Here is a 228,870-nt window from a genome sequence, read left to right on the forward strand (position 1 = left end):
ACTGCGGTCAGGAAAGCGGCGCGCGGCACGCGCCGGTGGGTCGGATTCGAGCGGTTGCCTAGAGGGTAGGCTTGCGCGATGCGCGATCGGGCCGCGGGCGGCGTGCGCCGTTACGCTCACCGAGCGGCATGCCGCCGAATCGGCCATGTTCGGCACCGCGCCGAACCGTGTCTTCTGAAAGGCTGATGCCCAGCAAAAATGTGGCGGCGGCGCCGGCTGCCAGCAACATCAGGGCGTTCTCAATCAGTTGTGCGATGCTCATTTGAAACTCGTTGCATACATGGGTTTGCGCCGATCTGCGCATATCGACCCGGCGTCGTCGGGCTGCCGGGGCAATCCGACGACGCGCGGTATCGCGCGACGGCATGGCGGCATGGGGCCGTACACCCCACGCTACGCTAATTCATTTAAGCATTGCACTGCGCGAGCAACAAGTTAAACTTATTGTTAATTATTATCAAAATAATTGCATTTAACCGATACTTGCCGGGCAGCTGTTTTGCCTGGGGCGACTTTTGCTTGGGGCACTGATGGACGTTGAACTCGCGCGCACGTTCTTGCAGGTGGTCAAAAGCGGCAGTCTGGTGGCCGCTGCCACCCAACTGCACATCACCCAGACCGCCGTCACCGCCCGTATCAAGAATCTCGAGTCGCAGCTGGGCTGCCGTCTTTTCGAGCGCAACAAGGCAGGCGCGAAACTGACCGCCGACGGTGAGAAATTTCTTGGGTACGCCGGCCAGCTCGTGCAAACCTGGGAGGCGGCGCGTCGCAATCTTCCGTTGCCGAGTGGACATGACGACGTGTTTACCTTCGGCGCCGAGGCCAGTCTCGCGACGCCCCTGGTACTGCATTGGGCCGCGCGCATGCGGCGCGACATGACGAATTACGGCATTCGCGCCGAATTGGGCGATGGCTCTGCGCTGCAGCAAAAAGTGCGAAGCGGCGCGCTGGATGCCGCCCTGGTGTACGAGCCCGAGTACGCCCCAGGCATTCAGGTCGAGCAGGTGCTGGAAGAAAAACTGATTCAGATCTGCGCGGTACACAGCCCCTCGCCCTACGTCTATGTCGACTGGGGCCCGGAGTTCCGCCGCCAGCACGATGCCGCGCTGCCCGAGCACGCTCGCGGCCCGCTGTACTTCAACCTCGGGCCATTGGCGCTGCAGTACATTCTCCAGTTCGGCGGCTCGGGGTATTTTCGAACGCGCGTGGTGAGTCTCTATCTCGACCGGGGCGTGATGGAACGCGTCAGGGATGCACCGGAATTCTCGTATCCCATCTACCTCATTTACCTGCCTACCGCGGCGGGCACGGCCGTCGATGCCGCCCTGCGCATTCTCCGCCAGATCGTCGCGGAGGACGCCGATTGGTCGCAACGCTGGGATTACCTGACTTAGTTACCCAAAACGATTCGACACGCAGCGCAACGAACGTGTCTCAGCGTACCGGGGACGGCGTCGGTCGCCGTCATCCGCCGGCCGAAGCGGTGCGGCAATGCAACGCCAATGTGCGACACCGCACGGACTCGCGCATCGTCCTGCGCCACGCTGATGCTTCCCACCTCGCCGGGTGAACACCAATGAGGCAAACGCCGTGGACATATCGCTAGATCCGCAATGCAACGTGGCAGCGCCCGCCCAGGCAGACGCCATCCGCGAAGTCGCCGGTTCGAATGCCGGTTATCGGCGGCGGCTGGTGGAGGCCGGGTTGCTCACCGAAACCGGTATCGACGGCCTATACGGTCGCAGCCAACGCTTCGAGGCCGTCGTCGATGGTCTGGACGCCATGATCACCGCCGCCGGACAGGACCTCGGCGCGGAAGTGCTGCGTTTTCCGCCTGTGCTCTCGCAGGCCGATTTCGAGACCAGCGAATACTTCAACAGTTGCCCGGACCTCAGCGGCACGATTCACTGCTTTTGCGGTGGAGAAAAGGAGCATCGGCGTGCCCTGCAATGCATCGCCGATGGCCACGACTGGTCGCATCTGCAGCGGCCGGCAGGCCTGGCGATGGCGCCCGCCGCCTGCTATCCGGTCTATCCGCTGAGCGCCAGGCGCGGCCCGCTGCCGCCGGCGGGCAAGGTCTTCGACGTTTATTCGTACTGCTTTCGTCATGAGCCGTCGCCCGAGCCCACTCGCATGCAGCTGTTCCGCATCCGCGAATACGTGCGCATCGGCACGCCGTCGCAGGCCGCGGAATTTCGTCAGCTATGGGTGGAGCGGGGCAAGCGCATGATCGACAGCCTGGGCCTGCCGAACGAGATTGCGCTGGCCAGCGATCCATTCTTCGGCCGCGCCGGGAAAATCGCCGCCCAGAACCAATACGCAGAAGCGTTGAAGTTCGAGCTGCGCATTCCATTTGGCGACCCAGCCGACGCCGTGGCCTGCCTGAGCTTCAATCTGCACCGGGACTTCTTCAGTCAACGCTGGGATTTGCGGCTGCAAGACAATGCGCGCGCGCATTCGGGATGCGTGGGCTTCGGCATGGAGCGCATCGCACTGGCACTCCTCTGGCACCATGGCCTGGACATCGATGCATGGCCGCAAGCGGTTCGGGACGCGCTATGGACACGTTGAGCAGCATGTCCGCGCCCGGCGCCCAGGAGCGAATCACGCCGCTGCACAGGCTGAAAGTCGCCGTGGTTCACGACTGGCTGGTCGTCTACGGCGGGGCCGAACGCGTGCTGGAGCAGATTCTCGCCTGCTTTCCCCAAGCCGACGTCTTCAGCCTGGTGGACTTTCTCGAAGACAGAACATGCGTGCGCGACAAATCCGTGCATACCTCGTTCATTCAGAGGCTGCCGGCGGCCCGCACCCGCTATCGTGCCTATCTTCCGTTGATGCCGCTGGCCATCGAGCAGTTCGACCTGTCCGGCTACGACCTGGTCATCTCGAGCTCGCACGCGGTCGCCAAGGGCGTGCTGACCGGGCCCGATCAGTTGCATATCGCCTACGTGCATTCGCCGATCCGCTATGCATGGGACCTGCAGCATCAGTATCTGCGCGAGGCGGGCCTGAGTGCCGGTCTCAAATCGGCCGGCGCGCGCGCACTCCTGCACTACATCCGCAACTGGGACGCCCGCTCGGCCAATGGGGTCGACCACCTGATTGCCAACTCGCGCTTCGTCGCGCGCCGCATCCGCAAGGTGTACCGGCGCAGCTCGACGGTGATTGCGCCGCCGGTGGCCATCGAATCGCTGCAACTGCGACAGCGCAAGGAGGATTTCTATGTCACCGCCTCGCGCATGGTCCCGTACAAGCGTATCGATCTGATCGTCGAGGCCTTCTCGCGCACCCCGCAGCGGCGGCTCGTGGTCATCGGCGACGGCCCCGAGATGCGCAAGATCGCCGCGCACGCCGGGCGCAATGTGGCGCTGCTCGGCCACCAGCCGTTCGACGTTCTGCATCGCTACCTGCAACGAGCCCGCGCATTCGTGTTCGCCGCGGAAGAGGATTTCGGCATTTCGGTGCTCGAGGCGCAAGCCTGCGGCACGCCGGTCATCGCCTACGGCAAGGGCGGAGCCCTCGAGACGGTGCTCGACCGACGCCACCCCTGTCCGACCGGGCTGTTTTTCGGCGAACAAACAGTGGCGTCGTTGCTCGATGCGATCGACCGATTCGAGAGCACGGCCGAGTTGTTTACGCCGGAGCACTGCCGCGCCAATGCCGAACGCTTTTCGTCGGCGCGCTTTGCCGCGGAATTCGCGTCGTTCGTCGATCTGCAATGGCGCCGCTTCGTTGGCGAGTCCGACATGCTCGTCACGCCCCAGGCCGCCAAGCGCGAGCCCATCGCGCAAGCCGCCGCCATGTCCGATCAACCTTACGACCTCGCGCCATGAGATTCTGGGACAGACTGACCAATCTCGGTGATCCGTTCATGACCCTGCCGCTGGCGTGCCTGGTCCTGCTCTGGCTAGCCGCCTCGCATCGCCGGCGCATCGTCCTGGTGTGGGCGATTTTTCTCGCACTTGCTTCGCTGCTGGTCGGCGCGACGAAATTCGCCTATGCGGGTTGGCACATTCAAATTCGCCAATGGCACTTCACGGTGGTCAGCGGCCACACCATGCTCTCTACCGCGGTGTATCCGTTACTGGGTTGCATGACATTGCGCACGCTGGGCCGGTGGGGCGCCGTCACCGGGGCGGCCGGCGGCTTTTTGCTGGCCCTGGCGATCGGCGTCTCGCGGGTCATGATCGGTGTGCATTCGACCTCGGAAGTCGTCGCCGGCTGGCTATTGGGTTCGCTGGTGAGCGCCGCGGTGCTCGCCGCGCTCGCGCGCTACGCCGAAGAGCCCCCAGTCGCCCCGGCGTTATTCGTCTCGCTGTCGCTGATGCTGGCGCTGGTGTGCTACGGGCACGTCGCGCCGATCCAGAATTGGATCGTCGAGTCGGCCCCCGCGCTCTCACATCTGTTGTCCCAAACCCTCTAGCGGCGCGGCAAGCGGCGCGGCAGCGAGCACCTTCTGGTAGATCTCGAGATAGGCGTCGACCATCCGATCCGGACGAAATGCCTGCGCGTGACTCATCAGCCGCTCGCGAAAGCCGGGTATCGCGCGCAGCGCGAGCGCAGCATCGAGCTTGCCGATCAAGGTCGACGGCCGCTCGATATCGAACACCAGCGCCGATTCCGGCTCGATCACGCTCGGGATGGCGCCGCTATTGGCGCCGACCACCGGCACGCCCTGCGCGTAGGCCTCGACCGTGACGCGCCCGAAGGGTTCGCGCCAAATCGAGGGAACCACCAGCACGTCGATGCCGGCGAAGAACGCCCGGGGATCCACGCGCCCCATGAACTCGATGCGCGGGTCGGCATACTTGCGGCGCAATTTGTCGACGTAGGCCGGCGCACCCGTCCCGGCGATATATAAGCGCCATTGCGGCAGCGTGCGTTGCGCCAACAGTTGCTGCGCGACGATCTCGATACCCTTCTCCGGCGAGACGCGCCCGAGCACGCCAATGCGGGCCACTTTTGCGTCGTGCGCGCCGAAGCCCGGCAGGCGCGGCGGCGGCAGCCGCATCTCGGCAGGATGCGGCGGCAAATAGCAGTCATTGATGACATGCGCGGCCGAGGCGCGCGGAAAGAATCCGCGCGTCATATGCTGCTGCAGAATGAAATCGCTCACGCCGATCACCACATCGACCTGGCTCGATTTGATCTTTCTGGGCGCCGCATATAGCGCGCACGTGCTGCACTGCTTGCGGCACGACTTGCCCTTGGAAAACATCAGGGCCGCCGGGCACATCAGGTAATAGTCCCGAATGGTATGCACGATAGGCAGCCCCGCGCGCCGGGCAATACCCCAGATGCCCAGCGACAGACAGGACAGATTGCTGGTGCTGACGATATCCGGCTTTTCCCGCTCGACGATCTTCTGCAAGCGCCGCGCCATGAAAACGTTCTGCACGTCGAAGGCGTGCCAGATCGCCTTCATGAACAGCATGCGCCGCCGCGTCGTATAAGGCCAATACAGATTGGCCAGGCGCAGATAATGCACATTCACACCATTGATACGGCACATGCGATCTTCGCCGGTTTCCGTGACACACACGACGCTGACGTTGACGCCGGCGGCAACCAACCCTTCGGCGAGGATCTGTGTCGAGACCTCCGAGCCGCCGACGACATCGGGGTAGTAAAGCGTGTTTGCGATAAGCACGTGCATGAGGGCCGCCGTTTTTCTGTCCGTCGTGGTTGCTCGCGCAAGGGTGAATTCCCGCGCCTATCCGTACCTCGCGGAGCCACACTCGGCCCCGGCCAGGAGAGTGCCGGCGCGCTGAGGTGGCGTCGGCTGCGTTGTCTCGTCCGCCATGCGGGCCTCGCCGACGTCAAAGAATTCACGCAGCAGGCCCTCGCAGTATTCGGTCACGATCGCCTGCGACGCGCGATTGGCCAGCTCGTGATCGAGCTCGTCGACGACCCGCGCGCGGGCGTGCGCAAAGCGCTTCAGGCGGCGGCCGCCGGCGCCGAAATTCAATCTGAAATCGTCCAGCCCGACGTCATCCGGGCTGTATAGCAACCGCGTGTGAACGCCGCGCGCATCCAGGTCGCGCAACAAGCCCGCCGCGCCGCCTTGCCGCCTGACAAGCAACGGTGCGCCTAGCAGGCTGGCGCACCGGCGCGCGGCATACCGCAGCATGGTGGCAATCACCGGTGCGAGGCTCGCCTGACCGCGCACGACCTCGCGCCACTTGCGCAGCTCGAGCATCGACTTCAGGTGTCTACGCGTGGACCCTTGCCTGGCCAGGCCCACGTCCTGAATCGTGCAGTCCGCCGCAAATGCGAAGCGCGGCAGATTGACCAGTATCACGCCCGCTATCGCGGGCTCGCCCGCGGCCGCGCGCAGCGCGAGATAGGCTCCGGTGCAAACCCCCAGAACGAGCACGCGCCGGTAGCCGCGCGCGGCCAGCCAGGCCGCTGCCCGCGCGGTATCGGCGCAAGCGCCTGCCAACGGCAGCGGGGCCTCGTCCCATCGGCCCGCGGCCTGGCTCTCGCCCAGCCCGCTCACGTCGATGCGCAGGGTTGCGACGCCCACGCTCGCCATGCGACGCGCGAAGCGCACCGCGAAGCGCGATTCACCTGGATGCGGAGTGCAGCCCGTGTTGGGCAGCAGAATCGCCAGTCCTCGCGCCGGATCGGCATCCGGCTCGCACAGCATGCCGAACAGGCCGCGCGTATCGAACATGACCGGACGCTCGCGCGCGCCATCGAGCTCGATGACCGGCGCCGAGTGCGCTCCGGCGTCCGGGCTCAGGCTGGGCAGGATCACGTGCGGCGGCTGGCTCCCGAGCCAGCACAGCACGGTCTCGAAAGCCTCGCGCGGCGCGCGCGAGAGCCACGCCGGTTGGAGCATCGCGTGGAACTCGGCAAATCCGTGCGTCTCGACGCTGGCGCCGCAAGCGCGATAGCTTTGCGCCAGCACATCGACGGCGGCATTGCCGGTGGTGGCCAGAATCAGGACTTTCGGCGCCGGGTGCGGAGTGGCCGCGCGCAAGTCGAGCAAGCGCAATTTTTCGATAGTCGCGGCATCGACGTCATACCCGAGCACCTGACACTGCCCTTCGGCAACGCTGGCAGCATCGCTGGGACTCGCCGTCGGCGCGGCCGCCGTGCGGCGCAGGACGGTCTGCTCGCGCCAATAGGTCTTGCCGGACACGACCGGCTCGAGCATGACAAGCGCATCGGCGCCGACTTGCACCGCGGCCAGCGCCGCGAGCGTCGCCCCCATGCGTACGCCAAGCAAGACGACTCGCGTCACGCCGGCAAGCTCACGCAGGTGTTGCGCGGCCGCGGCGATGTCAGCCGTGCCTCCTGAAATAGCGTCTGCCTCGCCTGGGGCGGAGTCGCCACAGCCGGCATAATCAAACCGAAGCGTCGGCATTCCCTGCTCCGCAAGCCGCTGCGCCAGTTGCCGCAGACTGCGATGCAGCCACATTGCCTCGTGGCCGAAGGGATTGCAGATCACCACGCCGCAAGCGCCCGGCGCCGGATGGAGCCAGCCGAAACGTCCGTCGAATACCGTGGGGCTCATTGTGGTCATGGCCAGCCGCTCCTCGTGCCGTGCGCGCCGCTCATACGCCGGCGCGCTCGTTCAGGGCCGACGCGCCGCGCCGGCGCCGCGCATTCCTGAGCGTTCTGCGCACCGGTGCCGGCCAGCGTCGGATCTCGAAACCGTGCCACTTGAACAGCGACAGCGCGACTCGCTCCAGGCCGAAGCCGCAGCAACCGGTGTGCGCGATCTGCCCGTCGGCGTCGAGAATTCCCCAGATGCTGCTGAAGCGGTCCATGTGGTAGTTGAAGCTGCCGCAAGCGATGGGCCGCTCCGGATTGACGCCCGGCACCAGCAATTCGAACTTGAGTTGCTGGTTGCGCTGGCTGTCGGCCATGACCCGCCCTGCCCGCCCGAAAAACGGGTCGTGAGCGACCGCGATTTCGGCCGGCAGACCCAGCGCGGCAAACATATCGAGGGCGTGCGCCATCCACTCCTGCCTAAATGCCACGACCCCGGCAGGCTTGTCCATGCGGACGAACTCGCGCTGGCGGAAAAGCTGCATCCGCTCTGGGGCCAGTGACGGTTCGTGACGGAAGCAGTAGGAAAAGATATCGAGGGTGCGCCCCTCGGGCGGCAGCGGCCCGCGCCTGGCCATCACCGGATACACCGGGTAGCATGCCACCGGGGTCATCGCGAGCCGAGTCGGGCGCTGCGAGCCGTCCCACGCTTGGCCGCCGGCATCGGTGCCGCCGTCGAGACAGCGCAGCAGCCGCTGGTGCTCGGCCTCGCCGCCGCAAAAACTGTAGACCGCGCCCGCCAGTTGCGGGAAATTGGCCAGGTAACCGCTTTGTTCCAGCGTCGCGCGGCCCATGGCCGGCGGAAAGCGCAGCAATTCGGCCTGGTGCGACAGACCCCACATACCGATCAGCGCGCTGACGCTATCGACCACCTCCTCGAATGCCTCGCTGCGGCCATAGACCCCCTCGAGGCCGGTGTCGATCAGCAGGCCCTGGTCGAGCAGGCTCTCCAGATAGCTCTGCCCGCCGGCAGATGCGCGCGCCGCTGGCCGGCGCGCGCCTTTTGCACTCTTCGTTTCAGTCACAGCTCCCTGATAGCCGTCGGTCATTGTGTCACCTCGAAATAGTCTCTTCCACCCCCGTGCCTGCCGCGACCCGCCACACGCTGCGCTATGGCCAGCAACTCGCGCGCCGCCGCGGCCCAGCCGAACTCCTTGGCGCGAGCCAGGCCACGCGCGCGAAAGCGCTCGCGCAGCGCGGGCTCGGCCATCATGCGGGTAATCTTGTCGGCGATATCCTCGACCGAATAAGCGTCGCAATACAGTGCCGCGTCGCCGCAGACTTCCGGCAAGGAAGCCTCGCGCGAAGCGATCACCGGACAACCGCAACGCATGGCTTCGAGCGGCGGCAAGCCGAATCCTTCGTATAGCGAAGGAAATATGAAACATGCGGCGCCTTGATACAGTGCCTTGAGTTCGCCATCCGTCACGGCGCCGGCCATCAGCACATTGCCGGGCAGCTCCGCGGCGCCGACGATCGCCTCGCCGAAGATGCGCGCGTTGCCGCCGCCGACGATCACAAACCGAGCGTCCAGGCGCCCCTCCATCCGCTTTAGCGCAGCCAGCACGCGCGTGAGATTCTTGGCGGCCGACAGGCTGCCGACAATCAGTCCGTATGCGTCTTCGCGCAGTCCCAGGCGCGCGAGAATATCGGGGTCGGCGTCGATTCGGTCAAGGTGATCGGCACCGTTGTGCACGATGGAAATACGGGCCTCGTCGATTCCCAGATGGGCGACGATGCGCCGCTTGGAGAATGCGGATACGGTCACGAAATGCGCCGCGCGGTGCTTCATCACGCGAAAAGCCAGGCGGTACCACCAGCGAAATTTCCAGGAATAGTTCTGGGCGACGTCGTATACAGCGGCGTCGTGAATCATCACGATTTGCCGGCGCTTGAAAAGCGGGCCCATGTTGCACAGGCTGACCAGCATGCTGCCGCGCGTCTCGAGCGGCAGCGCAAACTGCTCCCAGAGCAGGCCGGTAAGCCGTGACGGTGAAGCGGTCTCGTCGCGCAGGCGCGCGCGCTGCGGCAACGCGTCACGCGGCACGATCACTGGCAGCCGCGCATCGGCGCCCAGCAATTGCTGAAGGGCCGCCGTCAGCTCGCGCGCTACGCGCTGCACTCCGGTGATGCGCTGCGACGTGAATTTCCCGTTGATCACGAGATCGCCCGCGCCCGAGTCTTGTTGCATCTCCGCGCCCTCGGGCTGCGCGGAACAGGCCGCGCCGCCTTGGCCGGCGCGGGCAGAGGGCGAAGTTGAGCGCCGCAGCGGACGATTCATTTCGACATCACTCCTTCAGTGCAGGATCGTTGCGTCAGTTTTTGCCGATCTCGCCGCGCTGTCTGTTGCATATCGCACATTGCGTGCAGATCGGCAACAACTCTTGGTGCTCCCAACGGTTTCGAGCATCACGCATTCCCGCTTCAAGGCGTGGTTGCCGGCAGCAAATAGCGCGGCAGCGGGCCCAGCTTCCAGTCGATCTGTCCGTTGCTCGCGGCCACGCGTCGCTGCCTGCCATCCCAGTCCCGCTGCACATAAGTGCCGGCCGGCAGCGTCAAATGCACCACGCGCTCGCCCCCAACGGTCCATCCGGCGATCACCGGGTCACGCCGGCCGTATTCGAAAACTTTGGTTTGCGGCGTATCGATAAGCGCCGCACGCCACGCACGGCGCTCCAGCGTGGCGGCCAGCACCGCGGCGGCGGCAAACGCGGGCTTGGGCGACAGATCGGCGCGCAACAGGCCGAAATTGCTTTCCTTGTCGTCGGGGTCCGTGCCGTTGTCGATCAGGTCGTACCAGAACACGCCCCGGGCCACCGCGTAACGCCGCGACAGCAAATAGGTTCTGAGCAAATAGGCCGCCTGTGTCACGGTGTTTTGCCCGGGCGATCGCGGCGCGCTGGGCCAGCCAATTTCAGATACCCAGAGTTGCAGCGGCCGGCCGTTCGATTTTGGGTTGTCAGCGATCAGGCGCCCGAGATACGGCCACACGGTGGTGATATTGACGGGCGTGACCGGGACGCCGACCCCGGCGTAGCCGACCTCCGGCGCGGCCGGGAACATGTAGGGGTGAATGCTGAAGCCGTCCTGATCGTCGAGCGCGCCGGCCTTGAGGATGGCATCGATACATGCATCGATTGGGTTGCCGCCCCAGTCGCCGCCACAAGAGACGACACCGGAGCTCGGCGCGAGGCGCTTGATGACCGGATAGACGTCCTCGAGCAACGCCACGTAGGCGTGGTAGCCAATCTCCTTGAAATGCGGCTCGTTCCATATCTCCCATTCGTTGACTTGGCCGCCGTATCGCTTGACCACGGCGGCGACATATTGCACAAACTTTTGCCGGGCCGCGGACGTCAGCGGAAACGCGTTGTCGGTCTTGAACAGGGACGGATATGCATGCGCATTGCCGTAATCGAGCAACACCAGGCTCTTGATGCCCATGCGCGAGGCCAGATCGAGCGCGCTGCCGAATTGCGACGGAAAGCTGAAAACACCCGGGCGCCTCTCGATTTCGGCCCAGGGCAACTCGCCGCGAATCCAGGAAAAGCCCGCATTCCTGATAATCGACAGCAGCACGTGCGGTGCGTAGGGCCCGTGATCAAAGGTTGCGCCGACCCCGAAATCGGGCGGCCCCAGCGCGCTGCGCGGCGGAATCGCCGCGAGATTGACGCGACGCTGCGCGATGACGCGGCCATTCGCTGCGAGCAATCGCGCATCGAGCAAATAGAACCCGATACTCGGCAGTTGCAGGTGCACGGTGGCCTCGTTCGCTCCGCCCAGCGGCACCTGTATCGTGGCGAGCGTTGCCGGGTCGGGTGCGCCGCTGGCCAGATATTCGTGCAGGCTCACCGCCAATCGCGCGCCGGCAGCCGGCGCCGGGACCACGGCAAAATGCAGCGTGCGCGGGCCCGCGCCGGGCGCGAGCAGCGATGTCGCCGGATCGCGCACGCTCAGGCTCACGCCGGGCTCGGCGCCGGGCGCAGCGCCCCCGTGGCATGCTAACGCCGCAGCAACGCCGAGACGGGCGAGAACCGCGCACACCCTCGGGCGGCGACGCCGCATCTCACGCCCCATAGCCGCTCGTGAGCGGCAGTGCGGCACCGGCGTCTGCCGAGTCCACGGCATAGGGACTGGCCGCTCGAGTGCCGTGGTTCAGGCGATGGTAGGCCAGCGCCACGAAAGCCCACGGCGCAAGATAAGAGAATTCAGGCACCGAGACCATCATCATCACGTAGACCGAAACCAGGCATTGGCGCAACGCCATCGATTTCTCCGACCAGTCGAGCCGGAACACCGGATACAGGAAGATGAAGGAGAACAGCAGCACACCGAGAATGCCGTTATTGACGAGCAGCGTCGAGGCCATGTCGGTCGATCTGACATAGCCGAATCCGATACCCACAAACTGATTGAGCAGCGGCAGCGACAGCCAGAATTTCACGCTGCCGAGAAAGTACCCGAAGCGCTCGTGCCCGGATGCGTTCTTTCCCTCGATCTTATCGAGAATGCCGTGCTGGTAGAACGCCAGCAGAGTGTGCCGAAACAGGTAGGCCAGCACCAGCATCGCCAACACGGCAAGCAGGCATTTCAGAACGTCGACTCGCATGCGCAATGCGCGCACGGCCAGCGCGCAGATCAGGCCGACCGCGGCAGTAGTCGACGCCGTGAGAATCAGCGAGATGCCGATGAGCAGCGAGGGCCAGCGCGAGCGGCTTGCCGCGCGCGCATAAATCCAATAGGGAAAGATCGAAAAAGCGTACATCGAGGGTTCGCCCGTCAGGCTCCTCAGGCGCTCGAACGTATGGCCGGCCAGCACGATACGCTGGCTGTCGAGCCGCGCCACCGCTTCCTTTCCCAGGGCGGTGCCAAAACCCCGGTTGGTCAGGAAGTCGCCCGTGTGACCGACGATGCTGAAGAACACGAATTCATAGAGGCCGAACAGCGCCATCAACACCCCGCCGGCAATCAGCACACGATCCCATCGCTCGTCGTAATAGACGAATACGAAGACACCGAACAGCATGACCGCGGCCAGATACAACGATTGCGTGAACAGGCTCGAGCGCATCACGAACGAGTGATCCGTGACGCGATTGAGAACCACGTCGTGGAACGATACGACGTAGTTCACCAGCAAGTCGGCGAATTGGCTCAACGCAAAAAACAACAGCCAGATCAGCACGCACATGCAAAGCAAGCCGAAATATCTTGGTCGCTCCTGCCCTCCCGCGACGCTCACCACGAAAAGCGAGAGGAAGCACATCATGAACGCCGGCACGGTGCCCTGCACGGTCGGCAAAATCAAAACCGAAGTCACCGGCGCGAGCAACGCCCACAGGAAGAAGTAACGATCGACGGTGCGTTTCATTCGGGTATCCGCTGCGTTGGACGAAACAGGACCGGCCCGGACGGTGTGCCGGGCACCTCTTTGGCAAGCACAGTACCGCCGTTTTGTTCGTCCCTGTGTGCGCTCGCGCACACAGGCCTCGATTCGGAGCTACTAACATGGGCACTGCAATTTGGGGCCGTTCGCGCCAAACGCGGGTTTGCCTTGCCGCGCGCATTGACGCGCCCCCTCTGCGGAGACCGAAGACACGATGGACAAGGCTATTTTCAGGAATTTCGCGATCAACTTCACCGGCCAGATCCTGCCGACATTCGTCTCCCTGGTCACGGTCCCGCTCTATATCCACCTGCTCGGCGTCGACCGTTACGGCTTCGTGGCCCTGACCGGGGTGTTCGTCGCCTATTTCGGCATGCTCGATCTCGGCATGGGTATCGCGACGGAAAACCGCGTTTGCAGAATCCACCTGGGCACCAGCGACACGCCGATCGAAGGCGTGTTCTGGAGCGCCTGCTGGGCGAATCTGGTGACCGGAATCGCCGGCGCGGTGATCATGTATTTCGCCGGCCTGCTCTACGTCACTCATTTTTCAACCGTGCAGCCGCCATTGCGGGGCGAACTGATCGATTCGCTTCCCTGGCTCGCGGGCTCGATCCCGGTGGCCAATGTCGGCGCGGTTTTCGCCGGCGCGATCTCCGGCGCGCAGCGCTTTGCCGTGCTCAATATGAATCAGACGATCGGCACGTTCATCGAACAATTATTGCCGCTGGGCGCAATCTGGGTGCTGGGCGCGCACCTGCCGGTCGTTATCGCCTCCATCGCGCTGGTGCGGCTGGGCACGGTCGTGGCGTTGGGCATCGCATCCTTGCGCATATTGCACATTCGACAAGTGCTGCCTCCGGTATTCAGGACGAACCGCGCGCTGTTCGGCTACGGCGGCTGGATCATGCTGACCACGGGTATCGCGATGATCGGCGACACACTCGACACGGTCATGCTGGGGATGACACTTGGCGCCCGCTTCGTGACGTATTACACGGTGCCGCAAAAGCTGGTGACACGCCTGAACCTCGTGGCGCTATCGCTTACGCGGACCTTGTTCCCTCGCCTGGTGGCCTGCGAACGCGAGCACGCCGACCAGATCGTACGCACCTCGCTGACATTTCTGACCACGCTGTTCACGCCCCTGGCTATCGTCTGCATTTTTGCCATCGGGCCCTTCCTGAGCCTGTGGATCGGCCATGACCTGTCGATCGTTTCCTCGCCGGTCGGGCGCATCCTGATCGTCGCGATCTGGGTATCCGGCCAATCGAATGTGTTGCGCGTGCTGATCCAGGCGCAGAAGAATCCGGCGACGCTGGCCCATCTTGGCCTGATCGAACTGCCGTTCTTTGGCGCGCTCCTGTGGTTCGCCACGTCGAATTTCGGCATCACCGGCGCGAGTATCGTGGTGGTCATCCGAGGGTTGATCGATTACTGCATCCTGCTGCGTCTGTCGCACATGGGCGCGCGTCGTCTGGTGCCGCCGATGCTGACGCACTTCACGTTCCTGGTCGCCAGCGTGTTGCTGGCCGATGCGTTGGATAGCCCCGCGCTGCTTGGCGCTGCCGGCTTGGTGATACTCGCAGCCAACGTGGGGTTGTCGTTCTATCGGCTGGCCAGTCTGCGCATCATGGCACAGACCCTATTCATCCGGCTCAATCTGCGCAAGAACCCATGAGCGGGCTCCGTTGTACCGTGTCGACGAATTCATTGATCCATGAAGATATTGCATCTTGCCAATCACTCGCAAAAAATCGGTAACGGCATCGTCAACGTGATGGTCGATCTGGCCTGCCTGCAGGCTCAGGCCGGCCACCAGGTCGCGGTGGCCTCCTCGGGCGGCAGTTTCGAGCCGTTGCTGACCCGTTACGGCGTGCAGCACCTCACGCTGGTGCAGACCAAGCACCCCTGGCGCGTGCCGGCCATGCTGCGGCAATTTCGCGGCATTGCCGACCGGTTTCAGCCCGATATCGTTCACGCCCACATGATGACCGGCGCGCTGCTGGCCTGGATGGCGCGCGCCCGTGCGCCCTACACCCTGATTACCACCGTGCACAACGAATTCCAGCGAGCATCCGACCTGATGAGGGTCGGCGATCAGGTGGTCGCGGTAAGCGAGGCGGTTGCGCAGGCGATGATCCGGCGCGGCATTGCGGCCGAGCGCATGAGCGTGGTGCGTAACGGCATCATCGGCGCGCCGCGCTTCCTGCATGACGAACCAGGCGGCGAGAGCGAACGCGCGAGCGCCGCGCCGCCCGCGCCCAGCATCGAGCGCCCGAGCGTCGTCACGGTCTCGGGTCTGTATAAACGCAAAGGTATTCACGATCTGCTGAGCGCCTTCCATATCGTGCGCGAGCAGCAGCCGCACGCCCACCTGTATCTGGTCGGCGAAGGACCGGACCGCGCCGCGCTGGAGGCGCTCTCCCGTCGGCTGGGCCTGACGCAGGCGGCGCATTTCATCGGCTACGTGAAGGATCCGGCGCCCTATTTCCGGCAAGCCGACGTGTTCGTGCTGCCCTCGCACAGCGAGTCGTCGTCGCTGGCGATCATGGAAGCCCGTGTGGCCGGATGCGCGATCGTCGCCACCGCGGTGGGCGGCATTCCGGAGACCCTCGCGCACGGCGCGGCGGGCCAGATGGTGCCGCCGTCCGACCCGGCCTCACTGGCCGAGGCAATCGTCGCGCTACTGCGCGACGAACAATGGCGCAAACACTGGCAAATGCGGGCCCGCGAGAACCTGGACGCACTCGGCGTCGATCACGTCTACAACGAATACCACCAGATTTATCTGGAGGCTCTGGCGCGCCGCGCCGCCAATCCGATTGACGAGACAAACAGAACACTGGACCGCGGTCGATAGTCTCGCACCCGCCCGCGCCCTGCTCAGTACCCGGCCGAATCCGGCGCGCTCGCGTAGGCATAGACGTAGCTACGCTTCTCGCCGCGCCGCGGCGGCATCGCATTGAAGATCGTCCCGGCCACCCGCGCCCCTGCCCGGCCCAGCCAAATCACGCTGTCCTCGATCTCGCGTTCGGTCTGCGCGTTCGGCCGCAGCACCAGCACCGTGGTGCCGGCGTGCCGCGCCAGAATCGGGGCGTCGGCCACCGCCAATACCGGCGGCGTATCGATCACGACCAAATCGAACCGTTCGCTGAACATCTTCAGCAGCCCTTCCATATGGCGCGTCGAGAGCAGCTCGGCCGGGTGCCCCGGCGTGCGTCCGGCCGCCAGGAACGACATGCCACCGACCCCGGCGGATTGAATCACCTGGGCAATTTCCGCGCGCCCCATCAACAACTCCGATAACCCCGGCGCATCGGGATGTCCGAAATGCGTCGCCAGGCGCCCGCGGCGCATGTCGCCGTCGATCAGCAACACGCGCTTGCCTGTCTCGGCCTCCAGCACCGCCAGATTGGCCGCGACGAAACTCTTGCCGGTCTCCGGCGTCGGCGCGCTCACCACCAGAATGTTGTTGGTTGCGCTGGCAGCCCCTGACTGCAGAGCGGTGCGCACGCTGCGCAACGCTTCGACAGTCACGTCGTGCGGACGATTGACCGCCATCACACCACGCGGCGCGCGGATTTCTTCGCCGCTGCCTGGCTCGGCCGGCTCGAGCGCGCGCGAGCGCGCGGACGCCTGGGCCGGAGGGGGAATGGCGAGTGCGGGCCGCAGGCGCGGCTCGAGGTCTCCAGGCCGCTCATCGTGCGCGGCGAGCAACTGCCCCTGCGCGGCGCCGGCAAGCCGGCTTTGCTGATTACTGAAAGCGATAGTGCCGAACACCGGTAAGCGCAGACGTTGCTCGACCAGCAGCGGGTCATCGATGCGCGACGAAAGCTGCCGCCGCAGCAACACATACAGGGCGCCAAGCAGCAAGCCGAGCAGGGTCGCGACGGCGACGATCAATGCACGTCGCGGCCGGATCGGCTTTTGCGGTACCAAGGCGGTGTCGACAATCCGCACGTTGCCGAAATTGCTGGCGCGCGTGACCGACAGTTCCTGCGCCCGGTTGACCATCGCCACATAGATCTCGGAGGCGACTTTTTCATTGCGGGTCAACTCGGCAAGCCGTCGCTGCGAGGCCGGCAGGTTGTCGAAACGGGCGGTAAACGAGTGTTTGTAGCCCTCGAGTTCGGCGAGCTGCTGGTCGATGTTGCGCACCTCGGGACTGTTGGCCGTGAAACGCGACAGCAATTGTGTGCGCTGCAGCTTGAGCGCGGCGATTTGCCGATCGAAATCGATACCGCCGCGCAAATAGGATTGACTCTCCCGATCCGGCTCCATGGTTCCCGCGTGCGTCCGGTACTGGCTAAGCTTGCGCTCGGCGTCGTCGAGCTCGGCGCGCAGGCGAGGCAGCTCGCCCTGCACGAAGGTGAGCATTTTATTGGCCTCTTCCTGGTGGCTCGCGGCGTTCGCGGCAAGATAGCCCTGCACCACCGCGTTGGTTACCTGCATGGCCAGCACGGGGTTGCTGTTCTCGTAGGAAACCTTGACTACGCCCGTGTTTTTCCCCTCCTCGACGACCTGCAGATGACGCAGCATGAGATTCACCGCGGTGATGTCGTCATAGCGTGTCACGGTAAATCGTGTGTGCGCACGTGCGCTCAGGCGATTCACCAGCACGGTGACGCCGGCGCCCTGCGCCGGCACGCCGACCTCGCCCGTGACCAGCAATGTGCCGGCCGGATCATAGAGGCCGAAGCGCCGCCCCGGCAGCACGCGCAGTTCCAGCGGCTTGTTTTGTAGCTCGGGCGGCACGTGAAGTTGTCCGATGCTCACCGCCTCGCCACCCCACGCGTAATTTTCCAACCCGAACCATGGGGCGGCCGGGTGCCCGTCCTTGGCGAATTTCTCGGCGATGCTGCCGATGAGGGGCAGGCGCTGGGCCGCGACATGAATATCGAGGTGGAATCGCTTGATTGCGGGCAGCAATATCTCGCGACTCTTGACGAGCTGGATTTCCGTGGCCGTATCGGGATTTTCCGGCAGTGTCATTTGCTTTTGCCGGTTACCGATACCCAGCTCATTGGCATTTGGCGGGCTCACCCGCAATAGCGCGTTGGCCGAATAGATCGGCTGCGCCAGGAACGCGTAGAGTGCGCTGAAAGCAACCAGGATGGCGGTAATCAACAGCACGACCCGAGCCTTGTCGGCGACGAGCCGCAGCGCTTCGCGCGGCGTGACCGCACCGCTGCCGCGGCGCAGGGGGACCGCGCCCCATTCGATATTTCGCACACTCATATTGGCTTTCCTTTCATCCCGTCAGGGGTGCACGGTGCTGATCAGGTAGAGCGATTCGACCGACGGCAGCACCTGGTTGAGCAGACGGTTGAGCGAGACCAGCGGGGCCGTGCCGACGTACACCACGTCCAGTGGCTTGAGCGAGAACTCGGTGGACAACAACAGCGCGTCGACCTGCGTCATGTCCAGCCGGAAGATTTCCGGTTGGGTCGGATCTTTCGGGGTACGCCGAATCACCAGGACCTGCCGGGGCTGGGCCGACGTCGGATTGATGCTGCCGGCCCTGGCCAGTGCATCGGCCAGCGCCATATGTCCGTTGTTCATGAACAGCACCGAAGGCTTGCTGATTTCGCCGATCACGAACACGCGGCTGTCGTTGTGGTTGGGTACGTCGACGATATCGCCGCTGCGCAACGTCATGTTTTGCGATGCATCGCCATGGCGCATCACAGCATTGACGTCGAGCACGAAGACCTTGTTGCCGCGCGTGACGCGCACGCGCTGCAAATCGGCATCGGGCAGCGCGCCGCCGGTGCGGGCGATCGCGTCGACCACGCTCAGCGGGCTGTCGGTGATCGGCAATGTGCCGGGACGTTTGATGTCGCCAGTGACTTCGACTCGCTGGCTGCGATACTGCAGTATCGAGACGTCGACCTGCGGATTCTTCAGGTGATCGCTCAGCATGCTTGTCAGCAGCCTCGCGGCGTTGGCCGGCGTCTTGCCGCCAACGGCGACGCGGCCCAGCGTGGGAAAGAATATCGTGCCGTCGGCGGCCACTCGCTCGCGCACCGTGCCCACGCCATTGCCGCCCGCGCCGGACAGGCCGGTTATGGTTCCGCTCGTCTGATCGCCCGTGGCGGCATTCGTTGGTGTGCGTTGCTGCGGCAATGCTCCATCGCTCGCGCTGAGTTCCGGATGCCCCCAGATCGTCACGCCGACGATATCCATCGGGCCGATGCGGTACTCCTGCAAAGCCGGGTGCGGCTCGCCGGCCGGGGTCGGACTCGCTGGTCCGTCGGCCGCCGCGGCTTTGGCTTGCGCCAGGATGACCGCCGGGGTAATCAGATGGACTTTATACGCGGTGTGGCCGGTGGGCTCGTTCAGGTTATCCCGCATGCGCGAGGCATCCAGGTGCGGGCCGGGCGCCAGCGCGCAACCTGAAAGCGCGGCGATCAGGCTCAATGAGAATAGCGTTGTTTTGATCGTCATCATCGTCTCCGTTCACGGCGGCGCGAGGCGCTCATCAAGATCGAACCAGTGGGCGGGCATGGCATCAGAAAGCATTCTTCCCGACAAAGCCCTTCATCATGGTCAGCACAATGATCTTGATGTCGAACCAGAACGACCAGTTCTGCAAATAGAACAGATCGAATTTCACCCGCGCTTCCATCTTCCCGACGGTCCTGGTCTCGCCCCGATAGCCGTTGACTTGCGCCCAACCGGTAATGCCGGGCTTGATTCGGTAGCGGTACATGTAGCCGTCGACCAGGTCTTTGTACAAATCGTCGTGCTCGACGGCATGCGGGCGCGGACCGACCACCGACATTTGCCCCATCAGCACGTTGATGAATTGCGGCAGCTCGTCCAGGCTGGTGCGCCGCAGGAATGCCCCCAGCGGCGTAACGCGCGGATCGTTGCGGCTGGCCTGGATCACGCGCCCCGGTGAGCCGCCATGGATTTTCATGGTGCGGAACTTCAAGATATCGAATAGCTGCCCGTCGACGCCTTTGCGCTTTTGCCTGAACAACACCGGCCCGGGCGACGAGAGCTTGACCAGGATCGCAATCACGCAAAACAGCGGCAGCATCGGGATAAGAACAAACGCGGCAAACAGACGATCGAACACGAGCTTCGGCCATAGCCGGAATTCCGGAACCGGACTGGCTGCGACATTGATGGCGGGCATGCCCAGAATGTCGGTCAGGGCATGGTTGAAAAGAGAGACGCTGCGCACGTCGGGCAGGAAGCGCAGGTCGACGAAGTCGTGCCGGAACTCCCGCATGAAACGCTGGATGGTGTGCTCCTCGGACAACGGCAATGCCAGCCAGATTTCCGCGATTTTGCGCTGGCGCACCAGTCTGGCGAGATCGTCGAAGCGCGTCATCACTGCAACGCCGGCCACGCTGGCGCCCGAGGCGGCATTTTCGTCGAACACGCACAGCGGCGTGAAGCCGGCCTCTCCGGCCGCGCCCATGTGCTCGATGATGCTGCGGCTGTGACTCTCCGGTCCGACGATTGCCACGGCTTTGTGATTGATGCCGACACGCCTGAGCCGCTGCAGCGCGAGGTGCGCAAGAATCCGGGACGCTACCAGCAGGCACGCCGAGATGAGCGTTGCCAGACCGAGCCACAAGCGTGAAATGCTCTCGGCGCGATGCAGCGTGAACAGAAACACAACGCCGACCAATGTCACCAGGAGCCAGGCGCTAAGCACTCGCCAGGCCAGTCGCGCGAGCCGCTGCCCACGCCATGACCGATACACCCCAGCATTGGCAAACACCACCAGCAGCAGCGCGCAGTGTACGGCCGTTATCGATTTCTCGAAATCGCCAAGACCGAACGCGCCGTGAAAGCGCAACATGTGCGCGATCGTCGCGCCCAACACGACCAGGCAAATGTCTGTCAGACGTGCGGTCATGCCCCAAATCGACATCGCGTATCTCCTGATATCCTGCCTCCAGCACGGCCTTGGCGTTCGCCTCGCCCAACAGGCGCGCTCAACGCGACGGCACCAGCTGCAGCAACTGACCCGATTGCATCACCTGAGGGGGCGCGCTATCGGGCAGCAATCGCGCGAACTCTCTCTTGATGATGCCGTAGCACTCGCAGGCCTGTCGCTCCAGCCCCGGCCGATCGAGTATCGAAATGTGCCCACGCCGCCCCTGGATCAGGCCGGCGTCCTGCAGCACTTTCACAGCCGCGGTCACGCCCTCGCGACGCACGCCAAGCATGTTGGCGATCATGTCCTGCGTCGTATCGATTTCCGGCGATGTCAGACGATCCTGCGTCAGTAAAAGCCAGCTGCAGAGTCGCTCTTTTATCGAGTGCCGTCTGTTGCATAACGCACTTTGCGCAACCTGCGCCATGCGAGCCTGGAAATAAAGCAACATGAGATGCTGGAGATAGCCGCCACGCTCGAATTCGCGCTTGAACAGGCGTGCGTTGAGTACATAGCTATAACCTGCGTGACGCACTTCCGCCCGGTCGAGCGTCACACCCTCGCCAGCGACCACCGATACGCCCACCATGCCTTCGGACCCGACCGAGGCAACTTCCATGGTCAAGCCGTCTTCCTGCAGGTAGAGAATTGAAACGATTGCCGTGGTAGGGAAATACACTGAATCGAATGTCTCTCCGACGTCGGAGAGCAGGCGGCCCACTTTGAGCCGCACCAATCGCAGGTTGGGCTCCAGCGCGGCCCACTCGTCCAATGGCAGCGCGCTGAGCAGGCCGTTTTGATGAATCGACTGCGGATCACCTCTTGCATCCGGCATGATCTACCTCTTGAGTTCATTGAGATAAGAATCCCCGGACAACGGATTATTTATAAAAATTATTTCCGTTCCTTCTTTGTTGCTACACGCTCCAGGGCAGCCTTAAGAGGAACAAAAGGACAGTGATCTGCTGAGGCAATATCTCAGCGATCGCGCAAGCCTCATTTCGACCGGGAACCGCGTCAATGTTTCATCGAGGACGCGTCACTCTGGAGGTTACCTGCGATTCTATGACCGGCTTTTGATCCGGCCAATCGGGAAATCGCTACCCGTTGTATCGACGCACGGAGAATTGTTTCAGATTGAAACAAGGCACGGCGCGATGGCTCGTCCACATGGTAGATATGCGCGGCTCTCTTTCATTAATATGATTCGAAAATCGAGCATGTAACATCTCGACACAATTTTCATGTCGCTCACGCAACACCGGAGGCGCCCTCCACCGCGTCAACCGGTACCAACTCGGCGATGGTTCGGCTCAGATTGGCGATGCTCTGGAACAGTTCCCGCGTGAGCATCTCGTCGGGGATCTCAATGCCAAACTCGTCCTCGACGGCCAACAGAATATGGACGGTCACCAGCGACGACAGCCCGGCGGCGTAGAGATCATCCTCGTCACGCATATGATCGACAGGTATTTCCAGATGAACGCGCTCCGACAGAATGCTTCGTAGCGTCCGATTGATATTGGCTTTTTCCCACATGGCGCACTCGCAGAAGATAGAAGGATCGCGGCACCCCGTTGCACCCATCGACCTCATCGGCGATTGCTGTTGACGGGCTTTCGGCAGGGCCGCGGAACCACTCGGTTTTTGCATCGTATGTCGCGTCAAAAACGCCAACCGTGCGCTAGCGCACACAGCTTTTGCAGCTAAGGGCGTAACTTCGAACCGCCTCGACGCCCATTTCCGCACGCACGCATTTTCGATTTTCTTGCGCGCGATCGCTGGAGAGGAACATCAAATTTGACGATGCGAGAATAAACATGGATTGGAAATATGCTGAGTTCACACAACTGAGCACGCCTGAGCTGTACGCGATACTGAGCGTACGCAGCGCAGTTTTCGTTGTCGAATACGCACACATTCATCTCGACATCGATCACCGGGACCCGGGTGCGTTGCATGTCGTCGCTCTCGAACCCGCACAGGACACACCCCAGGTAGCGGCCTACGCACGGCTGCAGCCAGGCGACGAGCAGGACCCTGAAATCACCATCGACCGTCTGCTCACGGCATCGCATCGGCGCGATGACGATACGCGCGATCATCTGGTCGCACACGCACTAGTGGCTGCTCGCACCAGGTGGCCCGAGCAGCCGATTTACCTCAATGTCCCGGCGGATCAGGCAACCCTCTACGAGCGGTTCGGTTTCAAAAAAGCAGTCGGCCCATTTCTCGACTATGGCATGTCGTTCCTGACCATGGCCTGGCGGCCGACCCCCGCCGGCCGGCGGCGTCGCGCCATCGCCGGCGGGTCGTCTCAACAACGGGCTATCTCGGCCGCGGGTGAATTGCCCGAGCAGGTGGCCGTCATTTTGGGAGCCCTATCATGAATACCACGCATGCCACGCGAGCATCTTCAGCCGACTCCCTAGCCGCCCTGCCCGACGCGCCCCCGACTTCCATCAGACACATTCAGCCGGTTGTGCTGGCCGGCGGATCGGGAACCCGTCTTTGGCCTCTATCTCGCGAACATCATCCAAAGCAAATGGTTGGATTGCTAAGTAATGACTCGCTTCTTGAAGAAACCGTACATAGACTGGACGGCTTTTCCGGGGCGTTCGACGTCGCCGACGAATGGATCCTGGTGTGTGGCGAGAATCATCGCTTCATGAGCGCCGAGCTGCTGCGGCGCGGCGGCCGCGCCGCACGGATCGTACTCGAGCCCGATCCGCGCAATACGGCCCCGGCACTCACCGTTGCGGCTCTTGCCGCTGCCAGCGGCGAACAGGATCCGATCCTGGCGGTCATGCCGGCCGATCATGCGGTTACCGATAACGCGGCTTTTCAACTCGCTTTGTCGAAGGCTGCCACGTATGCCGCGGACGGTGCCATCGTGGCGCTGGGCGTGATACCGCATCGGGCGGAAACCGGCTATGGCTACATTCGCGTCGGCATGGCACTTGGCCGGGAAGGCGGCTACGTGCTCGATCGCTTCGTTGAAAAGCCCCACCGGGAACTCGCTGAGCAATACCTGCGCTCCGAAGAGTATTGGTGGAACAGCGGAATTTTCGTGATGCGCGCCTCCGTGTGGCTGGCCGCCATCAAGACATTGCGGCCCGACATCTTCGAAGCGTGTGCCGCCGCATATCGCGGCGTCACCAACGATGCATCGTTTTCCCGCCTCGACGCGGCGGCATTCGATCAGTGTCCGGCCGACTCGATCGATTACGCGGTGATGGAGCGGCTTGGCGAGGACGCCCGCTTTCCCGGTGTCGTTGTGCCGCTCGATGCGGGCTGGTCGGACATTGGCTCATGGGACGCCATCTGGGAAATCATGCCCAAGGACCACGAAGGCAACGTCGCGCGCGGCAAGGTCGTGTTCGAGCAGAGCACCGACAGTCTGGCCCACTCGGAGGGCCGCCTGATCGCCTGTATCGGACTGCGCGGAGTCGTGGTCATCGAGACGGCCGATGCGGTCCTGGTGGCAGACAAGCAGTATGCGCAACAAGTCAAGGCGGTGGTCGGCCGCCTCAGATCCGACCACGGTGCCGAGGTCAGCGACCATCGCAAGGTGCACCGCCCCTGGGGTTGCTATGACTCGGTCGATACCGGCGAGCGCTTTCAGGTCAAACGGATTATCGTCAACCCCGGCGCCAGCCTGTCGCTGCAGATGCACTACCACCGCGCCGAACACTGGGTGGTGGTGCGCGGCACCGCCAAGGTGACGTGCGGCGAGAAATCGTTTCTGTTGACCGAGAACCAGTCGACCTTCATCCCGTTGGGTACCACGCATCGACTGGAAAACCCGGGCAAGACGCCGCTTGAAATCATCGAAGTCCAATCCGGCGCCTATCTCGGCGAGGACGACATCGTCAGGTTCGAGGACCGGTTCGGGCGCGCGTGAGAAACGGCAGCGCCGGGCCAGGCCAGCACTGGGCAAGCCTCAACGCCTACAATCGCGTCTGTCAGAGGAGCGCTCGGGGCGCTGGCGATACATTGGCATAAGCGCACTTCTTATCACTCAGATCCGGGCGGATGACTGCGGTTACGCCAAACGATCGTTTGCCGCGATGCTCGGTTCCGCTCGTGACTTTCTCCGGCCATGCGCGGCGCCGATTGTGCGAAATCTCGCACAACCGCCTCATGTCAATCAAAGGATATGCCCAGCCAATGGGGCTTGCGCGCCGCCGCGCTGCTGGCCCGACTCTTGCTAACTTCAACGGCGACATTCAAACCTGCCACCGAAGTTACAAAGGAGACAATCGTTATGGCCTGGACCAAGCAGCAAAAGAGCGTTGCGCTCGCCAGTTTTCTCGGTTGGACGCTCGATGCGTTCGACTTCTTTCTGATGGTTTTCGTACTGAAGGACATTGCCAAGGCGTTCGACGTCGAGATCACAAGTGTGACGATCGCGATCATGCTCACACTAGCGCTGCGCCCGCTAGGCGCCCTGATCTTCGGGCGGCTCGCCGATCGCTTTGGCCGGCGCCCGGTGCTGATGGCCAATATTCTGCTTTTTTCCGTGCTCGACCTGGCCTCCGGCTTCGCCACGAGTCTCACTATGCTGCTCGTGCTTCGGTGCCTGTTCGGTGTGGCAATGGGCGGCGAATGGGGCGTGGGATCGGCGCTCACGATGGAGTCGATTCCGGCAAAATCGCGCGGCATCATGTCGGGCATCCTGCAAGCCGGCTACCCGGCCGGCTATCTGCTGGCCTCCGGCGTATTCGGCCTACTGCACGACACGATCGGCTGGCGCGGCATGTTCGTGATCGGCATCGCGCCCGCGCTGGTAGTGCTCTTCATCCGCCGCAACGTGCCCGAGTCGCCGACCTGGCAGCGCGGCGCCGGCAAACCCCGTCCAAGCATCGTCGCGGTGTTCGCACGCGAATGGAAGCTGGCGCTGTATGGCATTGTGCTGATGACCGCCTTCAATTTCTTCAGCCACGGCACGCAGGACATGTACCCGACTTTCCTGACGGTCCAGCACAAGTTGTCGGCGCACATGGTCGGGCTGCTGGCCGCGACCTCGGCGATCGGCGCGATCATCGGCGGCATCGTGTTCGGCGCGCTCTCGGAGCGCATCGGCCGGCGCAAGGCAATCGCTATCGCCGCCCTGCTCGCGCTGCCGGTGCTGCCGCTGTGGGCGTTCTCGACCGGCAGCCTCGCACTCGGCATCGGCGCATTCCTGATGCAGATTTCGGTGCAGGGGGCGTGGGGCGTGATTCCAGCCCATTTGAACGAACTCTCGCCCGGCGAGGTGCGTGCGACTTTCCCGGGGCTCATTTACCAACTGGGCAACTTCCTCGCGTGCGCCAACGCAACGCTGCAGGCCGGCATCGCGGCCAATCACGGCGGCGACTACGGTTATGCCATGGCGTTGGTCGCGGGCATCGTCGCGATCGTCATCAGCGTGCTGATCATGTTCGGTCCGGAGCGGCGCGGCACACAAATGCAGATGACCGAGTCGGCCAGCCAGGGCGAAACCGATACGCCGAGGTTTGTGGCGTCACCGGCGACGCATTGACGCACGATGCAACAACCGGGGCTTCAGTTCAGTCAGAAGACCCGGTCAATGCCGACTCGCCGCACGAGTCGGGCAAGGTAATTGAAGCGCGCCACGGGACACGCAAGCTTTCAGCACGCTATCGCTTGCCGCCGGCGAGTTTGAAGGCCTGTGGTTGCCTGCGCTGGGGTGCATCGCGATGCACCCCAGCGCAGGCCCGAGCGCGAGCATGCCGAAGCCGCCTTGCCAGCCGAACTTGGTCACGACCGCCGGCACCAGTTGAATACTCACCGTGGTCAGCAAAAAGCCGGCGCAGGTTTGCACGGTCAGCAGCGTGCCGATCGATTCAGGCTCGGCCACGCCCACCGGCGGCATACTCGAATTGCTGGAAGTCGTTTTGCCAGCGCAGGTGAGAATCCCGTATCCGGCCACGGCGTTTGCCTTTCAGCACCAGCAGATCTGGGTGCGCCAAGGAACGCTGATTTTCGAGGAGGGATCGCAAGCTCATCGCCTGGAGACTGGCGACTGCCTGCAGCTCGGCCCGCCAACGGATTGCACTTTCTTCAATCCGGGCTCCGACCCGTGCGTTTATGTCGTGGCGCTGGTGCGCCGCTAGAACGCTCCTGGCGATGGCGCCTGATCAGTCGAGCAACCCGCGCTCGACCAACAACGCATGCACCTGCGCGAGGCGCAGCTTCGGATCATCCTGGCTCAGCAGCGTTTGTTTCAGGTCTGGCGGCAGCGCCAGCAACTCGCTCCAGCGGTTGGCGACCCAGCCACACTCGTCGAGCCGAAACGGCGCGGCTATCGGCATCTGCTCGATGGGCACCGCCTGCTTCTGCAGACGCGCGATAAGCCGCCCCAGTGCGTCGGCACTGCCCTGCAGCGCCGCTGGAACCGGCACGACAGGATCGTCTTCGAGCGTCACGCACTGCCCCTGCCACAAGCCGTATTTGCCTGGCTCGGTCGATCTCAGCCGAAAACGTGTCGTGCCGACACAAGTCAGCTCCAGGAGTGCCGGCATCGGTGCCTCGCAGGATTCGATCCGGGCCATCGTACCGACCGACCCAAGCAGCTCGGTCTTGCCCGGCTGGCGCACCTCATTGCCCTCGAGCAGTATCACGACGCCGAACTCCGTCCCCTCGGCCAGGCATCGGCGGATCATATCGAGATAGCGCACTTCGAAAATGCGCAAATGCAATACGCCGGATGGAAACAGCGCATTGCTCAACGGAAACAGCGGGATGGGTGGCGGCAGCGACATGCCGCCATGATGACACAGCCGCGGGGCGCTACAACAGCGTGTTGCCGATTGCGTCTCGGAGATTGTCGCGCCGGCGCACGGGCCGGTGACCGCGCATTGCAGACAGAAGCTCTGCGGCCGGGCACGTCAAAAGCATCGGCAGATGCAGTGAAAGGCCCCGCCGATCTTGATGCCGCGATTCAGTGGACCCGGCCAGCATCGCGCAGCACCCACAGCAAGCCGGCCAGCGGCAGGATGGGAATGGCTGCGCACAGCAGCACCGCCCGATCGCCGAATTGGTCGATCACCAGGCCGAAGGCAAGCGGTGCGGCCACCGTGATTAGGTTGCTCACGGCCTGAAAGCCCGCGTTCGCACGCGGCAGCTCCTCGATCGGCACCGCGTCCGCGACCAGCGCGAGGGCGACCGGGTAGGTCAATCCGTGCGGCGCGCCGAGAATTGCCAGCGCAAACATGAAAAGACCGATGCCGTGACCGAACGCCAGGAGACCGATGCCGCACAGCGTGGCCGCGACGCACACACCGAACAATCTCAAGCGATGTCCGACGGCAGGCCAACGCGTCAGTGCAACGCGGCAGAGGAACGAGACCGTGAAGAAGATTGCAATGCCCACCTCGGTGGTCGAAGCGGGGATGTGATACAGGGACTTGCCGATCAGGCCGATGAAAACGACGACCAGCGAGAAGGGAACCATGTAAACCGCCTGGCCGCATACGGCAAGGCACCACTTCTGGTTGCGAAACAGCGACCCGAGGCCCGCCATCGATGCCCAGAACGAGGCCGGCGCCGCAGGCGCCGCGTCGGTCGTTGCCTGGCTTTGGCGTGTCACCCTGGCACCGATCAACGCGATCGGCAGAAACGCCAGATACGCCGCCGACAGGTGCTCATGCGCGGCTGACAGGACAACAGACTCGTAGATCGGGCCAAGCGTAAGACTGATCGAGAGCACCAGCGCCAACGTGGCAAAGGCGCGCCCGCGAGTCGCGTGGGTTCGGTCGCCCTGGTTCGACGCACGCTGGCCGATGGCAGTGGCCGCGCTCGGCAGCACAAGGCCGCCCGCGACACCCAGAAGCAGCGCGCCGACCAGGAGCATGAACTGGGCCGGGATGAGAAAGCTCACGAGCGAGGCGGTCATGAAGAGCAGGCCCACGTAGACCGCCCGCTGTGCGGCACTGGTGCTCAGATGCGCGGTGATCAGCAGCATGGTGAGCACGGCAACCAGGTTGGCACCGGCCGCGATCGCCCCGATCGCCGCGCTGCCGAGTCCCAGGGACACGCCCAGCAGCGAGAGCGTGGTCTGCGCCATGTTCTGCGTCGCGCGGAACGCGCCGGTGGCCGTCAGCAAGGGGGTCGTCTCCGATTCCCTCACTCGCTCGAGTAATCTGCTCGCATAACGGATTGTCATGCGGCACCTCCCCATGCAACGGAAAAGGCGCGCGAATGCCGTTCGATTCCGTCGTGTCGGGCCTCGGCAGGACGGCAGTGCGCGTCAATACCCGTCTTGCCGCACGACCGGTACCACGAATCGGTGAAGTCGCCGGAACGGGTCATACGGCACGCTCGGCATGTTTGGCGATGGCGTCGCAAGACGAGATGACGCATTGGCAACTCGCGTCAGGGATGAAGATATGCGGGTTCATGAAGGCAATCAGGAGCGCGCCGACACGGCCAAGCCCCTTTTAAATCCGGACGTTCGCGCGCTTTTACAGGTTTTTCTTGTTCTTTGCCGAACAAGGGATGGTGCCGGGGACCGGACTCGAACCGGCAAGCCCGAAGGCGGCGGATTTTCTTCACACTGCGTCTTTCGACGCCAGCTGGGCTGTTCGTGCGCTGGACTATGCCTTCGCCTTGGCGTGTGCTTTAGGCGCCCCCCGTCTAGTCTCTACACCTTCCCGCCGCTTGCGCGCCGGGCTTGGCTCGGCGTTGCCTCGGCCCGGGGCCAGGGGTTTCGCCGAATTTGAAGGGTTCTGCACCGCCCGTTTCCGGGCGGGCACTCAAGTATTTAAGTCCGCTATGTTTACCAATTTCATCACCCCGGCACGGGGGACAGCATTCTACCATTGCGCCGACACCCGCTGCCAGCGGTTGTCACGGTGGGCGTGTATCATGTCTGGAAGCATGGCCCCGCGATCTCTATTGGAGAGTTGACGATGCTGGAAAATCTCGACCGAATCGCTCATTCCCTGGACGCTATCGAGTCCGCCGCGCGTGGCGTCGCCATCCGCTTTCCCGAGGCGTCGCAGGAGCTCTATACGGCGCTGATGGAAGTTCGCAATGCGATCGGCCTGGTCGCGCAGGAGGTGGTGCGCATCGAGCAGGAGCTGCACGCGAATTCCGGCAATGGGCAGTCCTGAGCGCGCGCACCGCCATGCGCATCGCAATGTTACTTGTCCCGACGCGGTGACGTCGTTAAGATAAATCTTGCGCGACACGCCGGTTCGCGCAGGTTCGGCCGGCACAGTGTCGCAATCCCCATCTACCGATCCAAGCGATCGCAGCCCGGGAGAACCTATGAGCGCAGTTCACGCCGCCCTGCAGGACACCGCGGATCCTGGAACATCCATGCTGGCGCAGCGCTTTGCCGTCGTCCGGCGCGCCTCGATCGACCTCTGCGCCGGATTGACAGAGGCGGACATGACAGTGCAGTCGATGGATGACGCCAGCCCGCTCAAGTGGCATCTGGCTCACACCACATGGTTTTTCGAAACCTTTCTGCTGATTCCATGCAGTCCGAATTATTCACCGTTCTCCGCCGATTTCGCCTTTCTTTTCAACTCGTACTACGAAGCGGCCGGTCCGCGGCACCCTCGCCCGCTTCGCGGCCTGCTGACCCGTCCGACACTGCCAGAGGTGTTGGCGTATCGCGCGCACGTCGATGACGCCATGGCTTTTCTGATCGAGGCCGCGCAGGACGACGCGACCCTCGCGCTGATCGACCTGGGCTTGCACCATGAGCAGCAGCATCAGGAGCTGATGCTCACCGACGTGCTGCATCTGTTCGCGCAAAATCCGCTGCGCCCGGTCTACCGCGCGGCCAACCCGGCGCAGCCTGCGACAGCCGCGCCGGTGCTTGGCGATTTGCACGACTGGGTGGCAGTGAACGGTGGGCGCTTCACTGTCGGCCACGACGGCAATGGCTTCGCATTCGATTGCGAGGGACCGAGTCACGACGTTTTGCTACGCGATTTCGCGCTGGCCGCGCAGCCGGTTACCAATGCGCAATGGTGCGCTTTCATCGATGACGGCGGCTATCGCAATCCAGCGCTGTGGCTCTCGGACGGATGGCAAACCGTCCAGCGCGAGGCGTGGGAGGCACCCCTTTACTGGGAGCGTCGCGACGACCGGTGGTGGCGCATGACCCTGCATGGCATGCACCCGCTCGATGCGCACGCGCCGGTCAGTCACGTCAGCTATTTCGAAGCGGATGCATTTGCTCGCTGGGCCGGCAAGCGCCTGCCGACCGAATTCGAATGGGAAGTCGCCGCGCGCGGCACTGCGACGCACGGCCATTTCGCCGACAGCCTCTGGCTCGACCCGCTATCGGGCGCCAACGCGTCGGCGGCGCGGCTGCGGCAGATGTTCGGCAGCGTCTGGGAATGGACCGCCAGCCCCTACATGTCGTATCCCGGCTTTCGCCCCGCCGCGGGTGCCGTCGGCGAGTACAACGGCAAGTTCATGTGCGGCCAGTTCGTGCTGCGCGGCGGCTCCTGCGTCACGCCGGCCGGTCACATCCGCGCCACCTACCGGAATTTTTTCTACCCACACCAGCGCTGGCAATTCACCGGTCTGCGTCTGGCGGAGGACCGCTAGTGTCATCGAACCCATTATCCGCATATGCCTGTCCGTCGCTGCCGCAAGACGCCTTTGCCAGCGCCACGCTCGAAGGCCTCGGGCGCTCGCAGAAGATCATCCCCTGTGCGTGGCTCTACGATCAGCGCGGTTCGGAGCTTTTCGAGGAAATCACCCAACTCGACGAGTACTACCCGACCCGCACCGAAATCGGCATTCTGCAGGCCTGTGCGCCATTGCTGGCCGAGGCGATCGCGCCCGGCGCGGTGGTCGTCGAGCTGGGTAGCGGCTCGAGCCGCAAGACGCCGCTGCTGTTACGCGCGCTGCGCGAGCCGCATGCCTATGTGCCGGTCGATATCGCGGAAGACTTCTTGCGCGCATCGGCCAGCGCGCTCGCCGCGGATTTCCCCGAACTGACGGTATTGCCGGTGGTAGCCGACTTTACGCAGCCGTTCCACCTGCCGCCGCAGGTCAGCGGCACGCCGCACCCGCGCCTCGGTTTTTTCCCGGGTTCGACCATCGGCAATTTCACGCCCGCCGAGGCGGTGCGCTTCTTGCAGCATGCCGCCAGACTACTGGGGCACAACCGGCGCATGGTGATCGGCGTCGACGCCACCAAGGATCCCGCGGTATTGGTGCCCGCCTATAACGACAGCCGGGGCATCACAGCCGAGTTCAACCTGAATCTGCTGCATCGCATCAACCTGGAGCTGGGCGCCGATTTCGATGTGAACGCGTTCCGCCACGAAGCGCGCTACCACGACAGGCTGGGACGCATCGAGATGCATCTGGTCAGCCAGCGCAAGCAGATCGTCAATCTGCTCGGGCACCGTTTCTCTTTCGAGGCGGACGAGACGATCCACACCGAGAATTCCTACAAATATTCGGTCCCGGAATTCCAGGCGCTGGCCGCCTCGGCCGGCTGGCACCCCCAAGCGGTATGGCAGGACCCGGCTGGACGCTTCAGCGTGCATCTTTTGAGCAATATTGTCTCGGAAACAGCGTAATTCGTTGCTGCTATGTTGCGGCGCAACAATGGTGGCCGTATCATTCGGGAAAACCCTTAGGAGCTTTCTCATGACCACCCAAACGATGACCGCCTCTTCCTCGATTTTTGCCAAACTTGGCCGCCTGTTGGCCGAGATGTGGGATGCGCACGCGCGCACCTACGAGATCGTGGCCGACAACTACAAAGCCGGCTCGCACAGCAACCGCCTGCCGCGCTGACCGGCTTCACCGGCCGGAATCGCCATAGCGACCGGCCGTAACGCCTTAATCGAGTTCGCGCCCGGCGAATTCGCGAATCGGCCATAGCGCCAGCAGCGACGCTGCGCCGCAGCCGATCACGTACCACGAGGGTGACAGCGGGTCGCCGGTGACCTTGATCAGCCAGGTCACGATGAACTGCGCGAAGCCGCCGAACAGCGCCACGCCGACGCTGTAGACGATCGCCATGCCGGTTGCGCGCACGGCTTTGGGAAACAGCTCCGGCATGATCACGATGGTCGGCACCCCGCTCATCGCATTGAGCAGCGACATCACGGCCACCACCGCCAGCAGCATGCCGACGCTCGGCCAGCCGTGCAGCAGCCAGAAGGCCGGATAGATCAACGCGATGATCGCCAGGCGCGACCACAGAATCAGCGGCTTGCGTCCCCAGCGGTCGGACCATGCGCCGAACAATGGCGACGACACGAAGGTGATCAGACCCGCCATCACGCCGGCGAGCATCGCTACTTTCATCGACATGCCGAGGATGCGGATCGCGTAGGTCGGGATGTAGAACAGCACGATGTAGTTGGCCACCGTGCCGCCGACGGTCAGCACGATACCCAGCAGCGTGATGGTGCGATGCCGGCCGAGCACTTCACGCACCGAGCCGTGCGGCGCCTCGGCCGCACGCGGCGTATGCGTTTCGCCCAGGCGGCGACGAATGAATGCGCCCAGCGGAGCGACCAGAATCCCCAGCAGGAACGGCAGGCGCCAGCCCCAACTCTCCAGCGACTCGACCGGCAGCGCCGCCGACAGCAGCGTTGCCAGCAAAGCGCCGAACAGCGCCGCAGCGCCCTGGCTCGCCAGTTGCCAACTGCCGTAGAAGCCGCGCGTGCGGGCGCTCGCGTACTCCACCAGCAAGGTCGTCGACGCGCCGACTTCGCCGCCGGCCGAAAAACCCTGCAGCAAGCGCGCCAGCACGATCAGCGCGGGCGCGGCCAGGCCGATCTGCGCATAGGTCGGCGTCAGGCCGATCAGGCCCGTGCTCAGCGCCATCAGGAAAATCGTCAGTGTCATCGCCGCCTTGCGGCCGGCCCGGTCGGCATAGGCGCCGAGCATCACGCCGCCCAGCGGGCGCGTGATGAAGCCCGCGCCGAAGGTGCCCACCGAGAGCAGCAATTGCCCGAGCGGATCGTGTACCGGGAAAAACAGCTTGCCGATCAGCACCGCGAAAAAGCTGTACACGGTGAAGTCGAAAAACTCCATGCCGTTGCCCAGCGTCACTGCAAAAATGACCTTGGCGCGCGACATTGCGCGAGGTTGCGTCACGGCCTGCGGCGTGATCGAAATGTCCATGGTGTCTCCTCTTTGTGAATTCTGTTTGTCAGGCCTGCGCGGCCAGCCGGCTCGAGCGCTGGCCCGTCAGGCGGCCAGGAAGCGCTCCGTCAACAGCGCCCAATACGCGGCGCCAGTCACGATGCATCGATCGTTGAAGTCATAGCCCGGATTGTGTACCGTGCATACCTGCTCGCCCGCGCCATTGCCAATCAGCAGATAACTGCCCGGGCAATGCTGCAGCAGGTAGGCGAAGTCCTCGCTGCCCATCAGCGGCCGGGCGTCGGCGATCACGTTCTCGCTACCGACCAGTTCCTCGCCGACGCGTTGCGCGAATTCGGTCTGCCCGGCATCGTTGACCAGCACCGGGTACCCCCGCCAGTAATCGATCTCGGCGCGCAGCCCGAAACTCTGCGCCTGGGCCTCCACCAGCGCGCGAATGCGCGCCTCCAGCAAATCGCGCACGCCGGCGTCCAGGGCGCGGATGCTCAATTCCATCTGCGCGCTTTGCGGCACCACGTTGGCGACTTCGCCCGATTTGATCGAACCCACCGTGATGACCGCCGGGTGCTGCGCATCGACGTTGCGCGCGACGATGGTCTGCAGTCCGAGCACGATGCTGGCGGCGGCCACCACCGGGTCGATCGCCTTGTGCGGCTCGGCGCCATGCCCGCCCTTGCCGTGCAGCGTGATGCTGGCCCGATCGGACGACGCCATGAATGCGCCGGCGTGAAACACCAGCTTGCGCTCGGCGAACCCGGGCATGTTGTGCATGGCGAAAATCGCGTCGCAGGGAAAGCGCTCGAACAGGCCATCGTCGAGCATGCGCTTGGCGCCCGCCAAACCTTCCTCGGCGGGCTGGAAAATCAGATTCAACGTACCCGAGAAACGCCGGGTGGCAGCCAGATAGCGTGCCGCGCCCAACAGCATCGCGGTATGTCCGTCGTGGCCGCAGGCGTGCATCTTGCCGGCATGCACGCTGGCATATGGCAGTCCGGTTTGCTCCTGGATCGGCAAGGCATCCATGTCGGCACGCAGGCCCAGGCGACGCTGGCCGTCGCCCACGCGCAGCGTGGCCACCAGCCCGGTGCCGCCGATATCGCGTGTGAGCTCGTACCCCCACGACAGCAGCCGGTCGGCGACCAGGTCGCTGGTCTGATACTCCTCGAATCCGAGTTCGGGGTGCTGGTGAATCTGATGCCGCAACGTAACGATGTCGTCGGCAAAGGCGGCAATGGCATCCAATGGGGAGGGATCGTGCAGGGCCAACGGCGTCTCCTGGAATAGTCTGAATAGGAAGTCTTATCAGACGATGGTAGAGTGACTCTGAGACTACCGGAAGACAATATTTTCGGGTACCGAACACCATTGGTTGTCATTCGGTCGATCCAACCGCGCCGCCGCCCACCCCCCGATTACGGCCAGGAGCCCGCATGAAATATCACCAGTTGCGCGCCTTCGTCAGCGCCGCCGAGCACGGCAGCATCCGCGCCGCGGCGCGCGCGCTGTTTCTGTCGCAGGCCGCCGTGACCAAGGCGCTGCGCGAACTGGAAGACGACGCCGGCTTGCCGCTGATCGCGCGCAATGCACGCGGCATCCAGCTGACCCAGGATGGGCAGCGGCTGTTGATGCGCGCCCGGCTGATCGTGCGGCAAATGCAGCAGGCGCGCGATGAATTGAATCAGTCGCAAGGCATCGATACGGGCAGCGTGGCAATCGGCCTGACACCGGCGGTTGTCCTGACGGTGCTGCCGGACGCGCTCAAGGCATTCCGTCAGCGCTATCGCAACGTCGCGCTGCGTCTGGTCGAAGGCCTTGCGCCGATCGTCGTGCCGGGGGTGCGCAACGGCACGCTCGACTTCGCCATGACGGTGCAAAGCAATGTGTCTCTGGGCAACGATTTCGTCACCGAGTCCTGCTTCCACGCCCAGCAGGCGATAGCCGCGCGGGCCGGCCACCCGGTGCTGGCCGATCCGTCGCCGGCCGCCTTGGCCGCGCAGGAATGGGCGCTGAGCAGCCGTCTGCAGGAGGGGCACGGCGGGCTGATCCAGCAAGTATTCGCGACCAGCGGCGTCGCGCCGCCCGAGCGGATCCTCGTGTGCGAGTCATACAGCACGGCGGTCGCGCTGGTGCGCAATACCGATTTGCTGAGCCTGTTCCCCGAACCCTTGCTGGCGCTGCCCGAATGCACCGGCATCGTCGCCGTGCCGGCGCGGCTGCCGAGCCTGAGCACCGAGATCAGTCTGGTGCGTCGCGCCGACGTGCCGCTGACGCCGGCCGCGGCCTATCTGGCGGCATGCCTGATGCAAGCCGGCCGCACGCGCTTTCCGGGTTGATCGGCCGCACTGGCGTGCGCCGGGCGGCCGGACGCGCACCGATTTAAGGCATAATCCCTGCGCAGGATCGGCCCCTTCGCAGGGCTGGCGCCACCTTCACGTCAGCAAGACCCCAGTGATGTCATGAGCGAAGACAATAAATATGCGGTACCCGGCCTCGAACGCGGGCTCAGGATCCTGATGGAATTTTCCAAACAGGAGCCCGTGCTCAACGGGGCCGAGTTGTCGCGCCGGCTCGACGTGCCTCGCTCGACGGTATTCCGCCTGCTGCAGACGCTCGAATCGCTCGGCTTTATCGAGCGCGCCGCCAGCGGCGATCGCAATTACCGGCTGGGCGTATCGGTGCTGCGGCTGGGTTTCGAATATCTGAACTCGCTGGAGCTGACCGACCTGGGCAATCCGATCATCGAGAGATTGCGCGACGCGACCGGCTATTCGAGCCACATCATCATTCTGGATCGGCAAGACGCGGTCTTCGTCGCCAAGGCCGCCAGCCGCGATCCGGTGTTCAGCGCGGTGAGCATCGGCACCCGCCTGCCGGCGCATGCCACGGTGATCGGCCAGGTGCTGTTGGGCGATTGCGATCTGGCGGCATTGCACAAGCTGTATCCGCAAGGCCCGCTCAAGCGCTACACCGACCATACCCCCGAGACCATCGAGGCGCTCTTCGCACGCGTGCAGGAGTATGCGGCGCGCGGCTATGCGACCAGCCAGTCGTTTTTCGAGTACGGCATTTCCACGGTGGTCGCGCCGGTACGGGATCACCGCAACAAAATCGTCGCGGCAATCAGCGTCACGGTGCCGCGCCCGCAACTCGAGGACCGGGCGCAGGACAACGATCTGGTCAGCCAGGTCGTTGCCGCGGCCAATGAACTGTCCTACAAGCTCAATTACCGGCAGGCGCCGGCCTGATACCGCCGCCGGCCTGCCAGGCCGTTCAGCGCTTGTCGGTATCGGTCATGAATTTGCCGCCGGGCGCCTGCCCGGCGTTCTTCTGCCGGCGCGTCACGCCGTCGAGCCCGCCGTCGACCGCCCATTCGGCGAATACGGTCGGGCCCGGCTCGAAGTCGCGCGGCTGCCAGGCCGGCGTCAGGATGTCTTCGTCGGCGTAATACTCGATCAGCGCGCCGCACGGATTCTTGAAATACCAGAAGTAAGCCGATGAGATCGGATGGCGCCCCGGCCCCAGCTGCGTTTGCCAGCCGCAGCGGTCGATGTGCAGGCCGCCGCCAAATACCTCGTGGATGTCGCGCACCGTGAAGGCGACGTGATTCAGGCCGCGCTTGCCGTTGGGCAATTGCAGCAGGAACAGGTCGTGGTGCCCGCCGTGCGGCGCGCAACGCATGAACGCGCCGCGCTCCGGATAACGGTCGGACAGCTCGAAGCCCAGCGCCTCGCGGTAGAAGCGCTCGGTCTGGGCCAGCGCATTGGTGAAGAACACCACGTGCCCGACCTCGATCGGCTCGGCGCGCTCGTAGATCGGGCTGGGCTGGTCGATGCGCGCGGCCTGGCCCCATGCGTTGGACGGCGAGCCCCTCACGTCGAGTTCGCGCTTGCGGCTCGCCTCGATGCGGATCGCCAGGCCGTTCGGATCGATGCAACCGAGCGCGCCGTCGCGTGCATAGAAGCCCGGTTGCTGCGCCAGGCGCGGCCGCAGATCGTCGAGCTCAGCCGCGCTGGCCACGCCCCAGGTCACTTCGCGCAGCGTCGGGCCTTCTTCCATGGCCGGCGGCAACGACGGATCGTCATGCGCGGCCAGCACCACGCGGCAGCCGTTGAGCGTCTCGAAGCGCGCGCCGTGCGCGTCGCGCGTGAGCTCCTTGAGGCCCCAGTCGCGCAGGAAACGGCAGCAGGTGTCGAGATCCGTCACGCCGTAGGTGATTTGTTCAATACCGAGAATCGTCATTGTGTTATTTCCAGGCAGGCAGTCAGAGGTCGAGCACCAGGCGCTCGCCCTTGCAGCCCGATACGCAGATCATCATTACTTTGTTGGTGGCGCGCTCCGCTGCACTGAGTACCGAGTCGCGGTGATCGGGGCACCCTTCGAGCACGCGCGTCTCGCAGGTGCCGCAAATGCCTTCCAGGCAGCTGGTCTGGACGTCGGCACCCGCCGCAAGCAAGCTGTCGAGCAGGGTCGCGCCGGGCTCGACGCGAACGCTCTTGCCGCTCCTGGCGAGTTCCACCGTGTAGCCGCTGGCGGCCGCCGCGGGGGGCGCGGCATCGGGCGCCGGAGCGAAGCGTTCGAGGTGTACGTGGGCGATGCCAGCGGCCTCGCACGCCTGCTCGAATGCGCCAAGCATCACCGCCGGGCCGCAGCAATAGGCATGCGTGCCGGCCGGCTTGCCTGCCAGGTAAGCGGCGAGATCGGCCGGACGATCGTCATGCGCCTCGTCGAAATGGCAGGTCAGCTTGCCGCCGAGCGCATGCAGCTCGTCGACAAACGCCGCCTGCGCGGCATGGCGCGCGCAATAGAGCATCTCCACGCTGCGCCCGAGTTCGCTCAGCCGGCGATACATGCAAAGGATCGGCGTGATGCCGATACCGCCGGCGATCAGCACGGTATGGGGGGCGTCCTCGACCAGCGCGAAGTTGTTGCGCGGCGGTGCGATCTGCACGGTCATGCCGACGCGGAAATTATCGTGAATGAAGCGCGAGCCGCCGCGGCTTTTCGGGTCGGCCAGGATGCCCAGCACGTAACGATCGCGCTCGCCGGGTGAATTCACCAGCGAATAGCTGCGCACCAGCCCGCTCGACAGGTGCAGGTCGATATGCGCGCCGGGCTCGAACGGCGGGAAGCTGCCGCCTTCGGTCGGCACCAGTTCCACGCTCATGATGCCGCGCGCCTCGTAGCGCAGCGTGCGGATCATTGCCGACAGATTATTTGCACTGCTCATGTTACGTCCTGCCTTCTACCGTCTTGCGGGCCGCGCGACGCGCTCAGCCCAGCCGAGTCATATCGATGTCGCGGCGCGCGAATGCGTCGATCTCCACGCGCAGCTCCGGAAACACCAGGCCACTGACCTGTACCAGCGTCGAGCAGGGGTAAGCGCCACCCTGCCCCACGATGCCGGCGAAAAATTCCTGCCGCGCCCGCCCCACCTCGTCCTTGTCGGCGATGTCGGTGACGTACACCACCAGGCGATAGACGTTGGCCAGCGTGCCGCCGCCGGCCTCGACCAGCGCCTTGACTTTGCCGAGCACCAGCAGCGTTTGCTCATACGCCGACAATGGGCTCGCCGCATCGCGCGAAGCCGGATGAGCGGTCATGCCCGACAGCACGATATCGTTGCCCGCCACGATGCCGTTGCTCCACGTCGCCGTGGGCGCCTCGGGCACGCTCGCGCAACGGATGCGCACCGCGCCGCGCGCGGCATCGTGACTGGCGCTCATGCTTTTTCCGACCGCTCGAGTTCAGCCTTGGCCAGATTGCGCAGATGCCGCCGCAGGCGCACGATCCCCATGTCATGCTGATACAGGTGCTCGTACTGGTTGGCGTCGGGCTCCATATTCTCGAGAATCTCGCGGTCCTGCTCGAGCACCGCCCAATGGCGCGCTTCGAGGCGGTTGCGATACAGGAAGCGCCACACGTCGCGCTGCCAGCCGCTGACCTTGCGGCAACGCCAATGGAACACCGCGGCCAGATTCGGGGCGATCGGCGTATAGCTGCCGATGATGATGAAGTTGCCGCCCGGGCCGCCGGTCTTCGGATAGGGGATCTCCAGGCGCATCCAGTGGATGCCGGTGTCGGCCCACTCGGTCCAGTCGAAGTTGACGTCGCGCTGCCCTTCTTTCTCGAAGATAAAGCCGTGCTCGGTGTCGCGGATGCGGAAATTCGCGGTAGTCTGGCCGGCGGCCATCGAATGCGACTGCTTGTGCAGGTACGTGCCGTGCATCGGATCCATCACATTGTCGAGCACGTAGCGGTAGTCGCCCTTCCACTCCGTGTAGCAGATGAACGACGAATACGCGTCGCCGGTCAGCTCCTCGGGCAGATTCAGCGGCGGCGGCGTATCGATATTCGTGGTGGCGTTGTAGAGAAAGATCACGCCGGCCTGCTCCCGCACGTGAAAGCCGAGCCCCGCGCGCGAGCCTTCGAGCTTGCAACCGGGACTGCCCGGCACGCTGGTCACCACGCCATCGCAGCGCACCTGCACGCCGTGATAGCCGCACTGGATGCGATCGCCCAGCACCACGCCCTTGGACAGCGGCGCGCCGCGATGCGGACAATGGTCCTCGAGCGCGCGAACCTGGCCTTCCTGGTCGCGCCAGAAGACCATCTTGCGGCCCAGCCGCTGCAACGACACCGGCTCATGACCGACCAAATTCGACGGGCAGATCGGGTACCACAAATTCACCAGACCGCGTTCCAGGACGGCATCGGTCACATCTTGCTGTTGATTCGTTTTCATGAAACTCTCCGCGGCGGCCTATTGACCCAGACGGGCCATTTCCTGGCAAAAATTCTGCTCGGTCCATGCGGTGCCGACCTGCGGTCCGGGACCGGCCTGATTCAGATAAGCGATCAGACCAGGCAATTCGACGATGCCCTGGGCAAATGCCCGCTCGATCGAATCGCCCAGCAGGCTTTCATATTGCGTCGGCGGACGCAGCCGCGCCTGATGCGGCTCGAGATAACGTTCCATCATTGACCTCCATTGCGAACCCGTTCGCGAATCCGCTCGCGCACCGGGACAAAATCATAGGTGGGATAACATTCGGTGCGAAACACACCCCAGGCCGAGCGCTCCAGCTCGAGGTTGACCACCGGCAGCAGGGCCGGCGGCAATTCCAGCGTGACGATCTGGCCAAACCCCATCGCCACGGTCCACGACACCACGCGCGCGCCTTCGGGCGGAAACCGCTCCCACCAGTCGGCGGCCTTCAGGCGCGACTGAAACGCGTCGAGATTGTTCGACTGATCGTGCTTCAGGAAAACCGTTAGCAGCATCGTCGAGGGGTCGCTTGCCATGGCGCGGGCTCCGTGCTTATTTGACGAACTGATTGGTGAACAAGTCCTTCACGTCAGTCTTTTTGCTCACGACTTTTTCCTTGACGTAAAAGTCCTGCAGCTTCTCGACGCGCGCCGGATCGAACGCGCCGAGCGTTTTCTGACCCGGATAGACGTCGGTGGCGTAGTAGGTCAACACCTTCTGCACTTCGGCCTCGTGCCCCTTGTAGGACGGCACCGCGGCCACATAGGCTTTTGCCGCGGCAGCCGGGTCCTTCATGATCTCGGCCAACGCCGTCAGCGTCGCATGCACGAATTTGCCAACCATCGCCGGGCGCTCGGCGATGGTCTTGTCGGAGGCCAGGATCGCCTGGGCCATGCCCGGGAAATACTTGTCGGTCGAAGTCATGACGACCTTGGTTCCGGCATTTTGCACGTCGAAGCCCCACTCGGGCACGCCCACCAATGCCTGCGCCTTGCCGGCGGCAACCTGCTGCCACACGCCCGCCGGGCCGGCCGCCTGGATGTGCACGTCGTTACGGCTCAGGCCGGCGCTGGCCAGCACGGCGAGCGTCGCGTAGAACGAGGTGTCCTGATAAGCGAGCACGGTAATCGTCTTGCCCTTGAGATCGGCCGGCGTCTTGATATTGGCATCGGCGCGGGTGACCAATTGGTGCAGCGTGCGCCCGCCCAACAACGCCACGCCTTTGATCGGAATGCCGTTCTGGCGCAGGATGATCGGGGTATCGCCCAGGCCATCGCCCAGGTCGCCGTTGCCGGCGGCCAGTTGCTTGCCGACTTCGGCGCCGCCCTGCACGGTAATGAAGCGCACCGACAGGCCTTCTTTTGCATAATAGCCCTGCTTGTCGGCCAGCATCAGCGGCGCGAAGGCGATCATATTGGCCGGTGCCGGCAGCAAAAACGTGATCTGCTGCGTTTGCGCGCGCGCGGTGCCGGCAGCGGCCAGCGCGGCCGCGCCCAGCACGCCGGCCATCGCCAGGCGGCGCGACATGCGCGCGGAAAAATGCCGGACGGATTCAGAGAATTTTGAAGACATGGACTCCTCGCTCAAGGTAAGAGAAATTGCCTGGCGACTCCCCCGTCGCCGTGGGTAACAGCTTCATGCGCCCGCGGCCCAAGGCAGCGGCGCCTCGTTCAGGCCCCAATACAGGCTTTTCTGCTGGGTGTATTCGAGCAGGCCCAGACGGCCTTTCTCGCGCCCCACCCCGCTTTCCTTCCAGCCGCCGAAAGGGGTGGAAATCGAAAACTGCTTGTACGTATTGATCCAGACCGTGCCGGTCTCGAGCGCACGGGCCACGCGCCAGGCGCGCTTGTAGTCGCGCGTCCAGATGCCGGCGGCCAGGCCGTAGACGCTGTCGTTGGCCTGGCGCAGCAGGTCGGCTTCGTCGTCGAACGCCATCACGGCCAGCACCGGACCGAAAATCTCCTCGCGGCACATGCGCGCTTCGTTGTTCAGGCCCGCGAGAATCGTCGGCAGATAGAAATAACCCTTGTCGCGCCCCTCGCCGGCCGGCCGCGCCCCGCCGCACAACAGGCGCCCGCCCTCGGCCAGGCCGAGCTCGACGTAGCGCTCGATCGAGGCGCGGTGAGCCCCGGTGACCAGCGGCCCCATCTGGGTATCCTCGCGCAGCGGGTCGCCCACGCGCAGCGCGCGCGCGCCGGCGACCAGCCGTTCGACGAACGCGTCGTGCACGGAGGTATGAACGAACAGGCGCGAACCGGCGATGCACGACTCGCCCGACGAGCTGAAAATGCCGTACAGCACGCCGGCCACCGCATGATCGAGATCGGCGTCGGCGAATACCATGGTGGGCGACTTGCCGCCCAATTCGAGCGACACCGGCATGAGCTTGTCGGCGGCCAGGCGCGCGATGCCGCGCCCGACTTCGGTGCCGCCGGTGAATGCAACCTTCTTGACCTTGGGGTGGCGCACCAGTGCGTCGCCGATGATCGAACCCTTGCCCGGCAGTACGCTGAGCACGCCCGGCGGCACGCCGGCCTCCAGGCAAATACGGCCGAGTTCGAGCGACACCAGCGGCGTGACTTCAGCCGGCTTGAGCACCACCGCGTTGCCGGCGGCCAGCGCGGGTGCCAGCTTTTGCGCGTCGGAGGCGATCGGCGAATTCCACGGCGTGATCGCCGCGATCACGCCCAGCGGCTCGTGCACACTCATGCTCAGGTAGTCGCCGCGCTGCGGCGTGAGATTTTCTTCGAGCGTCTCCAGACACGCCGCGAAATAGCGGAACGTGCCGGCGGCACTGGCCACCAGCGCGCGCGTCTCGCTGATCGGCTTGCCGTTGTCGCGCCGCTGCAAATGCGCGAGCGGCTCGGCGCGCGCCTGAATCAGGTCGGCGATACGATGCAGCACCGCGGCGCGCTGATGCGGCTTGAGGCCCGACCAGTCGGCGCGGCGCCACGCGGCATCGGCCGCCTCCACCGCCTCGGCCGCGTCGCTCGCGTCGGCCGCGGCGATTTCGGCGTTGACGCTTTCGTCGGCCGGATACAGGCTGGCGTAGCGCGCGCCGCGCCCGGCGCGCCACTGGCCACCGACCAGAATGTCGCTGGAGAAGTTATTCAACAAATCGTTTGCACTCATGATGTAGGCCTGACGTATCGACTTTCAGATCACGCAGCGCGCGACGCGATTGCGCAGCGCGCGAATCGCGCTGAATGCGGTCAATGCGGAAGTCTTGGGGTTGTCGGGCAACGGCTTGCCCGCCATTTCCAGCGACATGTCGCCGAACGCGCCGCGTGCATGGATGTGGTGCACATTGCGGGTGACCGCCGGATCGGCGATCAGCCGCACGCGGGTGCGATCGAGCCCGAGTCCGGCCAGCGCCACCGTGGCGGCCACATTGGCGTTCTTCGGGTACAGGCGCGCGGCGTCGCGCGCGCTGCCTTCGAAAATCACCGTGGCATCGCGCAGCGAGGCGAGATCGACCACCGACTCCGCTGGCGTGCCCTGCCAGCCCAGCGGCGGCTTGCGGCCCGTATAGACGACCTCGTCGAGCCCGCCTTGCCGGGCCGCGGCCAGCGCGTCGATGCCGCCGATCGCGCCGGACAGCAGCGTGAGCGTGGCACCGCCTTCGCGCGCGGCCTGCTCGAGCGCATCGAGCAACGCGACATCCGACAGCGCGCCGATCGAGGCCACCGCGCAATCGACGCCGGCCTTGAGCAGCGGCACCACGTGGCCGGCCAACGCGCTGTGACCGGCGCATTCGAGCACATAGTCGGGCCGCCCGCCGAGTTGCGCGGTGGAGGTGATCACCTCGACGCCGGGCTGTACGCTGTGGCGCACCCGCTCGGCATCGCGCTCGGGCACGATGACGTGCCCCACGTGCAGGGTCTGATCGTGTTCGAACTCGTGATAGACCATCGAGCCGATGGCGCCAAAGCCGATCAGCGCGACGTCGACCGGATGAGCGGCGGCGTTATGCATGGGCCGGCTCCCGTACCGGCGGGCCGGCGAATTGCGCGGCGAACTGGCCCACCGAGAGCATGTCGACTTCGAGCAGCACCGGGCCGTCATGAGCCAGCCCGCGCGCGATGGCGGCTTCGGCCTGGTCGATCGCATCGATCTTTTCGTGGCGCATGCCCAGGCTCGCGCAAAACGCCGCAAACTCCGGTTGGTGCAGGTCGACGTAGCAGCGACGCCCGCCGTATTGGGCGTCCTGGATATTGCGGATCACGCCGTAGCATTTGTCGTTCATCAAAATCACCAGCAGGTTGGCGCGCTCCTGCACCGCCGTGGCCAGCTCACCGACATTGACCATCAGGCCGCCGTCGCCCACCAGGCAGACGGTCTTTTGCGCGGCCCCGGCCAGCGCCGCGCCGATGCCCATCTGCAGGCCCTGGCCGATGCCGCCGCCCAAGGCGTGAACGCCGGCGCGCGGCGAGAAAATCTTGAGCAGACGATTGCCCCAGGTGCTGTTGGAGATGGTGACGTCGCGCACCCAGTTGTAGTCGCGCCCGACCGCCCGCTGCAGCGCCTCGACCAGATGACGATACGGCCCGAGCCCTTCGGCGACCTGCTGGACTGCACGCTCGCGGGTGGCGGCCAGGTCGGGCAGGAAGGCCGGATCGATCGCGATGCGCCCGGCCAGCTTGTCGGCCAGCGCATTGAGCACCGCGCTGGCGTCGCCATGGACGAACAGCTCGTTCGGGTAGCCGCGATTGTCGGCCAGCGCATCGGCGTCGATGCGGTACAGCGGGCTCGGCAACTTGAGCTTGTATTTGAGCGTCTCGTTGCCGCGCAGGCGCGAGCCCACCACCAGCAGCGCGTCGCAGGTCTTGTAGAAGGCCTCGGCCGCCGGATGCACGTTGAAGGCGCCGAGCGTGGCGCGATGGTCTTCCGGCACGATGCCGCGCCCCTGGACGCTGGTCACCACGCCAAAACCCATATCAAGCAAGCGCTGTACCGCGGCGCCGGCGCCGCGCGCACCGCCGCCCAGCCACAGCAGCGGACGGCGTGCGCCGGCCAGCGCATCGGCCAGGCGCGCGACCCGCGCGTCGTCGTGGCTGCCAATGCCGACGTGCGGCGCGCCAATGTCCTCCGGCCAGTCGATCGCGGCGGCCTGAATGTCGATCGGGATCTCCACGCTGACCGGGCCGCTGGGCGCGCTTTGCGCGACGCGCACCGCCTCGCGCAGGGTGGCCAGCACGGTGTCGGCCGAACGCACGCGGTACGCCGCCTTCGACACGGCGGTGAGCATGGTCAATTGGTCCGGGGCCTCATGGATATAGGCCAGGTCGCGATCGAGATATTCGGTTTCGATTTGCCCGGTGATATGCAGCAGCGGCGTGCCTGCGGTGAGGGCCTCGACCATCGCGCCGGCGGCGTTGCCGGCGGCCGTGCCGGTACTGGTAAAGGCCACGCCGAGGCCGCCGGAGACACGCGCCAGGCCATCGGCCATGTTGACGGCGCCGGCTTCGCCACGCGCACCGACATAGCGGATGCGATTGCGCCGGGCAATCGCGTCGAGGATCGGCATGTTGTGGATCGAGATCACGCCGAACGCGGTTTTCACGCCGCACTGCTCGAGAAACGCCGCGATCAGTTCGCCCACGGTGGTTTGTTTAGACATGTCTTGCTAAGCCTCCAGAAACATCGAGATGGCTGCCCGTCGTGTACGAGGACAAGGCGGTTGCCAGAAAAAATATGGCCGACGCGGCTTCTTCGGGGCGGCCGAGCCGACCCAGCTGAATCCCTTTCTTGTGCGCGAGCTCCTGCGTCCAGTCCTCCCAGCTTTGCCCTGGCGCGGCCTGCGCGGCAAAGCGCCGGCGCCACTGGCCGGACTCGACCAGACCGATCAGGATCGCGTTGACGCGAATCCCGTCGGGCGCGAATTCGGTGGCCATCGAACGCACCAGGTTCTGCACGCCGGCGCGCGCCGAGGAGGTCGCCACCATATGCGGCTCCGGCTGCAGCGCCAGCAGCGAATTGACGCAGACGATGGCCGCCGGGGCGGCCGCGCGCAGCATCGGCAAGAACGCGCGCGTGGGCCGGATGATGCTGAAGTACTTGAGCTCGAGCTCCTCGCGCCATGCGTCGTCGGTGGTGTCGGCGAATTTGGAGACGCGGCCCTGACCTGCGTTGTTGATCAGCATGTCGACCCGGCCGAAGCGTTCCCGCACCTGCTCGGCGAATGACGCGACGTCATCGGCGGCAAGCACGTCGCAACGCACGGCAAGCAGTTGCGCATCCGGGTGCCGCTCGCGCAGCCTCGCTTCGGCCGTGGCCAGACGCTCGGTGTCGCGCCCGCAGACGGCTACCGAGGCGCCGGCCGCAAGAAACATCTCGGCGCTGGCCAACCCGATCCCGGAGGAGCCCCCCGTGACTACGGCCACCCGCCCGCTGAGGTCTATCTTCATCATTTGATTTCCAGTGATTCACGTGCCGGCGACGGTGCCTGAGCCGCTGGCGCCGGCCGGTAGTTCAAGCGACGCGACAGATCGGCGGCCGCTTGCCTGACCTGCCCCACCAAATCGCTGTCGAGCAGCGGTTGATCGATTTCGGCGCGCGGGATGGTGACCGTCACGGCCGCGACAATGCGCCCGAGATCGCTGCGCACCGGTGCGCTGACCACCGAGATGCCGCGCTCGAACGACGACGAACTCACCGCGTAGCCGCGTGCGGCATCCTCGCGCACCCGCTCGTACAGGTCGTGCACGGTGGCCGGGGTTTGCGCGGTGAATTTCTCCAGGCGTCCCTCCGGATACAGCCGCATGAGTTCGTCGAGCGTCAGGTCGCCCATCAGCACGTGCCCGTGCACGGTGGCGTGCGCCGGCAGCCGCGTGCCGACATTGACCTTGATCGAGCTGAACACCGGCGCCACGCTTTGCGCCTTGGCGACAAACACGATGTCGCGTCCGTCGCGGATCACGATGTGGCTGGTGAAGCCGGTCGCGTCGCGCAGCTTCTCCAGCACCGGAATGCCGTGGTCGGTCAGCTCGAGCGAGCTCAGGTATTCGAAGCCCAGGCGCAGCACCGCCACGCCCAGACGGAAATTCTTGTCGCCGCCGGCACGTTCGAGAAAGCCCATCGACTCGAGCGTCTGCAGCAGCCGGAAGACGGTCGTGCGGGGAATGCCGAGACGACGCGAGAGCTCCGGCGCGCCCAGCACCGGCTCGCGCGGGGTGAACTCGGTGAGAATCTTCAGTCCGCGCTCGAGCCCCGGCACCGAGTAACGGGACTCGGCGGCGTCTGCCTTGTCTTGATTGTCCATTGGGCTGTTCATGACTTTGAAGCGCTGGCGCTTGCGTTGGCCCGCCGGCTGAGCGCTTCGATCAATGCGTTCAGCGACGACGGTGTTTCGATATAGCAGGCATGGCCCGCGCCCTCGATGCGTTGCAGCGGCACGCGCGCGGCCGCCGCGATCGGCTCGCAAGCGGCGGGCGGGGTTATCGCATCGGCAGCGCCCACGACGACCTCGACCGGTCCGGCGTAGTCCGTCAGATCGGCAGCCAGATCGGCTTGCGCGAGCAGATGCGTGGCTTGCCGGTAACCGTCGGGGACGATGCGCGCCATGTTCCATTGGACCCAGGCGCGTGCACCGGGCTCGGCGTGCGGCGCCAGCAGATTGGCGCTGCGCTGGGCCGCCAGGCCGGCCGGGCCGAGCGATTCGAGCAGAGCCAGGCGCGCGTCGCGCTTGGCCGCGCGTTGCTCGGCCGAGGCGGCGCCGTAGCCGGCCGCGGGCGAACACAGCAGCAAACCGCTTACGCGCTGCGGCGCCACGCGCGCGAAGGCACCGGCCATCACCGCGCCGAGCGAGTGTCCAACCAGCAGCACACGTTCGATCGCCAGCGCATCGAGCCACGCCGCCAGCGCATCGGCATAGTCGGCCGCGACCGGTTCTCGCGCGGCCAGCGGCGCCGACTCGCCATAACCGGGAGCGTCCCAAGCCAGCACGCGATGCGCGGCGCCGAGCGCTTCGAGCTGGGCCAGCCACGACGGCGCGCCCGACCCGATGCCGTGCAGCAGCACCAACGGCGTGCCCGCCGTCGATGCGCCGGCTTCGCGGTAGCCGATCACGCCGACGCGCGTGCTCACGCGGCGCGCCGGGAACGCGGCCAGCCGCTCGAGCAGGGCCGCCGGCGCGCTCGCCAGCAGGTCCGGCGTGGCGGACGAGGCGCTCGGGGGCGGCGACAAAGGCGCGTCGTTGGCGGTCGAATGCATGGCGGGTCCTGGCCTTAGCGCTTGATCTTGGCCAGCGGCGAGTCGGGCGGATAGGTGGGCGTGACCGGCTTGGCCGAACCCAGCATCACGCACATCAGCACGTCTTCGTCGCCGATGTTGACTTCGCTGCGGTAGACACCCGGCGGCACGGAAATCAGGTCGCGGTCCTTGAGCACGGTTTCCCAGGTCTGGCCGTCTTTCTCGCAAATCACTTTGACCTTGCCGCGCAGCACGAAGAAGATTTCCTCGACATCGTTATGGATGTGCATCGGCCCGATGTTGCCCGCCGGAATCACCATGGTCGAAAAGGTGAAGTGCCCGGCCGGCACGGTGTTCACGTCCTTGGCCACGCCCGTGCCGCCAGTGCCGACATAGCGCATTTGGGCGCGCCGGTACTTGGGATCGAAGTCGGCCTGGAACTTCAGGGCGTCCCAGTCGTAGCGGCGGGTTTCGAGGCGCGCCACGCGCGACTCCAGCCATTGCTCGAAGCTGGTGCCCGGCGCCGGCGCCCAGCTGGCGGCCGCGGGATCGGTGGACGGGGTGGGGAAATCGGCTTCAGCCATAGTGCACTCCTTTAACGGGTAAGCGATCAGTTCATGACAAAGCCGCCGTTGACCGGCAGCACCTGGCCCGTGACGAAGCGGGCCGCATCCGAGAGCAGAAACATCACTGGCCCGGTCACGTCGTCGGGCACCTGCGCGCGTTGCAGGGCACGTCCCTGCAGGTATTGCTGGTGCCGTGCGGCCGGCACATAGGCGGTGGCCTCGACCTCGACCAGTCCGGGCGCGACGGCGTTGACGGTGATGCCGTGCTCGCCAAGCTCGCGCGCCAGCGAGCGGGTCATGGCGATCACCGCGCCCTTGCTGGCGACGTAGGCGAGCAGGCGCGGCGCGCCCCACAGGGCGGTATCGGAGGCGATATTGACGACACTGGCGCAGGACGACTGGCGCAGGCTCGGCAAGGCCGCCACGGTCATCAGCCAGGTGCCGCGCACGTTGACATCCATCACGGCGTCCCAGGCATCGAGCGACAATTCGGTGGCCAGCTTGCCGCCGGAGTTGGTGATGGCGCCGTTGTTGATCAGCGCATCGATGCCGCCCATCCGTTCGGCGGCGGTTTGCGCGGCGCGCTCGACCGACGCCGGGTCGGCCAGATCGAGCGGCACGAACTCGGCGCTTGCGCCTTGCGCACGCAATGCCTGGGCCAGCGCCTGGCCCGGCTCGACGAGAATGTCGGCGATCGTGACGTGCGCGCCGGCGGCCGCCGCGGCGCGCGCGAAGCTCTCGCCCAGGCCGCGCGCGGCACCGGTGATCAGGACTTTGCGGCCGTGCAGCGACGATGCGGTAATGGGTTGGCTCATGATGCGCTCCGTGCGTCTCAAACCATGTTCATCGCGGCGCGTGGCACGTAGTGCAGCACGCGGCGTTCGAGCAGCACCACTGCGGCGTAGGCAACGATGCCGATGAGCGTGAGGCCGGCGATCGAGACAAACACCATCGCGGTGTTGCCCTGGCCTTCGCCGTAGGTCAGCAGATAGCCCAGGCCGCGATCGCCACCGACCAGCTCGCCCACCGTGACACCGATCACGGCCAGCGTGGAGGCAATGCGCAAGCCCGAGAAAAGCGCCTGCATGGCCGACGGAAATTCGACGAAGCGGAACACCTGCCAGCGACGTCCGCTGAGCGCGCGCACCAGATTCACCATGTCGGGATCGACCGAGCGCACCGCACTGAGCACGTTGATCATGACCGGGAAGAAGACGATCAGCACGGCCACCAGGATCTTCGGATAGACGGTGTAGCCCATCCACATCACGAACAGGGGCGCGAACGCGACCTTGGGCGCGATCTGCAGCGCCAGGATGTAGGGCGAGAGCATCGCTTCGGTCGACGGCGACAGGCCCAGCGTGACGCCGATCACCACGCCCAGCAGCGACCCGACGACGAAGCCGGCCACCACTTCGAGCGCGGTCACGCCAATGTTCATCCACAGGTTCTGGGTCTGGAACATGTCGATTGCCTCGCTCACCGTGGCCGACAGGCGGGGCAGCACGTAGGCCGGTACACCCAGCATTTGCGGCCCCCACTGCCAGAGCGCGGCGAAGGCGATCAGCAGCAAAATGCTGCCGGCGGTGAGTTGGGCTTTGGTCAGGGCTTTCATGAGAGCTTTTTCCGAGAATGTCTTGAAATGTCGCGGCCGATGCCGGGCCATTCAGCCGAGATGGTCCTCGCGGCCGACGTGCAGCAGGTCCATCAGATGCGCGACGTAATCGTTCATGCGGGCGAGCTTGCGCCGCTGCAGCGGGCTGTCGCGCTCGGGCAGATCGACGGCAATCTCTTCGATGATGGTGCCGGGCCGGTCGCTCATGACGAACACGCGGTCCGACAGCGCGATCGCTTCGGTCAGGTCGTGGGTAATCATCAGCGCGGTCTTGCCTTCGGAGGCGAGCATCTGCGCGAGGTCTTGCTGCAGCACCATCTTGGTTTGCGCATCGAGCGCGGAAAACGGCTCGTCCATCAGCAGCACGTCGGGCTCGATGGCCAGCGTGCGGGCCAGCGCCGCGCGCTGGCGCATGCCGCCGGAGAGCTGATGCGGGTAGTGCGCCTCGAACCCCTTGAGGTGGCAGCGCTCGAGCAGGCTGCGTGCCACGCTCTGGCGCTCGGCGCGGGACTTGCCGCGAATCTGCATGCCCAGTTCGATGTTGGCCTGGATCGTGCGCCACGGCATCAGCAGATCTTTTTGCAGCATGAAGGCAACGTGCGGGTTCGGGCCGCGCACCGGTTTGCCGCCGACCATGACCTGCCCTTCGCTGGGCGCGTACAGACCCGCGCCCATATTGAGCAGCGTGCTCTTGCCGCAGCCGCTGGGACCGATCAGCGAGACGAATTCGCCAGCCTTGATGCCCAGCGACACGTTGGTCACGGCGGTCATCTCGCCCTTGCCGTGGCGGTTGCGAAAGCGCCGCGTCACGCCTCGGTATTCGATCGCGAAGGCAAGCGGCTCGGCCGCGCCACTCTGAGCGCGCTGCAACGACAGTTCACTTGTGCCCACGCTTGACTCTTGCAATTTGATTGACCTGAACATGAGACTCCACCATCAGCCCTGGGATATTCGGCATTCGCCGGTCAGAGCGCGGAAACAGCGTTGCGCTCCGTTTGCTTGATGTTCCATATTTGGAACATCAATTTACCAATGAATCAATTATAGGACGAAGAAACACGGCCGACTTTGCTTTTTTCGTCGGTAAAAACCCTAATCCGGGCTTTTACCGACTTCTCGCGAAAGATTGATTTCTCAATGAAACTCGGCGTCCGCACGGCCTTGTCCCGTGTCCGGAGACGGCGCGGGCACAAAGCGTGCGGACGCAGCCGGCGTACCGCTCAGAACGAGTGGTGAACGCCGGTCATGACCACCAGCTGATTGCCGTTGGACGACGCGCCGGCGGTGTTGATCGACGCCACCGCGCCGCCCGTGGCACGCTGATAGACGCCGCTGATGTAGATCTGCGTGAGCTTGGAGAACGCATATACGTCGCCCACCTGGAATTGCGTCCAATGCATCCCCGCAAGGCTGGTGGTCGCCGCGCCCAGCGTGACCCGATTGGCCGGATTGGTGGCGTAGTCGGCACCGGCGTCATACGATTGGTACGTGTCGGACTGGCCCGGCGATTGGAGCTTGACTCGCGTATAGAGCGCATGCAGCAGCCAGGGCCCGACAGCGTAGGACGCCCCCGCCCCCATGTTTTCCACATGATCGGCAGCATAGTTCGCCGCCGCTACGCCCTGGAAGGTACTCACGCCGAGGCCGGCGACGTTCGGCGTACGGTTGTTTTCGTTGGAGTACACGGCTGCGGCTTTCAGCGGACCATTCGCGTAGTGCAGCCCGACGCTGTAGTTGCGTCCGGTGGCGAAGTTGGTGGTGTTGCCGAAGGCGAACATCGCGCCGACGCTCAGCCCGTTGTAGCTGGGCGAGACGTAGCGCACGGCATTATTGACCTGGACTACCGTGGTGTTGGCCAGCTCGTCGATGTTGCCGGGGTGGAACATATACCAGTTCTCGCCCAGGTAAGCCGTGCTGAACGGCCCCAGCCAGTCCATGTTGAACAGCGTCATGTGGCCGAGCGTGAGCGTACCGAGTCGATCCGAGGACAACCCGACGATCGACATGCGGTTGAACATTGAATTGGCGCTCAGCGTCCGGCCGTTGAGCGTGGAAAAGCCGTTTTCCAACTGGAAGATCGCCTTCAGGCCGCCGCCGAGGTCTTCGGCGCCCCGCAGGCCCCAGCGATCGGGTTGCGTGCCGCCCTGCTCCGCGATCCATTTGCTGTTGCCGCCCTGGTTGCTGACGTAGGCCACACCGGCGTCCATGCTGCCGTACAACGTCACATTGCTTTGGGCATAAGCCGCTCCGGCGCATGCCAAGGCAAGCGTGAGCCCCGTAACCACGTGTTTCATCCGCGTTCTCCCGTCGTATCGTTTGAAAAGATCATGAGCCCCGCCATGGGGCCGAGTATCGCGTGTTCCATATTTGAAACCATATGCTATATATGGAACGCAATGAAAGCTTAGGCGTCTGGCCCAAATTTGCGAGCGGGACATGCACGAATTGCCTGTCAACCTGGTCTGTGTTAATTCGCGCGCGTAACCAGTTTGCGCAACGCGTGGCGCGAAGTGCCGTGATGCCGATCGGGCCGTCTCAGCCGGGTCTTGTTATTTGGTCAAGCCAAAGTGATAATATTTGAACGATGTGTTCATATTTGAACATATCGTTCAAATATCCAACAGCTTGAATCATTTTTCCAAGAGGGACGGCACATGGCATCTCCATTGATTGGCATCACCGGCGCTGGCATCGGCGGACTGGCGGCGGCGATTGCATTGCGGCGGCTCGGCTTTGAGGTGGCCGTGTTCGAGCAGGCCGCGCAATTCGCGCGCGTAGGCGCCGACATCAACCTGACGCCGAACGCGGTGCGCGCACTGGATGGCCTGGGCCTGGGCGTGGGCGAGGCGCTGCGCGAGACGGCCGCGCAGCCGACCTATCGCATCAGCCGCATGTGGGACAGCGGCGAAGTCACGTCGAAGCTCGAGATGGCGCGCGCGGCCGAAGAAAGCTATGGCGCGCCGCAATTGACGATGCACCGCGCCGACCTGATGCAGGCGCTGGAGAACGCATTGCCCGCGGGCGTGGTGCATCTGGGGAAAAGGGTGAGCACCGTCGGGCAAGGCCGCGACAGCGTGGAGCTGGCGTTTGCCGACGGCACCACGCACGAGGTGGATGTGCTGATCGGCGCCGATGGCATTCATTCGGCGGTGCGCACGGCGATGTTCGGCCCGGAGCATCCGGACTTCACCGGAGTAGTCGCGTATCGCGCGGTGGTGCCCGCACAGCGGCTGGCGGGCGTGCCCAACCTGGACGCGTTCACCAAGTGGTGGGGACCGGCGCCCGAGAGCCAGATCGTGACATTCCCGTTGAACCGGGGGCGCGATATCTTCATTTTCGCGACGACGCCGCAAGACAGCTGGCGTCACGAGTCGTGGACCACGCCGGGCAGCGTCGATGAGTTGCGCGCGGCGTATGTCGATTTCCATCCGGAGGCGCGCGCGCTGCTCGAGGCCTGCGACAGCGTGCTGAAGTCAGCCCTGTATGTGCGCGACCCGCTGCCGGTATGGTCGGCGGGCCGCATGACCCTGCTCGGCGATGCATGTCATCCGATGATGCCGTTCATGGCGCAGGGCGCGGGTATGGCGATCGAGGATGCTGTGGTACTGTCGCGGCATTTGAGCGGGGTCGATCTGTCGACGCAGGCATCGGTCAGCCAGGCATTGCAGCGCTACGAGCAGTCGCGCCGCGAGCGCACCGCACGCGTGCAGATCGGCTCGCGCGGCAATAACTGGCTCAAGGCGGGCGGCAACGCCGACTGGGTGTATGCGTACGACGCCTGGCAGGTGCCGCTCGCCTGAGCTTGCGACGCAGGGCGATGCCGAGCACGCCCCGCCCGGAATCAACTTTTCGTCGGATATGCGTATGGAAGACAGCGACGTCAAACAGGAGCAACTGGTCTCGCCAGTCATCCGGACTTTCAAGCTGCTGCGGTATTTGGCCGAAGGCGGGTCGAGCGCCAACTTGAGCGACGTCGGCCGGCGCCTGGACATCAACCGGGTGACGGTCATGCGGCTGCTGGCAACGCTGGAGCACGAAGGCATTATCGAGGCATTGCCCCAAGGCGGGCACCGCCTTGGGCTGGGTTTTCTGACGCTGGCGTCGACCGCGCTGAGCGAGCATGACATGCTGAGCGCGGCGCGGCGCGTGCTGGCGCGGGTCACCCAGCAAACCGAACTGTCGAGTTATCTGACCGTGCTGGACGGCGGCCAGGTGCTATACCTGCTCGCGCATACGCCACAGACGCCACTGGTCAGCAACATCCGCGTCGGCAGCCGCGTCGCGGCACATTTGACTACGCCAGGGCGCGTCATGCTGGCGTATCGGTCTGCCGACGAGGTTCGCGCATTGCTCGGCGACGAGCCGTTGCCGACCGCAACCGAACAAAGCGTGAGCAGTTACGCACAACTCGACGAGATGCTTGCGGCCGATCGGGCCCGTGGCTGTGCGTGGAGTTTTTCCGGATTCGAGTCGAGCATCGATTCGTGTGCGGCGCCAGTGTTCGACACTGCCGGTCAGGCCATCGCCGCGCTCAGCGTGGCCGGCCCGACCGATCGGGTGCGCGGTAGTGCCGCGCTGCGCGAATCGATCGAGCAGGCGGTCAGGCAAGGCGCGGCCGACCTGTCGAAACTGGTCGGCTATGCACCGGAGCTGCTCCGGAGTGCGGCGCGGGCCGGCTAGGTATTGCTGCCGGGCGATAGGCAACGGCTCGCGTGGCGGCTCAGACCCGCTGCCGGGAAAATTCGGACAGCGCATCGCACAGCGTGTCGACTGCCGGCTCGGTGACCGCGTTGTAGAGCGACGCGCGCAACCCGCCGATCGAACGGTGCCCCTCGAGACCGACGATATTGCGCTCGCGCGCCGCCTCGACGAATGCGTTGTCGAGGCGGGCATCGCCGAAGCTGAAGGCTACGTTCATCTGCGAGCGCCAGCGCGGCCGCGCATGAACGCGCACCGCATCGCCGAGGCGATCGAGCGTGTCGTACAGGCGCTGCGCCTTTCTCGCGTTGATGCGCTGCATCGCCTGCAGGCCGCCGATCTCGAAGCGCAGCCAGCGGGTAATCAAGGTCAGCACATAAATCGCGAATACCGGAGGCGTGTTGTAGTTCGAACCGTGTGAGACATGAGTCCGGTAATCGAGAATCGCCGGCAAACCGTCCGGAACACGCTCGAGCAGCGCACGCCGGATTACCGCGACGGTCACGCCGGCCGGACCGAGATTCTTCTGCGCATGCGCGTAGATCATCGAGAACAAATCGGTACGGCATGGCTTCGAGAGAAAATCGGAGGACATGTCGGCAATCATCGGTGCGGCCAGCGCCGCGTCCCGATCGGGAAACTGCACGCCCTCGACGGTTTCGTTCGACACGTAATGCAAGTAGGCCGCGCCTGGGCCCGTTTCGACTTCATCGAGCTCCGGCAGTTGCCGATAGCCGGTGTCGCGCCCGTCCCAGGCAACGCTGCGCCCGGGCACGACCTTGGCTGCTTCGGCCGCGGCTTTGCCGCTCCAGTAGCCCGAGACGACATAGGCCGGCGGCATGCTCGGATGCGCGGCGAAATTCATCGGAATCATCGCGAACTGCAGACTGCTGCCACCTTGCAGAAAGGTGACTGCATAGTCATCCGAAATATTCATCAGCGCCCGCAGATTCTGTTCGGCTTCGTCGAGAATCGCGCGAAACCAGTCCGAGCGGTGGCTCATGCCGAGCACCGAGATGCCGGTCTCCGGCACCGCCACGATGGCTTCACGGGTCTGTTCCAGGACGCCGGCAGGCAAGGCGCCGGGTCCGCCGGAAAAATTGAGTGCGTTGGCTTTCATCGGGATGACATCGCGCGTGCTCATGCGGGCCGCCCGGCGGCTCGCCGCAACATGGCCTCGAACGCCGCGAATACGCGTTGTATTTGTGGCAGCTTGTAGGGAAACGTGGCGCTATCGTCCATATCGTGCACAACCATGCCGGTGGCGATTTCGAAGATCAGCAATCGCCCGTCGCTCGTTTCGGCGCAGTCGAAGCCGACATAGTCGAGCCCGGTCAAATCGGCGATGCGTTGCAGCGCGTCGCGGTGGCGCACTGCGAAGTCGGTGTCGAAGGTCGCCATCAGATCGGCCTCCTCCTGGCGACGCTCGGGGTGCGCGATCATTTCCGCATAGGGGTAGTGCACCATCCATTCGGAGGAGATCCCCATGTGGCAGACGAACGGCTTGCCGTCGATGATGACGATGCGATATTTGCGGAATAGCCCGTCGGCATCGCTGTAGTCGATAAACGGCGCAACGTAATATTCGGCCGCGTCGGACTCATTCAGGTATTGCGCCAGGGACGCCGCATCGGCAACCTTCACGAGCCCCTGTCCGGCGTGAGAACCGACCGGACGAATGATGAACGGAAAATCCCGCCCCAGTGCGGCGGGCAGGTCGAAGCGACCGGCGATGGCATCGAGCACCTGTTCGCGGCGCAGGCGCAGTGTGTGCGCCATGCAGATGCCGGGCTCAGCGCCCAGCAGCGCGTAGGCCGCGTCGCGCGTGGTTCGACCGATGCAGCCCGGACGATTCAACACGCGCGCGGCGGGCCCGATATCGGCAATGAGCGTGGCGATGCGCACCAGCACCTCGGCGTTTTGATCGGAGGCGCAGGCCGCCACGAGGATCACGTCGTGCGCGGGCAGATCGGACGGCTGCAGCGGCTGGTCGTCGATATAGAAGGCCTCGATCTGCAGATCGGCTTGCTCCAGCAGGCATTCGAAGGGGGTATTGGCCATCAGATCACCCGGCGCCTTGAGTGCCAGCACTTTTAACGGCGCAGGGTCGACGCTGGCCTGCTTGAGCCGATAATGCCGACGCAGTTGTATGGCCTGGGCCTGCACCGCGAGCGCCGCGGGCTTCTGGTATTTGAGCTGCAACACGAGCGACAGATCGAGCAGCGCGTCGGGGTCGTCGTGGTTGCGTACGTATTCGAGCAGTTGAGCGCCCAGCGGGGTGAGATCGCCGCCGGCGGTGACCTCACGAAGCAGCACCGGCAACCCGAGCAGCCGGTAGGTGAATGGAGTTGCCGCGTTCGGCGTCGGCGATGTCTGGTTGATGCTCATGGGTGGCCTGCCTGGTCGCTTAATAGGCTGCCGTCGCCGCGCGGCACCACACCGCGGCGGCACGGTGCCCCGATGTGCAGAGCATACGGGAACGAGCAACGCGGCAAGCCGATGAACAGGAGTCCGATTTGCCGCCTGTTCGGCCAAATGCCCGGCCCATAAAAAAAGCCCGGCGGGTTGGCGCGCGGGCGTTTTTTCAGGCTAATGTCTGGAGGTGCGGGCCGGAGTCGAACCGGCCTAGCTGGCTTTGCAGGCCAGAGCATAACCGCTTTGCTACCGCACCATTCGGGGCCGTGCCGGAACTTCTCGCACGACCATGGCGGCTGTTGCTTGCGAGTGTGCGATGTAGTCGCCCCACCCGAATTCGCCAGCCGGCTTTTCAACCGTTATCGCATTGTAACCGCACGCCTGGGCTGACTCGCAGCGGGCCACCTGCGGCACAAATAAAAAGGGAAGCTCGGCTTCCCTCGGGATCTTGGAGCGGGAGACGAGTCTCGAACTCGCGACCTCAACCTTGGCAAGGTTGCGCTCTACCAACTGAGCTACTCCCGCATTTTCTCTACAGTCATGCACGCCATCAAGGCGCGCAAATCTCGCCGATACAACTGGAGCGGGAGACGAGTCTCGAACTCGCGACCTCAACCTTGGCAAGGTTGCGCTCTACCAACTGAGCTACTCCCGCAATGGCGATGACTGCCGATCAGCGCCACGCGCGGAAACCCGGTACGCGGCGAGAGGCAGATTATGGGGCAAACGGGATTTCCGTGTCAACCCCGTCAGGGGCTTAAATGTGGGTGCCAGCCCGCTCGCGAATTTGCGGCCACGCCAGCTTGAGATAGTAGAGCATCGACCAGATGGTGAGTACGGCCGCCAGGTAAATCAGCCAGGTACCCCACAGGAAGGTATCGATATGCAGCGCGCCGTGGCTCAGCACGCCGTTGAAGAGCAAAAACGGTATCGCGGTCATCTGCGCGAAGGTTTTGATCTTGCCCAGCGAATTGACGGCGACATTGCGCGAGGCGCCGATATGGGCCATCCACTCGCGCAGCGCTGAGATGGTGATCTCACGCCCGATGATGATCAGCGCGACCGGCGCGCTGACGCGGCCGAGTTCGAGCAGCATCAGGAGCGCCGCGGCCACCATCAGCTTGTCGGCGACCGGATCGAGAAAAGCGCCGAATGCCGAGGTCTGGTTCAGGCGCCGCGCCAGAAAGCCGTCGAACCAGTCAGTCAGGGCGGCCAGCACGAAAATGAAGCACGCGACCCAGTTCATTTGCTGCGGCGAGAGCCAGTACAGCGGCAGGTAATACACGCCGACCACCAGCGGGATCAGGACGATCCGCAGCCAGGTCAAGAGAATGGGGACATTGAATGGCATGGCAATCTGCTGTCGGGACGGGCGCAAGGTAAGTGGGTCAGGCTGCATTGTGCCGATTATGGCCCGCCCTGGCAATTCGCGTGCCTGCGCAGCAGGCGAGGCGATGCGCGGGGGCGGCGCGCCGCGCCCGACGCGTCAATGCAGTTGCCGGTAGATCTGCTCGGCCAGCGCATGCGAGATGCCTTCGACGCTGGCGAGCTCGTCGATGCTGGCCGCGCTCACGCCGTGCAGGCCACCGAAGCGCGCCAGCAGCCGCTGGCGCCGCTTGGCGCCGATTCCTTCGATTTCATCGAGGCGCGAGCCCTGGCGAGCCTTGGCGCGCTTGGCCCGCATGCCGGTGATGGCAAAGCGGTGGGCTTCGTCGCGAATTTGGGCGATCAGCATGAGCGCGGCGCTCTCGCGCCCGAGCTCCTGCGGCGCGCGATCGTCGGCGAAGACCAGGGTCTCCAGACCGACCTTGCGGCCCTCGCCTTTGGCCACCCCCACCAGCAGCCCGACATCGAGGCCGAGTTCCTCGAAGACCTGCCGCGCGACCTCGACCTGTCCCTTGCCGCCGTCGATCAGCACCAGATTGGGCATCACCGGGGCGGCAGGCGCGGTGGCGGCGGATGACGTTTCGGCCAGCGCGGCGTCTTGCGCTTGCGCCTCGTGCGAAGCTTCCTCGATGGCCTCGTCGGCTGCCTCGGCTTCGGCTTCGATCATTTTGCCGTAGCGGCGGGTGAGAACCTGGCGCATGGCAGCGTAGTCATCGCCGGGCGTAATGCCGGCGATGTTGTAGCGTCGATACTCGCCGTTCTGCATTTTGTGGTGATGAAACACCACGCAGGATGCCTGGGTGGCCTCGCCAGCCGTGTGGCTGATATCGAAGCACTCGATGCGCAAGTCGCCCAAATCCTCGAGATCGAGCCCGAGGGTGTCGGCCAGTTGACGAGTGCGCGCCTGCTGCGTGCCCTGCTCGGCCAGCAGACGGGACAACGCGAGCTGAGCGTTTTGCCGAGCCATGTCGAGCCAGGCACGGCGGCGCCCCTGCGGCTGGCGCACGACGCTGACCTTGCGCCCGGCCTGCTCGGCCAGCAGGTCGATCAGCTCCCGTTCGCGCAATGCATGACTGACGATCAGCAACGGCGGAATCGTCTGCCCCAGATAGTGCTGCGCCACGAAGGCTTCGAGGATACCGCTCTCGAGTTCGCCGGCGCGCGAAGATTCGGCGTCGGTGTCGGTGTCGAGCGCAGCCGTATCGAGGTGCGCGGGGAAATGGGCCTTGTCGCCCAGATGCCGGCCGCCGCGCACCATCGCCAGATTCACGCATGCCCGGCCGCCTTCGAAGGCTACGGCGAGCACGTCGGCGTCGACGTCGCCGCTGGTCTCCACGGACTGCTGCTGCAGCACGCCGGACAATGCGCTCATCTGGTTGCGCACCGCGGCGGCCTGCTCGAATTTGAGCTCGGCGGCGTATGCCAGCATCTTTGCCTCGAGCGCCTTGAGCACTTCGTTTTGTCGCCCGGACAGGAAACCGGCGGCATTGCGGACGTCGCGGGCATAGTCCTCGGCACTGATGGCCCCGACGCACGGCGCGGTGCAACGGTGAATCTGGTGCAGCAGGCAGGGGCGCGTGCGGTTGGCGAAAACCGAGTCTTCACAGGTGCGCAACTGAAAGACCTTCTGCAGGATCTGCATGCTCTCGCGCACCGCCCAGGCGCCCGGGAATGGCCCGAAATATTGATGCTTGCGATCGGTCGCGCCGCGGTAATACGCCATGCGCGGGAACGCATGCTGGGTGATTTTCAGATAGGGGTACGACTTATCGTCGCGGAACAGAATGTTGTAACGCGGGCGCAGTGCCTTGATCAGATTGTTTTCGAGCAGCAGCGCTTCGGCTTCGGAGCGGGTGACGGTCGTCTCAAGCCGCACGATGCGGCTTACCATGTGGGCGATGCGGGGCGACAGCTGGGTTTTGTTGAAATAACTCGATACGCGTTTTTTCAGGTCGCGCGCCTTGCCCACGTACAGCACCGTGCCGGCCACGTCGTAGTAGCGATATACCCCCGGCAGATGGGGCAATTGGGCCAGCGTGGATTTGGCGTCGAACGGCGTGTCGGCAGGAGCGGTGTCGGTCATGAGTCGGGATGCTGCGGTGCGGCTGGGTCAGCTGGCGCGCCAAGGCGCGTGCGGCTTCCGGCTAAAATTGCAAGTTTAGATCAAACCACGGGATAGCCGCTGATGCGCTTGCGCTGCGACATTTTTTGCACGGTCGTCGACAATTACGGCGATATCGGCGTGTGCTGGCGCCTGGCGCGGCAATTGGCCGCCGAGCACGGCTGGGCGGTACGGCTGTGGGTGGATGATCTCGCCAGTTTCGCCCGCCTGCGCCCGGAGATCGACGCGCAGGCGGCCCGCCAAAGCCTGGATGGTGTCGACGTGCGGCACTGGCCGACCCCATGGCCGGCGCCACCGGCGGCCGAGATGCCTGCCGAGGTAGTCATCGAGGCGTTCGCCTGCGACATTCCGCAGGCTTATCTGCAGGCGATGGCCGAGTACAGGCCGGCCCCGGTGTGGCTGAACATGGAGTATCTGAGCGCGGAAGACTGGGTCGACGGCTGTCACTTGCAGCGCTCCCCCCACCCTCGTCTGCCGCTGACCAAGATTTTCTTTTTCCCCGGCTTCAGCGCCGCCACCGGCGGCTTGCTGCGCGAGCACGATCTGCTCGGGCGACGCGATGCATTTCTGGCACAAGGACAAGCGCAACGGGACTTCTGGAAAAATCTGTGTCTGCCGCAACCAGAGCCGCAAACGCTTATCGTCTCGTTGTTCGCCTACGAAAACCCGGTGCTGCCGGCCCTGCTCGCGGCATGGCGCGACGGCCCACGCCCGGTCACCTGCCTGATCCCCCAAGGGCGCATCAGTCCCCAGGCCGCTGCCTTTGTCGGCAAACCATCGCTAGGGCCCGGCGAAAGCGCGCGGCAAGGCGCCCTGACCATGCATGGCGTGCCGTTTCTGCCCCAGGACCGCTACGACGAATTGCTATGGGCGTGCGACTTCAATTTCGTGCGCGGAGAAGACTCGTTCGTGCGTGCCCAATGGGCCGCCAAGCCAATGGCCTGGCACATTTATCCACAATCCGACGCCGCACATGCGCTCAAGCTGGACGCCTTTCTGAGGCGGTATTGTGCCGCGCTGCCGGCATCCGCCGGTGCGGCGCTGCAGCGATTCTGGCATAACTGGAATGGTTTCGACGCGTCGCCGCAGGCATCGGCGATAGCTGCGACGTGGGGAGAACTCGCACAGGCCATGCCGGCGCTCAGCGCCCACGCACGAGCCTGGGCACAACACCTGGCGCGGCACGAGGACTTTGCCTCGGCGCTGGTACAGGTTTGTAAAAATCAGTTAAAATAACCAGCTTTTTCAAGTATTTGCTGCTGAATCTGATGCCTATGCACCCGACGCGGGCCACGCTGGCAAAGCGGCAAGTGGGCACAATTCGACATAGGTATTGGTACAGGACTTAGCTTTATGAAAACCGCACAGGAACTCCGCGCTGGCAACGTCGTCATGATCGGCGGCGAGCCGTTGGTCGTGCAGAAGGCCGAATACAACAAATCTGGCCGCAACGCTGCCGTGGTCAAGATGAAATTCAAGAATTTGCTGACGGAAACGCCCAGCGAATCCGTCTACAAGGCAGACGACAAGTTCGATGTCGTGATGCTCGAGCGCAAGGAAGTGACCTATTCGTACTTCGCCGATCCGATGTACGTTTTCATGGACGCCGATTACAACCAGTACGAAGTCGAGAAGGACAACCTCGGCAACGCGCTGAATTACCTGGAAGACGGCATGCAATGCGAGGTGGTTTTCTACAACGAGAAAGCCATTTCCGTGGAACTGCCGACCACGGTCGTGCGCGAAATCATCTACACGGAACCGGCCGTCAAGGGCGATACGTCGTCGGGCAAGGTCATGAAGAACGCCAAGATCTCGACCGGCATGGAACTGCAAGTGCCGCTGTTTTGCGCCATCGGCGACAAGATCGAAATCGACACTCGCACCGACGAGTACCGCAGTCGCGCCTGAGCGATTCAGCCAGCGGAACAAAAAGCGCCTTGCGAGGCGCTTTTTTTATTGTCCGGAACTTTCTTCCGACTCCTTTTACAAACACGGGGATGAACAATAAGTTACGCCTGGCCTAAGTTGCCGCGCTGCAAAATCGGGGAATGTTCCAGGCCGATCTACCCAGTGGCCCATTACGCGAATTCCCCGGCACCCAACCTGTCTGTGCGAAATCGCGAGTGCCGGCTGCAGTGGTTTTAGCGGCTCTACTATTTGGTGATTTCCATGCCACATGTTTTGTTTCTCGAAGACGATCCGGATCGGATCGCTCCGCTCTCCGAAGTCGCCCGCGCGAGCGGATTCACGGTGGATGTCGCCGCCGATTTGCAGACCGCACGACTGATGTTCGAGCGCACATCGCCAGATATCGTCCTGGTCGACCCGGCCTCGCCAAACGTTCACGACGTGAATTTGCTGAAGAGCCTATCGTGGCAAGCCAGTCGCCCGATTCCGGTGATCGCCCTGCCCTCGATGGCCTCGCTGGACTGGCGTTTGCAGTTGATGCGCGCGCTGATGCTCGCCAAGACGCAATTCTCGCCTCCCGGCATGCCTCACGAGACGACGAGCGCCGCCCCGGTCCGGGATGGCGAAGGCGCGCTGACCTTTGCCCCGGGCACACCGCTTGCTCAGGTGGAGCGGCAGTTGATCCTGGCGACCCTGGCGGCCAATGGCGGCGTGCGCGGCAAAACCGCGTCGCTGTTGGGAATCAGCCCGAAAACGCTCTACAACAAGCTCAAACAGTTCGGCACGCCTGTTTGACGCTGCCGCCGGCTCCGTTTGACCGACCTTGCCGGCGTGGTGGCGTCGCCGGCTCCTAAAATACCTCGCGCAGCAATGCCAGGGCCGCTTGGTATTGCGCTTGCGCGTGTAGCTTTTCCCAGCGAAGCGCCTTGGTCTGCGGCAGTAATTGGCGAATACGCCTGGTCGCTACCGGGTCTTCCTGATAGCTCAGTTCGCGCAGTAGCTGATCCGCCTTGTCCGGACTGTTGCAGATCAGCACCATGTCACAGCCGGCGGCGAGTGCCGCCTGCGCGCTGGACACGACGTTGCCAGCCACGCTCGCGCCCTGCATGCTGAGGTCATCGCTGAAAATCACGCCGTTGAATCCCAGCCTGGCGCGCAGGATGTCCTGCAACCATATCCGCGAGAAACCCGCCGGTTGCGAATCGACTTTCGGATAGATCACGTGGGCGGGCATCACGGCAGCCAGACTGAGCCCCAGCCACGCATACGGTTGAGCGTCGTCGTTCAGGATGGCATCGAGCGGCCGCTCATCGATCGGGACCTCCAGATGCGAGTCGGCCGCAACGAAGCCATGTCCGGGGAAGTGCTTGCCGCAGTTGGCCATACCTGCGAGCAGCAAGCCATGATTGAGGCTCTTGGCCAACAGGGTGACGACCCGTGGATCGCGGTGAAAGGCGCGATTGCCGATCACCGTGGAGGCGCCGAAATCGAGATCGAGCACAGGCGTGAAGCTGAAGTCCACGCCGCACGCACGCAGCTCCGCAGCCAGCACATAACCCACGGCGGTAGCGGCGCGCGTGGCGAGCAGGACGTCTTTGTCCCATAGCGCGCCCAACTGGGCCATCGCGGGCAAATGGGTGAAACCGTCGGTCTTGAAACGCTGCACACGGCCACCTTCGTGGTCGACCGCGATGACGATGTCGTCACGCACTGCCCGGATCTGCTTCGTCAACCCGCAAAGCTGCGCACGATCGTCGAAATTGCGCGTGAACAGAATTACCCCGCCGGTCAGGGGATGGGCGATCCGTCGAACATCGGCTTCGCTAAGTGTCAGCCCAACCACATCCAGCATGACCGGGCCCGGTTTGCGTTTACTCATGCCTGCTCTCCACTGCATTGCTCTCGGCGATCACAAAGGCGATCGCATAATCCTTTTCGTCGCTTATCGATATCTGAATGCGCACGCCGCGGGCCGCCAGCCAATCGGCGAGTTCACCCGAGGCGATCGCCTGCGGCTGGCCCGACGGCGCGTTCAGGGTTTGCACTGCGCGCCACGTCATGGGCCATCGCATGCCCAACCCGATGGCTTTTGAAAAAGCCTCCTTGGCGGCGAAGCGTGTCGCCAGGAAGGCCAGGCCGCGCTGGGCAGAGCGCGCATTACGCGCGTGATATTTGACCAATTCGTCGGGGCCGAGAACACGTTCGGCAAAGCGTCCGCCGGTTCGTTCCATGACGCCGGCGACCCGGGATATCTGGATGATGTCCGTGCCGATGCCGTAGATCATTGAATCGTCCGTCTGTAGCGATCGCGAATCATGCGGCGCCGAGCCGGCTGGTGACCATGATCGCCTTCATTTCCCGCACTGCGTTTTGCCAGCCGGCGAACAGTGCGTGAGCGACGATCGCGTGCCCGATGTTCAGCTCGGCGATGCCGGCAATCGCGGCAATTCGCTGGACGTTCTGGTAATGCAGTCCATGACCGGCATTGACCTTGAGTCCGAGTGACCCGCCCAGGTCGACGCTGCGCACGATGCGCTCGAACTCCTGCTGCTGCAGCCCGGGATCGTGCGCCTCGGCATATCGACCGGTGTGCAGTTCGATGACCGGCGCGCCGGCTTGCGCAGCGGCGCGAATCTGGGCCTCGTCGGGATCGATGAAAAGGGACACGCGGATCCCGCTTTGCGCCAGTTGCCGGCACGCAGCCTGGATGCGCGACAGTTGCCCGGCCACGTCGAGCCCGCCTTCGGTGGTAAGTTCCTGGCGCTTTTCCGGCACCAGGCACACGTCATGCGGCGCAATCCGACAGGCGATCGCGAGCATTTCCTCCGTTACCGCACATTCGAGATTCATGCGGGTATGCAATTGAGGACGCAACGCTTCGACATCGGCATCGCGAATGTGGCGGCGGTCTTCGCGCAAATGCAGGGTGATGGCGTCGGCGCCGGCCTCTTCCGCTTGCAAGGCTGCTTGAATGGGGTCGGGATACTGGGTGCCCCGCACGTTGCGCAGGGTGGCGACGTGATCGATATTCACGCCGAGATCGATGCCTTGAGGGTCGGTGAGGAAATGGCTCATAGCTTTTGCAGATCGAGGAGGATTTGGCGCGTATTGAGCGGCACGCCTCCGAGATGGTAATTCAGCAGAAACCGCATCAATAACTTGCTTTGGGCGACGGTTTGCGGCCGCCCGTAATTGTCGGCTTCCATGTCGAGCAAGGTCTGCCCACTGACTACCGGCCACTCGGCCGGGTCATCCTGACGCGCCGGCCTCACGCCCACTTCCGGATGAAACACATATTGCGCGGCGGGTATCACCGACGCTCGCGTTTGCGTGCAGCGATCGAAGGCCGCCGCATAGCCGGTCTCGCGCAGCAGAACCCGCTCGAAGATGCGCAGTGTCTGGGCCGCCGGCTCGCCATGCGCGAGGTGATGCAGCGTCTCGACGTAGTGATTGAAAAGCAATTCGTGCGGATCTTCGCGCGCACAGAATTTGACCAACAATTCGTTCGCGTAGAAGCCGCTGAGCAGTGCGTCGCCCGATAGCGGCAGCAGCCCCCCGACCCACTCCGCACGGATGAGCGTGCGTAACTCCGACTTGCCGCTCCAGGACAGCGAGAGCGGCTGAAAGGTCTGCAAAACGCCACGCAGCGCCGAATGCGGCCGCTTGGCTCCCTTCGCGACGAGGGCGATACGACCGTGGTCACGCGTCAGGACATCGATGATCAGACTGGTTTCGCGGTAGGGGTAGCTGTGCAGCACGAAGCCGGGCTGAGCGGTGACGCGCACATTCCTGGTTTGCCGCGTCGCGTGGATGGCTGCGGACAATGCCTCGTCGTGACCAGCGGGTTCCGAGGTTGCCGCGGACTGCGCCAGCACGTCACTCGTAGCCATACGCCCGCAGACCTGCTTCGTTGTCTGCCCAGCCACTTTTGATCTTGACCCATACCTCGAGATAGACCGGGCCATCGAACAATTTTTCCATATCGACCCGGGCTTCGCTGCTGATCTGCTTGAGCTTTGCGCCCTTGGCGCCAATGATCATGGCCTTGTGGCTGTCGCGGTCCACCAGAATGGTGGCGAAGACCCGCCGCAACCGACCCTCCTGCTCGAATTTGTCGATAATGACGGTACTGGTGTACGGTAGTTCGTCGCCGGTCCAGCGGAATACTTTTTCACGCAATAGTTCGGCCGCAAGGAATCGTTCGCTGCGATCGGTCAGGTCATCTTCGCCGTAGATCGGCTCGCCTTCCGGCAGATAGGGGCGAATGACTTCGAATAAGCGTGTGATGTCTTCGTGGCGCTTGGCCGACATTGGGACGATGGCGGCGAACTCGCGCTGCTGCCCCATCATTTCGAGAAACGGCAGCAGTACCGTGCGGTCTTCGATGCGATCCAGCTTGTTGAGAATGAGCAACACCGGCACATTGCCAGGAATCAAATTGAGTACGCGCTCGTCATCGGCATTGAAATGGCCCGCTTCGATGACGAACAACACCAAATCGATGCTCGATAGCGTCGAAGTGACCGCCCGGTTGAGCGACCGATTCAATGCCGACGCATGGCGCGTTTGGAATCCCGGGGTATCCACAAAGATGAATTGCGCGGTTTCCGTGGTGCGAATACCGGTGATACGATGCCGCGTCGTTTGTGCCTTGCGGGAAGTAATACTGATCTTTTGACCGACCAGCGCGTTCATCAACGTCGATTTGCCCACGTTGGGTCGCCCAACGATGGCGACTGTGCCGCAGCGGAATTTGGCGTCTTCAGTCATCGCGATTACCCTTTCTGCGGTACTGCCGCCTCGCCGCCACGCGACTCCTTGGCGACGTGGCCAGCCGGTTTCGGCTCGCCTGCGGTCCCTTCGGGTGCCGCACTGCCCGCCGCGCTATCAGCCACCGCGGTGGTGCCCGTATTCGCCTCGGAGGGCTGCGCCGACTTGCTGGCCGCACGCTTGCGGCTGATCTTGGGCGCCTTATCGCTTTTGCCTTTCAGTAGGTGCGCGTGTCGCTGGACTTCCTCGAGCGCCTTCTTGGCGGCGGCCTGCTCCGCGGCGCGCCGGCTGGGCCCCGAACCGAATACCTTGATTTCGAGTTTTGGCACCAGGCACTCTACTTCGAATTGTTGATTGTGCGCCGCACCATGCGTGGCGATCACCGTATATTGAGGCAAGGCGATCTTGTGTCCCTGCAGGTATTCCTGCAGGAGCGTCTTGGCATCCTTGCCGAGCGTTTGCGGGTCGACGTGTTCCAATATTGGTGTGTACAAGCGCTTGATGACGGCGAACGCCGTATCGAACCCGCCGTCGAGGAAAATCGCGCCCAGAATCGCCTCCAGCGTGTCCGCCAGGATCGAGGGGCGGCGAAAACCGCCGCTTTTGAGTTCGCCCTCGCCCAGGCGCAGGAAGTCGCTGATACCGAGGGTTTGGGCAATTTCGTACAAGGACTGCTGTTTGACCAGATTGGCCCTCACGCGGGACAGGTCACCCTCGTCGAGCTTGGCATAGCGCTGGAAAAGCACGGTAGCCACCGTGCAATTCAGGACGGAATCCCCGAGAAACTCGAGCCGCTCGTTGTTGGCGGCGCTATGGCTGCGGTGTGTCAGCGCTCGACACAATAATTCCGCATCGTGAAAACGATACTGGAGGCGATCTTCCAGCTGATTAAGAGATACAGGCATGGCGGAAGTATAGCGCGGCCGCCCTTGACCAGCGCGAGTATTTGCTCGGAAGGCCGAGGAGCGATTTGGCGGAAAAACAACCGTCGCGACGGTGTTTCCGCCCCCTCACTCAACACCAGGCGAGTCGTCGAATCTTCAGTGAATCATGCCGATCCGCTTGAGATCGCTGAAATTCATCCAAATGAAGAAGGCCTTGCCGATGATGTTCTTTTCCGGCACGAAACCCCAATAGCGGCTGTCGGCACTGTCGTCGCGGTTGTCGCCCATCATGAAGTAGTGGCCGGGCGGCACTTTGCAAACCACACCTTCGCTGTTGTAGGTGCAGTTATTCCGGTATGGGTAGTCGCTGGCGCCAAGGATGAACGGCGGCACATTCGGGTCGTTGAGAATGCGATGCGTCACGCTGCCGATCGTCTCGTCGTACTGCTTGAAGTATGCGATGCGTTCCTGATCGAAGTAGTCGGGCAACTGCGTCATCGGCAGCGGCTTGCCGTTGATGATCAGACGCTTGTTTTCGTATGCGACGATATCGCCCGGCACCCCGATGACCCGCTTGATGTAATCCTCCGATTCATCTTTCGGGTAGCGGAACACCATGACGTCGCCCCGCTGCGGCTCGCCAATGTTGATGATCTTTTTGTTGAGCAACGGCAAACGAATGCCGTAATCGAATTTGTTGACCAAAATGAAATCACCGATGTGCAGCGTCGGGATCATCGAGCCGGAAGGAATCTTGAACGGCTCGACCACGAACGATCGCACCAGGAACACGGCCAGTATCACCGGAAAGAAGCTGGCCGAGTATTCCAGCCACCAGGGCTGACGCAACTTATCGTCGCGCAGCTTGGCCCGGGCGCTGGCCACGGCATCGGCGTTGGTTGCCGTGCCTGTCGCCAGTTGCTGCTCATCGAACGAGGCGACCGCGGCTTCGGCCGCACGCCGACGGCCCGGTTGAAAAACGAGTTTGTCGGCTATCCAGGCAAGTCCAGTAACAATGACCAGAACGAAAAGAATCAAGGCGAAATTCATGGATTATCCCGAGGTTTATTTGTCTTGGACTTGCAAGATGGCCAGGAAGGCTTCTTGAGGAATTTCGACGCTGCCCACCTGTTTCATGCGTTTCTTGCCAGCCTTTTGCTTTTCGAGCAGCTTCTTTTTGCGGGTAATGTCGCCGCCGTAACACTTTGCCAGCACGTTTTTGCGTAACGCCTTGATGTTTTCGCGCGCGATGATATGCGCCCCGATAGCAGCCTGGATCGCCACGTCGTACATCTGGCGGGGGATGATTTCGCGCATTTTCGCGGCGACTTCGCGACCACGATGCTGACTGGCCGAGCGATGCACGATGATCGACAGCGCATCGACTTTCTCCCCGTTGATCAGCATGTCGACCTTGACCACATCCGCGGCTCGGTACTCCTTGAATTCGTAATCCATCGAGGCATAGCCTCGCGACACCGATTTCAGGCGATCGAAGAAATCCAGCACGATTTCGGCCATCGGGATTTCGTAGGTCAACTGAACCTGCCGACCGTGGTACGACATGTTGATCTGCACACCGCGCTTTTGCGTGCACAGTGTGATCACAGACCCAACGTACTCCTGCGGCATATAGAGATTGACCGTGACGATCGGTTCCCGGATTTCCTCAATTTTTGACGGATCGGGCATCTTCGACGGATTCTCGACGATGGTCAGCGTGCCATCGTTCTGCTGAACTTCGTACACGACCGTCGGCGCGGTCGTGATCAGGTCCATGTCGAATTCGCGCTCGAGCCGCTCCTGCACGATCTCCATGTGCAGGAGCCCCAGAAAGCCGCAGCGGAAACCGAAACCAAGCGCCTGCGATACTTCGGGCTCGTACTGCAGCGACGCGTCGTTCAACTTGAGTTTCTCGAGCGACTCGCGCAGGGCATCATATTGATTGGCTTCGATCGGGTAAAGACCGGCGAAGACCTGCGGCTTGACTTCCTTGAAGCCAGGCAGCGGCGCGGCCGCGGGCTTGAGCGCGTGCGTGACGGTGTCGCCCACCTTGGCAGCCTTGAGCTCCTTGATGCCGGCAATGATGAAGCCGACCTGACCTGCCGAGAGCTGCTCGCGCGATTGCGACTTGGGCGTGAATACGCCGACCTGTTCGACCAGATAGCTCGCGCCGCTGGCCATCATCTGAATCTTTTCCTTTGGCTTGAGCACACCGTTGACGATGCGCACCAGCATGACGACGCCAACGTAGTTGTCGAACCAGGAATCGATGATCAATGCCTGCAGGCGCTCGGCAGGGTCTCCCTTGGGCGGCGGCACTTTGGCAATCAACGACTCGAGCACGTCCTCCACGCCCAGGCCGGTCTTGGCGCTGCATCGCACGGCATCCATCGCATCGATGCCGATCACGTCCTCGATCTCCTGAATGGCGTTGTCGGGGTCGGCCGACGGCAAATCAATTTTGTTCAGGACCGGTACGACCTCGACGCCCAGTTCGATGGCGGTGTAGCAATTGGCGACTGTCTGCGCCTCCACGCCCTGGCTGGCGTCGACGACCAGCAACGCGCCTTCGCAAGCCGAGAGCGAGCGGCTGACTTCATACGAGAAGTCGACGTGCCCCGGAGTATCGATGAGATTGAGGTTGTAGAGTTGGCCGTTGCGGGCCCGGTAGCTCAGCGCGGCGGTCTGCGCCTTGATGGTGATGCCTCGCTCCCGCTCGAGGTCCATCGAATCGAGGACCTGGGATTCCATTTCGCGATCGGACAGACCGCCGCACAGTTGGATGATGCGATCCGCCAAGGTCGATTTGCCGTGGTCGATGTGCGCGATGATGGAAAAATTGCGAATGTGGTCCATGCGATACAGGAAAGAGGAACGGGATCTGCCAATCCAAAGCAGCAAGATGCCCTGGCTATCGGCAAACGTCGTATTTTAGCTGAAACCGCTCACGCCCAACGCCGGTCGGGGCGATTTAAGTCTCGGGGGGAATTCCTGAGGCGGCTGCCAGCGCGGTGCGCACTCGCGGCTCGTCCAGATGATAGTGGCACAACTCGACGTCACCCATCATGAGTACCGGCACCCACTCGCCGAACCGGTTTTCAAGCTCGGGCGCGCTATCGACATCGACCAGAGTGACCTGGAAATCAAATACTTGCCGCAAAGGCTGCAGGGCATGCAGCATGTTCTCGCACAAATGGCACCACGACCGGCCATACAACGTCAGCGCAATGGGGCGGCCGGTCGAGGTCATTGAATAAGCTATTTCTTGGCAGCGCTCGGCCGCAGCGGAATGAATTGCGTCGCATCGCCGCGGCGCACTAGAACAGCAACGAGTTTCTTGCTGTCCAATCCCTGCACCAATGCCGCAAATTGCTTGGCATTGACAATGTCGGTGTCACCGATACGCAAAATGATGTCGCCCTGCTGTATGCCAGCGCCGGCAGCCGGCCCGGTGGCGAGTTCGACCATCACGCCGTTCCTGACCTTGAGATCCTTGCGCTGCGCGTCGGTCAGGTCGGAGACCACCAGGCCCAGTTTGTTCGGGGCGGCCTGGTCAGGCGGGGTAGCGCTATTGTCCGCCTTCGTGGTTTTGTCCGGGGCCATTTCGGCCACCACCACGTGTAATTCGCGTACCGCCCCCTTGCGCCATACTGAGAGCGTCGCTCGCGTGCCTGGCTTGGTCTCACCTACCAGACGCGGCAAATCGGTGGCGTGATCGACTGATTGTCCGTTGAATTTGAGAATGATGTCGCCACCCAGCAAGCCGGCCTTATCCGCCGGGCCGCCCGGCTCAACTGTACGCACCAACGCGCCCTGGGGTTTGGGCAATCCAAGCGACTCGGCAACGTCTTGCGTCACTTCGCTGATCGCCACACCGATGCGCCCTCGGATCACCCGGCCGGTTTTTTTCAGTTGATCGGCAACCCGCATGACCTCGTCGATCGGGATGGCGAACGAAATCCCCATGAAACCGCCCGTTTGGCTGTAAATCATCGAGTTGATGCCGATGACTTCGCCTCGCATATTCAGCAGCGGCCCGCCCGAGTTGCCAGGATTGACAGCGACGTCGGTCTGGATGAACGGCAAGTAATCGCCGGTATCGCGCCCCTTGGCGCTCACGATGCCCGCAGTCACCGTATTATCGAGACCGAATGGCGAACCGATGGCGACGACCCACTCGCCGACCTTGAGCTTGTTCGAGTCTCCCAGTGCGACGACCGGCAAATTGCTTGCGTTGATCTTCACCAGGGCGACGTCAGTCCGCTTGTCCAGTCCGATCAATCGCGCCTTGAATTCCCGCTTGTCGGTCAATGTGACGTAAATGCTATCGGCGCCATCGACCACGTGGGCATTGGTCATGATGTAACCGTCCGGCGTGATGATGAAGCCTGACCCGACTCCACTGTTTTGCTCTTCGTCCTGAGGCGCGGGTTGCTTGTTATTGGGCGTTTTGCCGCTACGCGGCCCTTGCGGCAAAGGGATGCCGAAGAAACGTCGGAACAGCTCCGCCATTGCGTCGTCGTTCATCCCCGGAATGCTGCCGCGCTGTATGCGTACTTTTTCCGTCGTTCTGATATTGACGACCGCGGGTCCGACCTTAGCCACCAACTGCGTGAAGTCAGGCAGCGATGAAAATCGTTGCGCTCCGACCGGTGCGCATGCAGCCGCAGGCGCCGAGGCCGCTGCCGCAGACGATGGGGCAACAGCGGACGAAGCCGCAGCAGTGGAGGCGGGGGACGACGCAGCCGACGACAACGTCGCGACGGCGAGCAGAACGCTCCCTAGCACATAAAGCGGGAATCTTTTCATAAACATCAAGTACCGGAATATAAAGGGACGATCTTTATTTGACGGGTTTATATTCTATGCTAGCGGCAAATCGCTGCAAGGTGGCCTGAGGAACTTCCCCTAGGAGCGTCAACCAGAAATTATCATACTTTTTGATCAGAATATTGGTCGCGCCCGTGCTACCGTGTCCTTCCTTGCGCTCCCGCGTCGCCGGCTCGATAAAGACCGACAGGCCCGACATGCCGTCGGAGTAGACGGCCTGCAATACCTCTATCGGACCGCTGCCAGGGTTGGTATTCATGACTCGTCGCACCTCCCGGATCTCTTTGAACCCAGGCACATTCGCTTTGATCGACCACCCTGTGTCCGCCAGATGTACGGTTTGAATATGCGGCTTGACGATCCGCCACCCACGGACGTCGTGGATTTCAGCCATGATCCGATTTTTTTGGCTGGGTACACCGATACTCACCTGCGAGAAGGAGGCCTGCTCCAGCACATGCCCCTTCGCATCGACCGTCTGAGCCCGCAACAGCAGCCCAGAGCGCTCATCCGCCCAGAGTCGATAACCGAATCGGTACGCGTCCCTGGGCACGAGATCGATCACGACACAATTGAACCCCGCAACCCGCTCAGGCGCCAGAAGCTTCGGTTCGTAGAAATTCAGAACGTCGTGCTCGCCCGCGGCGAGCAAGGCGGGAAACGAGTCCTTGTTCTCCCGCTTCTCGATAAAGATGATCTTGTGCTCGGGAATGAAGCTGTAAACGTCTTCGTCGTGCCTCAGAATCTTGCGCGGTTGACCATCCAGCGTCTCGAGTTGCTCGTATTCATGCCCGCGATCGGCAAAATGGCTAATCCGCGACGAGCGGATGAAGCTGCCTCGCTGATACACGAATGTACCGACGTAGTTCTGGGTCTGTGCGGCCCGGTGGATTTTGGTCAACCATGCGTTGACTTCGCGGCGCGCGATCAACGGGTCGGTACTTGATGGAGTGACGGGTGTACTGGCCCAGGTTCGAGCCTGAACTAACATCACCAGAAGGAAGAGGCCTACGAAAACGCGCCCCAGGGCGGCGCGAGAGGAACGCTCAGTATTCAAGTACCGCATTTATTGGTCCGCTTGGGCCGAAGCTCGGACATAAGGCGACACCCCCTGTCCGACTAAATATGGCGCGTATTGCTGATGCGCAGCGAGATATTGGTCCAGTCGGGCATCGCGAATCACGATGAGGTCGCTGGTTTTGTCGTTCACTGCAGGTCCGCCGGCAGAGACTTGCCGTATCGGCGAGGAGGTGGGCGCCGAATTCTGCGCCACGATGGCAACTGCCCCGCCACCATTGGCAGGCGCCTGAATACGAGGAATAATTACCCAACTCAGCATTGCCACTGCGGCCATCGCCGCAGCGGTCGGCAGTACACGGCGCACTCGCAAAAACCCGTTGTGGCGTGCGGAGCCGCCCCGCGCTTCAAGGGCCGCCGGCGCCAACAGATGCGGCTCGGTTGCCAATCGCGCAGAGAAATTCGCGAGAAAAGCCGATTCCGAGTGAGTTTCAACCAATTCGTCGGAGCGCAGCGCATCCCCAATCAAGTGATACGCTGACCAGATTTGCCGCTCGGACTCGGCTCCGAGGCTGTTGAGCCACATCGCCTCGGTCGCATCGAATTCGCTGTCGATCAACACCGAAATCTGCTCGGCCGACAGCCCCCGCTGCGTTTTTACCGTAGCTGATTCCATGATATCCCCCAACAAAAGCTTACGATCGCACGCGCCATTACCAGCGCTTGCCATCTGGTGTATCCAGCAACGGCTTGAGCCGGCTGGCGATTGCCTCACGCGCCCTGAAAATTCTTGACCGGACCGTCCCGATCGGGCACCCCATTGCTTCCGCTATTTCCTCATAACTCAACCCTTCGATCTCACGAAGGGTAATCGCAGTTCGCAACTCATTGGGCAAGGCTTCCATCGCCGAATTCACCGTTTGGGCAATCTGCTTGCTGATCAACATGGATTCCGGCGTATTGATATCCCTTAGTTGTTCGGCCTCTGCAAAAGTTTCAGCCTCTTCTGCATCCGCCTCGGTGGATGTCGGGGCACGCCGGCCCTGGGTCGCCAAGTGGTTTTTGGCTGTGTTGATCGCGATCCGATACAACCAGGTGTAGAAGGCCGAATCGCCGCGGAATTGAGGCAAAGCTCTGTATGCCTTGATAAAGGCCTCTTGCGCCACGTCCTCGACCTCGGCGGAGTCTCGCACGAGGCGCGATACCAGCCGGATGATCTTGCGGTGATATTTGACGACCAGCAGCTCAAAAGCGCTTTTGTCGCCTTTTTGCACGCGCTCCACAAGGGCTTGGTCGATATCTCTTTCACTCACCTGGAATCCGTCGTTCTTAAATCTATTTGGTCTATTTCAGCCGTGGATCGACTTGAGTTCCGGCCTTCGCACACACCTGCGTGCGCCGCTGGGCATGACGTTTGACTAGCACCTGCAAGACGCGATGCCGATCGCTCGGTAACGCGCCGGCCGCCACCGGCAAAATTTCTGTGCGTCCGTTTTGATGCCGCAGCGTCAGCATGACAAGCCACCGGCCAATGCAGCGGCCGTCAACCAGGGAAACGGGTACCACAGGCCCATCTCCCCTGCCAAGAAGTACTGCCCCTCGGCCGCAAACCTCACCGTTCGGACCATGCGGCGCAACCCATCGCCACACCGCGGCCAGCGCCAGTGCGGCCCAGGCGAAGCCAGTCAGTTTTACGACCAAGCCATCATGCGAACACAACGTCAGCGCGACCGCGCATAGATTGCCCAGCACCATCAACAATGTCAGCTGCAGCAATCTGCGCGAAGGTCGAAGCAGGAAAAGCATCGCGCTCAGAAGACATCCGCATCAAACCGCGAGCGCGACGCAGACACGACTAGACGCGCTGGAACACCAGCGTGCCATTAGTGCCGCCAAAGCCGAAAGAGTTCTTCATCGCGACGTCAATTTTCATGTCTCGCGCCTGATTTGCGCAGTAATCCAGGTCACACTCAGGATCCTGGTTGAAAATATTGATGGTCGGCGGGGATACTTGATGATGCAACGCCAGGACAGTAAACACCGACTCCAGACCGCCCGCGCCGCCCAGTAAATGGCCGGTCATCGACTTGGTCGAGTTGACGACAATTTTATAAGCGTGCTCACCGAAAGCCGCCTTGATTGCGTCAGTCTCATTCTTGTCGCCCAACGGGGTCGAGGTACCGTGTGCATTAAGGTAATTCACGGTGTCGGCGTTGAGCTTGGCATCCCGCAGCGCATTGAGCATGCAGCGCCGAGGGCCATCGATGTTGGGCGCGGTGATGTGATAGGCGTCCCCGCTCATGCCGAACCCGGTGATCTCGGCATAAATCTTGGCGCCACGCGCCTTCGCGTGCTCGTACTCTTCAACCACCATCACGCCGGCCCCTTCGCCAAGCACAAAGCCATCGCGATCCTTATCCCACGGACGGCTGGCTGTCGCCGGATCGTCATTACGCGTCGACAAGGCCCGGGCTGCGGCAAAACCGCCGACGCCCAGCGGCGACACCGTCGACTCGGCACCGCCGGCGACCATAACATCGGCGTCACCGCACTGAATCATGCGGGTCGCCTGACCAATACAATGCAGGCCGGTCGTGCAAGCGGTGACAATCGCCAGATTGGGGCCCTTGAAACCGTATTTGATGGAAAGGTGCCCGGAGATCATGTTGATGATCGATGCAGGCACGAAAAATGGGGAGATGCGACGCGGTCCGCGATTGAGCAGTTCGATTTGCGTTTCTTCGATAAGCGGCAAACCACCGATTCCCGCCCCAACCAGCACGCCGACCCGGTCTGCAGTCTCTTCAGTAACGGTCAAGCCGCTGTCCTGGACTGCCTGCATGCCGGCTGCAACGCCATAATGGATGAATGTATCCATATGACGCGCCTCTTTCTCGGGCAAATAGGCCGTGACGTCAAAACCTTTGACCTCGCCCGCAAAACGCGCCGTCATGGCGGATGCGTCGAACTTGGTGATGTGGGCGATGCCCGACTTCCCGGCCATCAGATTGGCCCACCCTTCGGCGACGTTATTGCCGACGGGCGAAATCAACCCCAGGCCAGTAACAACTACTCGGCGACGGCTCACGATACTCCCCTTCTTTTGCAGCAATACATAAAAAACAACAGCCACAGAGGGCACAGAGTTTGTCGCTCCGTGTTCTCTGCGGCTGACAGGAATCCCTGGTTTCCGGGAACCCGGTCAGGCCGCCCGGACAGGACTGTTTACGCTTTGACGTGCTTGGTGGCGTAATCGATCGCCTGTTGCACCGTGGTGATCTTCTCGGCTTCCTCGTCGGGAATTTCCATGCCGAACTCGTCTTCGAGGGCCATCACCAACTCAACGGTATCGAGCGAGTCTGCGCCGAGATCGTTGACGAACGAAGATTCGTTCTTGATTTCTGCTTCGGCAACGCCAAGTTGCTCCGCCACGATCTTTTTGACGCGTTGCTCAATGTTATCCATTCAACCCTCCAGGGAAATTAGTCCATACAAGTGCGCGCATTTTAACAGGTTTGCTCGGTAAAATTCAGTTCCGAAAAACGTTTGTTAAATATGCGAAAAATCGCACGATTTTACCGCAACTTGCTCAATTCATAAACATACCGCCGTTCACATGCAGCGTGACGCCGGTAATGTAAGCTGCTTGCGGCGATGCCAGAAATGCGACCGCGTAGGCAATTTCTTCGGGTCGCCCCAACCGCCCCAAAGGAATCTGGCTTTTCAGCGCGGCGTGTTGCTCTTCACCGAGCGCCTTGGTCATATCCGTATCGATAAAACCAGGGGCCACGCAATTGACCGTGATATTACGGCTGCCGATTTCGCGCGCCAGCGCGCGAGCCATGCCAGCGACGCCGGCCTTTGCGGCCGCATAATTCACTTGCCCCGGATTACCCGACGCACCAACCACCGAAGTCACATCGATGATGCGACCCTGACGGGCTTTCATCATCGGCTTGAGCACAAGACGCGAGAGGCGAAAGACCGCCTTCAGATTGGTATCGAGTACGTCGTCCCACTCATCGTCTTTCATGCGCATCGCCAATTGATCACGCGTGATGCCGGCATTATTGACGAGGATATCGATCTTTCCAAATTGTTTGAGCAGATCATCCAGCACGGCGTCGCACTGAGCCGCATCGGTAACGTTCAGCACAACGCCTTTGCCGGCAAGATTTTCCGCCGACAAATACTCATCAATACCACTCACGCCAGCGGCGCTGGTGGCCGTGCCGACGACCGTTGCGCCACGCCGCGCGAGTTCCAATGCGATGGCCCGCCCGATGCCGCGCGACGCCCCGGTGACCAATGCCACCTGATTTGTTAGGTTTTTATCCATAACGCTCATTTATTCCGTTATTTCAGAAGAGCAAGCGCATCAGCCAGGGAAGCCGCATCCGTGATAGCAACACCGGCCAGTTCGCCGTCGATGCGTTTGGTCAAGCCCGTCAGCACTTTGCCCGGCCCGCACTCGACCACATGCGTGACACCAGCACTTGCCATCTTGCGCACGGTCTCGACCCACCGCACCGGCGAAGCAGCCTGTCGCACCAACGCATCCTTGATTTGCGCCGGATCGCTCACGATCGCCACGTCGACGTTATTGATCAGCGGGATGCTCGGCGCGACGAACGTGACATCGGCCAGATACTCGCGCAAGCGATCGGACGCCGGCTTCAGCAGCGACGAGTGAAATGGCGCAGACACCGGCAACGGCAGTGCACGCTTGGCGCCCCGAGCTTTGGCGATTTCACAGGCTTTTTCCACAGCGGCCTTATCGCCGGCGATCACGACTTGAGCCGGCGCATTGAAATTGACCGCTTCAACAACGCCGGCGGCCGATGCTTCCGCGCAGACCGCGCGCACGGTGTCGTCGTCGAGTCCGAGAATTGCAGCCATACCACCCTGCCCGACCGGCACGGCTTCCTGCATTGCTTGGGCACGAAAGCGCACCAATGGGACAGCATCCCGGAACGCGATAACGCCGGCAGCCACGAGCGCGGTGTATTCGCCCAGGCTATGCCCCGCCACGAGCGACGGCGCCGCGCCGCCTTCGGCCAGCCAGACGCGATATACCGCATAGGCCGCAGCCAGCATCACCGGTTGCGTGTTGGTCGTCAGATTCAAAGCCTCGGCAGGCCCGGAGGCGATGAGCCCGGCGACGTCCTGCCCCAGCGCGTCGGACGCTTCCTGCAGCGTTTCACGCACCACCGCATGCCCGTCGAACCCGGCCAGCATGCCGACCGATTGCGAGCCTTGCCCAGGAAAAACAAATGCGAATTTCATTTTTGATTCACCGCTCACTGAAATACGTTGCGAAGTATGCACGCGGCGCGCACGGAGTCGAGCGACTCCACCGGTCTGCGCGCCCCTGGATTACATGCGCAGCAATGCAGCGCCCCAGGTGAATCCGCCGCCGACGCCCTCGAGCATCACCCGTTGGCCACGCTGAATCCGGCCGTCGCGCACGGCGACGTCCAATGCCAGAGGGATCGATGCCGCCGACGTGTTGCCGTGCTCGTCGACCGTTACGATCATCTTTTCGGTAGGCAAGTGCAGCTTGCGGGCCGTGCTGAGCATAATCCGAATATTGGCTTGGTGAGGAATCAGCCAATCGATCTGCGACGCTTCCAGGCCAGCCTTATCCAACGCCTCCAACGCCACTTTCTCAAGGACACCGACGGCCAGCTTGAAGACGGCCTGGCCGTCCATGTAGAGAAAGGCATTGCCCTGAATGGCACCACCATGCACATTACCCGGCACGCACAGGATATCCGCGTAGCGACCGTCCGCATGCAAAGCCGTCGAGAGTACACCGGGCTCGCTGGATGCGGACAACAGCACCGCACCCGCGCCATCACCAAAGAGAACACAAGTGGTGCGGTCGTTGAAGTCGAGAATACGGGAGAAGGTTTCTGCGCCGATCACCAGCACGTTCCGGTATGCGCCGCTGCGGATAAAGTTATCAGCCGTGGCCAGTGCATACACGAAGCCGGAACATACCGCCTGCACATCAAATGCCGCGCAACCATTTGTGATGCCCAGCTTGCTTTGCACCAAACACGCCGTGCTCGGAAACACGAAATCCGGCGTCGAGGTGGCAAGAATAATCAGGTCCACGGCCTGAGCATCGACGCCTGCCATGTCGAGCGCCTTGCGCGCCGCCTCGACGGCGAGATCGCTGGTCGTCATGTCCGGCGGCGCAAAATATCGAGCCTTGATGCCCGTGCGCGCCACAATCCATTCGTCGCTCGTCTCGACCTGACGCGCAGCCAGCTCTTCAGCCAGTTGCTGGTTGCTGACGCGGCGCGGCGGGAGATAGCTGCCGGTGCCGATAACACGAGAATAGATCGCGGGTTGAGTCATGTCACACAACGCTCAGTATGCCGGGGCAATCGGGGCAGCCTGCGCGGCACCGGTCTCCCCGAGCTGGGTTTTATTGTCTTCCATCGCGCGCTCCAGGCGCGCCTGAACACCATTGCGCACGGCATCGTAGCCGCGCTTGATCGCCCACTCGAACGCGTAGGCGTCCGCTGAGCCATGGCTCTTGATGACCAAACCGCGCAAACCAAGCAAAGCCGCGCCATTGTAGCGGCGATGATCGACGCGATGTTTGAAGCGCTGCAGCACGGGCAGCGCCACCAGCGCCGCCAGCTTGGTCAGCCAGGAGCGCTCGAATTCTTCCTTGATCATATTGCCCAGCATCTGCGCCAGGCCTTCGGACGTCTTCAGGACCGCATTGCCGACAAAACCGTCACACACGACGATATCGGTGGTGCCCTTGTAGATGTCGTTACCTTCGACATTGCCGTAGAAATTCAGCGTGCTGGCGCGCAACAGCTCACCGGCCTGCTTGATGACGTCGTTGCCTTTGATGATCTCTTCACCGATATTGAGCAACCCGATGCTCGGCCGCTCCTTGCCGCCGACAGCCGACACCAGCGCATATCCCATTTCAGCGAATTGCAGCAAGTGCGTGGGTTCACAGTCGACATTGGCTCCCAGGTCGAGCACAGTCGTGTAACCACCGGTTTGATTAGGCAGTTGCGTGGCAATCGCGGGCCGCTCGATGCCGACCAGCGTCTTGAGGACATACCGCGACACGGCCATCAGCGCGCCGGTGTTTCCCGCAGATATGCAAGCCTGAGCCTGTCCATCCTTGACCAGATTCAGCGCCACTCGCATCGACGAGTCTTTCTTTTTGCGCAGCGCGACTTCGACCGAGTCGTCCATTGATACTACTTCGGACGCCGGCACGACAGACAGCCGGGAATGCGTCTGGGCCTTCAGTTTGGCCAACTGTGCCTGAATGGGCTGCTCCAGCCCGACCAATACGAGTTCGACATCGTCGGTGTGCTGCACGAATTTGACTGCTGCGGGCACCGTAACCGCTGGGCCGTGGTCCCCGCCCATACAGTCGATCGTCATTCTGACTGTCATGCGTGTCGACGTAGTTGGCTTGTAGAGTTTGATCCGCTAATAAAAAAGCGGCATGTCACCGCCGCTTTTTTTATTACTTCAACCGATTCGCAGATGCCGGCAAAGCGAAGCATGCGGCGAATCGCTTGTGTGCAGCAATCAGTCGTTTTTGGTCTTGACGACTTTCCGGCCACGGTAGAAACCGTTCGGCGTGATGTGGTGACGCAGGTGCGCCTCACCCGAAGTCGGCTCGACGGCCAGGGGCAATTGACCCAGAAAATCGTGCGAGCGGTGCATGCCGCGCTTCGACGGCGATTTTTTGTTCTGTTGAACAGCCATGATAACTCCTCAGAATTTTGCGAATTTTAACACAGTTCAAGCGTCTGCCAGTGACCTGATCTATCGGTCAAACCACGATGACGCGTGAGTTCTTTATTTGCCCTCGTCGCTTGGCACGCGCTTTAGCGCAGCCAACGCGGCGAATGGCGACGGCTTGTCCTGCACATCCTCCTCCGCAGGCTCGGCTTGCCCATCGGGGCCGGTAACCAAACTGACATGAACCTCAGGACATACCTCATGCTTCGGCACCAGCGGGAGCGCCAGCAGCAACTCTTCTTCCACCAGCTCGATCAGGTCGAAATTTGCCGAGCCGACGATCGCCTCCGGCAATGTATCGTCTGCCAGACAGGCATCGGCTTGCGCCTCATCGCGCACCACTTCGAACACCGTCTCGGTCGCCATCGGGTGCCGGTATGGCGTCATGCAGCGCTGGCACTCCAGCCACATGTCGCCCGCGACCGCCAAGCGAAGATACTGCCGCACCGCCATGCCACCATCGGCGCGATGTTCGCTGCGCTCAAAACCCTGCGCACGCCAGTGGAATACCACGGTCGAGCGCTCGGTTACTGGCACAGCCGCCGGAACTTCGGTTAACATGCGCGGCAACTCCTGCACGGGCACATCGCCTTCGGCGATCATCCCGGTACGGGCGAATTCGAAAAGATTGACCACGTATTCGCGCATACATCCGCCGTCTTGCAGAGCCTTCGGCACAGCAAAGCCGCACCGAACCGGAAAAGCGGTCGATTCTAATTAAATTTTCTTTTTTCGTCAAACACTTAAAGCCCCATGCCGCTACACAGCAATCCGCCACTGATCCTTGCCTCGGGCTCCCGCTATCGGCGAGAGTTGCTCGAGCGGCTGCGCGTTTCGTTCACGGTTAAGGCCCCACACGTCGACGAAACACCGCTGGCGGGCGAAAACCCCCACCAGACGGCACTGCGGCTGGCACAGGAAAAAGCGCATGCGGTCGCTGCGGCCCACCCAGACGCGGTCATCATCGGCTCCGATCAGGTCGCGATGCTCGACGGTCGGCAGATCGGCAAACCCGGCGATCACCCGACGGCCATGGCGCAACTGCGCATGATGCGCGGCAAGGTTGTCGAATTCCATACGGCGCTGTGCGTGCACGATGCGCGCTCGGGCCTTTCCCAGGCCGATGACGTAGTGACTTTCGTGACAGTCCGCAACCTGCCCGACGAGACGCTTGACGCTTATTTACGCGCCGAAGAACCCTATGACTGCGCCGGCAGTGCCAAATCCGAAGGGCTTGGCATCATGCTGCTCGAGAAAGTGGAGTCCACCGATCCGACCGCGCTGATCGGCCTGCCATTGATCGCGCTGACGACCATGCTGATGCGCACTGGCTTCACCCTACCTGGTCCGGGAACCCAATGACCGGCGCACTTTACCTGATTCCCAATACACTGGGCCCCGCCACCGCCGGAGGCCTTGCGGCCGTCCTGCCGGACGAGGTCAGGCACTGCGCCGCTCGGCTCGAATACTTCATCGGAGAGCAGGCCAAGAGCACCCGGGCTTTCCTGAAATTGGCGGGCTGCGCCAAACCACTTCAGGAAATTACGATTCGAGAGCTGAACGTCAACACACCAGCGGCGGCCATCGACGACTTGTTGGCGCCGATCGTGGCCGGTTCGGACGGCGGCCTGATTTCCGAAGCCGGCTGCCCAGCAGTCGCCGACCCTGGCGCCCTGCTGGTGCGGCGCGCCCACGAGCTGGGCATCCGGGTCGTCCCGCTGGTGGGTCCCAGCTCGATATTACTGGCCTTGATGGCGTCCGGCCTGAATGGCCAAAGTTTCGCTTTCGCCGGCTATCTGCCGGTGGATGCCGCGGAGCGCATCAAACGCATTCGCGAGCTCGAACTGCGCTCGCGGCGCGAGAGGCAGACTCAAATTTTCATCGAGACGCCATATCGCAATCAGGCCATGCTCGATGCGCTACTCGGCACCTGCGCGGGCACCACGCTATTGTGCGTCGCGGTCGACCTGACCCAGCCCGAAGAAATCGTCGTCAGCCACCGAATCCAGGATTGGCCGCGCAAACGGCTGGACCTGCACAAGCGGCCCGCTATCTTTTTGCTGCTGGCTCAGTAAAAACCCCGCACCGGGGGTGGGGATCATGTGACCGCGCAGCACGCTCAGCGCATGGACATGCGCCCGCTCATCAACAGCGTCTCGATGGCGGCGTTGCCAACGGCCGCGCCGAATCGCCGCGCAACGCGGTCGGGAAAGCTCTCCTTCACGGTGTAGTCGACGATATCGCTGGCTTTGATAACGTCGCGCGCCACGGAATCGACCGTGCCGTAGCCGTCGGCCAGTCCGAGCTGAATGCTTTTCTCGCCCGTCCAGAACAGGCCGGAGAACAACTGCGGATCATTCTTCAACCGTGCGCCCCGGCCCTTTTTCACCGCGTCGATGAACTGCCGGTGCACGTCGGACAGCATTTGCAGCGCATACGCTTTCTGCTCGTCGGTCTCGGGGGAGAATGGGTCGAGAAACCCTTTGTTCTTGCCAGCCGTCAGCAAGCGACGCTCGATGCCCAATTTGTCCATCAAGCCGGTAAAGCCGAACCCGTCCATCAACACGCCGATCGAACCAACGATACTGGCCTGATTGACGAAAATCTTGTCGGCGGCAGCCGCTACGTAATAACCGCCCGACGCGCACATCTCGTCAACCACCACATAGATCGGCTTGGCGGGATACTTGGCCCGCAGCCGCATGATTTCGTCGTAAATACGGCCGGCTTGCACCGGACTGCCACCGGGACTGTTGATGCGAAGAATCACGCCTGCCGTTCCACTGTCGGCAAACGCGGAATCCAAGGCCTTATTGATGGCGTCAGCACTGGCTTGCCCGCTCGCCGAAATCTCGCCAGTCAATTTGACCAGAGCGGTGTGCCGGCCGGCCGTGGTCACGGGCGTTGTGCCGGTGTCCATCAACGCCCAGGCAATCAGACCGAACAACGCAAGCGCCACCAACCGAAAGAATATTTTCCAACGACGCGCCGCCCGTTGCTCCTTGAGCGTTGCTAGCAGCACCTTTTCCAGCACGGTCCGCTCCCAGTTTTCGTCGGTGCCAGCTCGGCCAACTGCCTGACGAGCGTCCGACGGGCGCGACTCATCTCGAGGGGGATTGTCGGGCGGAAAAGATTCGGTCATGACCAATCAACAAGAAATCATCGAAAAAACGGCCGCTCAGACCGGCGCAAGCGGTTGGATATCGCGCTCCGGCAACCAGACCACTGTAGCCTCGCCCTCGCTGCCACGCTCCTCGACACGCAGCTTATGCAGCGCACCGCCGCGGCAAGGGCCGCCGACGCAGCGGCCCGTGTCGGGCTCGTAAGTCGCACCGTGAGTCGAACACATCAAGTATAAGCCGGAGCTTTCGAAAAACTGCCCCTCGGCCCAGTCGAGCTCCATCGGCACATGCGCGCACTGATTGAGATAGCCGTGCACCTGGCCCTCGAAGCGAATCACGAAGGCGGGTGTGGCGCGCCCACCGAGGCTCACCTGAAAGCGCACCCCCTGGCCGCCGTCCGCCAGTGCCGAACCGGCACAGATTGGAATTGCCTCTTCGTCCGCCATCAGACCCGCTCCAACAGCCAAGCCCTCAGCTCGTCGACGCTCTGAGCACAATAGCTCGGCCCCAGCGCGCGCAGGGCCTCGAGCGAGTGAGCGCCGCCATAAGCCACCGCCACGCCGGCCGCACCCGCATTGGCGGCCATCTGAAGATCATGGGTCGTATCGCCGATCATGACCGTGCGCGACAGATCCTGGCCCAATTCGCGGCCAATTTCCTGCAGCATCGCCGGATGCGGCTTGGAAAACGTCTCGTCGGCACACCGCGTAGCATCGAAGGTTCCCAGCAAGCCAGCGGCCTCCAGGGCGCGGTTGAGGCCCACCCGCGATTTACCGGTAGCGACGGCAAGAAACCGACCGCGCTCGCGCAGTTCCGCGAGCATTTCACGCACCCCGGAAAACAGCACAGTCTCGTTGCCGCTGAGCAAATAATGAAATCTATAACGCTCCGACAGACGAGGATACTGACTCGGATCGAGCGTTGGCGCGGCAGTCTGCAAGGCGTCCCGCAAGCCCAGCCCAATAACGTAGCTGGCGACCTCGTCGGCAGGCACCGGCAAATCGAGATCCCGGCAGGCTGCCTGAATGCAGCGGGTAATCGTGGGGGTCGAGTCCATCAAGGTTCCGTCCCAATCGAACACGATCAGATCAAACTCAGTTTTTGGCATTAATGCTCGAGTCTCGTAATTGTTGCAAAAACCGCTCGCAATCCTGCGGCAACGGCGCTTCCAGCAGCAGTGGCGTATTCAATATCGGGTGCACCAGACGCAGCCGTCTGGCATGCAAAAACATGCGTTTGAGCGACGGTCGCGCATCCGCACGGCTCAACGCGCGATTGGCGGAAAAATCGCCGTACTTGTCATCGCCGGCGATCGGCGTGCCCAAATGTGCCAAATGAACGCGAATCTGATGCGTGCGCCCCGTCTTCAGTTCCGCTTCCAACAAGGAATATCCATCGATAACCTCGAGCCGGCGAAATATTGTATGTGCCGGCTGGCCGTCCGCCTGCACCCTGACGCGACGCTCGCCTTCGGGGGTCAAATACTTGAAAAGAGGCGCTTTGACGACGCGCTGGCTGTCCTGCCATGCACCGATTACGCACGCGAGATACCGCTTATCCATGCGATTGTGCCGAATCTGCTCGTGCATTCCGACCAGTGCCGCACGCTTTTTCGCAATCAACAGCACACCGGACGTCTCCCGGTCGAGCCGGTGCACCAACTCCAGAAAGCGTTGCTGCGGATAGGCCTGGCGCAGTTGCTCGATTACGCCGAACGAGACCCCGCTGCCGCCATGCACGGCAACGCCGGCGGGTTTATCGATGGCCAGCAGGTAATCATCCTCGAAAACCACAGGAAATTTTGCGGCCGGCACATTGGCCGGCGCCTCGGACTGGGCAATCCGCACCGGCGGAATCCGCACCACATCGCCCAACACCAAACGGTACGCCGCGTCGACCCGCCCCTTGTTCACGCGCACTTCACCACTACGTAAAATGCGGTAGACGTGACTTTTTGGCACACCTTTGCAATGGCGCAGCAGAAAATTGTCGATCCGCTGTCCGCTGGCGTCGTCCCCGACCTCGATCAGCTTGACTTGGGGCCCAGCCGATGGCATGGCTACCGGTGCATTGCGCCGGATTTTGCCTAACTCATTCATTATGAATATAATTTGTCCAGCAGAGGCCTCCGGAAGCGGAACAATACCAAAATCCGGGCCTGTGTTGGTGCAAGCGTCAAACTTATATTCTACTTGCACCCCGGGTCGGTTGCTTAGCCGGAAAAAACAAGGCAACAAGTGATACGCACGGATCGCATTCGTTGCAGGGACCGCGCCCACAGGCGGGTTCGGCGACGTTGCGCGTTCGCAGGAATGAGTGTTTGGCAAAAGAATTTTTGACCAGTCAGCTTCGGTTAAGCTGACTGTTTTGTGAATAGCGTTACGCATAAAGTCATAAGAATTGAGCCGCCGCCGCAATTACCGCGCGCTGGCATGGCTAACGAGAAAAATCGATGGAATTTCTCGATTTACGGACTTCGGACTCGAATTGACCCTCCTGCGGCCCATGAGGGCGGCAGCCAATTCCGGTCAAACGCGGTAGCGTTATCACGAGCGCCTGCGCGCTTTTGTGCCCTTCGGCCCAAGCGCCCCCGGCAATTCTCCCAGCCAGACGGCACCTTCCTCGCGTGTTGAATAAATAATGCATGACAGTACCCGGCGCACCGGACGATCGGTCCAAGCGACGGGTGGGAGCCGTTTTCATGAAACGCATGTTGTTCAATGCCACGCAGCAAGAAGAATTGCGCGTGGCCATCGTCGATGGTCAGAAACTCATCGACATCGATATCGAGACCGCGGGTCGCGAGCAACGAAAAGGTAATATTTACAAAGGCGTCATCACTCGCATAGAGCCTTCTCTGGAAGCCTGTTTCGTCAACTACGGCGAAGATCGCCACGGTTTCCTCCCATTCAAGGAAGTTGCCCGCGCTTTTTTCCGTGATGGCGCCGACGTTCGCAACGCCCGCATCCAGGACGCCTTGTCGGAAGGCCAGGAAATCATCGTTCAGGTCGAGAAGGAAGAGCGCGGCAACAAGGGGGCGGCCCTCACCACCTTCATTTCTCTGGCAGGGCGTTACCTGGTCCTCATGCCCAACAACCCTCGTGGCGGCGGCGTATCGCGTCGCATCGAAGGCGAGGATCGTCAGGAATTGCGCGAAACCATGGCGCAACTGGAGCTGCCCGAGGGCATGAGCATCATCGCCCGCACCGCCGGCATCGGCCGTGCCGCCGAGGAACTGCAATGGGACTTGAACTACCTGATGCAGTTGTGGCGCGCGATTGAAGAGGCCGCCAACAGCAACCGCGCCCCGCTGCTGATCTACCTCGAATCCAGCCTGGTCATCCGTGCCATCCGCGATTACTTCCAGCCGGATATCGGCGAGATCCTGATCGACACCGAAGACATCCACGAGCAGGCCCGCGCCTTTATGAGCGTGGTCATGCCCGACAATCTGAACCGCGTCAAACGCTATCGCGATGACGTTCCGCTCTTCTCGCGGTTCCAGATCGAACATCAAATCGAAACCGCTTACTCCCGTCAGGTTCCCCTGCCCTCGGGCGGCGCGATCGTCATCGACCACACCGAAGCACTGGTGTCGATCGACGTCAACTCGGCACGCTCGACCAAGGGCGCGGACATCGAGGAGACGGCGCTGCGCACCAACCTCGAAGCCGCCGACGAAGTCGCACGCCAGTTGCGCCTGCGGGACCTCGGCGGCTTGATCGTGATCGATTTCATCGACATGGAGTCGACCAAGGCGCAGCGTGAGGTCGAGCAGCGCGTCAAGGATGCCCTCAAGCACGACCGTGCCCGCGTCCAGATGGGCAAAATTTCCCGATTCGGCCTGATGGAACTGTCGCGTCAACGACTGCGTCCGTCGCTGTCCGAAGGCACTCACGTCACTTGCCCGCGCTGTAACGGCACGGGCCATATTCGCGACACCGAGTCGTCCGCCTTGCAGGTCCTGCGCATCATCCAGGAAGAGGCGATGAAGGAGAACACCGCCGCCATCCACTGCCAGGTGCCGGTCGAGGTCGCGGCCTTCCTGCTCAACGAAAAACGCGCCGAGATCAACAAGATCGAAGCACGCTTCAAGGTCGGCGTGCTGCTGATCCCCAACAAACATCTCGAGACGCCGCACTACAAGCTCGAACGCGTGCGCCACGACGATCCTCGCCTGGAAGCCCCGAAAGCCAGCTATGTCCTGGCCGAGGACGCCGCGCGCGAGCTCGAAGCCGAAGAACCCGGCTACAGCAAACGCAAGGACGAAGCGAAGCCGCGCCAGGAAGCAGCCGTCAAGGGCATCACGCCGGATCAGCCGGCACCGGTATCGCAACCGCGCCAGCCGCGCGCACCCGCGCCGCTCGAACCGGCCGGTGGTGGTTTCATCGGGTGGGTCAAACGTCTGCTGGGACTGGAACCCGCTGCCAAGGCACCGATCCAGGAGGCTCCGCCGGCAGCAGCGCCGCGCCCGGCCCGCGAGCGCCAGGATCGCGCGCCGCAAGGCCGTCATCGCCGCAATAACCGCGGCGAGCAGCCGAGCGGCAATGGCAAGGACGCCATGCGCCCGCCGCGCGAACCGAGAGAGCCGCGCAGCGAGAATCGCCAGCCGCGCGAGCGCGACGAAAATCGCAATGCCGCACCAGCCCAGGAATCCGCCAACGAAGGCGTACAACGCGAGCAAACCCGCGAGGGTCGCGGTCGCCGGCCGGATCGGCGCGAACGCAAGCCGCTGGATACCGAGCAGGAGCAGCGGCCGCGTCAACCCGCACAAGCGCCTGTCAGTGAGCCTGAGGTCGAAGCAATAGCGGCGGCGCCGGCGCCAATTATCGACGAGGCATCGGAAGCCGCAGGAGAAGAGCGCCGCCGCCGTCGTCGCGGCCGTCGCGGCGGCCGCCGTGAGCGGGAACCCGGCGAACAGACTGGCGCGGTTCCCAATACCGATCTGGCCGCCGAAACCGCGGCCCCGGTGGCGGCACCGACCGCGGTCGATGAAGTGCCTGCCCAAACGGTGACACCGACGCCGGTCGCGCATGCGCCGGCAGCGGTTGTCGAAGAGGCTGCGGCAGTCGCTGCCGTCGTCGCGCCGGCGGTCGCCGCCGTCGCGAGCGAGTCCATCCCGCCGGCACCCGCTGCCGCAGAAACGTCGCCGGCTGAGGCAGTTACGGCGACGCCCGCCGCCGCCGAGGCGATCGTTGCGACCCCGGAAGCCGCGGCCGACCGACAACCGCTCGAAACCGCACCGACGCCGGCAAGCATCGAGGCGGCTCCGACCATCGCCCCGCATGCGCTCGCGCCGCTGCCCGCCGAACAAGCGGCACCCCAACCGGTGCAAACCGTCGCACCGCTGCCCGCGACCCAAGCACTGCCGATTGAAGCCGAGGTAGCGCCGGAGATGCCGGCAGCACCCGCGGCGCCGAGTGAAGCGGTCGAGGCGGTTGCTCCTGCGCTACCGCCGGTCGAGGCGCCAGCGGTCGAGGCGCCAGCGGTCGAGGCGCCAGTAGTCGCTGCGCCGGCTGCCAGCGTCGAACCGCGAGTATCGGTCTCACCCGACGCACTGGAATCCACGCTCGCCGCGGCTGGTCTGGTGTGGGTCCACACCGATGCAGAAAAGCAGCGCCAGGCACAGGAAGCCATGGCGAAAATCGTTGTTCCGCCCCGTGCGCCGCGCGAACGCAAGCCGTTGCCGCCGCAGGTCGAAGGTCCAATGGTCCAGGTCGAAACACAACCGGCAGCCACCTCGGCGCCGGTGGCGACGACGGGCTCCACGCACATCTGAGCAACTGAGCAATCGCATGACCAGGGGGCGCAAGCCCCCTGTTTTTTTGTCTTGATGTTGCCAGGCACGTCTCTCAAAGGGTTATGGCGCCCGGTACGGCGTATTCCATTAAAATGGAACGGAAATGTTGCATTCGCGGCCATGACAGAAAAAACGATCCTCCTGACCGACCTGCGCTACCCGACGCATGTACCGGTCATCCCTAAGCAACTCCTGCCCGCCAACGGGCAGCTGATCGATACGTTGGCGCGCCCGCTGCACGACCTGCGTATTTCCGTGACGGATCGTTGTAATTTCCGCTGCGTCTACTGCATGCCCAAGGACGTGTTCGGCAAGGACTACCCCTTTTTGCCGCACTCCTCACTATTGAGCTTCGAGGAAATCGAACGGCTCGCCCGACTGTTTATTGCGCATGGGGTCGAAAAAATCCGCTTGACCGGCGGCGAACCGCTGCTGCGCAAGAACGTCGAGAAGCTCATCGAAATGCTGGCCCGCCTGCGCACCCGCACCGGCGGGCCGCTCGACCTGACACTGACGACCAACGGCGCGCTGCTGGCCCGCAAGGCGCAAAGCCTGAAGGATGCCGGACTGCGCCGTGTCACGGTCAGCCTCGACGGCATGGACGACGCTATTTTCCGGCGCATGAACGACGTCGATTTCCCAGTCGCCGATGTGCTCGAAGGCATCGAGATCGCCCGGCAGGTCGGCCTTGGTCCGATCAAGGTCAACATGGTCGTCAAGCGGGGCACCAACGATCACGAGATCGTGCCGATGGCACGCCATTTTCATGGCACCGACATCATCGTGCGCTTCATCGAGTTCATGGACGTCGGCACCTCCAACGGCTGGCGCATGGACGAAGTGTTGCCGTCGAGCGAAGTCGTCGAGCGCATTCACGCCGAACTGCCGCTCGTGCCGCTGGGGCCGAACTACCCTGGTGAAACCGCGCAGCGCTGGCGCTACGCAGACGGTGGCGGCGAAATCGGCGCGATCTCCAGCGTCACGCGCGCGTTTTGCGGCACCTGCACGCGCGCACGGCTGTCTACCGAAGGCAAGCTCTATCTTTGCCTGTTCGCCGACAGCGGATTCGACCTGCGCACCTTGCTGCGCGACGGCCACAGCGACGAAGAGATCACCGCGGCGATCGGACACATCTGGCACCAGCGCACCGATCGCTATTCGGCGCAACGCGCCAGTGGCGCGGGGCCGGCGTCTGCGCCCCGGGACAAAGTCGAAATGTCCTACATCGGTGGGTAGCAAATTGTCGCCGGGCCGTCCATGCAGTGCGCGAGACGGCGCATCCCTGAACGCGCGGCCGCTTGCCAATTGACCGCAGCTTCCGACATGGCTTCACGACCCCGAATCGCTGCACCGAGCTCGATAACCGGCCTGATCCTCGCAGGCGGACGCGGCACCCGCATGGGCGGCGCCGATAAGGGATTGCAGGCATTTCGCGGCATGCCGCTGGTGATGCATGCCATGCAGCGGCTGTCACCGCAGGTAACGACGCTGTTGATCAGCGCCAATCGCAATCTCGAGCGCTATCGCGAACTCGGTGTCACGGTGGTTTGCGACGACCCACCCGATTTTGCCGGGCCGCTGGCCGGCATACTTGCCGGGCTACGGGCCGCGCCGACCGAATTCGTCGTCACAGCGCCGTGCGACTCGCCGTTGCTGCCGACCGACCTCGTGGCACGCCTGGCAGCCGGATTGCAGGAACAGCCAGACGCCCAGGCCGCAGTCGCCGTTACGCCGCAGGCCGGTCAATGGCGTGTGCAACCCGCGTTCATGATGGTCCCGCGCACGCTAGCCGACGACCTCGCACACTATTTGGCCGCGGGGCAGCGCAAAATACAAACGTGGTTAGCACGCCACACCATCGCACAAGTTCCTTTTGACGATGAGCGCCCGTTTTACAATATCAACTCGCTAGAAGAGCTCAACGAAATCGAGCGGCACTAAGCCGGCTCGCCGCCTATATGCCGCCCGTGCTGGTGCCGACGGCCTGTTCCGCCTCCTGCGGCTTGTTTCAAATCGCGCCTCATTCGCATGAACACACTGAATACCGTCATCGGTTGCATGTCCGACTACGACCCCGAGGCCCTCTCGGTCGAACAGGCTCGGCATATCATTCGCGAGTGCGTCGCCCCGGTCGGCGGCGTGCAGTATGTCGCCGTGCGTACCGCGCTTGACCGCGTTCTGGCCAGTGATCTTATCTCCCCGATCGACGTCCCCGCCAATGACAACTCGGCCATGGACGGCTATGCCTTCAACGGTTCCGTGCTCAGCGGCACCGCGCCGCGGCTTGAGATCGTCGGAGCGGCACTGGCAGGGCGCCCGTACACCGGCACGGTGGCGGCCGGCCAATGCGTGCGCATCATGACCGGCGCGCTGATGCCGTCCGGCTGCGACACGGTGATTCCCCAAGAGTTGGTCCAGAAAGACGATGCCCATGTGGGTTTCGCCCCCGATGCCGTGCGCGCAGGCCAGCATCGCCGCCGCGCCGGCGAGGACCTGGCTGCCGGCAAGGCGGCGCTGCGCGCCGGAAAATTGCTGCGTCCAGCCGACCTCGGCTTGATCGCATCGCTGGGGATCGTCGAAGTCCCGGTGTTTCGCCGTGTACGGGTCGCGTTTTTCTCCACCGGCGACGAACTGCGCTCGGCCGGGCAGGCGCTCGCCCCCGGCTGCGTCTATGACAGCAACCGCTATACCCTTTTCGGCATGCTGCATCGCATGGGCGCCGACGTCCTCGATCTGGGCGTCGTGCGCGACGATCCCGTCGCGTTGGAGGCCGCCTTTCGCCATGCCTGTGAAAATGCCGATGTGGTCATCACCTCGGGCGGTGTCTCGGTGGGCGACGCCGATTTCACCAAACCGATGATGGCACGACTCGGCGAAGTCGCGTTCTGGAAAGTCGCGATCCGCCCCGGCCGGCCGTTGGCGTTTGGCCGCCTTACCAGCGCCGGGCATGACGCGTTGCTGTTCGGGCTGCCCGGCAACCCGGTAGCGGTCATGGCAACGTTCTATGTGTTCGTGCGGGATGCACTGCTGGCAACGATGGGCGCCGCTGCTCAGCCGATGCCACCGATGCGGGCGCGCAGCGCAAGCGCCATCACCAAGCGTCCCGGCCGGACCGAATTCCTGCGCGGCATCGTCAGCACCGGCGCCGATGGAGCAGTCGAGGTGTCGATTACCGGGGCGCAAGGCTCCGGCATGCTGCATTCGATGAGCGAGGCCAATTGCTTCGTCGTGCTGCCCCATGCCAAAGGCGACGTCGCCGCTGGAGACGATGTCGATATTCTACTTTTCGAGGGACTGATCTGACCAAACGCCACAATGCCAAATCGAAAAACAACCACATGAAAAAACAAATCTCCTATATCGCGCCCGTACAGACGTCAAAAGCGCTTGTGCTGATCTATCTCACATTCAGCGTGCCGATCGTGCTTATCGCGTTGCTCGCCGCCTTTATCCGCTACGGAGAACTGCCTGGATTCGCGGTCTTCTCGGCCCTGCTGCTCAACGCGGTCATCGGCTTCGCCCTGCTATGGATCGCTTGCCATGCCTACAATTGGGTGGCCGCACGGTTTGGAGGCATTGAAATCGTGCTCACAGATATCGCCGAAGAAGGCCGATGAGAGCGCATTTGCGGCCGGCTCGACCCGGCGACGTCGCGGCGATTCATGCGCTGGTGCGCGAGCTGGCAGCCTATGAGCGACTGACCGACATGCTCGTGGCGACCGAAGATGACCTGCGCGATGCGTTATTCGGGCCGCAGCCGGTCATTGAATGCCTGCTGGCGGAAATCAGTGAGGAAGTGGTCGGCTACGCGCTCTTTTTCCATAACTACTCGACCTTCCTCGGCCGGCGCGGCCTGTACCTCGAAGACGTCTACGTCAAACCGTCGGCACGCGGTCATGGCCTCGGACAGGCCCTGCTGCACGCATTGGCGCGGATTGCCGTGCAACGCAACTGCGGCCGCGTCGAGTGGACGGTGCTCGACTGGAACCAGCCGGCGATCGATTTTTACGAAGCCCAGGGCGCCGACGTACTGCCCGAGTGGCGCGTGGTACGAATGACCGGCGAAGCGCTGCAACGCTTTGCTGCGTCCGTTCCCAAGCACCAACTGCTCGATCAGCGCTCCTGAAGGACGCGGCTAATCCTCCTCGATCGCTACGTCGCTGCCCAGCAGGGCAATCGCTTCGTCACCGGATAACGCCTCGACCGTCTTGAGTTTGCGCGCCATCTGACGAGTTCGCACCTCGGCCTGATCGATCGAACGCGTGACCGTCTCCAATTGAGATTTGGTGCGTGCCAGCACATCGCCAAACTTGCCGAACTCGGTCTTGACGGCGCCCAGCACTTGCCAAACCTCGCTCGAGCGCCGCTCGATCGCCAGCGTGCGAAACCCCATCTGCAAACTGTTGAGCAATGCCGTCAGTGTGGTCGGGCCGGCCACGGTCACGCGGAAGTCACGCTGCAGCGCATCGCTCAACCCAGGGCGCCGAAGCACCTCGGCATACAAACCTTCGGTGGGCAGGAACAGTAGCGCGAAATCGGTCGTGTGCGGCGGCGCAAGGTATTTCTCCGCAATCGTGCGCGCTTCCTGACGAATCCGATTCTCAAGCGCCTTGGCGGCTTCCTCGACCGCACCGGGATCGGCACGCTCCTGCGCATCGATCAGCCGCTCGTAGTCTTCACGCGGAAATTTCGCGTCGATCGGCAACCATACCGGCTCACCGGTCTCGCCGTCACGGCCGGGCAGCGCGATCGCAAATTCGACGCGATCGTTGCTCTTGGGGACCGTGGCGACATTTTTTTGGTACTGGTCGGCCGTCAGCAGTTGTTCGAGCAATGCTTCGAGCTGTACTTCGCCCCAGGTACCGCGTGTCTTGACGTTGGTCAGCACCCGCTTGAGGTCTCCCACGCCGGCGGCCAGCGTTTGCATCTCGCCCAGACCGCGATGCACCTGCTCGAGACGGTCAGACACCAGTTTGAACGACTCGCCCAGGCGCTGCTCCAGCGTGGCATGCAGCTTCTCGTCGACGGTGCGGCGCATCTCCTCGAGCTTGGCGGCATTCTGGGTCTCGATATCCTTGAGCTTCTGCTCCAGCGTGGCCCGAATCTCCGCCAGCCGCCGTTCGTTACTCTCGGTCAGTTGCGTCAGTTGTTGTTGCTGCGCCTCGCCAAAGCGCCGCAGTGCCGTGCCCTGCTCCTCGCGCATCTGCTGGCCTTGCTGCATCAGGCTTTGCCGCACGGCTTCGAGTTGCGCGGCATTGCTTTCGGTGAGTTTGACGAGCTGCTGGGCAAATCCGTCGATCTGATTGTTCTGCACGGTGGCCACGCTCGTCATTTGCGCGGCTAGGGCCTGCTGGAATTGCGACAACTGGGCGCCCTGCTCGGTACGCCCGGCGCGCGCCGCGTCGCTCAGTTCCTGGCGCAGCGCCCGTTCGCTTCGCTCGCCGGCGCGCAGCAGATCCTCATGCATCGCGCGCAAGCCCTCCGCCCCGTCTCTGCGTCGTGCCACCAGCATCCCCAACAACGCCAGACCGAGCAGGATCGCTACCAGCAGTATCGTAGTCACCATCGAATTGGTCATAACGGAATTATTTCTGTTTGACTTGCGGGTTCAAGAGGCAAGGCGGCTTGCCGGCATTCGGCCCAAAACCCAGTGCCGCGATCAGGTTATCGGTCGCCAGATTGGCCATGGCCCGTCGGGTCGCTTCGCTGGCGCTGGCGATGTGCGGCGTGAGCACGACGTTGGGCACTTCCAGCAAGCCCGGATGCACGGCCGGCTCCCCTTCGAATACATCGAGACCGGCCGCGGCGATGCGCTTGTCGCGCAGCGCGCGCGCCAGCGCCGCGTCGTCGACGATCCCGCCGCGCGCCAGATTCACCAGCGTAGCGGTCGGCTTCATCAACGCCAGTTCGGCCTCGCCGATGGTGTGGTGACTGGCCGCCGTATAGGGCAGGACAAGAATCACGTGATCGGCCTGGCGCAACAGATCTTCCTTGCCGACGTAGCAAGCCTTGCACGCCTGCTCGATCGTCTCCGGCACCCGTGAGCGATTGTGATAGAGCACCTGCATGTCGAAGCCCGAAGCGCGCCGGGCCAAGGCCTGCCCAATACGCCCCATGCCGATGATGCCCAGTGTCGCGCCGTGAATGTCGGCCCCCAGAAACATATCGTAGGCCCACTTCTGCCAGTGCCCCGCGCGCAACCAGCGCTCGCTCTCGGTGATGCGGCGCGCAGTCGCCATCAGCAGCGCCCAGCCGAAATCCGCGGTGGTCTCGTTGAGCACGTCGGGCGTGTTGGTGGCCATCACGCCGGCCGCGCTCATCGCCGGAACATCGAAATTGTTGTAGCCGACCGCCATGTTGCAGGCTGCCCGCAAGTTGGGTGCGCCAGCGAGCACATCGGCATCGATGCGCTCGCTGGCGGTGGTAATGACACCCAGCTTGTCGTGCAGGCGCGCGACGAGTTCCGCCGGGCTCCAGATCTCGTCACGTGGGTTGCTCTCGACCTCGAAATACTGTGCAAGCCGCTCCACCACCTCGGGGAACACCGCTCGCGCGACCAATACTTTAGGTTTCACATCAGGCTCCAAAGAACAGGAAGCTGGTCACGATGAACAGTGGCATCAAAATCGCTACGGACCATAGCATATAGCCGAAAAACGTCGGCATCCTGACGCCGCGCTGCTCGGCGATCGCCTTGACCATGAAATTCGGGGCGTTCCCGATATACGTGTTCGCCCCCATGAAAACGGCACCCGCCGATATTGCCGCCAGCGTCATGACCTCGCCCATCAGCGCGTGCGCATCGCCGCCGGCGGTGTTGAAAAACACCAGATAGGTCGGCGCGTTATCGAGAAACGACGACAACAGGCCAGTGGCCCAGAAATACATCAGGTTGTCCGGTTGCCCCTGCGCATCGCTGACCAGACGCACCACGGCACCGAACGCGCCGTGTTCACCCGCCCGCAATATCGCGATGACCGGGATGATCGTCAGGAAGATGCCGGCGAACAGTTTGGCGACTTCCTTGATTGGCTCCCAATTGAAATCGTTGCCGTCGCGTGCGCTGCGCGGCGTGATCGCAAGCGACACCAGCATCACCACGATCAGCCCCAGATCCCGCACGACATTTTGCAGCGCGGCGGGCGTGCCGAACACATCGAACTCGATGCCCGGCCGCCACACGCCGCTGAGCAGCACCAACGCAATGACCGCCGCCAGCAACAGGAAATTGACCTTGCCCTCGAGCCAGATCCTCCGGCTGTCCGGCGTCGGATCGAGCGCGGCCGGCCGCTCCTCTTCCCTGGTGTGATAGAGGTAACTATCGAGCAAAAAGAAGACCACCAGGAGCACGCCGCAGATAAACAGCGTTTCCGGCCACAGATGAATCGCAGTCCAGAAGAAGTCGACGCCTTGGAGGAATCCGAGGAACAGCGGCGGATCGCCCAGTGGCGTGAGCGAGCCGCCCGCATTGGCAACCAGAAATATGAAGAACACCACGACATGCACGACGTGCTTGCGATTGTCGTTGGCCCGCAACAAGGGACGGATCAGCAACATCGCCGCGCCAGTGGTTCCCATAATGCTGGCCAGCACTGTACCCAGTGCCAGCAGCCCGGTGTTCAGGCGCGGCGTGCCATGCAGATTGCCGCGCACGCAAATCCCGCCAGCGACGGTGAAAAGCGCCGCCAGCAGCACGATGAACGGGATGTATTCGGCCATCAGCGCGTGCACCAAACCATGCCACGCGGCACCCACACCATGGACGGCGGCGAACGGCAGCAGAAACGCCAGTGCCCACACGGCCGAAATCTTGCCGAAATGGTGATGCCAGAACTTCGGGGCGAGCAACGGGAACAGGGCAATTGACAGCAGGATCCCCGCAAAGGGGATGCCCCACAGGGCAGACAGACCCGCAGCATCGAAATCGGCGGCACGAGCGGCCACCGGTAGAAATAAGAAAAGTCCGAAAAACACTCGCAGCACAATCTTATTCATGTAGTCCCTGTATCGGTTTTTGTGATGACGGGGCGCTTCGATCCGCACGGCCGGGCAAAGTGCCCGCCCGCCGCGCAAATCAGACGTGACTCAGCACTCAGACGTCATTGACCAACAGCACGTGCACTCGATAAGGGCCATGCGCGCCCAGAATGATCGTTTGCTCGATATCGCCAGTGCGTGAGGGGCCGGCGATGATATTGAGCGCTCTGGGCAATTGCCCAAGCTCGTGGCGCACCAGGTTGAAGGCGTCTTCGTGCGCGTCGACGATGCGCGAGGCCGGCACGATGGCGATATGCGTTTCGGGCAGCAAGCCCGCCGAGGCGAACGTATCGGGGCCGGACGCCAGCACCAGCGCGCCGGTCTCGGCGACCGCGCAAAAGCAACCCGTGACGCCGACCAGATCGGCGTCACGCGGCGGGCGAAACTCGACCTGACATCCCGCAGCCTGCCATGGCAGATCGCTCAGCGTATTCCACGCGATCGCCTGCGCCGGCAGGTTCAACTCGCCCAGATAGGCGGCTACCGCCGACGGCACCCCGGACATGGCGCCGATCGCCTGGACGGTCGTCGACAGCGCCTGCGCTTGCTCGACGAAGCGGGCTACGCGATCGGCTGGCAGCACAGGGCGCGGGCCCTCCGGATGACGCTGCAGATAATCCTCGGCCGCGTCTCTTTCGGCCTGGGTCACCTCGGCCGGGCGCTGTTGAGCGCTGCGAATGCGAGCAAGAATGCGTTGGCGAGCGGCCGAAGTGTCCATATGTTCTTCCTGAAGTATCGCGGGCTTGATGCCCGATTATAACGGCCCGACAGCCCCGGCAAATCCGGCGCCAGCTTCATTGCGCAGGCGCCGGCGCAATCTCGAAGACTTGCCGCAGGTAGGCCAGATAAGCCTCGTCCTCGCACATGTTCTTGCCTGGCGAGTCAGTCAGCTTGGCCACCGGCTGCCCATTGCAGCGAACCATCTTGATGACGATCTGCAGCGGCTGATAGCCCAGATCGTTGGTCAAATTCGTACCGACCCCGAACGCCAGCCGGCAGCGGTCGCGAAACCGCTCGTAGAGCTGAATGACCTTTGGGATATCGAGACCATCGCTGAAAATCATGGTCTTGGTGCGCGCATCCACGCGGTTGTCCTGATAGTGCTGCAGCAACCGCTCGCCCCATTCAAAGGGATCGCCCGAATCATGTCGCGCACCGTCGAACAGCTTGCAGAAATACATATCGAAATCGCGCAAAAAGGCTTTCATGCCGTACACATCGGACAACGCAATCCCCAGGTCGCCCCGATACTCCTTGGCCCACATCTCGAACCCGAAGATCTGCGAGTCGCGCAGGCGCGGGCCGAGCGCCTGGCATGCCTGCAGATACTCATGCGCCATCGTGCCCAACGGCGTCAAACCGTGTTTGAGCGCGTAATACACATTGCTGGTGCCGGCGAACTGCTCGCCGAGCTGGCGCTTGAGGGTGAGGATGACCTCCTCGTGCCACTCGCGCGAAAAGCGCCGCCGCGTGCCGTAATCGGCAATCTTGCAATCCTCGAAGCCCGGCCGCCCCGAAAGCAGCCCGATTTTCTCGCGCAACCGCTCGCGCCCCTCGTCATAGGCGGGCTGCCGCTGGGTATTGCGGAAATATATTTCGTTGACGATCGCCAGCACCGGAATCTCGAACAGGATCGTGTGCAGCCACGGACCGCGAAAGACAATCTCGATCTCGCCGTTGTCCTTGGGCGACGGCGTTATCTCGAGGTACTTTTCGTTGAGATGAAACAGATCGAGGAAATCGATGAAATCGCTTTTGATAAAGCGCATCTGGCGCAGGTATTCGAGCTCCGAGTCGCTAAAGCGCAACCCGCATAGCTGGCGGATCTCGTCGCGAATTTCGTCGATGTAGGGCACCAGGTCGACGCCTTCCGTGCGGCATTTGAAGCGATATTCCACCTGGGCCGCAGGGAAGTGATGCAGCACCACCTGCATCATGGTGAACTTGTACAGATCGGTGTCCAACAGCGAAGTGATAATCATGGCGCCCCGTCGTGCCTGCTCTGGAGGTTGTCGCTAAATAAATCGGCCCGGCCCCGCATCGCCGGGCGGCGAATCCGTTCGCCGCCCCACCTGCCTGACCCGCTCGGCAGCCCCGCCGCGCCGTCTCCCGGCCGATGGTACCGCAAACCACACGAGTGTTCATCGCCCCGAACGGCTGCGCTACAATATTGGCTTTACGCGGCCATCCGCAGCCGCTCGAGCTCCCAGGAATTACGATGACCCACGTTGTCACAGAAAACTGCATCAAATGCCGCTACACCGACTGCGTTGACGTCTGCCCGGTCGACTGCTTCCGCGAAGGGCCCAACTTCCTCGCCATCGATCCCGACGAGTGCATCGATTGCGCCGTATGCGTGGCGGAATGCCCGGTCAACGCGATCTACGCCGAAGAAGACGTGCCGGGCGATCAGCAGGAGTTCGTCGGCCTGAACGCCGAACTGGCAAAGGCCTGGCCCAGCATCACCAAGACCAAGGCGCCGCTGCCCGACGCAGACGATTGGAAAGACGTCACTGACAAGCTCAAACTGCTCGAGCGCTGATCCGCTCAGATTGAGCCGACGAGTTGTTGACACGGCATCAACAAGGCCACTATAATCGCTTTCTCTTTTGATCCCCGATAGCTCAGTCGGTAGAGCGACGGACTGTTAATCCGCAGGTCCCTGGTTCGAGCCCAGGTCGGGGAGCCAAACAAACACAAGCAAAAAGCCCACCGCTCGGTGGGCTTTTTGCTTTGGCGGCCGTCTGCCGGTCACGCATGATCTCCGGGTGACATCTCCTGCTGCGTACATCGATCGCGCGCTTGCTTTTCTCTGCCTGTTTTGCTGGCGTCGAGAGCAACCGCCCGCGCAGTGCCTCGCCCTCCCTTGCCAGCAAAGCCAGTGTCACACTCACTCGTGCCCGATCGCTGCCACATGATCGGCAATGGCCAGCGCAGCAGTCAACCCCGGCGACTCGATACCGAAAAGATTGACGAGCCCCTTCACGCCGTGAACCTGCGGTCCTTCGATGCGAAAATCCGCGGCTGACTCTCCGGGCCCGGCGATCTTCGGGCGGATACCCGCGTAGTCTGCATGCAGCGCGCCGTCTTCGAGGGCCGGCCAATACGCCCGAATCGCGTCGTAAAAGCGCTCCGCGCGGGCGGGATCGACGCGGTAGTCGATCGTCGTCACCCATTCGACGTCGGGACCGAAGCGGGCTCGACCGCCCAGATCGAGCGTCAGATGCACACCCAGCCCGCCGGGCTCCGGGACCGGATAAATCAGGCGGGAAAAGGGGGCCAGCCCGCTCAGACCAAAATAGTTGCCCTTGGCGTAGTAAGCGCGCGGCACATGGGATGCCGGCAAACCACGAATCGCCGCGGCCAGGGCGGGTGCCGCTAGGCCCGCGCAATTGACCACCGTGCGGGCCAACCAGGTGCTCGGTTGTGCGCCCCCGACCTCCAACACCAGGCCATCGGCGGTGAGCTCGACGCCGAGCACCGGGGAGCCAAACGCAAACAGAGCGCCGCGCGCCTCGGCATCGCCCTGCAACGTCAAAAGGTAAGCATGGCTATCGATAATGCCGGTGCTGGGCGAGAGCAGCGCGGCTTCGCACGACAAGTCCGGTTCGAGGCGTCGGGCCTCGGCGCCCGTGAGCGTGCGCAGGTCGTCCACGCCGTTGGCCTCGGCGTGCTGCCGAATCTCCTGCAGCGCCGCGCACTGCGCTTGCCGTGTCGCGACGATCAGTTTGCCGCAACGCCGGTGGGCAATGCCGCGCTCCTCGCAGAAGGCATACAGCATCCCTTTTCCCGCGACGCACAGGCGCGCCTTGAGAGAACCCTGCGGATAGTAGATCCCCGCGTGAATGACCTCGCTGTTGCGCGAGCTGCTGCCCATGCCGATCCCGGTTTCGGCCTCCAGCACGACCACCTCGCGCCCTTGCGCCGCCAGCGCGCGCGCCGTCGCCAAGCCCACCACGCCAGCACCGATCACCACGCAATCGATCTGCTCCATTCGTCCTCCGCCCGGATGGCTTCATCTGCGACCCGCCGGTGTTGCTCGAATCGCTCTATTGACCCGAATTACGGGATAATTAATTTCATTTAGCCCGATTTATTCACTCCCCGGACCCACCTAGAATGATCGCAGGAAAACCCGGGACTTCAAAGCGGCGTAGCCGCCCCGCGTGTCTACCCATCTTTCATTCTGTCAGGAGAAACCGTGATTCAACAAAAAACCGCGCCCTACGCCGCGCTGCTGCTACGCGTGAGTCTGGGTATTATGTTTCTGGCGCATGCCGGCCTGAAAATTTTTGTCTTTACCCTGCCCGGGACCGTGGGCTTTTTTCATTCGATTGGTTTGCCGGGCGCCATGGCCTATCCTGTGATAGTGCTGGAAGTCGTGGGCGGCATTGCATTGATCATCGGCTACTACGCTTCATATTTCGCGATTCCGCTCGCGGCGGATTTACTCGGCGCGATTATCATGGTGCATGGCGCCAACGGCTGGCTTTTCACGAACAAGGGCGGCGGCTGGGAGTATCCGGCATTCTGGATGGTCGCGCTGATCGTGCTGTTCCTGTTGGGTGACGGCGCTTACGCGATCAAGAAGCGCTGACCCTGGGCGGGCTCACGCCCGCTCGTCCTCAATCCATTCGATGTATTCCGGAGAGTTGCGCATGTCACCCCTGCCTACACTATTCGTCTCGCACGGCGCGCCGACCCTGGCGATCGAGCCGGGCCGCACCGGCGCACTGCTGAGCCTGCTCGGCCAGCGCTTGCCGCGCCCGGAGGCCATTCTGCTGATCTCGCCCCACTGGGCGACGCCGCAGCCGAGTGTGGGCAGCCTGATCACGCCGACAGTCATGCACGATTTCAGCGGCTTCCCGCGTGAACTCTATCGGCTCGACTATCCGGCCCAGGGCTCGCCCGCGTTGGCCCACCGCACTGTCGACGCGCTGCGGGAGGCCGGCATTGCCGCGACCATCGATCCGCAACGCGGGCTCGATCATGGCGCCTGGGTGCCGCTGCGGTACCTGTTCCCCGAGGCCGACGTCCCCGTAACGCAACTCTCCTTGCAGCCGCATCAAGCTCCCGATTACCACTACCGGGTCGGGCAAGCCCTGTCGCCGCTGGCACGCGACGGTGTGCTGGTGATCGGCTCCGGCTCGTTCACCCATAATCTGCGCGAGCTGCGCGTTCAGCAGGACCGGATGCCCGGCGCGCGCTATGTCGACGAATTCGCACAATGGTTCGCCGAGCGCATGGCGGCGGGCGATCTGCCCGCGCTGCTCGACTACCGGGCCCATGCGCCGTACGCGGTGCGCGCGCATCCTGGCGACGATCATCTGCTGCCGCTGTTCATTGCGATGGGCGCCAGCGACGACTGGACACTGCAGGCGCATTTCGATACCGGCACGACCTACGACGTACTGCGCATGGATGCCTTCGCGTTCGGATCCGCGGCCCTGGCATTGCGCGAGATCGAGGCACTCGTCGATTAAACCGCGCGAGCGCCGATGAACAAATTACGCGAGATCGAATGCTTCATCGCCGTCGTCGAAGCCGGCAGCTTCATCAGGGCTGCAGAGATCGTCGACGCCTCCAAGACGGCCGTCTCGCGCCACGTGGCCGATCTCGAGGCGCGACTCGGCACGCGGCTGTTGCAGCGTACGACGCGCAAGCTGTCGCTGACCGAATCGGGGCAGGAATATTTCGAGCGATGCCGGCAAATTCTGGCGGAACTCGATCAAGCCGACACGCTGGCCGGCGCGCACACGGTCAAGCCGGCCGGCCTGCTGCGCATCAACGCACCGCTGGCGTTCGGCGTGCGGCATCTGGCGCCGCTATGGCCGGTCTTCATGCATGAGTATCCCGACATTACGCTCGATATCGAACTGTCGGACCGATTGGTGAATATCGTCGAGGAAGGTTACGACCTGGGCATCCGCATCGCCCGCCTGCCCGACTCTTCGCTGGTTCACCGCAAGCTGGCCCATACGGAGGTCATCGCCTGCGCCTCTCCCGCTTACCTGGCCGCGCACGGCACGCCCGCCCACCCCGCCGAGCTGGTCTCGCATCAAACGATCAGCTACAGCTATGCGTCGCACAAGGATGAGTGGCGGTTCAAGGGGCCGGATGGCTCCGTGTCAGTCAAGACGCGGCCACGCTTCTACGCGAATAACGGCGACACGTGCCTGGCGGTGGCCCGCGCCGGCGCGGGTATCATCCTTCAGCCCGACTTTCTGGTGGCGCAAAGCCTGCGCGAGGGAGAGTTGATCCGATTGTTCCCGGACTATAGCGCCGCCGGCATCGACATCTACGCGGTCTACCCGACTCGCAAGCATCTGACGGCCAAGGCGCGGGTGCTGGTCGACTTCCTCAGCGACGCGTTTGCCAAGCCCGGTTGGGCCCGTCTGGCCCTATAGGCAATTCAGAAAATGAGCCCGCCACCATAGCGCTCACTTGATGGGGCTGCAGCCGGTGCAGCCGGACGGGACGAAAGGCGGGTTAGCGATGGACCGCAGCCATCAAAGCGCCGAATCCCATGAAAACACCGCCGCTGAGCCGGTTGAAAGCCTTCAACACGCGTGTCTGCCTGAGATACGGCGCAACACGCAGTCCGCTCGTCGCATAGACCGTGTACCAACTCACTTCGATCACTGCGAAGGTTGCGAGCAAAATCGCGAATTGCGGCAGCTTGGGCGCGGCAGGGTCGATGAACTGCGGCAGGAAAGCCGCGGCGAAGAGAATCGCCTTGGGGTTGCTGCTGGCCACCAGAAAGCCGCTCTTGAACAGCGAGCGGCGCGTGGCCTTGATCAATACTTCAGCGGTTTCCTCGGCCACTTTGCTCACCGGCGCACGCCAACTCTTGATGCCGAGATAAACGAGGTAGGCAGCACCCAGGTAGCGAAGCGTGTCGAACACGACCGGCCACGTTTTGAGTACCGCGCCGAGTCCGGCCGCGGAGATCGACATCATCAGCAGCAACGCACTCATGCACCCGGCCATCGTGGCGACCGACGGTCGCAGGCCATGCCGCGCGCCGTGCGTCATCACCAGCAGCATGTTGGGCCCTGGCGTAGCGGAAATGAGGAAAACCGTCACAACATATAACCACCACGTCTGCAAGCTCATGTGTCACCCGGAACAAGTACGAACCGAAGACGGCTGGCACACCCGCGCGACCGCCTCGATCAAGACCGGTATCGTAGCGCAGTTCGTCAATGAACGTGAGGATGGTTGTAATGTTCGAGCCGGATGCTCTCCCAGTCGGCGACCTGTTCCAGACTGGCCAGACGCCGAATCTCGTTCTGCCCGGCCTTGGTCAATAGAGCGATGACCAGCGGATAGCGAACACCGCTGACTTCGTAGTCGCTGCGTGTCGACTCGATCAGGCCGAGCGAGCGCAGATAATCGAAAAGCGTCGAGCGTTTATACCAGGGAACCTTACGCAGCTGCACGTGGCGCAGTGCGTCGAGCACAGAGCCGTTTGAGACCATAACCTTCTCCTTGTCGGACGCACCGCCATCTCGTGGAGGATGCGATCCACGCGAACCCAGCCGCCGATTCAGAATTCGGTTGATGCACCTCGCCAATGTCCCGGTGGCTGTTCACGCAAGGTTCATGATACGCCGCGGACCCTCTGCGGTACAGAATAAATACCGAGGGAAAATACCGAAAAAAAATGGCGGGCGGACAGCTTTGAATTGCTGTCCACCCGCCATCCGTATCGTTTTACGGGCGCCGCGCCCCTTCGGACACAACGCCGCGTTCAGCGATGCTTAGAGCGGCTTGATGTTGGCGGCTTGCTTGCCCTTCGGGCCGGTCTTAACTTCGAACGACACGCGCTGGTTTTCTTGCAGCGACTTGAAGCCTTCGGTCTTGATTTCCGAAAAATGAGCAAACAGATCTTCGCCGCCTGCATCAGGGGTGATGAAGCCGAAGCCTTTAGCGTCGTTGAACCATTTGACGATACCAGTATCCATGTTTCTTTCCAAAAGATAAAAATCAAACAATCGAGATGAAAACCATCCCGCGAACGCACGAAAATCAAGGGGAGGAAATGAAGAACTGAAGTACCGGCGAATGCTGGAGAACAACAATGAGCAACAACTTCGCACTTGACAATCTGCGTGGGCCTTTATACGCCGGATTTAAAATCGTGTCAAACAATTTATTTACCGCCCCGCCAGCACTGCCCGTGCGCCCGACGGTTTTTTCAGTGTCGTCGCGGCACCCCGCGCCGCTTGCATTTACAATCCCCACTTTTGCCAACCACCGCGAACCCCAACCGGATTCGCGAACCCGCCACAGACAGGATGATCAGCGCAGCTCCCTTGCACACTCGAGCCCCTCTTTCACGCGCCCGCCGGCGACTCACATTGCTGCTGCTTCCGGCTTTGCTTGCCGCTTGCGCATCAGCTCCCTCCGGCGGCCCGGTCGGTGACGGCTATTACCGCGTCCGCTCCGGCGACACGCTCGGCAAGATCGCGCAAACCTATCGTCAGAGCGTCACAAACCTGACGCGCTGGAACAATCTCTCCAACCCCAACCGAATCGACGTGGGCCAGGTGCTGCGCGTAGCGCCGCCGGTCGGCGCCAGCGGGGCCGTCAGCACTCAAACCGTGGCGCCGGCGGCAGCCAGTGACAATACCTCGGCGCCGGCAAGCAGCATTGCGCTGCGCTGGCCGGCCCAAGGCCCCGTCATTGCGCGCTTCAACGGCACCAGCAACAAGGGAATCGATATCGGCGGGCAACTCGGCCAGCCAGTGGTCGCAGCGGCCGCCGGCAAGGTCGTCTATGCCGGCAACGGCCTGCGCGGCTACGGCAATCTGGTCATGCTCAAGCACAGCGGCGGCTTCCTGACAGCCTATGCCCACAACCGGGTCATCCTGGTCAAGGAGGGGCAGTATGTCGCCCAGGGCCAGCAAATCGCGGAAATGGGCAATACCGACAGCCAGCGCGTCCAGCTGCATTTCGAGTTGCGCCAGCAGGGCAAGCCGCTCGATCCGTTGCGCTACCTGCCCAGCCGCTAGACTTTCGCTTGACTCGCTGGGCCGCCAAGGGGCAGCCGCCTTCTGGGCGCCAATCTAGAGGGAAGAGCGCAGATAACCTTGCTGCAGCCCGCCCGACAGGGCGGCACGCCAGCCCGGGTGAGCGTCGGCTTGCGTCCACACCGCCAGATGCAGCGCGGACAAGGCCAACGGGTCGCTCAACAACTGGCTTTTCTGTTTGTCGGGCAAGACCTCCGGCCCGTTAGCCAACGCCTCGCGCACCCATTGAGCGCGCCGCGTCGAGTCGTTGCAGCGCGCCGGGCGCAGCCTGGCGCTCGCGCACGCGACCGCGTTGGCCACCGGATCGACCACGGCTTTGACGAAATCCGGCCCCGCGGGAGCCATCTCGGCATACTTCTGCGCCCAGCGCAATTCCTTCGGCGGCCAAGACTCCTCCGGGATCAGAAACAGGCGCATGCGACGCAACCGCTGGCCCAGCGACACCCGGCTCGAGAATACCGACAGCGGCACCGACAGCGCCAGCGCGCCTACGATCGGCAACAGCCAGAGCAGGTAGGCCGGATTGAGCCAGTAGACACCGGCGGCCCAAACGATGCCCAGCAGCGAATGCCACCCATGCCGGCGTAACGCCTCGCCCCAGGTCGTTTCGGCGTCCTCGCGCGGGGGTGACTTCCATTGGATCGACCAGCCGGTGAAAGCCGCCACCACGAACTGCGTATGGAACAGCATGCGTATCGGCGCCAGCAAGGCGGACAGCAACATTTCGATAGCCAGGCCCAGCGTCAGGATGAAAACGCCGCCAAAGCGCGTCGCGTCCTTGAACCACAGCAGGATGACACTCAAGATCTTGGGCAGAAACAAAAGCGTCGCAGTCGCGCTGAACAGCGCGATGGCACGCTCGGGATGCCATTGCGGCCACAACGGGAACAACTGGCGCGGCGCGACGAAGTACTGCGGTGCCACCAGCGTGTGCTTGGCCAGCATCACGGTGGAGAGCAGCAGAAACAAAAACCATAGCGGCGACGACAGATACGCCATGACACCGGTGACGAAAACGGCGCGGTGCACGCCATGAATGCGCTCGGCCAGAAACAGCCGAAAATTCATCAGATTGCCCTGACACCAGCGTCGATCCCGCTTGAGTTCATCGAGCAGATTGGGCGGCATTTCCTCGTAGCTGCCCTGCAAATCGTAGGCAATCCAGACCCCCCAGCCGGCGCGCCGCATCAAAGCGGCTTCGACGAAATCGTGCGACAGGATCTCGCCGGTCAGCACCCCGCTGCCCGGCAACGGTGCCAGCGCGCAATGCTTCATGAACGGCGCCAGGCGAATGATCGCGTTATGGCCCCAGTAGTGCGACTCGCCCAGTTGCCAGTAATGCAGCCCCGCTGTGAACAGCGGGCCATAGACGCGCGAAGCAAACTGCTGCAGTCGCGCGTAAAAAGTTTCGCGGCCCGCCGCGAGCGGCGCGGTCTGAATAATGCCGGCGCCCGGGTTGGCCTCCATCATGCGCGCCAGCTTGCCAAGGCACTCGCCGCTCATGATGCTGTCGGCGTCGAGCACGATCATGTAGCGATAGTTGCCGCCCCAGCGCCGGCAAAAGTCGTCGATATTGCCGCTCTTGCGCTTGACCCGGCGCTGCCGCCGGCGATAGAAGATGCGGCCGAAGCCGTCGACCGCACGGCACAGCGACAGCCATGCATCGGTCTCGGCCACGCATACGTCGGGATCGTTGCTGTCGCTGAGCACGAAGAAATCGAAGGCCGCCAGATCATCCGTTTTGGCCAACGATTCGTAAGTCGCCCGCAGGCCCGCAAACACGCGCGGCACGTTCTCATTGCAGATCGGCATGACCACCGCGGTTCGCGCGCCCTCGGCAAGCGGCTCCTGACCGACCGCCGTGCGTGAAATGACGTAGCGGTCACGGCCGAACAGCAGTACGAAAAACCCCATGATGGCCGTCCAGAAACCGGCTGATACCCAGCAAAACAATATTGCGAACAGAATCAGCGCGACGATCTCCAGCGGATCGCGCCCCTGATAGGGCAGCACGGTGCTCATGAAGTGGGTGGCCAGCGCCGTTTGCGCCAGCGTCAGGACCAGCAGCATCATGCGCCGGACGCGGCCGGCATGCCGCCAGCGGCCCCGCGGGTCGGGAGAGTCAGGGGCCGGCGCGCGAGCGCGCCCGCCGAACAGGCCGCCGAGCCAGCGTGACAGCGGGTTGAGCGACCACGGGTGCGGGCCAATGGGCGTACGCGCCACCGTCGGCGCACTGACGATCTGCACGCCACCGCCACGGCCATGTTCGGCGATCACCGGCGCCGTGTCCGCTTGCGGGGCTCCGTAGGCCAGCTCGAGCCGCTTGAACACCGATCCATAGGCAGGCTCGTCCGACACCTGCGACGCGTCCCCGGCCAAGGCCCGATGCAGGCGCAACAACGCCTGAGCATCGCCGTCTTCGCGCCCGCCCACCTGCGCCAGCAATGCCTGGCGCTCGTCATCGCTCAGCGGTAGCTGATCGGCATAGCGCTCGCTCGCCGGGACATCCTCGCGGCGGTTTATTCTGGGGGTAACAGGTAGCTCCACGTTTCGGACAAAGTAGTGTTTGCACTGTGCAAATAAGCGCGCAGCTCGACAGGTTTTTCATTGTCGAGGCGGCGCATGCGCAACAACAGCCGCCAGCCTCCCGTCACATCGTTATGCTGCGTAGATGCCTCGAGAATTTTGCCATTGCCGTCAGCCGAAACACTACCTTCCACTTTGGCGTCGGCCGGAAGCTTCTTGAGTGCCGGGCCCTCGAAATCCAGGGCAAACAAAATACTGCCGTCGGGCTTGCCTTGCGTGCCCTGTGCGCGCCGCGTTTGCATGACCCATGAGGTCTGCGGGCGCTCGGCATCATCTTTTCCCCACAGCAGGCGATACTCGAAGTCGTACGGCTGCTTGGGGTGAGGCGACCTATCCGGTACCCAATAGGCGACGATATTGTCATTGGTCTCGTCCGGCGTCGGAATCTGCACCAGCTCGACCCGTCCCGCGCCCCACTTGCCGCGCGGCTCGACCCAGGCGCTCGGGCGCAGATCGTAGCGGTTATCCAGGTCCTCGTAACTGGAAAAATGCCGGTCACGCTGCATCAGGCCAAAACCCGCCGGATTGGTCAAGGCATACGAAGACACCAGCAGCCGCTTGGGATTGACAAGCGGCCGCCAGATCCACTCGCCGGTGCCGGAGTGAATCGACAAACCGTCTGAATCATGCACCTCCGGCCGGATACTGGGCACCGCGGCCGGCTGATTCTCTCCGTAGAGGTACATACTGGTCAGCGGCGCGATGCCAAGCTTGCTGACATTCCCACGCATGAAAATACGCGCCTTGACGTCCATCTCGGTGTGCGTGCCCGGCCGCAGGATAAAGCGGTAGGCACCGGTCACGCTCGGGGAGTCGAGCAATGCGTAAATCGTTAGCTCTTTCGCGCCAGGCGCCGGACGCACGATCCAAAAGTCGACGAAACGCGGAAACTCCTCACCGGAACTGAGTGCCGTATCGATCGCCAGTCCCCGCGACGACAGGCCATAGACCTGTCCCTTGCCGACCGCCCGAAAATAACTCGCGCCGAGAAACACCAGCACCTCGTCCTTGTACTTGGGCGTATTCAGCGCGTAGTGCACGCGAAACCCGGCAAAGCCGAGCTTGCTCATCTGCTTCGGATCGAGCTTGTTCGGGCCGTAATCGAACATATCGGGATTGAACCGAATCGGCAGCACCCGCCCATCATCGACTTCATTGATGTGGACGGGGTGATCGTAGTACGAGCCCTCATGAAAAAAGCCGAGCTCGAAGGGCAGCTTGGCGCCCCGCCAATAAGTGTATTGCGGCTTGAGGCGGATCTCGCGGTACTGCTGGTAACTGAGATCGCGCAGCGCCTTGGGCAGATTGGAAGGCTGTGCCTTGTAAGGGGTAGCCGCCATCTTCTGGGCACGCCAGGCGACATCGCTGAAACTGAATGCGTGGGCGCTCGACTGACCGAAACCACCTGCCAGCGCCAGCACGGCCCCGGCTGCGAAAAATACCAGTCGGCCTCTGTCATGCGCGCGTTTGACCGCGCCAGGTATCCGCCTGAACGGATTCATGGCCAGCAGAAGTGTCATCAGCATGTATTGCTCTTATTACGATCGGCGACGAAAAAAATTGCGCCAAAGCGGCGATTTTACGCGTCTCAGGGAAATCCCGCAGTAACAATGCGTAACTTGCGCGCCGGGCTGCCCGGAGGTCATCTATTGGCGAGACAGATGCAATCCGGGTTGGTTCGGCAACGCGGCACAGCGGTGTGCGCGCACGTCATCGAGAAACGCGTCGACGGTCGGCACGATGATTTTCTCGATCGCTCCGTTACCATAGCCGAAGCCGGCCAGATTCATGTGAGTGGCGCGATCGATCACGCCCAACCAATGGCAACCGGCAGGCAAATCGGCAAACGGTTGCGCGCGCACTCGCCACGAACCATTCGGGGCATCGTCGAGCGTGCCGGTCAGCAGCAACAGGGGTTTGCTCAAATTGCGCCAGGCATCGGCAGGAAATATCGGTCCGCGCCCTTCCGGCGAAAGGGCGACATAAGCGTCGAAACGATCACGCCCCTCGAGTCCGAGCCGATTTCCGGCGCCGGCCTCGAGCATTGCCGTCACGGCTCCCATCGCATGGCCGATCAGCACCGCCACTGGCGCGCGACACCGCGCGTGAGCCCAGGACAATGCCGCGGATAAATCCTCAAGGCGATCGCGGTAATCGCCCGGGGCGGTCGACGACGAAAACAAATCGTGCCGAAAGCGCCCGTTACGCAAACGGTCGCGCAGTGATTCCGGATCACGCTCGCGGTGCAGCAGCATCACTGCGCGCCAGCCGTGCCGCTGCACGGCAGCGGCCAGATAAGTCAGGCCGCCGCGGTCATCGCCGCTTCCGGGCGAGAGCACCGCCAGCGGCGCACAGGCGCCCCCGCTGGCCGGCGTATAGACGGCCAGCCTGGCCTGGCGACCGTCCGGCCGGCGCACCGACATGACGCTTTGTCCGCGCGCCAGTATCGCCACGCCGCCGCAAAGAAGCAGCAACATCAACGACCGCAGCCATTTTCCGGACATGGGATCCCCGCGCAGCACAAAACAGATTCCCGGCTATCTTAACGCGGATTAGGTCGGATTCCTCAGAGTAAACAGCAACGCCTCACGGGCGCTGGCCGGCGGGTCTCAAGCGGCACTGTCGCGGCGCGCCAGGTAGGCCTGCAGGTGACACCAGGCCACGCGCAGCACCGGCATCTCGACGCCCGCGAGCTGGCCGCGGCGGATCATGTCGCCGACGATGTGCTCGCCCTCGATGCGGTAGCCCGCTTCGAGATCCCGCAGCATCGACGCGGTCATCGGCGAGCCTGGCGCGGTGAGCGTCTTCAGCGCGGCCTTGCGCGCCGCCTCGCGCATTACATAGCCGCCGGCGCCTGCCACCGCCTCGCATTCGGCATAGATCGTCTCCATCATCCAGCGGCCCTCGTCGGTTGCCATGATCGCGCCGATGCTGGCGCGCATCAGGCAGGTCGAAGCCGCCAGCGCGGTGAGAAACACGTATTTTTCCCACACGTCCTGCATCACGTCATCGCTCTGGCGTGTCTCGAAATTGGCCCCGGCAAAACGCTCGGCGATCGCCAGGCAGCGGGCCGCGGGCGTCTGCGCGTCGCGCTCGCCGAATACCAGCGTGTGAAAGTCGCTGAGATGACGAATTTCGCCCTCCGGGCCCTTGACCACGCTGATCAGACACAGCCCGCCCAGCACCCGATCGCGGCCGAACGCCGCATCGAGCCGATCATAGTGACGCAAGCCGTTGAGAATCGGCAGGACGGCCGTGTCCGGCCCCACCGCCGGCGCAATCGCCTCGATCGCACTGTCCAGATCGTAAGCCTTGCAACTGAGCAAAACCAGATCGACCGGCGCAAGCCCGTCGGCCGTGGTGTACTGCACCGGCATCTGCAAATCGCCGCGTGCACTCTTGATCACCAGCCCGTGGGCGGCGAGTTCGGCAGCCCGCCCGGGTCGCACCAGAAACGTCACGTCCGCGCCCGCCTGCGCCAGGCGCCCGCCAAAATATCCGCCCGTGCCGCCTGCGCCCAATATCAGAATACGCATTGCACTTCCTTCAGCTACTCATCGAGTCAACGATCATAGCGCAGCCTGTGCCCCGGATACCGCTGCCCCCCGGCGCGCCGGGGGGGCGCTCGGGACGCTAGGCCAGCGCCGTCACCTGTACTTCCAGCAGGCAGCCGGGCGCCAACTGCGGCGATACCGTTACCGTGCGCGCCGGCTTGTGCTCCCCCATGACCTGCGCGTAAGCGAGATTGACCTCGGGCCAGTGACCCATGTCGGTCAAATACACCGTGACATTGACGATGCGCTCCAGCGACGAGCCGGCCGCGCGCAAAATCTGCTCAACGTTGACCATCACCTGCCGGGTCTGGGCGGTGGCGCCCTGCGGCGGGTTGCGCCCTTGCCCGGGAACGAAGGGCAATTGGCCGGCAACGAATACGAAGCCGTTGGCAACGATGGCCTGACTGTAATGGCCGGCCGGCGCCGGCGCTTCGGGCGTAAAGCATGTTTGCATGATGTAAAAAAGGACAGTCGGGAAAAATATACGTTGGCGGGTGCCGGGCACCCTGCTGAGCGTGCTAGTAAAGCACCATTTGAGTGCAGCGAAACAGCGCAATCGTCCGACCGTCCGGATCGCGCACCGTGGCATCCCAGATTTGCGTGCTGCGCCCCAAATGCACGGCCACGGCCTCGGACTGCAGCCAGCCCTGCGTGCAGGTGCCCAGAAAATTGCTTTTCAGCTCGATGGTGGTGAAATTCTTTGCCTCCGGCGGCAAATGCGCCAGACAGGCGTAACCGCAACTGGAGTCGGCCAGACCGATCACGCTGGCCGCGTGCAAATAGCCGTTGGGCGCCAGCAGCTCGGGCCGTACCTGCATCCTGGCGCTCAGGCGGCCTTCGGCAAGTTCGGTAATCTGCAAGCCGAGCCAGTCGGGCAATGATCCCTGCTGGCGGTGGTGCAGAAATTCGATGGAAACGTCGGGCCGCAGCATTGCCTTCATGATGTTCTGTTCCTGGCGGTCGGTGACTGATTCGGACGGCAGACGCACCCGCTGCGGCGCAAATACGGTCCCGCGCCACGGGTCGTGCCCGCATGGACAACCCCGACAGCATATAACGGTTCGCGGCGACGCGCCTGCGGCGCCGCCAATGCCTGTGATCCTGGGCATCGGGGCGCGGCATGACCCGACCATTCAGAAATCGATCGGCGACACCCTCGCGAGAACAGGAAAATGCAGCGGGCCGGTGCCCGCATCAAGACGAGTGCGGACGCACCCGGCAATTTGCCCGGCGCGGGGGACAGCTCAAGCCGCGATCCGGGTCAAATGCCGGGCGGGCATGTCCGGCTCGGTCGGCTGCATCAACGCGTCGAGCAGCAGCACCATCACGCAGGCGGCCGCGGCGCCGAGTATCAGAGACAACGCAAGCAATACCGGCATGCTCGGGCCAGAGCGATGATCCGGCAGCGTCGGGCCGGAGACGAAACGCGCTTTCTGCAAATACGCAGCCTTCAGCCGATCGGCTGTGAGCGAAATATCGTTAAAGACCTCGCGCACCTGATCGTTGGCCAGATCCTGTGTCTTGAATGCGTCTTTCTGGTCGGCCAAAAAGGCTGCCAGCATCGCGGCTCCCGTAAGCGGCTGACGGCTGATTGCCTCGACGCGCACAAAAAAGGCATAACGCAATGCATTTTGCGCCGCATCCCGCTCCAGCGTGTGAATGCGAGCCTTGATGTCGGCAATGCCCGAAGCCACCCCCACCAGTTGCACGACCGGCGACAAATAACGGGCACCGTCGGCCGCGTTCGACAGCAGTTGCCGGGCGTCGCCCCTGGACGCCTGCGGGTATTGCGTGGCGATTTCCTGAAGCGCCTTTTGCTTCTCCAGCGCCACCGAGAGTTTCAATTTTTGCTGAATCAGTTGATTGTCGATCTCTTGTTTGCGCCGCTGCGCAGCACTCGCCTTGTCGCGCACCGTGCTCATGAAGGCTTGCTGCAACAGCGTGTCTTTAATGAAATCGCCCAGAATTTTGACGCGCGCCTGTGCGCTGGCCGGCGACTCGCTGGTCAGTGAAATGGAAAAACCCAACAAGGTTGGATCCAACGGCGTTTTCATTCCATTCAAGTAGAGTAAATCGTCCTTCGAGTACGGGAAAACCGCCGAGGCATTCTTTTGCAGAAATTGATCGCTCAACTCGTTGCTCAAATAGATAGCGTCGCGATCGTTCTCGAGCTTATTGGCCACCAGAAAACGTTGAAAATCCCTGTTGTCGGCAAGCGCGGCTTTTGCAGCGTTATATTCCGTCAGCTGCATCGGCAGTTGCAGAAATCCACTGCTTTGGTACTGGCATTTCTTTATAAAAATCAATGCAAATATCACTGCGGCAAAAACGACGGTAAACGCCATGACATGCACTCGCCTTCGCCACAAGCACAGAACCAACTGTCGAACGTCGATGATATCTTCTTCTTTGTTATTTAATACTTCTAACTGACTCACGATTACCGCCTCCCGCTATTTGTTGGAGGTTTGCGTCTCCCCGCAAGCTCTTACCCACTTTATGATGGCCCGATCATACGAGAGATTGCGGCAATTTCGCAAGATGGCGAAGCGTAGTTTTAGAAACTTTATTCAAGTAAATATTACATTTTTATATTCTAATTATTAGATTATCTAAGTAATTTATATTTTTTGTTTTTCGCTGAAGCTATTTTCATTGAAAACATCTCTTATTCAGCCCGATCAATTACTGAATAACAGGGTGACGCGCCTCGAGCCTTTACCCTCCGCCTCACCCCAAACGTTCCGACTGCACCAGCAGCTTGTCGAGCAGCCGCTCAAACGTATCGTGCTCGTCCTCGCTCAAACATGAAAACAGCCCTTCGTAGTAGGCTCGGGCCTCGGCGAATGCGTGCTTGTAGGCGATCTTGCCGGCTGGCGTGAGCGTGACCCTGACCGCGCGTCCGTCGTGCTCGTCCGGCACGCGCGCCACCAGGCCGCGTTGCACCAATCCCTCGGCGCCGCGGCTGGCCTGGCTCTTGTCGAGATTGGCACGGCGAGCGAGCTCCTGAATCGATAGCGAACCCGCCGAGCCGATCGTCACCAGCGCGCGCCCCTCGCTCAGCGACAAACCCGAGAGTTCCGTGTAACGCGCCCCCATGCGCCGATCGTGCTGCTTCATCAGCCGGTGCATCTTGTAAGTCAGAAACGCTTCGAGACTTCGTTGCCTGGATTGCATTAAGTAATTTCCCTGAATCCGATTCAATTTAGTTGCAAACGCAACCATATCACACTAATATCGTTGCTAACGCAACTAAATCGTCCTTGCCGCCGGGCGCAAACGCGCTTGGCCGGCAACGCCCTGTCATCGCCCGCTCACATCATGCACCAGCCAGACATCCAGCCACGCGCCTCGCTGTATTTCCAGTACCAGGTCTATCCGTACGCCCGCCCACCGCAAGCCGGAAGCACGGCGCCTGCGACGCCTGTCACCATCGTCGGGGGCGGTCCGATCGGCCTGGCGACCGCATTATTGCTGGCCCGGCATGGCGTGCGCACGGTGATACTGCAGGCCGAGCAGCAAGTCTCGGAGGGCAGCCGCGCGATCGTCTTCACGCGCCGCTCGCTGGAAGTTCTGCAACAGGTCGGCGTCGCCGAGCGGGTGCTCGCCAAGGGGCTGCCATGGCATAGCGGCAATTCGTTCTATCGCGGCCAGCGGGTGTTTCGCATGGAGGCGCCCAGCGACGACGACGATCGATTCGGACCGCTCATCAATCTGCAGCAAAACATCCTCGAAGAATATCTGGTCGACGCCATCGCCCGGGAGCCGCTGATCGATTTGCGCTGGGGCAACCGGGTCGAATCGCTCAGCCAGGACGAGCGCGGCGTCACTCTCCAGGTCGATACCCCGGAGGGCCCCTACACGCATCGCAGCGAGTGGCTGGTCGCCGCCGACGGCGCGCGCTCGACCATTCGTCAGGCGATGAACCTGCGCCTGGTCGGCGACAGCTACGAGGGGCGTTTCGTGATCGCCGACATACTGATCGATCTCGACCTGCCGACCGAGCGCCTGGCGTTTTTCGCACCCGAATGGAATCCCGGCAATACGGTGCTGATGCATCGCGAGCCTGGCAATATCTGGCGCATCGACTATCAGTTGCCGGCCGGCGAGAGCCCCGAGGACGCGTTGCGGCCCGAAGCGCTCAAGCAGCGCATCGACGCCCAGCTGGCGATGATCGGGCGTGGCGACACGCCCTGGCAGCTCGACTGGTGTTCGGTGTATTCGGCCCGTGCGCTGACGCTGCCGGAATTCGTGCACAACCGCGTCGCATTTGTCGGCGACGCAGCGCACCTGCTGCCGATTTTCGGCGTGCGCGGAGCCAATACCGGCTTTCAGGATGCACTCGACCTGGCATGGAAATTGGCTGGGGTGGTCAAGGGCTGGGCGCCCGCCACGTTGCTGGCGGCCTACTCCGCCGATCGCGTCGGTGCCGCGCGCGAGATCATCGCCGAGGCCGGCAAGAGCACCCGCTTCATGACCCCACCCTCGCACGGCTTCCGTCTGCTGCGCGATGCGACGCTGGCATTGTCGCTGCGTCACGCATTCGTGCGCCCGCTGTTTCACTGGCGCACCTCGCGCGCGCACGACTATCTGCATTCGCCGCTGAACAGCCCGGACGACGACAACGCCCAGATGGCCGCCGGCCCGGTCGACGGCGCGCCGCTGCCCAACGCCCGTCTTGGCGCGGACGATTTTCTCTACGATCATTTGGGCGCCGCGTTCCATTTGCTGTGGTTCAGCGACGGCGGCGCGCTCGATGCGGCATGCGCCGCCGAGATCGATGCCTGGCGCGCGCGTGGCGTGCCGCTGCGCGTGCTTGCCGTGGCCGACGGCGCCGGCGACGAGGCCGTTGCCGGCGCCGACGAAACGCTGCGTGGGGCCGCCGCGCATCTGCGCAGCAAATACGGCGCCGCGCCCGGCACCGCTTACCTGTTGCGTCCCGATCACCACGTCTGCGCGCGCTGGCGTACGCTCAGCGCGGTGCGCCTGCGCCGGGCGCTCGACGCCGCCACGACCCGCCTGAACCAGGAGCCTCACGCATGAACCCGAATACCGCCGGACTGGAAAACATTTACGACACGCTGGCACTGGCCATCGACGCCACCGCGCCGGAGCAACGCGAGCTGTTCCTGGTCAAGCTGGCGCTGCTGATGGCTCACGCGATCGGCGACGAGCAGCGCGTGACTGGCTTGATCGCCGATGCGCAGCAGGATTAGCATCGTCCAACTTGCCTCACGCGTTCCTTCAGGATGAACGATATGACCTCACCCCGCCAAGATACCAGCGAATCCTCCCTGCGCATCGAGCTGGCCGCGTGCTATCGCATCTTCGCGATGCTGGGCTGGACCGAACTGATCTACAACCACATCACCGTGCGCATACCGGGCCCGGAGCGCCACTTTCTGATCAATCCGTTCGGCCTGCATTACAGCGAAGTCACGGCGTCCAATCTGGTCAAGATCGACCTGCAGGGCAATGTCGTCGGCGCCTCCGACTGGCCGGTCAATCCGGCCGGCTTCACGCTGCACTCGGCGATCCATGCCGGCATTGCCGACGCGCATTGCGTGATGCACACGCATACCACTGCCGGCTGCGCGGTGGCCTGCAGCGCCGCCGGCCTGTCGATGGACAACTTCTATTCCGCGCAGCTGTATAACCGTCTGGCCTATCACGACTTCGAGGGCATTACCGTGCATGCCGAAGAGGGACCGCGCGTGGTGCGCTCGATCGGCGCCGCGCAAGTCGTCATTCTGCGCAACCACGGGCTACTGTCGTGGGGCACGACGATCCCGCAGGCATTCGCCTATTTATGGACGCTGCAGCGCGCCTGCGAAATTCAGATGGCCGGCGCCGCACTCGGCCCGACCATCGCGATCCCGCAATCGATCCAGCAGCAGGCCAGCGCCGACTCTCTGCAGTTCGACCCGCGCTACGGTGCCGGCGCCGATGTATTCGCCGCGCTGCAGCGGCAAGTCGACCGCCTCGACGCGTCGTATCGGCAATAGCCGCGCCAGGCCATGTCACAGTCATGCCAACCCGACCAGGACACTCATGAAAATCTGCGTATACGGCCTCGGCGCCATCGGCGGCCTGATGGCAGCCAAGCTCATCAAGACGGGTAATCCGGTCAGCGCCGTCGCGCGCGGCGCCACGCTCGAAGCGTTGCGCCGCGACGGCCTGACGCTGATCGACACCGACGCCGCCGGACAACGACAGCGCACAGTGCTGCCGATCGAGGCGTCCGAGCGTCCTGCCGAGCTCGGCGTGCAGGATCTGGTGATCGTCGCAGTCAAAACCACTGCCCTGGCGGCGGTGGCCCGCGAGATTCGACCGCTGCTCGGGCCCGACACCATCGTGCTGTCGGCGATGAATGGCATCCCCTGGTGGTTTTTCCACGGCCTGACGGGCGCGCCGCCATCGATGCAATTGGAATCGGTCGATCCGGCCGGCGCCATCTCTCGTGCAATACCGCCCGAACGCGTGGTCGGCTGCGTGGTGCATCTCGCGGCAACGACGGAGAAGCCCGGCGTGATCCGGCACGTGGCCGACAACCGGCTGATCGTCGGCGCCCCCGACGGCGCGCTCGGCCCTCGCGTGCAGGCGATCCGCGACATGCTGGCCACGGCCGGTTTCAACACCGTCGCGAGCGAGCGCATTCAGCAGGAGATCTGGTTCAAGCTTTGGGGCAACATGACGGTCAATCCGATTTCGGCAATTACCGGCGCGACCGGCGACCGAATTCTCGACGACGACAACGTGCGTCACTTCATGTCGGCCATCATGCGCGAAGCCGCTCATATCGGCCAGCGTATCGGCGTGCCGATCGACATCGATCCGGAAGAGCGCCACGTGCTCACGCGCAAGCTCGGCGCATTCAGGACCTCGATGCTGCAGGATGTGGAGGCCGGCAAGCCGGTCGAACTCGACGCGATGGTTGCCGCGGTCATCGAGATCGGACGCCAGGTTGGCGTGGCCACCCCCTGCACCGACGCGCTATTCGGATTGGCGCGCCTGCACGCGCGCGTGCGCGGGTTGTACCCGGACGCGTAAGCGTGCCCGCTGCACGGCGCGCGGCCGGGCGGCGGCCTAATCGAGCGGCGAGTTCGGCGCGCCGCGCTGAGCCACCTGGGCCGGCGCCACCAGCAATCCGAGCGGGACGGCCGCGGCCATCGCGGCATAGCCGGCATCGCTCGGGTGCACATGGTCGCCGCAGTCGAAACGCGGCAGCAACCGGTCCGGCATCGTCGGGTCGCGCAACGCCGCATCGAAATCAATCACACCGTCGAAGGCGCCGCTGGTGCGGATCCAGTGATTCACGGCTTGGCGCACCCGTTCGCGCTCGGGCGGCAGCGACGCGGGCAACAGCGTGCCGCCCAGAATTCGGACCCCGCGCGCATGGGCCTGCGCAATCACCCGGCGATACCCGGCGATCAAATCCCTGGCCTGCACCACCACATGCGGCGCATCGCAGTCCAGCCCCCGGCGCGGCGGCGTGGCGCCGAAATTGATGTCGTTGATGCCCACCTGCAGGATCACTGCCCGCACGCCGGGCTGCGCCAGCGCGTCGCGCTCGAAGCGGGCCTCCAGCCGCTGCCCGTAACACGCGGAATCGTTCAACAGCCGATTGCCGCTGATGCCGAGGTTCAATATCGCGACATGCCGCGCTTCGGTGCCACGCAGGCGCCGCGCAAGCGCATCGGGCCAGCGCCGGTTCTCGTTCAGAGTGGAATGCAGGCCGTCGGTGATCGAGTCGCCGATGGCGGCCACCGCGAAGGCGCTGGATCGCGTGTCTACCGCGACGCCGGCAAGCCACAGGTACGCGGTCGTGTGTTCGCGGTAGGCCTGGCCATCGAAAATCTCCGCATAGTTGCCCGGTTTCGAGATGTAGTTGACCTGGCTGGCCACCTTATGCCACGTGGTCGGAGCGCCCGGCTGCGTGCTGTAAAGGCTCACCGCCAGCGCGGCGCCGGCCGGCACGTCCAGCGAGACCGGATCGCTGGTGAGCTCGGCGCCCGGCGCAATCACTGCGGCGCGCTGGCCGCCGAAACTCAACAGCCGTTCGGTGTTGGGCCGCAATACCGCGCCGCCGCCCGACAGCGCCACGGTCGCCTCGTCGATGGCCAGCGGCTGCGTGCCGAAGGTATTGCTGAACGTCACCCGTACGCGTTGCCCGGCCAGGCGCGAGTATACGATTTGTCGCACCGTACGGCCGGTGACCGTCGGCGCGCGATCATAGGATGGGGCTGCACGATTCTGAGCCACCGCCTGCGGCGCGGCCGCCCAGGTGCCGACCCAGTGGCCGCCCGCCCATGCCGGCATGCCGAGCGGCGCAAGAGCAATGGCAAACGCGGCGCGCGCCACTGTGCGCGAGAGGGCAAAACGAGAGAATTTCATCGGGAATATCGATAACGAAGCGAGCCGTGATTTTGCCTCAAAGCGCGCGGCGTCGTCCCGGCGCGCCGCAGCCTGGCGCTCACAGGCCAACCCCATTGTGCGAATCGAACAGCAGACTGGCAATCAGGTCGCTATCGATCGTTTCCTGGTTCAGCGTGCGCGCGAGCAATTCGCCAGCCAGCAGTTGCGGGGAAAAGACCATGTCCGACTGGAGCCGCTTGATGCGCTGCAGGTTCTTCGAGTCATTGACCAGCGCCACGGTCTTGACCTGCGGGGCTTCTTCCTTGATGGCGAGAATCACGAAGGCGTTTTCGGCATCCTCATTGCGCAAGGCAAGCGCCACGCGCGCGGTGGCGATACCGGCCCGGTGCAGCGTCTGGGAATCGCTCGGGTCGCCGATCACCACGTCGGCATTCTCCGGGTAGTTGTGCTCGACATTGGGCGCCACGATCATGGTCAGCGCGCATCCGCGCTTTTTCAGCCCTTGATAAACGCTATAGGCAATCGACGACGTCCCGACGATCACATAATGATTTTTGCGCGTCACGCTGGATATCCCCCCTCTGACGATGCGTTTCAGATTGCCGCCGACCAGCGGCCCGATCACCGCGCCGATCGACGTCGCGAACACGGTAATGCCCAACACGATGATGGAGGCCGTGAAAAACCGCGCGGTCTGGCTGTGCGGCACGATATCGCCATAGCCCACCGTCGACATCGACACGATCGAAAAATAGAACGCGGTGCCGATATCGTGGATCGGTGGCGAAAAATCGGCACCCAGATACAGTGAACCGAATACCGCATATACCACCAGCGAGGCCACGCTGAGGATCGCGAACAGGCTGCTGGCGGCCAGGCTCGTGCGGTCGAAGCGCCTCCAGTAGTACACCAGCACGAGCGCCAGCGCCAGCGTGTAGCCGAATATCGTCACATTGCGATAGTCGCCCCACAGACTGATGACCCCGGCGCCGATCAGCAGCAGCAACGAGAACACCCAGGCCACGCGGGCGCGCAGCACGATCCCGATGCTCATCCAGATCAGGCCCGCGGCGATCACGATCTGAGGAAACGCCAGCAGGCCGAGCGAACTGAACACGTCGAGCCAATTGCTGAACAACCCGCCGCCCTGGTGCTGATGCGCGCGCTCCAATACCGGTTGCAGCAGCATCAGGCCATTGACCAGCAGCAGCGCGCCCAGATACCAATGCGGCGCCAGCGCGTGCACAGTACGCTCGATCCGGTTACCTAAAACCTTGAGCGAGTTACCCAGTTTGCCCATCAATCCATTTCCGTGCCAGTGTCAGGCGATACCTTAACAGACGTCGCTGGTGTCTGCCGTCAGGTTCGGAACGAACATCTAATTTATCGAACTGATGAAGCTCGACAACTCGGCGGTGGCGGGCCTGGCAAATAGTTCGCGTGGCGAGCCCGATTCGTGGACGCGCCCGTGGTGCATGAACACCAGTTGATCGCTCACTTCGCGGGCAAAGCGCATTTCGTGCGTGACCATGATCAGCGTCATGCCTTCGGCGGCCAGTTGTCGCACGACGTTGAGCACCTCGTTGACCAGTTCCGGGTCGAGCGCCGAGGTGATCTCGTCGCACAGCAATACCTGCGGCTGCATCGCCAGCGCACGGGCAATCGCCACGCGCTGCTGCTGGCCGCCGGAGAGCTGGTCTGGAAACGCGGCGAATTTGTCGGCCAGACCGACCTTGGCCAGCATTTCCTCGGCCAGTGCACGGCACTGCGTCTTGGACCGCTTCAATACCAGGCGCGGCGCCAGCATGACGTTCTCCCCTGCGCTCAAATGAGGGAACAGGTTGAACTGCTGGAACACCATGCCGACCGCGCGGCGCAGCGCGAGCAAATCGCCGTTGCCAGCTTCGACCCGGCGCCCGGCCACTTCGATCTGCCCGGCGTCGAAGGTCTCGAGTCCGTTGATGGTGCGCAGCAAAGTGCTCTTGCCCGAGCCGCTTCGGCCGATGATCGCCACCACACCGGCCGCCTCGACGCTCAGATCGATGCCCTTGAGGACATGGTTGGTGCCGAAATGCTTGTGGAGTTGACTAATGGTGACGAGCGGCATGCAAATTCCTTTCGAGACGGCGGGAGAACAGCGAAAGCGGATAACACAGCAGGAAATAGCCCACTGCCACCATGCTGTAGACAAGAAAGGGCTGGTAGGTCGCGTTGGCTACCATGCCGCCCATGCGGGTCAGTTCACTGAAACCGATGATCGAGGTGACCGCAGTGGCTTTGACCACCTGCACCGAGAAGCCGACCGTCGGCGCGATCGCAAGGCGCGCGGCTTGCGGCATCACGACCCGCCACATCTGCTGCGAATAGGTCAAGGCCAGTGCCGACGAAGCTTCCCACTGGCCACGCGGCACGGCCTCCACGCAGCCGCGCCAGATCTCCGACAGAAACGCGCTGGTAAACAGCGTCAGCGCCACCGCGGCGGCCAGCCAGGGCGGCACATCGATCCCCCACAACGCCAGCCCGAAAAACACGATAAAGAGCTGCATAAGCAGCGGCGTGCCCTGAAACACTTCGATGTAGGCCTTGCTGACGCGGCGGGCGAAGGCCACCCGGCTCACGCGCATGAACAGCAGCAGCAAACCCACCGCGCCGCCGAGCAAGAACGCCACCAGCGCCAGCAGCACGGTCCATCGCAAGCCCAGCAACAGACCGTGCACGATGTCCCATAGGGTGAATCCGCCCATCACGGTCTCCTCGATAACACGGCGCGGCCGAACCACAGCAGCACGCGGCGCAGCGCAATCGCCAGGATCAGATAAATACCGGCCGCGACAAAGTAGGTCTCGAAGGCACGGAAATTACGCGACTGGATGAACTCGGCGGCAAACGTCAGTTCGGTAGCCGAAATCTGCGCGCAGACCGACGAGCCCAGCATGACGATGATCACTTGGCTGGCCACGGCCGGCCAGACACGGGTGAGCGCCGGGCGCAGCACCACGTGACGGAACAACTGGGCACGCGTGAGCGCCAGCGACTGCCCCGCTTCGAACTGCCCGCGCGGCGTCGCCTCGATACCCGCACGAACGATCTCGGTGCAGTAGGCGCCGAGATTGATCACCATCGCCAGGATCGACGCCTCCCAGGCATTCATTTTCACGCCCAGCGACGGCAGGCCGAAGAAGATAAAAAACAGTTGCACGAGAAACGGCGTGCTGCGGATGATCTCCACATATACCCCGAATACGGTGCGCAACACCGGCAAGCGCCAGGCGCGCGAGACGGCGCCGAGGATGCCCAGCGCCAGCCCGCACACAGTCGAGAGCGCCGTCAGCCCGATCGTGCGCAGCGCGCCGACGGCCAGCAACGTCCAGAACGGCGCGAGGGCGGCAAAATCAAAGTGATAGGTCATGCGCTCACCCAGGTAGCCAAACCGTCATGGAACCCCCGTGCTCAGAATTGCTTGGGCAACGGCGCATGCAGCCATTTTTCCGAAATCCTGTTCAACGCGCCGTCGGTCTTGGCCTGAGCCAGGATTTTGTTGACCGCCGCCATCAGCGCGCCTTCATTTTTGTTGACCCCGACGTAGCACGGCGAATCCTTCATCAGAAACTTGGTTTCCAGGCGCCGCTTCGGATCGCGGCCATTGATCGTGGCGGCCACCACGTTGCCCGTGGCAATCAACGGTACCTGCCCCGAAAGGTAAGCCGAGATGGTTGCATCGTTGTCTTCGAAACGCTGAATGGTCGTGCTCGCCGGCGCAACCTTGGTCAACTCAAGATCCTCGACGGCGCCGCGCGTGACGCCGACCGTCTTGCCAGCCAGATCGGCGGGCTTGCCGATCGCCATGTCGGCCGGACCGAAAACACCGTTGAAGAACGGTGCATAAGGGTCGGAGAAATCAATCACCTTGGCGCGCTCGGGACTCTTGCCCAGGCTCGAAATGATCAGATCCGCCTTGCCGGTGGTCAGATAGGGAATGCGGTTATCGCTCTTGACGGGGATCAACTCAAGCTTCACGCCCAGGCCCTTGGCGATCAGTGCGCCGGTATCGATGTCATACCCCTGCGGCTTGAGGTCGGGCCCGATCGTGCCGAACGGCGGAAAGTCCTGTGGCACAGCCACCCGAAGCACGCCAGCGTGCTTGATGCTGGCGAGTTGGTCGGCATGGGCGAGCGGGGCCATCAAACAGGCGGCGGCCAGCAGGGCACCGAATAGCGAGTGAAGCGAAGCGAATGATTTCATGGAGGCTCCAAAAAGGACGTGAACTCGGTCAACGCCGGCCGGGATCGGACAGCACGAGCGCGCTTTGCCCGGCGACCTAACAGGCCGGTCAGACCACTGACCAATCACTAAGCACAGAGCGTGCCTGAGCAAGCGCTCGACGCAAAAGTCCGCGCGTAGCGTCATTTCGGCTTCGGGCCCCGGATCTCCCGGGTCATCGGCGCACCTATTTCGGGCGCGTTGCCCGCTTGCGGTGCGTCGGGCCGTCCAGCGATGGCGACTGGCTCCCAAACTGGTGGCGCGACAGGCGGCGCCCCCTCCCACCCAGGTGCTTGCGCAATTCGTGGCCGCGGCGCGCTCTGCTCGAGCCGCGGTTCACCCGCTTGTGCGCGGCGACGATGTGGCAGAATGGCGCCAACAATCCGGCACCGAACCGGCATCGCTTGCAAAACAGGAGGGAGAAGCGAGATGAGTACGCAGGGAGTTGCGAGGCGAGAGCCGACAGCAAGGCCGCACCGCACGGACACCATGGTGCCTCGATGAGGCCGGCCATTGCCGCCTCCGGCGATGCCGGGTTCGCCCCCAGCGAGGCTGACGCCATTGAAGGGGCGCCCTATGGCATGTTCGTGTGCGATGCGAATGGCACCTTCGAATTGGTCAATGCCGCCTACGAGCAACTCACCGGATACTCCCGCGAGACGCTTATCGGGCATCGCACCTTCGGCTCGCTGCACGACTTGACCCATGCGATACGCCAGCCAGCGCAAACGCATACCACCCCGTCAGGCAATATCGAATTCGACGGCGAATGCGTCTGCCTGCATCGCAATCGCACCCGGGCGCCCGTGCACTTGGCCGTCTCCCGCATCGATGCAGCCACGCCCGGCAGACAGCGCTATGTCGGCATCGCCTTCGATCTGAAGCAGCACGCGCAATATCAGGCACGGCTGTGGTACGTGACTCATCACGACCACGTGACCCGGCTTCCGAATCAAACGCTGCTCACCGAGCGGCTGGATCTGGCGATCACCCGGTGCGCGCGGCATGGCGCCGGCTTCACGCTGTTGATCATCGAGCTCGATCAATTGCGCCAGATCGGCAACGCGCTCGGCCAACCCGCGGTCGATCTGGCATTGCAAGTGGCCGCCGAGCGTCTGCGCGGCGTGACCGGGCCCGACGACACGATCGCCTGCGTGGGCGGCACGCAATTCGTGCTGGTCGCGCAAGCCACCGGCCAACAGGCAAGCGTGCTGGTCGAATTGATACGTGCGCGCCTGGCCGAGTGGCCAGAGATCAGCCAGGCGCCGGTTTCGCTGGCGGCCAGCATCGGCGGCGTGTGCTTCCCCGAGCACGGCGCGACGCCGGCGCTGCTGATACGGCGTGCCAACGTGGCGCTGGCCGAGGCCAAGCGCGCGGGCAGCGGTCAATCGCGCTTTTTTTGCGCGGCCATGGAGGCCGAATCGACCCGCCAACTGGAACTAGAAACCCTGCTGCGCGGCGCGATCGATAACCGGCAATTACACCTGGTGTACCAACCGCAAATCACACTGGCCACCGGCGAGCTGGTGCTGGCCGAAACCCTGCTGCGCTGGCGCCATCCGACCCGCGGAGCGATCAGCCCCGCCGAATTCATTCCAGTGGCGGAAAAATCGGGATTGATCGATCAGTTGGGCGAGTGGGTCATTCGCAACGCGTGCCGCGAAGCAAGCCAGTTGCTGCGCCGCGTGCGCAATATGCCGCGTATTTCGGTCAATGTGTCACCACAGCAACTCCAGCGCCAGGATGTGCTGGGCATCGTCACGCGCGCGCTGGACGAAAATGCGCTCGAAGCGCGCTACCTCGAAGTGGAAATCACCGAAGGCGTGCTGCTCGAGCATACCGACACGGCGCTGGAAACGATTCAGGCGCTGCGCCGGCTCGGGGTCGAAATCGCGGTTGACGATTTCGGCACCGGTTATTCGAGCCTGGCGTATCTGACGCGCCTGCCGGTCGATCGGTTGAAAATCGACCAGTCGTTCATTCGCCGGATGCTGAGCGATCCGCAATGCCACGCGATCGTCGAGGCGGTCATCGCCATGGCCCACGCGCTGAAGTTGCGCGTGACGGCCGAAGGGGTGGAGAGCGCGGCGCACGCCGCACGGCTGACGGATCTCGGCTGCGACGAAGCACAGGGCTTCTGGTTTTCCCGGCCGCTGAGCCAGCAGGGTCTGTACAACGTCCTGCGTCCGCTCGATGGCGGAGCATTGCCAGGTTAAGACGTCAACGCGCGACCGGGTTGCCGGGGCGCACTTGGTGTTAACCCGCGCCGCAGCAATTGCTTATCGGCCCCGCACTCCTCCCCCAGCCCGGGCTGGCGAGCCGTGCGAGGCGGCGAGCTATCCCGAGCCGCTCTACATCTGCGTGAAAACCCCTAAGACTTTATTGTGACGAAGTACGGCGATCCTGTCGTATATTGTTACCAGCGATGCGATAGGACTGCTTGACAGACAGCATCCTGCCAATTCGTAAAAATGTCGGTGTACTAGCGCATTCGAAAGAACGGCCACGCCGCCCCGGGGATTATCCCAAGACGATCGTAGGCCTCCAGGAGACACGCAGCGTCATCTCGTCGCTCAGAGTCATGTAACGCGCGTCGAGAGCGTTGACCAGACAAGGAGAAACACAGATGGACGATCAAACACCTTCCGGGAATCAAAAACGCAGAACCGTCCTGAAGGCCGCCGCTGCAGTCGGCGCCCTGCAAGTCGCGGCTCCCTTCATCATCAAGGCACGCGGCGAAGTACCCGTGCGCTTCGGACTCGATAATCCACTGACCGGCACGTACGCCGAACTCGGTAAAAACGAACGAGTCGGCTGCGAGCTCGCGATCGAACAGATCAACGCCAAGGGTGGCGTCCTGGGCCGGCCGGCGGAACTGCTGGTCGAGGACTCGACCAGTGCCGACACCGGCACGGCAGTGCAGAAGGCTCGCAAGTTGATCAGCCGCGACAAGGTGAATTTCCTGCTCGGCAACGTCAATTCGGCAATGGCGCTGGCGATGGGCCAGGTTGCCAACGAACTCAAGACGCTGCTGATCGTCACGGGTGGACACACCGATGCCGTGACCGGCACCGACTGCCACTGGAACGTGTTCCGGGTCTGCAACACGACCCGCATGGAAACCAATTCGGTCTCGAAACTGCTGTTCGAAAAGTACGGCAAAAAGTGGTTCTTCATCACCCCCGACTATGCGTTCGGACACACGCTGCAGCAAGGCTTCGAGGCCAGCCTGAAGAAATTTGGCGGGACCGAAGTCGGTGCGGCGCTGACGCCGCTGGGCACCAGCGATTACTCGTCATATCTGATCAAGGCCGAAGCCGCCAAGCCCGACGTGATCATCTTCTTGACGGCCGGCAACGATGCGGTCAACTCGCTCAAGCAGGCGGTGCAGTTCGGTCTGAACAAGCGCTTCCACATCGCCGGCGCCCAGCAGGAGCTCGAAGTGCTGGAAGGCTTGCCGCCTGAAGCCCGCATCGGCACCTGGGTGTTCGAATGGTACTGGCGGCAGAAAAACGTGCCGCACCTGGATGAGTTCGTCGCCGCGATCAAGAAGAAGGCCGGCCGCGTGCCGACCGCGCGGCACTGGTTCGGCTATGTCGCCACCTGGACCGCGGCGCTCGTCGCCAATCAGGAAAAGACGCTCGACTCGGTCAAGCTTGCCAAGGCACTCGAGGGTTTCAAGCTGCCCCCGGAAATCGCCCTGATGCCGGACACGCCGTTCTATCGGGCCGGCGACCATCAACTGATGCCCAATCTCTATGTCGGGCATGCGGTATCCCAGGGGCCGGTGCCGGACGACTACTTCCACGTCGACAGCGTGGTCAAGGGCGTGGACGTCGCGCTGCCAGTCGCCGAGACCGGCTGCAAGATCAAGTGGTCCTGAGCGGGTTATCGATCGGCCGGCCGGCTGCAAAGCTGGCCGGTGCGCCCAGCCGGCTGATCGACACAAAACTCATGAATCGCTGACACCGATTCATTTCGAACATCAAAACATAATAAAAAGCAATCGCCGAACCACAATCGCGCGGCACGCTGCCACAAGCATGTGCCGCGCCTCAGGAACATATCGACGGTAGCATGGCATGACACAACTCATTCTGTTCAATCTATTCAACGGGGTGATCATCGGCGCGTTCTACGCGCTCATGGCCCTCGGCCTTTCCCTCATTCTCAACCTGAGCGGCGTCATCAACTTCGCGCACGGCGGCTTTCTGGCGGTGGGCGCGTACCTGGCCTACACGATGATGCCGTACACCGGCTTCTGGCTGGCGCTGGTCATCGCACCGCTGCTGACCGCCGTGCTGGGGTTGGCGGTCGAGCGTGTGCTGATTCGCCCGCTGTATGGGCGTGATCCGCTGTACAGCCTGCTGCTGACGTTCGGCCTGGCGTTCATGCTGCAGGATGGCACGCGCTATATCTGGGGTCCGCAAACCTTGCCGTTCCAGGTCCCCTCGGCACTGACCACACCGCTGAGCGACACGTTCTTCTTCCTGACCGGTTATCGCGTGCTGATGATGGTCCTGGCAGTCGCTGCCGTGGCAGGCCTGTTCCTGATCCTCAACCGCACCCGGCTGGGCATGCGCATCCGCGCGGGCACCGCCGATCTGGATACCGTGTCGGTGCTGGGCGTCAACGTGCGGATCCTGCGCAACCTGAACTTCGGACTGGGCATCTACCTGGCCGGACTGGCAGGCATCCTGGCGGCGGGTCAGCTCGGGCTCGAGCCGACCATCGGCGATTCGCTGATCATGCCCAGCTTCGTGGCGATCATCGTCGGCGGGCTCGGCAGCCTGCCCGGCACCTTGCTGGGCGGCATTCTGATCGGCGTGGCATCGAGCTTGACCTCGGTGTTTTTCCCCTCGGCGACCGAGGCAGTGATGTACGTGATGATGGCGCTGGTGCTGCTGATTCGGCCGCGCGGCCTGTTGGGTGAAGAAGGGAGAGTGCAGTGAGCGAACATTACAAGCGCAGTGGACACCTGCTGGTGTGGTTGGCCCTGCTGACCATGCCGTTCTGGATTAACTTGATTGGCGGTTATACCGCGTTGGGCAGCCGCATTGTGGTGATGGCACTGGCGGCCATGTCGCTGAATTTCCTGCTCGGTTACACAGGTGTGCTGTCCTTTGGACACGCCGCTTATTTCGGGCTGGGCGCCTATGGCGTGGGCATGACCATCAAGTATCTGGCGCCGAGCACGCCGCTGGGAATCCTGATCGGGATCACCGTCGGGACCGTTGCCGCGGCAGTGATCGGCGCCCTGATCGTGCGCCTGCGCGGGGTTTATTTCGCCATGGCGACGATCGCGTTCGGCCAGGTGTTCTACTTCATCGCGTTCCGCTGGAACTCGGTGACCGGCGGCGACGATGGGCTCTCGGGCTGGCGGCGCGTGCCGATCGACCTGGGCTTTCACACGCTGAACATCGGGGGTAGCGAGACAACCTTCTATTACTTCGTGCTGGCGTGCTTTGCGGTGGCCGTGGCGATCATGGCCGCGCTGCTGCGCTCGCCGTTCGGCCGCACCTTGCTGGCCATCCGCGAGAACGAGCGGCGAGCGCGCTTCCTTGGCGTGCCGATCGAATTCCATATTTGGCTTTCGTTCGTGATTTCGTGTCTCTTTGTCAGCGTGGCCGGCACGCTCTACGCCCTGCTCAACAACTTCGCCGACCCGCACGGTCTGCACTGGAGCCAGTCGGGCGATTTCGTCATCATGGCGGTGCTCGGCGGCATGCGATCGTTCTGGGGCCCATTGATCGGCGCGGCGATCTTCGTGTTCGTGCAGGATTTCATCTCGAGCCGGACCGACAACTGGATGTCGTTCATCGGTCTTTTCTTTATTCTCATCGTGCTGTTCTTCCCGCGTGGCGTGCTGGGTATGATCCGCAGAAAGGCGAACTCATGAGCTTACTGGTCGTCGAGAACGTCTCCCGTCATTTCGGCAGCCTGCGCGCGGTCAACGAAGTCTCACTGACCGTCGAGCCAGGCGAGATGCGTGCGGTGATCGGCCCCAACGGCGCGGGCAAGACCACTTTTTTCAACCTGATCAGCGGCTTCTTCCCTCCGTCGTCGGGCCGCATTCTTTTCGATGGGCAGGACATCACCGAAATGGGCTCGCATCAGCGCGTGACGCTGGGCATGGCGCGCACGTTTCAGATCACCGAAATCTTTCCGGAACTCACGGTGCGCGACAACGTGCGCATCCCGGTCGAGGTCGAAGCGGGCTACCGGCTCAGTCCGTGGCTATCGCGCGCGGCCAAGGCCCGCGTGCGCGAGCGCGTCGACGAACTGCTCGAAATGGGCGGGCTGACGGCCAAGGCCAATCATGTGGCGGGCGAATTGCCGCTGGGCGACCAGCGCTCGACCGAGATCATCATGTCGCTCGCGCTCAAGCCGCGCCTGCTGCTGCTCGACGAGCCGACCGCCGGCATGGGCGACCAGGAAACCTATGACGTCACCCAGCTGATTCGCGATCTGAACCGGCGCCAGGGGCTGTCGATGGTGCTCATCGAGCACGATATGCGGGTGATCTTTCAGTTGGCACAGCGCATCATGGTGCTGGCCGAGGGGCAAGTGCTGGCCGAAGGCACGCCTGCCGATATTGCCGCCAGCGAGGAAGTGCAAGCGGCCTACCTGGGGAAAGCCAAATGAATGTCCTGGAAGCCGAGGGCTTGCACACCTACTACGGCAAGAGTCATATCCTGCACGGCGTGTCTTTTCAGGTTGCCGAAGGCGAGATCGTCACACTGCTCGGGCGCAACGGCGCCGGCAAGACCACCACCCTGCGCAGTCTGGTCGGATTGACCCGCGCGCGTGAAGGCACGGTCAAGATTCTGGGCCAGGACACCACCGCGTTGCCGCCGTTCCGGATTGCGGCGCTGGGCGTGGGCTACGTGCCGGAGGGGCGGCGCGTGTTCGGCAATCTGACCGTCGAAGAGAACCTGATGGTGCCGCTCGAGCGCCCGGGGCCGTGGAATATCGAGCGCATCTACGGCTTGTTTCCGCGGCTCAAGGAGCGGCGCATGAACAAGGGGCGGCAGCTCTCGGGCGGCGAGCAGGAGATGCTCGCCATCTCGCGCGCGCTGATGCTCAACCCAAAGATCCTGCTGCTCGACGAGCCGTCGCAGGGACTCGCGCCACTGATCGTCCAGGAAGTGTTCGACGTGATCGTGGCGGTGCGGCGCGAAGGCATGTCAGTGCTGCTGGTCGAACAGAACGTGCGTGCCGCGGTGGAAATCGCCGATACCGCCTGCGTGCTCGACGACGGACGCGTGGTGTACCAGGGCTCAGCCAAGGAGTTCGGCAGCGACGAGGCCCGCGTGCGCTCGCTGGCAGGCGCCAGTGTGGAGAATTGGGAAGCCGCGGAATAGTCCCGCGGGCGTCGGCGCGCGCCGACGCCACCTGATTCGGCTATCATTTGCGCGACCTCAACCTCCCGGGCGCAGCCGATGCCGGCCATCGAGACAGACCGCGACACCACGCCGGAATCGACCTGGGCGATCTTCCTGGTATTTCTGCGCCTGGGGCTCACCTCGTTCGGCGGGCCGGTCGCGCACCTCGGCTATTTCCGCCATGAATTCGTCACGCGCCGTCGCTGGCTGGGCGAGCGCAGCTACGCCGATCTGGTGGCGCTGTGCCAGTTCCTGCCCGGACCGGCGAGCAGCCAGGTCGGCATGGCGCTGGGCCTGGCGCGTGGCGGGTTGCCAGGCGCCCTGGCGGCCTGGACGGGGTTCTCCCTGCCGTCGGCCATCCTGCTGTGCCTGTTTGCGCTGGGCATATCGACCTGGGGCAATGCCATCCCGACCAGCGTTCTGCATGGCCTGAAAGTCGTCGCCGTCGCGGTCGTCGCACAGGCCGTGTGGGGCATGGCGCGCAATCTCTGCACCGACACGGCGCGCGTGAGCATCGCTGCGCTGGCCGCCTGCGTGGTGTTGCGCTGGCCCTCCGCCTGGGCTCAGGTCGGCGTGATCGCGGTAGCCGCGGCAGTCGGCGTGCTGCGCTTCAAGCCAGCTCAGGCGCCCGCGCACGATCCCCTGCCGATCGCCGTGGGACGGCGCACCGGCGTCGCGCTGCTTGCTGTCTTCTTCTTCCTGCTGATCGCCTTGCCGGTCGCCCTGACGCTATGGCCCAGCCAGCCGCTGGCGCTGTTCAACGCCTTTTACCGGGCCGGCGCGCTGGTCTTCGGTGGCGGCCACGTGGTGCTGCCGTTGCTGCAGACCGCGGTCGTGCCGCCCGGCTGGGTATCCAACGAGACGTTTCTTGCCGGCTACGGCGCCGCCCAGGCTGTGCCCGGCCCGCTGTTCACCTTCTCGGCGTTTCTGGGCGCTTCGATGCGTTCGGCGCCCAACGGGTGGACCGGCGCCGCGTTATGCCTGGCCGCCATTTTCACGCCATCGTTTCTGCTGGTGGCCGGCGCCCTGCCGTTCTGGGAGCGGTTGCGGCACAGCCTGCACACCCAGGCAGCGTTCGCCGGCGTGAACGCCGCGGTGGTCGGCCTGTTGCTGGCCGCGCTCTATCGCCCGGTGTGGACCAGCGCAATCCACGGCCCGATGGATTTCGCGCTGGCGCTCGTCGCGCTCGTCGCGTTGATGTTCTGGCGCTTGCCGCCGTGGCTGGTGGTGCTCGGATGCGCCATCGCCAGCGGCCTGTTTGGCGGCATCTAGCATCGCCCGGTGAAATTGTTACTTTTGGTTAAATACCGATCGCCGCCATACTGCAATTCATGTTTTCCGGTTAGTCTTTTTGTCGTACGCAGTACCCGGTTTTAGGGTGAACACGCCGTAACCGCATCATTGGGACAACGAGAAAAGGAGAATTGCCATGGAACACGGTTTCATTGCGTGGTTGATCATCGGCGCCATCGCCGGTTGGCTGGCCGGTATTCTGGTCAAGGGCGGCGGCTTCGGCCTGATCGTCGACATCATCGTCGGGATCGTCGGCGCCTTTATCGGCGGATGGCTCGCCAGCCTGCTCGGCATCAGCGTGGGCAGCGGGTTCATCGGCTCGATCATCATCGCGGTGATCGGCGCGGTCATCCTGCTGTTCGTCATTCGCCTCATCAAGCGAGCCTGAAATATACGCCCGATGTGCGAACCGGCACCTGTGGTGCCGGTTTTCTTTTATTCGGACATCAACAAAGCAATTCCCGGGTTATCGATCAATCGGGATGAGGCCCTTCCGCCTTGTTTTCCAGCACCTTGCCAGTCTGCGCATCGACGCCAACCTCATAGGTTTTTGCGCCCGCCTTGATATCGAAGGAGTAACGCAGGCCACTGCCGCCTGACTCCTTCTCCAACTCCTCGTCGGTTACCTTGCCTGGGCGCGCTTGCAGCGCGGTAGCGCGGGCATTGTCGAGGCTGACTTTGGCCTCATTTGCATACTGCTGCCCGGAGTATGCGTGGGCAGAAACCGCCAACGCCGACAAACTCGCCATCGCCAGCACGTATACCGTCTTTCTCATATCCATTGCTCCTTAACGTGAATGGCTTGAAAAAAAGCCATGCCGCCAGTGTGCGATGCGACACTTAGATCACCGTTAGGAGAGGCGCCAGGGGATCCAACGCCGGTAAGCGAGCCCGGCTAACCGCCCCGCGCGGCCAGCCGCTCGACCCATCCGCCCAGCAAGTGCTGGTGTTCGACGTCGATTTTCCGGATATGCGCGCCCAGGCGAAACCCGTCACGCGTGAGGATGCTGTTGCGGACTTCGGCATGGATCGGCGCCGCGAGCCGTTCGCTCAAATCATCCAGACCGCGCATATGCAGCAACAGGGACACCCCGGTGCCGAGCGGGATCGTCTCGTCCGTGATGAAGCTCAGCCCTTCCCTGGAAACATCCCATACCCGCACGGGAATCTCCCTGTTCTGGAGACGAAGCGTCGCGTTCCATTTCACACGAACGCGCGGGGCCGGCCGTGCGACCGCAAGACCCGGCGAAAGACCCAGTTTATTGACAAGGCGTGATGCGTCAGAGGCCACTTTGACAGTTCCCCGGATTATTGGATTTTTATATATATTTATGTGTATAACGAACTAAATATTATCTTAATTCGCCATCTTTCACAAAGCCGCCATGTCGCCAAGGCGTGCGACGCCGTGCAGCCAATTGCTGAAGACGTCCAACGCCTCCACGTTGATCGGGTCGTCGTTGTAGGAAATGAAATAGCCGCATTCATTGCGAATGAAATGCGTGGACGGGACGGTCAGTCTATTGCTCGCCAATTCCGTGGGAATGAATATCTCCGGCACCAGGGCGACCCCCAGCCCGGACATCGCCGCGCTGGTCAACATGGTAAACAGCTCGAACCGGCAACCGCGCAACGGTTTGTAGACGTCGTCCAGGCCGGCGCTGGCAAACCACTGCGGCCATGCATCCTCACGCGAGGACAGGTGCAGCAGCGGCAATTGCGCAATCATTTCGACCGACACGCCGCGAATCGGATTGACCAATTCCGGGTGACACACCGGGATCACTCGCCCCTCGGGCAGAAGCCGCTCGCCCCGGGTTCCCTGCCACACGTCATTTCCGTAATAGATCACCGCATCGAATTGCGTGTTGTTCAAAATGAATGGATCGGATCGCGCGGTGATATTGACGTTGATGCCGGGATATTTGCCTCTGAAGTCTCGCAGTTTGGGGATCAGCCACTGCGTGGCGAATGTTGCACTGACGGCCAGATCGAGCGATGCACCCTCCTCGCGCTGATCGATCAGATCGAGCGTATTGCGCTCGATGCGGTCGAGACATTTTTTGATTTTCAGCGCGTAGCTCGAACCATAATGGGTCAGCTCGATTCTTTTCTTGACCCGCTTGAACAACACCACACCCAGGCGATGCTCGAGTCCGGTGATCTGCTTGCTGACCGCACTTTGCGTCAGATGCAACTCCTCGGCCGCGCGGGTCAGACTCTGATGCCTGGCGACGCACTCGAAGATCTCCAATGCCGTCAGACTCGGGATTGCCTTCCTCATCTATCGCCCTCCTTGACGCGAGCACTCGGCCAGACGCATCCGCCCTGCGGATCGAAGCGCCGCCGATTTTGGCCGGCTGCACCGATTCACTCGCCAGGCGCGCCGGGTTCATTCCATAAATTCATAACAACGCAACCAAATCTCAGTTTTCCAGCACAACTTTTGTGATTAATCTCTGGAAACGGATTTTGGTGGCGGTTAAAGCAAAACGCAATAGACATTCGTCCAAAAGCGACTCAAGTCCGTCTCGATAAGGAAAGTCAGTCGTCGCGGCAATGAATGATCAATGCCCTCGGCTGCCTTGTCCGTCGTGTCAAGTCGAAAAGCGCGAGCAGGCGGCATCCCTGAAGCAGACTTTTACCGGAGACACCCTATGACAAAAAAATCGTTGACCAAATTTTTCGCTGGGCTTTTGCTCGGCGCCACCGTATCGCTTGGTGCGGCCGCAGCATTTGCCGGCACCACGCTGGATCGCGTCGAGACCAGCAAGCAGATCGTCATCGCGGTAAGCGCCAAGTGGCCGCCGCACGCTTTCCTCGACAGCCACCACCAACTCGAAGGCTACGACATCGACGTCAGCAACGAGATCGCCAAGCGCCTTGGCGTGAAGGTCAAGTTCGACACACCGGATTTCAACCTGGTCACCGGCGGGCATTGGCACGGCCGCTGGGATCTGGCCGTCTTTGGCATTACCCCTACCATCGCGCGGGCCCGGGTGCTGGATTTTCCGGCGATTTATTATTACAGCGCCTATGTCTTCGTCGTGCATAAGGATTCCACGGCCAAGACCCGCGAGGATCTGAAGAACGTCGTGTTCGGCGTGGAGGGCGGCACCACGGCGGACGACTACATGCATCATGCGCTGCAAATCGATGCCAAGAGCCTGCCGCCGTTCCACTACCTGGATTTCACGCCGACCCTGAGGACCTACAAGACCTCCCTGCTGCCGTTCGAGGATCTGCGGCTGGGTAACAACGTGCGCCTGGGCGCGATCATTGCCGAGAAGGAAACCGCGATGGCGGCCATCAAGCATGGTTATCCGGTCAAGATCATTCCCAACGACATCGCGTATTGGGAGCCGGTGGGCATCGCCGCCGACAAGGGCGACCCTGCGTTCGATCAGAAAATCGCTTCGATCATCGCCGACATGAAAAAGGACGGCACCTTGAAGAAGATCAGCGAGAAGTGGTTCGGCGCGGATTACACCAGCATCAACGCCAACTAGACGCCCGGCAAACGTTGCCGGCTTCGGTCAACCCCTGAACGGCGGGGAGATATCCCCGCCCGCACACAACGTGCCTGAATACTCCGATAACTATTACACCCAAACCGCTTCTTCGACCGCCCGGTACCCTAGCCTCGCCCGGGCCGAGGAAGCCGACGTATGCGTGGTCGGCGCCGGGCTCGCGGGCCTGACGGCGGCGCTGACGCTGGCCCGCGCCGGCAAGCGGGTAATCCTGCTCGACGCCGAGAGAATTGCGTGGGGAGCATCGGGCCGCAACGGCGGGGTCGTCAGCCCGGGCTATGCGACCAGTTTCGATGCGATCGCAAAACGGGCCGGAGACGAAGCCGCCGGGCAGCTGCACCGGCTTTCGATCGAAGGCGTCGAGATCGTCAGAAATAACATCGGCCGGCTCGACATCCAGGGCACGGATCCGATCAACGGAGTGCTGCGGGTCGGGCGCTTCGACAACTCGGACGAAGTCAGAAAATACATCGCCTGGGTCGAGCGCACGTTCGACTATCCGCTGCAATTTCACACCAAGGACGAAATTCGCGCGCTGCTGGCGTCCAGGAAATATTTCAACGCGATCTACAACCCCGGCGCGTTTCATTTCCATCCGCTTAACTACGCGATCGGGCTGGCGCAGGAAATCACCCGGCTGGGTGGCCTGATCTTCGAGGACTCGCGCGCGCTCGGCATCGAGCACAGAGCAACCGTCAAGCAGGTGACGACCCGGGCAGGCTCGGTGCGCGCCAAAGACGTGTTGATCGCCTGCGGCGGCTATACCGATCGGCTCGTTCCCGCGCTGGCGCGCAGCTATATACCGATCCTGACCTACATGGTGGTTTCGCGGCCGGCCCAGACGCTGCTCGCCACCGCGATTCGAACGCGTGCCTCGATTGGAGACAGCCGCCGCTCGAGCGACTACTACCGGCTCGTCGACGGCGGCCGGCGCCTGTTGTGGGGCGGCATGATCACCACCCGGCAGGCCGAGCCCGCCCAACTGGGCGCCCTGCTCAAGCAGCGCATTGTCGATACGTATCCGCAGTTGGCCGAGCTCGAGATCGAGCGCGCGTGGTCCGGCCGCATGGCCTACGCCCGGCATCTGATGCCGCAAATCGGCACACTGGGCGGCGGCCTGTGGTACTGCACGAGCTTCGGCGGTCATGGCATGAATACCACCGCCATCGGCGGCACCGTCATTGCCGAGGCGATGCTCGGCGCCTCGGCACGCTATAAGCTGTTCAGCCCATTCGGGCTGACCTGGACCGGCGGCCCATTGGGCGCCGCGGCGGTGCAATTGACCTACTGGCGCTACCAGCTCAACGACTTTCTGCAAGAACGCAAATCGCAGGTCCACGATTAGGGTTGGAGAATCGAGTTATGCCGCTGACCAATCAAAAGAAGTACAAGGGATCGACGACCGGTCTCGTTCTGCTCGTTTTGGCGATTTTAGTCGGCACTTACTATTATTTCCTGTTTGCCGACGACGGCTGGCTGATGCGCCTGATCACCGCGCACGTTACGGCAAAGCCGCAGACCATCTCGTATCTGCACGGCGCCCGATGGGCCGCGGGCATTGCCCTGTTCGTCGTCAACTATTGGCTGCTCGGAAAAACGCCCAAGCAGTTGCAGATCTGCGTGACGGCGATCGAACTGTTCCTGCTGCTCGCGCTGTTCATGACGACATTCCGGCTCAGCCCGAAATTCATCGAGGCGAATGTCGGCTACCTGATTACCCAGGGCGCGTTCACGACGCTCTACGTCTCGGCGATCTCGATTGTCATCGCGTTCTGCATCGCCCTGGTCACGGCCATTGCCCGGCTCTCGTCGAGCGGCGTGGCGGTCGGCATCGCGCGTTTCTATACGTCGTTCTTTCGCGGGATTCCGCTGCTCATACAGATCTTCATTCTGTATATGGGCTTTCCCGAGCTTGGCTTCGTGATCAACCCGATACCGGCCGGCATCGCCGCACTGTCGCTGTGCTACGGCGCCTATATGAGCGAAGTGTTCCGCGCTGGCATCCAAAGCATTCCGCCCGGCCAGTGGGAGGCTTCGCGCGCACTGGGTCTTCACAAACGCAAAATCATGCGGCTGGTGATTCTGCCGCAGGCGCTGAAGATCATCATTCCGCCCACCGGCAATCACTTCATCGCCATGCTCAAGGACAGCTCGCTGGTCTCCGTGGTGGGGGTATGGGAGTTGACCTACGTCGCCAGCACGGTGGGCAATCGCGACTTCCGCAACATGGAGATGCTGATCACGGCGGCGGCCATCTACTGGCTGATGTCGATCGGCCTGGAAGTCGTGCAGGGCCGAATCGAGCGCCGCTACAGCCGCGCTGCCTGAACGAGTCCGCTCGCATGGCAGCGAGCGAACCGCCTGGTCATCAAGGGGATATGCAAATGCAGGGCGAGATCAAGTACGCGATCACGATGGAAAACGTGAACAAATGGTTCGGCAAGCATCATGTGCTCAAGGACATCAATCTGACCATCAGGGACCAGGAGAAAGTCGTCATTTGCGGGCCGTCGGGCTCGGGCAAGTCCACCATGATCCGCTGCATCAACGGACTCGAGGAACACCAGCAGGGCAAGATCGTGGTCGGCGGCGTCGAACTGTCGGACGAGCTGAATTCGCTGGACCACGTGCGCGGCAACGCCGGCATGGTGTTTCAGTCGTTCAATCTGTTCCCGCACATGACCATTCTGGACAATTGCACGCTCGCGCCCATCCATGTGCGCGGCATGAAGAAACCACATGCCGAGGAGCTCGCCATGAGCCTGATGGCGCGCGTGAAAATTCAGGATCAGGCCCATAAGTACCCGGCCCAGTTATCCGGCGGGCAACAGCAGCGCGTGGCGATCGCCAGGGCACTGTGCATGCAGCCCAAAATCATGCTGTTCGACGAACCGACCTCGGCCCTGGACCCGGAGATGGTCAAGGAAGTGCTGGATACGATGATCGAACTGACCGAACTGGGCATGACCATGCTGTGCGTGACACACGAGATGAACTTCGCCAAGCAGATCGCCGATCGGGTCGTATTCATGGATAACGGTTCAATCGTCGAAGCGGGAACCCCGAGCGAGATTTTCGAAGCGCCGCGCACCGACCGGCTCAGGACGTTTCTGAGCCAGATACTTCATCACTAGGGGACGGCGACAGCCTTTGCCCTCGGGGCGCGCGCTCGATTATCGAAGCGCCCGATCCACGCCCAACCTGTTACTAAGCAGTCGCATCAGCTCCAGGCAGCCGGCGCATGAGGGCGGCCATCGTATAATGCCCACGCGCCGCACGGCAGCTTTCCCATCGCGCAGGCGGCGCGGCCGCATGACGGTTGCGGCCCAACCCTGCTTTTTCGACAAACCACGGACATGCTCGCTTCGGATCCGCCCTCCCTTCCCTCTGGCGACACGCAGCCGGTGCCTGGTCTCGACGGTATCTATGTGCTGAGCGTCAAATCGTTCACTGACCGCATCGCGCACATCAGGAAAGAGCTGGGCGCCCAGCACCTGGACTTCGAGTTCGTCTTCGACCATGACGCCGCGGAATTGGACCCGGCCGTATTGGCGCGCCAGTTCGCGGCAGACACCCAACTTTCGCGCGCGCATTGCTCGCTGGTGCTCAAGCATGCCGAAGCCTGGCGCCGTGCATTGTCGCGCGGACAGCGAACGATCCTGGTGCTGGAAGACGACGTGCTGCTTAACCGGAATTTTCGCGCCGGGCTGGCCACCGCACTGGCGGCCGGGCGCGGGCTGCACGATGGCTGGCTGATTTTCCTGGGCGGCGCGGACACCAAGGTGCCGGATGCCTTCTTTCTGTCGAAAACACCGATCTTCCCACTGCCGCTGCCGACCGCCGAGGGCTATCTCACCGACGCCGCGGCGATGGCGCGGCGCATTGCCTGGCTCGATGCAAACCGCGTGGACCTGCCGGCCGATCACTTGATCAACCAAATCGACGAGGCTTGCGGCATCGGCCAATACTGGCTGCGCTCCCCCGTGGTCGAGCAGGGGAGCGTTTTCGGGCTGTTCACCAGCAAACTGGATCGCAACCGGCTCAAACACTCCACCGTCTATAATTGGCTGCGCTATCACTGGAACAAGATTCGTCGGCGCCGTCTGCGCGGCTGTTGGGTTAAACTGCGCGCGCGCCTGGGCGGCTAGGCCGGCATGCGCGGCACCGCATCCTTTCATCAATCCTCACGCTCATTCATCATGCAACAACCGAGTTTGCCCTGGTATCGGGACACGGTGAAGACCGCCCGCGGTCTGCTGATCGCCCAACTGGTTTTTCTGATGTTCTCGCCGCCGCTGACCAATATCGCGGAAGGTCTTCTCTATCTGCTGGTACTGCTATCCCCAACGCTTCGGCAACGCGTGAAAGCGGCACTGAAGCAGCCGATGGTCATGGGCCTTTGCCTGTTCGCCGCGTTCCTGATCATCGGCATGTTTTATGGCAATGCTCCTCGAGCCGAGGCGTGGAGCATGCTAACCGGCTGGCGCCGCCTGCTGATGCTGCCGCTCGGCTGCGCGGTGTTCGACGACGAAAAATCGAAACGGCGCTTGCTGGTGACGTTCATCGCCGCGTCAGTGGCTTGCGCGATTGTTTCGTTCGCGCTGTTTTTTGCGCATCGGCCGATCTACCACTATGAATTGGGCATTACGGTACGCAATCACGCCACGCAGGGCCTGCTGTTTTCGGTTGCGGCATTCGCCTCGGCGATCCTTCTCCGTGATGAGTTTCGACGAGAAACGTCGCCGCGACATGTTTGGCGGGCAGCATTGTATGTCAGCGTAGTTCTTCTGCTAGTGAACACCATATTCATCACCAGCGGTCGCAGCGGTTATCTGGCGATGATGGTTTTGCTGACTGTCTATCTGCTGACTCTCCCCGGTCTCGGCAGTCACGCACTGGCACCGCGGCGGCTCGTCGTGGTTGCCGTGGGCGTGGCGATAGCTACTGCAGCGCTATTTATGTCGCCAGTTGCGCGCGAGCGGATCGACCGAGGCCTCCATCAGGCAGACACCTATCAAAATACGAATCAACTGACCTCGATCGGAATTCGCATCGTATTCCTGAAAAACACCTTGGCGGTCATTCGTGAACACCCATGGTTCGGCGTCGGCACCGGCGGTTTTCGCATCGCCTATCAGCGGCAGGTGGCAGGCAAACAAGGCTGGGAAGCGATTGGAACGACCGATCCGCACAATCAGTTCCTGAAAATCTGGGCCGAGCAGGGACTGCTCGGACTGGCGGCGTTCCTGGCCTTTATTGCCTCTGCTTTCTGGCAACGCGTTGACGCGACGTATCGCACGCTCGGGGGCGGGGTGATGTGCGCCTGGTGCGCGACCAGCCTGTTCAATTCACATTTCTCGACGTTTTCGGAAGGACGGTTTATCTTTATCTGGTGTGGCGCCATGCTGGCGCTACCGTTTTTTCGGCGCGACAAGGCGAACGGGTGAGGCGTCGGGCTGGACACGTAGCGCGCCGCGCCAAATAGGCCGGGTTCGCGGACCGACCGCAACATTGATGGTCCGCGGTCCGGTACAGCGGTTGCGATACTCGGCCCGACGCCGGGCTTGCGCACCAGAAGCGCGGCGGGCGAGGCAATCCTGCGAATCATTTCAATAAAAACAGAGGGGACATATTGAATATCGCGTCGAGTTTCGACGAGACTGCAGCGCTACGGCTGCTCGAAAGTCTCCATGACGGCGGGCTTTTCATTGCCCTCTACGATCAAGACGACGTGATTCGATACGCGAACGTCGCTTTTCGCAATGCGTTCATGCGAGAGCAGCCCCATCCGATCGATTTCGCAACGCTGCTGCGCAGCAATCACAGCGCCGGCACCGGCGCCAGCGTTGGCGCCATCGATATCGAAACCTACATTCGCCGAGCTCTCACGCGACGTCGCTCGCGCCCGTATTGCGCGTTTCAGCTCGATTTGATCGACGGCCGGCGATTGTGGCTGACGGAGACCTTGCTGCCCGACGGCTGGCTGCTGTGCGTGGCCACCGACATCACCGTTCTCAAGCAAAGCGAGGCGGTGCTGCGCAATGCGCGCGACGTCGCGCTCAAGGCTTCGCAAACGGATTATCTGACCAAGCTGCCCAACCGGCGCTATGGCTTTCAGTTCCTCAAGCGTGCGTTGGACAACGCGCACGTCTATCGGGAGCCGCTGACCATTGCACTGCTCGATCTCGATCATTTCAGACGCATCAACGAGCAATATGGTCACGAGGCGGGCGACGCGGCGTTGCGCAAATTCGCCGACACGTGCCGCGCCGAGTTGCGTGCAAGCGATACCGTCGCCCGCGTCGGCGGCGAGGAATTCGTGATTATCTGGCCCCATACGCCTATGGAATTCGCCCTCGAGATCCTGCGCCGGCTCCATCGCACGCCGCTGCAGGTTCGGCACGATGCACGCCGGCTGGATTTCTCGTTCACCTTTTCCGCGGGCATCGCACAAGCCCTGCCGGAAGACTCGCTGCGCTCGATTTTGGTACGCGCGGACAAATCGCTTTATGCGGCCAAAGCCAACGGCCGCCACGCGATCGACGTCTCGGCCGGCTAAGGAGCCGCTTCGGTGCGGATCGCACCGGGGGTCGGCGCAAAACACCTCCACCGGCCCTTCATCCGCCCGCACAAGCTATGCTAAAATCCCGTCCTCAGCGCTTCAAAGCGGGCGTCGTATAATGGTAATACCCTAGCTTCCCAAGCTAGAGCCGTGGGTTCGATTCCCATCGCCCGCTCCACCAGCCCCATCGCAATCAGCCGTCTATTGGACGGCTTTTTATTTTCATGACGAACTCACAACCGCCCCTGCCGTACGAGGACGAGGACGACGACACGTCTGTTCGCGACGATGGCGCGGCGTCCGCTGAATCCGCCGAGGCCGAGGTCGCGCATCCGCGCCGGATTCGCAGTTTCGTGCGGCGCGCGGGCCGCACCTCCGACGCGCAACGGCGGGCTTTCGAGACACAGGGGCCGCGCTTTCTGTTGCCATATGCGGCCGCGCCGCTCGATTGGGCCGCGGTGTTCGGCCGCGCGGCGCCGCGGATTCTGGAGATCGGCTGCGGCATGGGCGAGACCACGGCCCATATCGCCGGGCTGCGCCCGGGAGACGATTTCCTTGGCGTGGAGGTGCACGAACCCGGGGTCGGCGCGCTACTGAAGCGCATCGGCGAACAGTCGCTGACCAATCTGCGCGTCATCCAGCATGACGCGGTCGAAGTGGTCGAGCATATGCTGGCGCCGGCAAGCCTGGATGGCGTGCACATCTTTTTCCCCGACCCGTGGCACAAGAAGCGCCATCACAAGCGGCGTTTGATTCAGGCACCGTTCGTCGCGCTGTTGGCCTCGCGCCTGAAGCCGGGCGGTTATCTGCATTGCGCGACCGACTGGCAGGAATACGCCGAACAAATGCTGGAAGTGCTGAGCGCGGAACCCGCCTTGCAAAACACCGCGGCAGGCTACGCCGAGCGCCCCGCCTACCGCCCGGTGACCAAGTTCGAGCAACGCGGCGTGCGGCTCGGGCACGGCGTGTGGGATCTGGTGTTTCGCAAACGAGCTGACTGACGCGCCCGGCCGAGTGCGTCACGCGCTGTCGTTATGTGGCTGCGTGGCGGTTTCGAGGCGTGCGAGCCACGTCAATGCATGTGCGCGCGTCTGGCCGCACATGGCGGGCTCGGGTTGCAGGCCGCCACAGCATTGGGGCCGCTCGGGCCGCCCAAAAATGGCGCAGCGCATGTCGTCGGTGAGTTGGACGCAGCGCACGCCGGCGGGCTTGCCGTTGGGCATGCCCGGAATCGCAGAGGTGATGGAAGGCGCGATGCAGCATGCACCGCAACCAAGGCGGCAGACCATGGCTCGCTCGGGTCGCGCGGATTCCCGCGGGGCCCACAGCATAAACCAGGTACGCCCGGCGCGCACCCCGCCGGACCACCTCCGGGGCCGTACGAACCGATAATTTGCTAAAATCGCGGTTTCTGTTTTCGCAGCACTTTTTACGGTTAGCCACATGAACTTCGAACAGGCACGCTTCAATATGATCGAGCAACAGATCCGGCCGTGGGATGTGCTGGATCAGAATGTGCTCAATTTGCTCTCGGTGGTCAAACGGGAGAACTTCGTTCCAGCCCTCTATCGCGACCTGGCCTTCGTCGACATGGAAATCCCGCTGGGCCCGAACGCCAGGGCGACCGGGCAACACATGCTGGCGCCGCGCGTCGAAGCCCGCATCCTGCAGGAACTGACCGTCGGCAAACATGAAAACGTGCTGGAAATCGGCACCGGCTCGGGCTATATGGCTGCCCTGCTGGCCTTTTGCGCGCGCCACGTCACCACGGTGGAAATCGCGCCGGCGCTGGTCAAGCTGGCCACCGACAACCTCGGCAACAACGGCGTGGTCAACGTCGACGTGGTCGAAGGCGACGGCTCGCGCGGCTGGGCCGCGGCTGGGCCGTTCGACGTGATCGCCATTTCCGGCTCGCTCGCGCAGTTGCCCGAGGAGTTTCTGCAGCAGCTCAAGGTGGGCGGCCGGCTGGCCGCGTTCATCGGCGATTCGCCGGTGATGGAAGCACGCCTGATCACGAAGGTGGCGGAGAACGACTATCGCACGGTGAATCTGTTCGAGACCGACGTCACGCCGCTGATTGCGCCCCGCCCGTCGAAATTCAAGTTCTGACGCCCGAACGGCCTTCGATGCAACAAATTCAACCCAACGAACTCGCGGCCTGGCTAGGTGACGCCGGCCGCCGCCCGCCGGTCCTGCTCGACGTGCGCGAGCCCTGGGAGGTGCAGACCTGCCATTTGCCGGGCATCGTACACATCCCGATGGGACAGATCCCGCAGCGCTTCAACGAGCTCGACCCGGACGCCGAGATCGTGTGCATTTGCCATCACGGGGCACGCAGCCTGCAGGTGGCGATGTTCCTGGCGCGGCAGGGATTTTCCGAGTTGTTCAACCTGAGCGGCGGGGTCGACGCCTGGGCACGCCAGGTCGACCCGACAATGGCGGTCTACTGATCGCTATTGATCCAGTGCCGCGGCGAACGCGGCACCGCCCTCGTCCATCTGGCCGGGATTCCCCGGCGCCCCCGCCCTTTCCAGCCACGGCGCCAACGCCGCCACGGTGCGTGCGGTAGCACCCTGATGCTGCGAAGCAAACAGCATCGCACAGGTTCGCATGCTGTCGCGCCGCGCCGTGTCGCGCAGCAGGCTGCGCATTTCGGCGCCCAGTTCAGCCGCGTCGGTCACGCGGCAGGCAGCGCCAGCCTCGAGTGCGTCGGCACTGGCTTGCGAGAAGTTGAACATATGCGGGCCGAACACCACCGGCGCGCCGGCGGCGCAGGCTTCGATCAGGTTTTGGCCGCCCAGCGGCAAGAGGCTGCCGCCAATGAAGGCGGCGTCACACGCGGCGTAATACGCCGTCATCTCTCCCATCGAATCACCCAGCAGCACATCGACCTCGGCCGGCAACGAAGTTTCGCCGTCGGGCCATTGCGAGCGGCGCACGTAGCGCAGGCCCTGCTGGTCGAGCAAAGCGCCCACCTCGCCGAAACGCTGCGGATGGCGTGGCACCAGAATCAGTAACGCGTCGATGCCCAGCGCCCGGCGCGCCTGCAGTATCAGCGCTTCTTCGCCGTCACGCGTACTGGCCGCGAGCCATACCGGGCGCGCGCCAAAACGCGCGCGCCATTGGCGGCCGAGCGCAAGCAAGTGCGGTGGCGGCACCATGTCGAATTTGAGATTGCCGAGCACGTCGACCTCCATCGCGCCCAGCATGCGCAAACGTTCGGCGTCGGCGTCGCTTTGCGCCAGCACCCGCGTGAAGCCGCCGAACACGGGGCGCGTGGCCGCGCCGAAGCGCAGCGCCCGGGCGAGCGAGCGGGCCGACATGCGGGCGTTGGCCAGCAGCAGCGGCACCCGGGCCTCGGCGCACACGGCGATCAGATTGGGCCAGACCTCAGTTTCCATCACCAGGCCCACGCGGGGCCGGTAATGGCGCAGGAAGCGGCGAATCGCCCCCGGCATGTCGTAGGGCACGTAGCAGCGTATGACGCGCTCACCGAACAACTGCTCGCTGGTGGCGCGGCCAGTCGGCGTCATGTGAGTCAGCAGCACACCATGATCGGGGTAGCGCGCCAGCAGCGCTTCGATCAGCGGGCCGGCCGCGCGGGTCTCCCCCACCGACACGGCATGAATCCAGATCAGCGGCCGCGCGCCGGGCTGCGCCGCAGCCTCGCCGTACCAGCCGAAGCGCTCGCCGATATGCTGCCGATAGCCGATTTCCCGGCGACTGCGCCACAGCAGGCGCACGACGGCCAGCGGCGCAATCAGCCACCACAGCGCGGAATAGAGCGCGCGCAGCATCAAACCAGCGCGCGCTGCGTGAGGCGTTGCAGGATTGCCAGCGGCGAGCATTCGGGGTGCACCATCGCGCTGGCCGGCAGGAAAAACGTCTGCTCGAGCATGAACTGGCCCGACATGACCGCATGCGAAGTCTGGTCGGAGAAACACACCCAGACGCTGCCGGGCGGAAACGGCAGCGTTTGCTGCGTGCATTGCTTCTGGTATTCGAGATCGGCCTTCATGGCGTCGTGCAGATGCAGCATGATGTGATCGTACTCACTGCGCGGCCGTTTGGTGATGCCGAGCTTGTCGAGCAACCAGGCCGAGCCCGGCCACTGGCGCGGCACGCGCGGCAGAAAATGGGTTGCGACGGCCTCGAACGGCTCGCCGACGCGCCACACGCGCGGCGTGCCGGCCGGATTGACGTTGGTGAACACGCGCAGGATGCGCTCGCCGTAGTTGGGCCGCGACGGGAATGCGTCGACATGCAGGCGGCTGTCATCCTTGCGCCATGACGTTTGACGCGTTTCGACCTGATGCAGGCGCAGGCTGGTCGGCGCCGCGCGCAAGTGCGCGTGATACTCCGGGAACAGCCCGTCGACCAGCGCGCAGGCCTGCGTGTAGTAGCGCTTGACCATGGCCCGAATGGCCGCTTCGGTGGGGGTGTCGGAATCGACGCCGTGCAGCATCCCATTGGCCGGATCGAGACTGATATTCTTGCGCTTGGGGTCGGCCAGGGTTGGCGTGAGCAGGCGCAGCTCATCGTCACGCAACGCAAAGGCGAGATGGGGGAAATACAGCACCTTGCCCTCCTCCACCGCGGCCAGCAATGCCTCGCGTGGCGCCGAGAGCCGAGCGCCGTGCCAATCCGCATTTGCAACTTCAACGATCTGGCTGGATGCCGTCATGCACGTTCCTTTTCCGTTTGAACAGGCGCCGTAGCCGGCAATTGCCCCAGGCGCACGAGCGCATCGAGCGCCTGCTGCGCGGTGGGCCTTTGCCTGCCGTCGCCGAGGTCGATGATGTGCGGCGACCAGAAGCCGCCGACGCGCCACGCCGAGTTGAAATTATGCAATTCGACGGTCGGCCGCTGCAGCGCCGCCGCAATATGCACCAGGCCGGTGTCGACGCCCACCGTGACTGCCGCGCCGTCGATCAGGCCCACCACCTGGGACAGATTCAGTTTCGGCGGCACCACCGCGCCGGGCCCCATCGCCGCCGCCAGCCGCTCGCTGACGGTGCGCTCGAGCTCGGAGCCCCACGGCAGCGCCACCTGCGTGCCGTGCGCCAGCAATGCCCGCCCGACGGTAATCCAATCGGGTTCGGGCCAGAGGTTGTTACCGCGCGACGTGGCATGGACGAATACCGCATAGCGCCCCGACGGGCAGGCGCTGTGATCGGCGCGCGCGGCGTCCAGCCCGAAATCGATCGGCTCTTGCAGTTCCAGCCCGAGCGCGGCGGCGACCAGCAACCGCGAGCGCGTCACCACGTGGGTGCGCCGCTCCATCGACTGCATGTGGTGATAGAGATAGCGCACCGGCCATTCGTAACCCGCGTCTTCGATGCCGTTGCCCAGCCCCCATACGGTGCCGCGCGCGGCACGGGCAATCAGCCCTGTCTTGAGCAGGCCCTGGGTGTCGATTACGACATCGTAGCGCTGCTCGCGCAGGCGCCGCCGGAATGCACCGATTTCACGCCAGGTGGAAGCCGCCAACAAATGCTTGCGCCAGCGCCGCAAGGCAAACGGGATCACCTGATGCAGGCCGCGCGCCAGCCGAAGCAGATCGACAAAACCCTCCTCCACGACCCAATCGATACGGGCGTCGGGATATTGCCGCAGGATGTCCTGCACGACCGGCATGCAATGGACGACATCCCCCAGCGAGGAGACTTTAACGATCAAGACCTGCATCGGCTGACACGGGCAGCGGCCCGCGCCTCAAGGACAAAAGTGGGATTTTAACGTGCCGACGGCAGGCGAAGGGGGTTTTCGGCCCCCTTGCCCCTGCAGGGGAGTGTCAGAAAGGCAATGGCGCGTCGGGTTTGACGGCCAGAATCGCCGTGCGGAATGCCGCCTGAATGCGCCGCAGCGCGGCCTCGTCGTCCGCTTCGAAGCGCAGCACCACGACCGGGGTGGTATTGGAAGAACGTGCCAGGCCAAAGCCGTCGGGATACTCGACGCGCAGGCCATCGATGGTGATCACCTGCTCGGCGCCGTCGAATTTCGCCGTTTCGCGCAGCTTGTCGATCAGCGTGAAGTTTTCGCCTTCCGCGCATTTCAGCTGCAGCTCGGGCGTGGAGAGCGATTCGGGCAGCGCATTGAGCATGGCGCCCGGGTCATCGGTGGCGCTGACGATCTCGAGCAGACGCGCGCCGGTGTACAAGCCGTCATCGAAGCCGTACCAGCGGTCCTTGAAAAAGATATGCCCGCTCATCTCGCCGGCCAGCGGCGCAGCGGTTTCCTTCAACTTCGCCTTGACCAGCGAATGGCCGGTTTTCCACATCAGCGGCTCGCCGCCGTGCTGGCGCACCCATGGGGCCAGATTGCGGGTGCATTTGACGTCGTAGATCACCTTGCCGCCCGGATTGCGCGAGAGCACTTCCTGCGCGAACAGCATCAACTGGCGGTCGGGGTAGATGATCTGGCCGTCCTTGGTGACCACACCGAGCCGGTCGCCATCGCCGTCGAACGCCAGGCCCAGTTCGGCGTCGGTCTCGCGCAGGCAACGAATCAGATCCTGCAGGTTCTCCGGGTGGGCCGGGTCGGGATGGTGGTTCGGGAAATGCCCGTCCACCTCGCAGAACAATTCGGTGACTTCGCAGCCCAGCGTGCGGAACAGCCGCGGCGCGAACGCGCCGGCCACGCCGTTGCCGCAATCCACCGCGATTTTCAGCGGACGGGCCAGCTTGACGTCGCCGGCAATGCGCTCGACATAAGCGTCGGCGATCTCGTGCGTCGCGTAAGCGCCGGCGCCGTCGGTAAAATCGCCCTGCACGATGCTTTGATACAGCGCCTGAATCGCCTCGCCATAAATCGCGTTGCCATCCAACACCATCTTGAAACCGTTGTAATCGGGCGGATTATGGCTGCCCGTCACGACGATGCCGGAGCTCACGACGCGCCCGCCCAACGGCACGCTGGTGGCGAAATACACCATCGGCGTGGCCACCACGCCAAGATCAACCACGTCGACACCGGCGGCCCGCAACCCCTCGGCCAGCGCACCGGCCAACTCCGGCCCGGACAGCCGGCCGTCACGCCCGATCACCACCGCGTCGCCGCCCGTGCGGCGCACCGCCGAGCCGAAGGCTCGCCCGATCAAGCGGGCAATGGAGGCGTCGAGCGTTTGGCCGACAACACCGCGGATGTCGTAGGCTTTGAAGATGGAGGGTGAGAGGTGGGATGTGAGTTGAGTCATAGCGATACCCGATGCAACTGAGTGCAAAAAACCGACAGCGAAACCGCTACGCCGGCAGGTTAATTTATTCAACCGACACAGACGTCAGTGAAGCGTCGTGTGGATGACCGTTGCTTGCCCATTATAGAGATGATCGCGGATCTCAGACTCCGGACGGAATCCCGAGACGCAATGACGGAGAATCGATATGATCACATCGTGGTCATTGGCATTGCACGCATCCTCGAGACGCTTGAGCACCCTATTCAGTTCTTCCTGAGATAGAAAATGCTCGTTGGCCATCATGATCTTGGGGTGCATCGTACCTGTGACGTCATCGCCGATCAGTAACTCCTCATAGAGCTTTTCTCCAGGGCGCAAACCAGAAAAACGAATTTCGATATCGCCATCCGGGTTTACTTCATCGCGCACGGAAAAACCGCTCAGGTGGATCATCCGCCGCGCCAAGTCGACGATTTTGACTGGCTCGCCCATGTCCAACACGAAAACCTCGCCGCTCGCGCCCATCGCACCGGCCTGGATTACCAACTGCGCAGCCTCAGGGATCGTCATGAAATAGCGGATGATGTCTGGATGCGTTACGGTGACCGGCCCTCCGTCGATGATTTGCCTGCGAAACAGCGGGACCACGGACCCCGACGAGCCTAGGACATTCCCGAAACGCACCATGCAAAATCGCGTCCTGACCAATGGATCATTGGCGAGCGCTTGCAGCACCAGTTCAGCGAACCGCTTGCTGGCGCCCATGACATTCGTCGGTCGCACGGCCTTATCGGTGGAAATCAACACAAACGTCTCCACCCCGGCGGCGATCGCCGCAAGCGCGGTTGCACGCGTTCCAAATGTGTTGTTCAGCACACCCTCGGTCATATTGAACTCGACCATCGGCACATGCTTGTATGCCGCCGCGTGATAGACGGTCTGCACGGCATAGCGCGTCATGATGTCTTGCAGACGAGACTGGTTCTGCACAGAGCCCAGAACCGGTATCAGCTCGGTACTTCGATGCTTGTTTCGAATCAGCTGATCGAGCTCCTGCTCGATTGAATACAACGCAAATTCGGATAGCTCGTAGAGCACCAGTGATATTGGCTCGCCCTGCACAATCTGACGGCATAATTCCGACCCGATGGAACCGCCAGCGCCGGTAACCATGACTCGCTTGCCTTTAATGTTGGCATCGAGTAACGCTTGATTCGGCGGCACGATGTCGCGCCCCAGCAGTTCATCGATTTCTACTTCTCGAATATCGGCCGCCTGCACGACGCCGCCGACAAGATCAGCCATGCCGGGAATCGCACGGACTTCGACCTTCAATGACTCGAGCTGGTCGATAATCTGGATTCGGCGACTGCGGTTGGCGGAGGGAATCGCCAACAGGACCTGCCGCAGGGAAAATCTCTCCACCAGGCGCGGCAACGCACTGGGAGGATAGATCTTCATCCCCATGATTTCCATACCCTGCAGCCTCTCGTCGTCATCAACAAAAAATACCGGCTGGTACTCCCTCCCCGCGCGCAATGCAACCGCCAATTGGCACCCTGCGCTGCCTGCCCCATAGATAGCGACGGCATGCTTACGGTAACGGTCCCAGGGATTCATCTGCCGCAACAAAGCGCGCGCGAGGAAGCGGCTGCTGCCGATGTAGAGGACGGCGATTAACCAGTAGATCAGCAAAGCACCACGCGGCACCGGCGGCAAGGTGAGAAGCGCCAGTAATCCGGCGAATAGCCAGACCGAAATCGTAACGGCCACTACCACCATCACGAGCGCGCGCGTTTCCATATAGCGCACGACAGCGCGGTAAAGTCCCAGCCGTATGAACACCGGTATGGCAATTGCGGATGGCAGCAAGTAGACCCACCACGCATGCAATTGCGGAAAGTGCCAAAAATCGAGGCGAAGACCGATTGCCGTCCACAAGGAGCATGGCAGCAGAAATGCGTCTGCCACGAGCATCAATAGCGTTTTGGCAGGACGCGGCAGATTGCCAATTTTGCTGAACATTTCGCCCTCACCTGCCCGCGGAGAGAAGAACCTGATCAAGTCCCTCACACACTGTGTCGATTTCCTTATCAGTCAAGGTGGGATGCACCAAAAACATCAGACTGGTTTCCCCCAACTCCCTCGCCACCGGAAGTCGAACTGTTGGTCGCCATCCGGTGTTGTCGAAAGCCTTCTCGAGATACACTTCAGAACACGAACCTTGATAACAAGGGATGCCGCGCACCGTCAGCGCTTCAATAATGGTGTCGCGACTCCATCCATCGCGAAGATTTTCGGGGCGAACAAACAGGTAGTGCTTGTATTTGGCATGATCAATATATTCAGGCGTTTTGGTAACGCGAACCACGGGGTGACGGCTTGCGATCTCGTCAATCTTGCTCGCCAAGTGTTGTCGGCGCTCTTTCCATGCATCAAGTCGCTTCAGTTGAATGCGCCCAATGACGGATTGCATCTCGGTGATACGCCAGTTGGTACCGAATGATTCATGCAACCACCGGAACCCGGGGGGATGCTGCTTGTTGTAAACAGCGTCCCAGGATTTTCCATGATCCTTGTAAGCCCATGCCTTACGCCACCATTGCTCGCTATCAGTGGTCAGCATGCCGCCCTCACCGCCAGTGGTCATGATTTTGTCCTGGCAGAACGACCATGCACCTATATCGCCTATTGTTCCGACGTGGCGCCCCTTATAACGGGCCCCATGAGCTTGCGCGCAGTCCTCAATAACATAGACGCCCCGCTCCCGCGCCAGAGCCATAATCGGATCCATGTCGCACGGCCAGCCATTCAAATGGACGCAAATAATGGCCTTGGTGCGCTCAGTGAGAACGGCCGCAACGGTCTCCGCAGTAATGTTCTGGGAGTCACGATCCACGTCAGCGAATACAGGTATCGCCCCCGCATTGACGATACAACTGGCTGACGCGAGGAACGTGCGGGACGTAACAACCACCTCGTCGCCAGGGCCAATGCCGAGCGCCTGCAATGCCAGATCAATTGCGAGGGTTCCATTTGCAAGGCCGATCGCATATCTGGAATTTACGTATGTCGCAAATTCCTTTTCGAACTCGCGGCTTTCCGTACCTGTCCAGTAATTAACTTTGTTGGACCGCAGCACGTTAGCTACTGCGTCGATTTCTTCTTCCGTATAGCTAGGCCAAGGGCTTAACTTGGTGTTTAACATACTGTTGTTACTCCGATTGATTTTTGGCGGGCACGCCGAACGCTGTTATTCCGCTGGGAATATCATGAACCACTGAAGCTCCAGCGCCGATAATGACGTCGCTTCCGATATGGACACCCGGTCGAACCGCCGATCCCACGCCAATCGTCGCTCGATCGCCGATCGTTACGGAACCCGCCACGCCAACGTTAGGGCAAATATGGACGGCCGCTCCAAGTCGGCAATCATGCTCCACAATCGCGCCGGTATTGATGATGCAGCCCTCACCCAAGACCGCGCCGATGTTAATTACCGCAGCGGGAAAAACGACTGTGCCAGGGCCTATCGTCGAGTAACGACTCACCACGGCGGATGGATGGATGAGTGTTGCCATGTGGCCACTCTCTTCGCGAATTCTGGTTTGCCATTGATGACGTAACGAGTTCGCTCCGATTGCAACCAGAAAATGCGTGCTGCTGTCGATAAATTGCTTGAAGTCTACCAGGGCACCTACTATCGGCCAGTGCCATGACTTTCGTGACTGAGGATAGCGATCATCCAGAAAGAGAATCTCTATATCCGGCACAGCAACTGTAGCGACATCTGCCACCACAGACCCGTGTCCCCCGGCCCCCAGAATGATGAGCCTATCCATGAGAGTTTCCATTGTTGCCGGTGAATTTCTCAGCGGTAGCGTGATCGACCTGACTGATACCCTCCCTGACAAGCACTTTTCTGATGGTCAAAAAGATGATTTTTAAATCAAGAAAAAAGCTTCGATGATCAACGTACCAGACGTCGTATTTGAATTTCTCATCCCAACTGATGGCATTGCGGCCATTGATTTGAGCCCACCCGGTGATTCCGGGACGAACTTCATGACGTCGCGCCTGCTGCGGGGAATAAAGAGGCAGATACTCAATAAGCAACGGACGCGGCCCCACAAGGCTCATGTCACCTTTGAATACGTTCCACAATTCCGGCAGTTCATCCAGGCTAGTTGAGCGCAGAAATCTTCCGAATGCTGTTAGACGTTCCGCATCTGAAAGCAGTTGCCCATTGGGGTCACGGGAATCGGTCATTGTCCGGAATTTGATCATCCGAAACGTTTTTCCATGAAGCCCGGGGCGCTGCTGCACAAAAAAAACCGGTGTGCCAAGCAATACCCGAATCGCTAGCCATAACACCAACAGCACTGGTCCTAGAGTTACCAGTGCAACACCTGCAATTACAATATCGAATGCGCGCTTCATTGTCCTGTCTCGCAGCGATCCCGGCGGATGAGCCGACCAGAAAGCTATCCCAATCCTCTTGCACCTATGACGTCAATTGCATTTTTGCAAGAATTTGCGCGTTCACACTATGAACATCGTAGCGATCAACGGCTATCATACGACTTGCATCACCCATGCGTTGCCGGGTGTCGGCTTGCAAGGCCAGCTCAACCATCGCAGCAGCCAACGCTTGAGTGTCACGCGGTGGAACCAATATGCCATTTTCTCCCGGGACTACCGTTTCCCGACACCCTGGCGCATCAGTCGTAATGATTGGCCTTCCCATGGACATCGCTTCCAATACCGAGCGTGGCGTACCCTCTCGATATGACGGAAGCACATATACACTTGATCTGGCAATCCACTCACGAACATCTTTCGAAGATCCGTGATAGTTGACATCGCCAGCGTCCACCCACCGGCTGACCTCGGTCTGAGTCACCCCTGACGGGTTGTGATCAAAAGGACCAACGAGATGAAAAATTACCCCAGGGATCTCTGCGCGCACGATTTTCGCCGCCTCAGCATATTCACGAACACCTTTGTCTCTCAATAAACGACCAACAAAAAGGAATATAGGTCCATCCGGCAATGGCGCTAAAGCAAAATGACTCGTATCAACACCTGATCCATTAATCACCCAACTTGGTACTTTTTCTCCAATCAGGGACTGCATTTGAAATAATTTCTGATCGTCCGGATTTTGAAAAAAAACTCCGCTTACCCGTGAAAGGCCCAATCGATAAAGCACACATGCGATCCGGTTGACCAATTTTCTTTGGAAATTTTGATCGATATCCAAAAAGGCATATCCGAGTCCTGTTACGAGTGCAAAACGACGTCGAACTCTTGCCAAACGCGCGGCGATCATGCCATAGACCACCGGCTTGATCGTGTAAGCCAAAACCACTTCTGGTTGCAACTTTCTCAATAATCGATAAACCCGATATGCATATGCAATATCGGCGAGAGGATTCAGTCCAGCGCGAGACATCGGAACGATATGGAGCGGCACGCCCATTTCGGAAAGTCGCCTCGCCACTCCTTCATCTCTGTCCGATGCAATCGCGACAACCCTGTGCCCTGCCTCGATCATCGCAACCAAGAGCTGCCCGCGAAAATTAACCAAAGACTCCGCGAGCCCCGCAATCACCACAACATTAGCCATTGCCGCTCTCTAGCGAGAGGTAAAATGATGCGGCTTCCTTCAACCCCTTCTCGATGGAATGCGTGGGCACGTACCCCAATGACGATGATATTTTTGAAATATCCGCGAGGGAATGCCGCACGTCCCCAGCGCGAAAACTTCTGTACTCCGGCTTGACGTTCGCTAATGAAGGGTGAGATAAAGAGACCAGATCCCGAATATGCTCAAATAATTGGTTCAGCGTGGTGCGATGACCGACGGCCACGTTATAAACCTGCGCTTTGCGATCATCCTGCTCTGTGACCGCAGCCAAAATATTGGCTTGAACTGCGTTCGCGACAAAGCAAAAATCGCGGCTCGTTTCCCCATCACCATTGATGTAAACTTTCTCGCCGCGCAGCAAGCTTGCAAACCACCTTGGAATCACGGCTGCATACGCGCCATCAGGATCCTGCCTCGGTCCGAATACATTGAAATACCGAAGCCCGGTAGTCTGAATTCCGTAGCAGCGGGAGAAAACCTCCGCATACAGCTCATTGACGTACTTGGTCACTGCATAAGGCGACAACGGGCGGCCGATCTGCGCCTCCACCTTCGGAAGCCCCGGGTGATCGCCATAGGTTGAACTCGACGCCGCATAGATGAAACGTTTTACTCCAGCATCTCGACTGGCGATTAAAACATTTAGAAAACCATCGATATTGGTACTATTTGTGCCCGCCGGATTTTCCAGGGAGCGAGGAACGCTCCCCAAGGCAGCCTGATGCAGCACAAAATCGACTCCATCGACAACATCACGGCATGCGTTCAAATCCCGGATGTCAGCGTTCACGAAACGGAATCGCGCCCAACGCTCGGACGAAACCCGTTGACTAACCTGATCCAGGTTATGCTGATAGCCGGTTTCAAAATTATCAATGCCAACTACAACCTGGCCTAAGTTCAGCAAGGCTTCCAAAAGATTAGAGCCGATAAAGCCTGCAACACCCGTTACAAGCCAAATTTTTGGATTGCTCTCCAACTCTGCCTGTACTTCTTGATAGCGCGACATGAAAAACTCCAATCAGAGACGCCAAAACCGAATACCAGCGGAGTTCATTGCCGTCCGATCGCAAACCCCTTTTACATCAATAACCACCGGCTTCTCGCCCAGAAGAGCCAGATAATCAGCAACACACCACTTTGCGAAAGACTGATGAGCCACTGCAACGACGATCCCGGCGGATCGAGCAAGGTCAGCAACTGGTGTTAGACGAATGCCATATTCATCTTCCGCCTCCAAAGGATCCGCCTCTGGATCACAGACTTGCACGCTCACGCCGAAATCTTCCAACTCCCGAATGATGTCTATAACCCGAGAATTTCTCAGATCGGGGCAATTTTCCTTGAATGTAAGGCCCAATACGGTGACAGTGCTGCCGGCAATCTGGTGACCGGCGTGAATCATTTCTTTGATGGTTTGCCGGGCAACAAATGCTCCCATACTGTCGTTAATGCGCCTACCGGACAGAATTACCTGAGGAATGTACCCCAGCTTTTCCGCCTTATGCGTCAAATAATATGGATCAACACCAATACAATGACCACCAACCAGGCCCGGTTTGAATTTTAGAAAATTCCACTTCGTTCCGGCCGCCTCGAGTACGTCAAGGGTATCGATGCCCATACGATCAAAGATCAGGGCCAATTCGTTCATTAATGCGATATTGAGGTCGCGCTGAGTATTCTCGATCACCTTCGCCGCCTCCGCTACTTTGATTGACGCGGCCTTGTGTACCCCTGCAGTCACCACCGTCTCATACACGCTAGCGACGATCTCAAGCGTAGACGCATCCTGACCAGAAACCACTTTTTTTATCTTCGAAAAAGTGTGCTCCTTATCTCCTGGGTTGATTCTTTCCGGGCTATAGCCTACTGTAAAATCCGAGCCAGACTTCAGTTTCGATTCTCGTTCAAGAATCGGCACGCAAATTTCCTCTGTGACACCGGGAAAAACCGTTGACTCATAAACGACGATATCTCCCTTTTTCAGAGCCTTTCCCACTGTCTCGGACGCTTTGATAACAGGCGTCAAATCGGGTTGGTGGGCGTCATCAACCGGCGTAGGCACTGCGACGATGTGAAAGTCAGCTTGCCTAAGTATCGCCACGTCATCGGTGAACGTCAAATTGGAGGCGGCAAGAGCGGCATCGTCGACCTCATTGGTTCTATCGTGACCGGCAACCAACTCTGATAATCGCCGCTTGTTTATATCGAAACCAATAGTCGGCGCAATGTTGCCGAATGCAACAGCCACGGGAAGTCCGACATAACCAAGACCAACTACCGAAATTTTACGTTGATGCATGAGAAATACTCTTAATGATTTAATTAAGCGACCTTGAGATTACGCTCCGCGTGCGTATCGAGCCAAGCTTGAAACATAAGTACATTCCATAAGTGATGCTGAGCGTTACGCCGTCCCGATTGATGTTCCAACCAGATTTTCTCTACTAAATCAGCATCGAAATATCCTTCTTTTCGCAGTCGTCCCGGCTCCAGCAGGTCGGCGGCCCATTCTTTCAATGGACCCCGCAACCAACGGTCAATTGGCGCACCGAACCCCATCTTTGGACGTTCAATGAGATTTTTGGGCACATGGCGGTATAACACCTGACGCAGCAGCCACTTCGATACACCGTCCCTGATCTTGTATTGCATCGGCAAATGCCACGCGAATTCAATGACACGATGATCCAAAAACGGAACGCGTGTTTCCAGACTCGCAGACATAGCTGCACGATCCACCTTAGCAAGGATGTCGTCCGGCAAGTACGTAACGCTATCCTGCGCCATCATCCACTGAGTAAAATCCCCAATGGAGTTATGTGGCGGCCAAGCCCTGTCGGAGCTCTTCCGGTAATGTTTCACTAACGCCTCCGGAGCCCAAAATGAAACGACCTGGTCATACAGCTCGTGGTCGCTGCGAGCAGCCATTCCGGCGGCAAATTTATGCGCTTTGTCACCCAGCGCGGTAAAGCGCATATTTCTCGGTAATAACGAATTAAGGCGAGTTGAAAGCGTCGTTAGAAAATCTGGCGGAACCGATTTCACCAAACTGCTTCCGAAAGACCGGATTGAACGAGGCCATTTATCCAACGTCTGCCATAAGCGTTCGGCCGTAAGATATCGATTGTAACCAGCAAATAACTCGTCTCCTCCGTCACCGGAGAGGCTAACCGTCACGTGCTGGCGGGCCAATCTACTCACTAAAACAGTGGGTAATTGCGACGAATCTGCAAATGGCTCCGTATAGATTTGCGGAAGACTCGGGATTAGATCTAACGCATCTTTATCAGTCACATATAAATCTATATGCTCCGTTCCGAGGTGTTTCGCGACAGCCCTCGCATGCTCGGCTTCATTGTATTCCGCTTCATTGAAACCAATCGTAAAGGTTTTTACCGGACGATCGCTTTGAGTCTGCATCAACGCGACAATAACGCTTGAATCTACTCCTCCGGACAAAAATGCACCCAGCGGAACGTCAGCCAGCATTTGCCTGTTAATAACATCCTTGAGCAAACGCTCAAGCGCGTCGACCATTTGCTCCGGGTCGCCGCGAGTGGGGTTCGAGATGCCCTGGTGCGCGATATCCATCCACGACCAGTACGGCTTGGGATTGGACGTCACGTGGCCGGATAAATCCTTTGCCGATAGACATAGGTATGTCCCTGGCGGCAATTTCGCAATCCCCTTATAAATCGAATAAGGCGCGGGTACGTAGGCGAATCGAGTTAGAAGACCAAGCGCTTCAATATCAATCTCAGCTGGGCAGGCGGGGTGTTGGCGCAACGCACCGATCTCGGATCCAAATAAAAATTGACCATGCTGCCATCCGTAATACAGAGGCTTCTCGCCCGCGCGATCTCGTCCAAGAGTAAGGCTGCGATCAACTCGATCCCAAAGGGCAAATGCAAACATTCCTACAAGTTTGCTCAGGGTCTCCGCCACCCCCCATGTCTCGATCGCCGCCAGCAGCACCTCGGTATCCGAATGGCCACGCCATGTTAAGTATCCACGCTGCTCCAATTCAGTTCGGATACTGCGAAAATTATAAATTTCGCCATTGAACGCGATTACAAAACGCCCTGACGCGGATAGCATCGGCTGATGCCCATGAGGACTCAGATCGATAATCGACAACCTTCGATGCGCCAGGCAAATGCCTGCTTCGTCGGACCACACGCCAAAGTCATCAGGACCGCGATGCTCAAGGGCCTTGGCCATCGACAGGCCGATGTGCCTCGTCGTCGCTTCGCTTTGTGGCTTTGCCTGCCAAAAACCCGCTATCCCGCACATTGCGTCGCTCCTCCATTTTCAACCACAGCTCGAAAGAGCATATCCAGGCGAGGAGCAAGTTTCTGTTGCGAGTAGCAAGACTCAACCAACTCCCGGCCAGATTTACCCAGCCGCTCCCGCAACGCAGCGTCGCCGCACAAAGCGGAAAAAGCATCGAGCCACTCGCTCTCCGTCGTTGCGAGGTACCCATTTTCGCTTGATCGAACGATGTTGCAGTTCACTCCAACAGGCGAAGCGACTACCGGCTTGGAACAAGCCATATACTGAATCAACTTATAACCACACTTGCCTCGCTCCCACGGCAGGTCCGGTAACGGCATAATTCCAATGTCGAATTGCTCAATCTCGGAGACTTCGGTAGTTTCGCGCCACTCGACACAGCGTATATAGTCCCTACCGTGATTCTCCATGCGGGCACCAACAACCACCAATTCAAACGCATACCTCGTCCGCAGAGCATCCAGCGCAGGCAGTACAGGCTGCAGAAATTTGACTGTGGCAGGCGAGCCAATCCAGCCGATAGTTATCAGTTGTCCCGAACGCACAACTGAACGTAGAGGATATCGCTTTATGTCAATAACAGTCGGTATGATTTCCACCTTGCGGCTACCGGCGTTCAGCGCACGATTCGCAAGATACTCGTTACCCGCAAACACCAGAGCCGCTCGATTCATCACGACGTCAATTTTGTGGCGCAACAGACGTTTAAACGGACTGGTCGCCTGGTCATAGCTATGAAACACGGCATCATCAATGTCTAGCACATAAGGAATTTTGAAGCGAGCCAAAATACGTTCAGCCAGGGCAGGCAGCCCGGGAAACAATTCCTTTTCAATCCATAATAAATCGTATTTTCTTACTAGCAGCAGCGCGTAAACCCGGCGCAGATAACGAAAAATTAAATACCTTCTTGATACACTCCTCTTCTCGTAAACGGCCCGCAAATAATCATCATCCAGCAAAGGCTGCACGGACCATTCAATTCCCTCCAATCCAGGCGCGTCAAAATATTGAAACATTCGAACCCTGCTGCTCGCGCCGAGCCGGTCATAGCGACTCAAAACCAATATTTTCATACAGACTGCCTGGAAGGGAAAATCCTTATTCTTCCGCGCAATAAAGATTCCATAATGAAAAGAAAAACAAACAACCAGAATGGGAACGTCACGTATTTGGGGACAAAAAAGCTTATGGCCCACGAAAAGCAAATATTGCACCAAAGAAAAACGCCGAAAATGCACCTTGTTTGCAAAGCGAACAAAGCCAGGGAATCAAACCAAAACACAAAAAATACGGTTCCACATACAACGTAAAACCATCCGCCATCCGAATACAATGGCTCCAAAAAAGTCCCCACATTCGTTTCAAATGGAACTTTTAAAAATGGCAATATCTGATTCGGCACGTCCACCTTGTAAATGCCTAGATCATGCAATACTTTAAAAATTGGATATAAATTTCTGACCGGCAAATAATCGTGAATCTGCCCGCTCTTCGTCAAGGCATCGAAATATGGCAAACCGGCGGCGACATAAATATATATCTCGTTAATTCCCCCTCCAGAAAACATCTTTCCAGTCCACAATGCCACCACCATAAAAACAGCAAGAAATAAAACCAGCAAAACAAACAAACGAATTAGAATTTTCGACAAAAACGGTTTCTTAATTGAATAAAGCCAAGCCATGGCCAACAAGAAAATTATCCAGATTGGTCGAGTTCTATCGATGAATAAAAAATTCCCAATGAATTGAATCAGAGAAGCCAACCAAAGGAGAACCGGCACCCCCCCGTTCTCTCCCTCCACACGATCTGCCAAAACTGTCAGAACAATAGCTATCCAGCCAAAATAGGAAAGCTGAAATCCTATACTAGTATGATCAACCGCCAAAGCTCGAATTGCGCTACTGTTATATAAAAAGGCATTGAAAAAATTACCAATCCCTCCGATGTCAGCCGAAAAATCCGAGACATAGCGATACAACCCGAGAAATCCAATAAAATGCAACATCCACAAAGTTCTGATCTTTATGGAAACCGGTTTTCTCCGGGCCCAGACAACCCGGCTGTACGACCGATGATGCGCCAGAGCAGATAGAAAAAAAACCAGCAATACAAATATATAAAGAATCAAAAAATTAGCCGACAACTCGTCAATTGGGACCAGATGAAGCGAATAAACCATGAGCGCAAATATCCACGCCAAAAGTCCGTAGACGCTTGGTATGTATAGCCAAGAGGCTCTGGAAACTCGCTTTGGCGGCGGCGTCCGTTTCCGATCACAATTTTCCGAAGTCAACATGCCTCCAACTCACCAACACAAAGGTGGCAAAACCCAAGGGCAACATGAATATCCAGCCACCCAATATCGCGCAGCACAGACTTGTTAATATTCCACACAGATATGCGAAATTCATGGGCCACCATCTTCCTTGACTCACCAGTAGGTACGATAGGTAATTAACGATTACCACTTGCCCGGCGGCGACAGCAAAGGGGATCGGATAAAGATAAATATTACGAAAATGCCCAAGCCAGGCGTAGGCAAGAATACCGACGTAGATCGACAAGAAGAATGGAAAGACACAGAGCAATATGGTTTTTTTGTAAATTCTTATAAATCTCGCAACATCTTTAAAATAAATCGCGCCGAATACAACAAAAAGCGAGGCGGTCATCTCCACAAATTTTGTGAAAAATAAATATTTCCGCAACGCCACTTCATCACTCATAAAGCGAGTCGAAATCAATTGATCGATTCGAAACAATAAGAAATTCAATATCTGAAAAATCAAACCAACCATTAATAAATGGTGTGGCACAGCGATTGACTCTGTCGAATTGGCCGATAGGACGCGAGAAAAATTAAATACCACCAAGGCTCGAATCAACCCACAAAACGTGAACAACATTACAACGCCAGTTAAAGACCAATCATAGCCACGAAGCAAGTAGAATCCAAGGAAAAACAAGGGAATATTAAGCGTCGTAGCAATCAAGCCAACAAAATACTGTTTTTTTGCATTAGATTCCGCAATTTTGACCACTGAATATACATCCAGCGATATGGATATAAATAACAATGCGGAGATTTCAATCGGCAACAATGCCAGGGCACTTATTGCAGCCAAGAGCGCTGCAAGCGGCGTAACGCGGGTAAGATAGAATTTTCGCCAACGAAAGACCTGCTCTGGTTGATGAACGGTCGCGAACACATAATTATCCACGCCCAGTTTCGCCGCAGTGACGAATAACGGTTGCAGCTGAAAAAAAGAAATCAATCCCTTTAACATCGGCAAAGGAATATTCACGTAACCTTTTGCGGTAAGAAAGAAAAAGCCCGCAGCACCCGCCAGATTACTCAGTAGCACAGCAAAAAAATAATAAATTCTGCGCATTATTGATTCAATCAAATATCTCCGCAGAATCGAAGGACTCCGCAGCAAGATCTTTTTCCGATAATCGAAGCCCTTTTTTCATTGGCCAACTTATTCCTAGCGCTGGATCATTCCATGCTATCGCTCTCTCATACTTGGAATTCCAATATTCTGACGTTTTGTACAGGAATTCCGCATACTCCGATGTGACTACGAATCCATGCGCGAATCCTTCCGGAATCCATAATTGTTTTTTATTTTCGGCAGAGATATATTCGCCAACCCATTGTCCGAAGGTCGGTGATTTTTTCCGGAGATCGACCGCGACGTCAAACACCTCTCCCACAATTACTCGTACCAATTTTCCCTGCGGTTGCTTGATTTGATAGTGCAGCCCTCGAAGCACCCCGCGGCTCGACTTTGAATGATTGTCTTGCACAAATTGCACGGAGCGGCCAACCGCTTCTTCGAATTTTTTCTGGTTGAAGCTTTCAAAAAAGAAACCGCGATCATCGCCAAAAATCTGCGGCTCGATGACAAGTACCTCGGGAATTTTGGTGGGCGTCACCTTCATCGCTTCATTCCTTTTAAAACACACGATCCTCAAGCAAGCGGAGCAAGTATTTGCCATAGCTTGTTTTGATTAGCGGAGCAGCCAAACACTCTATTTTTTTTGCATCGATATACCCGCGTCGATAGGCGATTTCTTCGGGGCAGGCCACTTTCAGTCCTTGCCGCTGCTCGATCGTATGAATGAATTGCCCGGCCTCCAGCATCGATTCATGCGTGCCGGTATCCAGCCACGCATAACCGCGGCCCATCATCTGCACGTCCAGTTGTTGCTGCTCGAGATACACGCGATTGACGTCGGTGATCTCGAGTTCGCCGCGGGCCGAGGGCTTGATGGATTTGGCGATGTCGATCACGCCGTTGTCATAGAAATACAGCCCGGTTACGGCGTAGCGCGATTTTGGCTGCAGCGGCTTTTCTTCGAGACTGGTTGCGCGCCCGGCGGCATCGAACGCCACCACGCCGTAGCGCTCCGGGTCTTGCACCGCATAGGCAAAAACGGTGGCACCGGCCTCTTTTGCATTGGCACGGGCAAGCAGTGAAACGAAATCGTGCCCATAAAATATGTTGTCGCCCAACACCAGGGCGCATGGGTCCTGGCCGATAAAGTCGGCGCCAATAATGAACGCCTGCGCCAAGCCGTCAGGCGAAGGCTGTACCGCATACTGAAGATTGATGCCCCATTGACTGCCATCACCCAGCAGTTGTTCGAAGCGCGGCGTATCCTGCGGTGTCGAGATCACCATAATGTCGCGAATACCCGCCAGCATCAGCGTGGTGAGCGGGTAATAGATCATTGGCTTGTCGTACACCGGCAGCAGTTGCTTGGAAACTGCCAGCGTTGCCGGGTACAGGCGCGTGCCCGACCCGCCTGCAAGAATGATGCCCTTGCGATTACTCATAAACAATATTCTCTTGTATCGTTGGGTGATTGATCGTTAATGGGATAAAAGCGTCATCACTCGCTCGACCCCTTGGCGCCATGAAGGCAACTGCAGGCCGAACGATTCTCGTAACTTGTCGGTATTCAAACGAGAGTTCTCCGGGCGTGGCGCGGGCAGCGGATACGCGCTGGTGGGGATCGGCTCGACGGCTTCCGACTCTACCTTCAACGCCATATTTCTGGACATTGCTTGCTGCAAGACGGCTTGTGCATAGCCATGCCAGGTTGTGTCACCCGATGCGCTCAAGTGATACGTGCCATAGGCGAACTCCGCCGGCGGTTGCCTCCGCAAATATTGGCTGATGATTTGCGCAGTTACATCGGCAATCAAACTCGCCGGGGTTGGTGCGCCATGCTGGTCCGCGACGATCTTGAGTTGATCGCGCTCCCTGGCGAGCCGCAATATGGTTTTCAGAAAGTTATTGCCGTGTGCGCCGAATACCCAGCTCGTGCGGAATATCAAATGGCGTTTGTGATGACGTCGAATGGCTTCCTCGCCCGCCCATTTTGTTTGGCCGTAAACCGATTGCGGGTTGGCGGCATCGTCCTCGACGTAGGGTGTACTTTTACGGCCGTCGAAAACGTAGTCGGTGGAGTAATGAACCAGCAACGCGTTGAGCTCGGCCGCCTCCTGAGCCAGAACTTCAGGCGCCACCGCATTGACCGCATGCGCCAGCTCGCGCTCCGACTCGGCCTTGTCGACGGCGGTATATGCAGCGGGGTTGACGATAATGTCTGGCCGCACCTGCCGCACCAAAGCGCGGATCATTTCCGGCTTTGATAGATCGCATTGCGTGCGGTCTACCGCCACGACGTCGCCCGGCACCGCAAGGCTTCGCTGCAACTCGAAACCAACCTGGCCCTGCTTGCCGGTGATGAGGATCTTAGGCATGTTGAAGCGGGTATTGTTTGTCCGTCCATTCGCGATACGCGCCATTGACGACATTCTGTACCCAAGGTTGGTTATCGAGGTACCACTGCACGGTCTTGCGAATACCGCTTTCGAACGTTTCGGCCGGCTTCCAGCCGAGTTCTTGCTCGAGCTTGCGGGCATCGATGGCATAGCGGCGGTCATGCCCTGGACGGTCTGTCACGAACGTGATTTGCGTCCGGTAGAGTTGGCCGTCGTCGCGCGGCTTGAGTTCATCGAGCAGGCCGCAAATGGTCTGCACCACATCGAGATTGGCTTTTTCATTCCAGCCGCCCACATTGTAGGTTTGCCCGACCCGGCCCGCCTCGAGCACGCGGCGAATGGCGCTGCAGTGATCTTTCACGTAGAGCCAGTCGCGAATCTGCTGCCCGTCGCCGTATACCGGCAGCGGTTTGCCGGTCAGCGCATTCAGGATGACCAGTGGAATAAGCTTTTCCGGAAAATGGTACGGCCCGTAGTTGTTGCTGCAGTTGGTGGTCAGCACCGGCAGACCGTAGGTATGATGCCAAGCGCGCACCAAATGGTCGGATGCCGCCTTGCTGGCCGAATAGGGGCTATTGGGCTCGTAACGATTCGTTTCGGCAAACGGGGGATCCCCTGCGGAGAGCGTGCCATAAACCTCATCGGTCGACACGTGCAGAAAGCGAAACGCAGCTTTGCGACCGGCCGGCAACTCATGCCAATAGCCGCGCACTGCCTCCAGCAGATTGAACGTACCGACCACATTGGTCTGGATGAACTCGCCCGGCCCGTGAATGGAGCGGTCGACATGCGACTCGGCCGCGAAGTTCAGCACCGCCCGCGGCTGATATTCCGCCAGCAACTGCGCCACCAAAGCAGGGTCACCGATATCGCCGCGCACGAAATGGTGCCGCGTATCGCTTTGAACGGCAGCCAGCGTGTTAAGATTTCCCGCGTAGGTCAATTTGTCCAAATTGACCACCGGTTCGCCGTGTTCGGCAAGCCAGTCGAGCACAAAATTGCCGCCAATGAAACCGGCGCCACCCGTCACTAAAATCATGTTGCACCCAACCCTGAGAGGCCATGCGATCGGCGGATTTTAGCAGATGGCCGTGACGCTTCCGGCTCTCAGCGGTGGTTTCGGCACCGAAATTTATAAACAAAAAGCAAACTACGTAACCAGAATTAACCAAAGTCCGGCAAAGTCAGTTTTTGGCGCACAATGGCGAACATTTGCCGGTGCCGTTGCGTCAAAAGCATGATTTATGCCTCGCACCTTTTTCGACCGACCCTCGCACCACCGCTATGCAGAGCCACATTACCAACCCCGACGAAACGTATGACGACGAGATTTCGCTTGCCGATATTGTGGCCTTTATCGTCAAGCATTTGTATTTGATCATTGCCTTTGCCCTGACCGGCCTATTGCTTGGCACGGGCCTTTCGTGGATGAGCCTCAACCAATGGCAGGCCAACGCCGATCTGCAGGTCGGCCAGATTCAGTATGCGGGCGGTGGCGCGCAACCTGTACTGATAGAACCGGTCGCACAGACGGTGGCGCGCGTGGAGTCCCGCTCGTTTCAGGACGCCTTGCTCAAATCGCAAAATCAAGATCCGGCGGACGATACGGCGCCTCTGGTGAAATTGGTGAGAAAAACGCTGACGGCGAAGGCGGTAGTCGGCACCAGTTTGGTGCATTTGTCGGTTCGCGGTTTCACCCCAGACCAGTCCAAAGCCCTGCTGCAAGCCTCGGAAAAGATGTTGATCGCAATCCACGCCGAGGAAGCGGATTCTCTGCTGAGTGAATTCCGGGCCAGGTTGGCGCGCGTGGATCAGGAACTGACCGAAAACGACGTTCAGATCAAAAGACTGAACGATGCGATTGCGCAGCGCGCCAAGGCACCTGCGGCAGCGCACGGCGCCAACGACGCTCTGCTGCTTGGTTTGATGAGCAAGGCCAGCCAGGACCGGCAGGATCTGATGAAGCGCAAAACCGCTCTGGAAGAGCAGTTGAACCCCAATCTCTCGTTTATTTCGAAGCCGCTGGGTGACATTACCGTTTCCGACAAGCCTGTCTACCCTCTTCCGGTGCTCTTTGCGGTAACCGGCTTGGCGATCGGCTTGCTTGTCGGCCTCGGCCTCGGCTGGCTGCGCGACCTGCGTCAACGCGGTTGGCAAACATGATACCGCACGTAGCCAAATCATTCAGCGCCAGATCATCCATTTAGATGATGCCACGCTACGCCGTCGGTGACCTCCAAGGCTGTTGCGATTCGCTGCACCAGCTACTGAGCCAATTGCCGCCCGAGGCGGCGCAAGCACGTCTGTATTTCGTGGGCGATCTGATCAACCGCGGCCCGGCTTCGCTGGCGACGCTACGTGCGGTGATGGCGCTCGGCGATCGCGCGCGGGTGGTGCTGGGCAATCATGATCTTCATTTGCTGGCGGTGGCCGCTGGCGTGCGCCCGCTGCATGCTTCCGACACGCTCAGCAACATTCTCGCCGCGCCAGACCGCGACGAGTTGATTGACTGGATTCGTCACCGGCCGCTGGCGCATTTCGAGGGTGGCTTCCTGATGGTTCACGCAGGTGTACTGCCGCAGTGGGATGTGGCACAAACACTCGAACTGGCCCACGACGTCGAGCAAGAACTGCGCGGGCCGGGCTGGAAGTCGTTTCTGTCGCAGATGTTCGGGAACCAGCCCGACCGGTGGCATGCGGGGTTGACCGGGGCGGATCGCCAGCGCATTACGATCAACGCATTGACTCGGCTGCGCTTCTGCACTGCCGATGGGAAAATTGATTTCAAGGTGAAGGAAGGCGCAGGCAACGCACCGCCCGGCTTCGTGCCGTGGTTTGACGTGCCTGAGCGCAAGACCGCAGACGTTACGATGGTGTTCGGCCACTGGTCGGCGCTGGGGCTTATGCTGCGCGACAATGTGATGGGCCTCGATACCGGTTGCGTATGGGGCGGCCAGTTGACGGCGGTGAAACTGGCGACAGAGCCCGCGCAGCGAAAAGTCTATCAGGTGGCGTGCCCGCAGATACACGACCCAATGGCATTCACTGCAATGCCTGGGTCACACAGATAGGCACGGGATATCGACCAGCGGTTGATCTCGCAATTGCCGTCAACCCGTTACTCTCATCCAGCGCTGCGAATTGCCGGTCCGCCTCTCGCTTGATCAGGAAGGCACGGACGATTTGCGCTCCATGTCTGCACCTCGCCGCAGGGAATCCTGAGACGGCAGCATCCATGTTGGCATCTTCAATTTAAGAAACGGGTGCTCAACGAATCGGAACGTTACTGACGCAAACAACACCGTTGCGATCGCGACGACCGAAATGACGCACCAGTACGTGACGACCGCCATCGTGGGTATGGCGACAAAATGATTCACCAAACGCACGATCAAATACAAGACAAAATTGTGAAGCAGGTAAATGCTGTAACTGATCGCTCCCAGCACTCGCGCAGGACGGCAGGTCAGAAGCCCAAAAAGTGTATTTCCATTTGCGATCAACAAAAATGGCAAGAAAAGCAACGGAGCTGCGGCAACGCGGTAGACCGTCGGTACAAACATGGCAATACAAACGAATAATCCGACAACCACCACGGATGCAAAACGCGTCGTGGCGAATTGTTTAAGCTTGGCGCTTCGCATACCGAGCGTTGCCGCTAGCGCGCCATAGAGGAAATACCACTCAACATGGGTCTGCGAAAATAGCGCAATAAGGATTGCCGATATCAGAGCAGGCACAAGCGCTGCCCACCCCTCGGCAAACAGCGCCAGCAAAGGGAAGAGAAGATAAAACTTCCACTCGTAAACTAAAGACCAATAAACCGTATTGATCAGGAACGTGTTTTTGAATCCATTGACATCAGGATTGCCGGGAATCGTGAATGTCAGCCAGGAAACAATTTGTCTGGCGATTTCGACAAACGAAACATTCATCCGGAAATGAGTCAGGGCGAATGCTGTGATAATCAGCAATGCTGCACTGAACCAAAACATGGGAACCATGCGACACAGCCTCGACCAGAAGAACCGTTTCGCATCGAACCTCGCTCCCCCGATGAGTGCCCTATTCCAAAACAGAAAGGCAGTCACCATGAAAAACATGGCGACACCTCCCTGCCCAAAAAATGTTGCCAGCCGGGACGGAGGTACGGTCCAGCTACCTTTTAGGTAATAAAAGTAGGTAATGACGCTGTGATGAAATAAAACACCCAGGGCAAGGAAGCCCCGCAGTCCATCGATTGAGTGAAATCTCTCGCTGGCAATTTCCTGATCAATGAGCTTTTTGTAGAACGTGCATCTGGAAGCCAATAGAGATGCCACTGCCAAGAGCAGTACCGTGATCAATGCACACGGAACTATCAGAGCAATCCCGGCCAGTTGCATGATATTTGCCTGTTATTTGATTGGGTCGGATTATATGTCAGCCCGCGATGCGGGCAGGGCGTGCGGGAAATTGGCAGGTCAGCTTCAACGATAAACGCGGGATACCACTGGCTCCAGTACCTCGGCAGTTTCGACAACCGCCACCATCTCGCTCACTCCCTCTTCCCGCTGGAAACCGCACAACGCCTGCGCGACCGCCGCTTCGGCCAGCGCGGCAACCTCGCGCCGGTGGGCACCTTCCGGTATCGACAGCGGCTCGCCGATCGACAGATGCACGGTGAGCGGGGGCGCGTTCAGGATGGCGTTGATCGATTGCATCAGCGTGGTGTCGCCGGCATAGGACGGCGCCATCGATTGGCCACCGTCGGCAGCGTCGGCGTAGTACAGGCACAGTGGCTGGATCGCCTTGCCGGTGGAGGCCGGTGCATGTAGCAGATTGGCATGGAACGGCAGCAGCGTCGTGCCGTCGCTGGTGGTGCCTTCCGGGAAGACGGTCAGCGCCTCGCCGGCATCGAGCAGTTCTGCCAGGTGATGCATGACGCGCTTGGCGTCGGCGCGGCGTTCGCGCTGCAGGAAGATGGTGCCCATCTGCACGCTGAGCCAGCCGACCAGCGGCCATTGGCGAATTTCCGCCTTGGCGACGAAGCGCACCGGACGCCAGGCGTTGATGGCGAAAATATCGATCCAGGAGATGTGATTGCACACCAGCATCACGCCGCCTTCAGCCAGCGGCGCCTGCTGGTGCACGACGAGCCGCATGCCGCAGAGCTCGAGCAGTCGCGTCGACCAGGCACGGGCGCGCGTGGCTTTTTGCTCGACGCTCAAGCGCGGGAAAATGAACGCGCAGGTCAACAGCCCGCGCAGCAGGTGCGCGGCCAGTCGCAGTTTTTTGATCAGTAGCACGGTGGCGGCCCTAGCTGGATTCGCGCGGTGCGCGCTGCTCGAAGACAATCTGCCCGCCGACCAACGTGACGCGCACGCGGCCCGGCAATTCGTAACCGAGAAACGGCGTGTTATGGCCCTGACTGCGCAGCATCGCCGGCTGCACCTGCCAATGCGCTGCCGGGTCGAATACGCAGAGATCGGCCACGGTGCCTTCGGCGATTTGCCCGGCTCTCGCACCGGCGCTGCCGAGCACGTCGGCCGGCGCGCTGGTGATGCTGGCCAGCGCCTTGACCAGCGGTATGCGCATTTCATCGGCCCATTTCAAGGTGAGCGACAGCAACAGTTCGAGGCCGGTGGCGCCGGGTGATGCTTCGCCGAACGGCAGCAGCTTTTCGTCATCGTCGACCGGAGTATGATTCGAACAAACAGCGTCGATGGTGCCGTCGGCCACGCCAGCCCGAATCGCGTCGCGGTCGCGCTGCCCGCGCAGCGGCGGGGTGAGGCGGCATTGCGCATCGAAATAGCCGATGTCCATATCGGTCAGGTGCAGGTAGTTGGCGCCGACGTCACACGTCATCGGCAAACCTTCGGCCTTGGCCGCACGCATCAGGGCAACGCCGTCGGCGGACGACAGCCGGCACAGATGCACGCGGGCGCCGGTGATGCGCACCAGCTCGATGATGGTATGCAGCGCAATCGTCTCGGCGGCCACCGGCACGCCCGGCAAACCTAGCCGCGAGGCTACCGCGCCGCTGGCGGCCACGCCCCCCTTCGATAAAAATGGATCTTGCGCACGCAGCCAAAGAGTGTAGCCAAAGGTTTTGGCGTATTGCATGGCGCGCTGCAGCACTTGGGTGTCGACGATCGGCACATCCGCCTGCGAAAACCCGACACAGCCAGCCTCGGTCAGTTCGCCCATTTCGGTGATGACTTCACCCTTGAGGCCGACGGTCAGCGCGCCCAGTGGGTAAACGTGGGCCTGATTCAGGCCCCGGGCCCGAAATTTGAGCATTTCGACCAAACCGGGCTCGTCGAGCACGGGGTCGGTATCGGGCAGGCATACCAGGCTGGTCACGCCGCCAGCCACTGCCGCGGCCATTTCGGATTCGAGCGTGGCGCGGTATTCGTAGCCCGGCTCGCGCAGGCGCGCCGCCAGGTCGACCAACCCCGGGCAGATCACCAGCCCGCTGGCGTCGACGGTCTTGTTGGCGTGAAAATCGGCCGGCGCGCGGCCAATGGCGGCGATCTTGCCGGCAGCGATAAAGATATCCTGCGGCGCATCGGTGCCGCTGACGGGGTCGATCAGCCGGCCGCCCTTGAGATGAATTTTCATGGTGTTCAGTCGTTGTTGGCAGCGACGATGCTCATGACCGCCATCCGCACCGCGATACCGAAAGTCACTTGTTCGAGGATCACCGATTGCGGGCCGTCGGCCACCGCGGAGTCGATCTCGACGCCGCGGTTCATCGGCCCGGGGTGCATCACGATGGCATCGGGCCGGGCCAGCGCCAGGCGCTCCGCGGTCAGGCCATAGCGTTTGAAGTATTCGCCGGCCGAGGGCAGCAGCGCGCCGCCCATGCGCTCGTTTTGCAGGCGCAGCATGATGATCACGTCGACCCCGCGCAAGCCTTCGTTCATATCGTGAAAAACGCGCACGCCCATTTGCTCGAGCCCCGAAGGCAGCAGCGTGCGCGGGCCGATCGCGCGCACCTCGGGCACGCCGAGCGTGGTCAGCGCATGGATGTCGGAGCGCGCCACGCGCGAGTGCAGGATGTCGCCGACGATTGCCACCGTGAGCTTGGTGAAGTCCTGCTTGTGATGGCGAATCGTGTACATGTCGAGCAGCCCCTGGGTGGGGTGCGCATGCCGGCCGTCGCCGGCGTTGATGACATGCACGTGCGGCGCGCAGTGCTGGGCAATCAGGTACGGCGCGCCGGACTGCGCGTGCCTTACCACGAACATGTCGGCGTGCATGGCCGAGAGATTGTTGATGGTGTCGAGCAGCGATTCGCCCTTGCTGGTCGACGACGCGTTGATGTTCAGGTTCAGCACGTCGGCAGACAGGCGCTTGGCGGCAATCTCAAAAGTCGTGCGGGTGCGGGTGGAGTTTTCGAAGAACAGGTTGAAGACCGATTTGCCGCGCAGCAGCGGCACTTTCTTGACTTCGCGGTCGGTCACGCTGACGAACTGCTCGGCGGTGTCGAGAATGTGGGTGACAATCGCGCGCGGCAGCCCTTCGACCGTCAACAGATGCTTCAACTCGCCATTGCGGGTCAGCTGGGGGTGTCCCTTAAGCATGGCTGGCCTCCAGGCGGAATGAGAATTGGCCGGCCGGGTCTTGTTCCAGCACGAGTGTCTGGCTGCCGTCGAGCTCGATGGCCTGCCCGACGAAGCGCGCGCCGATCGGCAATTCGCGCCCACCGCGGTCGATCAGCACGGCCAGATCTATACGGCCCGGGCGACCGTAGTCATAGAGTTCGTTGACGGCCGCGCGGATCGTGCGTCCGGTGTAGAGCACGTCGTCGACCAGGAGAATGCTCTCGCCTTCGACGGCAAACGGCAGTTGCGTGGGACTGGCCTGGCTGTGCAAGCCTTTCTTGGCGTAGTCGTCGCGGTGCAGTGCCACATTGACCACGCCATACGCCGGGGCGCCGAGATCGCGGGCGAGCCGCTCGGCCAGCCAGGCGCCGCCGCTGTGAATGCCGGCCAGGGCCGGCAGGTCGGCGCCGTAAGCCTGGCGAATTTGCGCCAGCAGTGCCTGATAGAGGGATTCCGCGTTAATGGGGGGCATGTTCGTCAAAATATTGCTGCAAGATGATGCGCGCGGCTTCCGCATCGAGCGGGCCGTTGTGTCCGGGCCCGAGCGCGCTCGAGGCCGCAACCGAAGAATAACGCTCGTCGACCCAGGTGACCGGCAGGTTGAAACGTCCGTTGAGCTGGTTGCCGAAGCGCCGCGCCTGCTGCGTCATCGCATGCGGCGTGCCGTCCGGGTGGGTGGGCAGCCCGACCACCAGCGCCGTGGGCTGCCAGGCACTGATCAGCGCGCCCACTTCGGCAAAACGGGTTTCGCGATTGAGATTGGCAATGATGGTCAGGGGGCGTGCCTGGCGCAGCAAGGTGTTACCGATCGCCACACCAATACGCCTCTCGCCGTAGTCGAAAGCGAGCAGCGTCGCCTGCGCGTCGCTCATGCGTGGCCTGCCTCACCCGAGAGCATCGAGGCACTCACGCCGAGCAGCGAGAGCGCCGCCTCGAAACGCTGCGCCGGCGGCACGTCGAACACGATCATCGGGTCGGCGGCCACGGTCAGCCATCCATTGCGCGCGATTTCGTCCTCCAGCTGGCCGGCCCCCCACCCCGAATGTCCGAGCGTGAGCAGGAATCGGTTGGGCCCGCTGCCTTGCGCGACAGCCTCCAGCACATCCTTGGAGGTGGTCATTTCGAGTCCGCCGGGCACCGCCAATGACGACGTATATTGCGCGCCGCTCGCCTCGTGAAGCACGAAACCGCGTTCGGTCTGGACCGGTCCGCCGAAATAGACGGGCTGATGCGCCAGCGGTTCGATTTCCAGCTTCAAGTCGAGCCGCTCGAAGAGAGCCTGCAAGTCGATGTCGGTCGGCCGGTTGATGACCAGGCCGATCGCACCGCGCTCGCTATGCTCGCACAGGTACACGACGGTGCCGGAAAAAGTGGGATCGGCCATGCCGGGCATGGCGATGAGAAACTGATTGGTCAGGTTGATTTGATCGTTCGGCATAACGCCAATTCTAACAAAGCCCGGCGGCCCGCCAAGGCAAGGGGGTCGGCCTTGCGCCGAGGCGCGTTTGCGATGTCCTTACGGGGACTTTAGCACGGATTGCGGCGCATGATGGCCGCGCCGGGCCCTTGTTTTGCGGATGGCAGGCTAGATTTTGCGGCGCAGCATCGCCTCGCGCGCCGCGGCCAGTTCGTCGACCTGTTTGGGCCGTGGCTCGGGATAGGTATCGGCGGCGAATTGATGCAGCATGCCGTGCAAAGTTTGCGCCGCGTTGGCCGCCAGTTGGGGCCAGGCCTCGCCGGGCGCCAGCCCGTGCCGCTCGGCGCTGTCGCCCACGGCACCGAGCGCCGCCGCGAGCCGGGCCACCGAAGCCAGGCCGACGCGATGCGCATGGCGGGCAAGGGCGAAGGCCGCCGCCGGCCCCGGCAAAGCGGGCAGCAGGGCATCGGCCTGGTCGAGAAAGGCGGCGCCGGCTTCTTGCTGTACCGCCAGCGGACCGACCGTGCGCCACTGACGGCTGAGCGGGGTCTCGTCGGTCGGGGTCGGGACGTCCACCGGGCGAGCCATCAGCGGCTGCAGCATGCCGAAATCGCATAAAACGGCCTGGTTCGCCGGTGCGGGGGCCTCGGCATCCGCGATGGCAAGCTCGGTCAGGGTTTGTCGCACAAGGGCCGGATCGACTTCGCCACCGCCGGCATCACCTTGCAGTTGGCGGCCCAGGGTCAGGTTCATTTGGGCGCACAGGCGCTTGAGCGACAGTGTGACGGGGCGACCGGCCAAGGCGCGCAGGGCCGTTTCGGCCAATCGCCAATAATCGAGCACGGTGTCGGTCGCGGCAAGGTCCCGCGCGCACCCGGCCAGCGCATCGAGCGCCTCGCCGCCGGCGCTCGCGTCTTGCAGCATCGGCAGCAGCGCGCGCTCGAAACGATTGCGCACAGCGCGCGGCTCAGCCGGCGCGGACCAGCGTGCCGCCGCGATCGGCCAGCCGGCGAGTTGCCCGGCAATCGCCGAGGGCGACGCAGCGCCGGGCGGCACACCCGCATGCCAAATAGCCTGTTCAAACTCGCGCAGCGCGTTGCGCAGCGGGTCGGTCAGGGGGGTGGGGCCGTAAGCTGCCTCGGCAATGGCGCGCACCAGCGACTCGCCCTGCTGGTGCCAGTCGGCATGGCCGGTGTTCTGAAGGATGCGGTTGGCGCGTCGCAGCGGCGGCAGCACGGCGCCCGGCCCCTCGCCCGCCCAGACTTCGGAGGCAGCATTCAAGGCCTGTTCGACATCCGGCAAGCGCCACAATGGGGCTTCCGGCGTCAGCGTGTCGGCGCGGATCGCCAAGGGACTCTCCCTGCTTCGGCGCCAGGCGGCGCCGCCCCGGAGGTTATGGATCTGGCTGTTCTGAAATGCTTTGCTGTGAATTCACCATCGAGACTGCCGGGCCAGCACGCCGCGCGCGTCGGCCCGGGGCAGCCTAGATCTCGACCATCTCGAAGTCTTCCTTGCGTGCACCGCACTCCGGGCAAGTCCAGTTGATCGGCACGTCTTCCCAGCGCGTGCCGGGTGCGATGCCTTCTTCCGGCAATCCGGCGGCTTCGTCATAAATCCAGCCGCAAATCAGGCACATCCAGCTTTTGTATTCCATGTTTCTTCAGTGTTTTCGTGCGGAGCAAGTCACGCTGTGGCGCTCATCGGAGCGCTGGCAGGGCGCGTTGCAGATTCGTTTTAAATCGCCGCTTATGCGATGACCGTTCCGTTACAATCGGTTCAGGCGAGATGGTACCGTGGAACCCGCCGCCTGAACAGACCGCTCCGGCTCAAGAATAGAGATATGCCCAACGACGCGCCCCCCCTGATATTGACGTTTGGCCCGGCCGACCCTACTGGCGCCACCGGCGTGCAGGCCGACATCCTTACCTTTGCCAGTATGGGCGGGTACGGTGTCTCGGTGCTGACGGGCTATACGCTGCAAGACTCCCGCACCTGCGACGACGTGGTCGCGGTCGACGCGGAGCTGATTGCCGACCAGGCCCGCATGCTGCTCGAGGACATGCCGATCGCGGCCTTCAAGGTCGGTGGCACGATTCGCGCGGAAAATGCCAGCGCAATCGCCGAGGTCGTCTCCGACTACGACGACATGCCGCTGATCCTGGCGCCGGACTTCACGCTGCCCGGCGAACATCTGCTGAGTGCAGACGAGTTGCGCGAGGCCACCGCGACGCTGCTGGCGCCGCAAACCACGGTACTGGTCGCCAGCCATGCGTCGATCCTGCTGCTCGCGCAACCCTTCCTGGATGCCGACAATGCCCCGCTGGACGAAGCCATCGGCGTATTGCTGGAGCACGGCTGCGAGTATGTGCTGGTCACCGATTCCGGCACGCAGCAGGTGATCAACACCTTGCACGGCGAGACCGGCCTGGTCCGGCAGGACACCTGGGAGCGCATGCCCTATCCGGTGGCCGGCGCGACCGACACGCTGGCGGCGGCCATCACGGCACTGCTTGCCAGCGGTCTCGAGCCGCCGGCGGCCGTGCGCGAGGCGCAGGAGTATCTGCAGCAGGTGATGCTCAATGCGTTCCGGCCCGGCATGGGGCGGTACTTTCCGGATCGCTTCTTCTGGGCGCGTGGCGACGAGAGCGAGGCGGACGAGACGGGTGACTCGGGAGAGTCATCGGGTTCGTGAGCGCCGCTGCACCGGCCGGCGCGGCGGCTAACCTGGTGCCGCGGTGCGCAGGTTGGCAGCGCGCGGCGCGCCGTAGCGCTGCTCCAGTTGACGCACGAACGGCTGCAACCTGTCGCCCTGCGCGCGGCACAAACGCAGCAGATTGCGATATTCCACCGCAAAGGCGGCGCCAGCCAGTGACTTCAAACGCGCGACATTGAGCAGTGCTGGCTCGTCGCGGCCGGCCAGCGCCAGCAGTACGACGTAGCGCTCGATCAGCACATTGCTGGCGCCCAAGGTCAGCGCCTGGCGGTGCGCGGCGATCTTGGCATCGAGCTGGTTGGAGTCGAGCACCAGCGACTCAGTCACGGCGTAGTCGCCGTACGAGGTGAAGAACCGCGCCGGATGCTGGCGGTAGGCCTCGATGCGGCCGGCTTCGTAAGCGACCTCGACGCGCTGGTAGTCCTGATACAGATACCCCAGCACAGCCATCGCGGAAATCACGACACCGACATGGAATCCCCACGTGATGTCAGGCTTGACGCGCAGCAGCGTGCGCGGCTCGGTGAAACCGATCAAAAACATGACGGGCAGCAGAAAGAACGCATACTGCTGCGGATATTCGAGCATCGCGTGCACGCTCAACACGCCAATGAGCAGCAAGGCGAAAACGCCGGGGGCGTCGCGGGTGCTGCGCAGCGCGCGCCACAGCCAAAACAGCAGCGGCACGAGAATCAGCAATGCGCCGATCAGGCCGGTCTTGGCTAGTACGTCGAGCACGACATCGTGGGCATTGTTGGCCATCGCGACAGTGCCAAGATGGTCAGCCAACAAAAACTGCTGGTTAATGAACTCCCCCCAACCACCGCCCAGCCATGGATGCTTGAAAAAGATTGCCAATGCATAGCGCCAGATGTTCAGTCGATCGGAAATTTGCGCACTATTGTGAAAGCGCTCGATCGCCGTGCCAGCCAGTTGCCACGCAAAGCGGTCATTGAGCCAAAGGACGCCCTGGGTGGCCACGGCCAGCACCACCGGCAGCGACAGCGGCACGAGCCAGCGGGCGGTGCGGCGCGGCGGCACCCGCCTGGGTTGAAACTCATCGCGGCCGAGCCACAGGCCGAACGCCGCTATCACCACGACTTGAACCCACGGCGTGCGCGATACCGTCAGCGCCTGCCCCGCGCACAGCAACAGGGTCGTCAGCAGCCAGACGGGCCAGCGAATCCGGCGCAAATGCCAGAGGTAAAGCGCGGCCGCGCAACCGAACGACAGATAGGTGGCAACGTGGTTCGGCTGGTACATGTTGGCGAACAGCCGCCGCCCCTGCACGCCGGTAAATTGCGCCACCACCCATGAAAAATGCGCTTCGAGGCGGGCGGCCTGCACGAACAGGCAGAACACCGAGAACAGCCCGCCGGCCACCAGCGCGTAAGCGGACCAGCGCATCAGCACGGCACGCCAGCCAAGCCGGCTTGCCCAAAACCCCGCGTGCATGACGGTGATCATCGCCAATCCGTACAGCAAGCCGATGACGATCATCAGCGGCTGGGTCAGAGGCAGCAGCCACAGCTGGAGCATCAAGACTGCGATGAATCCAAGCGGCGCCAGCACGGCGCGCGGCGGTTGCAGCAATTGCCTGTCACGCTGGCCGACAGCAATGACTAGGAGCCCTACGAGAACCGCCCATAGAAAGAAGGCCAGGCTTTCGGCGTAGAACGTCGAAATCGGGTAGGTGTGCCAGACCAGATTGAACGGCAGACTCCAGCACAACGCCAGAATCAGGCCGATGCTCGACAGCATGAGGGGGGGGAACAAGGGCGGCTTTCCTGCGGGGGCAAAAGTGCAAGGATACAAAAAAAGCGCTTGGTTCAGAAGCGCTCTTTTTAGCCTGACTCCTGGCTCAGCCCTTTTTGGGCCGGCATTCGGCCGGTGCGTATTTCGGATCGAGCGTGGCGGCGCTGTTCGCGCCATCCTTGGACTCGCATGTCCAGCCGATTTGACCGGACGGGGTCTTGCCGGCCGTCAGCGCCCCTGGGGCCGCATCATTGCCATAGGCGGCCTTGGGTGTGAGCACGAGGGTGCCATTGCCGGCGCGCTCGGTATAGGTAATGGTGATGGTGCCGTTGGTGTCGTTGGTAGCGATGGAGGCGACGTTGTCGGTGGCCATAGGCGGCGTCCAGCCGGCGGCCAGGTGCGGCGCGCCGAGCATGGCGTTCTCGGTCACGGCGGCTTTGGCGGACGATGCCAGCGACATGCCTTCCATCACGCGCGCGCGGATCAGATAATTTTGAAAGGCCGGCACGGCCACAGTGACCAGGATACCGATGATCGCGAGGACGATCATCAGCTCAATCAACGTAAAGCCGCGCGAGTCGGGCTGCTTACGTCGTAAGGTACAGCGATGCTTCATGCAATATCTCCGTGTCAGATCATATGCGCACGGGGAGAAATCCCCCAAAACCGGGCGGAGTATGCCACACCCGCCCTTCAGGCTCTCTGCCCTGGGTCAAACATCGGACAAATCCAGCCGTCATCGGCAATGCTACTCGGCGGATGTTTTCTCACCCGGCCGGCGGCGCTGCATGCGGCTTTTCATGACCAGTCCGACGAGCACCACGCCAACCGCGCCGAGAACCGATCCGATATAGTGCACGTTCTCGCCGGCCAGCACCGGCCAGTGTTTGACGCCCGGATCGGTGACGATGAGGCCGCCGGCGATCCAGCCGAGCAAGGCCGCGCCGAGCGTGATGATGATCGGAAATTTGTCGAGCAGCTTGAGCACCAGTTGGCTGCCCCACACAATCAAGGGGATGCTGACCACGAGCCCGAACACGATCAGGAATACACGATGCTCCTCGGCCGCACCTTCAGCGGCGCCGGCGATGGCGATCACGTTGTCGAGACTCATCACCAGGTCTGCAACGATGATCGTTTTGATCGCGGCGACCAGGCGGTCGGCCGGTTCGATCTTGCCGTGCGCGTCGTGCTCGGGCAGCAACAGCTTGACGCCGATCCACAGCAGCAGCAACCCGCCGGCCATCTTCAGGAAGGGAATATTCAACAGCGCGACGGCGAATACGATCAGGATCACGCGCAGGAGAATTGCGCCGGCCGTGCCCCACAGCACACCCTGCAAGCGCTGCGACGACGGCAGATTGCGGCATGCCAGTGCGATGACGACGGCATTGTCGCCACCGAGCAGAATATCGATGACGATGATTTGAAGTACTGCCGCCCAGTTGAGTGAAGCAAAAAAATCGATCATGCGGTGAAAGGTTCTCCCTGAGGTTGTATCAGGGATTCTACCTGCTCACTGCTCGAAGTGAGGTGAGCGGGCACACGCGCATAAATAAAAACGAGGGAGCCCGCGCCGCGGATTCCCTCGCTTTTTTGCAGACCCGCCTGCCGCCGGCCAACCACGCCGACGACGGGCCAGGCTAACGCGCTTTACAGCACCGACTTGAGCAAACGGCCCATTTCGGACGGGTTCTTCGTGACTTTGATGCCGCACGACTCCATGACCGCCAGTTTTTCCTGCGCCGTGCCCTGGCCGCCGGAAATGATCGCGCCGGCGTGGCCCATGCGCTTGCCCGGGGGCGCAGTCACGCCCGCGATAAAGCCGACCACCGGTTTCTTCATGTTGTCCTTGGCCCACAGCGCCGCGGTTTCTTCATCCGAGCCGCCGATTTCGCCGATCATCACGACGGCGTCGGTTTCGGGATCGTCGTTGAACATCTTGAGCACGTCGATGTGCTTCAGGCCGTTGACCGGATCGCCACCGATACCCACGGCCGACGACTGGCCCAGACCCAGCGCGGTGAGCTGGCCAACGGCTTCATAGGTCAGCGTGCCCGAGCGGCTGACGACACCGATGCGGCCCTTCTTGTGGATATGGCCCGGCATGATGCCGATCTTGAGTTCGTCGGGCGTGATCACGCCCGGGCAGTTCGGTCCGAGCAGGATCGTCTTGCGGTTCTCACGGCGCATGCGCTCCTTGAGTTCCACCATGTCGCGCACGGGAATGCCTTCGGTGATGCAGATCGCCAGGTCCAGGTCGGCTTCGACGGCTTCCCAGATCGCGGCCGCGGCGCCCGCCGGCGGCACATAGATGACCGATACGGTCGCGCCGGTTTGCGCCTTCGCTTCCTTGACCGAGCCGAAGATCGGAATCCCTTCGAAATCCTCGCCGGCGCGCTTGGGGTTCACGCCCGCCACATAGGCGGCCTTGCCGTTGGCGTACTCGCGGCACGTGCGGGTATGGAATTGACCGGTCTTGCCGGTGATGCCCTGCGTGATGACTTTGGTGTCTTTATTGATCAGAATCGACATTGCTTGATTTCCTTCATCCGGTTGCCCGGCAGCCTGCCCGCACGCCACGCGTGGCGCATCGGCCGGCTGCCCGCTTCATAGTTCGCTCAGTTGCCCTTGGCGGCCGCCACCACTTTCTGTGCGGCTTCTTCCATGCTGTCGGCGGAGATGATCGGCAGGCCGGATTCGGCCAGCATTTTCTTGCCGAGGTCTTCGTTGGTGCCCTTCATGCGCACCACCAGCGGCACCTTCAGCGACACGGCCTTGGAAGCGGCGATGACGCCTTCGGCGATCACGTCGCAGCGCATGATGCCACCGAAGATGTTGACCAGAATTGCCTTCAGTTCCGGGTTCTTCAACATGATCTTGAACGCTTCGGTCACCTTCTCGGTCGTGGCACCGCCGCCGACGTCGAGGAAGTTGGCCGGCTCGCCGCCGAACAGCTTGATGGTGTCCATGGTCGCCATTGCCAGACCGGCGCCGTTGACCAGGCAGCCGATGTTGCCTTCGAGCGAAATGTAGGCCAGATCGAACTTGGAAGCTTCGACTTCGGCCGGATCTTCTTCGTCGAGATCGCGATAGGCGACGATTTCCGGATGACGGAACAGCGCGTTCGAATCGAAGTTGAACTTGGCATCGAGGGCGATGACCTTGCCGTCGCCGGTCACGATCAGCGGATTGATTTCAGCCAGCGACGCGTCGGTTTCCCAGAATGCCTTGTAGAGGCCTTGCAGCGCGGCGCGACCTTGCGGCACCGAAGCTTCGGGGATGCCGATCTTGCGCGACAGGTCGTCGGCATCGGCGTCGGTCAGGCCTTGCGCCGGATTCACGTAGACCTTGTGGATCAATTCGGGGGTCTTGGCGGCCACTTCTTCGATTTCCATGCCGCCTTCGCTCGAGGCCATCACGCAGACTTCCTGCGTGACGCGATCGACGACCAGACCGACATACAGTTCTTTCTTGATGTCGGCACCCTCTTCGACCAGCAGACGGCGCACTTTCTGGCCTTCGGGGCCGGTCTGGTGCGTCACTAGTTGCATGCCAAGGATCGCGTTCGCGTATTCGCGCACCTGATCCATCGACTTGGCCACCTTGACGCCGCCGCCCTTACCGCGGCCGCCTGCGTGAATCTGTGCCTTGACGACCCACACCGCGCCGCCCAGTTGCTCGGCCGCCTTGACGGCCTCGTCCACGGAAAAGCACGGGATGCCGCGCGGCACCGCGACCCCGAATTTTCGGAGAATTTCCTTGCCTTGGTACTCGTGAATCTTCATGCGTGATTCCCTTCTTGCTGAGTTGGATGGTTCGGATCAATCGGGCGAACGGAGGCCACCATCCCGGCCTCATTGGGCGCCTTGGGGTGTTCGTTCACTCGTTCGGGAGCGCGGTGGTTATACCAGCGCGGGTAATAGCGGCGCACGGCTTCGCCTTCGAATTTGAGCGCGTGGCACCGGTCGAGCTGGAAGGGCGGCGCGGCATTGTCGTCGGCGCTTCCAGCCGTATCGCGGGTGTTGATGACCTCGCCGGCAAACGCCTGGATGGCAGCCGTCGGCAAAACACCGCATAGTTCGGTCAAGTGGGTACAACCGGCTTTGCCGGCGAGTCGTTCCTGGACGGCTTTGCGGAATCCCCGGCCAAGATTCAGGCCGATCAGTTGCCGGTAGGCCGGACCAATTTGATCGCAAATCCCCGGATAGGGCACCCAGTCGGAAACCGCTTCGGCTTCTCGCACATTGAGCGCCTCATCGATCGTCACGCGCAGCCAGAGTTCGTGCACTGGAGAGCCTTGCGGGCGAACGCCGGTGGCGAGGACGAAATCACGCGCCTTGTGGTCGGTCAAACAGGCTTCGATGTCCCACAAGCCGTCGTCGCGCGCGTACGCTTCGACACGGATCGTGCGGAGATGATGCGGGGTACGGGGGGCGGGCTCGGAGAGCGGCATGCGGAAATGAGAGGCATGAGCGCGGAAAGGACATGATTTTAGCACAGGACGGCCGGAACCCCTCCTGAGCGGCACGTCAGCCGGGCAAGGGTGCCCTGGCAACCGATCGCTCAATCGTCGAAATCGGCGCCGCGCACGACCTTGCGGATCACACCCTGGGAAAACCCCCGCCCGGCCAGGAAGCGCATTTGCCGGGCGCGCTCCTGCGGCGAGTCCGCCGGCTGGCCGAACTTTTTTTGCCAGACGGCCTGGGCCCGTTCGAATTCAGTACCGCGCAGCCGCTCGGCAACATCGCTGACCGCCTGCGGATCGAGCGCATGCTGCTTGAGTTCGCTGACGATGCGGGAGGTGCCGAGCCTGGAAGCCCGGCGATTGACGACGCTTTCCGCGAAGCGCTGATTGGAGAGGAGGTTCTCTTGCTCGAGGAGATCGAGCAGTGCGTCGAGTTCTTCTTGACTGTCGGCATGCGGCGCGAGCTTGCGCCGCAGCTCGAGCCGGCTATGCTCGCGGCGCGCCAGATAAGCCAACGCCCGGCCTTTGAGGCTCAGGCCGGGACGTCGGCTCGCGTTTTCCGTTTTGGGCGGCGAATCACCCTGCGCCGCATCGGTGACTTCGGTCGGTCGACGATACGGCCTGCGCGACATCATTTAGGCGTCGTCTTCCTCGAGCACTTCGCTCTGCGGCATGGCGATGACACCCAGGGATTCACGCACCTTGTTTTCGATTTCCCGGGCGATTTCCGGATTTTCCTTGAGGAATTCACGGGCGTTGTCTTTGCCCTGGCCGATTTTCTCGCCCTTGTAGCTATACCAGGCACCCGCCTTCTCGACGATCTTGGCAGTAACGCCGAGATCGATGATTTCGCCTTCGCGCGAAATGCCGGCACCGTAGAGAATATCGAAAATCGCCTCGCGGAACGGCGGCGCGACTTTGTTCTTGACGACCTTGACTCGGGTTTCCGAGCCGATCACTTCGTCTGCTTTCTTGATCGCGCCGATCCGGCGGATATCAAGGCGCACCGACGCGTAGAACTTGAGCGCATTGCCACCAGTGGTGGTTTCAGGGTTGCCGAACATGACACCGATCTTCATGCGGATCTGGTTGATGAAGATCACCATGCAGTTCGTGCGCTTGATCGTGCCGGTGAGCTTGCGCAGCGCCTGCGACATCAGACGGGCTTGCAGACCGGGCAGCGAATCGCCCATTTCACCTTCGATTTCCGCCTTGGGCACCAGGGCGGCCACCGAGTCGATGACGATCAGGTCGATCGAGCCAGAGCGCACCAGCGCATCGGCGATTTCGAGCGCCTGTTCGCCGGTGTCCGGCTGGGAGATCAGCAGATCGGACGTGACCACGCCCAGCTTGCCGGCATATTGGATGTCCAGCGCATGCTCGGCGTCGATGAAGGCGCACGTGCCGCCGATTTTCTGCATCTCGGCGATCACCTGCAGCGTCAGCGTGGTTTTGCCGGACGACTCCGGGCCGTAAATCTCGACGACCCGGCCGCGCGGCAGGCCGCCCACGCCCAGAGCGATGTCCAGGCCCAGCGACCCGGTGGACACGACTTGGATGTCGGGTGCGACCTCACCGTCTCCCAGGCGCATGATCGAACCCTTGCCGAACTGCTTTTCGATTTGCGCGAGGGCCGCGGCCAGTGCCTTGCCTTTTTCGGCAGTCAGGCCAGCAGGCGCTTTCTTGCTATCTTCCATGAATCGTCCTTTGCTATGATGAGGCGGCGGTGCAGCGGGATGAGGGCACGCTTTTGGGTACTGTATAAAAAAACAGTGTTCTTTGCAAGCGTTTGCGCTGATAAAACCCCAAAACCGGCCGAACTCAGGTCGTTTTCAGAGAGCATATCAGGGTCATGCGGATTCTAATCGCCGAAGACGACAGTATTTTGGCCGACGGTCTGACGCGTTCGCTGCGCCAGACCGGCTACGCGGTCGACCACGTCGCCACCGGCCTGGCGGCCGATTCGGCGCTGGCCGCGCAAACCTTCGATTTGCTGATTCTCGATCTGGGGCTGCCCAATCTTTCCGGGCTGGAGGTCCTGCGCCGTCTGCGCGCGCGCCATTCGCACCTGCCGGTGCTGATCCTGACGGCGGCCGACAGCATCGATGAGCGCGTCAAGGGGCTTGACCTCGGTGCGGACGACTATATGGCCAAGCCGTTCGCCCTGGCCGAACTGGAGGCGCGCGTGCGGGCGCTGACGCGGCGCGGCCCGGGCGGTGGCGCCACGGTGATCCAGCATGGTCCGCTCAGTTTCGATCAGGTCGGCCGCATTGCCTATCTGAACGATCAGATGCTCGACCTGTCGGCGCGCGAACTGGAATTGCTCGAAGTCCTGTTGCTGCGCACCGGCCGGCTCGTCTCCAAGGAACAATTGGTGGACCACCTGTGCAGTTGGGGCGAGGAAGTCAGCAACAACGCGATCGAAGTCTATATGCATCGCCTGCGCAAGAAAATCGAATCGAGCGGCGTGCGTATCGCCACCATTCGCGGGCTCGGCTATTGCCTCGAGAAACTCTCCGCCAGCCCCGTCGGCGCGGTCTGAACCCACGCACCACACCGGCTGTCCATGCGCTCTTTCGATCATGCAGTCCGCCAGACGGACGAGCCCCTGCCGGACCACCCCGGCCAGACCTACGACTTCGCGCCGCCCGACGAATCCGAGCCGCGCTCGCCGTCGCGCTCGCTGTTCGGCGAAATACTCGACTGGATGCTGGCACCGTTGCTGCTGCTGTGGCCGCTGAGCCTGGCGGTCACCTATCTGATCGCCCAGTCGATCGCCAACGGCCCGTTCGATCACACGCTGCAAACCAATGCCTATGTGCTTGCGCAACAAGTGCACCGCGACGGCGCCCGGGCCTCGCTCGCGCTGTCGCCCGCTGCGCTCGATTTCCTGCGCGCCGACAGCGCCGGCCAGATCTACTATCAGGTGCTGGGCGCGCACGGCGAACTGTTGGGCGGCACGCCCGACTTGCCGCTGCCGCCGGAAGATGCGCACTCCCCGACCGGCGTCGTGCATCTGCGCGACGGCACGCTCAAAGGCAACGACATCCGTATCGCCTATCTTTATGTCCAGTTGCCGCCAGCCACCCCCGGTGTGGCCATTGAGCCGGGCACGAGCGCTCTGGTGCAAGTCGGCGAGACGCTCGAGCGCCGCAACCGCCTGGCCAACGCGATCATCAAAGGCGTGATTCTGCCGCAATTCATCGTACTGCCGCTGGCGATCGTCCTGGTGTGGTTTGGCCTCACGCGCGGCCTGGCGCCGCTGCATGCGCTGCGCGAGCATATTCGCGCGCGCCGGCCCGACGATTTGTCTCCGCTTCAGGCCGAGCGCGCGCCGCCGGAAATCGCGCCGCTGGTCGGCTCGCTCAATGAATTGCTGGGGCGCCTCGAGCAAAGCATGCAGATGCAGCAACGTTTTATTGCCGATGCCGCTCATCAGCTAAAGACGCCGCTGGCCGGATTGCGCACTCAGGCAGAGCTCGCCCTGCGCCAGCTTTCGCCTGACGAATTGCGGCGCTCGCTGTCGCAAATCGCGGCCAGTTCGGAGCAGGCCGCGCGCCTGGCCAATCAGTTGCTGGCCCTGGCACGCACGGAAAACAGCGCGCGCGATCCGTCGGCCTTCAGTGCCATCCCGCTCGACGCGCTCACACGCAACGCGGTACAGGATTGGTTTGAGGCCGCCCGCGCGCGGCAGATCGACCTCGGCTATGAGGCGCCGGCCCAGCCGCTGACGCTGACCGGTCATGCGCTGATGCTGCGCGAGATGCTGAATAACCTGATCGACAACGCGATTCGCTATACCCCCGTGGGCGGCAGCGTAACCGTGCGCCTGCGTCCGGCTGCCGACGGCGAGTCCGTGCTCATCGAAGTCGAGGATACCGGCCCCGGCATCCCGATTGCCGAACGCGAACACGTGTTCGAGCGCTTTTATCGGATTCTCGGCAGCGGCAGCGACGGCAGCGGCCTGGGGCTGGCCATCGTGCGCGAGATCGTTCAGATTCATCGTGGCGACATCGTCATTGCCGAGCCACACCCGCCCCACCCGGGCACGACGAGCGGCACGCTCATACGCGTGAGCCTGCCGCTCGCTCCGGCACCGACGACTTCCCCGCCCGCCGTGCCGTCGTAGCCGGCACCCCCAGTACTTTTCGTCTTTGGCGCATCGTCAGTTTTGCGTCAGTTTCACGTCAGCGCCCGGTAAGGTTGCCAGCCAATAATCGACGGGACGGCTTGATCGTCGATTCATATCCATAAATAAATATATCTGGAGACAACCTCATGGCAACCGCCACCCTTGCTGCTGCCCGCGCGCCGATGACACGCGAGGAACGCAAAGTCATTTTCGCCTCGTCGCTCGGCACCGTGTTCGAATGGTACGACTTCTATCTCGCCGGCTCGCTGGCCGCGTATATCAGCAAGCACTTCTTCTCGGGGATCAATCCGACGGCGGCTTTCATTTTCACGCTGCTGTCGTTCGCCGCCGGCTTCGCGGTGCGGCCATTCGGCGCGCTCGTGTTCGGCCGCCTGGGCGATCTGGTCGGGCGCAAATATACGTTCCTGGTCACCATCACCCTGATGGGTCTCTCGACGCTGGTGGTCGGCCTGTTGCCCGGCTATGCGTCATGGGGCATTGCCGCCCCGGTCATTTTCATCGGCATGCGCCTGCTGCAGGGCCTGGCGCTCGGCGGCGAATATGGCGGCGCCGCCACTTACGTCGCCGAGCACGCCCCGGCGGGTCGCCGCGGCGCCTACACCGCGTGGATTCAAACCACCGCAACGCTCGGCCTGTTTCTCTCCCTGCTGGTCATCCTCGGCACCCGCACTGTGCTCGGCGAGGATGCGTTCGGCGCCTGGGGCTGGCGCGTGCCGTTCGTGCTGTCGATCGTGCTGCTGGCCGTCTCGCTCTGGATCCGCTTGCAATTGAACGAATCGCCTGCCTTCAAGCGCATGAAGGAGGAAGGCAAGACCTCCAAGGCGCCGTTGACCGAATCGTTCGGCCAATGGAAAAACCTGAAAATCGTCATCCTCGCGCTGATCGGCCTGACCGCTGGACAAGCCGTGGTGTGGTACACGGGGCAGTTCTATGCGCTCTTTTTTATGACGCAAACGCTCAAGGTCGACGGCAATACCGCCAACATCCTGATCGCGCTAGGGTTGCTCATCGGCACGCCGTTTTTCATTGTGTTCGGCGCACTGTCGGATCGTATCGGGCGCAAGCCGATCATCATGACCGGCTGCCTGATCGCCGCGCTCACCTACTTCCCGCTCTTCAAGGCACTCACCCATTACGCCAATCCGGCGCTGGAAGCGGCGTTGGCGCGCGCGCCGATCACCGTGATCGCCGATCCCGGCGAATGCTCGTTCCAGTTCAATCCGGTCGGCACTTCCAAATTCACCAGTTCCTGCGATATCGCCAAGAGCACCCTCGCCAAAGCCGGGCTGAACTACAGCAACGAGGCCGCGCCGGCCGGCAGCATTGCGCAGGTGAAGATCGGCGACAAGATCATCACCGCGTATAACGGCAAGGACGCCGACGCCAAAGCCAAGGCGAAAGAGTTCGACCAGGCGATGACCTCGACGCTGAAAGCGGATGGCTATCCGCCCAAAGCCGACCCGGCCCAGATGAACAAACCGATGATCGTCGTGATCCTGGCCATCCTGGTGATTTTCGTGACGATGGTCTACGGCCCGATCGCCGCCATGCTGGTCGAGATGTTCCCCACCCGCATCCGCTATACGTCGATGTCGCTGCCCTACCACATCGGCAACGGCTGGTTCGGCGGCTTTCTGCCCGCCACCGCGTTTGCCATCGTCGCGGCGCGCGGCGACATCTATTCCGGGCTGTGGTACCCGATCATCATCGCGCTGGTCACCTTCGTGATCGGAACGCTGTTCATCAAGGAAACCAAAAACACCGATATCTACGCCCAGGACTAGCGCGCAAGCCCGGAAGAATCGCCCGGGCAAAGCCGGCCTGAGAAAGCCGCATTTGGTTGTTGACTTTGCCAGGCCGCGTTCTTATAATCGCCCGTCTACGGCGAATTAGCTCAGTTGGTTAGAGCGACGGAATCATAATCCGCAGGTCCGGGGTTCGAGTCCCTGATTCGCCACCACGCATTACCAAAACTGCGCGCTTCCGAAAGAAGCGCGCAGTTTTGCTTTGGGTCCTTGAAAATCAAGGACTTGGCGAAGATATAAACCCGTCTCTCTAGGCTGCTTGGTGCTACATCGAACTGCTACAGTGGACGCCCCGGCGTCCGGCTTCGGTGGCACAAGGACAACCTTGCCCCTGAGAGGACACCATGCCTTTGCAACATTGCCTGACGACCCGCCGCCAGTCCGTGGTTCCCCAGTTCCCGACGTTCCATCCCGGCAGACCTGCAGCAGCTTTTTGGCCAATTCGAGCTCGGTGGCTCGCTTCATACCTGCGAAAAGGCCGATGCCAAGCGCCGGCAATATGCGCTCGTTGCCGCCACAGATAGCCTCTTCGAAGATGCCCGAATGCTGCGCGCGACCGGCTCGGCAAACCGGGACGCCCTCCTGCACGAATTTGCCCGGCAACGCTAACTCATCTGCGCCGGTCGGACTGTGCGTTATTCGGCTTCGCCCGAGGCTGCGATCGAAGCCGGTGACGCGCCGGCCGAGGGCCAGTTGCCCTGCTGGCCGGCGGTCTATGACGAAGTCTTCTCCTCAGACGCACACCCCGCCATCAAGGCCCATTTCAGCCTCAAGCCGTCGATGATTCCACGACTATTTGCTCTTCGGCGCGCGGTCATGCTCCAGGGAGATGATGTACTGCGCTCCACCGACTCACGCGAGGACGTGCGAGCCATGAGCGTAGGACTGGCTGAACTCGAACAGGACATCACGGACGACATCGCCCGCGACGACACGTCTGCCATTCGTGAAGAAGCACTTACCCCCGCATCTTCACCCGGCCGCGCCTGTTAGACGCCAAAAGTCTCACCTGATGCAGCGCGATATCTCCCGCGATGCGTCCCATCTCCGGTGCACCTTGCAATGCGCGGCGAAAGGTCTGGCCTTATGGGCTCATTACGGTCGACTTCGGCCCGAACCGACCTGCGAGCGACTTCAGGGCAGTTTGGCTAGCAGCTTGATGAAGTTGCGCTTTGCGCGATACGCTGCCCGAATCTCTTCCAGTTCACGGGTGAATTCCGAACGTTCATCCAACCTCGCCCGCAACATGCCGATGGCCCGCACGATTTCAAACGCCTCGTCATATCGGGCGTTGCGCGTACCGCTCTCGGCAGCAACCGGCAGCAGCCTGTGATAAAGGGCAATGGCGTCGTGCGGGTGGGTCTTGCCACGGACAGCGGCCATTTCCGGCCATAGCTGCATTACGACCGGTCCGCCGGTAAACGTTTCCCATGCGGCGTCGTTCTCTTTTCCAGCAAGAAGAATCCTGACCAGTTCGGTCCGCGTCGACCGCTGCCAGACATTGCGCTTCGATTTTGCAGCGGCCTCCTCTTCCCTGACCAGCGCCCAAAGGTGCGTAAGAGTGCGCTCCCGCGTCTCATCATGCCTGCCAGTAGCCGTGGCAACCTTCATCAAGGCGGGAAACGCCTCGGCTGTCGGGCGCATTTCGAAGCGGCGCCACGCGAACGCATCGGCCTTGTCGAATTCACTGCGACGCAGATACGCGTCGATACAGAAGTCGAGCAGGCGCTGGTCATGGCTCTTGCCGGACTCCTTGATGCCGCGCTCGGCCCAGGCGAGCCCTTCATCCGGGCGACCGTGCTTGACACAAAGCTCGGCCACCAGCAGAAAGCGGTATGGACTCGACAGGTCGTTCGAGTAAATGCGAATCAACGCATCAACGTCTCCATCGAGTTCGGCCAGCGCCCCCATCGCGCGTTCGAGCTGCATGCGCGGCGAGTCGTATGACCGTCGATATTCCTTGTCCGGCGCGAGCGCGGGCAGCGCTTCCCAAGCCTCGTTGACGAGCTCGCGGTAGCGGCTCAAACCGTTCTTGCCCAGTGGCTCCGCATACGCCGGCAAAACGTTGTAAAAGGTGTCCCACTTGCCTTCTGTCTGAAATCGGAATAGCCGCTCCGCGAGCTTCACTGGGTCGGGGCCAGTCAACTTGCAGGCATCGAGGTGCACAGACGCCAGTTCGAGAATCGCCGGAATCACGTCGCCACCGGAGTCATCAATCTGTTCGAGGCTTGTTTCGGCGCCCGCAATCGCCAGTTCGGATAGCTCGACTACCTGTACGGCGTGAGGTCCGTGAAGCCTCCGGCGCAGCATGTCGGCCAGCGACATCAGGCCGTCGCCGTATGCGCGAGCCTCCCGCCAGTCCAGTGGCCGGGAAAGGCGTGTCGCCTGCCTGACGGCGGCCTTCATGCCGGGCAAGTCGGAGGCCCCCGTCGCACGAGCGGCGAACAGCAGCTTGTCACGAAACGACAGGTCGCGTTCGATGGCTTCGAGCAACAATTCCTGAAGCTCATTTTTGTCGAGCGTCGCGACGTATTCGCGAATTACTTCCTCGTAGGTCTTCCGCTTCTTGCGTGGCTTGCCGGGAGCCGCCTCTTCGGCATGAAACACCTCTTCACCGGAATTCTCGAGCCAGGCGAGCGCAACAGCGACAGCGTGCTTGCAGAAAACGCCATCGTCTCCCACCGGACAGGTACAGTCATAAGCGAGTTCGCCATCGTCATCGACGGCGAGTTCAACCCGGTAACGATGCGTGCCACGTACAGTGGCGTGAACGGCGCCGCCACGCTCCTCGAGATGGGAAACCACGCCCTCGTGGAAATAGGCTTTGCCGCGCGCAAAGGTCTTCGTGTAGGCAAGCGACCGTACTTCGGCAAGAGTAAGAATCTCGGAGAGCGTTGCAGACTGGGACATCGATTGACCGGGGAAAAACGGAAGAATGCCGCGACGGGCGACGCACAGGCACGATGATACCCGTGACGCATGCAGTCGACTCAGGGTTGGACCCGCAGCATTCTCGAACTACCGCGTGGGCAAAGGAGCATCGAGGCCGGGCTTGGGCCCCCATGATGTGGCCGAGGAGAATATTCGAAAACTCGGAGTCGGAATGAAATTCAAAACCTTCCGACGGGGATACCAGCTCACCGGTCTGCTCGCGCTGTCTGGGATTCTGGGTGGGTGCGTGACCTACCACGGGGAGGTATCAGAAATTATGTGTACTGAGGTCAGTTAAAAAACTCAGCTGATGGCGGCGGTGAATCGCTCGCCGAACAGAATGGCGAACTGATTGACCGCTTGCCAAACCGCGTTTCGTGTTTCCACACAGCTTCGGTCGAATCCAGCCGACCGCGCTGGCCGGAGGTCGGGCAGTTAGCGACCCTCGCCGGAATATGAACTGTAGACGTGACTCAACGACCGGCCTGATTGACACGGACGTGAGCGGCCGTGCCCTTTCTTGCTGACACAGATTCGCCCCAACACGTCGGCCACCCCATGTTTTGCCATAAGGGCTACCGTGCTTTCATGGGGAACATCAACGTCATCGGGTGAACTGGCGACTCCCGGAAACCATAGTGCTCATAGAACTGCTTTGCGCGATCGTTCAACGCATGGACCAGCAGCGCCCGAACACCAGCATTCTCGGCAACGGTCTGCACCCGAGCTACAGCATCTTGGAGCAAAGCCGCACCGAGTTTGATGCCTTGGGCGCGAGCATCTACCGCGAGCCTGGCGAGCACCATCACCGGCACCGGATCGGGCATATTGCGCCTGACGGCGCTCGTGGTTTCCTGGTGCGCGACGGCCCCCGCTGCTAAAGCATAGTACCCAAGTACGCACTGTTCAGGATCAGTCACGACGAAGGTGCGGCTTGCCCCGTTCAGGTGGTTGGCCAATGCTCGACGCTTTAACCAATCGTCCAGCGATGGCTCTCCGCAATTGAACCCATCGAGTCGATGCGTCGCGGCGAGCGACTGCGGGGCCGAAAGCTGCATATTCACGCCTTACTTGCGCTCCACGGTGCCTTAATCGCCATCAGCCGTTCAAGGCCCGGATTGGCATCTTGTGGCGCATCGAGTAGTGCAGTGAACTGCCGGAATCGGCTCTCGTCCAGGTTAAAAAAAACCTGATCCAGCACAATCGCCTTCGCGCGTTCACACGCCGCTTCCAGCATGAAGTCTGAGCGATTTTTGCCCAGCAGACTGGCGGCATGGTCGATCAAGTCGCGCTGCTCGGGCAGCGCACGTAAGTTGATGGAGGCGTCACGCATAATCCTCTCCTAGTGCATACACAACAGCTACACATTTTAAGATAGCGTGTAGCTATTGTCAACACGCGGCGACGGGGGCACCTCTGCTACTGAATGTCCTCGTGGAGAGCTTCGCCCCCCCTTTCGTCTTTTGCTCCCGGATTGGCCATACCAGACGCGCGGGCGACGACGCCCCGCCGCTCTGACGTTCCCGATTCTCTCGCTGCGGCAATCCGCCGCAGATTACAAAAAATCGCCGCTCTCCGATGCCAGGCAAGGCGCGCAGCATCGGTGCGTTGCGCCTGAATGTGGCCGCATCCGCTCATCTGGCGGCATTGCCCGGCTTGGCGCAACCCACCGTCATACCGTCCTGACGAGCAAAAACCGCGTGCTATGATCGCGCCGGATCGTTCGTTATTGACACGCACTGGCCGATGCTCAGCCGTTTTCACCGCAAGCTTGGAGTCGTATTGGGATTGTTTTCAATCCTGATGGCGATGCTCGCCCCGGAGATTTCGCACGTGCTCGCCGCGAACCGCGCATCGAACGCGCTCACGGAAATCCTGGCAAGCGCGTCGTGCTCGGCACAGTCCGCACCCGGAAAAGCCGGCGAGAGCGGGCACGGCAAGCGCGTGCCCGGGGCCGGCCTGGCGGACTGCCAGGTATGTGGCTACTGCAACCTGCTGGCCCACTTGCCGGCATTACCGCTTGCCCGCCCGGTTGCGTTTGCCGCCACGGTCTGGACGTTGCAGATTGTCAACGCCAAACGTCTCGACGGGGTCGAGCGCACACCCCGTCACGCCCACGCTCAACCGCGCGCGCCGCCGTTTTTCTCCTGATCCGAAATGCCGCCGCGTACCGCGGCACACCACACGCTTCGCGTCCCGACGTGCCAACGTGCACGGCGCAGGCGCGCGGCGATACCCATATTTCCTTGACGATGCGGCGCCGACGATGATCGGCCGGTCGCACTTTCAGTCACTCACGAGTTCATCATGAATCAACTCAATTACCGCTGGTACCGTTGCCTGGCGCCGCTGGCCGCCTTCATTGCCACTGTTGCATTTACCAGCAGCGCCTTTGCCCACGCCATGCCGCAGAAGGAAGTCCCCGCGCCGACCACGACCGTGGCCGCACCTCAGCAAGTCAGCATCACCTTCGACGATCCGCTGGAGCCCGCTTTCAGCACGCTCACCCTGACCAATGCCAAGGGCCAACGGGTGACCAAGAACAAGTCACAGGTGGCCGCCGACAATCACAAGCTCATGACGCTCGTGCTACCGGCGCTGTCGCCAGGACGCTACACGGCCCATTGGGCGGCCGTGGCATTGGACGGCCACCGAACGCATGGCGAATATTCGTTCCGCGTGAAGTAACGTGCTGCACGATATGACACTGCTGGGCTGCGCGCAAATCGCGCTTGCTGCGGGCGCCGATCTCGCCTTCGCGCTTGCTGTGGGCGCCGTCGTGCTCAGTCTGGGCGGCCCGGCGCGATGGCATGTGAGCACGTCGGCGCTGCTCGCATGGCTGGTGCTGCAGGCGATTTATCTGCCGCTGCAGACTAGCGCCATGATCGACGTGCCGTTTATCACCGCACTTGACCTGATGCCGAAGGTGCTGAACCTCTCGCACTACGGCGAGATGTGGCGCATTGGCTACGCTGCTGGCCTGGCGGCCTGGCTCATCGCGGCGGTGGCTGCCCGTACCCGGTTGCCCGACATGATCGGGAATTTATTGATCGTGACGGCCTTGGCGGCGATGGCCTATGCGCACGCAGGCACCTCGCATGCGGCAGACAGCGGCAACTTTTCCGCGGCAGAACTGGTGCAGACCGTGCATTTGCTCGCGATCAGCGTATGGGTCGGCATCGTGATCGCTGCGGCCTGGCCGCTGCGTCGCGCATTCGCCGCCACGCCCGACCGGGCGGCTGGCGATACCTCACGCCTGTCGCACCTGGCGACGCTGTCGTTTCCCGTCGCGCTCGGCACCGGTATCGCCAGTGCTTACTGGGGACTCGGCGGCTCGCTCGCCTCGTTGACCAGCGGGTTATGGGGTTGGCTGTTATGCGTCAAAGTGATCGCGGTAGTTGGCATCCTGATGATCGCCGCACTCAACAGGCTGCGCTACCTGCAGCACGTGCGGCGCGGCGATCCCGATGCGCTGACGGTATTCAGGCGTCTTCTGGGCGTCGAGGCGTGGCTGATGATCGGTGTGGTGATCATCGCCGCCGCGCTTGCCCACACGATGCCGCCCGCGATGGTCTGACGCGCGCCGCGGCAAGTTTACGCCGCGTGATCGAGCGCCTCGCCGCGCCACGCCAATGGCACGTTAGCCAGCATGTCGTCGACCATCGCCTCGAGATCGAAGGCGGGCCGCCAGCCCCAGTCGTAGCGGGCATAGGTATCGTCCAGCGTATGCGGCCATGTGTCGGCGATGGCCTGGCGAAAATCCGGCGCATAGGTGATGGCAAACCCCGGCACGCGGCGGCCGATCGCCTCCGCAAGTGTCGCCGGGTCGAAGCTCATGCCGGCGACGTTGTAGGCCGAGCGCACCCGGATCGCCGCCGCGTCGGCCGCCATCAATTCCAGCGTGGCCCGCACGGCATCGGGCATGTACATCATCGGCAGCACGGTGTCGGGCTTGAGAAAACAGGTGTAGGCGCCGTCGCGCTTGGCCGCCTGAAAGATGTCGATCGCGTAATCGGTGGTGCCGCCGCCGGGCGGCGTCTTGTAGCTGATCACGCCGGGGTAGCGCACGCTGCGCACGTCCACGCCGAACTTATGAAAGTAGTATTCGCATAGCCGCTCGCCCGCCTGCTTGCTGATGCCGTAGATGGTCGTCGGATCCATCACTGCCAACTGAGGGGTCTCGAGCGCCGGGCTGTGCGGGCCGAAGGCCGCGATCGACGACGGCCAGAACACCCGCAGGCGCGGCCTCTCCCGCGCCAGCTCGAGCACATTGAGCAGGCCGTTCATATTGAGCGTCCAGGCCTGGATCGGCCGAGCCTCGCTGGTCGCCGAGAGCAGCGCCGCCAGGTGATAGACCTGCGTGATGTGGTGGCGCTCGACCAGTGCGCCCAGGCGCTGTCGATCCAGCACATCGAGCGGCTCGTAACACACGGGGTGTTGCGGACCGTGGGCGGCGATATCCGAGGCAATCACATTGCCCGCGCCGAACGTGCCGGCCAATGCCGCGACCAATTCGCTGCCGATCTGGCCATTGGCGCCGATCACCAATATACGTTCCATCTGTCGCCCCTTTTAATTGAGAATGCCCAGCTCGCTGCCCGCCTGCTCGAACGCGGCCAAGGCTTGCGTCAGATCGTCCCGGCTGTGCGCGGCCGACATTTGCACGCGCACGCGCGCCTGCCCAAGCGGCACGACTGGATAGAAAAACCCCGTAGCCAGCACGCCGAGTTCATAAAGCCGCTGCGCAAACCGCTGTGCCAGCGGCGCTTCGAACAGCATGACCGGCACGATCGGATGCATGCCCGGCTTGATGGTGAAGCCGAGTTTTTGAATCGCATCGCGAAAGAACGCCGTGTTGGCGTGCAGGCGATCGCGCAGCTCCGACGATTGCGTCAATTGATCGAGCACGGCCAGCGAAGTGCCGACGATGGCCGGTGCCAGGCTATTGGAAAAGAGATACGGGCGGGAGCGCTGGCGCAGCGTTTCGATCAGCTCCCTGCGCCCCGCCGTGAAACCACCCATGGCGCCGCCCAGCGCCTTGCCGAGCGTGCCGGTAATAATATCGACGCGCCCCATCACATGATGGTGCTCGTGGGTGCCTCGGCCCGTATCGCCCATGAATCCGGTGGCATGACACTCGTCGATCATCACCAACGCGCCATGCTGCTCGGCCAGGGCGCAAATTTTGTCGAGCTGCGCCACCGTGCCGTCCATCGAGAACACGCCATCGGTGACGATCAGCTTGAAACGGTGCGAATCCGCCGCTGCGAGTTGCCGCGCCAGGTCGTCCATGTCGTTGTGCTTGTAGCGATAGCGATTGGCCTTGCACAAACGAATGCCGTCGATGATCGACGCGTGGTTGAGTTCGTCCGAGATAATTGCATCGTCGGCGTCGAACAGCGGTTCGAACACGCCGCCATTGGCGTCGAATGCCGCGGCATACAGAATCGCATCCTCGGTGCCGAGAAACTCGGCCAGCCGCTTCTCGAGCGCCTTGTGCGGCCCCTGGGTGCCGCAGATGAAACGCACCGACGACAAACCGAAGCCGTAATCCTTGAGGGCTTGAATGCCCGCCTGCACCAGCGTCTCCCTGCCCGACAAGCCCAGATAGTTATTGGCGCACAGATTGATGCGCGTGACGCCGTCGTCGCACAGAACCCGGGGTCCCTGGCGCGACATCAGCACGCGCTCCTGCTTGAACAGCCCCTGCGCGCGCGCTTCGTCCAGCCGCTCGTCCAGATGGCGGTAAAAATGTTGTGGATCGTTTTTGCTCATGGATCTGGCTCGCTTGATTGTGCCGCCGGCCCGGCGCCGGCAACCGCGCTTCCGCGCGGCGGCTCTGCTACCATGCAGGCATTCATCTTAATGAATAAATTCTTTATATTGAATAATTTCCAATATATTGAAATATTCTAATATTCTGGAAATTCGATGGCAAGCGAAATCACTTCGTCCCATGCAACGCCGCCCTGTCTGGGGGAGATCATCCAGCAACTGCGCAAGGAGCGCGGGATGACGCTGGAGACGCTGTCGCGCGCGTCGGGGGTATCCAAATCGATGCTCTCGCAAATCGAGCGCGACATGGCCAACCCCACCATCGCGGTGGCCTGGCGCCTGGCCAATGCGCTTGGGTTACGGCTCGATCAGTTGCTGGGCGGCGCGCCGCAAAATGAGCCGGCGCTGATCAAGACGATCGGCAAGCATGAGACGCCGACGCTGGCGGGTCCCGATCATGGCTACACGCTGAAGATTCTCGGGCCGATGGACCTGGCCGGGAAATTCGAATGGTATGAACTGCTGCTGCTGCCCGGCGGGGCGCTGGTGTCGGACCCGCACGATCCGGGCACGCGCGAGCACTTCACGGTGCTGGAGGGAGCGGTCGACATCGAGGTCGACCAGGCTGCGCAAAAAATGAAGGCCGGCGAGACGGCACGCTATCCGGCGGATCACGCTCACGCGATCCGCAATGCCGGCAAAGGCGCGGCGCGCGGCATCCTCGTTGTGATTCACGGATAACCCCGCGGCCAGAGCCCTGGCTGGAAATCTCAGCCGGCGACGGCTGGCGCGCTGGACGCGATCGCCGCGTCGATCAACTGGGCCGCCACAGTCGGCAGAGTCGCCAGCGGGCTGTTGCCGGCACCGAAGGTCTGACTCGCCGCATAAGCGCCCTCGAGCAGCAGCGCGAGCGTGTTGACCAGCGAGGTCGGGTCAGACACCGGCAGGGCCTCGACCAGCGCGGTAAGCCGCGAGACGAGCGCGGCCTTGTTGGCCGCCACCAGTTTTCGCGCCGGATGATCGCGTTCCGGAAACTCAGCCGCCACGTTGATGAACGGGCAGCCGCGATAATCGGGGGAACTGGCGCGTTGCGCCAAGTCGATGAAAATCTGCTCGAGTTGCCGCCGCGGCTCGCCCGGACGGCATGCGATGCTCTGGTCCAGGCGCGCCAGGCAGGCCTCGTCCTGGCGCTTGAGGTAAGCCAAGATCAGTTCGTCTTTCGAGGCGAATTGTCGATAAAGGCACATCTTGTTGACGCCGGCTCGCTTGACCACCGCGTCGACCCCCACCGCATGAATTCCTTCGCGCTGAAACAGCTCCATCGCCGCCTCGAGCAGATGCGCTTGCGCCTGATCGCCGGGCACGACCGTCCTGGCCGCCTTGGTGCGAGCGGGTCTGGATTCTTTCTTCGGGGTGGCCGGCTTGGCTGGCATCGGTATGCATCTCCTGCTTTCGCTTGACATGTTACCGATCGGTTCATATGATTGCAAGCTCAATGTGACCGATCAGTAACACCGTCGCTGTGTCGCGTATTGCAATTCATCGAGTCCAAGGAATCCATCATGAAAGCGTTGGCCAACTGGAGTGCCGGGCGCATCCACTACGCGTGGATCGTCGTGGCCATCGTGTTTCTGGTGTTGCTGTCAACCGCCGGCATTCGTGCGACGCCCAGCGTCATGATGGTGCCGCTCGAGCACGAATTCGGCTGGAGCCGCGCGACGATTTCGCTCGCCATCTCGGTGAACCTGGCGCTGTACGGCCTGACCGGTCCTTTCGCGGCCGCCGCGATGCAGCGCTTCGGCGTGCGTCCGACGATCGTCGGCGCACTCGCCGTGCTGGCATTCGGGACCGCTCTGAGCGCGCGCATGAGCGCACCCTGGCAAATGGTGCTGCTGTGGGGTGTGCTGGTCGGCGGCGGCACCGGCGTCGCCGCGCTCACGCTCTCCGCGACGATCGTCAATCGCTGGTTCAGCACCCATCGCGGGCTCGCCATGGGTTTGCTCACCGCCAGCTCGGCCACCGGCCAATTGGTATTCCTGCCGATGATGGCAGCAATCATCGAGCATCACGGCTGGCGACCCGTGGTCCTGATGGTAGCCGCCATATGCGCGGCGGTACTGCCGCTGGTTGCCATTTTTCTGCCGGAGCGGCCGGCCGCGGTGGCGCAGCGCCCCTATGGCGCCACGCACGACGACATCGCTGCGGCAAGCCCTGGCAATCCGCTGACGAACGCCTTTCGCACGCTCTTTCATGCCGCTCGCAAGCGCGATTTCTGGCTACTCTTCTTCAGTTTTTTCATTTGCGGCGCCAGCACCAATGGTTACATCGGCACGCATTTCATCGCCATGTGCGGCGACCACGGCCTGTCGGAAGTGCGCGGAGCGAGCATTCTCGCCACCATGGGCATACTGGACCTGTTCGGCACGACGATGTCGGGCTGGCTCTCGGACCGTTTCAACAGCCGCGTCCTGCTGTTTTGGTATTACGGTTTGCGCGGCTTGTCGCTGATTTATCTGCCGTATGCTTTCGGCCTCGATTTTTTCGGCCTGCCGGTGTTTGCCCTCTTCTATGGGCTTGACTGGATCGCCACGGTGCCGCCGACGGTGCGGCTGACGACCGACGTGTTCGGCAAAGCGGCGGCACCGGTAGTGTTCGGCTGGATTGTCGCTGGCCACCAGCTGGGCGCGGCGACTGCCGCGCTTGTGGCCGGCATTTTACGGGCGAGCCTGGGCACCTACACGCTTGCCTCGATGCTCGCCGGCGGCGTCTGCCTGGTGGGCGCGCTGTTGGTGTTGCGCATCAACCGGGGCCAACCGCAAACGAATTCAACTTCGCTCGCCTGATATGCAAGGCGATCCCATCCAAGAGGAAATATTGCAATGAACCAAGCCAATCCGCAAAATCCCGAGACCGATCTTTTCGATCCGGTGCAACTCGGCCCGATCACCTTGCGCAATCGCATCGTCATGGCGCCGCTCACCCGCAGCCGCGTCGGACAGGGCGACGCGCCCGGCCCCATGAACGCCCAGTATTATGCGCAACGCGCCTCCGCCGGGTTGATCGTGAGCGAAGCCACCAATATTTCTCAGCAGGGCAAGGGCTATGCGTTCACGCCCGGAATCTACACCGAGGCACAAGTCGCCGGCTGGCGTCTGGTGACCGACGCCATACACGCCAAGGGCAGTCGCATTTTCTGCCAGTTGTGGCACGTCGGGCGCATTTCGCATCCGTCGCTGCAGGCGGACAACGCGCTGCCGGTGGCCCCGTCGGCCGTGACGCCGAATGGCAAGGCTTTCACCGAGACCGGTTTCCAGCCCCACGTGACACCTCGCGCGCTCGAGACAGCGGAGATTCCGGGCATCGTCGCGCAATATCGCCATGCGGCGGAGTGCGCCAAGCGCGCCGGCTTCGACGGTGTGGAAATCCACGCGGCCAATGGCTATTTGCTCGATCAATTCCTGCGCGACAAAACCAATCTGCGCACCGACGCCTACGGCGGCAGCATCGAGAACCGTGCCCGCCTGGTGTTGGAGGTCACGCAAGCGGTCGTCGATGTATGGGGAGCCGAGCGCGTGGGCATTCGCATTTCGCCGGTCAGTCCGGCCAACGATATCGCCGATAGCAATCCCGAGCCGCTGTTCACCTATTTGGTAGAACAACTGAATCGCTTCAACCTGGTTTATCTGCACGTCGTCGAAGGAGCTACCGGCGGTCCCCGCACGGTCGAAGGTGGCTTCGACTTGCAAAAGCTGCGTCGCATTTTCAACGGCATTTACATGGCCAACAACGGCTACGACCTGCCGCTGGCCGTGCAGGCGCGTACCACCAACGCGGCGGATCTGATCGCTTTCGGTCGGCCGTTCATTTCGAATCCGGATCTTGTCGAACGCCTGAAAACCGGCGGCCCACTCAACCCGCTCGATAAAAGCACGCTCTATGGCGGCGACGCGCGCGGCTACATCGACTATCCATCGCTCGCCGAAGCGGCCTGATAGCACGGCAATCCGCATCTTTGGCCAGTGAAAAGGGCTTTCGCACGTGGTGTGCGAAAGCCCTGTTTTTTTGCGCGCCCGACCTTGGCCGGCTCGCTCAGGCAGCCCGCGCCGACACCGACGAATTCGCTTCGCCTTGCATCCAGGTCAGGCGCATATCGGCGCCCCCCAGATTCTGATACAGGCGCAAGCCGAATTCGGGCAGGATCGCCAGGAGGTGATCGAAGATGTCGCCCTGAATACGCTCGTAGTCGCCCCAAACGATGGTGCGCGTGAAACAATAAATTTCGATCGGGATGCCGTTGGCGTCGGGCTCGAGGGATCGCACCATGCAGGTCATCTCCTGGTGCACGTCCGGGTGGGCCTGCAGATAGGCGCTCATGTACGCTCTGAATGTCCCGATGTTGGTCAGACGTCGACGGTTCGCGGCGAATTGCGCGCTATCGCCCAGGCTGCGATTGGCGGCCTCGAGCTCTTCGCGCTTTTTCTCGAGATAAGGCGTGAGCAAACGCAGCGCCGCCAGCCGCGCGACGGCGGCCTCGTCAAGAAAATGGACGCTGGCCGTATCGATCCGCAAGGTGCGCTTGATGCGGCGCCCACCGGCCAGCTGCATGCCGCGCCAATTGCGGAAGCTTTCGGAAATCAGGCGCCAGGTGGGAATCGTCGTGATGGTCTTGTCCCAGTTCTGCACTTTGACGGTATGCAGCGCAATATCGATGACATCGCCGTCGGCGCCGACCTGAGGCATTTCTATCCAGTCCCCCACGCGCAGCATATCGTTGGAGGTCAGCAGCACGCTCGCGACCAGCGACAGCAGTGTGTCCTTGAACACCAGCAGCAGCACCGCCGACATCGCGCCCAGCCCGGACAGCAAAAGCCACGGCGAGCGATCGACCAGCGTCGCGATAATCGCGACGCCACCGAACACGAAGACGGCGATTTTGCCCAGTTGCACGTAGCCCTTGATCGAGCGCGTGCGGGCGTGAGGTGTTGCCGCGTAGGCAACTTGCAGAGCGCTCAGCGCAGCACTGAGCGCGAGCATGCCGAACAGCACGGCACCGGAGAGCGCAACGTTGCGAATGATCTGGTCGACGCGCGCCGGAACATCAGGCACGAGATCGATGCCGCCCTGGATAACGAGAAACGGCACCATCTGCGCCAGGCGCTGGAACACGCCGGCGTCGAGCATGGTGTCGTCCCATCGCCAGGAGGTGCGCAGTACGACCACCCGCATCGCGCGCAGCAACAACCGATGCGAAATCCAGTAAAGGAAATACGCCACCAGAACGAGTAACGTCAGACTGGAGCCCATACGGGCCAGCGGGTCGGCCCAAAAATGCTCAATGGCATTCAACCACATCCAGGCAACTCCGATGAACGTTGGTTTTAAGCTCGGGGGGATGAGTGGCGACGAATCTCACGCAGGGACTGCGCGGACCGGCACTGCCTGCGGTGTCAAAACACTCGACACCTCGCCGCGGGAACGGCCGGAGCTCAAATAATCGGCGATTGAGTCCTGTGTGACCTCGCCAAGATATGCGCCCGCCACGTCGAGCACCGGCAACCACGCCAAATTGTGCTCGTACATACGTGAGAGCAGAATGCGCAAATTGTCGTCAGGCGCGGCAACGGCCTTGAACGGACGCACCCGCTCGGCACAGGTCCCTTGCGTGCCGCGCGCATCGCGCCGCGCCACGTACCCCAGCGTATGACCGCTTTGCTGGGTGACGACCAGATGGCGAGCGTCCAATTCGTCCATCATCGCATAGGCGTCCTGTAGCGGACGATTCGCATCGATAGTGGGCTGTCGCACAGCGGCATCCTCGGCACGCACCAACAGCAGCCGTTTGAGCGTTCGGTCATGGCCGACAAAGGTGGCAACGAAGTCGTTCGCCGGCTGTGCCAGCATTTTATCGGGGTGATCGTACTGAACCAGCTTGCCCTGGCGAAATATCGCCACGCGATCTCCGAGCTTGATCGCCTCGTCAATGTCGTGGCTGACCATGATGACGGTCTTCTTGAGCTGGCGCTGCATTTGGAAAAACTCATTCTGGATCGATTCCCGGTTGATCGGGTCGACCGCCCCGAACGGTTCGTCCATCAGCAGCACCGGCGGATCCGCGGCCAGCGCGCGAATTACGCCGATACGCTGTTGCTGCCCGCCCGACAGCTCGCGCGGGTAGCGGCCGAGGTATTGCTTCGGGTCGAGCGAAACCATCGCCATCAACTCGATCGCGCGCGCTCGGCAACGCTTGCGATCCCAGCCCAGCAAACGCGGCACGACGGTGATGTTTTCCTCGATCGTCATATTGGGAAACAGGCCGATCTGCTGAATCACATAGCCGATATGCCGGCGCAACTCGACGGCATTGATGCCAGTGGTGTCCTCTCCATTGAGAAACACCTTTCCGGAGGTTGGAGGAATCAGCCGATTGATCATTTTCAGCGAGGTAGTTTTCCCACAACCGGAAGGCCCAAGGAAAACGCAGATCTCGCCCTCCGGGACGGTCAAGCTGACGGAGTCGACCGCCGTGAATTGGGTGCCGTCCTTCTGGGAGAAGGTCTTGGTGAGTTGCTCGAGTCTGATCATGATTATCGAATTCCTTTGGGCGTAAGGGCGCGCTGCAGGCGATTGAGCAGCCAGTCAGCGACGATCGCCAACAGGCTGACCATCACCGCACCGACCACCAACTGGCGAATATCGCTCTGACTGATGCCGCGCAGAATCAGCACCCCCAGGCCGCCCGCGCCGACCACGGCGGCAATCGCCATGACGCCGATGTTCATCACGACCGCAGTGCGCACACCGCCCAGAATGACGGGCACGGCCAACGGCAAATCGACCAACCGCAGACGCTGCCAGAACGTCATGCCGATCCCGATGCCGGCCTCCTTGATGCTCGCGTCGATGTGCTGCAAGGCCAGACAGGTGTTGCGCATGATCGGCAGCAATGCATACAGAAATACGGCCGCTACCGCAGGCGCATAGCCGATGCCTTGCCCGATATGCGAGAGCACCGGGATCATCAGCCCGAAAAGTGCGATCGACGGAATCGTCAGCACGACGGTGGCCAATCCCAGCACGGCACCCGACAGCCACCGGTAGCGCGTGACCAGGATGCCCAACGGCACCCCGATCAATACGGCGCAGCCGACTGCCACACCCACCAGCATGGCGTGCTCAAGCGTCAGATGCAGAATGCGGTGCAGGTTGGCGAGCAGGTATGTCAGGATGTCCATGGGCAAGTCCGGCTCAAATCAAAGAGCGGTGTCGTGATACTCAAATCAGGCCTTGCGCGCGCAGGAAGTCTGCGGCCACTTTGTTCACCGGCTGCTTGTCGATGTCCACTTCAGCGTTGAGCTTCGTCATTACCTTGTCATCGAGCTTGGCCGACAGGGCGTTGAGCTGTTCGGCCAGCTTCGGATATTTCTTCAGCGTGGCCTCACGCACCACGGGCGTTGCCGCGTAGGCGGGGAAGAAATGCTTGTCGTCCTTCAACACTTTGAAGTCGAAGCCCTTGTTGCGGCCGTCGGTCGTGTAGACCAGCCCGATCTGAACCTGACCATCGCGCAGCGACGTGTAGACCAGGCCCGGATCCATCTGCCGGACATGCGAGCGCTTGAAACGGAAACCATAGAGCTTTTCCATCGGCCGCAGACCATCGGGACGACCGACGAATTCCATGTCCGAGGCGAATACATAATTCTTGACCTTGGGGTCGGTCTTGAGCTTCTTCACGAGATCGGACACCGAGTCGATGCCGTCCGCCTCGGCCACTTTGCGCTACATTGCGAACGCGTAGGTATCGTTGAGATCGGCCGGGTTGAGCCAAATGAGCCCGCGTTTCGCGTCGAGTCGTTTGACCGTCTGGTAGGTCGCGTCGCGATCGAGCTTGGTTTTGATTTTGTCGTAGACGATCAGCGCCGTGCCGGTGTACTCCCACGCCACATCCAACTGTCCGTTGACCAAGGCCTGACGCATCACAACGCTGCCCAGACCATTCTTCAAATCGACTGAATACCCCTTGGCTTCCAGGTATTGGGACGTCATCGAGGAGAGCAGCAACTGCTCGGTGAAATTCTTGCCGCCCACGGTGATATCGGCCGCTGCGGCGTGAAGACTGAAAACGGCGGCGAACAGCGCCCCGAATGCGAGAGAGCAGCGTGTGAATAGTTTTTTCACTGTGAATTCCTTATGAAATGAACAACGACGGAAATCGTCCGGCTTGCATCGCGCAATCACCGCGATAGACCGCGACGCTCGAACATCAGTTGACTGCCGAAGGCCACCAGGCCATCGAGCACGATCGCCAGCAGTGCGGTGCCACCGGCGCCCAACAGCAGTTGGCTCTGATCGTTGAGATAAATGCCGGGAAAAATAAGGGCGCCCAGGCTGGTGGCGCCGATCAGGAATGCGAGCGGCGCAGTGCCGACATTGATCACCAATGCGGTACGCACGCCGCCCATGATGACTGGCATCGCATTGGGAAGCTCGACCTTGAAAAGGGATTGGAGCGGAGTCATCCCCATGCCGCGGGCCGATTCACGCAGCGCGGGCGACACCTGCCGCAGTCCCTCGAAAGTGTTGCGCACGATCGGCAACAGCGACGCGAGCCACAACGCAAGTACCGCCGGGCGATCGCCGATGCCAAGCACCGCCATCGACAGCGCCAGTACGGCCAGCGACGGCAGCGTGTTGCCAACATTGAAAATTTGCATCACGCGTTCGGCCTGCTTGCTGAACAGGGGCCGGCTCAACACGATTCCCGCCGGAATACCGGTGAAGAGCGCGAGCACCATCGAGCGTCCGACCAGACTCAGGTGCGCGATGACGTAGTACTGGAGATCGTCCCGGTAGTCGGCAATGACGTCAAGGCCGATCCACCAGACCAGACCGGCTGCGAGCGCAGCGATCAGGACCACCCCGAGAATAAATTTTTGATAATGCTTCGCCACGTTCATGCTCCCTTTTGGGTCGGCAGCGATGCGCGAAACAATGCACATCGCGGTCAAGCATGACAACTTATAGCTGCCTTGCGCTGTAACGATCTGTTCCGAAGGCCTGACATAGGCTACGGAGACCGACTAGACGTCGTCGAAACGACATGAGAGACAAGCTTCGGCATCATGAATGCCTTGGCGTCTCGATACACCTTCATTGAAAAGGCGCGAATTTCTAAACCAGCAAATGGGAATCTGGCAGGTTTATGGGCTGCCCACCAAGCGGTGAGTACGCAGCAATTTTTTGTTTACCGAACGAATCGGCTTTTTTATTTTAAGCCAAAAGTGGATGGATAGTAAAGCACTTATAGTTTTACGATATTTATTCGGAATACTATCTTATTTTTTCTTGTGCAAAATTACATAAGGTAGCGAGGGTAACATTTACCTATTTTAATAAATTCTGCGGCTCTCAAGCTGGCACGCCGTCAAAGACCTAGTGATCTCGCTCGTTTGGAAAATATTAGTGGATAGCCCCACTGCCATACGGCAGCGGGGCCGCCGAAGAGCGCAGCATATAACTTTCACCGCATTGCGGTGAGCGCCGCGCTGACGTCGATCTCGCCAACTGCACGACTCCTTCGCAGGCATCACATCGTGGATTCTCCCCATCGCTGAGATGAAGAACGCTGAACCGTAGCAATACCGATTTCTCATAAGCTTCGCCTCGACGAATCCCAAACGCGGACTTGCGGCAACCGCACGACGCGGATGTCCGCTCATCTCGCAAACTCCCTGACACCTCAGGTTTTTCCCGCCGCAACCCGACTTGCATTCGCAAAACTCAATGAGATCCTGAATTTGCCCTGTGGCTTCGATGCCCAGGCAGGTGTGGATCGATCTGTACGTTGTCTCACAGTACGACGCCAAGTCGCCGCTCGCCTGCCTGCCTCTGTCTGAAGCCACTGGGTTCCGCAATCTCGGGGCATGACCGCCTTCACAGGCGAGCTTGCCTCTCACTTCAGGAGCGCTTTGCGATGAACCCACAACCCCAATGGTGGCAGGCCCTGCTCGACGAGCTCTGGCAGATCCTGCACGAATTTTTCCGCCCCCTGATCACCGCGCTCCAGTGGCTGCGCCGGCGCAAGTAGGCCTTGGCCTGATCCCTTGCCCGATTCCTCTCGTCACTGGAGCCCCTATGCGCATCAAACACTTTGTTTTCGGCCCCAACGGCCGCCGTGTCGTTCAACTGACTCAGGACCACACCACCCTCGCGCTCGATGCAGCGATTCCCGCCTCGGCACTCGCCGCCTGGCACCGTCGACTGCGTGCCGATCTGGCCCGCCCCCTAGCTCGCCAACGCCGCCTGCGGCGGCAGGACCAGCGCCGTCGCTTCGAGCCGGTGCGCACCCACCGTCGTCGGATCCGTACGCACCGACTCGTTGGTGTGCCGCTGCGGCGCGCGCGTCAGGTCGTGCGCTAAAGCTGCCGATTTTGATGCGTTGTGCCACGCCCGAGGCCGACTTGCGTTGGCGCCTTTGGGTTGGACACTGAACATCAGGAGGCGCCCACGCCGTCAAGGCTCCGCCTCCGTCGACAACTACAAAGCCGAGGTCATCATGAAACCACGTTACGCTCGCCCCCTGCAGGGCATCCGTCTTCTCGCCATACTGGCCAGCCTGGCGGGCCTCTTCACTCAACTGCCCGGGGTCGCTCACGCCGGCGCGCTCCAGCAAGCTACGCTGCTGGGCTCGACCGTTGCCGCAGCCGCCCTCATCTGGCTGCCGAACCCGCGAGTGCGCGGCTGGAACTGGACGGCCTTCCTGGTGCTGTGGCTGGGGGCGGGTCCCCTGGTCTGGGAGTGGTCCTTCTTCAGCATCCCGGCCGCACTCCTCCTGGCCGATGCCAGCCGGCGACTATGGCGCCTGCACCGCAGCGCGGCCGTGCCCCGTATCGAGATCGTCGGCACCCAGGTCTGGATTCCGGTGGTCATGAAGATTCGCCCGTCGGTGCCGATGGCCGACGCTGCCGATGCTTCTGCTCTCTACGCACCGGCCAATCCGGTTGAGCATTCGGCCCTCGCGGAGCGTCCTGAGCCCGTCACCCCCAAGACACCCGTGACGCCGGCGGCCCCCACCGGCCCAGTGCCGCGCCCAGCACCTGCGGCACCTCCTGCGGCCCCACCCGCGAAACCCGTCGCTGCGCCGACTGCCCAGCCAGTCGCGCAACCCGCCTCACCCGTCTATGACTTCAGTGACAACGTGAGCCAGCCCCGCTATACCTTTGCAGATGTCGTCGGCATGCGCTCGACCAAGAAGCGCCTATGGGGCGCGGCCCAGGACATCATCGAGGCGCAGGGCAAGCCCCGTAACGGGATCCTGCTCTTCGGGGAGCCGGGCAACGGCAAGACGCTCTTTGCCGAAGCGCTGGCGGGCCAATTGGGCATTCCCTTCCTGTCGATCGCTTATGGCGACGCTGCCTCGAAGTGGATCAACGAAACGCCCCAGAAGGTCAAGGCTGTGTTTGCTGCGGCGCGCAAGATCGGCACCTGCGTGCTCTTCATCGATGAGATCGACTCGTTCATCAAGAGCCGGGGCGATCTCACGTATGCGATGGATCGGGATCTGACCAATGTGATGCTCACCGAGATCGTCGCGCTACGGGGCTCCCGGGTCATCCTGGTGGCGGCCACCAATTGGCTGGACGCGCTCGATGCGGCCGGCAAGCGCGATGGCCGGTTCGACTTCAAGATTGAGATTCCGGCACCGGACCTCAAAGCACGTCTGGCGCTCCTGTACCGGGCAATCGTCGATGAGCTGGGGGTGGAGGCCATCGACCGGTCGGCGCTTCAGGCGCTGGCCGGCCGCTGGGAGGGGTTCAGCGCGGCGCGCCTGTCCGCCCTAGGGGGCCAGTTGCGCGAGATGCGACGCGATGGCCTGTTCGCGGGGCCCGTCACGTTCGAGGTCGGCATGCGGGCGATGCGTTTGTTGCAGGGCCGACGGGGTCAGTTGCCGGAGAACGTCAAGGCGATCGAGGAAATCATCCTGCCTGACGCTTCACGGGATCTGCTATCTGATCTGGCCTTCAAGATGGAGCAACTCGAGGATCTGGAGCAGCTCGGCGCGAGCTTGCCGCGGGGGCTGATCTTTACCGGCCCGCCGGGAACGGGCAAGACGCAAGCCGCGATGGCGCTGGCCAAGGCAAGCGGCTGGGCGTTTCTGAAGCTCACCGGGGCGCAGATCATTGCCGACCCCAGTGCCTGGGACAAGTTGTACCGGGAAGCGTGCGACATTCGGCCGGCGATTGTCTTCATCGATGAGGCCGATGGCATCCTGCAGGATCGGCGGGTGACGAATTACGGGATGTTGACCGAGAAGATCCTGACCACGATGGACGGTGCGGGCGGACGTATGCGGGATGTGATGTTCATCGCTGCCACCAATTACTACGAGCGCATCGACTCGGCGGCGCTGCGCGGCGGGCGGTTCGAGGAGAAAGTGGTCTTCGACGTGCCGGGGCCCGAGGCGATGGCGGACTACGTCTACACCGCGCTCGACAAGAAGCTGGGAGATCGCTGGCAGGTCTCGTCCGAGGTGGTGAACCTGCTCACCGAACGGGTGACGGGGCGCTCGATTGCCGATGCCGATGCGGTGATCGAAAAGACGCTGGCCGCCGCTGCGCTGCGGCGGATTCGAGATCGGACGACCGATATTCGAGTCGCCGATGTCGAGGCGGGGGTGCGGGCTGTTGTGGTCGCGTAGCTGCCTGGACTGCCCTTTGTGAGAGTGGTCTATAAATCAGGGCTGCCAGGCGATGGGCGTTTGGCGAATGCGTTCGCCGAGGTCAACCTTTGATGGTGCCTTCTCGCCTCATTTTTCTCTTTCACCTCAGTGCGGCTTAACGGCGGCTTGCGAGGTAAAGCGGCCGCCCGAGCGGCGAGCGCTCGCCCGCGCCCAATCTGGATACGCCGCCTTCGGCCTATTTTCGCTGGTGACAATGCTTGTGGTAGCCAAGTGGCCGACCGGTTACCAATTAGCGACTCAAGAATTTCAGGCACTGCGGGGGCCTGTCCGACGCAACCTGTCGCTGCGGGGGCCTGTCCGACGCAACCTGTCGCTGCGGGTGCTACTCCACGCAACGCAGCCAGAACTGGGCGCACGTGCCGCGCTCACGCGCGACGCCATCGGAAATACCCAAACTAGCGTAGTGTGCGCTACACGAGGCGCTTTCGCTCACCGTCATCCCAAAGCCCCCTCAGACTCTTTTGCCATTCGATAATGGCTGGGGCTTGCCACGAGCTAATTATTCGAGTACGCTTAGCCTGTCGTTCATTCGGCAAAATGTTTAATCGCCGCGATAACTCGCAGCGCACGCTGAAAAGCGCTTAAAGCTTGACCCGGTAGGTATGTTTTTCAATCGAATTCTTTGGTGAAAATCTTTCACTTAGGTGTTCGTTGGCTCCTTTTTGCCGCCTTACGAGGCAAGTAGGGAGAGATCATGAAAAACAGTCTTGCCGTGCCTGTCAGCACTCACAAGAGCCATCTGGCCTAGAATTGGCGGTTGTGTTTCGCCTGTTTTTGGTCTCTGTGGTTGAAATTTAGAACGGCCGGCTTGCCGGCATCAGTAAATTCAAAATCTTCACTGAGAACGACACACTCGCTTCTACTGACGACTGCTATGGCACGTCGGACTTTAGAGGCTGAGCACAATCAAAGACAGCAAATGGATCGAGCAGTCAGTCGCTCCAACCCATTTTGGAATGGGGCAGCGACTAGTTAGTGCTGCCTTACCGATTATGGTGGAAGAGTTGGCGCTCGAAATCGCGGCAGCAGCGCTGCTACGACAAGAAAATGTTGCCCAACTGTCAAAACCGTGACAAATCCAAAGCGATTCTCGGCTTGAATGCGGCGTTACTCGCCCATGTAAATCATAAAAATAAATGGGATGCTTGCTCATACTCCCATTTCTCTGACTATCAATATTTTCATCAATCAAGAAACACCTGGTGCATTACGTGGCTTTTTGAGTATTTAACGCCGCGCTTCACTTAGGGGTGGGCAGTCTATCTGCATTTTTTGACGTCGCCCTTTTCAAGCAACCAGATCGATTTTTCCGACAGCAGTCGCTTGGTCAATCGATCGATCCAATCATGCCTCTCCAGGCATTCAAAAGTCCCGCCGAGCGCACGCTCGTCATTTGCACAGGACTCTACTGTGCAGATATCACCTTGCGGGAAAGCCAATCAAATCGAGTGCAGTTCGAAGCGTTCGCTCCGTGTTTTTTGGATGCCAAACTAAACACGCTTCCATTCTGCGCCTCGTAGAAAGCGACCTTTGATGCATCTGTCTCGACCCCCGGCCGGATTGCTAATCAAAGACGCAATGCCGACAGAAATACAGCCAATTGGTGGCTGGAAGGGGGTCTGTTCGAGCTAAGCGCAAGGCCGAACAGAATCCCTTTGCGCTTTCCGAAGGAGCTAGATCATGGCAACGTTTTCGAGTGCGCGTCACGGTGTCCGGCTGAGTAACGAGCGACGTGGTGGGGCTAGCGGGACCAAAAAAAACAGAAGGTCCAATCTCAATGGATTCTTGTCGTTTTGTCGAAATGTGGGAGAGTTGCGACCACGTTTCAGCGAAATCAACCCAGTTGCCGTGCAATTTTATGCATGCTATCTCATGGCTGAGGGTATGCGGACAGCAACTCTCCCCAACGTATTCTCATCAATCCGAGTTATCTTTCGCGAAGCCGGGAGAAACATCGATGAAATTTGCTCAAACTCACGGCTTGGCATACCTCGCCGGTCCCGCTCGGGCACTAAACGCGCGCTTACCACCGAAGAAGTTGAAGCGCTTATAGTACGCTGCGAGCAGCGGGGCGAAGTTGGCCTGTCGCTACTGATCAAGCTAAGCAGACACCTCGGTCTCCGAAGGAAAGAGGCGTTGATGTGCGCGCCAGATCTACCCATGTGGCGCGCAGCCATCGTTCGCGGCGACTATAGTCTACCGACACTACGGGGCACGAAAAACGGTCGCCTTCGTGCAATAGAAATCATGGAGGGCGAGCGAGACCAGACTCTTTCCGCAATTGACGAGGCTCTCGAATATGCGCGAGAAAACAAATTCAAGTTTATCTCTGGCGGACAAGACAACCTCAAATCGGCAATCGGCCGAATGGCTTACTTGCTCTCATCCATTGGGATGAGAGGCGAAGTGTCGTTCCATGCGTTGCGATATAGCTACGCACAAACGAAGGCGATGGAGATGCTTAATGCCGGATTATCACCTGATGAGACCTTGGTGCGCGTGAGCGAGAGTCTTGGTCACGGACCAAGCCGAATACCTATGATCTTGTCCGTCTACTGCCAACCGCTCAAGGCATATTTCAAGGGAAAGTTGAAGCCCAAAAAGGGCGAAGCTCACAACAGACAGCCGACAAAGAAAATTCCCCGCGCCAGCCTGCGCATTCAGGTCAAAGCCCAACACGCTCAGGCAAGCGGGTTCCCAGTGGGCCGTATCCAACCAGTTCACCTATAGGTGACGGATATAGGAGACATCGACCCGGTGCTCTCCTTTTCACGACGAACATACTTAAAGCAAGACGGCCAATAGACATAACGGATATTGCGACGTCATTTTTTCAAAAATAACCTTCGAAGTACTTACTTACCGATACGAGGAAAACATGGAAGAAAGCAAAGTTTCTCAAGAGATCAATAGCATCGTTTCGCAGATTGAATGTGGTAGGAAACTGAAGGAAATCATGCACTCGTCATGGCTCACCTTTAGGGCATTTTTGCGGGATGCCGGATTCGAGCCCGACAGCGTAAAAAACATCGATAAGACCACGTTCGGACCGTTTGCAAATCACTGCATCGCCAACATGGAAGGAAAAAACGCGATTATGACGCTAGCGGCCCTCCGATTTATCCTAATTCAATCCGGATTTCCGCCCAAGAATCTTGCCGAGTTGACGGTACCGCCCAAGAGCGTGCACGAAACGCACCGGCGGCGCCGCCGCCGCCCCCAAAATTCATCACCAATTAATATTTCGCGGCCGGGCGTCGATGAATAGTTGATGTATCATGGCAAAAAATATTAATTATCATGCATTTAGATTATCGGGGGAGCGCTGAGCCACCAGAGTGATTGGGCTCCGTGCTCTGCATGCTGGTTGGAGCCATTGGAATGGCAAACAATAGTCATGGAAAGCACCATCAGTCGAACTGAGCCCAGGAATCGGGCGGCAGGGTTCATTGTTGTCGTCCTAATATTTGCGACGACGGCATCGAGCTATATTCTCAAGGATTCACAAGCATCCGCCGATTCGCTACTACTGGTATTTTTGCTATCGATCGCCGGCATTCTGAATCTGCTGGCCGCGATATTGTTCGGCACCCAGTACTTCTATAACGGCAAGCGCTACTTTGCATTGCTTGGCAGTGCATTTTTGTCTCGCAGTCTGTTTGAACTCACGCAGGCGATCCTTGGCTCCGGCATGCCCATTGCCAGCGTTTCCGCAACGATGTGGCAATCATCGGGCGCCTGGCTCTGGCTGGCCGGGGAAAGCGGCTTTGCACTGTTCGTTGCGCTCGGCACCCGGTCGTATCTTCGCACCCGCCGCGAGACGTCCCATCCGGCCGGCTATCTCGCCACAGTGCGATACGGGCTTGTCGCGGTCGGATCCTGGGCACTCACAACGCTGCTGATCGGGAGCACGCACACAGATTTGGCCGCTGCGATGACGGCGCATTTCGGCTCCCAATGGCCGCTACTGACTGGCACCGCGCTCGCGATGATCGATGCAGCCCTGCTGGTTTACGTGTGCCAGAAAACGCGTCTGGATCACAAGGTTTTTCTGCTGGTTTCGGTGATCCTCATCATCGTCATCTGCGAGATCACGCTCGTCATCTCGGCACGATCACCCTATTCCATCCAGTGGTGTTTTGCCTGTCTGATGATGATTGCGGCTCCCGCCACCGCGGCTATTTCGGTGATTCTGGAAATCACCCGGCAGTATCAGTCACTCGCTTTGACCAATACCGATTTGGCAGAACAAGTGTTTGTCGATCCGCTGACAAAAATTCACAATCGCCGCTATTTCGACGTATGGGCACAGCAAATTTCCGGCAAGGCTGCCAGCCTCAAAACGCCGCTTTCATTGCTGCTTATCGACATTGATTTTTTCAAGCAGGTCAACGATCGCCATGGTCACCCGTTCGGCGACGCGGTACTGCAACGGGTGGCCGCCACGATCTTGCAGGGCATTCCGCAGCCGAGCCATTTCGCGGTTCGACTGGGCGGCGAAGAGTTCGCCCTGATACTTCCGGATACTGACGAGACGACTGCCTTGAGGGTGAGCAACCGTCTGCGCGAATCGGTTCGCCAGGCGGCCACCGAGATGCTCCCGGCGCACACGGTTGCAAGCGGCGACGCGGTCACGATCAGTGTCGGAATCGCCACCTGGCTGCCAGGCACCGCGTTGAATATCGACCGCATGCTTTCCGACGCGGACCGCGCGCTATACGAGGCCAAGGACAAGGGGAGAAATCAGAGCGTACTCAGCCGGTACCGGGATGCGATTTCCACCGCCTAGTCGCATTTTCTGTCAGATAGCGCCCTTGAGCTCCACGGTGTTGTCTTCCGGATCCTGGATATAGAGAGACGGCCCTTCACCGTCGGCGCCATAACGCGTGGCCAGCTCACCCACGCTCACACCGCACGATTCCAAATGATCGCGAATCGCCGTCGCGTCGAAAGGTGCCACACGTAGGCAAAAGTGGTCCATGTTGCGCCCATCGGCCTGCGGGGCCCGGCCACCTTGCCGGCCGATCTTGCCCGCGACATCGACCAGATCGATCAATGCATTGCCCGCGCGCAATTGCACCAGACCGAGGTCGGGCTGCTCGCGCTCGAGCACACAACCCAATACGTCGCAATAAAATGCTCGCATGCGTGCCACGTCATACACCCGCAGGACGACGTGATCGAGACCCAGAATCGACAGTTTCATGAATGCTTTCTCAAGGTGTCAGGCTATAGCGTCGGCGCGGCCGCTCCACTTTGGTTTCGAACGCCATCTCGCTGCGCCCATCGTCGAATACCGTTTCGAGCCGCACCGTAAAGCCCCATAAGCGCGCGACGTGCTTCATCACGTCTTCGCAGCTTCGATCGAGCGGTCGCCGGTTATGCTGAACGTGCCGCAGCGTCAGCGACCGATCGCCATGCAAGTCGACCGAGGCCACCTGCACATTGGGTTCCAGGTTGCTGAGGTTGTATTGCTCGGCAAGCATTTCGCGAATGGCGCGATAGCCGGCATCGTCGTGAATCGCCGTCACGCGCAACCGGCTGTCGCGATCGTCGTCGAGCATCGAAAAAAGCTTCAGATCGCGAATCACCTGAGGCGACAGGAACTGCAGTATGAAGCTTTCGTCCTTGAAATTGCGCATCGCAAAGTCCAGCGTCTTGTGCCAATCGCTGCCCGCCACGTCGGGTGCCCAGCGGCGATCCTCGTCAGTCGGATGCTCGCACATGCGACGCAGATCACGGAAGATGGCAAAGCCCAGCGTGTAGGGGTTGAGCCCGCTGTAGTAGGGACTGTCGTAGGACGGCTGATAGATGACATTGGTATGCGCGTGCAGGAACTCCATCATGGCGCTGTCGGTAATCAGCTTTTCCTCGTAGAGCTGATTCATGATGGTGTAATGCCAAAACGAGGCCCACCCCTCGTTCATCACCTTGGTTTGGCGCTGCGGATAGAAATACTGCCCGAGCTTGCGTACGATGCGCACTATCTCGCGCTGCCAGGGAGCCAATCGAGGCGCGTTCTTCTCGAAGAAATACAGCAGATTTTCCTGGGGCTCGGGAGGAAACGTCGGCTCTTCGCCTTCGGCGCCCTCGCCATCGAATTCATCGTCGTCGTGGATGGCGGTGGGCAACGTTCGCCATAAATCGTTGATCTGAGTCTGCAGATAATTTTCGCGTTCTTTCTGGCGCGCCTGCTCCTGCGCCAGCGAGAGCCGCTTCGGACGCTTATAGCGATCGACCCCGTAATTCATCAGGGCGTGACAGGAATCGAGCAGCAGTTCGACTTCCTGCTCGCCATGTCGCTGCTCGCATTCGGCGATGTAATTGCGGGCAAACAGCAGATAGTCGATGATTGCGTCGGCGCTAGTCCAGGTCCGGAACAGGTAGTTGCCCTTGAAAAAAGAGTTATGTCCATAGCATGCGTGCGCAATCGTCAGCGCCTGCATGGTCATGGAGTTTTCCTCCATCAAATAGGCGATGCACGGATTCGAGTTGATGACGATCTCGTAAGCGAGCCCCATTTGGCCACGTTTGTAGCCTCGCTCCGACGCCAGGAAATGCTTGCCGAACGACCAATGGTGGTAACCGACCGGCAAGCCCACCGTGGCGTAGGCGTCGAGCATCTGCTCAGCGGTGATGATTTCGATTTGATTGGGATAGGTATCCAGCCCGAAATTGGCGGCGATGCGCGCAATTTCTCTTTCATAGCGCTGAATCAGCTCAAAGGTCCATTCAGAACCGGTCGATAGATAGGCCATGATGCATCCGTGGGTGAGTCGTTTGCTGCCAGTGGGCGACGCAACTGACTACGTTGCCTTTTTCCTGAACAGGTCGTGCAATACGGGGTAGATTTCGGCAGCCTCCATGATGCGCTGCATTGCGAAGTTCGGGTAAGCCTCCTTGACCGCCAGATACTCGTTCCAAAGGTTTTGCGGCTCGGCGCTGGCCACCTCGATATAGGCAAAATATTGCACCAGCGGCATGATCGAATCGTTCAGGAGCTCCCGGCAAATCGGTGAATCGCCATCCCAGTTGTCGCCATCGGAGACTTGCGCACCGTAGATGTTCCACTCGCTGACCGGATAACGGTCATGAATGACCTCGAGCATCAGCTTCAGTGCGCTGGAGACCACCGTGCCCCCCGATTCGCGCGCATAGAAGAAATCATCTTCGTCGACCTCCTTGGCAGTCGTGTGGTGCCGGATCAACACCAGATCGATACGCTCATAGTGATGCCGCAAAAAGAGGTATAGCAGCATGAAGAACCGCTTGGCCAGATCCTTGCGGCTTTGATCCATCGAGCCCGACACATCCATCAGGCAAAACATCACGGCCTGTGCCTGCGAACGCGGCTGAAGAATGCGGTTGGCATAGCGCAGATCGAGCTTCTCGATATACGGAATGCCCTCCAGGCGCATGCGCAGGCGTGTCATTTCGCGCATTAGGGCCTGAGCCTTTTCCGACTCGCCGCCGGCTTCGGCGACGGCGGCAAGATAGGCCTCCTCCACTTCGCGCAGGCGCTTGCGGTATGGAGCCGACAGGGCAATGCGCCGCCCGATCGAGCTGCGCATGGTGCGGATGACGCTCAGATTGGACGGCGTGCCGTCGATCGAGTAGCCGGCGCGCACCTTGCGGAATTCCGGAATCTGCGCGAGCCGGCGCTTGACCAGATCCGGCAACGCCATGTCTTCGAAGAAAAACTTGAGAAACTCCTCGCGCGACAACGTAAAGACGAAGTCGTCCTCGCCCTCGCCGGAATCGCTCGCGCGGCTGCCGTTGCCGCCGCCTTGCGGAGGCGGCCGCTCGAAATTGTCGCCGACGACAAACTCGCGGTTGCCCGGGTGCACCATCTCGCGCCGCCCGCCCTGGCCGTGATGGAACATCGGTTCCGAGATGTCCTTCACCGGAATGGAGACTTGCCCGCTGCTGTCGACATCGGTGATCTTGCGTCCGGCCACAGCCTTCGCTACCGCGCGCTTGATCTGCTCGCGGTAGCGTCGGATGAAGCGTTGCTGATTGATGGCACTCTTGTTCTTACCGTTTTCCCGCCGATCCAGTATTGCGGACATAGTTTCCTCGGCATGGCGAAGTCGTCAGGAGGATTTTCGTACGCGCAGGTACCATTCGACCAGCAGGCGGACCTGCTTGGGCGTGTACCCTTTTTCAACCATGCGATTGACAAAGTTCGCGTGCTTTTCCTGATCTTCCTTGGATGACTTCGCGTTGAAGGAAATCACCGGCAGCAAATCCTCGGTGGTCGAGAACATGCGCTTCTCGATAACCGCGCGCAGTTTCTCGTAGCTCGTCCACAAGGGATTCTTGCCCGCATTGTTGGCTCGCGCCCGCAGTACGAAATTGACGATTTCGTTGCGGAAATCCTTGGGGTTGGTGATGCCCGCGGGTTTTTCCACTTTTTCGAGTTCGTCGTTCAGCGCCGTGCGATCGAGAATTTCTCCGGTATTCGGATCGCGGTATTCCTGATCCTGAATCCACAGATCGGCGAAATTCACATATCGGTCAAAGATATTCTGGCCATATTCGGAATACGACTCCAGATAGGCGGTCTGAATCTCCTTGCCGATGAATTCGACGAACGGCGCCGTCAGGTACTCCTTGATGTAGGCCAGGTACCGCTTCTCGATCTCGGGAGCATACTGCTCACGCTCGATCTGCTGCTCGAGCACATAGAGCAGATGCACCGGATTGGCGGCGACTTCGGTATTGTCGAAATTGAATACCTTGGACAGCACCTTGAAGGCGAACCGGGTCGACAACCCGGTCATGCCTTCGTCGACGCCCGCGTAGTCGCGATACTCCTGATATGACTTCGCCTTCGGATCGATATCCTTGAGATTTTCGCCGTCATATACGCGCATCTTCGAGAACAGGTTCGAGTTCTCCGGTTCCTTCAGCCGGGTGAGCACGGCGAACTGAGCCATCATTTTCAGCACGTTCGGCGCACGCGGGGCGTTGGCCAGCGAACTGTTCTTGACCAGCTTCTCGTAGATCTTGACTTCGTCGGTCACGCGCAGGCAGTAAGGTACCTTGACGATGTAGATCCGATCGAGAAATGCCTCGTTGTTGCGGTTACTCTTGAACGCCTGCCACTCCGCCTCGTTGGAGTGCGCCAGCACAATGCCGTCGAACGGAATCGCACCAAAACCTTCAGTGCCCTTGTAGTTGCCTTCCTGGGTCGCCGTGAGCAGCGGGTGCAGCACCTTGATCGGCGCCTTGAACATTTCGACGAACTCGAGCAAACCGCGATTGGCCAGGCAAAGGCCGCCGGAATACGAGTAGGCGTCCGGGTCGTCCTGCGGGAAATCCTCGAGCTTGCGGATATCGACCTTGCCGACCAGTGCGGAGATGTCCTGGTTGTTCTCGTCGCCTGGTTCGGTCTTGGCGATCGACAGTTGGGCCAGCACCGACGGGCGCAGCTTCACCACCCGGAACTGCGTGATGTCGCCATTGAACTCGTGCAGTCGCTTGACCGCCCATGGCGACGCGATCGTGTTCAGGTAACGCGACGGGATCCCATAGTCTTCCTCGAGGATTTTGGCATCCTCGCCTGCGGAGAAAAGACCCAGGGGCGACTCATGCACGGGCGAGCCCTTCAGCGCGTAGATGGGGATTTCCTCCATCAGCGCCTTGAGCTTTTCCGCCAGCGAGGATTTGCCACCGCCCGGCGGCCCGAGCAAATAGAGGATCTGCTTGCGTTCCTCGAGCCCCTGCGCGGCATGTTTGAAGAACGATACGATCTGCTCGATCGTATCTTCCATGCCGTAGAAATCCCGGAAAGCCGGGTATATCTTGATGATCTTGTTCGAGAAGATGCGCGACAGACGGGGATCGTGATGCGTGTCCACCAGTTCAGGCTCACCGATCGCCTTGAGCATGCGCTCGGCCGAAGTCGCGTACGCCGTAGGGTCTTTCTTGCAGATCTCGAGGTATTCCTGGATGGTGAATTCCTCTTCTCTGCGAGCTTCGAAACGCGTCGTGTAATGGCTGAAAATATCCATATACGTCACCCCGCCTCTTTAGTAACCCGCCGCATGCGGCGCGTGTCATGCTAATAGACTCGGAATGCAATACGTTGGTTTCGCAAAAGATAGTGACTCACCACCGCTTTGCTCGACCTGCACTCCATCACATGAACGACTGAAAACCGCTTTAGGTTGACTTTAAACTTGTGCAGCGAAAAATCAACACTTAACTTCATCATATGCGCAAAAAAAAATCTTGTCTCGCGCATTTTCACAAAATACAAAAGCGCGCATGCCCGAACACGCGATGCGCCGAATCTGCTGCGGCAAAAGCGGCCCGGCGCCGGCCGGACGAGCCAGTTGCATTATTTCGTCCGTTTGACATTACGGTGCTGCCAAGCACTTAGGAATGCAATATGTTTCGTTGAATTTGTGGAAGCCGGATATGAATCGCAGCGCCCGGCGCGATGACCATCGAGTCGAATGCAATCGCCATGGAATGGGTAGCGGCCGAGAAAAAACGAGGCCTGATCGCGGGCTGACCGAGCGCATCAAGTCAGACCGGTGGGACGTCGGTTACTTCACGAAAAACACCGTTTTCAGGACATCGGCGACCTCCTCGTCAGATGGCGCCGGCCAGTCGGCCTATCGACACCATATTGCAAACTATGTTACGCCCGCTAGGAAAAATGTGTTGCCGGCACAACGCTCCAAAACCCTGATATCGACGCAGATGCGCGGACACGGCGGCGGGCGTCGCCCGAATGACGGGAACTCCCTTGGCAATGCAACTTTGTTGCATATCGAAAGCCCGCATTGCCCCTCCGTCTTCGCCCTGCGCCAGCCATAGCGCCGGCCAGGCCGGACATCACGGGCATCTGCCAGCCAAGCCTCGCGAATCGCGCACCGCTTCGCGCAGTCAATCCCCATGTCGTCCTCCCCCGGGTGTCGTCTGCACGCACGGCGGGCAAGCCGATGGGAACGTTGATTTGACACATTGATGACAGCGACAATTTCAGGCGCCGACAGCAAGCAGTGTTAATCTGTCATGCTTTGGCCAAGCTGAGCCCCCTCGGCGGCTCAGCTTGGCCACGCCCCCCCGCCCTCCCATTGTCGACAACGGGCACCGGCAGGCCGTCCGATAACCCGGGGCCTGGCCGGACGCCGGCACGCGCATGGGAAGGCAGCGCATTAGGATTGACAAGGAGAGCAAGATGCAGCGTTTTCTGAAGCCCTGGCTGGTGGCCTGTCTGGCCTTGCTGACCAGCCTCGCCCACGCCCAGGACAGCAAACTCCCTGTGGTGGCGAGCTTCAGCATTCTTGGCGACATCGTGCATAACGTCGGCGGCGATCGCGTCGAGGTGACCACACTGGTTGGTCCGGACCGCGATAGCCGCACCTACCAGCCCACCCCTGCCGACGCCGACAAGCTGGACCATGCGCGCCTGCTGCTCGTCAATGGTCTTGGCCTGGAAAACTGGCTGCCGCACCTGAAGGCGATCAGCCACTATCGAGGCCCCGTCGCGGTCGTCACCGAAGGCATCAAGCCTCGCATGATTCGAGAGCACGGCAAGCTGGTGCCCGATCCCAACGTATTCCAGGACCCCGTGCTGGTCAAAACCGTGGCGCTGCGCATCCGCGACGCGCTGATCGCCGCCGACCCGGCCGGACGGGCCTATTACACCGAGCGGGCGCTGAATTACACGTTGGCGCTCGATGATCTGGTCACCTGGGCGCATAAGCAGTTGGCGCCCATTCCGCCGCCGCGCCGCGTCATTTTCACCGCCCATGACGACTTCGGGTATCTCGGCGAGCGCTTCGACATCCGCTTCATTACGCCACCCAGCCCGACCCGCAACCGCGAGCTCAGTGCGTGGGAAATACGCCGTCTGGCCCGCAAACTACGCTACCTTGGCACCCAGGCGATCTTTGCGGAAAACACAGCCAGCCCGCAGGTCGTCGAGCGGGTCGCCCGCGACGCGCACCTCAAAGTCAGCGGCAAGCTCTACGCCGATGCGCTCTCGCAGACCCAGGAAGCCGTCACCTACCTGCAGTTGTTCCAGCACAATATCCGCGTCGCCGTCAGCGCGATGAAAAACAACCGATAGCCCGACCGGCTATAATATCGGGCTTGACGCGCCCTCGACCTCCACTCCTGGCGTTTTGCCAGTCCCGGTCGGCGGCGCGCGGCCCGCGCAGTCTGCGGCCATCTCTTTCGTTTTCTCCAAAACGCCCCCAGGTCAACCACTGCGATCGGCGCTCGAAATGGCAAAAAAGAAGCTTTACGTCAAGACATTCGGCTGTCAAATGAATGAGTACGATTCCGACAAGATGGTCGACGTACTCGATGCGGCCGAGGGCATGGAAAAGACCGACAATCCCGAAGAAGCGGATGTCATCCTTTTCAATACCTGCTCGGTACGCGAAAAGGCCCAGGAGAAGGTGTTTTCCGATCTTGGCCGGGTACGCCAGCTCAAGGAAGCAAAGCCGGATCTGCTGATCGGCGTCGGCGGCTGTGTCGCCAGCCAGGAGGGCGCCGCGATTGTGACGCGCGCCCCCTATGTGGACATCGTATTCGGGCCGCAAACACTGCACCGGTTGCCCGAGATGATGGCCAAACGCCGCGCGCTCGGTCACGCCCAGGTCGATATCTCCTTCCCCGAAATCGAGAAATTCGACCATTTGCCGCCAGCCAAGGTGGAAGGCGCCACGGCTTTCGTATCGATCATGGAGGGCTGCAGTAAATATTGCAGCTATTGCGTCGTACCATACACCCGCGGCGAAGAGGTCTCGCGTCCGTTCGACGACGTGCTGACCGAAGTTGCCGGCCTCGCCGACCAGGGCGTGCGCGAAGTCACGCTGCTCGGCCAGAACGTCAATGCCTACCGTGGCGCGATGGGCGAGCGCGAGATTGCCGATTTTGCCCTGTTGATCGAATACGTCGCGGAGATTCCCGGCATCGAACGGATTCGCTACACCACCAGCCACCCGAAGGAATTTTCTTCGCGCCTGATCGAAACCTACGCCAAGGTGCCCAAGCTGGTGAATCACCTGCATCTGCCGGTGCAACACGGTGCCGACCGCATTCTCTCGGCCATGAAACGCGGCTACACCGTGCTCGAATACAAGTCGATCATCCGGCGGCTGCGGCAAATCCGTCCCGACATGTCGATGTCATCCGACTTTATCGTCGGCTTTCCGGGCGAAACCGAGGCCGATTTCGACAAAATGATGGCGCTGGTCGAAGAGATCGGCTACGACACCAGCTTTTCGTTCATCTACAGCCCCCGGCCCGGCACACCCGCCGCCAACCTGCACGACGACACGCCTCGCGAGATCAAGCTGCGCCGTCTGCAGACGCTGCAGGCGACCATCGAGGAAAACATGCAGCGCATCAGCCAGGCGATGCTCGGCAGCACCCAGCGCATTCTGGTCGAGGGCGTCTCGCGCAAGGATGCGCAGGAAATGCAGGGCCGCACTGAAAACAACCGGGTGGTGAACTTTCCCGCGCCGACGCATGAGCGTGCGCGCCTGCCCGGCCAGATGATCGACGTCACCATCACCCAGGCGTTTCCGCATTCGTTGCGCGGCGAAATCGCCGCCCGGCCCTGAGGCCTTCCCCATCACACCGCAGCCCCCACAAAAATATCTTGAAAGCGCCCACCCACGAATTCACCGCGCCACGGGACGACAACAAGCGACTGGCCAATCTGTGCGGGCCGCTCGATGAAAATCTGCGCCAGATCGAGCAGGCGCTCGACGTCGCGATCAACCGGCGCGGCCACCGCTTTACGGTGCGCGGCGATGCGGCCGCGGCCACCGTCCAGGTGCTGGAAGTTTTCTATAACCGCGCATCGGAGCCACTCACGGTCGACGACATCCAGTTGGGCCTGGTCGAAACCCGCCAGGGAAAAAGCCCGGCGATTCGCCTTGGCGGGGAAGACAACCCCTTCGTGAGCGAGGATCTCGACCAGAGCGACTCCCCGGTCCTGCACACGCGGCGAGCCGATCTGCGCGGGCGCACACCGACCCAACGCGAATATCTCAAGCAGATCCTGTCGCACGATGTGACCTTCGGCATTGGCCCGGCCGGCACTGGAAAAACGTATCTGGCGGTCGCCTGCGCGGTCGATGCGCTCGAGCGCGACGCGGTCAAGCGCAT

Annotated in this window: 218 protein-coding genes, 6 tRNA genes and 5 pseudogenes (1 of these 229 cut by a window edge); 83 read left to right on the top strand and 146 right to left on the bottom strand. The window is 61.7% G+C overall.

Annotated elements, in window-relative coordinates; genetic code table 11:
* Positions 1-58 precede the first annotated feature (58 nt).
* Positions 59-262, bottom strand: a complete 204-nt coding sequence (locus tag PATSB16_RS14290) for a hypothetical protein (protein ID WP_072628657.1) — start codon at positions 260-262, stop codon at positions 59-61.
* Positions 263-530: 268 nt separating this feature from the next.
* On the opposite strand from PATSB16_RS14290, the gene PATSB16_RS14295 reads away from it, so the two are divergent.
* The 4 genes from PATSB16_RS14295 (at position 531) to PATSB16_RS14310 (ending at position 4,423) form a co-directional block, all read left to right on the top strand.
* Positions 531-1,394, top strand: coding sequence for a LysR family transcriptional regulator (locus PATSB16_RS14295; RefSeq protein ID WP_047214785.1), 864 nt, complete (start codon positions 531-533; stop codon positions 1,392-1,394).
* Positions 1,395-1,590: 196 nt separating this feature from the next.
* Positions 1,591-2,571 (top strand): amino acid--[acyl-carrier-protein] ligase, encoded by a 981-nt coding sequence (locus PATSB16_RS14300; protein WP_418303869.1) that lies wholly within the window; start codon positions 1,591-1,593, stop codon positions 2,569-2,571.
* A gap of 50 nt (positions 2,572-2,621) precedes the next feature.
* Positions 2,622-3,833: a glycosyltransferase family 4 protein gene (locus PATSB16_RS14305; protein ID WP_047216601.1), complete on the top strand. Its 1,212-nt coding sequence runs from the start codon at positions 2,622-2,624 to the stop codon at positions 3,831-3,833.
* A complete protein-coding gene (locus tag PATSB16_RS14310; protein WP_047214786.1) occupies positions 3,830-4,423 on the top strand; it encodes a phosphatase PAP2 family protein in 594 nt (197 codons plus the stop codon). Before PATSB16_RS14305 ends, PATSB16_RS14310 begins: the two co-directional genes overlap by 4 nt.
* Here PATSB16_RS14310 and PATSB16_RS14315 read toward each other — a convergent pair.
* From PATSB16_RS14315 to PATSB16_RS14340, 6 genes are all read right to left on the bottom strand, one after another.
* On the bottom strand, positions 4,397-5,656 hold the full coding sequence (locus PATSB16_RS14315; protein WP_047214787.1) for a glycosyltransferase family 4 protein: 1,260 nt from the start codon (positions 5,654-5,656) through the stop codon (positions 4,397-4,399). The two genes, PATSB16_RS14310 and PATSB16_RS14315, sit on opposite strands and share 27 nt — an antisense overlap.
* Before the next feature lie 57 nt (positions 5,657-5,713).
* Positions 5,714-7,531: a serine aminopeptidase domain-containing protein gene (locus PATSB16_RS14320; protein ID WP_052892698.1), complete on the bottom strand. Its 1,818-nt coding sequence runs from the start codon at positions 7,529-7,531 to the stop codon at positions 5,714-5,716.
* A gap of 31 nt (positions 7,532-7,562) precedes the next feature.
* Complete coding sequence (locus PATSB16_RS14325; RefSeq protein ID WP_047214788.1) at positions 7,563-8,609, bottom strand: amino acid--[acyl-carrier-protein] ligase; 1,047 nt, start codon at positions 8,607-8,609, stop codon at positions 7,563-7,565.
* Entirely contained in the window at positions 8,606-9,841 is a 1,236-nt protein-coding gene (locus tag PATSB16_RS14330) for a glycosyltransferase family 4 protein (RefSeq protein WP_206093652.1), read from the bottom strand. Before PATSB16_RS14330 ends, PATSB16_RS14325 begins: the two co-directional genes overlap by 4 nt.
* Before the next feature lie 143 nt (positions 9,842-9,984).
* Positions 9,985-11,523 (bottom strand): glycoside hydrolase 5 family protein, encoded by a 1,539-nt coding sequence (locus PATSB16_RS14335; RefSeq protein ID WP_237170236.1) that lies wholly within the window; start codon positions 11,521-11,523, stop codon positions 9,985-9,987.
* 103 nt (positions 11,524-11,626) lie between these two features.
* Positions 11,627-12,931: a hypothetical protein gene (locus PATSB16_RS14340; protein ID WP_047214789.1), complete on the bottom strand. Its 1,305-nt coding sequence runs from the start codon at positions 12,929-12,931 to the stop codon at positions 11,627-11,629.
* Positions 12,932-13,160: 229 nt separating this feature from the next.
* Here PATSB16_RS14340 and PATSB16_RS14345 point away from each other — a divergent pair, with 229 nt between their 5' ends.
* A complete protein-coding gene (locus tag PATSB16_RS14345) occupies positions 13,161-14,627 on the top strand; it encodes an oligosaccharide flippase family protein (protein WP_047214790.1) in 1,467 nt (488 codons plus the stop codon).
* A gap of 39 nt (positions 14,628-14,666) precedes the next feature.
* Complete coding sequence (locus PATSB16_RS14350) at positions 14,667-15,809, top strand: glycosyltransferase family 4 protein (protein WP_047214791.1); 1,143 nt, start codon at positions 14,667-14,669, stop codon at positions 15,807-15,809.
* Positions 15,810-15,832: 23 nt separating this feature from the next.
* Here PATSB16_RS14350 and PATSB16_RS14355 read toward each other — a convergent pair whose 3' ends face one another.
* From PATSB16_RS14355 to PATSB16_RS14375, 5 genes are all read right to left on the bottom strand, one after another.
* Positions 15,833-18,187 carry a polysaccharide biosynthesis tyrosine autokinase gene (locus tag PATSB16_RS14355; protein ID WP_047214792.1) on the bottom strand — a complete coding sequence of 785 codons (2,355 nt, stop codon included), beginning with the start codon at positions 18,185-18,187 and terminating at the stop codon, positions 15,833-15,835.
* Between the two features lie 21 nt (positions 18,188-18,208).
* Entirely contained in the window at positions 18,209-19,399 is a 1,191-nt protein-coding gene (locus PATSB16_RS14360) for a polysaccharide biosynthesis/export family protein (protein WP_047214793.1), read from the bottom strand.
* 61 nt (positions 19,400-19,460) lie between these two features.
* A complete protein-coding gene (locus tag PATSB16_RS14365; protein WP_206093653.1) occupies positions 19,461-20,840 on the bottom strand; it encodes an undecaprenyl-phosphate glucose phosphotransferase in 1,380 nt (459 codons plus the stop codon).
* A gap of 64 nt (positions 20,841-20,904) precedes the next feature.
* Positions 20,905-21,681, bottom strand: coding sequence for a Crp/Fnr family transcriptional regulator (locus PATSB16_RS14370; RefSeq protein WP_047214794.1), 777 nt, complete (start codon positions 21,679-21,681; stop codon positions 20,905-20,907).
* 416 nt (positions 21,682-22,097) lie between these two features.
* Positions 22,098-22,385, bottom strand: a complete 288-nt coding sequence (locus tag PATSB16_RS14375) for an acyl carrier protein (RefSeq protein ID WP_047214795.1) — start codon at positions 22,383-22,385, stop codon at positions 22,098-22,100.
* A 281-nt stretch (positions 22,386-22,666) separates the two neighbouring features.
* Between PATSB16_RS14375 and PATSB16_RS14380 the strand changes: the two genes are divergently transcribed.
* From PATSB16_RS14380 to PATSB16_RS14400, 4 genes and pseudogenes are all read left to right on the top strand, one after another.
* Positions 22,667-23,236, top strand: a complete 570-nt coding sequence (locus PATSB16_RS14380; RefSeq protein ID WP_047214796.1) for a GNAT family protein — start codon at positions 22,667-22,669, stop codon at positions 23,234-23,236.
* Complete coding sequence (locus PATSB16_RS14385) at positions 23,233-24,750, top strand: mannose-1-phosphate guanylyltransferase/mannose-6-phosphate isomerase (protein WP_052892700.1); 1,518 nt, start codon at positions 23,233-23,235, stop codon at positions 24,748-24,750. The genes PATSB16_RS14380 and PATSB16_RS14385 overlap by 4 nt, the downstream gene beginning before the upstream one ends.
* Before the next feature lie 357 nt (positions 24,751-25,107).
* Entirely contained in the window at positions 25,108-26,370 is a 1,263-nt protein-coding gene (locus PATSB16_RS14390; protein ID WP_206093705.1) for an MFS transporter, read from the top strand.
* A gap of 340 nt (positions 26,371-26,710) precedes the next feature.
* A pseudogene (locus tag PATSB16_RS14400) lies at positions 26,711-26,965 on the top strand (cupin domain-containing protein); the annotation flags it as partial.
* A gap of 24 nt (positions 26,966-26,989) precedes the next feature.
* Here the strand turns inward: PATSB16_RS14400 and PATSB16_RS14405 are convergent.
* Both PATSB16_RS14405 and PATSB16_RS14410 read right to left on the bottom strand, forming a co-directional pair.
* Complete coding sequence (locus PATSB16_RS14405) at positions 26,990-27,613, bottom strand: LON peptidase substrate-binding domain-containing protein (RefSeq protein ID WP_047214798.1); 624 nt, start codon at positions 27,611-27,613, stop codon at positions 26,990-26,992.
* 179 nt (positions 27,614-27,792) lie between these two features.
* Complete coding sequence (locus tag PATSB16_RS14410; protein ID WP_047214799.1) at positions 27,793-28,956, bottom strand: MFS transporter; 1,164 nt, start codon at positions 28,954-28,956, stop codon at positions 27,793-27,795.
* An 805-nt stretch (positions 28,957-29,761) separates the two neighbouring features.
* Between PATSB16_RS14410 and PATSB16_RS14415 the strand changes: the two genes are divergently transcribed.
* The 4 genes from PATSB16_RS14415 (at position 29,762) to PATSB16_RS20905 (ending at position 32,627) form a co-directional block, all read left to right on the top strand.
* Positions 29,762-29,965, top strand: coding sequence for a hypothetical protein (locus tag PATSB16_RS14415; RefSeq protein WP_047214800.1), 204 nt, complete (start codon positions 29,762-29,764; stop codon positions 29,963-29,965).
* A gap of 157 nt (positions 29,966-30,122) precedes the next feature.
* Entirely contained in the window at positions 30,123-31,421 is a 1,299-nt protein-coding gene (gene egtB, locus PATSB16_RS14420; protein ID WP_083566790.1) for an ergothioneine biosynthesis protein EgtB, read from the top strand.
* Positions 31,421-32,407 carry an L-histidine N(alpha)-methyltransferase gene (gene egtD / locus PATSB16_RS14425; RefSeq protein WP_047214802.1) on the top strand — a complete coding sequence of 329 codons (987 nt, stop codon included), beginning with the start codon at positions 31,421-31,423 and terminating at the stop codon, positions 32,405-32,407. Before egtB ends, egtD begins: the two co-directional genes overlap by 1 nt.
* Positions 32,408-32,477: 70 nt before the next feature.
* Positions 32,478-32,627: a hypothetical protein gene (locus PATSB16_RS20905; protein WP_156884762.1), complete on the top strand. Its 150-nt coding sequence runs from the start codon at positions 32,478-32,480 to the stop codon at positions 32,625-32,627.
* A gap of 45 nt (positions 32,628-32,672) precedes the next feature.
* Here the strand turns inward: PATSB16_RS20905 and PATSB16_RS14430 are convergent, their stop codons facing one another.
* The gene (locus tag PATSB16_RS14430) at positions 32,673-33,968 is read right to left on the bottom strand and encodes an MFS transporter (RefSeq protein ID WP_047214803.1); all 1,296 of its coding nucleotides are present in this window, start codon (positions 33,966-33,968) and stop codon (positions 32,673-32,675) included.
* 66 nt (positions 33,969-34,034) lie between these two features.
* Positions 34,035-35,210 carry a M20 aminoacylase family protein gene (locus tag PATSB16_RS14435; protein ID WP_047216610.1) on the bottom strand — a complete coding sequence of 392 codons (1,176 nt, stop codon included), beginning with the start codon at positions 35,208-35,210 and terminating at the stop codon, positions 34,035-34,037.
* Between the two features lie 170 nt (positions 35,211-35,380).
* On the opposite strand from PATSB16_RS14435, the gene PATSB16_RS14440 reads away from it, so the two are divergent.
* Both PATSB16_RS14440 and PATSB16_RS14445 read left to right on the top strand, forming a co-directional pair.
* Positions 35,381-36,283: a LysR substrate-binding domain-containing protein gene (locus PATSB16_RS14440; protein ID WP_047214804.1), complete on the top strand. Its 903-nt coding sequence runs from the start codon at positions 35,381-35,383 to the stop codon at positions 36,281-36,283.
* Between the two features lie 123 nt (positions 36,284-36,406).
* The gene (locus tag PATSB16_RS14445; RefSeq protein WP_047214805.1) at positions 36,407-37,195 is read left to right on the top strand and encodes an IclR family transcriptional regulator; all 789 of its coding nucleotides are present in this window, start codon (positions 36,407-36,409) and stop codon (positions 37,193-37,195) included.
* A gap of 25 nt (positions 37,196-37,220) precedes the next feature.
* Here the strand turns inward: PATSB16_RS14445 and PATSB16_RS14450 are convergent, their stop codons facing one another.
* The 18 genes from PATSB16_RS14450 to PATSB16_RS14535 form a co-directional block, all read right to left on the bottom strand.
* Positions 37,221-38,189: a VOC family protein gene (locus PATSB16_RS14450; protein ID WP_047214806.1), complete on the bottom strand. Its 969-nt coding sequence runs from the start codon at positions 38,187-38,189 to the stop codon at positions 37,221-37,223.
* Between the two features lie 22 nt (positions 38,190-38,211).
* A complete protein-coding gene (locus PATSB16_RS14455; RefSeq protein ID WP_047214807.1) occupies positions 38,212-39,177 on the bottom strand; it encodes a PDR/VanB family oxidoreductase in 966 nt (321 codons plus the stop codon).
* A gap of 43 nt (positions 39,178-39,220) precedes the next feature.
* The gene (locus PATSB16_RS14460; protein WP_047214808.1) at positions 39,221-39,673 is read right to left on the bottom strand and encodes a RidA family protein; all 453 of its coding nucleotides are present in this window, start codon (positions 39,671-39,673) and stop codon (positions 39,221-39,223) included.
* Positions 39,670-40,692: an aromatic ring-hydroxylating oxygenase subunit alpha gene (locus PATSB16_RS14465; RefSeq protein WP_047214809.1), complete on the bottom strand. Its 1,023-nt coding sequence runs from the start codon at positions 40,690-40,692 to the stop codon at positions 39,670-39,672. Before PATSB16_RS14465 ends, PATSB16_RS14460 begins: the two co-directional genes overlap by 4 nt.
* Before the next feature lie 18 nt (positions 40,693-40,710).
* On the bottom strand, positions 40,711-40,929 hold the full coding sequence (locus PATSB16_RS14470) for a recombinase-like helix-turn-helix domain-containing protein (RefSeq protein WP_047214810.1): 219 nt from the start codon (positions 40,927-40,929) through the stop codon (positions 40,711-40,713).
* Entirely contained in the window at positions 40,926-41,252 is a 327-nt protein-coding gene (locus tag PATSB16_RS14475; protein ID WP_047214811.1) for a hypothetical protein, read from the bottom strand. Before PATSB16_RS14475 ends, PATSB16_RS14470 begins: the two co-directional genes overlap by 4 nt.
* Before the next feature lie 16 nt (positions 41,253-41,268).
* Entirely contained in the window at positions 41,269-42,288 is a 1,020-nt protein-coding gene (locus tag PATSB16_RS14480) for an ABC transporter substrate-binding protein (protein WP_047214812.1), read from the bottom strand.
* 63 nt (positions 42,289-42,351) lie between these two features.
* Positions 42,352-43,848 carry an aldehyde dehydrogenase gene (locus PATSB16_RS14485; protein WP_047214813.1) on the bottom strand — a complete coding sequence of 499 codons (1,497 nt, stop codon included), beginning with the start codon at positions 43,846-43,848 and terminating at the stop codon, positions 42,352-42,354.
* Positions 43,849-43,872: 24 nt separating this feature from the next.
* Positions 43,873-44,691, bottom strand: a complete 819-nt coding sequence (locus PATSB16_RS14490) for an aspartate dehydrogenase (RefSeq protein WP_047214814.1) — start codon at positions 44,689-44,691, stop codon at positions 43,873-43,875.
* Complete coding sequence (locus PATSB16_RS14495; protein WP_047214815.1) at positions 44,684-46,336, bottom strand: thiamine pyrophosphate-binding protein; 1,653 nt, start codon at positions 46,334-46,336, stop codon at positions 44,684-44,686. Before PATSB16_RS14495 ends, PATSB16_RS14490 begins: the two co-directional genes overlap by 8 nt.
* A complete protein-coding gene (locus PATSB16_RS14500; protein ID WP_047214816.1) occupies positions 46,329-47,126 on the bottom strand; it encodes an SDR family oxidoreductase in 798 nt (265 codons plus the stop codon). The genes PATSB16_RS14495 and PATSB16_RS14500 overlap by 8 nt, the downstream gene beginning before the upstream one ends.
* The gene (locus tag PATSB16_RS14505; protein WP_047214817.1) at positions 47,123-47,977 is read right to left on the bottom strand and encodes an IclR family transcriptional regulator; all 855 of its coding nucleotides are present in this window, start codon (positions 47,975-47,977) and stop codon (positions 47,123-47,125) included. Before PATSB16_RS14505 ends, PATSB16_RS14500 begins: the two co-directional genes overlap by 4 nt.
* 8 nt (positions 47,978-47,985) lie before the next feature.
* Positions 47,986-48,927: an alpha/beta fold hydrolase gene (locus tag PATSB16_RS14510; protein WP_083566791.1), complete on the bottom strand. Its 942-nt coding sequence runs from the start codon at positions 48,925-48,927 to the stop codon at positions 47,986-47,988.
* Between the two features lie 14 nt (positions 48,928-48,941).
* Positions 48,942-49,490, bottom strand: coding sequence for a cupin domain-containing protein (locus PATSB16_RS14515; RefSeq protein ID WP_047214818.1), 549 nt, complete (start codon positions 49,488-49,490; stop codon positions 48,942-48,944).
* 26 nt (positions 49,491-49,516) lie between these two features.
* The gene (locus tag PATSB16_RS14520; protein WP_047214819.1) at positions 49,517-50,287 is read right to left on the bottom strand and encodes an SDR family oxidoreductase; all 771 of its coding nucleotides are present in this window, start codon (positions 50,285-50,287) and stop codon (positions 49,517-49,519) included.
* Between the two features lie 17 nt (positions 50,288-50,304).
* A complete protein-coding gene (locus tag PATSB16_RS14525) occupies positions 50,305-51,087 on the bottom strand; it encodes an ABC transporter permease (RefSeq protein ID WP_047214820.1) in 783 nt (260 codons plus the stop codon).
* Positions 51,088-51,138: 51 nt separating this feature from the next.
* Positions 51,139-51,978: an ABC transporter ATP-binding protein gene (locus PATSB16_RS14530; protein ID WP_237170237.1), complete on the bottom strand. Its 840-nt coding sequence runs from the start codon at positions 51,976-51,978 to the stop codon at positions 51,139-51,141.
* A 329-nt stretch (positions 51,979-52,307) separates the two neighbouring features.
* A complete protein-coding gene (locus tag PATSB16_RS14535; RefSeq protein ID WP_047214821.1) occupies positions 52,308-53,381 on the bottom strand; it encodes a porin in 1,074 nt (357 codons plus the stop codon).
* A 360-nt stretch (positions 53,382-53,741) separates the two neighbouring features.
* Between PATSB16_RS14535 and PATSB16_RS14540 the strand changes: the two genes are divergently transcribed.
* Together PATSB16_RS14540 and PATSB16_RS14545 are read left to right on the top strand one after the other, a co-directional pair.
* On the top strand, positions 53,742-54,887 hold the full coding sequence (locus PATSB16_RS14540) for an FAD-dependent monooxygenase (protein ID WP_047214822.1): 1,146 nt from the start codon (positions 53,742-53,744) through the stop codon (positions 54,885-54,887).
* 64 nt (positions 54,888-54,951) lie between these two features.
* Positions 54,952-55,767 carry an IclR family transcriptional regulator gene (locus tag PATSB16_RS14545; RefSeq protein ID WP_237170238.1) on the top strand — a complete coding sequence of 272 codons (816 nt, stop codon included), beginning with the start codon at positions 54,952-54,954 and terminating at the stop codon, positions 55,765-55,767.
* 40 nt (positions 55,768-55,807) lie between these two features.
* Here the strand turns inward: PATSB16_RS14545 and serC are convergent, their stop codons facing one another.
* The 7 genes from serC to uvrC all read right to left on the bottom strand — a co-directional run bounded on the left by serC (position 55,808) and on the right by uvrC (position 61,669).
* Entirely contained in the window at positions 55,808-56,905 is a 1,098-nt protein-coding gene (gene serC / locus PATSB16_RS14550; protein ID WP_047216614.1) for a 3-phosphoserine/phosphohydroxythreonine transaminase, read from the bottom strand.
* 20 nt (positions 56,906-56,925) lie between these two features.
* Complete coding sequence (locus tag PATSB16_RS14555) at positions 56,926-58,173, bottom strand: ATP-grasp domain-containing protein (protein ID WP_047214823.1); 1,248 nt, start codon at positions 58,171-58,173, stop codon at positions 56,926-56,928.
* A 209-nt stretch (positions 58,174-58,382) separates the two neighbouring features.
* A tRNA-Cys gene (locus PATSB16_RS14560) sits at positions 58,383-58,456 on the bottom strand.
* 193 nt (positions 58,457-58,649) lie between these two features.
* Positions 58,650-58,725: transfer RNA gene (locus PATSB16_RS14565), tRNA-Gly, on the bottom strand.
* A gap of 54 nt (positions 58,726-58,779) precedes the next feature.
* Positions 58,780-58,855, bottom strand: a tRNA-Gly gene (locus tag PATSB16_RS14570).
* 102 nt (positions 58,856-58,957) lie between these two features.
* Positions 58,958-59,551: a CDP-diacylglycerol--glycerol-3-phosphate 3-phosphatidyltransferase gene (gene pgsA, locus PATSB16_RS14575; protein WP_047214824.1), complete on the bottom strand. Its 594-nt coding sequence runs from the start codon at positions 59,549-59,551 to the stop codon at positions 58,958-58,960.
* A 135-nt stretch (positions 59,552-59,686) separates the two neighbouring features.
* Positions 59,687-61,669, bottom strand: a complete 1,983-nt coding sequence (gene uvrC, locus PATSB16_RS14580) for an excinuclease ABC subunit UvrC (protein WP_047214825.1) — start codon at positions 61,667-61,669, stop codon at positions 59,687-59,689.
* Between the two features lie 102 nt (positions 61,670-61,771).
* Here uvrC and earP point away from each other — a divergent pair, with 102 nt between their 5' ends.
* The 3 genes and pseudogenes from earP to PATSB16_RS21145 form a co-directional block, all read left to right on the top strand.
* Positions 61,772-62,944, top strand: coding sequence for an elongation factor P maturation arginine rhamnosyltransferase EarP (gene earP, locus PATSB16_RS14585; RefSeq protein WP_047214826.1), 1,173 nt, complete (start codon positions 61,772-61,774; stop codon positions 62,942-62,944).
* Positions 62,945-63,061: 117 nt separating this feature from the next.
* Positions 63,062-63,619, top strand: coding sequence for an elongation factor P (gene efp / locus PATSB16_RS14590; RefSeq protein ID WP_047214827.1), 558 nt, complete (start codon positions 63,062-63,064; stop codon positions 63,617-63,619).
* Between the two features lie 648 nt (positions 63,620-64,267).
* Positions 64,268-64,414: pseudogene (locus tag PATSB16_RS21145) on the top strand (helix-turn-helix domain-containing protein); the annotation flags it as partial.
* Between the two features lie 55 nt (positions 64,415-64,469).
* On the opposite strand, the gene nagZ reads toward PATSB16_RS21145, so the two are convergent.
* From nagZ to PATSB16_RS14705, 22 genes and pseudogenes are all read right to left on the bottom strand, one after another.
* Positions 64,470-65,498, bottom strand: a complete 1,029-nt coding sequence (gene nagZ, locus PATSB16_RS14600) for a beta-N-acetylhexosaminidase (protein ID WP_047214829.1) — start codon at positions 65,496-65,498, stop codon at positions 64,470-64,472.
* Positions 65,491-65,904, bottom strand: coding sequence for a holo-ACP synthase (gene acpS / locus PATSB16_RS14605; protein WP_047214830.1), 414 nt, complete (start codon positions 65,902-65,904; stop codon positions 65,491-65,493). Before acpS ends, nagZ begins: the two co-directional genes overlap by 8 nt.
* A 28-nt stretch (positions 65,905-65,932) precedes the next feature.
* Positions 65,933-66,694: a pyridoxine 5'-phosphate synthase gene (gene pdxJ / locus PATSB16_RS14610; RefSeq protein WP_047214831.1), complete on the bottom strand. Its 762-nt coding sequence runs from the start codon at positions 66,692-66,694 to the stop codon at positions 65,933-65,935.
* A complete protein-coding gene (recO, locus tag PATSB16_RS14615) occupies positions 66,691-67,509 on the bottom strand; it encodes a DNA repair protein RecO (RefSeq protein ID WP_083566793.1) in 819 nt (272 codons plus the stop codon). Before recO ends, pdxJ begins: the two co-directional genes overlap by 4 nt.
* Positions 67,496-68,389 carry a GTPase Era gene (era, locus tag PATSB16_RS14620; protein WP_047214833.1) on the bottom strand — a complete coding sequence of 298 codons (894 nt, stop codon included), beginning with the start codon at positions 68,387-68,389 and terminating at the stop codon, positions 67,496-67,498. The genes recO and era overlap by 14 nt, the downstream gene beginning before the upstream one ends.
* A 23-nt stretch (positions 68,390-68,412) precedes the next feature.
* Positions 68,413-69,294, bottom strand: a pseudogene (gene rnc / locus PATSB16_RS14625) (ribonuclease III); the annotation flags it as partial.
* 135 nt (positions 69,295-69,429) lie between these two features.
* Positions 69,430-70,323 carry a signal peptidase I gene (gene lepB, locus PATSB16_RS14630; protein ID WP_047214834.1) on the bottom strand — a complete coding sequence of 298 codons (894 nt, stop codon included), beginning with the start codon at positions 70,321-70,323 and terminating at the stop codon, positions 69,430-69,432.
* A 15-nt stretch (positions 70,324-70,338) separates the two neighbouring features.
* Positions 70,339-72,132, bottom strand: a complete 1,794-nt coding sequence (gene lepA, locus PATSB16_RS14635; protein WP_047214835.1) for a translation elongation factor 4 — start codon at positions 72,130-72,132, stop codon at positions 70,339-70,341.
* 115 nt (positions 72,133-72,247) lie between these two features.
* The gene (locus PATSB16_RS14640; RefSeq protein ID WP_047214836.1) at positions 72,248-72,526 is read right to left on the bottom strand and encodes a glutaredoxin family protein; all 279 of its coding nucleotides are present in this window, start codon (positions 72,524-72,526) and stop codon (positions 72,248-72,250) included.
* 8 nt (positions 72,527-72,534) lie between these two features.
* Positions 72,535-74,085: a DegQ family serine endoprotease gene (locus tag PATSB16_RS14645; RefSeq protein ID WP_083566795.1), complete on the bottom strand. Its 1,551-nt coding sequence runs from the start codon at positions 74,083-74,085 to the stop codon at positions 72,535-72,537.
* Between the two features lie 34 nt (positions 74,086-74,119).
* Complete coding sequence (locus PATSB16_RS14650; RefSeq protein WP_047216618.1) at positions 74,120-75,163, bottom strand: MucB/RseB C-terminal domain-containing protein; 1,044 nt, start codon at positions 75,161-75,163, stop codon at positions 74,120-74,122.
* 9 nt (positions 75,164-75,172) lie between these two features.
* On the bottom strand, positions 75,173-75,799 hold the full coding sequence (locus tag PATSB16_RS14655) for a sigma-E factor negative regulatory protein (protein WP_047214837.1): 627 nt from the start codon (positions 75,797-75,799) through the stop codon (positions 75,173-75,175).
* Between the two features lie 37 nt (positions 75,800-75,836).
* Positions 75,837-76,436 (bottom strand): RNA polymerase sigma factor RpoE, encoded by a 600-nt coding sequence (gene rpoE, locus PATSB16_RS14660; protein ID WP_047214838.1) that lies wholly within the window; start codon positions 76,434-76,436, stop codon positions 75,837-75,839.
* Positions 76,437-76,467: 31 nt separating this feature from the next.
* The gene (locus PATSB16_RS14665) at positions 76,468-76,929 is read right to left on the bottom strand and encodes a hypothetical protein (protein ID WP_047214839.1); all 462 of its coding nucleotides are present in this window, start codon (positions 76,927-76,929) and stop codon (positions 76,468-76,470) included.
* A gap of 49 nt (positions 76,930-76,978) precedes the next feature.
* Positions 76,979-78,211: a beta-ketoacyl-ACP synthase II gene (gene fabF, locus PATSB16_RS14670; RefSeq protein WP_047216619.1), complete on the bottom strand. Its 1,233-nt coding sequence runs from the start codon at positions 78,209-78,211 to the stop codon at positions 76,979-76,981.
* Between the two features lie 137 nt (positions 78,212-78,348).
* Entirely contained in the window at positions 78,349-78,588 is a 240-nt protein-coding gene (gene acpP / locus PATSB16_RS14675) for an acyl carrier protein (protein ID WP_047214840.1), read from the bottom strand.
* A gap of 124 nt (positions 78,589-78,712) precedes the next feature.
* A complete protein-coding gene (fabG, locus tag PATSB16_RS14680; RefSeq protein WP_047214841.1) occupies positions 78,713-79,462 on the bottom strand; it encodes a 3-oxoacyl-ACP reductase FabG in 750 nt (249 codons plus the stop codon).
* A gap of 17 nt (positions 79,463-79,479) precedes the next feature.
* Positions 79,480-80,409, bottom strand: coding sequence for an ACP S-malonyltransferase (fabD, locus tag PATSB16_RS14685; protein ID WP_047214842.1), 930 nt, complete (start codon positions 80,407-80,409; stop codon positions 79,480-79,482).
* 90 nt (positions 80,410-80,499) lie between these two features.
* Positions 80,500-81,489 (bottom strand): beta-ketoacyl-ACP synthase III, encoded by a 990-nt coding sequence (locus tag PATSB16_RS14690; protein WP_047214843.1) that lies wholly within the window; start codon positions 81,487-81,489, stop codon positions 80,500-80,502.
* A 12-nt stretch (positions 81,490-81,501) separates the two neighbouring features.
* Positions 81,502-82,563, bottom strand: coding sequence for a phosphate acyltransferase PlsX (plsX, locus tag PATSB16_RS14695; protein ID WP_047214844.1), 1,062 nt, complete (start codon positions 82,561-82,563; stop codon positions 81,502-81,504).
* A 138-nt stretch (positions 82,564-82,701) separates the two neighbouring features.
* Positions 82,702-82,881 (bottom strand): 50S ribosomal protein L32, encoded by a 180-nt coding sequence (rpmF, locus tag PATSB16_RS14700; RefSeq protein WP_047214845.1) that lies wholly within the window; start codon positions 82,879-82,881, stop codon positions 82,702-82,704.
* Positions 82,882-82,974: 93 nt separating this feature from the next.
* Positions 82,975-83,565: a YceD family protein gene (locus PATSB16_RS14705; RefSeq protein WP_047214846.1), complete on the bottom strand. Its 591-nt coding sequence runs from the start codon at positions 83,563-83,565 to the stop codon at positions 82,975-82,977.
* 105 nt (positions 83,566-83,670) lie between these two features.
* On the opposite strand from PATSB16_RS14705, the gene PATSB16_RS14710 reads away from it, so the two are divergent.
* Both PATSB16_RS14710 and PATSB16_RS14715 read left to right on the top strand, forming a co-directional pair.
* Entirely contained in the window at positions 83,671-84,279 is a 609-nt protein-coding gene (locus tag PATSB16_RS14710) for a Maf-like protein (RefSeq protein ID WP_047214847.1), read from the top strand.
* Positions 84,276-84,992, top strand: coding sequence for an SAM-dependent methyltransferase (locus tag PATSB16_RS14715; RefSeq protein ID WP_047214848.1), 717 nt, complete (start codon positions 84,276-84,278; stop codon positions 84,990-84,992). Before PATSB16_RS14710 ends, PATSB16_RS14715 begins: the two co-directional genes overlap by 4 nt.
* 44 nt (positions 84,993-85,036) lie before the next feature.
* Here PATSB16_RS14715 and PATSB16_RS14720 read toward each other — a convergent pair whose 3' ends face one another.
* Genes PATSB16_RS14720 through PATSB16_RS14735 form a run of 4 tightly spaced genes read right to left on the bottom strand, consistent with a single transcriptional unit; the run spans position 85,037 to position 88,138 of the window.
* Complete coding sequence (locus PATSB16_RS14720) at positions 85,037-86,059, bottom strand: S49 family peptidase (protein ID WP_047214849.1); 1,023 nt, start codon at positions 86,057-86,059, stop codon at positions 85,037-85,039.
* A gap of 36 nt (positions 86,060-86,095) precedes the next feature.
* Positions 86,096-86,488: a Rieske (2Fe-2S) protein gene (locus PATSB16_RS14725; protein WP_047216621.1), complete on the bottom strand. Its 393-nt coding sequence runs from the start codon at positions 86,486-86,488 to the stop codon at positions 86,096-86,098.
* Positions 86,485-87,147 carry an HAD-IA family hydrolase gene (locus PATSB16_RS14730; protein ID WP_047214850.1) on the bottom strand — a complete coding sequence of 221 codons (663 nt, stop codon included), beginning with the start codon at positions 87,145-87,147 and terminating at the stop codon, positions 86,485-86,487. Before PATSB16_RS14730 ends, PATSB16_RS14725 begins: the two co-directional genes overlap by 4 nt.
* Positions 87,134-88,138 (bottom strand): RluA family pseudouridine synthase, encoded by a 1,005-nt coding sequence (locus PATSB16_RS14735; protein WP_047214851.1) that lies wholly within the window; start codon positions 88,136-88,138, stop codon positions 87,134-87,136. The genes PATSB16_RS14730 and PATSB16_RS14735 overlap by 14 nt, the downstream gene beginning before the upstream one ends.
* A 602-nt stretch (positions 88,139-88,740) precedes the next feature.
* Between PATSB16_RS14735 and PATSB16_RS14740 the strand changes: the two genes are divergently transcribed.
* The 6 genes from PATSB16_RS14740 to PATSB16_RS14765 all read left to right on the top strand — a co-directional run bounded on the left by PATSB16_RS14740 (position 88,741) and on the right by PATSB16_RS14765 (position 95,965).
* Complete coding sequence (locus tag PATSB16_RS14740) at positions 88,741-91,818, top strand: Rne/Rng family ribonuclease (protein WP_047214852.1); 3,078 nt, start codon at positions 88,741-88,743, stop codon at positions 91,816-91,818.
* A gap of 141 nt (positions 91,819-91,959) precedes the next feature.
* Positions 91,960-93,075: a GTP 3',8-cyclase MoaA gene (gene moaA / locus PATSB16_RS14745; protein WP_047214853.1), complete on the top strand. Its 1,116-nt coding sequence runs from the start codon at positions 91,960-91,962 to the stop codon at positions 93,073-93,075.
* Positions 93,076-93,180: 105 nt separating this feature from the next.
* On the top strand, positions 93,181-93,780 hold the full coding sequence (gene mobA, locus PATSB16_RS14750; protein WP_418303900.1) for a molybdenum cofactor guanylyltransferase MobA: 600 nt from the start codon (positions 93,181-93,183) through the stop codon (positions 93,778-93,780).
* An 87-nt stretch (positions 93,781-93,867) separates the two neighbouring features.
* A complete protein-coding gene (gene moeA / locus PATSB16_RS14755; protein WP_047214855.1) occupies positions 93,868-95,142 on the top strand; it encodes a molybdopterin molybdotransferase MoeA in 1,275 nt (424 codons plus the stop codon).
* A gap of 35 nt (positions 95,143-95,177) precedes the next feature.
* Positions 95,178-95,456: a membrane protein gene (locus PATSB16_RS14760; protein WP_047214856.1), complete on the top strand. Its 279-nt coding sequence runs from the start codon at positions 95,178-95,180 to the stop codon at positions 95,454-95,456.
* On the top strand, positions 95,453-95,965 hold the full coding sequence (locus PATSB16_RS14765) for a GNAT family N-acetyltransferase (protein WP_047214857.1): 513 nt from the start codon (positions 95,453-95,455) through the stop codon (positions 95,963-95,965). The genes PATSB16_RS14760 and PATSB16_RS14765 overlap by 4 nt, the downstream gene beginning before the upstream one ends.
* Before the next feature lie 9 nt (positions 95,966-95,974).
* Here the strand turns inward: PATSB16_RS14765 and PATSB16_RS14770 are convergent, their stop codons facing one another.
* The 5 genes from PATSB16_RS14770 to pncB all read right to left on the bottom strand — a co-directional run bounded on the left by PATSB16_RS14770 (position 95,975) and on the right by pncB (position 101,858).
* On the bottom strand, positions 95,975-97,405 hold the full coding sequence (locus tag PATSB16_RS14770) for a DNA recombination protein RmuC (RefSeq protein ID WP_047216622.1): 1,431 nt from the start codon (positions 97,403-97,405) through the stop codon (positions 95,975-95,977).
* Between the two features lie 19 nt (positions 97,406-97,424).
* Positions 97,425-98,414, bottom strand: a complete 990-nt coding sequence (locus PATSB16_RS14775; RefSeq protein WP_047214858.1) for a 2-hydroxyacid dehydrogenase — start codon at positions 98,412-98,414, stop codon at positions 97,425-97,427.
* 1 nt (position 98,415) lies between these two features.
* Complete coding sequence (locus PATSB16_RS14780) at positions 98,416-99,834, bottom strand: sodium:proton antiporter (RefSeq protein WP_047214859.1); 1,419 nt, start codon at positions 99,832-99,834, stop codon at positions 98,416-98,418.
* A 97-nt stretch (positions 99,835-99,931) separates the two neighbouring features.
* Positions 99,932-100,594, bottom strand: a complete 663-nt coding sequence (locus PATSB16_RS14785) for a LutC/YkgG family protein (RefSeq protein ID WP_047214860.1) — start codon at positions 100,592-100,594, stop codon at positions 99,932-99,934.
* A 76-nt stretch (positions 100,595-100,670) separates the two neighbouring features.
* Positions 100,671-101,858 (bottom strand): nicotinate phosphoribosyltransferase, encoded by a 1,188-nt coding sequence (gene pncB / locus PATSB16_RS14790; protein ID WP_047214861.1) that lies wholly within the window; start codon positions 101,856-101,858, stop codon positions 100,671-100,673.
* Between the two features lie 236 nt (positions 101,859-102,094).
* On the opposite strand from pncB, the gene fdxA reads away from it, so the two are divergent.
* Positions 102,095-102,418 carry a ferredoxin FdxA gene (fdxA, locus tag PATSB16_RS14795; RefSeq protein ID WP_047214862.1) on the top strand — a complete coding sequence of 108 codons (324 nt, stop codon included), beginning with the start codon at positions 102,095-102,097 and terminating at the stop codon, positions 102,416-102,418.
* Between the two features lie 71 nt (positions 102,419-102,489).
* Positions 102,490-102,565, top strand: a tRNA-Asn gene (locus PATSB16_RS14800).
* Positions 102,566-102,766: 201 nt separating this feature from the next.
* Here the strand turns inward: PATSB16_RS14800 and PATSB16_RS14805 are convergent.
* Positions 102,767-103,870 carry an NAD(P)/FAD-dependent oxidoreductase gene (locus PATSB16_RS14805; RefSeq protein WP_047214863.1) on the bottom strand — a complete coding sequence of 368 codons (1,104 nt, stop codon included), beginning with the start codon at positions 103,868-103,870 and terminating at the stop codon, positions 102,767-102,769.
* Positions 103,871-104,077: 207 nt separating this feature from the next.
* On the opposite strand from PATSB16_RS14805, the gene PATSB16_RS14810 reads away from it, so the two are divergent.
* The 3 genes from PATSB16_RS14810 to PATSB16_RS14820 all read left to right on the top strand — a co-directional run bounded on the left by PATSB16_RS14810 (position 104,078) and on the right by PATSB16_RS14820 (position 106,283).
* The gene (locus PATSB16_RS14810; RefSeq protein WP_047214864.1) at positions 104,078-104,473 is read left to right on the top strand and encodes a DoxX family protein; all 396 of its coding nucleotides are present in this window, start codon (positions 104,078-104,080) and stop codon (positions 104,471-104,473) included.
* 61 nt (positions 104,474-104,534) lie between these two features.
* A complete protein-coding gene (locus tag PATSB16_RS14815; RefSeq protein WP_047214865.1) occupies positions 104,535-105,359 on the top strand; it encodes a dioxygenase family protein in 825 nt (274 codons plus the stop codon).
* Positions 105,360-105,374: 15 nt separating this feature from the next.
* Entirely contained in the window at positions 105,375-106,283 is a 909-nt protein-coding gene (locus PATSB16_RS14820; RefSeq protein WP_047214866.1) for a LysR family transcriptional regulator, read from the top strand.
* Between the two features lie 82 nt (positions 106,284-106,365).
* Here PATSB16_RS14820 and PATSB16_RS14825 read toward each other — a convergent pair whose 3' ends face one another.
* The 3 genes from PATSB16_RS14825 to PATSB16_RS14835 all read right to left on the bottom strand — a co-directional run bounded on the left by PATSB16_RS14825 (position 106,366) and on the right by PATSB16_RS14835 (position 107,843).
* Entirely contained in the window at positions 106,366-106,992 is a 627-nt protein-coding gene (locus PATSB16_RS14825; RefSeq protein ID WP_047214867.1) for a LysE family translocator, read from the bottom strand.
* 86 nt (positions 106,993-107,078) lie between these two features.
* Positions 107,079-107,357 carry a hypothetical protein gene (locus PATSB16_RS14830; protein WP_047214868.1) on the bottom strand — a complete coding sequence of 93 codons (279 nt, stop codon included), beginning with the start codon at positions 107,355-107,357 and terminating at the stop codon, positions 107,079-107,081.
* A 282-nt stretch (positions 107,358-107,639) separates the two neighbouring features.
* Positions 107,640-107,843 (bottom strand): cold-shock protein, encoded by a 204-nt coding sequence (locus PATSB16_RS14835; RefSeq protein WP_047214869.1) that lies wholly within the window; start codon positions 107,841-107,843, stop codon positions 107,640-107,642.
* A 333-nt stretch (positions 107,844-108,176) separates the two neighbouring features.
* On the opposite strand from PATSB16_RS14835, the gene PATSB16_RS14840 reads away from it, so the two are divergent.
* A complete protein-coding gene (locus PATSB16_RS14840) occupies positions 108,177-108,893 on the top strand; it encodes a peptidoglycan DD-metalloendopeptidase family protein (RefSeq protein WP_047214870.1) in 717 nt (238 codons plus the stop codon).
* A 54-nt stretch (positions 108,894-108,947) separates the two neighbouring features.
* Here PATSB16_RS14840 and mdoH read toward each other — a convergent pair whose 3' ends face one another.
* The 9 genes and pseudogenes from mdoH to PATSB16_RS14880 form a co-directional block, all read right to left on the bottom strand.
* Positions 108,948-111,458, bottom strand: a complete 2,511-nt coding sequence (mdoH, locus tag PATSB16_RS14845) for a glucans biosynthesis glucosyltransferase MdoH (RefSeq protein ID WP_047214871.1) — start codon at positions 111,456-111,458, stop codon at positions 108,948-108,950.
* Positions 111,431-113,023 (bottom strand): glucan biosynthesis protein G, encoded by a 1,593-nt coding sequence (locus PATSB16_RS14850; protein WP_083566798.1) that lies wholly within the window; start codon positions 113,021-113,023, stop codon positions 111,431-111,433. Before PATSB16_RS14850 ends, mdoH begins: the two co-directional genes overlap by 28 nt.
* Before the next feature lie 120 nt (positions 113,024-113,143).
* Positions 113,144-114,001: an alpha/beta hydrolase gene (locus PATSB16_RS14855; RefSeq protein ID WP_047214872.1), complete on the bottom strand. Its 858-nt coding sequence runs from the start codon at positions 113,999-114,001 to the stop codon at positions 113,144-113,146.
* Between the two features lie 105 nt (positions 114,002-114,106).
* Positions 114,107-115,033, bottom strand: coding sequence for a 2-dehydropantoate 2-reductase (gene panE, locus PATSB16_RS14860; RefSeq protein ID WP_047214873.1), 927 nt, complete (start codon positions 115,031-115,033; stop codon positions 114,107-114,109).
* Between the two features lie 97 nt (positions 115,034-115,130).
* On the bottom strand, positions 115,131-115,505 hold the full coding sequence (locus PATSB16_RS14865) for a RidA family protein (protein WP_047214874.1): 375 nt from the start codon (positions 115,503-115,505) through the stop codon (positions 115,131-115,133).
* Positions 115,506-115,569: 64 nt separating this feature from the next.
* A complete protein-coding gene (locus PATSB16_RS14870; RefSeq protein WP_047214875.1) occupies positions 115,570-115,992 on the bottom strand; it encodes a PaaI family thioesterase in 423 nt (140 codons plus the stop codon).
* A 303-nt stretch (positions 115,993-116,295) separates the two neighbouring features.
* Positions 116,296-117,105 carry a GumC domain-containing protein gene (locus tag PATSB16_RS14875; RefSeq protein WP_237170240.1) on the bottom strand — a complete coding sequence of 270 codons (810 nt, stop codon included), beginning with the start codon at positions 117,103-117,105 and terminating at the stop codon, positions 116,296-116,298.
* 117 nt (positions 117,106-117,222) lie between these two features.
* Positions 117,223-117,396: pseudogene (locus tag PATSB16_RS21315) on the bottom strand (hypothetical protein); the annotation flags it as partial.
* Between the two features lie 385 nt (positions 117,397-117,781).
* A complete protein-coding gene (locus PATSB16_RS14880) occupies positions 117,782-118,228 on the bottom strand; it encodes a MarR family winged helix-turn-helix transcriptional regulator (protein ID WP_047214876.1) in 447 nt (148 codons plus the stop codon).
* A 144-nt stretch (positions 118,229-118,372) separates the two neighbouring features.
* Between PATSB16_RS14880 and PATSB16_RS14885 the strand changes: the two genes are divergently transcribed.
* From PATSB16_RS14885 to PATSB16_RS14895, 4 genes are read left to right on the top strand one after another with little or no spacing between them, the layout of a single operon-like run.
* The gene (locus tag PATSB16_RS14885; RefSeq protein WP_047216626.1) at positions 118,373-120,094 is read left to right on the top strand and encodes an FAD-dependent monooxygenase; all 1,722 of its coding nucleotides are present in this window, start codon (positions 118,373-118,375) and stop codon (positions 120,092-120,094) included.
* Positions 120,091-120,267 (top strand): DUF2783 domain-containing protein, encoded by a 177-nt coding sequence (locus PATSB16_RS20910; RefSeq protein ID WP_156884770.1) that lies wholly within the window; start codon positions 120,091-120,093, stop codon positions 120,265-120,267. Before PATSB16_RS14885 ends, PATSB16_RS20910 begins: the two co-directional genes overlap by 4 nt.
* Positions 120,268-120,309: 42 nt before the next feature.
* The gene (locus PATSB16_RS14890; RefSeq protein WP_237170242.1) at positions 120,310-121,056 is read left to right on the top strand and encodes a class II aldolase/adducin family protein; all 747 of its coding nucleotides are present in this window, start codon (positions 120,310-120,312) and stop codon (positions 121,054-121,056) included.
* A gap of 46 nt (positions 121,057-121,102) precedes the next feature.
* Positions 121,103-122,101 carry a 2-dehydropantoate 2-reductase gene (locus PATSB16_RS14895; protein ID WP_047214878.1) on the top strand — a complete coding sequence of 333 codons (999 nt, stop codon included), beginning with the start codon at positions 121,103-121,105 and terminating at the stop codon, positions 122,099-122,101.
* A gap of 36 nt (positions 122,102-122,137) precedes the next feature.
* Here the strand turns inward: PATSB16_RS14895 and PATSB16_RS14900 are convergent, their stop codons facing one another.
* The 6 genes from PATSB16_RS14900 to PATSB16_RS14925 all read right to left on the bottom strand — a co-directional run bounded on the left by PATSB16_RS14900 (position 122,138) and on the right by PATSB16_RS14925 (position 127,669).
* Complete coding sequence (locus PATSB16_RS14900; protein ID WP_052892706.1) at positions 122,138-123,445, bottom strand: SGNH/GDSL hydrolase family protein; 1,308 nt, start codon at positions 123,443-123,445, stop codon at positions 122,138-122,140.
* 79 nt (positions 123,446-123,524) lie between these two features.
* The gene (gene kch / locus PATSB16_RS14905; RefSeq protein WP_047214879.1) at positions 123,525-124,727 is read right to left on the bottom strand and encodes a voltage-gated potassium channel protein; all 1,203 of its coding nucleotides are present in this window, start codon (positions 124,725-124,727) and stop codon (positions 123,525-123,527) included.
* Between the two features lie 78 nt (positions 124,728-124,805).
* On the bottom strand, positions 124,806-125,534 hold the full coding sequence (locus tag PATSB16_RS14910) for an amino acid ABC transporter ATP-binding protein (RefSeq protein ID WP_047214880.1): 729 nt from the start codon (positions 125,532-125,534) through the stop codon (positions 124,806-124,808).
* On the bottom strand, positions 125,515-126,171 hold the full coding sequence (locus PATSB16_RS14915; protein ID WP_047214881.1) for an amino acid ABC transporter permease: 657 nt from the start codon (positions 126,169-126,171) through the stop codon (positions 125,515-125,517). Before PATSB16_RS14915 ends, PATSB16_RS14910 begins: the two co-directional genes overlap by 20 nt.
* Entirely contained in the window at positions 126,171-126,836 is a 666-nt protein-coding gene (locus PATSB16_RS14920; RefSeq protein ID WP_047214882.1) for an amino acid ABC transporter permease, read from the bottom strand. The genes PATSB16_RS14915 and PATSB16_RS14920 overlap by 1 nt, the downstream gene beginning before the upstream one ends.
* 41 nt (positions 126,837-126,877) lie before the next feature.
* The gene (locus PATSB16_RS14925; RefSeq protein ID WP_047214883.1) at positions 126,878-127,669 is read right to left on the bottom strand and encodes a transporter substrate-binding domain-containing protein; all 792 of its coding nucleotides are present in this window, start codon (positions 127,667-127,669) and stop codon (positions 126,878-126,880) included.
* 518 nt (positions 127,670-128,187) lie between these two features.
* On the opposite strand from PATSB16_RS14925, the gene PATSB16_RS14930 reads away from it, so the two are divergent.
* From PATSB16_RS14930 to PATSB16_RS14965, 8 genes are all read left to right on the top strand, one after another.
* Positions 128,188-129,903: a putative bifunctional diguanylate cyclase/phosphodiesterase gene (locus tag PATSB16_RS14930; RefSeq protein WP_047214884.1), complete on the top strand. Its 1,716-nt coding sequence runs from the start codon at positions 128,188-128,190 to the stop codon at positions 129,901-129,903.
* 410 nt (positions 129,904-130,313) lie between these two features.
* Positions 130,314-131,570: an ABC transporter substrate-binding protein gene (locus tag PATSB16_RS14935; protein ID WP_047214885.1), complete on the top strand. Its 1,257-nt coding sequence runs from the start codon at positions 130,314-130,316 to the stop codon at positions 131,568-131,570.
* Between the two features lie 199 nt (positions 131,571-131,769).
* On the top strand, positions 131,770-132,639 hold the full coding sequence (locus PATSB16_RS14940; protein WP_047214886.1) for a branched-chain amino acid ABC transporter permease: 870 nt from the start codon (positions 131,770-131,772) through the stop codon (positions 132,637-132,639).
* A 53-nt stretch (positions 132,640-132,692) separates the two neighbouring features.
* The gene (locus PATSB16_RS14945) at positions 132,693-133,586 is read left to right on the top strand and encodes a branched-chain amino acid ABC transporter permease (RefSeq protein ID WP_083566891.1); all 894 of its coding nucleotides are present in this window, start codon (positions 132,693-132,695) and stop codon (positions 133,584-133,586) included.
* The gene (locus tag PATSB16_RS14950) at positions 133,583-134,332 is read left to right on the top strand and encodes an ABC transporter ATP-binding protein (protein WP_047214888.1); all 750 of its coding nucleotides are present in this window, start codon (positions 133,583-133,585) and stop codon (positions 134,330-134,332) included. The genes PATSB16_RS14945 and PATSB16_RS14950 overlap by 4 nt, the downstream gene beginning before the upstream one ends.
* A complete protein-coding gene (locus PATSB16_RS14955) occupies positions 134,329-135,051 on the top strand; it encodes an ABC transporter ATP-binding protein (RefSeq protein ID WP_047214889.1) in 723 nt (240 codons plus the stop codon). The genes PATSB16_RS14950 and PATSB16_RS14955 overlap by 4 nt, the downstream gene beginning before the upstream one ends.
* Positions 135,052-135,129: 78 nt before the next feature.
* The gene (gene chrA / locus PATSB16_RS14960; protein ID WP_047214890.1) at positions 135,130-136,344 is read left to right on the top strand and encodes a chromate efflux transporter; all 1,215 of its coding nucleotides are present in this window, start codon (positions 135,130-135,132) and stop codon (positions 136,342-136,344) included.
* A 157-nt stretch (positions 136,345-136,501) separates the two neighbouring features.
* Positions 136,502-136,753, top strand: a complete 252-nt coding sequence (locus tag PATSB16_RS14965; protein ID WP_047214891.1) for a GlsB/YeaQ/YmgE family stress response membrane protein — start codon at positions 136,502-136,504, stop codon at positions 136,751-136,753.
* Positions 136,754-136,838: 85 nt separating this feature from the next.
* Here the strand turns inward: PATSB16_RS14965 and PATSB16_RS14970 are convergent, their stop codons facing one another.
* From PATSB16_RS14970 to PATSB16_RS14980, 3 genes are all read right to left on the bottom strand, one after another.
* Positions 136,839-137,141 (bottom strand): PepSY domain-containing protein, encoded by a 303-nt coding sequence (locus PATSB16_RS14970; RefSeq protein ID WP_047214892.1) that lies wholly within the window; start codon positions 137,139-137,141, stop codon positions 136,839-136,841.
* Between the two features lie 119 nt (positions 137,142-137,260).
* Positions 137,261-137,656 (bottom strand): PilZ domain-containing protein, encoded by a 396-nt coding sequence (locus PATSB16_RS14975; protein WP_257786657.1) that lies wholly within the window; start codon positions 137,654-137,656, stop codon positions 137,261-137,263.
* A gap of 81 nt (positions 137,657-137,737) precedes the next feature.
* Complete coding sequence (locus PATSB16_RS14980; protein ID WP_047214894.1) at positions 137,738-138,649, bottom strand: LysR substrate-binding domain-containing protein; 912 nt, start codon at positions 138,647-138,649, stop codon at positions 137,738-137,740.
* Positions 138,650-139,022: 373 nt separating this feature from the next.
* On the opposite strand from PATSB16_RS14980, the gene PATSB16_RS14985 reads away from it, so the two are divergent.
* The 9 genes from PATSB16_RS14985 (at position 139,023) to trmB (ending at position 147,458) form a co-directional block, all read left to right on the top strand.
* On the top strand, positions 139,023-139,874 hold the full coding sequence (locus tag PATSB16_RS14985) for a transporter substrate-binding domain-containing protein (RefSeq protein ID WP_156884772.1): 852 nt from the start codon (positions 139,023-139,025) through the stop codon (positions 139,872-139,874).
* 70 nt (positions 139,875-139,944) lie between these two features.
* Positions 139,945-141,240 (top strand): NAD(P)/FAD-dependent oxidoreductase, encoded by a 1,296-nt coding sequence (locus PATSB16_RS14990; protein WP_047214895.1) that lies wholly within the window; start codon positions 139,945-139,947, stop codon positions 141,238-141,240.
* A gap of 17 nt (positions 141,241-141,257) precedes the next feature.
* The gene (locus PATSB16_RS14995) at positions 141,258-142,223 is read left to right on the top strand and encodes an amino acid ABC transporter permease (protein WP_047214896.1); all 966 of its coding nucleotides are present in this window, start codon (positions 141,258-141,260) and stop codon (positions 142,221-142,223) included.
* Positions 142,224-142,279: 56 nt separating this feature from the next.
* Positions 142,280-143,029, top strand: a complete 750-nt coding sequence (locus PATSB16_RS15000) for an amino acid ABC transporter ATP-binding protein (protein ID WP_206093707.1) — start codon at positions 142,280-142,282, stop codon at positions 143,027-143,029.
* 222 nt (positions 143,030-143,251) lie between these two features.
* A complete protein-coding gene (locus tag PATSB16_RS15005; protein WP_083566803.1) occupies positions 143,252-144,043 on the top strand; it encodes a glycosyltransferase family 25 protein in 792 nt (263 codons plus the stop codon).
* Between the two features lie 6 nt (positions 144,044-144,049).
* Positions 144,050-145,342 carry an O-antigen ligase family protein gene (locus PATSB16_RS15010; RefSeq protein WP_047214898.1) on the top strand — a complete coding sequence of 431 codons (1,293 nt, stop codon included), beginning with the start codon at positions 144,050-144,052 and terminating at the stop codon, positions 145,340-145,342.
* Between the two features lie 185 nt (positions 145,343-145,527).
* Complete coding sequence (locus tag PATSB16_RS15015) at positions 145,528-146,454, top strand: GGDEF domain-containing protein (RefSeq protein WP_083566804.1); 927 nt, start codon at positions 145,528-145,530, stop codon at positions 146,452-146,454.
* A gap of 107 nt (positions 146,455-146,561) precedes the next feature.
* Positions 146,562-146,635 (top strand) — tRNA-Gly (locus PATSB16_RS15020).
* A 46-nt stretch (positions 146,636-146,681) separates the two neighbouring features.
* The gene (gene trmB / locus PATSB16_RS15025; protein ID WP_083566805.1) at positions 146,682-147,458 is read left to right on the top strand and encodes a tRNA (guanosine(46)-N7)-methyltransferase TrmB; all 777 of its coding nucleotides are present in this window, start codon (positions 146,682-146,684) and stop codon (positions 147,456-147,458) included.
* Positions 147,459-147,476: 18 nt separating this feature from the next.
* On the opposite strand, the gene PATSB16_RS21155 is transcribed toward trmB, so the two are convergent.
* Positions 147,477-147,788 (bottom strand): YkgJ family cysteine cluster protein, encoded by a 312-nt coding sequence (locus PATSB16_RS21155; protein WP_047214899.1) that lies wholly within the window; start codon positions 147,786-147,788, stop codon positions 147,477-147,479.
* Between the two features lie 112 nt (positions 147,789-147,900).
* Between PATSB16_RS21155 and PATSB16_RS15035 the strand changes: the two genes are divergently transcribed.
* Positions 147,901-148,566 carry a protein-L-isoaspartate O-methyltransferase family protein gene (locus PATSB16_RS15035; protein ID WP_047214900.1) on the top strand — a complete coding sequence of 222 codons (666 nt, stop codon included), beginning with the start codon at positions 147,901-147,903 and terminating at the stop codon, positions 148,564-148,566.
* A gap of 17 nt (positions 148,567-148,583) precedes the next feature.
* Complete coding sequence (locus PATSB16_RS15040) at positions 148,584-148,907, top strand: rhodanese-like domain-containing protein (RefSeq protein WP_047214901.1); 324 nt, start codon at positions 148,584-148,586, stop codon at positions 148,905-148,907.
* A 3-nt stretch (positions 148,908-148,910) separates the two neighbouring features.
* On the opposite strand, the gene waaA is transcribed toward PATSB16_RS15040, so the two are convergent.
* From waaA to rfbB, 19 genes are all read right to left on the bottom strand, one after another.
* Positions 148,911-150,254: a lipid IV(A) 3-deoxy-D-manno-octulosonic acid transferase gene (gene waaA, locus PATSB16_RS15045; RefSeq protein WP_047214902.1), complete on the bottom strand. Its 1,344-nt coding sequence runs from the start codon at positions 150,252-150,254 to the stop codon at positions 148,911-148,913.
* Positions 150,254-151,141 carry a Kdo hydroxylase family protein gene (locus PATSB16_RS15050; RefSeq protein WP_047214903.1) on the bottom strand — a complete coding sequence of 296 codons (888 nt, stop codon included), beginning with the start codon at positions 151,139-151,141 and terminating at the stop codon, positions 150,254-150,256. The genes waaA and PATSB16_RS15050 overlap by 1 nt, the downstream gene beginning before the upstream one ends.
* Positions 151,138-152,145, bottom strand: coding sequence for a lipopolysaccharide heptosyltransferase I (waaC, locus tag PATSB16_RS15055; protein ID WP_047214904.1), 1,008 nt, complete (start codon positions 152,143-152,145; stop codon positions 151,138-151,140). The genes PATSB16_RS15050 and waaC overlap by 4 nt, the downstream gene beginning before the upstream one ends.
* Before the next feature lie 106 nt (positions 152,146-152,251).
* Complete coding sequence (locus tag PATSB16_RS15060) at positions 152,252-153,652, bottom strand: phosphomannomutase/phosphoglucomutase (protein ID WP_047214905.1); 1,401 nt, start codon at positions 153,650-153,652, stop codon at positions 152,252-152,254.
* Between the two features lie 84 nt (positions 153,653-153,736).
* The gene (locus PATSB16_RS15065) at positions 153,737-155,659 is read right to left on the bottom strand and encodes a polysaccharide biosynthesis protein (RefSeq protein WP_047214906.1); all 1,923 of its coding nucleotides are present in this window, start codon (positions 155,657-155,659) and stop codon (positions 153,737-153,739) included.
* A gap of 7 nt (positions 155,660-155,666) precedes the next feature.
* Positions 155,667-156,842 (bottom strand): DegT/DnrJ/EryC1/StrS family aminotransferase, encoded by a 1,176-nt coding sequence (locus tag PATSB16_RS15070; protein WP_047214907.1) that lies wholly within the window; start codon positions 156,840-156,842, stop codon positions 155,667-155,669.
* A 7-nt stretch (positions 156,843-156,849) separates the two neighbouring features.
* Entirely contained in the window at positions 156,850-157,476 is a 627-nt protein-coding gene (locus tag PATSB16_RS15075; protein WP_047214908.1) for an acetyltransferase, read from the bottom strand.
* Positions 157,469-158,074 carry a sugar transferase gene (locus tag PATSB16_RS15080; RefSeq protein WP_047214909.1) on the bottom strand — a complete coding sequence of 202 codons (606 nt, stop codon included), beginning with the start codon at positions 158,072-158,074 and terminating at the stop codon, positions 157,469-157,471. The genes PATSB16_RS15075 and PATSB16_RS15080 overlap by 8 nt, the downstream gene beginning before the upstream one ends.
* Positions 158,075-158,138: 64 nt before the next feature.
* The gene (locus PATSB16_RS15085) at positions 158,139-159,263 is read right to left on the bottom strand and encodes a glycosyltransferase family 4 protein (RefSeq protein WP_072628662.1); all 1,125 of its coding nucleotides are present in this window, start codon (positions 159,261-159,263) and stop codon (positions 158,139-158,141) included.
* Entirely contained in the window at positions 159,256-160,293 is a 1,038-nt protein-coding gene (locus tag PATSB16_RS15090) for an NAD-dependent epimerase/dehydratase family protein (RefSeq protein ID WP_047216634.1), read from the bottom strand. Before PATSB16_RS15090 ends, PATSB16_RS15085 begins: the two co-directional genes overlap by 8 nt.
* A 12-nt stretch (positions 160,294-160,305) precedes the next feature.
* Positions 160,306-161,589 (bottom strand): nucleotide sugar dehydrogenase, encoded by a 1,284-nt coding sequence (locus PATSB16_RS15095; RefSeq protein ID WP_047214910.1) that lies wholly within the window; start codon positions 161,587-161,589, stop codon positions 160,306-160,308.
* Between the two features lie 23 nt (positions 161,590-161,612).
* Positions 161,613-163,583, bottom strand: a complete 1,971-nt coding sequence (gene asnB / locus PATSB16_RS15100; protein ID WP_047214911.1) for an asparagine synthase (glutamine-hydrolyzing) — start codon at positions 163,581-163,583, stop codon at positions 161,613-161,615.
* The gene (locus PATSB16_RS15105) at positions 163,571-164,659 is read right to left on the bottom strand and encodes a glycosyltransferase family 4 protein (protein WP_047214912.1); all 1,089 of its coding nucleotides are present in this window, start codon (positions 164,657-164,659) and stop codon (positions 163,571-163,573) included. The genes asnB and PATSB16_RS15105 overlap by 13 nt, the downstream gene beginning before the upstream one ends.
* Positions 164,656-165,768, bottom strand: a complete 1,113-nt coding sequence (locus tag PATSB16_RS15110; RefSeq protein WP_156884774.1) for a hypothetical protein — start codon at positions 165,766-165,768, stop codon at positions 164,656-164,658. The genes PATSB16_RS15105 and PATSB16_RS15110 overlap by 4 nt, the downstream gene beginning before the upstream one ends.
* Before the next feature lie 94 nt (positions 165,769-165,862).
* Positions 165,863-166,981 (bottom strand): hypothetical protein, encoded by a 1,119-nt coding sequence (locus PATSB16_RS15115; RefSeq protein ID WP_047214914.1) that lies wholly within the window; start codon positions 166,979-166,981, stop codon positions 165,863-165,865.
* Between the two features lie 7 nt (positions 166,982-166,988).
* Positions 166,989-167,534: a dTDP-4-dehydrorhamnose 3,5-epimerase gene (gene rfbC, locus PATSB16_RS15120; protein ID WP_047214915.1), complete on the bottom strand. Its 546-nt coding sequence runs from the start codon at positions 167,532-167,534 to the stop codon at positions 166,989-166,991.
* 13 nt (positions 167,535-167,547) lie between these two features.
* Complete coding sequence (rfbA, locus tag PATSB16_RS15125) at positions 167,548-168,432, bottom strand: glucose-1-phosphate thymidylyltransferase RfbA (protein WP_047214916.1); 885 nt, start codon at positions 168,430-168,432, stop codon at positions 167,548-167,550.
* Positions 168,433-168,468: 36 nt separating this feature from the next.
* The gene (rfbD, locus tag PATSB16_RS15130) at positions 168,469-169,410 is read right to left on the bottom strand and encodes a dTDP-4-dehydrorhamnose reductase (RefSeq protein WP_237170243.1); all 942 of its coding nucleotides are present in this window, start codon (positions 169,408-169,410) and stop codon (positions 168,469-168,471) included.
* Positions 169,358-170,425: a dTDP-glucose 4,6-dehydratase gene (gene rfbB / locus PATSB16_RS15135; RefSeq protein WP_047214918.1), complete on the bottom strand. Its 1,068-nt coding sequence runs from the start codon at positions 170,423-170,425 to the stop codon at positions 169,358-169,360. Before rfbB ends, rfbD begins: the two co-directional genes overlap by 53 nt.
* Positions 170,426-170,471: 46 nt before the next feature.
* On the opposite strand from rfbB, the gene PATSB16_RS21020 reads away from it, so the two are divergent.
* Genes PATSB16_RS21020 through PATSB16_RS15145 form a run of 3 tightly spaced genes read left to right on the top strand, consistent with a single transcriptional unit; the run spans position 170,472 to position 172,457 of the window.
* Positions 170,472-170,627: a hypothetical protein gene (locus PATSB16_RS21020; RefSeq protein WP_169834622.1), complete on the top strand. Its 156-nt coding sequence runs from the start codon at positions 170,472-170,474 to the stop codon at positions 170,625-170,627.
* A gap of 43 nt (positions 170,628-170,670) precedes the next feature.
* Positions 170,671-171,549, top strand: coding sequence for a Wzz/FepE/Etk N-terminal domain-containing protein (locus PATSB16_RS15140; RefSeq protein WP_169834623.1), 879 nt, complete (start codon positions 170,671-170,673; stop codon positions 171,547-171,549).
* 44 nt (positions 171,550-171,593) lie between these two features.
* On the top strand, positions 171,594-172,457 hold the full coding sequence (locus PATSB16_RS15145) for a symmetrical bis(5'-nucleosyl)-tetraphosphatase (RefSeq protein ID WP_047214920.1): 864 nt from the start codon (positions 171,594-171,596) through the stop codon (positions 172,455-172,457).
* Positions 172,458-172,550: 93 nt separating this feature from the next.
* Here the strand turns inward: PATSB16_RS15145 and PATSB16_RS15150 are convergent, their stop codons facing one another.
* The 9 genes from PATSB16_RS15150 to PATSB16_RS15190 form a co-directional block, all read right to left on the bottom strand.
* Positions 172,551-173,771, bottom strand: coding sequence for an acyltransferase family protein (locus PATSB16_RS15150; RefSeq protein ID WP_047214921.1), 1,221 nt, complete (start codon positions 173,769-173,771; stop codon positions 172,551-172,553).
* An 84-nt stretch (positions 173,772-173,855) separates the two neighbouring features.
* Entirely contained in the window at positions 173,856-174,674 is an 819-nt protein-coding gene (locus PATSB16_RS15155) for a lysophospholipid acyltransferase family protein (RefSeq protein WP_047214922.1), read from the bottom strand.
* Positions 174,675-174,684: 10 nt separating this feature from the next.
* Positions 174,685-175,989, bottom strand: coding sequence for a dihydroorotase (locus tag PATSB16_RS15160; protein ID WP_047214923.1), 1,305 nt, complete (start codon positions 175,987-175,989; stop codon positions 174,685-174,687).
* 5 nt (positions 175,990-175,994) lie between these two features.
* On the bottom strand, positions 175,995-176,954 hold the full coding sequence (locus tag PATSB16_RS15165; protein WP_156884776.1) for an aspartate carbamoyltransferase catalytic subunit: 960 nt from the start codon (positions 176,952-176,954) through the stop codon (positions 175,995-175,997).
* Positions 176,947-177,447, bottom strand: coding sequence for a bifunctional pyr operon transcriptional regulator/uracil phosphoribosyltransferase PyrR (pyrR, locus tag PATSB16_RS15170; protein ID WP_072628663.1), 501 nt, complete (start codon positions 177,445-177,447; stop codon positions 176,947-176,949). Before pyrR ends, PATSB16_RS15165 begins: the two co-directional genes overlap by 8 nt.
* Positions 177,434-177,847 (bottom strand): Holliday junction resolvase RuvX, encoded by a 414-nt coding sequence (gene ruvX, locus PATSB16_RS15175; RefSeq protein ID WP_047214925.1) that lies wholly within the window; start codon positions 177,845-177,847, stop codon positions 177,434-177,436. Before ruvX ends, pyrR begins: the two co-directional genes overlap by 14 nt.
* On the bottom strand, positions 177,844-178,413 hold the full coding sequence (locus PATSB16_RS15180) for a YqgE/AlgH family protein (RefSeq protein WP_047214926.1): 570 nt from the start codon (positions 178,411-178,413) through the stop codon (positions 177,844-177,846). Before PATSB16_RS15180 ends, ruvX begins: the two co-directional genes overlap by 4 nt.
* Before the next feature lie 147 nt (positions 178,414-178,560).
* Positions 178,561-179,742 (bottom strand): hypothetical protein, encoded by a 1,182-nt coding sequence (locus PATSB16_RS15185; protein WP_052892708.1) that lies wholly within the window; start codon positions 179,740-179,742, stop codon positions 178,561-178,563.
* Between the two features lie 133 nt (positions 179,743-179,875).
* On the bottom strand, positions 179,876-180,046 hold the full coding sequence (locus PATSB16_RS15190) for a rubredoxin (protein ID WP_047214927.1): 171 nt from the start codon (positions 180,044-180,046) through the stop codon (positions 179,876-179,878).
* A 186-nt stretch (positions 180,047-180,232) separates the two neighbouring features.
* Here PATSB16_RS15190 and thiD point away from each other — a divergent pair, with 186 nt between their 5' ends.
* The gene (thiD, locus tag PATSB16_RS15195) at positions 180,233-181,084 is read left to right on the top strand and encodes a bifunctional hydroxymethylpyrimidine kinase/phosphomethylpyrimidine kinase (protein ID WP_047214928.1); all 852 of its coding nucleotides are present in this window, start codon (positions 180,233-180,235) and stop codon (positions 181,082-181,084) included.
* A 27-nt stretch (positions 181,085-181,111) separates the two neighbouring features.
* Here the strand turns inward: thiD and PATSB16_RS15200 are convergent, their stop codons facing one another.
* The 8 genes from PATSB16_RS15200 to recA all read right to left on the bottom strand — a co-directional run bounded on the left by PATSB16_RS15200 (position 181,112) and on the right by recA (position 189,025).
* Complete coding sequence (locus tag PATSB16_RS15200; RefSeq protein ID WP_169834624.1) at positions 181,112-182,881, bottom strand: PglL family O-oligosaccharyltransferase; 1,770 nt, start codon at positions 182,879-182,881, stop codon at positions 181,112-181,114.
* Between the two features lie 85 nt (positions 182,882-182,966).
* Complete coding sequence (locus PATSB16_RS15205) at positions 182,967-183,476, bottom strand: pilin (RefSeq protein ID WP_047214930.1); 510 nt, start codon at positions 183,474-183,476, stop codon at positions 182,967-182,969.
* Positions 183,477-183,608: 132 nt separating this feature from the next.
* Complete coding sequence (locus tag PATSB16_RS15210) at positions 183,609-184,331, bottom strand: TerC family protein (protein ID WP_047214931.1); 723 nt, start codon at positions 184,329-184,331, stop codon at positions 183,609-183,611.
* A 182-nt stretch (positions 184,332-184,513) separates the two neighbouring features.
* Positions 184,514-185,395, bottom strand: coding sequence for a succinate--CoA ligase subunit alpha (sucD, locus tag PATSB16_RS15215; RefSeq protein ID WP_047214932.1), 882 nt, complete (start codon positions 185,393-185,395; stop codon positions 184,514-184,516).
* A gap of 86 nt (positions 185,396-185,481) precedes the next feature.
* A complete protein-coding gene (gene sucC / locus PATSB16_RS15220) occupies positions 185,482-186,648 on the bottom strand; it encodes an ADP-forming succinate--CoA ligase subunit beta (protein WP_047214933.1) in 1,167 nt (388 codons plus the stop codon).
* Entirely contained in the window at positions 186,645-187,316 is a 672-nt protein-coding gene (locus tag PATSB16_RS15225) for a DUF2889 domain-containing protein (protein ID WP_047214934.1), read from the bottom strand. Before PATSB16_RS15225 ends, sucC begins: the two co-directional genes overlap by 4 nt.
* Positions 187,317-187,426: 110 nt before the next feature.
* Entirely contained in the window at positions 187,427-187,963 is a 537-nt protein-coding gene (gene recX, locus PATSB16_RS15230; protein WP_083566810.1) for a recombination regulator RecX, read from the bottom strand.
* The gene (recA, locus tag PATSB16_RS15235; RefSeq protein ID WP_047214935.1) at positions 187,964-189,025 is read right to left on the bottom strand and encodes a recombinase RecA; all 1,062 of its coding nucleotides are present in this window, start codon (positions 189,023-189,025) and stop codon (positions 187,964-187,966) included.
* A gap of 155 nt (positions 189,026-189,180) precedes the next feature.
* Here recA and PATSB16_RS15240 point away from each other — a divergent pair, with 155 nt between their 5' ends.
* From PATSB16_RS15240 to PATSB16_RS15260, 6 genes are all read left to right on the top strand, one after another.
* The gene (locus PATSB16_RS15240) at positions 189,181-189,870 is read left to right on the top strand and encodes a response regulator (RefSeq protein ID WP_047214936.1); all 690 of its coding nucleotides are present in this window, start codon (positions 189,181-189,183) and stop codon (positions 189,868-189,870) included.
* A gap of 24 nt (positions 189,871-189,894) precedes the next feature.
* Positions 189,895-191,457: a sensor histidine kinase gene (locus tag PATSB16_RS15245; RefSeq protein ID WP_083566811.1), complete on the top strand. Its 1,563-nt coding sequence runs from the start codon at positions 189,895-189,897 to the stop codon at positions 191,455-191,457.
* A 149-nt stretch (positions 191,458-191,606) separates the two neighbouring features.
* Positions 191,607-193,265, top strand: coding sequence for an MFS transporter (locus PATSB16_RS15250; protein WP_047214937.1), 1,659 nt, complete (start codon positions 191,607-191,609; stop codon positions 193,263-193,265).
* Between the two features lie 99 nt (positions 193,266-193,364).
* Positions 193,365-193,441: transfer RNA gene (locus tag PATSB16_RS15255), tRNA-Met, on the top strand.
* Between the two features lie 253 nt (positions 193,442-193,694).
* Positions 193,695-193,895 (top strand): DUF6538 domain-containing protein, encoded by a 201-nt coding sequence (locus PATSB16_RS21320; protein ID WP_418303901.1) that lies wholly within the window; start codon positions 193,695-193,697, stop codon positions 193,893-193,895.
* 21 nt (positions 193,896-193,916) lie between these two features.
* The gene (locus PATSB16_RS15260) at positions 193,917-194,279 is read left to right on the top strand and encodes a hypothetical protein (protein WP_047214938.1); all 363 of its coding nucleotides are present in this window, start codon (positions 193,917-193,919) and stop codon (positions 194,277-194,279) included.
* Between the two features lie 141 nt (positions 194,280-194,420).
* Here the strand turns inward: PATSB16_RS15260 and PATSB16_RS15265 are convergent, their stop codons facing one another.
* From PATSB16_RS15265 to PATSB16_RS15275, 3 genes are all read right to left on the bottom strand, one after another.
* Positions 194,421-196,196, bottom strand: a complete 1,776-nt coding sequence (locus PATSB16_RS15265; RefSeq protein WP_047214939.1) for an SWIM zinc finger family protein — start codon at positions 196,194-196,196, stop codon at positions 194,421-194,423.
* Between the two features lie 596 nt (positions 196,197-196,792).
* Positions 196,793-197,275: a GNAT family N-acetyltransferase gene (locus tag PATSB16_RS15270; RefSeq protein WP_206093709.1), complete on the bottom strand. Its 483-nt coding sequence runs from the start codon at positions 197,273-197,275 to the stop codon at positions 196,793-196,795.
* A gap of 2 nt (positions 197,276-197,277) precedes the next feature.
* On the bottom strand, positions 197,278-197,550 hold the full coding sequence (locus PATSB16_RS15275) for a type II toxin-antitoxin system TacA family antitoxin (RefSeq protein WP_047214941.1): 273 nt from the start codon (positions 197,548-197,550) through the stop codon (positions 197,278-197,280).
* 413 nt (positions 197,551-197,963) lie between these two features.
* Here PATSB16_RS15275 and PATSB16_RS15280 point away from each other — a divergent pair, with 413 nt between their 5' ends.
* The 3 genes from PATSB16_RS15280 to PATSB16_RS15290 all read left to right on the top strand — a co-directional run bounded on the left by PATSB16_RS15280 (position 197,964) and on the right by PATSB16_RS15290 (position 199,794).
* Positions 197,964-198,368 carry a DUF2946 domain-containing protein gene (locus tag PATSB16_RS15280; protein WP_047214942.1) on the top strand — a complete coding sequence of 135 codons (405 nt, stop codon included), beginning with the start codon at positions 197,964-197,966 and terminating at the stop codon, positions 198,366-198,368.
* 156 nt (positions 198,369-198,524) lie between these two features.
* The gene (locus PATSB16_RS15285) at positions 198,525-198,905 is read left to right on the top strand and encodes a copper resistance CopC family protein (RefSeq protein WP_047214943.1); all 381 of its coding nucleotides are present in this window, start codon (positions 198,525-198,527) and stop codon (positions 198,903-198,905) included.
* A 1-nt stretch (position 198,906) separates the two neighbouring features.
* Positions 198,907-199,794, top strand: a complete 888-nt coding sequence (locus PATSB16_RS15290; RefSeq protein WP_052892709.1) for a copper resistance D family protein — start codon at positions 198,907-198,909, stop codon at positions 199,792-199,794.
* Positions 199,795-199,811: 17 nt separating this feature from the next.
* Here PATSB16_RS15290 and PATSB16_RS15295 read toward each other — a convergent pair whose 3' ends face one another.
* Together PATSB16_RS15295 and kbl are read right to left on the bottom strand one after the other, a co-directional pair.
* Positions 199,812-200,777, bottom strand: coding sequence for an NAD-dependent epimerase/dehydratase family protein (locus PATSB16_RS15295; protein WP_047214944.1), 966 nt, complete (start codon positions 200,775-200,777; stop codon positions 199,812-199,814).
* A gap of 12 nt (positions 200,778-200,789) precedes the next feature.
* Entirely contained in the window at positions 200,790-201,992 is a 1,203-nt protein-coding gene (kbl, locus tag PATSB16_RS15300; RefSeq protein WP_083659395.1) for a glycine C-acetyltransferase, read from the bottom strand.
* 156 nt (positions 201,993-202,148) lie between these two features.
* Between kbl and PATSB16_RS15305 the strand changes: the two genes are divergently transcribed.
* The gene (locus PATSB16_RS15305; protein WP_047214946.1) at positions 202,149-202,733 is read left to right on the top strand and encodes a helix-turn-helix domain-containing protein; all 585 of its coding nucleotides are present in this window, start codon (positions 202,149-202,151) and stop codon (positions 202,731-202,733) included.
* 29 nt (positions 202,734-202,762) lie between these two features.
* Here PATSB16_RS15305 and PATSB16_RS15310 read toward each other — a convergent pair whose 3' ends face one another.
* A complete protein-coding gene (locus PATSB16_RS15310; RefSeq protein ID WP_083566812.1) occupies positions 202,763-203,425 on the bottom strand; it encodes a TetR/AcrR family transcriptional regulator in 663 nt (220 codons plus the stop codon).
* A 129-nt stretch (positions 203,426-203,554) separates the two neighbouring features.
* Between PATSB16_RS15310 and PATSB16_RS15315 the strand changes: the two genes are divergently transcribed.
* A complete protein-coding gene (locus tag PATSB16_RS15315) occupies positions 203,555-204,835 on the top strand; it encodes an MFS transporter (protein ID WP_047214947.1) in 1,281 nt (426 codons plus the stop codon).
* Positions 204,836-204,871: 36 nt separating this feature from the next.
* Entirely contained in the window at positions 204,872-205,984 is a 1,113-nt protein-coding gene (locus PATSB16_RS15320) for an alkene reductase (protein ID WP_047214948.1), read from the top strand.
* Between the two features lie 97 nt (positions 205,985-206,081).
* On the opposite strand, the gene PATSB16_RS15325 is transcribed toward PATSB16_RS15320, so the two are convergent.
* The 5 genes and pseudogenes from PATSB16_RS15325 to PATSB16_RS15345 form a co-directional block, all read right to left on the bottom strand.
* Positions 206,082-207,344, bottom strand: coding sequence for a mechanosensitive ion channel family protein (locus tag PATSB16_RS15325; RefSeq protein WP_156884778.1), 1,263 nt, complete (start codon positions 207,342-207,344; stop codon positions 206,082-206,084).
* Between the two features lie 57 nt (positions 207,345-207,401).
* The gene (locus tag PATSB16_RS15330) at positions 207,402-208,574 is read right to left on the bottom strand and encodes an ABC transporter ATP-binding protein (RefSeq protein ID WP_047214950.1); all 1,173 of its coding nucleotides are present in this window, start codon (positions 208,572-208,574) and stop codon (positions 207,402-207,404) included.
* 2 nt (positions 208,575-208,576) lie between these two features.
* Positions 208,577-209,224 (bottom strand): ABC transporter permease, encoded by a 648-nt coding sequence (locus PATSB16_RS15335; protein WP_047214951.1) that lies wholly within the window; start codon positions 209,222-209,224, stop codon positions 208,577-208,579.
* A 40-nt stretch (positions 209,225-209,264) separates the two neighbouring features.
* A pseudogene (locus tag PATSB16_RS15340) lies at positions 209,265-210,227 on the bottom strand (glycine betaine ABC transporter substrate-binding protein).
* Entirely contained in the window at positions 210,224-210,940 is a 717-nt protein-coding gene (locus tag PATSB16_RS15345) for an ABC transporter permease (protein WP_418303870.1), read from the bottom strand. Before PATSB16_RS15345 ends, PATSB16_RS15340 begins: the two are co-directional and overlap by 4 nt.
* Positions 210,941-212,123: 1,183 nt before the next feature.
* Between PATSB16_RS15345 and PATSB16_RS15350 the strand changes: the two genes are divergently transcribed.
* From PATSB16_RS15350 to PATSB16_RS15370, 5 genes are all read left to right on the top strand, one after another.
* Complete coding sequence (locus PATSB16_RS15350; protein ID WP_047214953.1) at positions 212,124-212,408, top strand: hypothetical protein; 285 nt, start codon at positions 212,124-212,126, stop codon at positions 212,406-212,408.
* 136 nt (positions 212,409-212,544) lie between these two features.
* Positions 212,545-214,686 (top strand): AAA family ATPase, encoded by a 2,142-nt coding sequence (locus PATSB16_RS15355; protein ID WP_047214954.1) that lies wholly within the window; start codon positions 212,545-212,547, stop codon positions 214,684-214,686.
* A gap of 1,722 nt (positions 214,687-216,408) precedes the next feature.
* Positions 216,409-217,458 (top strand): integrase domain-containing protein, encoded by a 1,050-nt coding sequence (locus tag PATSB16_RS15360; protein ID WP_047214955.1) that lies wholly within the window; start codon positions 216,409-216,411, stop codon positions 217,456-217,458.
* Between the two features lie 148 nt (positions 217,459-217,606).
* Positions 217,607-217,996 (top strand): hypothetical protein, encoded by a 390-nt coding sequence (locus PATSB16_RS15365; RefSeq protein ID WP_047214956.1) that lies wholly within the window; start codon positions 217,607-217,609, stop codon positions 217,994-217,996.
* 129 nt (positions 217,997-218,125) lie between these two features.
* Entirely contained in the window at positions 218,126-219,517 is a 1,392-nt protein-coding gene (locus PATSB16_RS15370; protein ID WP_052892711.1) for a GGDEF domain-containing protein, read from the top strand.
* Between the two features lie 12 nt (positions 219,518-219,529).
* On the opposite strand, the gene PATSB16_RS15375 is transcribed toward PATSB16_RS15370, so the two are convergent.
* From PATSB16_RS15375 to PATSB16_RS15390, 4 genes are read right to left on the bottom strand one after another with little or no spacing between them, the layout of a single operon-like run.
* Positions 219,530-219,934: a VOC family protein gene (locus PATSB16_RS15375; RefSeq protein WP_047214957.1), complete on the bottom strand. Its 405-nt coding sequence runs from the start codon at positions 219,932-219,934 to the stop codon at positions 219,530-219,532.
* 10 nt (positions 219,935-219,944) lie between these two features.
* Positions 219,945-221,486 (bottom strand): SpoVR family protein, encoded by a 1,542-nt coding sequence (locus tag PATSB16_RS15380; RefSeq protein WP_047214958.1) that lies wholly within the window; start codon positions 221,484-221,486, stop codon positions 219,945-219,947.
* A 48-nt stretch (positions 221,487-221,534) separates the two neighbouring features.
* Positions 221,535-222,797: a YeaH/YhbH family protein gene (locus PATSB16_RS15385; RefSeq protein ID WP_047214959.1), complete on the bottom strand. Its 1,263-nt coding sequence runs from the start codon at positions 222,795-222,797 to the stop codon at positions 221,535-221,537.
* 24 nt (positions 222,798-222,821) lie between these two features.
* A complete protein-coding gene (locus tag PATSB16_RS15390; RefSeq protein ID WP_047214960.1) occupies positions 222,822-224,744 on the bottom strand; it encodes a PrkA family serine protein kinase in 1,923 nt (640 codons plus the stop codon).
* Between the two features lie 409 nt (positions 224,745-225,153).
* Between PATSB16_RS15390 and PATSB16_RS20915 the strand changes: the two genes are divergently transcribed.
* From PATSB16_RS20915 to PATSB16_RS15405, 4 genes are all read left to right on the top strand, one after another.
* Positions 225,154-225,558 (top strand): hypothetical protein, encoded by a 405-nt coding sequence (locus tag PATSB16_RS20915; RefSeq protein ID WP_156884780.1) that lies wholly within the window; start codon positions 225,154-225,156, stop codon positions 225,556-225,558.
* Between the two features lie 364 nt (positions 225,559-225,922).
* Entirely contained in the window at positions 225,923-226,816 is an 894-nt protein-coding gene (locus PATSB16_RS15395; protein WP_047214961.1) for a metal ABC transporter solute-binding protein, Zn/Mn family, read from the top strand.
* Between the two features lie 157 nt (positions 226,817-226,973).
* Entirely contained in the window at positions 226,974-228,320 is a 1,347-nt protein-coding gene (miaB, locus tag PATSB16_RS15400) for a tRNA (N6-isopentenyl adenosine(37)-C2)-methylthiotransferase MiaB (protein WP_047214962.1), read from the top strand.
* Between the two features lie 35 nt (positions 228,321-228,355).
* Positions 228,356-228,870: the beginning of a PhoH family protein gene (locus PATSB16_RS15405; RefSeq protein ID WP_072628664.1), read on the top strand. 532 nt of this gene lie beyond the right edge of the window; 515 of the gene's 1,047 nt are visible here — the first part of the coding sequence; the start codon lies at positions 228,356-228,358; the stop codon falls past the right edge of the window.

Origin of the sequence: Pandoraea thiooxydans (genome assembly GCF_001931675.1) — a bacterium.
Classification (GTDB): Bacteria; Pseudomonadota; Gammaproteobacteria; order Burkholderiales; family Burkholderiaceae; genus Pandoraea; species Pandoraea thiooxydans.

Bases quoted from the DNA above. Each gene is read 5' to 3' on its own strand.
- PATSB16_RS14715 (WP_047214848.1), top strand. From the start codon at position 84,276: ATGACCGGCGCACTTTACCTGATTCCCAATACACTGGGCCCCGCCACC.
- PATSB16_RS14940 (WP_047214886.1), top strand. From the start codon at position 131,770: ATGACACAACTCATTCTGTTCAATCTATTCAACGGGGTGATCATCGGC.
- PATSB16_RS14855 (WP_047214872.1), bottom strand. From the start codon at position 114,001: ATGTCCGGAAAATGGCTGCGGTCGTTGATGTTGCTGCTTCTTTGCGGC.
- trmB (WP_083566805.1), top strand. From the start codon at position 146,682: ATGACGAACTCACAACCGCCCCTGCCGTACGAGGACGAGGACGACGAC.
- PATSB16_RS14825 (WP_047214867.1), bottom strand. From the start codon at position 106,992: ATGAGCTTGCAGACGTGGTGGTTATATGTTGTGACGGTTTTCCTCATT.
- PATSB16_RS14545 (WP_237170238.1), top strand. From the start codon at position 54,952: ATGGAAGACAGCGACGTCAAACAGGAGCAACTGGTCTCGCCAGTCATC.
- miaB (WP_047214962.1), top strand. From the start codon at position 226,974: ATGGCAAAAAAGAAGCTTTACGTCAAGACATTCGGCTGTCAAATGAAT.
- PATSB16_RS14370 (WP_047214794.1), bottom strand. From the start codon at position 21,681: ATGCCGGATGCAAGAGGTGATCCGCAGTCGATTCATCAAAACGGCCTG.
- sucD (WP_047214932.1), bottom strand. From the start codon at position 185,395: ATGTCGATTCTGATCAATAAAGACACCAAAGTCATCACGCAGGGCATC.
- PATSB16_RS14885 (WP_047216626.1), top strand. From the start codon at position 118,373: ATGCACCAGCCAGACATCCAGCCACGCGCCTCGCTGTATTTCCAGTAC.
- PATSB16_RS15320 (WP_047214948.1), top strand. From the start codon at position 204,872: ATGAACCAAGCCAATCCGCAAAATCCCGAGACCGATCTTTTCGATCCG.
- PATSB16_RS15380 (WP_047214958.1), bottom strand. From the start codon at position 221,486: ATGGCCTATCTATCGACCGGTTCTGAATGGACCTTTGAGCTGATTCAG.
- fabG (WP_047214841.1), bottom strand. From the start codon at position 79,462: ATGGATAAAAACCTAACAAATCAGGTGGCATTGGTCACCGGGGCGTCG.
- PATSB16_RS14985 (WP_156884772.1), top strand. From the start codon at position 139,023: ATGACAAAAAAATCGTTGACCAAATTTTTCGCTGGGCTTTTGCTCGGC.
- PATSB16_RS14915 (WP_047214881.1), bottom strand. From the start codon at position 126,171: ATGGGCGGATTCACCCTATGGGACATCGTGCACGGTCTGTTGCTGGGC.
- PATSB16_RS14910 (WP_047214880.1), bottom strand. From the start codon at position 125,534: ATGCCGCTCGTCACCATTAGTCAACTCCACAAGCATTTCGGCACCAAC.
- PATSB16_RS15105 (WP_047214912.1), bottom strand. From the start codon at position 164,659: ATGAAAATATTGGTTTTGAGTCGCTATGACCGGCTCGGCGCGAGCAGC.
- PATSB16_RS15110 (WP_156884774.1), bottom strand. From the start codon at position 165,768: ATGGTTTATTCGCTTCATCTGGTCCCAATTGACGAGTTGTCGGCTAAT.
- PATSB16_RS14450 (WP_047214806.1), bottom strand. From the start codon at position 38,189: ATGACGATTCTCGGTATTGAACAAATCACCTACGGCGTGACGGATCTC.
- PATSB16_RS20910 (WP_156884770.1), top strand. From the start codon at position 120,091: ATGAACCCGAATACCGCCGGACTGGAAAACATTTACGACACGCTGGCA.
- rfbB (WP_047214918.1), bottom strand. From the start codon at position 170,425: ATGATTTTAGTGACGGGTGGCGCCGGTTTCATTGGCGGCAATTTTGTG.
- PATSB16_RS14460 (WP_047214808.1), bottom strand. From the start codon at position 39,673: ATGAGCGCCAGTCACGATGCCGCGCGCGGCGCGGTGCGCATCCGTTGC.
- thiD (WP_047214928.1), top strand. From the start codon at position 180,233: ATGCCCAACGACGCGCCCCCCCTGATATTGACGTTTGGCCCGGCCGAC.
- PATSB16_RS15270 (WP_206093709.1), bottom strand. From the start codon at position 197,275: ATGCAGCTTTCGGCCCCGCAGTCGCTCGCCGCGACGCATCGACTCGAT.
- PATSB16_RS14480 (WP_047214812.1), bottom strand. From the start codon at position 42,288: ATGTCTTCAAAATTCTCTGAATCCGTCCGGCATTTTTCCGCGCGCATG.
- PATSB16_RS14865 (WP_047214874.1), bottom strand. From the start codon at position 115,505: ATGCAAACATGCTTTACGCCCGAAGCGCCGGCGCCGGCCGGCCATTAC.
- PATSB16_RS14765 (WP_047214857.1), top strand. From the start codon at position 95,453: ATGAGAGCGCATTTGCGGCCGGCTCGACCCGGCGACGTCGCGGCGATT.
- PATSB16_RS14465 (WP_047214809.1), bottom strand. From the start codon at position 40,692: ATGAAAACGAATCAACAGCAAGATGTGACCGATGCCGTCCTGGAACGC.
- PATSB16_RS14875 (WP_237170240.1), bottom strand. From the start codon at position 117,105: ATGAAAACGCCGTTGGATCCAACCTTGTTGGGTTTTTCCATTTCACTG.
- PATSB16_RS14710 (WP_047214847.1), top strand. From the start codon at position 83,671: ATGCCGCTACACAGCAATCCGCCACTGATCCTTGCCTCGGGCTCCCGC.
- PATSB16_RS14920 (WP_047214882.1), bottom strand. From the start codon at position 126,836: ATGACCTATCACTTTGATTTTGCCGCCCTCGCGCCGTTCTGGACGTTG.
- PATSB16_RS15180 (WP_047214926.1), bottom strand. From the start codon at position 178,413: ATGCCGAACGATCAAATCAACCTGACCAATCAGTTTCTCATCGCCATG.
- PATSB16_RS15365 (WP_047214956.1), top strand. From the start codon at position 217,607: ATGGAAGAAAGCAAAGTTTCTCAAGAGATCAATAGCATCGTTTCGCAG.
- PATSB16_RS21155 (WP_047214899.1), bottom strand. From the start codon at position 147,788: ATGCTGTGGGCCCCGCGGGAATCCGCGCGACCCGAGCGAGCCATGGTC.
- PATSB16_RS15050 (WP_047214903.1), bottom strand. From the start codon at position 151,141: ATGACGGCATCCAGCCAGATCGTTGAAGTTGCAAATGCGGATTGGCAC.
- PATSB16_RS15005 (WP_083566803.1), top strand. From the start codon at position 143,252: ATGCTCGCTTCGGATCCGCCCTCCCTTCCCTCTGGCGACACGCAGCCG.
- PATSB16_RS14870 (WP_047214875.1), bottom strand. From the start codon at position 115,992: ATGAAGGCAATGCTGCGGCCCGACGTTTCCATCGAATTTCTGCACCAC.
- PATSB16_RS14850 (WP_083566798.1), bottom strand. From the start codon at position 113,023: ATGCTGATGACACTTCTGCTGGCCATGAATCCGTTCAGGCGGATACCT.
- PATSB16_RS14330 (WP_206093652.1), bottom strand. From the start codon at position 9,841: ATGAATCGTCCGCTGCGGCGCTCAACTTCGCCCTCTGCCCGCGCCGGC.
- PATSB16_RS14925 (WP_047214883.1), bottom strand. From the start codon at position 127,669: ATGAAATCATTCGCTTCGCTTCACTCGCTATTCGGTGCCCTGCTGGCC.
- PATSB16_RS14835 (WP_047214869.1), bottom strand. From the start codon at position 107,843: ATGGATACTGGTATCGTCAAATGGTTCAACGACGCTAAAGGCTTCGGC.
- PATSB16_RS14490 (WP_047214814.1), bottom strand. From the start codon at position 44,691: ATGCATAACGCCGCCGCTCATCCGGTCGACGTCGCGCTGATCGGCTTT.
- PATSB16_RS14735 (WP_047214851.1), bottom strand. From the start codon at position 88,138: ATGAATGAGTTAGGCAAAATCCGGCGCAATGCACCGGTAGCCATGCCA.
- lepB (WP_047214834.1), bottom strand. From the start codon at position 70,323: ATGAATTTCGCCTTGATTCTTTTCGTTCTGGTCATTGTTACTGGACTT.
- waaA (WP_047214902.1), bottom strand. From the start codon at position 150,254: ATGCTGCGCGCGCTCTATTCCGCGCTGTGGTGGCTGATTGCGCCGCTG.
- PATSB16_RS14815 (WP_047214865.1), top strand. From the start codon at position 104,535: ATGTCACCCCTGCCTACACTATTCGTCTCGCACGGCGCGCCGACCCTG.
- PATSB16_RS14720 (WP_047214849.1), bottom strand. From the start codon at position 86,059: ATGACCGAATCTTTTCCGCCCGACAATCCCCCTCGAGATGAGTCGCGC.
- earP (WP_047214826.1), top strand. From the start codon at position 61,772: ATGCGCTTGCGCTGCGACATTTTTTGCACGGTCGTCGACAATTACGGC.
- PATSB16_RS15205 (WP_047214930.1), bottom strand. From the start codon at position 183,476: ATGAAGCATCGCTGTACCTTACGACGTAAGCAGCCCGACTCGCGCGGC.
- moeA (WP_047214855.1), top strand. From the start codon at position 93,868: ATGAACACACTGAATACCGTCATCGGTTGCATGTCCGACTACGACCCC.
- PATSB16_RS14485 (WP_047214813.1), bottom strand. From the start codon at position 43,848: ATGAGTGCAAACGATTTGTTGAATAACTTCTCCAGCGACATTCTGGTC.
- PATSB16_RS15395 (WP_047214961.1), top strand. From the start codon at position 225,923: ATGCAGCGTTTTCTGAAGCCCTGGCTGGTGGCCTGTCTGGCCTTGCTG.
- PATSB16_RS14770 (WP_047216622.1), bottom strand. From the start codon at position 97,405: ATGGTGACTACGATACTGCTGGTAGCGATCCTGCTCGGTCTGGCGTTG.
- PATSB16_RS14315 (WP_047214787.1), bottom strand. From the start codon at position 5,656: ATGCACGTGCTTATCGCAAACACGCTTTACTACCCCGATGTCGTCGGC.
- PATSB16_RS14375 (WP_047214795.1), bottom strand. From the start codon at position 22,385: ATGTGGGAAAAAGCCAATATCAATCGGACGCTACGAAGCATTCTGTCG.
- PATSB16_RS14310 (WP_047214786.1), top strand. From the start codon at position 3,830: ATGAGATTCTGGGACAGACTGACCAATCTCGGTGATCCGTTCATGACC.
- PATSB16_RS15245 (WP_083566811.1), top strand. From the start codon at position 189,895: ATGCGCTCTTTCGATCATGCAGTCCGCCAGACGGACGAGCCCCTGCCG.
- PATSB16_RS21020 (WP_169834622.1), top strand. From the start codon at position 170,472: ATGGCCGTGACGCTTCCGGCTCTCAGCGGTGGTTTCGGCACCGAAATT.
- PATSB16_RS14785 (WP_047214860.1), bottom strand. From the start codon at position 100,594: ATGGACACTTCGGCCGCTCGCCAACGCATTCTTGCTCGCATTCGCAGC.
- PATSB16_RS14360 (WP_047214793.1), bottom strand. From the start codon at position 19,399: ATGATGACGATCAAAACAACGCTATTCTCATTGAGCCTGATCGCCGCG.
- nagZ (WP_047214829.1), bottom strand. From the start codon at position 65,498: ATGAGTAAACGCAAACCGGGCCCGGTCATGCTGGATGTGGTTGGGCTG.
- PATSB16_RS14640 (WP_047214836.1), bottom strand. From the start codon at position 72,526: ATGACCTCGACCGGCCGCCCCATTGCGCTGACGTTGTATGGCCGGTCG.
- PATSB16_RS15285 (WP_047214943.1), top strand. From the start codon at position 198,525: ATGAATCAACTCAATTACCGCTGGTACCGTTGCCTGGCGCCGCTGGCC.
- fabD (WP_047214842.1), bottom strand. From the start codon at position 80,409: ATGAAATTCGCATTTGTTTTTCCTGGGCAAGGCTCGCAATCGGTCGGC.
- PATSB16_RS14995 (WP_047214896.1), top strand. From the start codon at position 141,258: ATGCCGCTGACCAATCAAAAGAAGTACAAGGGATCGACGACCGGTCTC.
- PATSB16_RS14475 (WP_047214811.1), bottom strand. From the start codon at position 41,252: ATGGCAAGCGACCCCTCGACGATGCTGCTAACGGTTTTCCTGAAGCAC.
- PATSB16_RS14950 (WP_047214888.1), top strand. From the start codon at position 133,583: ATGAGCTTACTGGTCGTCGAGAACGTCTCCCGTCATTTCGGCAGCCTG.
- PATSB16_RS14445 (WP_047214805.1), top strand. From the start codon at position 36,407: ATGAGCGAAGACAATAAATATGCGGTACCCGGCCTCGAACGCGGGCTC.
- PATSB16_RS15080 (WP_047214909.1), bottom strand. From the start codon at position 158,074: ATGAAGCGCGCATTCGATATTGTAATTGCAGGTGTTGCACTGGTAACT.
- waaC (WP_047214904.1), bottom strand. From the start codon at position 152,145: ATGCAGGTCTTGATCGTTAAAGTCTCCTCGCTGGGGGATGTCGTCCAT.
- PATSB16_RS15295 (WP_047214944.1), bottom strand. From the start codon at position 200,777: ATGGAACGTATATTGGTGATCGGCGCCAATGGCCAGATCGGCAGCGAA.
- acpS (WP_047214830.1), bottom strand. From the start codon at position 65,904: ATGATCTACGGCATCGGCACGGACATCATCCAGATATCCCGGGTCGCC.
- PATSB16_RS14350 (WP_047214791.1), top strand. From the start codon at position 14,667: ATGAAGATATTGCATCTTGCCAATCACTCGCAAAAAATCGGTAACGGC.
- PATSB16_RS14895 (WP_047214878.1), top strand. From the start codon at position 121,103: ATGAAAATCTGCGTATACGGCCTCGGCGCCATCGGCGGCCTGATGGCA.
- sucC (WP_047214933.1), bottom strand. From the start codon at position 186,648: ATGAAGATTCACGAGTACCAAGGCAAGGAAATTCTCCGAAAATTCGGG.
- PATSB16_RS15090 (WP_047216634.1), bottom strand. From the start codon at position 160,293: ATGTCGCGCTATCAAGAAGTACAGGCAGAGTTGGAGAGCAATCCAAAA.
- PATSB16_RS14405 (WP_047214798.1), bottom strand. From the start codon at position 27,613: ATGTCGCTGCCGCCACCCATCCCGCTGTTTCCGTTGAGCAATGCGCTG.
- PATSB16_RS15265 (WP_047214939.1), bottom strand. From the start codon at position 196,196: ATGTCCCAGTCTGCAACGCTCTCCGAGATTCTTACTCTTGCCGAAGTA.
- PATSB16_RS14525 (WP_047214820.1), bottom strand. From the start codon at position 51,087: ATGAAAGCCCTGACCAAAGCCCAACTCACCGCCGGCAGCATTTTGCTG.
- PATSB16_RS14830 (WP_047214868.1), bottom strand. From the start codon at position 107,357: ATGGTCTCAAACGGCTCTGTGCTCGACGCACTGCGCCACGTGCAGCTG.
- PATSB16_RS15330 (WP_047214950.1), bottom strand. From the start codon at position 208,574: ATGATCAGACTCGAGCAACTCACCAAGACCTTCTCCCAGAAGGACGGC.
- PATSB16_RS15085 (WP_072628662.1), bottom strand. From the start codon at position 159,263: ATGGCTAATGTTGTGGTGATTGCGGGGCTCGCGGAGTCTTTGGTTAAT.
- PATSB16_RS14540 (WP_047214822.1), top strand. From the start codon at position 53,742: ATGGCATCTCCATTGATTGGCATCACCGGCGCTGGCATCGGCGGACTG.
- PATSB16_RS14415 (WP_047214800.1), top strand. From the start codon at position 29,762: ATGCTGGAAAATCTCGACCGAATCGCTCATTCCCTGGACGCTATCGAG.
- egtB (WP_083566790.1), top strand. From the start codon at position 30,123: ATGAGCGCAGTTCACGCCGCCCTGCAGGACACCGCGGATCCTGGAACA.
- PATSB16_RS14365 (WP_206093653.1), bottom strand. From the start codon at position 20,840: ATGTCGATTTGGGGCATGACCGCACGTCTGACAGACATTTGCCTGGTC.
- moaA (WP_047214853.1), top strand. From the start codon at position 91,960: ATGACAGAAAAAACGATCCTCCTGACCGACCTGCGCTACCCGACGCAT.
- rfbD (WP_237170243.1), bottom strand. From the start codon at position 169,410: ATGGCGCGTATCGCGAATGGACGGACAAACAATACCCGCTTCAACATG.
- PATSB16_RS14665 (WP_047214839.1), bottom strand. From the start codon at position 76,929: ATGCTTTTCCTGCTTCGACCTTCGCGCAGATTGCTGCAGCTGACATTG.
- PATSB16_RS14510 (WP_083566791.1), bottom strand. From the start codon at position 48,927: ATGCATTCGACCGCCAACGACGCGCCTTTGTCGCCGCCCCCGAGCGCC.
- PATSB16_RS14935 (WP_047214885.1), top strand. From the start codon at position 130,314: ATGGACGATCAAACACCTTCCGGGAATCAAAAACGCAGAACCGTCCTG.
- efp (WP_047214827.1), top strand. From the start codon at position 63,062: ATGAAAACCGCACAGGAACTCCGCGCTGGCAACGTCGTCATGATCGGC.
- PATSB16_RS15310 (WP_083566812.1), bottom strand. From the start codon at position 203,425: ATGCCAGCCAAGCCGGCCACCCCGAAGAAAGAATCCAGACCCGCTCGC.
- PATSB16_RS15390 (WP_047214960.1), bottom strand. From the start codon at position 224,744: ATGGATATTTTCAGCCATTACACGACGCGTTTCGAAGCTCGCAGAGAA.
- PATSB16_RS15210 (WP_047214931.1), bottom strand. From the start codon at position 184,331: ATGATCGATTTTTTTGCTTCACTCAACTGGGCGGCAGTACTTCAAATC.
- recA (WP_047214935.1), bottom strand. From the start codon at position 189,025: ATGGAAGATAGCAAGAAAGCGCCTGCTGGCCTGACTGCCGAAAAAGGC.
- PATSB16_RS15325 (WP_156884778.1), bottom strand. From the start codon at position 207,344: ATGTGGTTGAATGCCATTGAGCATTTTTGGGCCGACCCGCTGGCCCGT.
- PATSB16_RS14840 (WP_047214870.1), top strand. From the start codon at position 108,177: ATGATCAGCGCAGCTCCCTTGCACACTCGAGCCCCTCTTTCACGCGCC.
- PATSB16_RS14320 (WP_052892698.1), bottom strand. From the start codon at position 7,531: ATGACCACAATGAGCCCCACGGTATTCGACGGACGTTTCGGCTGGCTC.
- PATSB16_RS14555 (WP_047214823.1), bottom strand. From the start codon at position 58,173: ATGAGCATCAACCAGACATCGCCGACGCCGAACGCGGCAACTCCATTC.
- PATSB16_RS14505 (WP_047214817.1), bottom strand. From the start codon at position 47,977: ATGGACAATCAAGACAAGGCAGACGCCGCCGAGTCCCGTTACTCGGTG.
- PATSB16_RS14690 (WP_047214843.1), bottom strand. From the start codon at position 81,489: ATGACTCAACCCGCGATCTATTCTCGTGTTATCGGCACCGGCAGCTAT.
- PATSB16_RS15315 (WP_047214947.1), top strand. From the start codon at position 203,555: ATGAAAGCGTTGGCCAACTGGAGTGCCGGGCGCATCCACTACGCGTGG.
- PATSB16_RS15040 (WP_047214901.1), top strand. From the start codon at position 148,584: ATGCAACAAATTCAACCCAACGAACTCGCGGCCTGGCTAGGTGACGCC.
- PATSB16_RS15070 (WP_047214907.1), bottom strand. From the start codon at position 156,842: ATGTTAAACACCAAGTTAAGCCCTTGGCCTAGCTATACGGAAGAAGAA.
- PATSB16_RS15225 (WP_047214934.1), bottom strand. From the start codon at position 187,316: ATGCCGCTCTCCGAGCCCGCCCCCCGTACCCCGCATCATCTCCGCACG.
- PATSB16_RS15370 (WP_052892711.1), top strand. From the start codon at position 218,126: ATGGAAAGCACCATCAGTCGAACTGAGCCCAGGAATCGGGCGGCAGGG.
- PATSB16_RS14965 (WP_047214891.1), top strand. From the start codon at position 136,502: ATGGAACACGGTTTCATTGCGTGGTTGATCATCGGCGCCATCGCCGGT.
- PATSB16_RS14515 (WP_047214818.1), bottom strand. From the start codon at position 49,490: ATGGCTGAAGCCGATTTCCCCACCCCGTCCACCGATCCCGCGGCCGCC.
- PATSB16_RS14500 (WP_047214816.1), bottom strand. From the start codon at position 47,126: ATGATGAAGATAGACCTCAGCGGGCGGGTGGCCGTAGTCACGGGGGGC.
- PATSB16_RS15250 (WP_047214937.1), top strand. From the start codon at position 191,607: ATGGCAACCGCCACCCTTGCTGCTGCCCGCGCGCCGATGACACGCGAG.
- PATSB16_RS15190 (WP_047214927.1), bottom strand. From the start codon at position 180,046: ATGGAATACAAAAGCTGGATGTGCCTGATTTGCGGCTGGATTTATGAC.
- PATSB16_RS14900 (WP_052892706.1), bottom strand. From the start codon at position 123,445: ATGAAATTCTCTCGTTTTGCCCTCTCGCGCACAGTGGCGCGCGCCGCG.
- PATSB16_RS14535 (WP_047214821.1), bottom strand. From the start codon at position 53,381: ATGAAACACGTGGTTACGGGGCTCACGCTTGCCTTGGCATGCGCCGGA.
- PATSB16_RS15060 (WP_047214905.1), bottom strand. From the start codon at position 153,652: ATGACTCAACTCACATCCCACCTCTCACCCTCCATCTTCAAAGCCTAC.
- PATSB16_RS15000 (WP_206093707.1), top strand. From the start codon at position 142,280: ATGCAGGGCGAGATCAAGTACGCGATCACGATGGAAAACGTGAACAAA.
- kch (WP_047214879.1), bottom strand. From the start codon at position 124,727: ATGGGCAAACTGGGTAACTCGCTCAAGGTTTTAGGTAACCGGATCGAG.
- acpP (WP_047214840.1), bottom strand. From the start codon at position 78,588: ATGGATAACATTGAGCAACGCGTCAAAAAGATCGTGGCGGAGCAACTT.
- PATSB16_RS14345 (WP_047214790.1), top strand. From the start codon at position 13,161: ATGGACAAGGCTATTTTCAGGAATTTCGCGATCAACTTCACCGGCCAG.
- PATSB16_RS14290 (WP_072628657.1), bottom strand. From the start codon at position 262: ATGAGCATCGCACAACTGATTGAGAACGCCCTGATGTTGCTGGCAGCC.
- PATSB16_RS14980 (WP_047214894.1), bottom strand. From the start codon at position 138,649: ATGAGGAAGGCAATCCCGAGTCTGACGGCATTGGAGATCTTCGAGTGC.
- PATSB16_RS14355 (WP_047214792.1), bottom strand. From the start codon at position 18,187: ATGAGTGTGCGAAATATCGAATGGGGCGCGGTCCCCCTGCGCCGCGGC.
- serC (WP_047216614.1), bottom strand. From the start codon at position 56,905: ATGAAAGCCAACGCACTCAATTTTTCCGGCGGACCCGGCGCCTTGCCT.
- era (WP_047214833.1), bottom strand. From the start codon at position 68,389: ATGACTGAAGACGCCAAATTCCGCTGCGGCACAGTCGCCATCGTTGGG.
- uvrC (WP_047214825.1), bottom strand. From the start codon at position 61,669: ATGACCGACACCGCTCCTGCCGACACGCCGTTCGACGCCAAATCCACG.
- PATSB16_RS14380 (WP_047214796.1), top strand. From the start codon at position 22,667: ATGGATTGGAAATATGCTGAGTTCACACAACTGAGCACGCCTGAGCTG.
- PATSB16_RS15095 (WP_047214910.1), bottom strand. From the start codon at position 161,589: ATGCATCAACGTAAAATTTCGGTAGTTGGTCTTGGTTATGTCGGACTT.
- PATSB16_RS14385 (WP_052892700.1), top strand. From the start codon at position 23,233: ATGAATACCACGCATGCCACGCGAGCATCTTCAGCCGACTCCCTAGCC.
- asnB (WP_047214911.1), bottom strand. From the start codon at position 163,583: ATGTGCGGGATAGCGGGTTTTTGGCAGGCAAAGCCACAAAGCGAAGCG.
- PATSB16_RS14295 (WP_047214785.1), top strand. From the start codon at position 531: ATGGACGTTGAACTCGCGCGCACGTTCTTGCAGGTGGTCAAAAGCGGC.
- PATSB16_RS14430 (WP_047214803.1), bottom strand. From the start codon at position 33,968: ATGGACATTTCGATCACGCCGCAGGCCGTGACGCAACCTCGCGCAATG.
- PATSB16_RS20915 (WP_156884780.1), top strand. From the start codon at position 225,154: ATGAATCGCAGCGCCCGGCGCGATGACCATCGAGTCGAATGCAATCGC.
- lepA (WP_047214835.1), bottom strand. From the start codon at position 72,132: ATGGACCACATTCGCAATTTTTCCATCATCGCGCACATCGACCACGGC.
- pgsA (WP_047214824.1), bottom strand. From the start codon at position 59,551: ATGCCATTCAATGTCCCCATTCTCTTGACCTGGCTGCGGATCGTCCTG.
- PATSB16_RS14440 (WP_047214804.1), top strand. From the start codon at position 35,381: ATGAAATATCACCAGTTGCGCGCCTTCGTCAGCGCCGCCGAGCACGGC.
- PATSB16_RS15115 (WP_047214914.1), bottom strand. From the start codon at position 166,981: ATGCGCAGAATTTATTATTTTTTTGCTGTGCTACTGAGTAATCTGGCG.
- PATSB16_RS15280 (WP_047214942.1), top strand. From the start codon at position 197,964: ATGCTCAGCCGTTTTCACCGCAAGCTTGGAGTCGTATTGGGATTGTTT.
- PATSB16_RS14805 (WP_047214863.1), bottom strand. From the start codon at position 103,870: ATGGAGCAGATCGATTGCGTGGTGATCGGTGCTGGCGTGGTGGGCTTG.
- rfbC (WP_047214915.1), bottom strand. From the start codon at position 167,534: ATGAAGGTGACGCCCACCAAAATTCCCGAGGTACTTGTCATCGAGCCG.
- recX (WP_083566810.1), bottom strand. From the start codon at position 187,963: ATGATGTCGCGCAGGCCGTATCGTCGACCGACCGAAGTCACCGATGCG.
- PATSB16_RS14820 (WP_047214866.1), top strand. From the start codon at position 105,375: ATGAACAAATTACGCGAGATCGAATGCTTCATCGCCGTCGTCGAAGCC.
- chrA (WP_047214890.1), top strand. From the start codon at position 135,130: ATGCCGGCCATCGAGACAGACCGCGACACCACGCCGGAATCGACCTGG.
- PATSB16_RS14340 (WP_047214789.1), bottom strand. From the start codon at position 12,931: ATGAAACGCACCGTCGATCGTTACTTCTTCCTGTGGGCGTTGCTCGCG.
- PATSB16_RS15335 (WP_047214951.1), bottom strand. From the start codon at position 209,224: ATGGACATCCTGACATACCTGCTCGCCAACCTGCACCGCATTCTGCAT.
- panE (WP_047214873.1), bottom strand. From the start codon at position 115,033: ATGCGTATTCTGATATTGGGCGCAGGCGGCACGGGCGGATATTTTGGC.
- PATSB16_RS14930 (WP_047214884.1), top strand. From the start codon at position 128,188: ATGAGGCCGGCCATTGCCGCCTCCGGCGATGCCGGGTTCGCCCCCAGC.
- rfbA (WP_047214916.1), bottom strand. From the start codon at position 168,432: ATGAGTAATCGCAAGGGCATCATTCTTGCAGGCGGGTCGGGCACGCGC.
- pncB (WP_047214861.1), bottom strand. From the start codon at position 101,858: ATGATTATCACTTCGCTGTTGGACACCGATCTGTACAAGTTCACCATG.
- PATSB16_RS14455 (WP_047214807.1), bottom strand. From the start codon at position 39,177: ATGAGCAGTGCAAATAATCTGTCGGCAATGATCCGCACGCTGCGCTAC.
- PATSB16_RS15355 (WP_047214954.1), top strand. From the start codon at position 212,545: ATGAAACCACGTTACGCTCGCCCCCTGCAGGGCATCCGTCTTCTCGCC.
- PATSB16_RS15065 (WP_047214906.1), bottom strand. From the start codon at position 155,659: ATGTTCAGCAAAATTGGCAATCTGCCGCGTCCTGCCAAAACGCTATTG.
- recO (WP_083566793.1), bottom strand. From the start codon at position 67,509: ATGGCTACGAGTGACGTGCTGGCGCAGTCCGCGGCAACCTCGGAACCC.
- PATSB16_RS14970 (WP_047214892.1), bottom strand. From the start codon at position 137,141: ATGAGAAAGACGGTATACGTGCTGGCGATGGCGAGTTTGTCGGCGTTG.
- PATSB16_RS14880 (WP_047214876.1), bottom strand. From the start codon at position 118,228: ATGCAATCCAGGCAACGAAGTCTCGAAGCGTTTCTGACTTACAAGATG.
- PATSB16_RS14955 (WP_047214889.1), top strand. From the start codon at position 134,329: ATGAATGTCCTGGAAGCCGAGGGCTTGCACACCTACTACGGCAAGAGT.
- PATSB16_RS14740 (WP_047214852.1), top strand. From the start codon at position 88,741: ATGAAACGCATGTTGTTCAATGCCACGCAGCAAGAAGAATTGCGCGTG.
- rpmF (WP_047214845.1), bottom strand. From the start codon at position 82,881: ATGGCTGTTCAACAGAACAAAAAATCGCCGTCGAAGCGCGGCATGCAC.
- PATSB16_RS15305 (WP_047214946.1), top strand. From the start codon at position 202,149: ATGGCAAGCGAAATCACTTCGTCCCATGCAACGCCGCCCTGTCTGGGG.
- PATSB16_RS15350 (WP_047214953.1), top strand. From the start codon at position 212,124: ATGCGCATCAAACACTTTGTTTTCGGCCCCAACGGCCGCCGTGTCGTT.
- PATSB16_RS15385 (WP_047214959.1), bottom strand. From the start codon at position 222,797: ATGTCCGCAATACTGGATCGGCGGGAAAACGGTAAGAACAAGAGTGCC.
- PATSB16_RS14645 (WP_083566795.1), bottom strand. From the start codon at position 74,085: ATGAAAAGATTCCCGCTTTATGTGCTAGGGAGCGTTCTGCTCGCCGTC.
- PATSB16_RS15275 (WP_047214941.1), bottom strand. From the start codon at position 197,550: ATGCGTGACGCCTCCATCAACTTACGTGCGCTGCCCGAGCAGCGCGAC.
- PATSB16_RS15165 (WP_156884776.1), bottom strand. From the start codon at position 176,954: ATGCTTAAGGGACACCCCCAGCTGACCCGCAATGGCGAGTTGAAGCAT.
- pyrR (WP_072628663.1), bottom strand. From the start codon at position 177,447: ATGCCCCCCATTAACGCGGAATCCCTCTATCAGGCACTGCTGGCGCAA.
- PATSB16_RS15035 (WP_047214900.1), top strand. From the start codon at position 147,901: ATGAACTTCGAACAGGCACGCTTCAATATGATCGAGCAACAGATCCGG.
- PATSB16_RS15150 (WP_047214921.1), bottom strand. From the start codon at position 173,771: ATGCAACTGGCCGGGATTGCTCTGATAGTTCCGTGTGCATTGATCACG.
- PATSB16_RS14945 (WP_083566891.1), top strand. From the start codon at position 132,693: ATGCCGTTCTGGATTAACTTGATTGGCGGTTATACCGCGTTGGGCAGC.
- PATSB16_RS14495 (WP_047214815.1), bottom strand. From the start codon at position 46,336: ATGTCTAAACAAACCACCGTGGGCGAACTGATCGCGGCGTTTCTCGAG.
- PATSB16_RS14730 (WP_047214850.1), bottom strand. From the start codon at position 87,147: ATGCCAAAAACTGAGTTTGATCTGATCGTGTTCGATTGGGACGGAACC.
- PATSB16_RS15010 (WP_047214898.1), top strand. From the start codon at position 144,050: ATGCGCGGCACCGCATCCTTTCATCAATCCTCACGCTCATTCATCATG.
- PATSB16_RS15360 (WP_047214955.1), top strand. From the start codon at position 216,409: ATGGCAACGTTTTCGAGTGCGCGTCACGGTGTCCGGCTGAGTAACGAG.
- PATSB16_RS15140 (WP_169834623.1), top strand. From the start codon at position 170,671: ATGCAGAGCCACATTACCAACCCCGACGAAACGTATGACGACGAGATT.
- plsX (WP_047214844.1), bottom strand. From the start codon at position 82,563: ATGACAGTCAGAATGACGATCGACTGTATGGGCGGGGACCACGGCCCA.
- PATSB16_RS14470 (WP_047214810.1), bottom strand. From the start codon at position 40,929: ATGATGGAACGTTATCTCGAGCCGCATCAGGCGCGGCTGCGTCCGCCG.
- PATSB16_RS20905 (WP_156884762.1), top strand. From the start codon at position 32,478: ATGACCACCCAAACGATGACCGCCTCTTCCTCGATTTTTGCCAAACTT.
- PATSB16_RS15375 (WP_047214957.1), bottom strand. From the start codon at position 219,934: ATGAAACTGTCGATTCTGGGTCTCGATCACGTCGTCCTGCGGGTGTAT.
- PATSB16_RS14325 (WP_047214788.1), bottom strand. From the start codon at position 8,609: ATGACCGACGGCTATCAGGGAGCTGTGACTGAAACGAAGAGTGCAAAA.
- PATSB16_RS15145 (WP_047214920.1), top strand. From the start codon at position 171,594: ATGATGCCACGCTACGCCGTCGGTGACCTCCAAGGCTGTTGCGATTCG.
- PATSB16_RS14760 (WP_047214856.1), top strand. From the start codon at position 95,178: ATGAAAAAACAAATCTCCTATATCGCGCCCGTACAGACGTCAAAAGCG.
- PATSB16_RS14655 (WP_047214837.1), bottom strand. From the start codon at position 75,799: ATGGAATCAGCTACGGTAAAAACGCAGCGGGGGCTGTCGGCCGAGCAG.
- PATSB16_RS14520 (WP_047214819.1), bottom strand. From the start codon at position 50,287: ATGAGCCAACCCATTACCGCATCGTCGCTGCACGGCCGCAAAGTCCTG.
- PATSB16_RS15240 (WP_047214936.1), top strand. From the start codon at position 189,181: ATGCGGATTCTAATCGCCGAAGACGACAGTATTTTGGCCGACGGTCTG.
- fdxA (WP_047214862.1), top strand. From the start codon at position 102,095: ATGACCCACGTTGTCACAGAAAACTGCATCAAATGCCGCTACACCGAC.
- PATSB16_RS15075 (WP_047214908.1), bottom strand. From the start codon at position 157,476: ATGGATAGGCTCATCATTCTGGGGGCCGGGGGACACGGGTCTGTGGTG.
- PATSB16_RS14705 (WP_047214846.1), bottom strand. From the start codon at position 83,565: ATGCGCGAATACGTGGTCAATCTTTTCGAATTCGCCCGTACCGGGATG.
- ruvX (WP_047214925.1), bottom strand. From the start codon at position 177,847: ATGAGCGACGCGCAGGCGACGCTGCTCGCTTTCGACTACGGCGAGAGG.
- pdxJ (WP_047214831.1), bottom strand. From the start codon at position 66,694: ATGAGCCATTTCCTCACCGACCCTCAAGGCATCGATCTCGGCGTGAAT.
- PATSB16_RS14780 (WP_047214859.1), bottom strand. From the start codon at position 99,834: ATGAATAAGATTGTGCTGCGAGTGTTTTTCGGACTTTTCTTATTTCTA.
- kbl (WP_083659395.1), bottom strand. From the start codon at position 201,992: ATGAGCAAAAACGATCCACAACATTTTTACCGCCATCTGGACGAGCGG.
- PATSB16_RS14890 (WP_237170242.1), top strand. From the start codon at position 120,310: ATGACCTCACCCCGCCAAGATACCAGCGAATCCTCCCTGCGCATCGAG.
- PATSB16_RS15160 (WP_047214923.1), bottom strand. From the start codon at position 175,989: ATGAAAATTCATCTCAAGGGCGGCCGGCTGATCGACCCCGTCAGCGGC.